193 protein-coding genes (2 of these 193 only partly in view) are annotated in these 230,686 nt (G+C 39.3%); 101 read left to right on the top strand and 92 right to left on the bottom strand.

All coding sequences use genetic code 11. The features are described from left to right. Positions 1–459 carry the 3' end of a peptide MFS transporter gene (locus tag A6E04_RS10390; RefSeq protein WP_065611252.1) on the top strand. It extends 1,059 nt beyond the left edge of the window, so only the last 459 of its 1,518 coding nucleotides appear in the window; its start codon lies beyond the left edge, outside the window; it ends in the stop codon at positions 457–459. A 130-nt stretch (positions 460–589) separates the two neighbouring features. Here the strand turns inward: A6E04_RS10390 and A6E04_RS10385 are convergent, their stop codons facing one another. Next, positions 590–1,759: an alpha/beta hydrolase gene (locus A6E04_RS10385; protein ID WP_065611250.1), complete on the bottom strand. Its 1,170-nt coding sequence runs from the start codon at positions 1,757–1,759 to the stop codon at positions 590–592. Positions 1,760–2,115: 356 nt separating this feature from the next. On the opposite strand from A6E04_RS10385, the gene A6E04_RS10380 reads away from it, so the two are divergent. After that, positions 2,116–2,436: a DUF3302 domain-containing protein gene (locus tag A6E04_RS10380; protein WP_065611248.1), complete on the top strand. Its 321-nt coding sequence runs from the start codon at positions 2,116–2,118 to the stop codon at positions 2,434–2,436. A gap of 4 nt (positions 2,437–2,440) precedes the next feature. Next, positions 2,441–3,436, top strand: coding sequence for an HlyD family secretion protein (locus A6E04_RS10375; RefSeq protein WP_065611246.1), 996 nt, complete (start codon positions 2,441–2,443; stop codon positions 3,434–3,436). An 87-nt stretch (positions 3,437–3,523) separates the two neighbouring features. On the opposite strand, the gene A6E04_RS10370 is transcribed toward A6E04_RS10375, so the two are convergent. After that, a complete protein-coding gene (locus A6E04_RS10370; protein ID WP_065611244.1) occupies positions 3,524–4,426 on the bottom strand; it encodes a LysR family transcriptional regulator in 903 nt (300 codons plus the stop codon). A 151-nt stretch (positions 4,427–4,577) separates the two neighbouring features. Beyond that, positions 4,578–5,390 (bottom strand): enoyl-CoA hydratase/isomerase family protein, encoded by an 813-nt coding sequence (locus tag A6E04_RS10365; protein ID WP_017021158.1) that lies wholly within the window; start codon positions 5,388–5,390, stop codon positions 4,578–4,580. Positions 5,391–5,567: 177 nt separating this feature from the next. Between A6E04_RS10365 and A6E04_RS10360 the strand changes: the two genes are divergently transcribed. The 5 genes from A6E04_RS10360 (at position 5,568) to A6E04_RS10340 (ending at position 9,276) form a co-directional block, all read left to right on the top strand. After that, positions 5,568–6,518: a LysR family transcriptional regulator gene (locus A6E04_RS10360; protein ID WP_023602749.1), complete on the top strand. Its 951-nt coding sequence runs from the start codon at positions 5,568–5,570 to the stop codon at positions 6,516–6,518. A 189-nt stretch (positions 6,519–6,707) separates the two neighbouring features. Next, a complete protein-coding gene (locus A6E04_RS10355) occupies positions 6,708–7,100 on the top strand; it encodes a 3D domain-containing protein (protein WP_017021154.1) in 393 nt (130 codons plus the stop codon). 367 nt (positions 7,101–7,467) lie between these two features. Next, entirely contained in the window at positions 7,468–7,731 is a 264-nt protein-coding gene (locus tag A6E04_RS10350; protein WP_023602748.1) for a hypothetical protein, read from the top strand. A gap of 102 nt (positions 7,732–7,833) precedes the next feature. Then, complete coding sequence (locus A6E04_RS10345) at positions 7,834–8,316, top strand: GNAT family N-acetyltransferase (protein WP_023602747.1); 483 nt, start codon at positions 7,834–7,836, stop codon at positions 8,314–8,316. Positions 8,317–8,337: 21 nt separating this feature from the next. Then, positions 8,338–9,276, top strand: coding sequence for a LysR family transcriptional regulator (locus A6E04_RS10340; RefSeq protein WP_065611242.1), 939 nt, complete (start codon positions 8,338–8,340; stop codon positions 9,274–9,276). A 74-nt stretch (positions 9,277–9,350) separates the two neighbouring features. On the opposite strand, the gene A6E04_RS10335 is transcribed toward A6E04_RS10340, so the two are convergent. Further along, on the bottom strand, positions 9,351–9,725 hold the full coding sequence (locus tag A6E04_RS10335) for a hypothetical protein (RefSeq protein ID WP_065611241.1): 375 nt from the start codon (positions 9,723–9,725) through the stop codon (positions 9,351–9,353). A gap of 462 nt (positions 9,726–10,187) precedes the next feature. Then, a complete protein-coding gene (locus A6E04_RS10330; RefSeq protein ID WP_065611239.1) occupies positions 10,188–11,432 on the bottom strand; it encodes an NADH:flavin oxidoreductase/NADH oxidase family protein in 1,245 nt (414 codons plus the stop codon). A gap of 185 nt (positions 11,433–11,617) precedes the next feature. Here A6E04_RS10330 and A6E04_RS10325 point away from each other — a divergent pair, with 185 nt between their 5' ends. Beyond that, positions 11,618–12,529: a DMT family transporter gene (locus A6E04_RS10325; protein ID WP_083198975.1), complete on the top strand. Its 912-nt coding sequence runs from the start codon at positions 11,618–11,620 to the stop codon at positions 12,527–12,529. Between the two features lie 57 nt (positions 12,530–12,586). Here A6E04_RS10325 and A6E04_RS10320 read toward each other — a convergent pair whose 3' ends face one another. Continuing rightward, a complete protein-coding gene (locus A6E04_RS10320) occupies positions 12,587–13,786 on the bottom strand; it encodes a sugar efflux transporter (RefSeq protein WP_065611235.1) in 1,200 nt (399 codons plus the stop codon). 190 nt (positions 13,787–13,976) lie between these two features. On the opposite strand from A6E04_RS10320, the gene A6E04_RS10315 reads away from it, so the two are divergent. After that, a complete protein-coding gene (locus A6E04_RS10315) occupies positions 13,977–14,867 on the top strand; it encodes a helix-turn-helix domain-containing protein (RefSeq protein ID WP_065611233.1) in 891 nt (296 codons plus the stop codon). A gap of 32 nt (positions 14,868–14,899) precedes the next feature. Here A6E04_RS10315 and A6E04_RS10310 read toward each other — a convergent pair whose 3' ends face one another. Then, on the bottom strand, positions 14,900–15,853 hold the full coding sequence (locus A6E04_RS10310) for a LysR family transcriptional regulator (RefSeq protein WP_017021144.1): 954 nt from the start codon (positions 15,851–15,853) through the stop codon (positions 14,900–14,902). A 145-nt stretch (positions 15,854–15,998) separates the two neighbouring features. Here A6E04_RS10310 and A6E04_RS10305 point away from each other — a divergent pair, with 145 nt between their 5' ends. Further along, positions 15,999–17,063, top strand: coding sequence for a DUF1254 domain-containing protein (locus tag A6E04_RS10305; protein ID WP_139078803.1), 1,065 nt, complete (start codon positions 15,999–16,001; stop codon positions 17,061–17,063). 66 nt (positions 17,064–17,129) lie between these two features. Here the strand turns inward: A6E04_RS10305 and manA (A6E04_RS10300) are convergent, their stop codons facing one another. From manA (A6E04_RS10300) to A6E04_RS10265, 9 genes are all read right to left on the bottom strand, one after another. Continuing rightward, entirely contained in the window at positions 17,130–18,335 is a 1,206-nt protein-coding gene (gene manA, locus A6E04_RS10300) for a mannose-6-phosphate isomerase, class I (RefSeq protein WP_065611231.1), read from the bottom strand. A 290-nt stretch (positions 18,336–18,625) separates the two neighbouring features. Beyond that, positions 18,626–19,966 carry an MFS transporter gene (gene uhpC, locus A6E04_RS10295; protein WP_065611229.1) on the bottom strand — a complete coding sequence of 447 codons (1,341 nt, stop codon included), beginning with the start codon at positions 19,964–19,966 and terminating at the stop codon, positions 18,626–18,628. Positions 19,967–19,974: 8 nt separating this feature from the next. Next, positions 19,975–21,471 (bottom strand): signal transduction histidine-protein kinase/phosphatase UhpB, encoded by a 1,497-nt coding sequence (uhpB, locus tag A6E04_RS10290; protein WP_065611227.1) that lies wholly within the window; start codon positions 21,469–21,471, stop codon positions 19,975–19,977. Continuing rightward, positions 21,471–22,079 (bottom strand): response regulator transcription factor UhpA, encoded by a 609-nt coding sequence (uhpA, locus tag A6E04_RS10285; protein ID WP_065611225.1) that lies wholly within the window; start codon positions 22,077–22,079, stop codon positions 21,471–21,473. The genes uhpB and uhpA overlap by 1 nt, the downstream gene beginning before the upstream one ends. Positions 22,080–22,232: 153 nt before the next feature. Continuing rightward, positions 22,233–23,627 carry a hexose-6-phosphate:phosphate antiporter gene (gene uhpT / locus A6E04_RS10280; protein WP_065611223.1) on the bottom strand — a complete coding sequence of 465 codons (1,395 nt, stop codon included), beginning with the start codon at positions 23,625–23,627 and terminating at the stop codon, positions 22,233–22,235. Between the two features lie 360 nt (positions 23,628–23,987). Further along, positions 23,988–24,140 carry a hypothetical protein gene (locus tag A6E04_RS21300; RefSeq protein ID WP_175365422.1) on the bottom strand — a complete coding sequence of 51 codons (153 nt, stop codon included), beginning with the start codon at positions 24,138–24,140 and terminating at the stop codon, positions 23,988–23,990. A 196-nt stretch (positions 24,141–24,336) separates the two neighbouring features. After that, the gene (locus A6E04_RS10275) at positions 24,337–25,191 is read right to left on the bottom strand and encodes a nuclear transport factor 2 family protein (RefSeq protein ID WP_217491213.1); all 855 of its coding nucleotides are present in this window, start codon (positions 25,189–25,191) and stop codon (positions 24,337–24,339) included. A gap of 111 nt (positions 25,192–25,302) precedes the next feature. Continuing rightward, positions 25,303–26,181, bottom strand: coding sequence for an AraC family transcriptional regulator (locus A6E04_RS10270; protein WP_065611219.1), 879 nt, complete (start codon positions 26,179–26,181; stop codon positions 25,303–25,305). Between the two features lie 15 nt (positions 26,182–26,196). Next, positions 26,197–26,910, bottom strand: a complete 714-nt coding sequence (locus A6E04_RS10265; RefSeq protein ID WP_023602726.1) for a GntR family transcriptional regulator — start codon at positions 26,908–26,910, stop codon at positions 26,197–26,199. A gap of 227 nt (positions 26,911–27,137) precedes the next feature. On the opposite strand from A6E04_RS10265, the gene mngA reads away from it, so the two are divergent. The 5 genes from mngA to A6E04_RS10240 all read left to right on the top strand — a co-directional run bounded on the left by mngA (position 27,138) and on the right by A6E04_RS10240 (position 34,704). Continuing rightward, positions 27,138–29,096, top strand: coding sequence for a PTS 2-O-a-mannosyl-D-glycerate transporter subunit IIABC (mngA, locus tag A6E04_RS10260; protein ID WP_065611217.1), 1,959 nt, complete (start codon positions 27,138–27,140; stop codon positions 29,094–29,096). 185 nt (positions 29,097–29,281) lie between these two features. Beyond that, positions 29,282–31,927 carry a mannosylglycerate hydrolase gene (mngB, locus tag A6E04_RS10255; RefSeq protein WP_065611215.1) on the top strand — a complete coding sequence of 882 codons (2,646 nt, stop codon included), beginning with the start codon at positions 29,282–29,284 and terminating at the stop codon, positions 31,925–31,927. A 95-nt stretch (positions 31,928–32,022) separates the two neighbouring features. Beyond that, a complete protein-coding gene (manA, locus tag A6E04_RS10250) occupies positions 32,023–33,216 on the top strand; it encodes a mannose-6-phosphate isomerase, class I (RefSeq protein ID WP_065611213.1) in 1,194 nt (397 codons plus the stop codon). A 234-nt stretch (positions 33,217–33,450) separates the two neighbouring features. Next, a complete protein-coding gene (locus A6E04_RS10245; RefSeq protein ID WP_065611211.1) occupies positions 33,451–33,993 on the top strand; it encodes a carboxymuconolactone decarboxylase family protein in 543 nt (180 codons plus the stop codon). Positions 33,994–34,290: 297 nt separating this feature from the next. Then, entirely contained in the window at positions 34,291–34,704 is a 414-nt protein-coding gene (locus A6E04_RS10240; RefSeq protein ID WP_017021129.1) for a VF530 family protein, read from the top strand. Positions 34,705–34,847: 143 nt separating this feature from the next. Here the strand turns inward: A6E04_RS10240 and A6E04_RS10235 are convergent, their stop codons facing one another. Further along, positions 34,848–35,567, bottom strand: coding sequence for an SDR family oxidoreductase (locus A6E04_RS10235; protein WP_065611209.1), 720 nt, complete (start codon positions 35,565–35,567; stop codon positions 34,848–34,850). 162 nt (positions 35,568–35,729) lie between these two features. On the opposite strand from A6E04_RS10235, the gene A6E04_RS10230 reads away from it, so the two are divergent. Both A6E04_RS10230 and A6E04_RS10225 read left to right on the top strand, forming a co-directional pair. Continuing rightward, a complete protein-coding gene (locus A6E04_RS10230) occupies positions 35,730–36,620 on the top strand; it encodes a LysR family transcriptional regulator (protein ID WP_023602719.1) in 891 nt (296 codons plus the stop codon). 104 nt (positions 36,621–36,724) lie between these two features. Beyond that, positions 36,725–38,026, top strand: a complete 1,302-nt coding sequence (locus tag A6E04_RS10225; RefSeq protein WP_065611207.1) for a diguanylate cyclase domain-containing protein — start codon at positions 36,725–36,727, stop codon at positions 38,024–38,026. A 114-nt stretch (positions 38,027–38,140) separates the two neighbouring features. Here A6E04_RS10225 and A6E04_RS10220 read toward each other — a convergent pair whose 3' ends face one another. The 3 genes from A6E04_RS10220 to A6E04_RS10210 are packed head-to-tail and all read right to left on the bottom strand — an operon-like array spanning position 38,141 to position 42,893. After that, complete coding sequence (locus A6E04_RS10220; RefSeq protein WP_065611205.1) at positions 38,141–40,123, bottom strand: putative bifunctional diguanylate cyclase/phosphodiesterase; 1,983 nt, start codon at positions 40,121–40,123, stop codon at positions 38,141–38,143. Next, a complete protein-coding gene (locus A6E04_RS10215; protein ID WP_083198973.1) occupies positions 40,120–40,707 on the bottom strand; it encodes a YfiR family protein in 588 nt (195 codons plus the stop codon). Before A6E04_RS10215 ends, A6E04_RS10220 begins: the two co-directional genes overlap by 4 nt. Positions 40,708–40,709: 2 nt before the next feature. Beyond that, the gene (locus tag A6E04_RS10210) at positions 40,710–42,893 is read right to left on the bottom strand and encodes a TonB-dependent receptor plug domain-containing protein (RefSeq protein WP_065611203.1); all 2,184 of its coding nucleotides are present in this window, start codon (positions 42,891–42,893) and stop codon (positions 40,710–40,712) included. A gap of 702 nt (positions 42,894–43,595) precedes the next feature. Here A6E04_RS10210 and A6E04_RS10205 point away from each other — a divergent pair. Genes A6E04_RS10205 through A6E04_RS10180 form a run of 6 tightly spaced genes read left to right on the top strand, consistent with a single transcriptional unit; the run spans position 43,596 to position 48,861 of the window. After that, complete coding sequence (locus A6E04_RS10205) at positions 43,596–44,039, top strand: PTS sugar transporter subunit IIA (RefSeq protein ID WP_017021120.1); 444 nt, start codon at positions 43,596–43,598, stop codon at positions 44,037–44,039. Positions 44,040–44,054: 15 nt separating this feature from the next. Then, on the top strand, positions 44,055–45,464 hold the full coding sequence (locus A6E04_RS10200; protein ID WP_017021119.1) for a PTS mannitol transporter subunit IIBC: 1,410 nt from the start codon (positions 44,055–44,057) through the stop codon (positions 45,462–45,464). 53 nt (positions 45,465–45,517) lie between these two features. After that, the gene (locus tag A6E04_RS10195) at positions 45,518–46,789 is read left to right on the top strand and encodes a zinc-binding dehydrogenase (protein ID WP_017021118.1); all 1,272 of its coding nucleotides are present in this window, start codon (positions 45,518–45,520) and stop codon (positions 46,787–46,789) included. Positions 46,790–46,848: 59 nt separating this feature from the next. Beyond that, a complete protein-coding gene (locus tag A6E04_RS10190) occupies positions 46,849–47,367 on the top strand; it encodes an MltR family transcriptional regulator (RefSeq protein WP_023602716.1) in 519 nt (172 codons plus the stop codon). 9 nt (positions 47,368–47,376) lie between these two features. Then, on the top strand, positions 47,377–48,111 hold the full coding sequence (locus A6E04_RS10185; RefSeq protein WP_023602715.1) for a nucleoside/nucleotide kinase family protein: 735 nt from the start codon (positions 47,377–47,379) through the stop codon (positions 48,109–48,111). 9 nt (positions 48,112–48,120) lie between these two features. Beyond that, positions 48,121–48,861 (top strand): phosphatase, encoded by a 741-nt coding sequence (locus A6E04_RS10180; RefSeq protein WP_065611201.1) that lies wholly within the window; start codon positions 48,121–48,123, stop codon positions 48,859–48,861. Positions 48,862–48,924: 63 nt separating this feature from the next. Here A6E04_RS10180 and A6E04_RS10175 read toward each other — a convergent pair whose 3' ends face one another. From A6E04_RS10175 to A6E04_RS10170, 3 genes are all read right to left on the bottom strand, one after another. Beyond that, a complete protein-coding gene (locus A6E04_RS10175; protein WP_065611199.1) occupies positions 48,925–50,133 on the bottom strand; it encodes an MFS transporter in 1,209 nt (402 codons plus the stop codon). A gap of 9 nt (positions 50,134–50,142) precedes the next feature. After that, a complete protein-coding gene (locus A6E04_RS20945) occupies positions 50,143–50,322 on the bottom strand; it encodes a hypothetical protein (protein WP_083198970.1) in 180 nt (59 codons plus the stop codon). Positions 50,323–50,474: 152 nt separating this feature from the next. Then, the gene (locus tag A6E04_RS10170; protein WP_017022549.1) at positions 50,475–50,936 is read right to left on the bottom strand and encodes a hypothetical protein; all 462 of its coding nucleotides are present in this window, start codon (positions 50,934–50,936) and stop codon (positions 50,475–50,477) included. 302 nt (positions 50,937–51,238) lie between these two features. Here A6E04_RS10170 and A6E04_RS10165 point away from each other — a divergent pair, with 302 nt between their 5' ends. The 4 genes from A6E04_RS10165 (at position 51,239) to A6E04_RS10150 (ending at position 54,644) form a co-directional block, all read left to right on the top strand. Further along, the gene (locus A6E04_RS10165) at positions 51,239–51,556 is read left to right on the top strand and encodes a DUF6506 family protein (protein WP_017022550.1); all 318 of its coding nucleotides are present in this window, start codon (positions 51,239–51,241) and stop codon (positions 51,554–51,556) included. 88 nt (positions 51,557–51,644) lie between these two features. After that, complete coding sequence (locus A6E04_RS10160; protein WP_017022551.1) at positions 51,645–52,439, top strand: AraC family transcriptional regulator; 795 nt, start codon at positions 51,645–51,647, stop codon at positions 52,437–52,439. Between the two features lie 365 nt (positions 52,440–52,804). After that, positions 52,805–53,785 (top strand): trypsin-like serine protease, encoded by a 981-nt coding sequence (locus A6E04_RS10155; RefSeq protein WP_017022552.1) that lies wholly within the window; start codon positions 52,805–52,807, stop codon positions 53,783–53,785. Positions 53,786–54,017: 232 nt separating this feature from the next. Continuing rightward, positions 54,018–54,644, top strand: a complete 627-nt coding sequence (locus tag A6E04_RS10150) for a porin family protein (protein ID WP_023602710.1) — start codon at positions 54,018–54,020, stop codon at positions 54,642–54,644. A 108-nt stretch (positions 54,645–54,752) separates the two neighbouring features. Here A6E04_RS10150 and A6E04_RS10145 read toward each other — a convergent pair whose 3' ends face one another. Further along, the gene (locus tag A6E04_RS10145; RefSeq protein ID WP_017022554.1) at positions 54,753–55,040 is read right to left on the bottom strand and encodes a hypothetical protein; all 288 of its coding nucleotides are present in this window, start codon (positions 55,038–55,040) and stop codon (positions 54,753–54,755) included. A gap of 527 nt (positions 55,041–55,567) precedes the next feature. Between A6E04_RS10145 and A6E04_RS10140 the strand changes: the two genes are divergently transcribed. After that, positions 55,568–57,541, top strand: coding sequence for an LTA synthase family protein (locus A6E04_RS10140; RefSeq protein ID WP_065611279.1), 1,974 nt, complete (start codon positions 55,568–55,570; stop codon positions 57,539–57,541). A 63-nt stretch (positions 57,542–57,604) separates the two neighbouring features. Here the strand turns inward: A6E04_RS10140 and A6E04_RS10135 are convergent, their stop codons facing one another. Further along, a complete protein-coding gene (locus A6E04_RS10135) occupies positions 57,605–59,725 on the bottom strand; it encodes a sensor domain-containing diguanylate cyclase (protein ID WP_065611197.1) in 2,121 nt (706 codons plus the stop codon). A gap of 121 nt (positions 59,726–59,846) precedes the next feature. Beyond that, on the bottom strand, positions 59,847–60,383 hold the full coding sequence (locus A6E04_RS10130) for a DUF924 family protein (RefSeq protein ID WP_065611277.1): 537 nt from the start codon (positions 60,381–60,383) through the stop codon (positions 59,847–59,849). A gap of 206 nt (positions 60,384–60,589) precedes the next feature. On the opposite strand from A6E04_RS10130, the gene A6E04_RS10125 reads away from it, so the two are divergent. Together A6E04_RS10125 and A6E04_RS10120 are read left to right on the top strand one after the other, a co-directional pair. After that, complete coding sequence (locus A6E04_RS10125) at positions 60,590–61,123, top strand: heme NO-binding domain-containing protein (RefSeq protein WP_017022558.1); 534 nt, start codon at positions 60,590–60,592, stop codon at positions 61,121–61,123. 16 nt (positions 61,124–61,139) lie between these two features. After that, a complete protein-coding gene (locus A6E04_RS10120) occupies positions 61,140–62,876 on the top strand; it encodes an ATP-binding protein (protein WP_065611195.1) in 1,737 nt (578 codons plus the stop codon). Between the two features lie 72 nt (positions 62,877–62,948). On the opposite strand, the gene A6E04_RS10115 is transcribed toward A6E04_RS10120, so the two are convergent. The 10 genes from A6E04_RS10115 to A6E04_RS10070 all read right to left on the bottom strand — a co-directional run bounded on the left by A6E04_RS10115 (position 62,949) and on the right by A6E04_RS10070 (position 76,657). Continuing rightward, positions 62,949–64,421, bottom strand: coding sequence for a peptide MFS transporter (locus A6E04_RS10115; protein ID WP_017022560.1), 1,473 nt, complete (start codon positions 64,419–64,421; stop codon positions 62,949–62,951). 262 nt (positions 64,422–64,683) lie between these two features. Continuing rightward, positions 64,684–65,604 carry a M14 family metallopeptidase gene (locus A6E04_RS10110; RefSeq protein WP_065611193.1) on the bottom strand — a complete coding sequence of 307 codons (921 nt, stop codon included), beginning with the start codon at positions 65,602–65,604 and terminating at the stop codon, positions 64,684–64,686. Between the two features lie 61 nt (positions 65,605–65,665). Continuing rightward, a complete protein-coding gene (locus A6E04_RS10105; RefSeq protein WP_065611191.1) occupies positions 65,666–70,081 on the bottom strand; it encodes a DUF6701 domain-containing protein in 4,416 nt (1,471 codons plus the stop codon). Then, positions 70,071–70,502: an MSHA biogenesis protein MshP gene (locus tag A6E04_RS10100; RefSeq protein WP_065611189.1), complete on the bottom strand. Its 432-nt coding sequence runs from the start codon at positions 70,500–70,502 to the stop codon at positions 70,071–70,073. The genes A6E04_RS10105 and A6E04_RS10100 overlap by 11 nt, the downstream gene beginning before the upstream one ends. Then, positions 70,474–71,271, bottom strand: coding sequence for a PulJ/GspJ family protein (locus A6E04_RS10095; protein ID WP_065611187.1), 798 nt, complete (start codon positions 71,269–71,271; stop codon positions 70,474–70,476). The genes A6E04_RS10100 and A6E04_RS10095 overlap by 29 nt, the downstream gene beginning before the upstream one ends. Beyond that, positions 71,271–71,873 carry a hypothetical protein gene (locus A6E04_RS10090; protein ID WP_017022565.1) on the bottom strand — a complete coding sequence of 201 codons (603 nt, stop codon included), beginning with the start codon at positions 71,871–71,873 and terminating at the stop codon, positions 71,271–71,273. The genes A6E04_RS10095 and A6E04_RS10090 overlap by 1 nt, the downstream gene beginning before the upstream one ends. Continuing rightward, complete coding sequence (locus tag A6E04_RS10085) at positions 71,863–72,390, bottom strand: pilus assembly FimT family protein (RefSeq protein WP_017022566.1); 528 nt, start codon at positions 72,388–72,390, stop codon at positions 71,863–71,865. The genes A6E04_RS10090 and A6E04_RS10085 overlap by 11 nt, the downstream gene beginning before the upstream one ends. A gap of 350 nt (positions 72,391–72,740) precedes the next feature. Beyond that, the gene (locus A6E04_RS10080; RefSeq protein ID WP_017022567.1) at positions 72,741–73,586 is read right to left on the bottom strand and encodes a dimethyl sulfoxide reductase anchor subunit family protein; all 846 of its coding nucleotides are present in this window, start codon (positions 73,584–73,586) and stop codon (positions 72,741–72,743) included. 1 nt (position 73,587) lies between these two features. Next, entirely contained in the window at positions 73,588–74,202 is a 615-nt protein-coding gene (locus A6E04_RS10075) for a DMSO/selenate family reductase complex B subunit (protein ID WP_017022568.1), read from the bottom strand. Positions 74,203–74,212: 10 nt separating this feature from the next. Continuing rightward, positions 74,213–76,657, bottom strand: a complete 2,445-nt coding sequence (locus A6E04_RS10070; protein WP_065611185.1) for a DmsA/YnfE/YnfF family dimethyl sulfoxide reductase — start codon at positions 76,655–76,657, stop codon at positions 74,213–74,215. A gap of 342 nt (positions 76,658–76,999) precedes the next feature. Between A6E04_RS10070 and A6E04_RS10065 the strand changes: the two genes are divergently transcribed. After that, on the top strand, positions 77,000–77,584 hold the full coding sequence (locus A6E04_RS10065; RefSeq protein ID WP_023602698.1) for a molecular chaperone TorD family protein: 585 nt from the start codon (positions 77,000–77,002) through the stop codon (positions 77,582–77,584). Further along, on the top strand, positions 77,584–78,138 hold the full coding sequence (gene napF / locus A6E04_RS10060) for a ferredoxin-type protein NapF (RefSeq protein ID WP_065611183.1): 555 nt from the start codon (positions 77,584–77,586) through the stop codon (positions 78,136–78,138). The genes A6E04_RS10065 and napF overlap by 1 nt, the downstream gene beginning before the upstream one ends. 114 nt (positions 78,139–78,252) lie before the next feature. Here the strand turns inward: napF and A6E04_RS10055 are convergent, their stop codons facing one another. Beyond that, entirely contained in the window at positions 78,253–79,347 is a 1,095-nt protein-coding gene (locus tag A6E04_RS10055) for a YdcF family protein (protein ID WP_065611180.1), read from the bottom strand. Between the two features lie 189 nt (positions 79,348–79,536). Beyond that, entirely contained in the window at positions 79,537–81,291 is a 1,755-nt protein-coding gene (gene ggt, locus A6E04_RS10050; RefSeq protein ID WP_065611178.1) for a gamma-glutamyltransferase, read from the bottom strand. A gap of 552 nt (positions 81,292–81,843) precedes the next feature. Between ggt and A6E04_RS10045 the strand changes: the two genes are divergently transcribed. From A6E04_RS10045 to A6E04_RS10025, 5 genes are all read left to right on the top strand, one after another. Then, positions 81,844–84,702, top strand: a complete 2,859-nt coding sequence (locus A6E04_RS10045; protein ID WP_065611176.1) for a xanthine dehydrogenase family protein molybdopterin-binding subunit — start codon at positions 81,844–81,846, stop codon at positions 84,700–84,702. Then, complete coding sequence (locus A6E04_RS10040) at positions 84,692–85,225, top strand: (2Fe-2S)-binding protein (protein ID WP_017022575.1); 534 nt, start codon at positions 84,692–84,694, stop codon at positions 85,223–85,225. Before A6E04_RS10045 ends, A6E04_RS10040 begins: the two co-directional genes overlap by 11 nt. After that, complete coding sequence (locus A6E04_RS10035; RefSeq protein WP_065611174.1) at positions 85,225–86,481, top strand: cytochrome c; 1,257 nt, start codon at positions 85,225–85,227, stop codon at positions 86,479–86,481. The genes A6E04_RS10040 and A6E04_RS10035 overlap by 1 nt, the downstream gene beginning before the upstream one ends. Positions 86,482–86,559: 78 nt before the next feature. Beyond that, entirely contained in the window at positions 86,560–87,528 is a 969-nt protein-coding gene (locus A6E04_RS10030; protein ID WP_065611173.1) for an XdhC family protein, read from the top strand. Between the two features lie 4 nt (positions 87,529–87,532). Next, positions 87,533–88,129 carry a nucleotidyltransferase family protein gene (locus A6E04_RS10025; RefSeq protein WP_065611171.1) on the top strand — a complete coding sequence of 199 codons (597 nt, stop codon included), beginning with the start codon at positions 87,533–87,535 and terminating at the stop codon, positions 88,127–88,129. A gap of 77 nt (positions 88,130–88,206) precedes the next feature. Here the strand turns inward: A6E04_RS10025 and A6E04_RS10020 are convergent, their stop codons facing one another. The 3 genes from A6E04_RS10020 to A6E04_RS10010 form a co-directional block, all read right to left on the bottom strand. Beyond that, positions 88,207–90,054: a M3 family metallopeptidase gene (locus A6E04_RS10020; RefSeq protein ID WP_065611169.1), complete on the bottom strand. Its 1,848-nt coding sequence runs from the start codon at positions 90,052–90,054 to the stop codon at positions 88,207–88,209. A gap of 119 nt (positions 90,055–90,173) precedes the next feature. Next, a complete protein-coding gene (locus tag A6E04_RS10015; RefSeq protein WP_065611167.1) occupies positions 90,174–90,785 on the bottom strand; it encodes a glutathione S-transferase family protein in 612 nt (203 codons plus the stop codon). 39 nt (positions 90,786–90,824) lie between these two features. Then, positions 90,825–91,514: a type 1 glutamine amidotransferase domain-containing protein gene (locus tag A6E04_RS10010; RefSeq protein WP_045103526.1), complete on the bottom strand. Its 690-nt coding sequence runs from the start codon at positions 91,512–91,514 to the stop codon at positions 90,825–90,827. 143 nt (positions 91,515–91,657) lie between these two features. Between A6E04_RS10010 and A6E04_RS10005 the strand changes: the two genes are divergently transcribed. The 6 genes from A6E04_RS10005 to A6E04_RS09980 all read left to right on the top strand — a co-directional run bounded on the left by A6E04_RS10005 (position 91,658) and on the right by A6E04_RS09980 (position 98,193). Beyond that, positions 91,658–92,578, top strand: coding sequence for a LysR family transcriptional regulator (locus A6E04_RS10005; protein ID WP_065611165.1), 921 nt, complete (start codon positions 91,658–91,660; stop codon positions 92,576–92,578). A gap of 247 nt (positions 92,579–92,825) precedes the next feature. Further along, entirely contained in the window at positions 92,826–94,196 is a 1,371-nt protein-coding gene (locus tag A6E04_RS10000; protein ID WP_017022583.1) for an NCS2 family permease, read from the top strand. A gap of 203 nt (positions 94,197–94,399) precedes the next feature. Beyond that, the gene (locus tag A6E04_RS09995; RefSeq protein WP_065611163.1) at positions 94,400–95,896 is read left to right on the top strand and encodes an arylsulfatase; all 1,497 of its coding nucleotides are present in this window, start codon (positions 94,400–94,402) and stop codon (positions 95,894–95,896) included. A gap of 120 nt (positions 95,897–96,016) precedes the next feature. After that, positions 96,017–96,400 (top strand): DUF4345 domain-containing protein, encoded by a 384-nt coding sequence (locus A6E04_RS09990; RefSeq protein ID WP_017022585.1) that lies wholly within the window; start codon positions 96,017–96,019, stop codon positions 96,398–96,400. A gap of 36 nt (positions 96,401–96,436) precedes the next feature. Continuing rightward, complete coding sequence (locus A6E04_RS09985) at positions 96,437–97,111, top strand: Rossmann-fold NAD(P)-binding domain-containing protein (protein WP_017022586.1); 675 nt, start codon at positions 96,437–96,439, stop codon at positions 97,109–97,111. A gap of 143 nt (positions 97,112–97,254) precedes the next feature. Continuing rightward, the gene (locus A6E04_RS09980) at positions 97,255–98,193 is read left to right on the top strand and encodes a LysR family transcriptional regulator (RefSeq protein ID WP_017022587.1); all 939 of its coding nucleotides are present in this window, start codon (positions 97,255–97,257) and stop codon (positions 98,191–98,193) included. A 59-nt stretch (positions 98,194–98,252) separates the two neighbouring features. On the opposite strand, the gene A6E04_RS09975 is transcribed toward A6E04_RS09980, so the two are convergent. The 3 genes from A6E04_RS09975 to A6E04_RS09965 form a co-directional block, all read right to left on the bottom strand. Next, positions 98,253–99,350 (bottom strand): alkene reductase, encoded by a 1,098-nt coding sequence (locus tag A6E04_RS09975; protein WP_065611161.1) that lies wholly within the window; start codon positions 99,348–99,350, stop codon positions 98,253–98,255. Between the two features lie 166 nt (positions 99,351–99,516). Further along, entirely contained in the window at positions 99,517–101,925 is a 2,409-nt protein-coding gene (locus tag A6E04_RS09970; protein ID WP_017022589.1) for a beta-mannosidase, read from the bottom strand. A gap of 166 nt (positions 101,926–102,091) precedes the next feature. After that, positions 102,092–102,733: a hypothetical protein gene (locus tag A6E04_RS09965; RefSeq protein WP_017022590.1), complete on the bottom strand. Its 642-nt coding sequence runs from the start codon at positions 102,731–102,733 to the stop codon at positions 102,092–102,094. A gap of 259 nt (positions 102,734–102,992) precedes the next feature. Here A6E04_RS09965 and A6E04_RS09960 point away from each other — a divergent pair, with 259 nt between their 5' ends. From A6E04_RS09960 to A6E04_RS09930, 7 genes are all read left to right on the top strand, one after another. Then, positions 102,993–103,904, top strand: coding sequence for a LysR family transcriptional regulator (locus A6E04_RS09960; protein ID WP_017022591.1), 912 nt, complete (start codon positions 102,993–102,995; stop codon positions 103,902–103,904). A gap of 142 nt (positions 103,905–104,046) precedes the next feature. Next, positions 104,047–106,014, top strand: a complete 1,968-nt coding sequence (locus A6E04_RS09955) for an alkyl/aryl-sulfatase (RefSeq protein WP_017022592.1) — start codon at positions 104,047–104,049, stop codon at positions 106,012–106,014. A 287-nt stretch (positions 106,015–106,301) separates the two neighbouring features. Then, a complete protein-coding gene (locus A6E04_RS09950; RefSeq protein WP_017022593.1) occupies positions 106,302–107,264 on the top strand; it encodes an HlyD family secretion protein in 963 nt (320 codons plus the stop codon). Further along, positions 107,257–108,183 carry an ABC transporter ATP-binding protein gene (locus tag A6E04_RS09945; protein WP_017022594.1) on the top strand — a complete coding sequence of 309 codons (927 nt, stop codon included), beginning with the start codon at positions 107,257–107,259 and terminating at the stop codon, positions 108,181–108,183. Before A6E04_RS09950 ends, A6E04_RS09945 begins: the two co-directional genes overlap by 8 nt. Then, a complete protein-coding gene (locus tag A6E04_RS09940; protein WP_017022595.1) occupies positions 108,180–109,280 on the top strand; it encodes an ABC transporter permease in 1,101 nt (366 codons plus the stop codon). The genes A6E04_RS09945 and A6E04_RS09940 overlap by 4 nt, the downstream gene beginning before the upstream one ends. A gap of 263 nt (positions 109,281–109,543) precedes the next feature. Then, on the top strand, positions 109,544–109,831 hold the full coding sequence (locus A6E04_RS09935) for a hypothetical protein (RefSeq protein ID WP_065611275.1): 288 nt from the start codon (positions 109,544–109,546) through the stop codon (positions 109,829–109,831). 67 nt (positions 109,832–109,898) lie between these two features. Beyond that, positions 109,899–110,339 (top strand): hypothetical protein, encoded by a 441-nt coding sequence (locus A6E04_RS09930; protein ID WP_065611159.1) that lies wholly within the window; start codon positions 109,899–109,901, stop codon positions 110,337–110,339. Here the strand turns inward: A6E04_RS09930 and A6E04_RS09925 are convergent. Both A6E04_RS09925 and A6E04_RS09920 read right to left on the bottom strand, forming a co-directional pair. After that, a complete protein-coding gene (locus tag A6E04_RS09925) occupies positions 110,316–110,801 on the bottom strand; it encodes a hypothetical protein (RefSeq protein WP_017022597.1) in 486 nt (161 codons plus the stop codon). The two genes, A6E04_RS09930 and A6E04_RS09925, sit on opposite strands and share 24 nt — an antisense overlap. Before the next feature lie 627 nt (positions 110,802–111,428). Beyond that, a complete protein-coding gene (locus A6E04_RS09920; RefSeq protein WP_065611157.1) occupies positions 111,429–112,316 on the bottom strand; it encodes a LysR family transcriptional regulator in 888 nt (295 codons plus the stop codon). A 294-nt stretch (positions 112,317–112,610) separates the two neighbouring features. Here A6E04_RS09920 and A6E04_RS09915 point away from each other — a divergent pair, with 294 nt between their 5' ends. Both A6E04_RS09915 and dtpA read left to right on the top strand, forming a co-directional pair. Continuing rightward, entirely contained in the window at positions 112,611–114,077 is a 1,467-nt protein-coding gene (locus tag A6E04_RS09915) for a peptide MFS transporter (RefSeq protein WP_017022600.1), read from the top strand. A gap of 365 nt (positions 114,078–114,442) precedes the next feature. Then, on the top strand, positions 114,443–115,927 hold the full coding sequence (gene dtpA, locus A6E04_RS09910; protein ID WP_023602671.1) for a dipeptide/tripeptide permease DtpA: 1,485 nt from the start codon (positions 114,443–114,445) through the stop codon (positions 115,925–115,927). Positions 115,928–116,092: 165 nt separating this feature from the next. Here dtpA and A6E04_RS09905 read toward each other — a convergent pair whose 3' ends face one another. Beyond that, entirely contained in the window at positions 116,093–116,779 is a 687-nt protein-coding gene (locus A6E04_RS09905; RefSeq protein WP_017022602.1) for a DNA-3-methyladenine glycosylase I, read from the bottom strand. A 162-nt stretch (positions 116,780–116,941) separates the two neighbouring features. Between A6E04_RS09905 and A6E04_RS09900 the strand changes: the two genes are divergently transcribed. Further along, entirely contained in the window at positions 116,942–117,871 is a 930-nt protein-coding gene (locus A6E04_RS09900; RefSeq protein ID WP_065611155.1) for a Gfo/Idh/MocA family protein, read from the top strand. 100 nt (positions 117,872–117,971) lie between these two features. On the opposite strand, the gene A6E04_RS09895 is transcribed toward A6E04_RS09900, so the two are convergent. The 4 genes from A6E04_RS09895 to proV form a co-directional block, all read right to left on the bottom strand. Next, positions 117,972–118,631, bottom strand: a complete 660-nt coding sequence (locus A6E04_RS09895; protein ID WP_017022605.1) for a nitroreductase family protein — start codon at positions 118,629–118,631, stop codon at positions 117,972–117,974. A 322-nt stretch (positions 118,632–118,953) separates the two neighbouring features. Continuing rightward, complete coding sequence (proX, locus tag A6E04_RS09890; RefSeq protein WP_023602668.1) at positions 118,954–119,961, bottom strand: glycine betaine/L-proline ABC transporter substrate-binding protein ProX; 1,008 nt, start codon at positions 119,959–119,961, stop codon at positions 118,954–118,956. Positions 119,962–119,963: 2 nt separating this feature from the next. Further along, entirely contained in the window at positions 119,964–121,049 is a 1,086-nt protein-coding gene (gene proW, locus A6E04_RS09885; protein ID WP_065611153.1) for a glycine betaine/L-proline ABC transporter permease ProW, read from the bottom strand. A gap of 4 nt (positions 121,050–121,053) precedes the next feature. Then, complete coding sequence (proV, locus tag A6E04_RS09880; RefSeq protein WP_017022608.1) at positions 121,054–122,241, bottom strand: glycine betaine/L-proline ABC transporter ATP-binding protein ProV; 1,188 nt, start codon at positions 122,239–122,241, stop codon at positions 121,054–121,056. 603 nt (positions 122,242–122,844) lie between these two features. Between proV and A6E04_RS09875 the strand changes: the two genes are divergently transcribed. Then, positions 122,845–123,330: a VOC family protein gene (locus A6E04_RS09875; RefSeq protein ID WP_017022609.1), complete on the top strand. Its 486-nt coding sequence runs from the start codon at positions 122,845–122,847 to the stop codon at positions 123,328–123,330. A gap of 69 nt (positions 123,331–123,399) precedes the next feature. Here the strand turns inward: A6E04_RS09875 and A6E04_RS09870 are convergent, their stop codons facing one another. Then, positions 123,400–124,512 (bottom strand): NADH:flavin oxidoreductase, encoded by a 1,113-nt coding sequence (locus A6E04_RS09870; protein WP_065611151.1) that lies wholly within the window; start codon positions 124,510–124,512, stop codon positions 123,400–123,402. 210 nt (positions 124,513–124,722) lie between these two features. Between A6E04_RS09870 and A6E04_RS09865 the strand changes: the two genes are divergently transcribed. From A6E04_RS09865 to A6E04_RS09855, 3 genes are all read left to right on the top strand, one after another. Continuing rightward, on the top strand, positions 124,723–125,073 hold the full coding sequence (locus A6E04_RS09865; RefSeq protein ID WP_023602665.1) for a rhodanese-like domain-containing protein: 351 nt from the start codon (positions 124,723–124,725) through the stop codon (positions 125,071–125,073). A gap of 178 nt (positions 125,074–125,251) precedes the next feature. Beyond that, the gene (locus tag A6E04_RS09860) at positions 125,252–126,079 is read left to right on the top strand and encodes a CPBP family intramembrane glutamic endopeptidase (RefSeq protein ID WP_017022611.1); all 828 of its coding nucleotides are present in this window, start codon (positions 125,252–125,254) and stop codon (positions 126,077–126,079) included. A gap of 228 nt (positions 126,080–126,307) precedes the next feature. Beyond that, positions 126,308–127,435 (top strand): HNH endonuclease, encoded by a 1,128-nt coding sequence (locus A6E04_RS09855; RefSeq protein ID WP_023602664.1) that lies wholly within the window; start codon positions 126,308–126,310, stop codon positions 127,433–127,435. Positions 127,436–127,440: 5 nt separating this feature from the next. Here A6E04_RS09855 and A6E04_RS09850 read toward each other — a convergent pair whose 3' ends face one another. Next, entirely contained in the window at positions 127,441–128,019 is a 579-nt protein-coding gene (locus tag A6E04_RS09850) for a class I SAM-dependent methyltransferase (protein ID WP_023602663.1), read from the bottom strand. Positions 128,020–128,658: 639 nt separating this feature from the next. Here A6E04_RS09850 and A6E04_RS09845 point away from each other — a divergent pair. Further along, positions 128,659–129,621 (top strand): hypothetical protein, encoded by a 963-nt coding sequence (locus A6E04_RS09845; RefSeq protein WP_065611149.1) that lies wholly within the window; start codon positions 128,659–128,661, stop codon positions 129,619–129,621. Between the two features lie 61 nt (positions 129,622–129,682). On the opposite strand, the gene A6E04_RS09840 is transcribed toward A6E04_RS09845, so the two are convergent. Further along, positions 129,683–131,071 carry an SLC13 family permease gene (locus tag A6E04_RS09840; protein WP_017022617.1) on the bottom strand — a complete coding sequence of 463 codons (1,389 nt, stop codon included), beginning with the start codon at positions 131,069–131,071 and terminating at the stop codon, positions 129,683–129,685. 658 nt (positions 131,072–131,729) lie between these two features. Between A6E04_RS09840 and gbpA the strand changes: the two genes are divergently transcribed. Together gbpA and A6E04_RS09830 are read left to right on the top strand one after the other, a co-directional pair. After that, the gene (gbpA, locus tag A6E04_RS09835; protein WP_065611147.1) at positions 131,730–133,202 is read left to right on the top strand and encodes an N-acetylglucosamine-binding protein GbpA; all 1,473 of its coding nucleotides are present in this window, start codon (positions 131,730–131,732) and stop codon (positions 133,200–133,202) included. Positions 133,203–133,263: 61 nt separating this feature from the next. Further along, a complete protein-coding gene (locus A6E04_RS09830; protein WP_065611145.1) occupies positions 133,264–133,803 on the top strand; it encodes a cytochrome b in 540 nt (179 codons plus the stop codon). A gap of 122 nt (positions 133,804–133,925) precedes the next feature. Here the strand turns inward: A6E04_RS09830 and A6E04_RS09825 are convergent, their stop codons facing one another. After that, positions 133,926–134,210, bottom strand: coding sequence for a hypothetical protein (locus A6E04_RS09825; RefSeq protein ID WP_017022620.1), 285 nt, complete (start codon positions 134,208–134,210; stop codon positions 133,926–133,928). A 114-nt stretch (positions 134,211–134,324) separates the two neighbouring features. Between A6E04_RS09825 and A6E04_RS09820 the strand changes: the two genes are divergently transcribed. After that, positions 134,325–134,816: a M48 metallopeptidase family protein gene (locus tag A6E04_RS09820; RefSeq protein WP_012551542.1), complete on the top strand. Its 492-nt coding sequence runs from the start codon at positions 134,325–134,327 to the stop codon at positions 134,814–134,816. Between the two features lie 3 nt (positions 134,817–134,819). Here the strand turns inward: A6E04_RS09820 and A6E04_RS09815 are convergent, their stop codons facing one another. Next, positions 134,820–135,176: a YkgJ family cysteine cluster protein gene (locus tag A6E04_RS09815; RefSeq protein ID WP_244886266.1), complete on the bottom strand. Its 357-nt coding sequence runs from the start codon at positions 135,174–135,176 to the stop codon at positions 134,820–134,822. Between the two features lie 335 nt (positions 135,177–135,511). Between A6E04_RS09815 and A6E04_RS09810 the strand changes: the two genes are divergently transcribed. Beyond that, entirely contained in the window at positions 135,512–135,712 is a 201-nt protein-coding gene (locus A6E04_RS09810; protein WP_017022622.1) for a hypothetical protein, read from the top strand. Between the two features lie 85 nt (positions 135,713–135,797). On the opposite strand, the gene A6E04_RS09805 is transcribed toward A6E04_RS09810, so the two are convergent. Further along, positions 135,798–136,289: a pilus assembly protein PilA gene (locus tag A6E04_RS09805; RefSeq protein ID WP_065611143.1), complete on the bottom strand. Its 492-nt coding sequence runs from the start codon at positions 136,287–136,289 to the stop codon at positions 135,798–135,800. A gap of 291 nt (positions 136,290–136,580) precedes the next feature. Here A6E04_RS09805 and A6E04_RS09800 point away from each other — a divergent pair, with 291 nt between their 5' ends. From A6E04_RS09800 to emrD, 6 genes are all read left to right on the top strand, one after another. Next, positions 136,581–136,787, top strand: coding sequence for a DUF3283 family protein (locus A6E04_RS09800; RefSeq protein ID WP_012551546.1), 207 nt, complete (start codon positions 136,581–136,583; stop codon positions 136,785–136,787). Positions 136,788–136,879: 92 nt separating this feature from the next. After that, positions 136,880–137,602: a YebC/PmpR family DNA-binding transcriptional regulator gene (locus A6E04_RS09795; protein ID WP_012551547.1), complete on the top strand. Its 723-nt coding sequence runs from the start codon at positions 136,880–136,882 to the stop codon at positions 137,600–137,602. Positions 137,603–137,807: 205 nt separating this feature from the next. Then, positions 137,808–139,298 carry a DEAD/DEAH box helicase gene (locus tag A6E04_RS09790; RefSeq protein WP_065611141.1) on the top strand — a complete coding sequence of 497 codons (1,491 nt, stop codon included), beginning with the start codon at positions 137,808–137,810 and terminating at the stop codon, positions 139,296–139,298. 301 nt (positions 139,299–139,599) lie between these two features. Next, positions 139,600–141,048, top strand: coding sequence for a sensor domain-containing diguanylate cyclase (locus tag A6E04_RS09785; RefSeq protein WP_065611139.1), 1,449 nt, complete (start codon positions 139,600–139,602; stop codon positions 141,046–141,048). A 135-nt stretch (positions 141,049–141,183) separates the two neighbouring features. Continuing rightward, on the top strand, positions 141,184–142,629 hold the full coding sequence (locus tag A6E04_RS09780) for a sensor domain-containing diguanylate cyclase (RefSeq protein ID WP_065611137.1): 1,446 nt from the start codon (positions 141,184–141,186) through the stop codon (positions 142,627–142,629). 297 nt (positions 142,630–142,926) lie between these two features. After that, the gene (gene emrD, locus A6E04_RS09775; RefSeq protein ID WP_023602653.1) at positions 142,927–144,129 is read left to right on the top strand and encodes a multidrug efflux MFS transporter EmrD; all 1,203 of its coding nucleotides are present in this window, start codon (positions 142,927–142,929) and stop codon (positions 144,127–144,129) included. Positions 144,130–144,258: 129 nt separating this feature from the next. On the opposite strand, the gene dbpA is transcribed toward emrD, so the two are convergent. Then, complete coding sequence (gene dbpA / locus A6E04_RS09770; RefSeq protein ID WP_017023519.1) at positions 144,259–145,647, bottom strand: ATP-dependent RNA helicase DbpA; 1,389 nt, start codon at positions 145,645–145,647, stop codon at positions 144,259–144,261. Positions 145,648–145,883: 236 nt separating this feature from the next. Between dbpA and A6E04_RS09765 the strand changes: the two genes are divergently transcribed. Both A6E04_RS09765 and A6E04_RS09760 read left to right on the top strand, forming a co-directional pair. Continuing rightward, positions 145,884–147,347, top strand: coding sequence for a sensor domain-containing diguanylate cyclase (locus A6E04_RS09765; protein ID WP_012551553.1), 1,464 nt, complete (start codon positions 145,884–145,886; stop codon positions 147,345–147,347). 74 nt (positions 147,348–147,421) lie between these two features. Continuing rightward, a complete protein-coding gene (locus tag A6E04_RS09760) occupies positions 147,422–148,150 on the top strand; it encodes a siderophore ferric iron reductase (protein WP_065611135.1) in 729 nt (242 codons plus the stop codon). Here the strand turns inward: A6E04_RS09760 and A6E04_RS09755 are convergent. Then, positions 148,147–149,364, bottom strand: coding sequence for an MFS transporter (locus A6E04_RS09755; RefSeq protein WP_065611133.1), 1,218 nt, complete (start codon positions 149,362–149,364; stop codon positions 148,147–148,149). The two genes, A6E04_RS09760 and A6E04_RS09755, sit on opposite strands and share 4 nt — an antisense overlap. A 134-nt stretch (positions 149,365–149,498) precedes the next feature. On the opposite strand from A6E04_RS09755, the gene A6E04_RS09750 reads away from it, so the two are divergent. From A6E04_RS09750 to A6E04_RS09700, 11 genes are all read left to right on the top strand, one after another. Continuing rightward, positions 149,499–150,266 (top strand): ABC transporter ATP-binding protein, encoded by a 768-nt coding sequence (locus A6E04_RS09750; RefSeq protein WP_017023522.1) that lies wholly within the window; start codon positions 149,499–149,501, stop codon positions 150,264–150,266. Between the two features lie 37 nt (positions 150,267–150,303). Further along, positions 150,304–151,194, top strand: a complete 891-nt coding sequence (locus A6E04_RS09745) for an ABC transporter substrate-binding protein (RefSeq protein WP_065611131.1) — start codon at positions 150,304–150,306, stop codon at positions 151,192–151,194. Further along, a complete protein-coding gene (gene fhuB / locus A6E04_RS09740) occupies positions 151,194–153,185 on the top strand; it encodes a Fe(3+)-hydroxamate ABC transporter permease FhuB (RefSeq protein ID WP_065611129.1) in 1,992 nt (663 codons plus the stop codon). The genes A6E04_RS09745 and fhuB overlap by 1 nt, the downstream gene beginning before the upstream one ends. A gap of 180 nt (positions 153,186–153,365) precedes the next feature. Continuing rightward, positions 153,366–155,141, top strand: coding sequence for an IucA/IucC family protein (locus A6E04_RS09735; protein WP_065611127.1), 1,776 nt, complete (start codon positions 153,366–153,368; stop codon positions 155,139–155,141). Next, on the top strand, positions 155,134–156,045 hold the full coding sequence (locus A6E04_RS09730; RefSeq protein WP_065611126.1) for a GNAT family N-acetyltransferase: 912 nt from the start codon (positions 155,134–155,136) through the stop codon (positions 156,043–156,045). Before A6E04_RS09735 ends, A6E04_RS09730 begins: the two co-directional genes overlap by 8 nt. Next, positions 156,045–157,808, top strand: a complete 1,764-nt coding sequence (locus A6E04_RS09725; RefSeq protein WP_065611124.1) for an IucA/IucC family protein — start codon at positions 156,045–156,047, stop codon at positions 157,806–157,808. Before A6E04_RS09730 ends, A6E04_RS09725 begins: the two co-directional genes overlap by 1 nt. A gap of 12 nt (positions 157,809–157,820) precedes the next feature. After that, positions 157,821–159,134 (top strand): lysine N(6)-hydroxylase/L-ornithine N(5)-oxygenase family protein, encoded by a 1,314-nt coding sequence (locus A6E04_RS09720; protein ID WP_065611122.1) that lies wholly within the window; start codon positions 157,821–157,823, stop codon positions 159,132–159,134. A gap of 108 nt (positions 159,135–159,242) precedes the next feature. After that, on the top strand, positions 159,243–161,414 hold the full coding sequence (locus tag A6E04_RS09715; protein WP_065611120.1) for a TonB-dependent receptor: 2,172 nt from the start codon (positions 159,243–159,245) through the stop codon (positions 161,412–161,414). A 191-nt stretch (positions 161,415–161,605) separates the two neighbouring features. Next, on the top strand, positions 161,606–162,529 hold the full coding sequence (locus A6E04_RS09710; protein WP_023602643.1) for an SPFH domain-containing protein: 924 nt from the start codon (positions 161,606–161,608) through the stop codon (positions 162,527–162,529). A gap of 9 nt (positions 162,530–162,538) precedes the next feature. After that, positions 162,539–162,991, top strand: coding sequence for an NfeD family protein (locus A6E04_RS09705; protein WP_012551643.1), 453 nt, complete (start codon positions 162,539–162,541; stop codon positions 162,989–162,991). Positions 162,992–163,271: 280 nt separating this feature from the next. Beyond that, the gene (locus A6E04_RS09700; protein ID WP_065611118.1) at positions 163,272–164,897 is read left to right on the top strand and encodes a methyl-accepting chemotaxis protein; all 1,626 of its coding nucleotides are present in this window, start codon (positions 163,272–163,274) and stop codon (positions 164,895–164,897) included. A 100-nt stretch (positions 164,898–164,997) separates the two neighbouring features. On the opposite strand, the gene A6E04_RS09695 is transcribed toward A6E04_RS09700, so the two are convergent. Both A6E04_RS09695 and tesA read right to left on the bottom strand, forming a co-directional pair. Next, on the bottom strand, positions 164,998–165,876 hold the full coding sequence (locus A6E04_RS09695) for an NAD(P)-dependent oxidoreductase (protein WP_017023532.1): 879 nt from the start codon (positions 165,874–165,876) through the stop codon (positions 164,998–165,000). 48 nt (positions 165,877–165,924) lie between these two features. Further along, positions 165,925–166,539 (bottom strand): multifunctional acyl-CoA thioesterase I/protease I/lysophospholipase L1, encoded by a 615-nt coding sequence (gene tesA, locus A6E04_RS09690; protein WP_065611116.1) that lies wholly within the window; start codon positions 166,537–166,539, stop codon positions 165,925–165,927. A 209-nt stretch (positions 166,540–166,748) separates the two neighbouring features. Between tesA and A6E04_RS09685 the strand changes: the two genes are divergently transcribed. Both A6E04_RS09685 and A6E04_RS09680 read left to right on the top strand, forming a co-directional pair. Continuing rightward, the gene (locus A6E04_RS09685) at positions 166,749–167,423 is read left to right on the top strand and encodes an ABC transporter ATP-binding protein (RefSeq protein WP_017023534.1); all 675 of its coding nucleotides are present in this window, start codon (positions 166,749–166,751) and stop codon (positions 167,421–167,423) included. Next, the gene (locus A6E04_RS09680) at positions 167,423–169,870 is read left to right on the top strand and encodes an ABC transporter permease (protein ID WP_065611114.1); all 2,448 of its coding nucleotides are present in this window, start codon (positions 167,423–167,425) and stop codon (positions 169,868–169,870) included. Before A6E04_RS09685 ends, A6E04_RS09680 begins: the two co-directional genes overlap by 1 nt. A 65-nt stretch (positions 169,871–169,935) precedes the next feature. Here the strand turns inward: A6E04_RS09680 and A6E04_RS09675 are convergent, their stop codons facing one another. Together A6E04_RS09675 and A6E04_RS09670 are read right to left on the bottom strand one after the other, a co-directional pair. Continuing rightward, the gene (locus A6E04_RS09675; RefSeq protein ID WP_065611112.1) at positions 169,936–170,418 is read right to left on the bottom strand and encodes a hypothetical protein; all 483 of its coding nucleotides are present in this window, start codon (positions 170,416–170,418) and stop codon (positions 169,936–169,938) included. An 80-nt stretch (positions 170,419–170,498) separates the two neighbouring features. Then, positions 170,499–172,475 carry an alkyl sulfatase dimerization domain-containing protein gene (locus A6E04_RS09670; protein WP_065611110.1) on the bottom strand — a complete coding sequence of 659 codons (1,977 nt, stop codon included), beginning with the start codon at positions 172,473–172,475 and terminating at the stop codon, positions 170,499–170,501. 253 nt (positions 172,476–172,728) lie between these two features. Here A6E04_RS09670 and A6E04_RS09665 point away from each other — a divergent pair, with 253 nt between their 5' ends. Further along, on the top strand, positions 172,729–173,673 hold the full coding sequence (locus A6E04_RS09665) for a LysR family transcriptional regulator (protein WP_017023538.1): 945 nt from the start codon (positions 172,729–172,731) through the stop codon (positions 173,671–173,673). Positions 173,674–173,906: 233 nt separating this feature from the next. Here the strand turns inward: A6E04_RS09665 and A6E04_RS09660 are convergent, their stop codons facing one another. Next, a complete protein-coding gene (locus tag A6E04_RS09660; protein WP_023602636.1) occupies positions 173,907–174,158 on the bottom strand; it encodes a hypothetical protein in 252 nt (83 codons plus the stop codon). 412 nt (positions 174,159–174,570) lie between these two features. Between A6E04_RS09660 and A6E04_RS09655 the strand changes: the two genes are divergently transcribed. Both A6E04_RS09655 and A6E04_RS09650 read left to right on the top strand, forming a co-directional pair. Beyond that, positions 174,571–174,942, top strand: a complete 372-nt coding sequence (locus tag A6E04_RS09655) for a YgiW/YdeI family stress tolerance OB fold protein (protein WP_017023540.1) — start codon at positions 174,571–174,573, stop codon at positions 174,940–174,942. Positions 174,943–175,039: 97 nt separating this feature from the next. After that, a complete protein-coding gene (locus tag A6E04_RS09650) occupies positions 175,040–175,477 on the top strand; it encodes a cytochrome b562 (protein WP_065611108.1) in 438 nt (145 codons plus the stop codon). Positions 175,478–175,541: 64 nt separating this feature from the next. Here A6E04_RS09650 and A6E04_RS09645 read toward each other — a convergent pair whose 3' ends face one another. The 21 genes from A6E04_RS09645 to A6E04_RS09545 all read right to left on the bottom strand — a co-directional run bounded on the left by A6E04_RS09645 (position 175,542) and on the right by A6E04_RS09545 (position 201,021). Then, positions 175,542–175,769: a glutaredoxin family protein gene (locus A6E04_RS09645; RefSeq protein WP_012551652.1), complete on the bottom strand. Its 228-nt coding sequence runs from the start codon at positions 175,767–175,769 to the stop codon at positions 175,542–175,544. A gap of 42 nt (positions 175,770–175,811) precedes the next feature. After that, positions 175,812–176,360 carry a DUF1415 domain-containing protein gene (locus A6E04_RS09640; RefSeq protein ID WP_012551653.1) on the bottom strand — a complete coding sequence of 183 codons (549 nt, stop codon included), beginning with the start codon at positions 176,358–176,360 and terminating at the stop codon, positions 175,812–175,814. 162 nt (positions 176,361–176,522) lie between these two features. Continuing rightward, on the bottom strand, positions 176,523–178,415 hold the full coding sequence (locus tag A6E04_RS09635; protein ID WP_023602633.1) for a sensor domain-containing phosphodiesterase: 1,893 nt from the start codon (positions 178,413–178,415) through the stop codon (positions 176,523–176,525). A 150-nt stretch (positions 178,416–178,565) separates the two neighbouring features. Continuing rightward, positions 178,566–179,210 carry a sugar transferase gene (locus A6E04_RS09630; protein ID WP_065611106.1) on the bottom strand — a complete coding sequence of 215 codons (645 nt, stop codon included), beginning with the start codon at positions 179,208–179,210 and terminating at the stop codon, positions 178,566–178,568. Positions 179,211–179,227: 17 nt separating this feature from the next. Continuing rightward, a complete protein-coding gene (locus A6E04_RS09625) occupies positions 179,228–180,412 on the bottom strand; it encodes a glycosyltransferase family 2 protein (RefSeq protein WP_065611104.1) in 1,185 nt (394 codons plus the stop codon). Beyond that, positions 180,409–181,497, bottom strand: coding sequence for a glycosyltransferase (locus tag A6E04_RS09620; RefSeq protein WP_023602630.1), 1,089 nt, complete (start codon positions 181,495–181,497; stop codon positions 180,409–180,411). The genes A6E04_RS09625 and A6E04_RS09620 overlap by 4 nt, the downstream gene beginning before the upstream one ends. Positions 181,498–181,623: 126 nt before the next feature. Then, the gene (locus tag A6E04_RS09615) at positions 181,624–183,123 is read right to left on the bottom strand and encodes a GumC family protein (protein ID WP_065611099.1); all 1,500 of its coding nucleotides are present in this window, start codon (positions 183,121–183,123) and stop codon (positions 181,624–181,626) included. After that, positions 183,120–184,277 (bottom strand): glycosyltransferase, encoded by a 1,158-nt coding sequence (locus A6E04_RS09610; RefSeq protein ID WP_065611097.1) that lies wholly within the window; start codon positions 184,275–184,277, stop codon positions 183,120–183,122. The genes A6E04_RS09615 and A6E04_RS09610 overlap by 4 nt, the downstream gene beginning before the upstream one ends. Further along, positions 184,267–185,022 (bottom strand): acyltransferase, encoded by a 756-nt coding sequence (locus A6E04_RS09605; protein WP_017023549.1) that lies wholly within the window; start codon positions 185,020–185,022, stop codon positions 184,267–184,269. The genes A6E04_RS09610 and A6E04_RS09605 overlap by 11 nt, the downstream gene beginning before the upstream one ends. Positions 185,023–185,168: 146 nt before the next feature. Continuing rightward, positions 185,169–186,563: an O-antigen ligase family protein gene (locus tag A6E04_RS09600; RefSeq protein WP_065611095.1), complete on the bottom strand. Its 1,395-nt coding sequence runs from the start codon at positions 186,561–186,563 to the stop codon at positions 185,169–185,171. Continuing rightward, on the bottom strand, positions 186,560–188,002 hold the full coding sequence (locus A6E04_RS09595) for a lipopolysaccharide biosynthesis protein (protein WP_065611093.1): 1,443 nt from the start codon (positions 188,000–188,002) through the stop codon (positions 186,560–186,562). The genes A6E04_RS09600 and A6E04_RS09595 overlap by 4 nt, the downstream gene beginning before the upstream one ends. Continuing rightward, positions 187,999–189,162, bottom strand: coding sequence for a glycosyltransferase family 4 protein (locus A6E04_RS09590; protein WP_065611091.1), 1,164 nt, complete (start codon positions 189,160–189,162; stop codon positions 187,999–188,001). Before A6E04_RS09590 ends, A6E04_RS09595 begins: the two co-directional genes overlap by 4 nt. After that, entirely contained in the window at positions 189,155–190,435 is a 1,281-nt protein-coding gene (locus A6E04_RS09585) for a glycosyltransferase family 4 protein (RefSeq protein WP_065611089.1), read from the bottom strand. The genes A6E04_RS09590 and A6E04_RS09585 overlap by 8 nt, the downstream gene beginning before the upstream one ends. Positions 190,436–190,594: 159 nt before the next feature. Further along, complete coding sequence (locus A6E04_RS09580) at positions 190,595–191,653, bottom strand: glycosyltransferase family 4 protein (protein WP_065611087.1); 1,059 nt, start codon at positions 191,651–191,653, stop codon at positions 190,595–190,597. Further along, a complete protein-coding gene (locus A6E04_RS09575; RefSeq protein ID WP_065611272.1) occupies positions 191,634–193,130 on the bottom strand; it encodes a sigma-54-dependent transcriptional regulator in 1,497 nt (498 codons plus the stop codon). The genes A6E04_RS09580 and A6E04_RS09575 overlap by 20 nt, the downstream gene beginning before the upstream one ends. A gap of 48 nt (positions 193,131–193,178) precedes the next feature. Next, positions 193,179–195,446, bottom strand: a complete 2,268-nt coding sequence (locus A6E04_RS09570) for a HAMP domain-containing hybrid sensor histidine kinase/response regulator (RefSeq protein ID WP_065611085.1) — start codon at positions 195,444–195,446, stop codon at positions 193,179–193,181. 38 nt (positions 195,447–195,484) lie between these two features. Continuing rightward, positions 195,485–197,005, bottom strand: a complete 1,521-nt coding sequence (locus tag A6E04_RS09565; RefSeq protein WP_065611083.1) for a SpoIIE family protein phosphatase — start codon at positions 197,003–197,005, stop codon at positions 195,485–195,487. Positions 197,006–197,007: 2 nt separating this feature from the next. Next, positions 197,008–197,715: a CpsD/CapB family tyrosine-protein kinase gene (locus A6E04_RS09560; protein ID WP_065611081.1), complete on the bottom strand. Its 708-nt coding sequence runs from the start codon at positions 197,713–197,715 to the stop codon at positions 197,008–197,010. After that, positions 197,715–199,826, bottom strand: a complete 2,112-nt coding sequence (locus tag A6E04_RS09555) for an SLBB domain-containing protein (RefSeq protein ID WP_065611079.1) — start codon at positions 199,824–199,826, stop codon at positions 197,715–197,717. The genes A6E04_RS09560 and A6E04_RS09555 overlap by 1 nt, the downstream gene beginning before the upstream one ends. A 14-nt stretch (positions 199,827–199,840) precedes the next feature. Beyond that, positions 199,841–200,668 carry an OmpA family protein gene (locus A6E04_RS09550; protein ID WP_017023560.1) on the bottom strand — a complete coding sequence of 276 codons (828 nt, stop codon included), beginning with the start codon at positions 200,666–200,668 and terminating at the stop codon, positions 199,841–199,843. 35 nt (positions 200,669–200,703) lie between these two features. Continuing rightward, the gene (locus A6E04_RS09545; RefSeq protein WP_017023561.1) at positions 200,704–201,021 is read right to left on the bottom strand and encodes an STAS domain-containing protein; all 318 of its coding nucleotides are present in this window, start codon (positions 201,019–201,021) and stop codon (positions 200,704–200,706) included. Positions 201,022–201,427: 406 nt separating this feature from the next. Between A6E04_RS09545 and A6E04_RS09540 the strand changes: the two genes are divergently transcribed. Together A6E04_RS09540 and A6E04_RS09535 are read left to right on the top strand one after the other, a co-directional pair. Continuing rightward, positions 201,428–203,539, top strand: coding sequence for an LruC domain-containing protein (locus tag A6E04_RS09540; RefSeq protein ID WP_065611077.1), 2,112 nt, complete (start codon positions 201,428–201,430; stop codon positions 203,537–203,539). Positions 203,540–203,553: 14 nt separating this feature from the next. Continuing rightward, positions 203,554–204,045 carry a hypothetical protein gene (locus A6E04_RS09535; protein ID WP_175365421.1) on the top strand — a complete coding sequence of 164 codons (492 nt, stop codon included), beginning with the start codon at positions 203,554–203,556 and terminating at the stop codon, positions 204,043–204,045. Positions 204,046–204,148: 103 nt separating this feature from the next. Here the strand turns inward: A6E04_RS09535 and A6E04_RS09530 are convergent, their stop codons facing one another. After that, complete coding sequence (locus tag A6E04_RS09530) at positions 204,149–205,879, bottom strand: response regulator (protein ID WP_065611073.1); 1,731 nt, start codon at positions 205,877–205,879, stop codon at positions 204,149–204,151. A 9-nt stretch (positions 205,880–205,888) separates the two neighbouring features. Next, the gene (locus A6E04_RS09525) at positions 205,889–208,564 is read right to left on the bottom strand and encodes an ATP-binding protein (protein WP_065611072.1); all 2,676 of its coding nucleotides are present in this window, start codon (positions 208,562–208,564) and stop codon (positions 205,889–205,891) included. Positions 208,565–208,647: 83 nt separating this feature from the next. Between A6E04_RS09525 and A6E04_RS09520 the strand changes: the two genes are divergently transcribed. From A6E04_RS09520 to A6E04_RS09480, 9 genes are all read left to right on the top strand, one after another. Beyond that, on the top strand, positions 208,648–209,121 hold the full coding sequence (locus A6E04_RS09520) for a hypothetical protein (RefSeq protein WP_017023566.1): 474 nt from the start codon (positions 208,648–208,650) through the stop codon (positions 209,119–209,121). A 3-nt stretch (positions 209,122–209,124) separates the two neighbouring features. Then, a complete protein-coding gene (locus A6E04_RS09515; protein WP_017023567.1) occupies positions 209,125–210,183 on the top strand; it encodes a hypothetical protein in 1,059 nt (352 codons plus the stop codon). A 228-nt stretch (positions 210,184–210,411) separates the two neighbouring features. Further along, positions 210,412–211,293 carry a sigma-70 family RNA polymerase sigma factor gene (locus A6E04_RS09510; RefSeq protein WP_017023568.1) on the top strand — a complete coding sequence of 294 codons (882 nt, stop codon included), beginning with the start codon at positions 210,412–210,414 and terminating at the stop codon, positions 211,291–211,293. Between the two features lie 62 nt (positions 211,294–211,355). Next, a complete protein-coding gene (locus tag A6E04_RS09505; RefSeq protein ID WP_065611070.1) occupies positions 211,356–212,951 on the top strand; it encodes a putative bifunctional diguanylate cyclase/phosphodiesterase in 1,596 nt (531 codons plus the stop codon). Positions 212,952–213,123: 172 nt separating this feature from the next. Continuing rightward, positions 213,124–214,986 (top strand): glycosyltransferase family 2 protein, encoded by a 1,863-nt coding sequence (locus A6E04_RS09500; RefSeq protein WP_065611068.1) that lies wholly within the window; start codon positions 213,124–213,126, stop codon positions 214,984–214,986. Next, positions 214,976–216,295, top strand: coding sequence for a DUF3131 domain-containing protein (locus A6E04_RS09495; RefSeq protein ID WP_065611066.1), 1,320 nt, complete (start codon positions 214,976–214,978; stop codon positions 216,293–216,295). Before A6E04_RS09500 ends, A6E04_RS09495 begins: the two co-directional genes overlap by 11 nt. A gap of 26 nt (positions 216,296–216,321) precedes the next feature. Then, positions 216,322–217,725, top strand: a complete 1,404-nt coding sequence (locus A6E04_RS09490) for a DUF3131 domain-containing protein (protein WP_017023572.1) — start codon at positions 216,322–216,324, stop codon at positions 217,723–217,725. A gap of 19 nt (positions 217,726–217,744) precedes the next feature. Further along, positions 217,745–219,127 (top strand): DUF3131 domain-containing protein, encoded by a 1,383-nt coding sequence (locus tag A6E04_RS09485; RefSeq protein ID WP_023602607.1) that lies wholly within the window; start codon positions 217,745–217,747, stop codon positions 219,125–219,127. Then, positions 219,124–220,089, top strand: a complete 966-nt coding sequence (locus A6E04_RS09480; protein WP_023602606.1) for a hypothetical protein — start codon at positions 219,124–219,126, stop codon at positions 220,087–220,089. Before A6E04_RS09485 ends, A6E04_RS09480 begins: the two co-directional genes overlap by 4 nt. Before the next feature lie 25 nt (positions 220,090–220,114). Here A6E04_RS09480 and A6E04_RS09475 read toward each other — a convergent pair whose 3' ends face one another. The 4 genes from A6E04_RS09475 to A6E04_RS09460 are packed head-to-tail and all read right to left on the bottom strand — an operon-like array spanning position 220,115 to position 223,265. Beyond that, positions 220,115–220,555 (bottom strand): ATP-binding protein, encoded by a 441-nt coding sequence (locus A6E04_RS09475; protein WP_017023575.1) that lies wholly within the window; start codon positions 220,553–220,555, stop codon positions 220,115–220,117. Positions 220,556–220,574: 19 nt separating this feature from the next. After that, a complete protein-coding gene (locus A6E04_RS09470; protein WP_023602605.1) occupies positions 220,575–221,720 on the bottom strand; it encodes a nucleotidyltransferase family protein in 1,146 nt (381 codons plus the stop codon). Between the two features lie 13 nt (positions 221,721–221,733). After that, positions 221,734–222,066, bottom strand: a complete 333-nt coding sequence (locus tag A6E04_RS09465) for an STAS domain-containing protein (protein WP_017023577.1) — start codon at positions 222,064–222,066, stop codon at positions 221,734–221,736. After that, positions 222,018–223,265, bottom strand: coding sequence for a SpoIIE family protein phosphatase (locus A6E04_RS09460; RefSeq protein ID WP_017023578.1), 1,248 nt, complete (start codon positions 223,263–223,265; stop codon positions 222,018–222,020). Before A6E04_RS09460 ends, A6E04_RS09465 begins: the two co-directional genes overlap by 49 nt. A gap of 196 nt (positions 223,266–223,461) precedes the next feature. Between A6E04_RS09460 and A6E04_RS09455 the strand changes: the two genes are divergently transcribed. The 3 genes from A6E04_RS09455 (at position 223,462) to A6E04_RS09445 (ending at position 230,492) form a co-directional block, all read left to right on the top strand. Then, on the top strand, positions 223,462–224,739 hold the full coding sequence (locus A6E04_RS09455) for a glycosyltransferase family protein (RefSeq protein ID WP_017023579.1): 1,278 nt from the start codon (positions 223,462–223,464) through the stop codon (positions 224,737–224,739). A 162-nt stretch (positions 224,740–224,901) separates the two neighbouring features. Beyond that, the gene (locus A6E04_RS09450; RefSeq protein WP_065611064.1) at positions 224,902–225,909 is read left to right on the top strand and encodes a hypothetical protein; all 1,008 of its coding nucleotides are present in this window, start codon (positions 224,902–224,904) and stop codon (positions 225,907–225,909) included. 134 nt (positions 225,910–226,043) lie between these two features. Continuing rightward, positions 226,044–230,492, top strand: a complete 4,449-nt coding sequence (locus A6E04_RS09445) for a beta strand repeat-containing protein (protein WP_065611062.1) — start codon at positions 226,044–226,046, stop codon at positions 230,490–230,492. A 129-nt stretch (positions 230,493–230,621) separates the two neighbouring features. Here A6E04_RS09445 and A6E04_RS09440 read toward each other — a convergent pair whose 3' ends face one another. Next, on the bottom strand, positions 230,622–230,686 hold the final stretch of the coding sequence (locus A6E04_RS09440; protein ID WP_017023422.1) for a GumC domain-containing protein. It continues 694 nt past the right edge of the window; 65 of the gene's 759 nt are visible here — the last part of the coding sequence; the start codon falls outside the window, past its right edge; it ends in the stop codon at positions 230,622–230,624.

Genomic DNA, 230,686 nt, shown 5'->3' with positions numbered 1-230,686 from the left:
ATGCTCACGACTATTGCGTTTAGTTTGTTGGGATTCTCTGCTGGGACGATGGGAGAAAATGGAAAAATCTCAGCAGACTGGATTTTATTTGTTCACTTTTTCCAATCAGGTGCAGAGCTTATCGTTGGTGCATTAGGCGCTGGATTTATTTTTGAAATGGTACCGCGTTATCTTGCAGCCTTCTCGATTGGATTACGTGCTGTCGCTATCTCATTAAGTGGAATATTAGCGGCTGTGATAGCCACAAAAATCGCTTTACCTAAAGACATCGTATTTACACCAGAAGTGGTGGAGACGGTATATACGAGCTACTTTTACATGCTAGCGCAAGTGGCGGCGTTTATGGCGGTATTGACGTTAGGATTATCTAAAGTGATTCAAAGGTTAATCGCTCGTGGAGAAGCGTTAGAGGCAGAAGAAAAAGCGGGAGCATCAATGAAGCCTGAAGCTCAGAATTAGTCTTTAATTACGAGTACTGTTTAATTACCCAAAATAAAAAGGGCGAATGTTGCCCTTTTTTATGAAAAATAGATAATTAAATAAGATCTTTTTTTTGTAATTCAGGGTAATTATCCTATGCAATTACACCTTAATTTATCTGCACCAATTTATTGATTTCATTCTCTAAATTGTTAAAATATGGGTTCCATGTGAGCCGAGCATAAGCCTTTCCTTCTTCTTGATAACCCCATGCAGAGAACCACACGTTTTCTCCTTGCTTGCAGGATTGGGTTTGTTCGTCGTCTAAGCTATTGGTACAGATCAGCTTTTCTGCTTTTTTCCCATAATAACTGTTGTTGGGCGAAAATAATGGGCTCATATGTGATGCGGTGCTGATATGTAACGTATCTAACGTCATCGGGTAGGCTTGAGTTCGTTGCTTTATTAGTAGGCTTTGTTGATCGCCATACCAAATCAATTGACTGTTAGGGTTTACAAATTTATCTGAGAAAAATGCGGTAGTCGCCTGTGAATTTATAATGCTATCTGCTTCACTAATGACAATTAAGGTAGGTACGGTAATTTCTTTATTGGCGATCGTATTCCTAAATGCAACGGCACTGTCGGAGTATTGAGTCATACCGTGCATGGATATAGAGCTGTATCGTGCAAAATTATTTTCTTTTTTTGATATACCATCCCAAAATACAGAAACGACTGAACTTAGTTTTTCTAATGTAGGATTTAGTGATTCAAAACCGGGAGAGACAAAGACAAGACCATCAATCCCTCCATTATTTAATGTATGAATCGCCGTTAAATTAGCGCCAGTTGAAAACCCACTTAGCCACACTTCTTGATAGTCTTTTTTAAGTAGATTAGCGTAATGGTCAACAATATTTTGCCAGTCTTGATATGTCGTTAAGTGCATATCTTCTGGTTTACTTCCATGCCCCGGAAGCAAAAGAACTTGCACATAAAACCCTTGCTTAGCAAATGTAGTCGCAAGATCACTAAAGCTGTATGGAGAATCTCCTAATCCATGCACCAGTAGAATTGCTTTTTTCGATTTTTTATTACCACGCTCAAAAGGCATGTTCATTGTTAATTCTTTTTCATGATCATCAGAGATAAAAGCGCGATGTTCAGAGAACCAATCTTTGGTTTCGGCTAAGTATTGATCAAATGAGGGCTGAAGATAATTGTAATACTGTTCAGATAAATGCAAAGGTTTGGGGCTATTGGAGAACGCTGAGCACCCGACAAGAGCAAGCAACAGTAAACTGAGCGCAGTTAAATACATAATGAATTTACGCACGATGATTCCTTAAATTATGATTAATCTTATTCTGTTGTTGATAAATTAAGGATCCAAGAAGCGATATCTTCAATTGGCGTGCTCTTGCCATTGCATCAACGCATCATTAAACCGTCATATAGCAAATTATAAGCTTTATTAATAGGACTTGAATGGATTGCCCGATCTTTATTATTAAATTTTTCTTGGTAGCCATGAATAATAAAGATTGAGAATTAAACAGAGCTAAATCCACATTTAAAGCTTAATCAATAGTTACCCATCGCCGTAGTCGCTAATATTTAAACCTGAATTACGACATAAGTAAATCAAAGACCTCAATGAAGGTAATCAATAAAAAATTCTAGAGGAATGATATGAACCTATTTTTAGACTACGCCTCGTTAGGGATACTTTTTTCTGTTTTATTAATACTTATTTACGGCTTAATTATTGTGCATGATATCCCTTATGAGATGGCTCTTAAGCGAGAACACCCTCATGCTGACGCAATACATGTAGCGGGTTGGGTTAGTTTGTTTTTTCTTCATGTTTTGTGGCCGTTTTTGTGGATTTGGGCAACGATGTATAACGGTGAGAAAAAAGAGTGGTTAGGTGAGAGAAAAAGTGTGTCATCAGAAGATTATTCATCTTTAGTTGCCCGCCTTGACGAATTAGAAAAGAATAGTAAGGGGTAAAAAGATGGAAACAATCATCATATTAAGTTACATCGCTTTATGTATCATCATATTTAAAGTTTGTAATCTTCCGAGAAATAAATGGACGATTACAACGGCTTCTGTCATTGGCCTGTTCCTTGTTGGTTGGATATTTTTATACATGGCGATGTATCAACCTGTATCCCGTATGGCGAGACTTTATAGTGTGACGACGCCAATTACCTCGCAAGTTGAGGGCTTAGTAACCAAAGTATTTGTTCAGGGTAATCAAGAACTAAAAGCCGGAGATCCTTTATATCAAATAGATAAAACCCCTTTTCAAGATAAAGTGAATAGAGTTCAAAGTGATATCAAACGTACAGATTCAGCGATTGATTTTTACCAAGCCGAGTTTGCTAGATATAAAAAATTAGGAACGAAAGGATTTTCTTCTCAAGAAAGTATCGATGATATTAAATCTCAATTATTACAACAAAAAGCGAATAAAAATAAATACTTAACGCAACTTGATTTGGCTAAATTTAATTTGGAGCACACAACGGTGGTTGCTCCTACTGATGGTTATGTTACGCAAGTCGCTTTAAGACCCGGAATGAAAAGTAGAATTGTTCCTTTTCAAGGTAATCTTGTCTTTGTTCACAAAGAGGACAAACAGTTATTTGCAGCATTTAAGCAGTCTCCTGCTCGATATATAAAGAAAGGTTATCCTGCCGAAGTTACCTTTAATACCATTCCTGGGCATGCATATAAAGCACATGTTGTTCAAATAAATAATATTATAGCGCAAGGTGCAATTGCTCCATCAGGAGTTATGCTGGCTCCTGAAAACATTAGCCAAGGTGGTCGGATTTTAGTCAAGTTAGAGCTAGACAACCCATCTTTGATGGATGGAATGCCAATCCCTTCGGGAACTGATGCTCATGTCGCGGTGTATTCACCAAAATGGGAAATGTTCAGTCTTGTACGTAAAGTCATACTTAGAATGCAAAGTTGGGAAAATTGGGTATTTGAGGGATAAATAACCAATCGATCTAATATTAAAGGCGAGACTACAATCATAGTGTCGCCTTTTTTATAGGCAGTAATGATGAATAATAACTAAGTACTATGGTTTTTTAGGAACAGAGTTAATGATTGCTTCTCGCAGCCACTGGTGACCAGTATCGTTTTTTTGAGTTTGATGCCATGTCATATAAACGGGGATTTTATTTGTTTCAAAAGGAACAGGAAATATATTCAAACCAAAACTCTCTGCAACTTTAATTGCATGCCATCGACTGGTGACACATAACCAGTCCGTTTCTGACGCTAACATAAGTGCTGTCGTTGTTGAGCCTGTTCTATAAGCCACTTTTCTTTCTGGAAGATTATTTTCAATAACTAAAGAATCAAGCGTATTCGTATTTAATCGCTGTGTTTTCCACATAAGATGGCTTTCATTCATGAAGTCTTCCATCGTTAGAATGTCTTTTACTCTTGGATGGTTTTTGCTTGCTGTTACGACTAGCTCTTGTTCAAATAAAACGTGATTAATATAACCATGATCGGTCAGTGGTACGGTCGCTAAGATAACATCAACGCTTCTGTTACGGAGAGCATTTTGTCTATCCTGTTCGTTTAAATGTTCTATATCGGCATCGATGGTTATATTCGGGGCATGTTGTTCTTTATATTTGACTAACGTTGGCACCATCAGTAAATCAATATCTTTATGACTAGAGATACGAAAGGTACGCTGACTATTTTTTGGTTCAAACTCTAAACGAGATTTTGAGCCGTTGATGAGAAGGTTAAGAGGACCTTGAATTTCACTATGCAGTTCTAACGCAAAGCTAGTTGGAGTAATTCCTCTGCCTTGGCGGATAAAAAGGGCATCTTGGTATTGGTCTCGTAAGCGGTTTAGCGCGTGACTTACCGCTGGTGCAGTTACATTTAGAGCTTCTGCGGCTGCATTAACACTTTTTGATTTCATTACTGCATCAAATGTTTTAAGCAGATTTAAATCCATCGTTATCCTCTTAGTATATTTAACTTTATACTTAAAGAGAGTAGTTCATTCCCTATATAAAAACACGGGTAAATGTCTTCTTTAACATTGTCTTGGCTGTATCATCAAAAGTAGCCGTCAATACGACGGCTACTATGGACATAACGTAACTTTATTTAGACAGTTCAGCCGCCGTATCAACAAAAATCCCTTGAATGTCTTTTGCTTCACGCTCAGTTTGACCACCGTGTTTTAGAAACGCAGAGATAATGCTCGCTGTTTTTTGCTCTTTAGCACGCTCTAAAAAGTAACGTAACTCTAGCTCTGCGCCCGCGTCTTCATCTTTAATTGACGTGCTGATGATTTCTTTGTACATCACGATATTACGAATGTCTAAGCTACTAATTACCCCAAGCGTCATGGCTAAAAATGCCTCCATTTCTGCTTTAGGTACAAATTGAGTAATGATGTTTAAGTTTTCAGCTTGTTGTGCAGTGAAATCGTTACCCAATAGCAGAGCTTGTAATGCTTTGTTTTTTCCCATTCTTCTTGCAAATTGCACCGCACCCTGACCACCAGTAGGAATATTTACGTGAACTTCTGGTTGAGCAAATGCAGCATTCTCAGTGGCATAAGCAAGATCACACGCCATAACAAACTCATTACCGCCCCCACGAGCCACGCCATCAACTAAGGCAACAGACACTTGTTTCATCGCCTTGATATTCATGATCATGTGGTTGAACTCAATAGATGCCGCTTGACCACCTTGCGTGCCGTTAATCACATTAAGATCAAGGTGCGCTAAAAAGAACGTTTCATGCAGTGATTTAAATACAACAACCTTAGTATCTCGATCGTCTTTTAAAGAAAGCACAAACTCATTAATTTCGTTGATTAGATTAATGGTCAACACATTCACTGGTGGGTTGTTGATAGCAACGGTTGCGATGCCATTTTGGTTAGTGATTGATAATGTTTTCATAATGTACTTCCTCTAAATCGCCTATCGGCTAGTCAAATATAGTAACGTTGAAAGGGCGTCCTCTCCGTTAGTGAGATAACTATAAACAATCTATTAGATGATAAAAATACCGTTACTGGCATAACATTGATGCTAATATTGCACCAATGTGTATTTATCTATTCTCATGAGGCTCATATGGATTTTTCTAATCGTTTATTGTTATTGCTTGAAGTGACAGAGCTTGGCTCTTTTACTAATGTTGCCGAGCAACAGAATGTGGATCGCTCTGTCATATCAAAACAGATAAGTCGTTTAGAAGAAGAGTTAGGGGTTCGCTTACTTAATCGCACCACTCGTTCGTTGTCGTTAACCGCGGCAGGCAGTGAGATGGTGAATCAAGCGACGCAATTACGTGAATTGTTGAATAACACGCATCGCTTGGCGCAAAACTACCATTCAGAGCCAAGAGGGATATTAAAGATCACTAGCTCAATGATGTTTGGTCGTCAGTACGTTCAAGATGCAATTTCTGTTTTTCAGAAACAGTACCCTGATGTGAAATGCGAGCTGAGATTAGAAGATAGAGTCGTTGATATTGTGCAAGAGGGCTTTGATATTGGCTTTCGTATTGGTAAGCCAAAGAACTCCAGTTTAATTTCTCGTAAGATTGCCCGAAGTCGTTTATTAATTGTCGCCTCTCCAGATTTCATTCAGGAACACGGTCAGATAGAGACAATTGAAAAATTAGAATCACTGCCAGCGACGATTTATGCCGCGCCTGGATTACTCATTAATAAATTCAATTATCTTGATGAGAACGATATTGAGCAGCAGTTTCACCTTAATGTCGCTTACAAAGTGAATGATGTTGAGATGGTAGTAAAAAGCGCACTGGCAGGAAATACGCTAGCAGTTGTTACCGCACAAATGATTGAGGATGAAATCATTGAAGGTAAGCTTATACCGATCATGACGCATTTGAATCTTGAGGACTTTGGCACTTTTTATGCCGTGTACCCACATCGAGATGCACCCATTAAAACCAAGCTATTTATTGATGTTTTAAAGTCAATTATTGGAGAGGATTCACCGGTGTGGGAACAAAACATTCCGAACTTTACAAAGCTGTATGGGGGTAAGAAGTAATTTGGTTTGATATTGAAAATATTAACTATGTGACTGAAAAACAGAGAATAATTATGGTCTTAAGTTTTCTTAACCTTGATACTTACTCTAAAAAAGGATATTGAACTCCTTTATGTGTAAAGTAAATATTTAAGAATACGGGTAAAGTAACACAGACAATCTATTCATCAATTAAAGGAATAAACTATTATGAAAGTTCGTTTTTATCTTCTTGCTGCACTTAGTATGACGTCACTATTTGGCTGCGGAGGTGGTGAACAGTCACTCAAAGTGACGGCCAGTGCATATACTTCAAGTGTTGGAGAAACCGATTCGACGCCAAACCTTGCTGCTTGGGGTGATACGCTTAAGCCAGGAATGAAGTCAATTGCAGTGTCGAGAGATCTTATTGATATGGGGCTTACTCATAATCAAGAAGTGAGAATCGAAGGGTTTGAAGGTACATACCTCGTTCTGGATAAAATGAATAAGCGCTGGAAAAAGAAAATTGATATTTACATGGGCAATGATGTTGAAAAAGCAAGACAATGGGGCAAGCAAGACGTTGTCATCTATTGGACAGTGAAAGAAGATAAGTCGTAAACTTTGCTACTATAAATTTTAATTATCTTCATAAAGTGACATCTTAGTGATGTCACTTTTTATTTTTTAATGCCTCAACGATAACTCACACCCTCGTTATCTATTTATTTTATACCGTGTATCCACATTAAAACAATCCCATTAAACCACGTTATTTATTGCTGTTGTAAAGTTAACTATCGGAGAGTGTTCTACGATTTTTGGAGTTGAACATCCCGAATTTTGCCAATTGATAGGGTGGTAAGACGTAAATAATGGGTTTGACTTTAAATCATGACTTGCATGAGTTAATGTGATTTTTAATCATCACAGTGTCACCTTATAGTTAATTCATCGAAACAAAATGAGTGATACAAAGGTGAATGTTATGGCTGTACAAACCTATTTTTTATTAACGGCGTTAATGCTATCGACCACGGTTGCAGCGGTTCCAAGCATGCAGCTTAAAATGGATGTGCAAGAGCGGGTATTAAATCAACGACAAAATGAAATGAAAAAAACGCTGAGAAACACTGACTCTACAAAGCGTCATAATGAGAGAGAACGTTATTTAGAGTTGAAAGCGGAAGAGCTCAGTAAGCAGCAAATGGTTCCTCAGCAAGCGTTGTTAACACAAACTAAACACAAGTAATCAGCTTTAAATAATGGTGAATACAATATCAATAAAATATAGAGATACACTTGTTGAGTTAGCCACATTTCGGTATGAGTTATCGATCCTAAGAGAGCAATTATGAGCCTTAAAATAGTAGAAGTGTCAGCAGAGCATAACAAAGAGTTAAGCCGTGTTATTAAATGCGTAGGCGAAGAATACGGAGCCGTCGGTGAGGGCTTTGGTCCATCGGATGCCGAAGTGGATGCAATGAGTTTGTCTTATACTAAAGAAAACCGCAGTCATTATTTGGTCGCGTTATTGGATGGAAAAGTCGTCGGTGGCTGTGGCCTTGCCCCCTTTGGTAATGATGAGAATACTTGTGAATTGAAAAAGCTGTTCTTGCTTGAAGAGAGCAGAGGACTCGGTCTTGGAAAGCAACTTGCTATCGCGTGTTTAGCGTTTGGTAAAGAACAAGGGTTTACTCAATGCTACCTTGATACGCTTTCCAATATGGTCGCGGCAGTGCGATTGTACGAAAAACTAGGCTTTGAACATTTACCGCAACCACTTGAAGACACGCTTCATGGTGCATGTGATGTTTGGATGCTAAAACAGCTGTAAATAAGAACTCAAGGATGAGGTATGAATAACTACAAACTGCTACGCCCGTTATACACATTACTACAGACACGAAGTTTGACTGAATCTGCGAGGCGATTAAACGTCACGCAATCAGCAATGAGCAGAACCTTAACTCAAATAAGATCTGCTTTTAATGATCCTATTTTAATTCGGGAGGGAAACCAGTTTGTCGTGAGTGAAAAAGGTGAGGTATTACTGAAAAAACTGCCATCAATATTGGCTACCCTTGATGACTTATATGACGTAGAGGTTTTCTCTCCTAAAGAATGCAGTCGAGAGTTTACACTGGCTTACACCGCCTTTCTTTCTGAATCCATTGTTCCCGTTATATGCAAAGAAATAGTGGCTCACGCACCTAATGCATCCTTATACGGTCAACTTTGGCAAGAGCAACACATTCAAGCGCTCTCAGAGAGTAAAATTGAGTTAGTGGCCTCCACGTTAGATCATTTTCCAGAAAACATTTATGGAAAGAAACTGATCGATGATGAGTACGTGATCATCATGTCTAATTCACATCCCTTAGCCAATCAGCCATTGAGCCAACAGGCTTACTTTGAATCAAAGCATGTATTAGTTCATGGATTACGAGAAATGAAGCAGTACGTTGGTGAGTTATTTGAGCAGCATAATAAAAAAAGACAAGTGCTCGCAAAGACCCCATCATTTACTTCAGCCATAGAACTTGTATGTCAAACCGATGCGCTTGTGACGGCACCGCTGCATATCGCGGGTCAATTTTCCGATAAATTACCAATCACAATTAAGTCGTTACCGTTTGAGCTTCCACTTCATAGTTATTATTTACTTTGGCACAGTAAATACCAGAATGACTCTGCTCATCGTTGGTTCAGAGAGCAAAGTTTCTTACTGTTACAACAGCATTTAAAAGAGACGTATGACGCGGGTCATCGCCATTTACGTATGATGAATATTTGAATTGGGTAGAACTAAAAATGGAAGACACGAAAAGACGTTAGCAAATTCTCCTTTGCTAACGCCTAATTTAACGCTTAATCAATGTTACACTCAATACAGCCTTGTAGTGCGATTTCGTGTTCAAAGATTGCGGTATCGTTACCTTCTGCCAGTAGCTCTGTTATTTCATCCGCTACTTCTTTTTCATCTTCGGCTTTTACTTGATCCGCTAGTTGTTCTTCTGAATAACCATAAAAATTCAGCAATAAGTAATCACGAGCTTCGTCTTTAGTGCAAGTCACGTTTACTGAAAGCTCTGATTCAATGCCTTCTTGCGCGATAATTGCAGCCGCTTGTGTAACGACATCCTCTTTCATCGCCGCCGTTAACCAGCCAAGATCCGTGTTTACTTTGGTTTTTTTACAGTTAAAACAAGGCAGTTGTTGAAAGTAATATTGAAAATTAGTCATGAGTAAGTCTCTTTGAGTGTTGTATAGCAAGATTATGCGTGTTTTGTAGAAAAATACTATCTCAATAGGATTACTACTCTCAAATTAATTGGGGGTAAAGATAAATGGGCAGAGGTTATTTAGGGATAAGAGCGGACACCAGTGTTTACATTATTGAAGACTAAGGGAGTATATTTATGTGAGTACTTACATTATTTATATCTGATTTATTTTGGAACAACAAGCTAGCTACTCCCCCCAACACTCCAAATCGCGCTGACCTCTAATTCCCTCAAATCATTACAAGAGCACAATAAAACTAAAGCATAACTGTATCTTCCATTCTTAGTATGAGCATCACATTAACGGTTACTCATACTAAATTATTACGGATAATAGTATCTCTAGAAGCATTGTTGATAGAATCACTATTCAATAAGTGAAGATCTAATACATCTCACAGAAATAACAGAACTTTATTGCCTATGCTCTGCGCTTTTTAAACGCGTGCCAGCCTGCACTTAAGATCGTTTTAAACACCACACCAAGCGCGCTTAATTTAGGATCGGCATTTTTCCCTGCGGCAATGCGCCACATTTGGTGTTCGTACCACACCAATCCAACCATTCCTATTTTATCAAGCGCAGGTTTGCCAGTTGTTGGTACGGTTAGCGGCATTCCATGGTTTGGATTCTCCATTAACTTATTAGGAAAGTCAGGATCAACCGCCATGGTTCGTGCTATGCCAATAAAGTCAGTCGCTGAGGTGTTTAATGCTTCATTCATCGCTTGTGCAGAACGAAATCCACCAGTAACGACCAACGGTGTGCTCACTAGCTTTCTTACTTTTTCCATGTAATCCATAAAATAGGCTTCACGTTTTGCGGTACTAGCCTTTAGTGGTTCATTTTTATTTTTAGATCCCATCATCGATGGACTTTCGTAAGTGCCACCCGATATTTCGATTAAATCGATGCCATTATCACTCAGTGTTTGTACTACCTGCATCGACTCTTCTTCAGTGAAGCCACCTTTCATAAAATCGGCGCTATTAAGCTTAATTCCTACTGGGAAATCATCTCCCACTTCTTTACGGATAGCACGATACACTTCCAGTACAAAGCGAAGGCGGTTTTCTAACGAACCACCCCATTTGTCATCGCGTTGGTTGTGTCTTGCGGATAAAAATTGACTGACAAGATAACCATGAGCCCCATGAATTTGTACGCCGCTAAAGCCCGCTTGTTTTGACAATTTTGCACTGAGGGCAAATTTATTAATAATGTCATGGATCTCGCTATCGTTCAGTGCTCGCGGAGTATTAAAGCTTTTTTCTAATCCACGGCCTAATGATAGTGCAGATGGGGCCACAGGATCAGCGCATAAGAATTTAGGAATTTGTTTACCGGGATGGTTAAGCTGCATCCATATTTGTGAGTCGTTTTGTTTGCCTGCATTTGCCCATTCACTAAATAATGCTAAGTTACTTTTCTCATCCAAAACTACATTTTTAGGCTCGCCAAGTGCGCTTCTATCTACCATTACGTTGCCAGTAATAGATAAACCAATACCACCGTTGGCCCAACGCTGATATAGGGTCGCTAAGTCAGAAGTAGGGTTGTGTTGCTTATCGCCAAGTTGCTCACTCATCGCCGATTTGAACAGACGATTCTTAATGACTTGGCCTTTAGAAAGGGTAAAAGGATTACTGAGAGTAATTGAATTCATGTTTGCTCTTACTGTTATATTCTTTTTGTATGATGAGTTAAGTATGCCCTATTTTATTGATGGTTCCGAGTATCTAGCGTCTCTGAGAACATAGCGTCGATGTCTATTTGATTGAACAAGAGCTTTGGGTGCGATGAGTAAATTGCGTTATCATTCACTACCTCCTAAATTTGATTGTTGTTCTTATGCCTACGTTTTCTTTTTCACTGATCCCGGTAGGGGTTAGATTTATGTTTCTTTCTGCTCTTGGATTTGCGCTTATGTCGGCGTGCGTAAAATATGTGAGTAATGATGGCATTCCAGTATTTGAAATTGTTGCAGCGAGGGCTCTTGTTTCTTTGACCATTAGTTATTTAGATGTGAAACGGAAAGGAATTTCGATATGGGGGCACAATAAACCCTTACTTCTTGCTCGTGGTTCGGTAGGCACAGTTGCGCTTATGTGTGTTTACTATGCGGTGACAACCTTACCTTTGGCGGAAGCGACGATATTGCAATATGTTCACCCTATATTTACGGCATTACTTGGCGTATTGTTTTTGAAAGAATATATTCAAAAATCAACCATGATATGCATTGCTTTTTGTCTTGTTGGCTTGTTTGTTATGGTTCAACCAGGCATGAGCAGTGGAGGCTCGAATGAATTACCTGTTTTTAGCGTGATACTTGCGTTATGTGGTGCGTTGGGAAGCTCGATAGCTTATGTGATTGTGAGAAAATTAAGTCAAACAGAAGACAGCTCAGTGATCATATTTTATTTCCCATTAGTAGCGTTACCTATCTCAAGTGTGCTGATTTGGAATGATTTTGTATGGCCAAGTTTATTCCTTACCATGATCCTGATTTTAATCGGTATTTTTACGCAAATTGGACAATATGGATTGACCAAAGCCATGCAAACCCAAGCGGCGGGTAAAGCATCTGCCTATTCTTATGTTCAGGTTGTGTTTTCTGCGTTATTAGGTGTTTGGGTATTTAATGAAATGCCATCAATGTGGACGTATCTTGGTGGTGGTTTGATTATTACGGGTGCGCTAATCAATGTATTTGGTAAACAGCCTGTTTCTATTTCTGAACAAAGTGAATCAAGAAAATAATGACCTTATTTGATTCGCTATTTTGGGGTAATAACAAATCAGTTATTACCCCTCGTTCTAAATTCGTTTAACTCTACATCCCCCCTCAGGCACTACTCTTTGTTTCTTCTCTAGCATCTCAAACACCACCAATAACACCGCGGCAATTACCGCACCTACAAAGCACAAATACAATGCGCTGTAGTAATTATATAATTCACCCACGATACCAACCGCTACGCTTGATACCAACACACTGATATTCAGCATGTTTGAGAACAGGGTAGATGCAGTGCCTAATCGATCTGTCATCATATCTTGCAATGCCACCATACCTAACGTTGCACAGACACCAATGAAGAAGCCATTTAATACTTGAGCAATAAGCATAGAGGTAAAGCTCGTTTGTGAGAGCATAACAAGAAAGAAACAAGCACCAGAAATTACACCTAATATCATCACTCGAATAGTACCCATTTTCTCGGCCATTTTCCCCGCAGCAAGCATGACGGGAATTTCACAGGCGGCAGCCATTCCAAACATCAATCCTAGCCAACTGACATTCACTTTTAATTCTTGTGAAAGATACAGAGGCATACTGGTGATGTATAGGTTATTAGCAGAAAACGCACACACGATGATAAGACAATATAAGAGAACCATTCGACCAAGAGGTTTATGTTCAACCACGGTAGCTCTTTCTTCTTTTGTTACGACATTATCGGGAATGAATTTCGCAATCACTAATACGGCGGCGGCGACGGTAATGGCCGAAACTGCAAAGGCTGCACTGAATCCAAATTGTGCTTTAAGCATAAAAGCAGCTGGAGGGCCAAAGACCCATGCAATCGCAAGGCCTGCTCTCATCGTTGCTAAAAAACTGGTGCTGTTAGCGACGTATCTATCGCCATATTCTCGACCTAACGCAAACAACTGCCCAAAAGAAGCACCACTTACGCTACCAAATACAACAGCAACCGTGATAGCCAACCAATAATCACGTACTACGGTAAAACTAGAGACCAAAATTAGGTAACTAAGTAATGACACAATTAGAATAGTTTTTCGATTCCAATGGCTGTCTGAGCGTTTAGCAATAAAGTGAGAAACAACGACCGAACTACTTACCGCAAGCGTCATATACAGACTTAGCATTATTGGTGATGCGCCAAGTTCTTCAACAATAAACAGACTTGATAGTGGATAAAAAAAGGCACCACAAAGCCCGGTGACAAAGGCGGTAAAAATGAACAGCAATGAGGTTCTATCTTTATACATAGTGAAACTCCAACATACGAAACTTGTTTTTGGTTAGGTGATTTAATTTACGGCTAGTCTACTTAATGTTGAGGGGGTGATTGATGTTATTCGAGCTACCTCTGATACTATTCATTCATTTTATAGCTCATCTTTGACAGATAAGGCTTATCGCGCTAGCCTGAAACTCTACAAAATAGTGAGATTAGTAATGAAACCATTTAAAGAACACATACAAAACCAACCCAGCTTTGATTGGTTATTTAATGAGTTTTATTGCAGTGCGAAAGAGGATGAATTTACTTGCTCTTGGCATTATCACTCTGAGTATGAATTGGTGCTGTATCTTGATCCTGAAGAGGCATTTCAAGGCAGTTATTTTGCAGGGGATGCGATTGGTGATATCAATCATAATACCTTGTTGCTTTATGGCCCAGGCTTACCACACATGGTGGCGGGGCGAAGTGTAAAACCAGAAAGGCATGATAATCATCACACGGTTATTGTGTGGTTTGCACATCATTGGGTAGAGCGCCTGCAAGCCGTATTACCGGAAGCCAGAAACATTAAGCGTTTACTGGATAATTCCGCGTATGGGCTTTCTTTTAGTACGGATATTGCTCGTAAAGTGGCAGAGCTATTAAATGACGCGAAACACTTAGAACGCCACTATCAAGCGATAAAAATAATAGAAGTGCTGATCAGTCTTTCGGATGATATTGCCGCAAAAAAATTATCCGCTACACCTTATCGAATTAAACAGGTAACAGAAGACTCTGAACTGCATCAACGAATTGAGCGAGCGTCTCGTTATATTGAAAACTACTATGGCGAGGGAATAAAAATATCTGATTTGTGTAAAAATCTGCACATGAGTGAAAGCTCGGCATATCGAATGTTCGAGAAGCATTATGGGATGAGTTTTTCAGATCATTTAAAACAATATCGAATAGGAAAATCGTGTGAACTGTTAGCAAGCACTAACTTACCGGTTACTTTAGTGGCTGGGAAAACGGGCTTTAAAAATATATCTAACTTCAATCGCCAATTTAAAGAGTTAAAAAATATGACGCCGACAGAGTTTCGACGCCGATTCAACTAACGCCTTACCGACGGTTGTCTATCTAATTGTGGTTATTCATTAGGAATAAAAAATTGGTCTTTAATGGAGTTAATAATGACGGATTTTAACCAACAATGAGGTGAGCTAGTAAGTGTTCTTCGGTGCTCAATTAAGTTAATGTTTACCATGTAAGGCTCACTATTAAAGGCTTTTATCACGGTAAATTTATCCCCTAATGTTGAGTCTTGTTCTAGTAAATGCCCGCCAATGATAAGCCTGTTTGTGTCTTTAATGGATTCGATTAATGTTGATAGTTGTCCTGATCTTAGGGCGACGGTTCTTTTTTTACCTTGCTTTATCAGCTCTGCATCGAGTGGATTAAGGTATTCCCCTGTTGATCGAATATCGAGTGATAAATCCACAAAAGAATATTCAAGACAATCATCAATGGTGATGCTTTCTCTTTGCAATAAAGGGTGGTTTAAAGCGCCATAAATGACAGGGTAGGTATAACCAATCTTTTCTGAGTGGTATTCATCATTGATAACGGTATCTTGGATGTGTATGGAGAAATCAACATGGCCTTCTTTGAGTAATAAAATAGGGTCAATTGCTGATGGGTATTCTTCAAGGGTGACTTTAGGGGCAATATCATAAATAGCTTTGGCTAATGGTGCGGTAAGCAGTTTACTCATTAGTGGTGGTGTTGATATGCGAAAGGCTTTTTCACATAACTCAGCGGAAAAAGTGGTGCTGTTTACTAAGCCATCAATCGAAAATAAAATCTCATCAAGTTGCGACTCTAACTCTAGTGTTTTAGCGGTAGGTTGTAAGCCATTTGATTCACGATAAAAAAGAGGATCATCAAATAGGTCTCTAAGGCGGCCTAAAATTCGACTCATTGCTGGCTGGGAAAGATAGAGTTTTTCTGCCGCTCGTGACACATTTTTTTCTTTGATTAATACACTAAGAGAAACGAGTAAGTTGAGATCAATTCGAGAAAGTTCTTGTTCCAGTGTTTTCATACGTCCCCTTAATTGTATTAATAACAAACAATGATATTACATAATAGCATATCAGTTATGTGATCTTATGATTTCTATAAATGCCATTTAGAGTCTATTCTTTAATCAATCCAACAGAATTGAATAACCGCTTAGGAACGATTAAATGAAATTTCCCCTAATAACTAAAAGTGTTTTACTGAGTGCAATGGTTACGGCGACTGGCGTATCTGCTGCTCAATCAGCAGAGAGTTTAAATGAATTTTTTGCTAACGATGGCGCAGTCGTAACCGCAGAGATGTACCCAGCGTATGAAACATCTCACCAAATGCTTAAAAACCAAGATTTGGTTGGCATAAATAAGTTTTTGCATAAGCGTGAGCTTACGCCAACCGATGAGCAGCCAGTAGTTCGAATGAATCGTGATACCTATTATTCCATGGCCGTGGTCGACGTATCAAAAGGGGCAACAGTGACCATGCCTGAGCTACCTGCAGGTAAATATATGTCTGTTCAGCCAATTACTGAAGATCACCGCATTCAGCCTATGTATTACGGTGCGGGTACGTTTGAGTTATCAACTCATACTGGTAAGCACCTTTATTTAGTGATCCGCCTTGATGCAACGTTTACTGAAAAAGAAGCGGAAATGTACCAAGATCAAATGCAAATTAATGCGGAAAGTGCTGAACCATTTACCTCTGAGAGCGTGAATCAAGCGTCTTTTAAACAAGTTGAAGATGCGCTAAAAGCAAAAATGCCAATGATTAATGAGCGTGATGGCAGTGATGCGTTAACGGGCATGTTTACTGACGTTGATGATGAATCGAATACCTTATTTACTCAAGAAAAGTACGAAGTGGGCGCAGCTATTGGTTGGGGCGGTGCTCAAATGATAGATAATATCTATGAAGTATCAGGTAACTACCCTGCGGATACGTGTTATCAAGCAACGTTTGAAGATCCTAAAAACAAAGCGTTTTGGTCTATCACGGTTTATGACAAGTCAGGCTTTATGTTTAACGATGTAGCGAACGTAAGCTCTAATACCGCAACAGTAAATAAAGATGGGACTTACACCGTAAGCTTTGGTTGTGGTGCTGATGCGCCAAATAACATTCAAACCGCGAACGATTCGGGTGTATTTAACTTAGGTATTCGCCATTACCAACCAAGCGATAAAGTTCGAGTGGATGGTTACCGTATTTTACCAACAGTGAAAGCGAAATAATTGAATTAAATCATAAGCCGCTAGATACCTTCTAGCGGCTTTTTATGGTTTTGTTTTACGTAATTCTCAATTAAAAGCTCTGGCTACACGACCATGACTGCTTAATATGTAACTACCAATATAAGCTGGGATAAAAACAGATTGCCCCCTAGCCAATACCATTGTTTCCCCATTTTGGCTGCGTAATTCTAACTCACTGTCTATTGCCATTAATATTTCAGCACCGTCGATCTTAACGTCGGCCTCTTTTGGCGAATGTATAAGGCCGAAATTAAAGTCGTTTACTGGAATGTCGTAGTTATCACAGAGCCCTTCTTTTTGCGGTGACAAAATCAGATCATCAAAGGCGATAGGTACAAAGTGAGTACATTCAACAAGTTCATCCACATCAATGTGTTTTGGTGTTAACCCTGCACGTAATACATTGTCGGAATTTGCCATTATTTCTAATCCCGTTCCTTTTATATAAGCGTGTGGTGTATTGGCACTTAAATACATCGCTTCGCCTGGCTGTAATGTGATCACATTAAGAAGCAGTGGAGAAAAGAGCCCGACATCATAAGGGTATTGATGGTTTAACTCTATGATTAAGGCAAATTCAGCTTGATCTTGATGAGCTTTGGCGTAGGTCAGTAGTTGGTCTAATGCATTGTGTTGTCGTAACTCACTTAGGGTTAATAAACCGTTGAAAAATGTCTTTAATCCTAGGGGGGTCAGTGTGTGACTAAAATCCATTACTAGATCTGTTAATTCAACAATATGTAAGGCAGCAAAGAACCCCATAATTTCATCGTATGCACGAAACCCATTCATCGCTTGGTAGTCAGTGAGCGCGTAAACCAATTCCGGTTTATGATTCGTATCTTTATAATTTCTATGATCGGCTGTTAGGGATATGCCAGCTTGTTCTTCTTGTTCAAACCCTTTCTCTGCTTGGCTTTTGCTTGGATGAACTTGAATTGATAACGCTTTATCGGCGGCGAGAATTTTAAATAAAAAAGGAAGATCGCCAAATTCTTGGGCAATATAAGAAGATAAGTAAGCCGATTTATTGGAATTGATTAGCTCTGATAAAGGGATTAAATGCTTATCAAACATCACCATTGAACAACCTTTAGGATGCGTTCCCATCCAGACCTCAGCTTGTGGTTGCTGTGATTCATTTTCAAAACCAAATAGATCATGAATAGAAGAGGTGCTTCCCCATGCATAGGTTTGAATTTTGTTTTCCATTGGGAAGAAGGAGTGACGTGATAAATGGCCTGATGACATGAATTTTCCCGTAGTTAGCTTTTCTAATCGATTAGAAAGAAAGTGATTTCCGTGGTATTTGATTACTTGAAATACTAGGGAGTAGGCAAAAAAATGCATGAGAGAGGGTCTTAGAATTATTAGGAAAAATTCTTAGAAATGGCGTGGAGATATAAAAAGCGTGAAAAGAGTCACATTGTTGATGGGGCGTAGAATTAAAACTGTGTCATATCGATTGTTAATTAACCAACTTGAGTGAATCGTAAATCAGGCTCGATATACTCAAGTTGGTGTAAATATTGACGCAGTGTTTATAAACGATACCTTGTATCAATTGTTTTCTGAGGTGATTGAGCTTGCAAGAAAGGCAAGAGAAGAAGCCCGATCACGGCAGCACAAGTCGAAATAGTAACGAAAAATCCAGTCCAACCGTAGGTTTCTAAAATGAGAGCCAGTGGATACCCAGATAATGCGGCACCCATATAAGCGAAGAGACCAACAAAACCAGTGGCTGCCCCTGCGGAATCTTTGTGTGAGCATTCTGCTGCTGCCATACCAATTAACATTTGAGGACCAAAGACAAAAAAGCCTATACAGAAAAGCCCGGCGGCTTGAAAAACAAAATTAGTCAAAGGCATCAGCCACAATGCAGACACCGACAAGAAAATCCCGATAGCAAACAAGATATTCATTGGTCCACGGTTACCTGCAAATAACCGGTCAGAGCCCCAACCCGCAACAAGTGAGCCAATAAATCCACCAATTTCAAATAGAGATAATGCAGCATTAGCGTTAATTAAAGTGTAGTTATGCTCTTCAGTTAGATATAAATTACCCCAATCATTAACCGCGGTTCTTACGATATAAACCAACACATAACTAAAAGCGAGTAACCAAATATACTTATTGCTAAATACATAGGTTTTTAATATCTCTCGGTAGCTTAACCCTTGCCCATGGTTCTCTTGCGCTAATTCTAAAGGGTCATTTCGCCATTGTCCTACGCTAGGTAATCCCATGGTTGTTGGCTTATCACGTAAACGCCAACAAACGATTAAACCAATAACAATGCCTATGACTCCGGGCCAAATAAAGCCAGCACGCCAGCTATAATGCAAAGTAAGATAACCAACCAAAATTGGGATAAGCGCACCACCAATATTATGTGCGGTGTTCCATGTTGCCCAGCGAAACCCTCGCTCTGATCGTGAGTACCACGTCGTTAGAAGTTTGGAACATGAAGGCCATCCCCACCCTTGAAACCACGCGTTCAACATCCAAAGAGAGATAAAGGCCATTAAAGAGCTAGAAAAACCAAACGCGATATTAATAATCCCCGTCGCTATCAGGCCAATGCCCATAAAATAGCGAGGGTTTGAGCGATCCGAAATCGTGCCAGAGATAAATTTTGATAGACCATAAGTGATATAGAAAAGGGTGCCAATTAAGCCTATGTCTCCTTTATCTAAGCCCAAATCGGTGATCATCGCTGGGGCGGCATAGTTGAAGGTTTTACGAGTAAAGTAAAATCCGGCATAACCTACGTACATTCCTAGCATGATATGCAAGCGCCAGTAACGATAGCTTTGATTCACCTTTTCCTCACTCAATGGCGTGGAATTTGAGGTAGTCGAGCGTAAAAATCCAAACATATCTATACTCACACTTTAGGTAATGCAATGCTGATTTTAGTACCAGAAAGCGGGGTGTTTGAGTTAATTACCATCTTTCCTCCAAGAGCTTGAACACGTTCTTGCATACCACGAACGCCCATTCCTTTCATTAAATCTTGTGCTTTAAAACCAATACCATTATCAGAAATTAAGAGGGTAACTTGACTATCTAATATCAGCGTAATGTGGATCTCACTGGCCTCTGCATATTTATAAGCGTTGTTTAATGACTCTTGGCATAAACGAAAAATGGTTACTTTAAGAGTGTCACTTAAACACAGGTAATCACCTTGCCAATTTAAGTTTATATCAACGCCATGATCAGAAAATTCCATTTCTCGGATCAGTTGTTCTACGGACTCTTTGAGATCGAGATCATCCAACATCTTTGGTCTTAGTTTCGTTAATAATCGTTTAGTGGTGTCATATACATTTAAGGAAAGTGTTTCTATCGTATCAGCACAACGAACACTCATCTCGGCGGCATCAATACGTTTTATGATGTTTGCCTGAGTTCGTATTGCGGTAATATTCTGGCCAATCTCATCATGTAATTCACGAGCAATATCACGACGAACCGATTCTTCTGCAGTAATTAATTGACGAGATAGGTTTTGATTACGAGAGAGCTCACTGCGTAATTTATGGTTTAAATCTTTCTGTTTTTGCACCGCTAAACCAAGCAATATACCCGTTATGGTTTGCGCAGAAAGAGATAAGAGTAAGTCGGTGATTTCTAATTTAGAAACACCACTGTGGGCAGCAATTAATGCGACGCTATTAAATAATGTGGCTAGTAATGCACCTTGCCAACCGTAACGAACGGCAAGCAATATAATCGGGATCGCCATACAAAAAGGAGCAAAGCGTCTTAACTCTTCAGGCAAGCTCGTCTGTATAACAATACTGGCAATAAATAACAGGCTATACAGCGAAATATGACGAATTTTAAATTCAACAACGGTATTTATTAAGTAAGAACTGAGTGGTGCCCATTTGTTTTGGAAAAGGTAATTCCAGACTAAATAACACATAGGAACCAACATTAAACCGCCAGTGATACTGACGAGCCACACCATATAAATCGAAGAGACATGGAAACCAACGGCAGAAAGATTAATAAAAGCCATGATGATGATGACGCTTGTCATGACCAATAGATGGCGATTCTGATCACCGTAGTAATAGCGTTTAGCTAATAGAGTTATTGGAATACTTAATGTGCTGGCAATGAGAACGGTTAGCCACTGAGGCTCATTAAGTAAGAGAGCGAGAGCAATCGTCAGCCCCCATTCTGCAATATAAATAGCAGGCCAGTATTTTGCCCGTGTGTGCAGTGCTATCCCTAATCGTAAAGAAAAAGGAAACAGTAAAATAGCGAGTTCTGGGTCATTAATGAAATAGTAGGCAATGACCCATAAACAAAACCATGAACAACCAGCCATAAAAATGCCACAAACAGAAGTGGCTAAATAAGTTCGCATTAGTAAGCGTCTTGAGAGAACAGTTTGGCTAACTCAACGTTGTTTTTAACGCTCAATTTATCCATTGCATTGGCACGGTGAACATGGACGGTTTTATGGCTTAGCCCCAATTTTGTTGCGATAGACTTAACATCTAGTCCATTAGCTAGTAATTGACACACTTCGTTTTCTCGACGAGTTAGCTGGCTGAGTGATGTGTTCCTTTTTACTGGTGTGGCGAGTTTTATTGCAATATCAGGAGTAAGGTAACACCCCCCGTTTGCTCCTGTTCGAACGGCTTGGATCAGTTCATCAGGACTGCAACGTTTACTTAAATAGCCTTTTGCGCCCAGTTCTAAAGACTTTTCAACCATAGCGGGAGAGTCGTGCACACTAAGCATAATACTGGCGATGCCAGAGGGAATATCTTCGAGCAGGCTTAAACCACTTTCATCTTGCATTGAAATATCTAGGATAACGACATCTGGATGACAACTCGGAAGCCCGCGGCGAGCTTCTGCTGCAGAGCTGAATTCACCTACCACAGAGATATCAGATTCTAGGCTGAGTAATTGGGCGAAACCAGAACGGACAATGACATGGTCATCAACAAGTGCAACATTAATCATGATATTAACCAGAGTGTAGAGTGAGAAACGGAATAAACTCCAGTGATAGGAGCGATAAGAGAATCAATATTAAGACAGAATAATGATACTTAATTGATCGGATGATTTGTATGATCTCGCGCGCTTTACGTAAGTTAAGCGCGCGAAAATTGATTACGCTTGTTGTGCAGCTAAGTGCAGTTTTTTGGCGTGGCGGATCTTTTTCTCTTCAGCGATAGCGACGAAAAGAAGTAAGACAATACAAATCGCGGCGGAGGTATCTAATGCGGCGAAAGTACCTTCCCAGCCAGTTAAGCCGAAGATAGGCGTGCCATCGGCAATCATACCAAGACCTAGTTTTGCAAAGCTGTCACCAATTAGGTAAGCAAAAGTGCCTTTTACGCCATCAGCAACACTGATCGCTTTTTTCGGAACAAAACCAACAGCAGCAACACCAATCAATAGTTGAGGACCAAACACTAAGAAACCAAGTATAAAGAGTGACCCAAGGTACATGAACTCACTGGTTGCATTTTGATAGAACTCAAGCGATACAATGATAAAACCAAGAGAGACACAAGCCACCAAAGCACGGCGGCCATTAGCGAGATCGGATAAATAGCCCCACATTAGCGTGCCAACAAGTGCTCCAACTTCAAACAAAGTGAAGCCTGTGATAGCGGTTTCTTTTGATAGGCCAAGTTCTTGGTATGCGTACACGGTTGACCATTGATCGATACCGATACGAACAATGTATAAGAAAATGTTAGCGAAGCAGAGTAACCAGATCACTTTGTTTTTAAGTACGTACTCAACAAAGATCTCTTTTTTCGTCATGTGGTTTTCTTCAGCGATGGTATCTTCTTCACTGATTTCTTCGTCAAAAAGCTCTTCTACCGTACCTAAACCGTAAGCTTCTGGAGAATCATTACCAAAGCGCATCCCAATAAAACCAACGATGATCGCGATAATAGAAGGAAAAACGAACATACCAACAACGCTGCCATTAAAAAAGTAGTTAGCACCAAATAGAGCGACACCAGCAGCACCAGCACCACCGACATTATGGGACATGTTCCACAGGCCTAAATATGAACCGCGTTTATTACGTGGCGTCCATTTAGTGATCGTGGAATAACTTGATGGGCCACCTGTACTCTGGAAGAAACCACTCAAAGCATAAAAGGCAACCATCATGAATAAACTGGCACTGCCGCCACCCATGCTGAAACTGAATCCTAGCATCGCTAAGCCAGAAAGAATAAGCATGAAAGGCAAGAATTGTTTGGTGTTTTTACCATCGGCATAATAGGAAACAACCGTTTTACCAATGCCGTAAGTGATTGAAAATCCAAGGCCAATTAAGCCAAGTTCTGTCATCGACAATCCGTAAGTTGAAATCATGTCGTTTTGTGCGACATTGAAGTTTTTACGAATCAGATACATGGTTAGATAACCAATAAACACGACCAAGTAAGATTGTAGGAAAGGTTTAAACCACATCTTTCTTCTGACTTCTACCGGAAGATCTAGTGTCGGTTTTCTAACCTGTTCTAGGAACTTTAACATTGTGAACTCTCTTATAATGTATGAGGGTATGCATGAGGAGTTAATCCTCAATGCGTTCTTTATTTATTGAATTGGTTGAAATAGTAGAGAGTGGAGAGGAGGCTTGCATGAGAGAGGGTCTTAGAATGACTAGGAAAAATTCTTAGAAATTAACGAGGTGTATAGAAAGCGTGAAAAGAATCACATTGTTGGGCATAAAGAGGAAATGAAGTCATTGCAGTGAGTTAGTTGGTTATTTATTAAATGGAAAATCGTCAATATTTAAGTTGAATAACATCAAATTCAATTGTTCAAAGAACATATAATGATTCTATTAGGGGAATGTTTTAATATTTAAAATATTGAATTTGATGGTTAAATTCAGAAAAGAAAGAAATAAATAATCATGCAGATTGATGCTATAAAAGTAATACTTTCGATGATCCATTCTTTGTCATCCCAGCCGAGCATTCTAATTTCTGATGGGGTGAAGTTGATTTCTAAGTCTTCAAAATCTTCATTTAAATCGCACATAACACGTCCTCTTAAGTAATCAGTAAAAAGAGGTTATCTGTTTTATTGGTTTAATTAAATTTAATAATTAAAAACAAGCGTTTAGATTTAATTAACTATTGAGTGCTGCTATTGGTCAACTTTAATCATAAAAAAGGATGAAAGAGAGGCTCTTTCATCCTTTAAATTGAGGCTTTTTATTGGCTAGCTATCTTGATTAAAATCCAAATTTTCCGTTAGTGTTTTTCCATTCTGTTTTTTCAGGAATGGCTTCAACCGTGTCCCAATGTTCTACGATCTTGCCGTTATCTAGGCGGAATAAGTCATAAAAAGCCACGTGTTTGTTCATGAATGTCCCTTCACTGATGGAGAGCACAAAGTTACCCTCACCAAGAACTTTATGATTTTGGCTGTATGACATTGGCATATTTGCTTTTGCCAATTCACCTAACGCCTTGCCTAAGCCACTCAGGCCATCAGCAATATTAGGGTTGTGCTGTAAATAAGCGTCGTCTTCATTTTCAATAAATTGGTTAATTTTCGCCATGTCGCCATTCATTAAAATGGTGTTTACGAAATCAGCCACAATCGCTTTGTTTTCTTCTGTTTTATCCAAATCCGTTATGGTAGTTGTGCCATCTAATTGCGTGCGTCCACTGGCGTTTTTAGGCATTAACTCTTGTAAGTTATCCCAATGTTCGACAATTTTTCCCTCTTCAAAGCGGAACACATCAAAGCCCACTTTTGGTCCAAAGAAATTGTATTCAGTTTGAGTTATTACGTAATCCCCATCTTGCAGAGCACGCACGACATTGGCTTTGGCGCTCCCTTTTGGTAATTGCTGTAATACTTCCCCAAAACCTGTTAAACCATCTCCAACCGCAAGGTTATGCTGAATGTATTTGTTTGGATTAATGTAGTTAATAGCCTCTGGATTACCCGTTTCAATGCTTGAAATCACCGCAACCGCTTTGTCTTTATTGGTTAATTGTTCTGGCGTGTCTGTGTTTGCACATGCGGCTAGGCTTAAAATACTTGTTGCTAATACAGTGTGTTTGATTTTAGTTGTCATGTTCTTCATTTTGTTATCCTCTGTTGGCTTGAGAACAATAATAGAGACATTCCAACGGGCTGTGCAGAGTGGATATGGGCTTAAAAATGGTGAATATCGAACCCGATAAACTTACAACTTAGGTGTGGTGTATTTCTTTTGAAATTGACTAGGGGTGAGGGTGGTTTGTTTTTTAAAGTATTTTATAAAGTTACTGGCGTCCTCAAAGCCAAAATCATAGGCGATTTGTTGAGAAGGGGCGCTAGTTACTATTAAACGTCGTTTCATTTCAATTAGAGTAAAGGCATCTATCATCTGTTTCGCGGTTAACCCAGTGGCGACTTTGCACACTTGGTTTAACGTTTTATACGTAGTGTTAATTTGGTTTGCGTACCAATTGGCATCACGGATGTGCTCAAAGTGTTTTTGCATTAGGGTAAAGAAGCGAGCGAGTTTGAGGCTTTGTTCTGTCGATAATTTATCGTGACGCATTTCAGGGCGTAAGCGGTGCAGCAACAGAGCCAATGCAGAGAATAAATACATAATAAGCAAGGGGTCTGAATTGTCTAATTTGATCTCGGTGGTTATCTCATTAATTAACGTTTGGCTGCGCTTATTGTTTACTGCGTCTAGACAAAGCAATGGAGTGTGTTGTTGATTAAGGTGCGTTGGGGTGTAATTTGGCAAACGCATATTGGTATGGACGTTATCAAGAAAGGCTTGGGTAAATAGCAACACTTTGCCTTTTGGTTTTGATGACAAATCAAACGCATGAACTTGCTCACGTTGCACAAATATCATCGAGCCGGCACGGAAAGGGTATTCTTGAAAATCCACCATGTGAATACCTTCACCTTCCTCAATATAAAGGAACATGAAAAAAGACACGCGGTGCGGAGCTTCCGGATCATGAGAAAGGGAAGTTCTTTCATACAAAGAAGACAGTTCGATGATCTCTAATTCAGCATTATTGCTTTTGTTGTGATTAAAACCAACATTAGGGATATTCATAACTGTCCTTTTTTATTAGTGACGTTTTGCAACCAAGGTAAATTTATAATCTCTTGGTGAGATAAAGTTACGGCTGTATTCAAAGACGATGTCGCCCTTTAAATAGCCTCGGCTGCGTTTTTCAATAATCGGCACGCCTTCTTCTGTATTCAGATAATCGGCAATGTCTTTGGTTGGCAGAATTGGCACTAGTTCTTGCTCGCTGCGATCAATTGTTAACCCTTTGGTATTCTCAATAAAATCGTATTTAGACTGTTGCATGACTTGGTAAGACAGATCCGGGAAGAGGGCAACTGGTAACCACGTTTCTTCGACAGCAATCGGGTTGTTATCAATATAACGCACACGTTTTACGTAAAACATGTGTTCGTTCTCTGCAATATCTAAATGCTCTGCCATTACGAGTGATGCTTTTTGGATCTCAAACGCCAATACATCGCTGTGAGTTGCTACATCTAAATGTGCCCACTTTTCTTGAAAGCTCGATTGTTGGTAAATATCGTAATTTACTTTGTTCTCTTTTACGTAAGTGCCACTGCCTTGCACACTTTCGAGTTCATCATTTTCTATTAATAGTTTTAATGCTTGACGGATAGTCACTCGGCTAACAGAAAACAGTTCTCGTAATTGCGCTTCACTTGGAAGTGCTTCACCGACTTTATATTCGCCTTGGCTTATCTTCTCTCGGATAGCATCAGCAATTTGACGATACATTGGGAGTCTTGCCATTAAAACCTCGTAATTTTACTGTAAAAATTGTCTACACTAACTTGTATCATACGAATATAAGGTAATAAGACAAGTGTTAATGCCAATTTGTATTTGATGTGCAAGTAATACCTTTTCAATACAAGTTGTGGTGGTTGTGATAGTTGTCACAGATAAGTTGTATTAAAAAGGTATTATTGTCTCCGTTACCAAATACAAACACTCATTCGTGACATGGGACAAAGGTTATGAAACTGACTACTCTTACAAATAAGTCGCTCATTAATCTGCAAACTACATTTAATAGCAGAGAAGAAGCGATTTATGCACTTGCTGACCAATTAGAACAACAAGGCAAGTTACATAATAAAGATGAATATTTAGAGGCTGTATTTGCTCGTGAAGCAGAAGGCCCAACCGCATTGGGTGAAGGGCTAGCAGTGCCTCATGGAAAAACAGATGCGGTAAAAGAAGCGGCATTTGCCGTCGCAACTTTAACGCGAGATCTAAAATGGAAAGGCGTTGATGAAGATGAGGACGAAGACGTAAACCTTATTTTCTTAATTGCGATTCCTAATGCAGAAGCGGGTTCTACTCACATGCATTTACTGACGGAATTAACCACAACCTTAGTGGATGATGACGTTCGTGAAGCCGTATTAAATGCGACCACAGCAGAAGAGATTTTTGCTCTGTTTGATGGGCATAAAGAAAAAGAAATTGAATCATACAACTTAGATACAAATGCACCGACAATTGTATGCGTAACCGCGTGCCCAGCAGGCATTGCACACACGTATATGGCTGCGGAATACCTTGAAAAAGCAGGGAAAAAGCTTGGTTATAACGTCCATGTTGAAAAACAAGGCGCAAATGGTATTGAAGATCGTATTACTGCCGAGCAACTGAATAAAGCCGTCGCGTGTGTTTTTGCAGCGGAAGTTGCGATTAAAGACGTTGAACGATTCAAGGGTATTCCACGAGTTGAAACACCAGTTGCAGAGCCTATTCGTCATGCTGAACGAATTCTTAATGACGCGATAGAAGAAGGTAAAAAAGGGCGTTCTGCCGATTTTGTGAAAGCAACGGATGATAAACCTAAAAAATTACCTTTGAAAACAGAATTAAAACAAGCCTTATTAAGTGGTATTTCGTTTGCCGTACCATTGATCATCGCTGGCGGTACAGTGCTTGCGGTTGCTGTTCTTATTGCTCAAATTTTTGACTTACAAGAACTGTACGCGACGGATGGTTCGTGGTTATGGATGTACCGTAAATTAGGTGGTGGCTTGCTTGGCACGCTAATGGTTCCAGTACTGGCAGCGTATACGGCTTATTCCCTTGCAGATAAACCGGCGTTAGGTCCAGGTTTTGCTGCGGGTCTTGCGGCTAACTTGATTGGTGCGGGTTTCCTTGGTGGTGTTGTTGGTGGCTTATTAGCTGGTTACGTGATGCGTTGGGTGAAAGAAAATATTCGCCTAGCCCCTGCATTCAACGGTTTCCTTACGTTTTATCTTTATCCTGTGATCGGTACTTTGGTCGTTGGTAGTTTAATGTTATTCGTTATTGGTAAGCCTGTTGCGTTTTTAAACCAAGGTTTAACGGATTGGCTAAATGGTTTGTCAGGTACTAATGCCATTTTACTTGGTGCAGTGCTAGGGTGTTTCGTTTCATTCGATTTAGGTGGTCCTGTTAATAAAGCCGCTTATGCCTTCTGTTTAGGTGCAATGGCGAATGGTGTTTATGGCCCTTACGCCATCTTCGGTTCAGTAAAAATGGTGTCAGCCTTTACGGTAACGGCGTCAACCATGATAGCGCCTCGTTTGTTCAAAGATTTTGAAATTGAAACGGGTAAATCAACATGGCTACTTGGCCTTGCGGGTATTACTGAAGGTGCGATTCCAATGGCGATTGAAGATCCAATTCGTGTTATCGGTTCATTCCTTGTGGGTTCTATTGTAACGGGGGCAATGGTTGGTGCCGCAGGTGTTGGTTTATCTACACCGGGTGCAGGCATCTTCTCGCTCTTCTTATTACAAGATGGTGGCTTAGGCTCATTCATGGCGGCAGCAATTTGGCTAGGCGCAGCTCTGATTGGTACGGTGATTTCAACATCAATTCTTATTATGTGGAGAGGCCACGCAGTAAAGAAGGGAAAGCTTGAATTGCAAAAGTCTGAAAAAGTAACAGCAGCAACTCAGAACTAACGATAAAACGATTGGAGTATCGGGTTTCCCCCTAAAGTTTCTCGATACTCCTCTCATCTAAACCTCCGAGGTTATCGATACATCACGGGGTTTTAAATGAGAGAGGATCCACTCTCGATTTATTTAAACGACATTAATTTCATTATTGCGGCTGTAAAAGCGGCGAGAAAATCAGGTAAAAAATTATGACTACTACATCACGCGTTCATATTACTCCACACATGCACTGGGATCGTGAATGGTATTTCACAACAGAAGAGTCTCGCATTCTTCTTCTTAATAATATGGAAGAAATCATGACCCGTCTGGAGACGGATCCTGACTACAAATACTACGTATTAGATGGCCAAACTGCGCTATTAGAAGATTACTTTGCGATAAAACCAGAACACAAAGAACGAGTGAAAGCGCTGGTTCAAGCCGATAAACTGATTGTTGGCCCTTGGTATTCTCAAACGGATACGATGCAAGTTTCTGGTGAGTCCATTGTACGAAACATGATGTATGGTCTGCGTGATTGTTTAGAATTAGGCAACCCAATGAAGATTGGTTACCTACCTGATTCATTCTCAATGAGCTCTCAATTACCAATGATCTATAACGGTTTTGGAATTGATAGAACCATGTTTTGGCGTGGTTGCTCTGAGCGTCACGGAACAAATAAAACAGAATTTTTATGGCAGTCAAACGATGGCAGTGAAGTGACTGCACAAGTGTTACCACTGGGCTATGCGATTGGTAAGTACTTACCTGAAGATGAAGAAGCACTACGCAGCCGACTAGATACTTATTTTAACGTATTAGAAAATGCGTCAGTAACCAAAGACATTTTGTTGCCAAACGGCCACGACCAAATGCCAATTCAAAACAACATTTTTGAAGTGATGGACACATTGCGTTCGGCTTACCCTGATCGTGAATTTATGATGAGCCGCTTTGAAGATGTGTTTGAAAAAATCGAAGGCATGCGTGATCAACTTGATACCATTAAAGGCGAGTTTAATGATGGTAAGTACATGCGTGTTCACCGCAGTATTTCTTCAACTCGTATGGATATTAAACTTATTCATGCTGAAGTTGAGAATAAGATCGTCAATATTCTTGAGCCATTAGCGTCTATCGCATGGACATTAGGGTTTGAATATCACCACGGTTTGATCGAGAAAATGTGGAAAGAAAGCATGAAAAACCATGCGCATGACTCGATTGGCTGTTGTTGTTCAGACAAGGTTCACGCTGAGATTTTAAACCGTTACATTCTTGCGGATGACATGGCGACCAACCTGATTAATTTCTACAAACGTAAAATTGTAGATCACATGCCTGCTCGTGAAGGTTGTGATAAATTGGCATTCTTCAACTTATCGCCTTACGTTCGTGAAGAAGTGATTAACACAACAATTACTATTCGTGCTCAAGAGTTTTCTATTTTTGATGATGAAGGCAATCAAGTTGAGTACTTCATTCAAGACCAACGCGAGATTGATCCGGGTAAAATTGACCGTCAAATTGTGCATTACGGTAACTACGACCCATTCATTGAATACGATATTCAAATAAACCAACACGTTCCTGCAATGGGCTTTACTACTTTACACATTCAAGGGAATGAGAAAGGTAAGCAAAAAGTCGCGGCACAGAAAGGCAACGTCATGGAGAATGAATTCTATCGCATCGACGTGAACAGCAACGGCACATTGAGTATTTTTGATAAAGAAACCAAGGAGCTGTTTGAGCAAGTGTTGCGTTTAGAAGACGGCTCTGATGATGGTGATGAATACGATTATTCACCTTCTCGTGAAGAATGGTTGATTCACTCTGACGAATTTACCGCAAAAACAAATATTAAACATGAAGGTTATCAGTCAGTTGCTTCAATTCAATTACGTATGCAAGTGCCTACTAACTTAGAAGCGCGTGAGTCTCGTGCTAATCAAGATGCGTTCGTGGATGTTGATTGCCAAGTCGTGTTAAAGCAAAATTCGCGTAAAATTGAAGTTCGAATGGAGTTAAATAACCAAGCGGATGATCACCGAGTTCGAGTGTTAATTCCAACGAAATTTGTTACTGACACCGTTGTTGCAGATAATCAATTTGGGGTTATTACTCGCCCAACGAATGATCCTGCGATGGAAGTATGGGAAGAAGAAAAGTGGAAAGAAGCACCAGTCCCTATTTATCAGCTAATGAATTTTGCAGCACTTGAAAATGGCACCGCAGGCATGGCCGTAATGACCAATGGTCTGCGTGAGTTTGAAGTGATTGCTTCACATAGTGAGCAGCGTGACACGTTAGCATTGACGTTATTTAGAGGGGTTGGCGTGTTAGGTAAAGAGAATTTACTTACTCGTCCAGGTCGTCCATCGGGTATTAAGATCCCAACACCAGATTCACAAACTCGCGGCAAGATTGTTTGTCAGTTCACGTTATTTGGTTTTGCTGGTAATCACGTTGAGGCAAATATTATGGCAGAAGCGCGTGATAACGTGACGCCAATTCAGTGTTACAACAAGATCCCATATAACGCAATGAAGCTTAATGTTGGTGAACAAAATCTGCCATTAACGTTCAGCTTATTAGAGAAAGAGAAAGAGAAAAAAGGCGCGGTATTAAGTGTGCTGAAAAAAGCAGAAGATTCTGATGCATTAATTTTGAGAATCTACAATCCTGCGGAAGTGGGTGAAGTAGAAGACGGCGTGAGCTTTACTCAAAATGTAATGATGTGGTCTGAAGTTCAAATGGATGAGAAAGCATTAGCAACAGAAACTCAAGTTGAGCGTTTTGGAGTGGTCGCCCCCTGCCAAGCAAAATCCTTTAAGGTGACTTTCTAGTTCTTATTCATAATGTATTTGCCTTCTCTCTTTTATTGTTTTGCAGAGAAGGCCAATAGATTTCTAACACTTGTGACTGGTTTTTAGGTAGTACGATGCAAGCAAATTTATTTAAGTTAGACAATGTGATTCAAAATTATGCATGGGGCAGTCAGACATCTATTCAACAATTGTTTGGCATAGAAAATAAAGCAGGTGAACCTCAAGCAGAAATTTGGATGGGAGCACATCCAAACGGTTGTTCAAAAGTGGAAGAAACAGGTGAGTTGCTGTCAGATCTAATAAAAAAATACCCGATTGAAACATTAGGTCGTTATACGCATCAACGTTTTGGTGATTTACCTTATTTATTTAAAGTATTAGCCGCAGATAAGCCATTATCGGTGCAAGTTCATCCAAAGTTGAGCGATGCAAAGTTAGGTTTTGAGAAAGAAAACCAACAAGGTATTGAGCTTGGTGCATTTAACCGTAATTACAAAGATGCGAATCATAAACCAGAGTTGGTATATGCACTGACGTTTTATAGAGCAATGAATGGTTTTCGTCCTATTGCTGAAATGATGTCTATCTTTGAGCAAGCGAATGTCTCCGTATTATCAGAAGCGGTCGCTCAATTAAAAGGCTCGCCAACAGGCAGTGGCTTACAAGCTTTCTTTACTACGGTAATGAGCTTGACTGGTCAGAAAAAAGCCGATGCATTAGGGCAACTGATAGAGGGCTCTGATACTAAAGCAAAAACCAAAGTAGCGCGCGAAGCATTTGGTATGGTTGCGGAATTTAGTGAAGAATTTTCTGACGATATCGGGTTGTTTTCGCCATTAATGCTGAATGTGATTGAACTAGAGCCAGGTGAAGCGATGTTTTTGCATGCTGCAACGCCCCATGCTTATGTCCAAGGTACAGGTTTAGAGATCATGGCGAACTCTGACAATGTATTAAGAGCTGGGTTAACGCCGAAACACATGGACATTGAAGAGCTGATTTCTCATACCGAGTTCCACTCTATTTCATTTGATGACATTCGTTTACACCCGATAAAAAAAGAGCGTAAACAGAGTTACCCGATCCCTGTTGATGATTTTGGTTTTGAAATTATCGAAGTGGTTGAAGAGAGTGCTGAACAATATGTTCGTGGTGCTGAAATTCTCTTTTGTATTGAAGGGGAAGTGATTATTGAAAGTGACGATTCGGTGATTACACTACACGCGGGACAATCGGTCTTTGTGTGTAATAACGCAGATGTTTATAGCTGTAAAGGGAAAGGCACACTGGCGCGGGCTTATAACTAATACGTATCTCTTTGTTATTAAAGGCCTCTATTTTTAGAGGCCTTTTTTATTATTAATACGGTAGTGTATTGTTTTAATTGGTGAATTATTGTTTTTATTAGATCGCTACAAAACAAATTTGAACAATCGTTCAAAATAACTTGAACGATTGTTCAGATGTGATTATAGTTATTTCAACTCGAAGGGCCGCAGCCTCAAATATTGAATTTATAATTGTTTAAAAGAGAGATAATCATGACTACATTTACAGTACATACTATTGAATCGGCTCCTGAAGGCAGCAAAAAAATGTTAGAGGGTGCACAAAAACAAATGGGCAGAGTACCTAACTTATTTGGTGTTCTTTCTGAAGCTCCGAGCGTACTTCAAGCGTATCAACAATTGCATCAAGCGTTTGTAAATACCTCATTTGATGCTGAAGAGCTAACGGTTGTATGGCAAAGCATCAATGTTGAACATGATTGTACTTATTGCGTTCCGGCCCATACAGGGATTGCTCACTCAATGAATGTAGACCCTGCATTAACAGAAGCATTGCGTAATAGAGAAGCGATGCCAACAGAAAAACTGCAAGCGTTGCAAGATGCAACATTAAGCATTGTTCGTCATCGCGGCAATATTCCTGCGGAAGAATTGGAGGCGTTTTACGCAGCCGGTTATGGTCATCAACAAGTATTAGAAATTATTTTAGGGTTGTCTCAAAAAGTGATCAGCAACTACACTAACCATGTAGCGAAAACACCATTGGATACAGCATTCAAAAAGTTTGAATGGTAAGTTGTCACTGGTGTTTCTGGAGTGAGAGCTGTTTTTTTAATCAAGAAAATACGGTTACTGGAGCGTACCCAGTTGAAGGGTATAAAGAAATACTGAAAGAATTAATGGTGTAAATTACATACTGTTATGTGGATCCCTCAATCGATTTTATTGATTGGGGGATTTTTGCCTTTTGGGGATGGTTATCTCGATCAAAATGGGACAATAATCTTGTGAAAGACTATATTTAAAGTGATAACACGGTATAATCCGCCGCTTATTGACCCCGATTGAACAATCAACACTTAGGAATTCGTTATGACTGAAGAAGAAAGAATTGAACTGCAACAGAACAACCCATTACACGGTCTTAAGTTAGAAATCTTATTGCAAGAGTTGGTTGATCATTACGGATGGGAAATTCTAGATACTGCAATGCGTTTAAACTGTTTCAATACAAACCCGTCTCTTGTGAGCAGCGTGAAGTATTTGAAGAAAACACAGTGGGCAAGAGAGAAGGTTGAAAACTTCTACTTATACCGTTTGAAGCGTATGCCAAAAGCGTCTGATCTTGAATATGAAATGCCTCCTCGTTCACGCACGTTTCCTCATGGCCTTGAGCCTCGTGAACCAATGGAATTGACGATAGAATCTATTCTTCTTTCTCAAGCGAAATCAGCGTCAGCACACCAAGCGCGTTCTCAAAACCGTGGTGGTAACTACCGTCGTTAAGAGAATTGCAGTGAAGTGAACCTCCGTTAATCGAAGATGGTTTCTCACTAGATATAAAATAAAAAAGCCAAACTGGGTAATCCAAGTTTGGCTTTTTTGTGCTTATTATTTAACGAAATTCTCGCTAAGTGAATAAGTACTTACTATGGTTGCTGCTTAGTCGGTGCCAAAGCAATCTCACGGATACATACGTTTTGAGGTTGTTGGTATGCAAAAGAGACTGCACGAGCAATATCATCAGCGGCTAATACGCCACCCATGCTTTCTTTCCACTCACCGTAACCGTCTTTAATTTCTTGAGAAGACGTATGAGATAAAAGCTCAGTCTCAACCGCACCTGGTGCAATTGTTGTAACACGAACGTTTGATAATGCCACTTCTTCACGTACATTTTCAGAGATAGCGTGAACTGCAAACTTAGTACCACAGTAAGCCGCATGGCTTGGGAACGTTTTCTTACCAGCAATAGAACTGATGTTGATGATAGTACCTGTATTGCGTTCCATCATTGGTGCTAGAACCGCTTGCATGCCATTTAGAAGACCAATAACGTTCACATCAAACATGGTTTTCCACTCTTGGGCATCTTGAGTGTCGATTTGACCAAGAAGCATCGCACCAGCGTTGTTGATTAGGGCATCAACAGGACCAAATTTTTCTTCACCTAGAGCGATTGCCGCATCAAAAGACGCTTTGTCTGTTACGTCTACTTTTACTGATAAAGAGTTTGGCAGGTTAAGTGCTTCAAGGCGTTCAATACGACGAGCAAGAAGAAGAAGAGGGTGACCTTCATCGCTTAAACGACGAGCGATTGCTTCACCAATACCAGAACTTGCGCCTGTAATAACAACTAATTTTTTCATTTTATCTTTCCTTTAATGATTGGATAAGCAGTCAAAGCCAGAACTCTGTTTTGCTGCGATGGAGGTATAATAAGTAAAACTTGATTGTTGATATATAGCTATTTACTTGAAACTCTGTTGCTGTACTGCAACAATAGGGGCTTATCTATTTGTGGTGGCTTTATGATCAATCAAATTAATCTTACTGATATTCGCTCATTTGTACTTATTGCTCGTTTAGGGAACTTTACTAAAGCGGCGGATACGCTTGATGTCTCCCGCTCTCATGTTTCAAGACAAATAAGCAGTTTAGAAAAACACATGGGAGTAACGTTATTAATACGAACCACTCGTACTTTACGTTTGACGGAGGCCGGAAAGCATTTCTATTATCAATGTGAACAAGCCCTTCATACTATAGACCAAGCACTTTTATCTGCCGTTGATGATGTAGAAAAAGTGCAAGGAGAGATAAAAGTAAATTGTGTGGGTGGTCATATTGGTGAAGTGGTGATTGCCGAAGTGGTTAACGCATTTATGCAGCAATACCCAGAGGTTTCGATTAGTTTAGATTTCAGTAGTAATCGAGTCGATTTGATTGAAGAAGAGTTTGATATCGCCTTTCGCATGGGATCATTAGATGACTCGGGATTTGTGGCGAAAAAATTACTCGTGATTGACATGGGAACATTGGCAAGTCCTGAATATTTAACAAGGCGAGGGAGACCATTGCATCCTAAAGAGTTGAATCAACATCATTGCTTGACGGGATCTGTGCGTAAGTGGCACTTTCAATCTATGCAAACCAACGAGCATTATGACGTCACAGTAAAAGGCAATTTACAGTGTAAAAATGGTCGAGTATTAGTCGCTGGTGCATTGGCGGGGAACGGAATTATTCGAGTGCCGTTGATTTATTGTCAGCAAGAATTGGATGATGGAAAATTAGAGCAAGTGTTTGAAGAGTGGGTGATCCCGAGTGTCGATTTCTCTGCGCTTTATCATCGAGATCGTTATCAACCTAAGCGCATCAGAACCTTCATCGATTTTGTTTATGATTATTTATCACAATAAAACATGAGGTTGAGCCCTTTATTGAAAAGAATTATTGTCACTATTATCGATAGTGCTACTATTTAGGTAATGGATAATTAAGTGTTTGTTACCAGGATGGTAGTATGGGTGTTCGCGTTAAATTAGCTTTATTCCTTTTTATTTTGTTTTCAATTTCTATCGTTAGCTCTGTTTTAACGTTTAAATTAGAGTCGTATGGTGATGAAAAACTGCTCTGGGTAATTCATACCCATGATGTTATTACAAACTCAGAAAAACTGCTCAGTAGTATGAAAGACGCGGAAACGGGGCAAAGAGGCTTTCTGATAACTCAAGAGATTACCTATTTAGAGCCGTATTATACTGGCATGTCTGATGCTCAAAAAATCTTTCAAGAACTTAAAATGTTAACGAAAGACAATTCAGAACAACAACTCGCACTTGATCATATTGAGCAATCAATGATGTTAAAGTTTGATGAATTAGCGCTGACGGTTGAATTGGTGCAATACGATAATTTATCTCAAGCGCTGAAAATCGTCAAAGAAGACCGTGGTAAAGAATACATGGATGATTTAAGAGCCGACTTAACTAAATTTACGAATATTGAATTGTTGCTGTTAGAAAAAAGAAAAGGCGATTTTAAAGAAAGTAGAAGTCAGTTAGTGACCTTGATTAAAATACAGATTGTCTTTTTAGTTTGTCTTGCGATAGCGACGATTTTCTTCATGAAACGCAACTTGTTTGATCCCCTTAATTTATTACTCTCTAGTACCGAAAAAATGCGTGCAGGAGAGAAGTTAGATATTTCCGATGTGGTTGAAAAAAATGAAATGGGCCATCTATTGATGGCGTTCTTTAAGATGAATGAAGCTGTTCATGAGAAAACCGAAGTGCTTGCTTATAAGGCGCATCATGATGAATTAACCGGACTGAAAAACCGCAGCATGGTAAGTACTGAACTGCAATACGCCCTGCATCATGGTGAAAAAACAGAAACAAAAGTGGCCGTGTACTTTATTGATTTGAATAAATTTAAGCAAATAAATGACACGCTTGGTCATCAGGTCGGCGATGAGGTGTTAAAAGAAACGGCGAAATTACTGATCGAAACCGTTCGCTCTAAAGATGGTGTGTTTCGTTTAGGGGGCGATGAATTTTTAATTATTGCTCAAGACATTTCTCAACCTTCTGGTGTGAAACGATTGGGCAATAAACTATTGGACCAGTTTAAGTTTCCTACTAAAATTGAGGGTCATTCGATGATAATCTCCCCGAGTATTGGGATTGCTGTTTATCCTGATGATGCAATGAATGGAGATGATTTAATGAAGTTTGCCGACATTGCGATGTATAAAGCAAAAAATGAGAACACCGGTAGCTATAAAGAGTTTGATATAAGCATGCTTAAAAGAGAAAGTGACTAAACTCGTGGTACTTTTGGGTTTTTAGGTAATGCGATAAACCCACCATTGACTGACATTATTGTTAGCTCGATGGTGGGCTTTTTTATGCTTATTCTTTGTGATGTAGGAACTTCGTTACTCATTTTCCGCAAAACAGAATCCGTTCTTACCTAATAATTTGGCTTTATACATGGCCTTATCTGCTTTTTGTAAGGCAGACTCTAAATTTGTTTTATCTGTTGCTTCCCAATGATAAACCCCAATACTGGCAGATATTTGAGGCTTCGCATCTTTAAGTGTTATCGTCCGATTTACCGAGGTTAATAATCGATTAATGATAGAACGAATGGTTTGATCATTATTGGAGTGATCCCCGTTTAAGAAAATACCCAGCAAGAACTCATCGCCTGATAATCGGGCGACAATATCTCGTTGAGAGACACAATTACTTAACCGTTGAGCGGTGATCTTTAATAGCTCATCACCAGAGTGGTGGCCGAAAGTATCATTGACGGCTTTGAATCCATCAAGATCGAGAAATAATATATAGACCGAGTTGTGCTTTTCTCGTGCCATGAGAAGTTGTTTATACGCATTCTGTCGGTTGGCTAACCCTGTTAACAGATCGTGATTGGTTTGATAATTTAAACGTTTTAGTTCTAAAATTTGAGTTTGATCGTTAAACGAAACCACAAAAGAATCGATTTTATTATTACTGTTTTTAATTACTTTTATCGTGATAAGACAAGGTAGCCACATCGATTTTTTGATTTTACTGGTCGGGGAGGAATCACTTAAAATATCCGCATTTATTTTCAGAAAGCCTTGTTTAAGTAACAACGTTAATTCTTTTCTCGATAGGGCAAAAGGCTCACGAATACGTAAATCATGCAGGCTTTTAATTTCTCCAAAATAACGAATAAAAGCGGTGTTAAGCGCTTCGACATATAATCTTCTCGATAGAACGATTAATGAGCTTGGGTTTTGGTCAAAAATCATTTCGGCCATGCGTTGGCGCTGTTCAACAAGGTAACGAGCACTGATGTCTTCAATGTGAACCAGTGAGTGCCGCTCTCCTGAAATAGGGTATGTCGATACTTGATATTGTTGACCTGTCGCTTTATGACGGAACTCCAAAGGCAAGAGACGTTGATGATTTTCAATGTGACTTAACAGTGCAGCTAAACGACAAACGGGTTCAAAATCGGCCAATAATCGTTCAATATGAAGTTCATTAATAGCAAGTACGGTGGTGTTATTTTCAATCTCAATCTGAGGCAATAAATGGCGAGCCGCAGGGTTGTAATAAGTGACATTACGCTCGGGGGTTATCATTAGAAGGCCTTGGTCAAGAGAGTCGAGTACTTGATTAATGTAATGGTTTTTATCTTCTAATTTTTGGAATGCTTGGTTTAATTGAAAATCTCGGCTGGCCAAATTATCTAACATATCATTAAAACAATGCGTTACCTTTCCTAGTTCATCAAGGTGTTTTACTGGCAATCGATGTGAGGTAACCCCTTGCGCGATAACATCTTGCATTGAAATTAAGATCGACAATAGAGGCGTGGTCACTAGGCGATGCAGCTGATGAGCAAATACTAATGCTAACGCAGAAAGGCAAATGGTAATAAACAGAAAAATCATGACGATTTGATAGCGTTGTTCAATAATATTGTCTTTTGAAAACCAGACGTCCAGCGTACCTAATACATCGCCTTTAAGAGTGATGGGATGAGAGATTGAAAAGAAGAACGAATCAGAACAACTGAGTTGATTATTAACCCATTGGCAGTCGCTTGGTAGGCGATCTAATACCGCAAAAGCATCGTCGTCTAATGAACGAACTCTTGCTGCGATAACTTCAGGATCAAACGCGAGTGAATCCATTTGATCCATCCCTGTTTTTTTATCATCAAAGATGAGTGCGCCAGATAAGTTGCTCGCTACCCCTTGAGCTAAAATAGAGGCTCTTACTTGTAGATTTTTTGTTTGGGTTACGCCCATAAAATGAGCAACACTGACCCCGAGAATAAAAACGCCCAGTGTTAAAATTGACCAAATAGGATAAATGATTTTTTTACGCAACGGTAAAGCAGCAAACGAATGATTTCTCATCGTGTTTCCTCCTTAACAATATCTGAGACAGACAAAAGCTGAGAGCGTAATGATAATCCGGCGAGTGTCACTTGCTCTATATTAATTAACGGTTTTATGCGGTTATTACGTTTAATAAACGCAATCATCCCACCCGCTTGAATGAATTCCTTCCCTTCGCCAACCAGTAATGCATGAGGCATTTGTTTTTTTAGCATGGCAATTTTTTGAGGGTCTTTTTGAATCGTATAAACAATATGGCAGCGGCTTAGCTCACTTGATTGAGAGACATTGAAAGCGATGAATGTGGCGTTATCCGGTTTGGTATCAATCAATTTTTTTAATGTATTACTTACATCAGAGAGCGATTCTGCACAGAAATTATAGCGTTTATCAGTCGGGATAAATTCATTCCAGTTGGTTAAAAAGGCGAATCGAAATAGGTAAACGGCCTTTAAATTGTGATCCTTCACATCGGATTCGTTTGCTTGAAGAGTAAAGCTGGTCATGAACAGTGAAAAAGCAAAGACAAAGCACACCCACAACTTATGCAAAGGGGCATAAGAGGATCTATATTGAGGGTTATGTGCTTTGTTTTTCGTCATCGTTAAGTAAAGTTCCAACTTATATCAAGGTAATATTGAGTGCCATTTGCAAAAGGCGAAAATTGTTCAGGATATTCTTTTACTTGGTCATTGAATAGGTTTTCAACACTAAAAGTGAAACTTGGCCAATGTTCGGTATGTTGCCAGTTGGCAGAGACATCCCAAGTGATGAGTTCTGGCCAGACCGAACGAGTTGGATCCTCAAAATTCAGGTCATCTATTTCTCGTAAGGCGTCATCTGGATTAGATTCAGAGACATAGTTTACTACTGAAGCTACCCATATCGTTGGATGAATATCCCACATAATGTGTAAGGTGGCATAATGATTTGGGGTATTTTCAAGATCTAAGATGGGTAGCTCATTATTACCACAAATTGATCCTGCACAACTCCCCTCTATTTCTTTGTAGCTGTAATTCGCATTCACTTGTAGAGTGCGATGAGGTCGCCATTGTACGCTTAATTCACCACCGATGGTTTCTTGAGATAATGGATCAATCAATTGAGCAAACATATCATCAATGATTGTACCACTAGAGTGCTCAGAGCTGTCTGCGGTGAGATATCGGTTGCCACCTAATCCTTGATACGCACGAACGTTGTCATGTTGGCTGTAAAAAAGGCTTACATTGAATTGAACGTCGTTGTCTTGCCAATAGCGATAACCAATCTCATAAGTATCCACTGTTTCCATTTTTAGATCACGGTTACCTAAGTAATGATAAGACAATAAGTAATCATAATAATCTCGATTTCCATTTGAGTCTTCGGTATATGCACAACTACTGCAGTATTGGTTTTCTTGAAATTGAGTGTCTCGTTCTAAACGTGATGGAGTAATGATCGCGCGTCCCCACCCAGCCCATAAACGCTGATTGTCGGTGAGTTTTTGTAATGCACGAACTTGAGGCTGTGAGTACACTTCCTCAGTGATGTTGTCGTATTGCCAACGATTACCTAGAGTGATTTCGGTTGAGTCAGTGAGTTCAACGGTCCAGTTTACGTATAAAGCGTAGTTTTGGTTTAGAAAGTCGTGCTCATCAATAGTACGAACATAAGGAGATAAATACTGTTCTTCTTGGGTGAATTGAGCGTATTTTTCGTCAACCAATCGCGCATTAGCCCCAAGAGTAACGATACCCCATTGTTGAACATTAAAAGTGTATCGACTATCGAGTTCAACCCGAGTAAAGCTCGCCGGTTCATTGGTGCTGTCGGAATCACTGTACGTTAGCCATGCTTGGTTATCCCATTGATTTCCGTTATCGGCATCATGCAAATATTGAGCACCAGCAAAAAATTCTTGAGATAGCATTTCTGTGATAAAAATATCACCGTCATCTTGATGTGATGAGGGGTTTAAAAAGGCGGGTGTATAATATAACCACTGATAATCTTCACGTGATCGAATACCCCCAAATTGAACTGAAACCGTATCTTGTTGATTTTGATAATCAGCACGCAGACCAAAGCGTTCTGTTTTTACTTCTAAATGACGAAGATCGTCAAAGCGAGAATCCTCATCAGTAAATGGAGAATGATCTAAGAGTTCAACATAGCCAGATAAGTGGGTGTTTTCACTTATTTGAGCACGGTGGTGTGCCTTGTATTCTCTATAGTCATAATTACCGACAGAAGCGCTTATTTGTGCTTTAGGGGCATTTTCTGCGTCTTTGGTAATAATGTTCACAACACCATTGACGGCATTGCCTCCCCACATCGTTCCTACTGGCCCTAAAACGACTTCGATGCGATCAATATTATCCAGACTGACGGGTAATAAATCCCAATTAACCCCTGAATACATTGGGTTTACGGCACTTCGGCCATCAATCATAACAAGCAGTGTATTATTTTCACCTTGGTTTTTACTGCGAGAAGATACCGTCCAATCGTAGTCTGAGTATTTAGTTACATGAAGCCCAGGCGCTAAAACCAGTACATCCGCAATAGATCGAGCCGATGATCGCTCGATTTCCTTTGAGGTAATAACGTGCACCGAAGCGGGCACTTCTGACAAACTGAGAGAGGTTTTGGTGGCGGTGATGATTTTAGTATCAGCGAGAGAATCAAGAGGCATATTAAGTAAAGCGTCTAATTCATCGTATTGTTCAACGGCCATTAATGATGGCGATAAGAGCGTAATTAAAAGGGGAAAAAAAACAAAGCGGGATAGATTCTGCATGGTGGCTCTTCTGTGAGTATTCATTCATATCGACATGATATTTACCGAAAAAGTAAATAGTCCTGTTAATATTTTGACTTCTTTCTCAAAATTAAGATAGTCATGTGAAATGAATTTTATTACTTGCGTCTAAAAACAAGAAATTAATTTAGCCATAAAGTGGTAGTAGTTTTGATGCGGGGAATATTAGGGAAAACGACGGTAAACAAGTTGATTTATTTGAGTGTTTTTCCGTCAATATTTACGTGTTTTGTTAGAACAGAGATTAGGAAAAAAAGAGTGTTGATATTAAGTGGTTATTTACCTCGTATTTATGGTGGTAAAAATACAGGTGTTATCTCGAAAGGGAAAAATAGTGAGGGACGTCACAATTTTAATAAGGGATTATCTCGTTTTCTCATTACTACTAAATGACTTATATCACAGTTAATTAACTGTCAATTGGCGTTTGTTATTGCAGATCACGATTACTGTTTTATATTTTTTTATCGTAATTGTGTGCTATGCCTAATTTAAGGGCTTGAATTGTTTCTTAACTAAAATTTGTAATAAATTTACGTATCAATATTGTGAGTACGATTCTTTTATTCTGATTGACTCGATGCTTTGCGAGATCCTCATCACGAAATCCACGCTGTTGCCCTGCCTCCCTATATTTATTAATAATAGCTATATCAATAAAACAAACCATAAGGGCACCTCATGCTATACGATTTAATTGACCATGATCTCATTGATGTTGTTAATGACCAAAGTTATACGTGGGAAGAGGCAGTGAAAACAACCACTTGTTACTTAGAAGCGAAAGGGTATGTCACTGCTGATTACGCTGACGCGATCATTCAATCAACGATTGATAATGGCCCTTATTATGTTCTTTGTCCAGGGATAGCAATGCCTCACGCTCGTCCTGAGTCTGGTGTATTAAAGACTGGGCTAGGTATCCATATTTTTCCAAACGCGATTGATTTTGGTTCTGACCAAGGGCCTGCAAATATCTTATTCACTCTTGCTGCCACCGATTCGGATACTCATATTGAAGTGATTCAAGCACTCAGTGAAATGTTGGTGGATGAAGACAGTATTACTAAATTAATTGGGGCCTCTTCGAAAGATGAAATCCTCAATATTATTAGCTCTTATTAGTAGAAGGAATATTACGTGACAATGAATACGAGAGCAAAAGTGCAAGCCTTTGGTGGGTATTTAACTGCCATGGTATTGCCAAATATTGGAGCCTTTATTGCTTGGGGCTTTATCACGGCTTTATTTATTCCAACAGGATGGTTACCGAACGAGCAGTTTGGTGAGATTGTTGGACCAATGATTACTTATTTACTGCCTTTGCTTATTGGTTATACCGGTGGTCAACTTGTTGGTGATAAGCGCGGTGCGGTTGCCGGAGCTATCGGTACGATGGGCGTCATTGTTGGTGCAGATATTCCTATGTTTGTTGGCGCAATGATCATGGGGCCGTTAAGTGCTTGGGCCATTGTGCAGTTTGATAAAAAAATTGAACATAAAATCCCATCAGGGTTTGAAATGGTAGTGAACAATTTCTCGTTAGGCATTATTGGTATGATTTTTTGCCTACTTGCGTATGAAATTGTAGGCCCTGCGGTGACGGCGGCGAATCTGTTTGTGAAATCAGGGATTGAAGCCTTGGTTGCGACAGGCTACTTACCTCTACTGGCGGTGATTAATGAACCCGCAAAAGTGTTATTTCTAAATAACGCCATCGATCAAGGGATCTATTATCCTCTTGGCCTTCAAGCGGCGGCTGAAACCGGTAAATCCATCTTTTTCATGGTGGCATCAAATCCAGGTCCCGGTTTAGGTCTGCTATTGGCTTTTGCTAAATTTGGTCAAGGCTTGAGTAAACGTTCTGCGCCTAGTGCCATCATTATTCATTTCTTTGGTGGTATTCATGAGCTGTATTTTCCATATGTGTTAATGAAACCAATCATGATTTTGGCGGTAATTGCGGGTGCGGCAACGGGCATTGCAACCTTTAATATGCTTGATGCGGGTTTAGTGGCTGGGCCGAGTCCGGGTTCTATCTTCTCTTATTTGGCTTTAACACCAAAAGGCGGCTTTATGGCGACGATTGCCGGGGTTGCAACAGCGACGATTGTTTCTTTCTTAGTGGCTAGTGCGATTCTGAAAATCAGCAATAAAACAGAGTCAGAAGAAGAGTTCGAAGAATCAGTTGTTGGGATGAAAGAAATGAAAGCAGAAGGCAAAGCACAACCTACAACTCAAATAATAACCGAAAAAACAGAGACGACACCAATTCAGTTTGTTGCGTTTGCTTGTGATGCTGGAATGGGATCAAGTGCGATGGGGGCATCGACCTTTAAGCGAAAATTGGTTCAAGCAGGCTATGACATTGAAGTTAAACATTTTGCGATAGAAAAAGTACCAAGTAATGCCGATGTGGTGGTCACGCATGAAAGCCTAAAAGATCGAGCGATAAAAGCAACAGGACTGCCCGTAATTACGATTACTAACTTCTTAAATGACCCTGCACTCAATGAGCTACTGAATAAAATTGAGCAGCAACAGGCATAACCTAATTTAATTTTTGAGGGGTGGGTAACGCCCCTCCATTTGGAGACACTATCATGGTTCAAACAACGGCAGCGGTTATTTGTGGTGAAAAAAACATCCAATTAAGAACGTTCGACTTACCACAAATTTCGGCGGATGAATTATTAGTAAAAAATATATCAAACAGTATCTGTCTATCTACCTATAAAGCGGCATTGCTTGGTAGTGAGCATAAACGTGTACCTGAAAATATCAGTGATGTACCTGTGATTACTGGCCACGAATATGCCGGTATTATTGTTGAGGTAGGGAGCAATTTAAAAGACCAATTTACAGCGGGTCAATCATTTGTACTTCAACCTGCAATGGGATTACCTACGGGATATTCAGCAGGCTACAGCTATGAAACGTTTGGTGGGAATGCCACCTATTCGATTATTCCTAACATTGCCATTGAACTAGGCTGCGTGCTTCCTTATCAAGGGTCTTATTATGCTGATGCTTCCCTTGCCGAACCAATGTCATGCATTATTGGTGCGTTTCATGCGAGTTATCACACCACGCAATACATCTATGAACATGAAATGGGCATCAAAGAGGGCGGGACGTTAGCACTATTAGCGTGCGCTGGCCCAATGGGAATTGGAGCGATTGATTATGCGATTAATGGTCCTGTGAAGCCGAGACGTATTGTTGTCACTGATATTGATGAAGATCGCCTGTCGCGTGCAGAGATACTTATTCCGGTCAGTGCAGCAAAAGCACAAGGGATTGAGTTGATTTACGTGAATACCATTGAGATGGATGATCCCGTCGCTTATCTAAAATCCCTGAACGATGATCAAGGCTATGATGATGTCATGGTATACGCCGCGGTAGCTCAAGTATTAGAGCAAGCGGACTCATTATTAGGTAATGATGGGTGTTTGAACTTTTTTGCTGGCCCAACAGATAAAGAATTTAAAGTGCCATTTAATTTTTATAATGTTCATTATGAATCGACACATATCGTCGGTACATCGGGTGGTTCAAAAGGGGATATGTTGGAGTCTTTAGCGCTTTCTTCTGAAAGTAAAATTAATCCATCGTTTATGATCACACACGTTGGTGGACTGCAAGCGGCTCCCCATACTATTTTAAATCAGCTGACTATCCCCGGAGGGAAAAAACTGATTTATCCACATATTGATTTGCCGTTAACTGCGATTGATAATTTTAAATCTTTAGCTGAACAAGACCCGTTTTTTGCAGAGTTAGACGTTATCTTAGCGAAAAATAATTACGTTTGGAGTGAATGCGCTGAAAAGGCATTATTAGAGTTTTATGATGTGAACTTAACGGTTTAGTTATAAGGAACTTATATGGTAGCCTTTTAGGTTGCCATATAAATAGAGAGGTTTTGACGTTGTCACAAAAAGTTGAATTGTTAGAAAAATTGGATGAATGCGAGAACGCGACCTGTTTTCTCCAAGTTTCAAACAAGTTAATTAACCTCAAGCTAAAAGCATTACTTCCAAGCGTCTTTGTTCAAGACAAATTAGTGATGGAATATGCTGTGGGGCCACTTTTAAAAGAAGATGGTCCATTAGTTACCACTGATGTGATATCGAAACTGATCTTTGCGATGGGTAGAATTTCTTTAGAAACCTACGCCGATATCGGGTTGTATGGCCAAGTTTTAGAATACGCACAAAGCCAATCAAGCAATATATTATTTAATGATGACATGATATATGACTTTATTGCGAATCAAGCGGTGCTCTCTACACAGCAAGATAGCTTTTATATTGAATCGATCAATCAATTAAAGTTTTCTTCTTTTGAAGTTTTTTCTCAAATGAGATATGAATCTCTGATCAAAACAGTGCTTAAACTGTCTTGTGAAATGTTGCTAGAAAAAATAGAAGAGGAAGTTACGAAGTAAGGTTTCGCAATGAAAGTGAACTTAAACGTTAGTGGTTTTGATACAGAAGCTTTTTTTTCGAATAAAGACATCGCTAAAATTCATAAACCTTTAGTCGAGAAATTTACGCGCTTATATCAAGAACAAGAAGAAAGAGTCATTGTCTTTTTGTGTGCGCCTCCTGGCAGTGGAAAATCAACATTAGCCGCATTTTGGGAATACTTATCTCAACAATCTCCTCAATTAGAGCCATTACAAGTCCTTCCTTTTGATGGGTTTCATTACACGAATGAAATTTTAGAAAGTAATACCATTCGACGAAACGATGAAACGATATCCCTTAGGCGCATTAAAGGGGCGTCTGAAACGTTTAATTTGACCGATCTTATTGATAAATTAAAGCAGTTAAAAGCCCGTTCCCCAAAATGGCCATATTATGATCGTAATTTACACGATCCCGTTGATGATGCGATTCAAGTGGATAAAAATATTGTGGTGGTTGAGGGCAATTGGCTTTTACTGAATGAACCTGTGTGGTGTGATTTATACAAACTCGCTGATTTTACCGTCTTTATTGATACCGATGCGGACTTTCTTAAGGAACGTTTAGTGAATCGAAAAATAAGAGGCGGTGTATCAGAAGAAGATGCCATCGCTTTTTATGAAAGTTCGGACGCCATTAATGTCAATAAAGTATTAACTCAATCCGTTCGTGCTGATTTGAGTTTATACATGAATAAAAATGGCTCATTTGATATCCAATAGGAGAGCGTCATGAATATTGTTGTAGATACTCATACTCTTGCTAGTGGTCATGCTTATAGCACGATCATTGAAAATGCGCAGTCGGCGCAGAGTAAAGGGTTAGCACTTCTTTGTACGACGGATCATGCACCAGAGATGCCCGGAGCCCCTCATTATTGGTTTTTCAACAATCAACGAATTTTACCCCGCTTTCTTCATCAGGTAGGTATTATTCGTGGTGTCGAAGCCAATATAATTAATATCGAAGGGGAGATAGATCTCCCAACCTCTTCTGATCAGCATTTAGATTGGGTGATAGCAAGTTTGCATGAACCTGTTTTTGCTCCAACAAATGAGAAAGAACATACTGCGGCGCTTATTCATGTGATTAAGAGTGGGCGTGTTGATGTTTTAGGTCATTTAGGAAATCCTAATTACCCTTTTGATATTGAAAAAGTGTTGCGATGTGCGAAAGAACACATCGTGGCAATCGAGGTGAACAATACGTCGTTAACAGGAAAGAGCCGCAAAGGCAGTGATGTTCGTTGCGATAAGATTGTGGCTATCGGGAAAGAGATTGGCGTGTATTTTACGACAGGATCGGATGCCCACTTTTGTGAGGAAATCGCACAGTTAGATTTGGCGGTTGCGTTACTTGAAAAATACGATGTTGAAGATGAAAAAATACTGACCACATCAACGGCTCGTTTTCTTGATTTTTTATTGCGTCGAGGAAAGGCCGTTATTCCAGAGTTTGAAGCGTTGTATTGATATAAAATCAGCCTGTTATTTTTTGTAAATAGCAGGCTGATTTAAATGTAATGACTCGGTTTATTAGGCGGTTTTCATTTGTAATCTCGCGACAGGGCGATCGTTGATTGGTAAATGAATTAATGCTGCGCAGAAAGCCAATACAACCGTTGACCACCAGATGGGTTCATAAGAGCCATAGTAATCATAAATCCGACCTCCAGCCCACGCGCCTAAAAAACTCCCTACTTGATGAGTAAAAAACACTAACCCGTAGAGCGTTGAAAGGTAGCGAGCCCCAAACATTTGGCGAACTAAGCCTGAGGTTAATGGCACTGTGCCTAACCAACAAAACCCAATCGCACCGCCAAAAATAGCGGCGGTATGCTCAGTAACCGGAAGTGTTACAAATGCCCCAATCACGACAGTACGCATAAAGTAGAGTGCAGACATTACGTGGCGCTTGCTGTACTTATCCCCCATTACACCCCAAAAGTAAGAACCGAAGATATTGAAAATACCGACATAAGCCAATGCCATTGCTGCGCTTGATGCCGGTAGATGTTTATCAGCAAGGTAGCTTGGTAAATGAGTCGCAATGAACATCACATGAAAGCCACAAACAAAGAAACCAGCGTGAATCAACCAATAGCTTTTATTGGCGAAGGCTTCTTTTAAGGCTTCGGTTAACGTTTGATGGTTTTCTTCTATGGTCTGTTGAGCACTTGGTTTGTCTGTTTTCATGAAGATCGCAAAGGCGACAATTAACGTAGATAGCATTGCAAAAGCTTGCATTGCAAATTGCCAATTAAAGTTATGCAATAACGTTTGAGCACCAGGGATCATCGCAAACATACCAAATGATCCTGCCGCTGTAGTTAACCCAAAGGCTTTTGCAGCGTGTTCAGCAGGAACCACTTTTGCTACCGTACCTAAAATAATCACATAGCTTGTGGCGCTTAGCCCTAAGCCAACAAGTGCGCCTAAAGAAAGGTAGAGCATGCTTGGTTCTGTGGCTAGAGAGGTTAAGACTAAACCCAAAGCATAAGAAATCGACCCAATAATAATAATGCGTTGTGATCCCCATTTATCAGCTGCCATGCCAACGAAAGGTTGAAAAACGCCGAACAATAAATTTTGTAATGCAATAGCAAAGCTAAAAAATTCACGACCCGTTTGGAAGTGCTCGGAAATTGGCCTCATAAAAATGCCAAATGATTGTCTGATCCCTAGACTGATAATTAGAATCCCGATCCCAAGCCATACTAATGGTGGAAAGCGAAAAATACTCATAATGTGCTCTTAATGGTGATGGTGAGAGTGATGACTATCCATACTGCCTGTTTGTTGATGACAGCCACTATTAACGGCTTGCTCGGCGAGAAGATCGAGTAAGGGTTGATAATGGTGAACAACAATTAGAGTTAGTACTAATAGAATGGTCATTCTCAATAATTGAGCGAAAATGGATTGTGAAAACATGCTGCGCTCTTAGGGTTAAAAATAAGAGCGCGAATAGTAGGGAAAGGGAGTTAATGAAGCAAATGACTATTTGTAAGGATCGCTATGCATATTTTGCATAGTTAACCTGAATAAAGGGAGGCGAGTGTTTTTCTCTTGAGTGGGTGAGAGCATTACCTCATAGAAGGAAAAATTACATTTTCAATTTGGCTGTTTAATAATAGGTTTCTACGTATTATTGGGTTTACCGCGGCTAATGTTGCCGTAATACCAGGAAAGCCATCGTTGTTTGCTTTTAGTTCAACATAAGCCACGTTGTTCTTTATTTCAAAATGAGTGACTTGTCCCGCTTCTTTAAAACTGTCTGCAAAGATCGCTTGAGCACTTTGTTGTGTTAGATCTTTTAATGATGTTGCATCGATACAGGTATTATCAAACACCACAGAATGAAGAGGAAGCTCTCCGCCTTGTTGTGCATAAATCGCCATGTCATGTCGATAGGTATCAATATCTTGAGGAAGAGAAAGAAGGTATTGATTCGCCGAACATACCCCGGTTGTATTTTTAATATCTTGCTGGCAGCTTGTTAATAACGTAAATAAGGGTATTAAAGGTAATACGGCTTTCATTAGCATGATGCTCTTAAATAAGGTGGTGTCTGTTTATCAACAGTCTATACGTTAAGTCTATAGAGCTAATGCCGTGTTATCTAGAGCATTAGGTGTCTTGATTTTAATAACAATGCCAGTATTTTTATAATTATCACTTATTTAGACTTAACTATTGATAGAAAAGACTTAACAAGGCAATACCTTTGTTTTTTTGATTGAAATTCGATTAATTATTTTATGTGAATTATTTCTTTTTGGCGTATTTTTACAATATTGCCAGTGTAATTATTCGTATTATCATCGGAAATTACAGAGAGGAACAAGACATGACAACAATATTTAAAGCCGCATTCATTTTTATTGCTCCAGAAACGAAGGTAGACACCAATTCGTCATGGGTGTTAACGCCAGAAGTTCACGTGAAAACACTCGCGGTATCAAGCTATCAAGAAGCGTGTGACTCTATTGATGGGCTTGAAAAAGAAGGCATTAGAGCCATTGAACTGTGTGGTGGTTTTGGTCAGCAAGGTGTTGCTGAAATAGCGAAAGCAGTCGCAGGACGTATGCCTATTGGAGTGGTTCGTTTTGATCATCATCCCTGTTTAGGTAACGTCAGTGGAGACGCATTATTTTTACCTAAATAGTTATTATTAGCGTTATCATTTACTGTTAAGGTGATTTACATTACTATCCGCATTACTTTATATCGATCTAATCTGGCAGTTTATTTTTTTGCATATTATTCGCATTAAACCGAAACCGTTACTTTCTCCTTTTATTGCGCATTATTGGTTATGGCAAAGTACGCACCATCCTTATGTACCTGATATTTTACCCGGCACAGGGGCTGAACTATTAATTAATCTTGGTGAACCATTGGTTATTTCACACCCATTTCATCATCAATTATTAATGGGGCAAAGTTTACTTGTTTGTCCACGAAGAGCGACGTTTAAATTTGAAACTACTGGGGGAAGTAAACTTATTTCAGTGAGATTTCGTTCTAGTGGGTGTTATTCTATCTTTGGTATTCCGATGGATGAATTGTCGGATAAAATTATCGATATGTACCAGTTTTTGCCAGAGAGCTTAATTGAACGCCTCATTATGAAGGTTAATGATCTCGATAAAATACAGTTGCTTGAGTCATGGTTTATTGGGTTGCTCAATCCTAAACTTACTACGTCATCTGGTATTACTTGGGCTATTGATAAGACATATTATCAACAGAACCACCAAGGTATAAGCGGATTACAATTAGAAGTTAATATGAGTAAGCGAACCCTTCAGCGTAAATTTAAGTTGTATACCGGTGTTGATGCTAAGTATTTTGAGCGTACTGCTCGATTTCAATCCACATTACGTACACAACTTAACGGGACAAGTAATAATTATGTCGACATTGCCTTAGATAATGGGTATTACGATCAGCCACACTTTATTAAAGAGTTCCGGTACTTTACGGGTATGTCGCCTAAAAAGTACCTCATAAAAGCCAATTTTATGTTGAATCACTACAATAAGTAATAACGGTTCAATCGTTAGTTATTTGGTTAGATATAAATAATCGAGATTTTATACTGCTAAATACCATATTAATAATAAGTATATATTCACTTTTTAGATGAATTATATTATTTTTTATTCAATGTTACTTAAATCTAAGTTTTACTCACTATCACTGAGTATGAACTTATCACTCGATTAATATAAGGATAAGAACGTTAATTTACTCTAAATACTCATTTTATATTAGAACATATCTTATTTAGAGTTATTACTTTATCGCTTGCTATTCGAAATAATTATGATTATCAAAAGAAATAATCAATAAAAATAAACTGATCGTACTCATTAACAATGTGTAGGGTTTTTATTTAAAGGACAAAATTATGAACAATAAAAAAAGTAGATTATCTTCTCTTGCTTTATGCTCGTTATTGGGGGGAATGTATTCACCATTATCTCTTGCTGTTGAAGGGAATGATGTTGAGGCGAGTGATGCGCCTTATATGGTGTATTTAAAAGATGCTCACTGTAGTGGAACGCTAATAGCACCGAGAACCGTGCTAACTGCGGCGCATTGTGTGCCAGTTAGCTCGATAGGCAGTTATGTGTATTTATTGCACTCAAGAGGGGAGGATTATGCACATAATGGCATTAAAGTTAAGGTTGTTAATGACTACACTGCCACGCATATTTATAGCCCTAACGGGAAATATGATCGAAGTAAATTTGATGATATTGCGATTCTAGAGTTAGAAAGCATGCCTGATGAGGCCACCTGGTTACCTGTTGCTTCTGGCTCTATTAAACTCGGTGCAGAGGTGTACCCAATTGGTTATTCAACATCAAACTTAAAACAAATGCCAGTTCCCGCACGTGTTGTAGCAAAGAGTAATACACCTGATTATGTAAGAGAAGCATTCATGCGCTATTGCCCTGATTCTGTGTATTTTTCTCGTGAATATTTTACACAGGAATACCCGTTCTCTAGTGTAGTCAATTGTAATTGGCGTGAAGCATCGCATGAAAGATGGGTTGAATTTGGATTTTATGTGCAAAACTCACACTCGATAGCAATAGAAAATCCACCGCTTGATCCGTCTGATAAGCGATGGTCAATGAATGAGTTTGGTACGGTCGAAACCAAATACTCAACCTTCAGAGGAGACAGCGGTGGTCCGCTTATTTATGGAGGTAAGATTTACGGTGTTGTGAGTACGGGGACGGATACTTACAGTCAAATAATGAACGTTGCTACTTATTATGCAGGATTTACTCGACCTGGTATTTTTGAGTGGATTGTTGATACCGTTAAAGACATTCAAACGCGTTCTGATCAGAATGCAATCGTCTTCCCTGAGAACTAAGAAAGAGTCATTCTTTAGTTAGATCGTTAACATCTAATATAAAGAGCGAAGATGTCTATTTATTCTCCGTTTTATCTAGGTTCGTTATTATTTTTAGCGGTAAAAATATAATACTCGATAGCTCGTTGGATTACTCATTATGTATATTATTTACGCATTGTTCGTCATTTATATTGAGGATCTTCCCCTTCTTTAATTGACAATATATGCTGATTTGGATTTTATTAAGAATATGAAATTTATTAACACATTAGTTATTTTAAGCACGTTATTTATTGCTACTTTTTCTCAAGCTAAAGACGTTCGACGGTTTTATGCCGGTGTTGGTGTTGGGACGACCACGCTAAATGATTTTGATGATTTATTGGGTGATGATGTACTTGAAGGTGAAGAGGATGGAAATACCTTTAAGTTTATTGCCGGTTATCAGTTCAACAGAGTGGTTGCCATCGAAGCTCAATACACCAGATATGGTGATATTAACTTCGCAGCTCCTTTATTAGGGACTGGGAATAAAACGGTATACAGTTGGTCACCAGAATCGTTATCCATCGCGGCAAATGTGGGTTATACGTTTCGTAATGGCTTACGAGTTTTTGGTATAACGGGTTTATCGTCGGTTGATATTAATCAATCGGTTAAGGTTTTCAATAAAGATAAATTTGTTGGATTTCATTATGGCGCAGGCGTTGAATATACCCCACCTCGATTGAATGTTCTTAGTTTCAGAGTGGGTTATGAAGCCGACTTATTCTTCATGGAGAACGAAGTAACTTATCATTATTCTAATACTACAATTTCTGAAGATCACTTTCTTAACTTAAGCTCTCTGTACATGAGTGCAACGTATACCTTCTAGATTTTTAATCTAACTAAAGGCGGTGCTTAACAGCATCGCCTTTATTTTTTATGACCGTTATTGTTCTTATTAGAGTCGGGGAGTGGAAATAGTAATTTGTTTATTATTTTAAAATTCAGTTTTTGAACGAGTAATTTCATTCTCAAACAATCCAATATTTCCTGATTTTATCATTTGTACCATTGATTGAAATAATGCACGAATCCTATCAATATTTCCGGCATTAGCTCTTGTGCATAAATTCCCAAGCACAGAGTTTGCTAACCTCATTAGCCGAGCTCTATTTGGCCCAGAGACATACCTTTTTATTGTATTTTTTATTACAAATAATTCACCAGTAGCTAATGCTTCAGGTGGTTGATTTGCCAAGAAGGCTTCGGCTTGTTCTTGATACATAGTTGCTCTCCAAAATAATTATATTGTTTAAATAATGATCATATCAAAAATCGAAATGAAAAATTCACTGAAAGGCTAGGCATTATTACTATTTTAATATGTACATTATGCTTAATTTAAAATGGATATATTAAATCTATAAGATATCTACTTTTCTTTGAGTGTATGAATTATTGACTGAATAGAAACATCATAAAATAAACGGTGGTAAGTCGTAATACCTCCTGCTGGTGATAGATTTTTGCTCATTATCATTAAAACAATGAAATATAATCATAAAATTGATTAATTGTTATTCGATAATTCACTCTGTGTTCACTCACGATTAATTAATATAAGTAATGATAGCATTGAACTTATTGATAAATTTAATGCCATACAATCTATTGAATAGAAGTGTCAATAGCATACTGTTGATTAAGATTGTTTAGGTGCTGCTAATTATGTTGAGTGTTTTTTTATATTATTAATTCGATACAACAATATTGGGTTTAAATTACAATGAAAAGGTTATGGATAAAGTAACTATGCGAAAAATAAGTTTGTGTGGCTTAAAGCCAGTATTAATATTTTGTGTGACAATTATTGTTATTTTAACATTAAGTCGGTTAGGACTTTCCGTTTGGCTTCATGAGCGAGTCTCTGATGCGTCTGGATGGGGACCTATTTTCTTGCAAGGGTTACGTGTTGATATTGCCAGTTTATGTTGGTTATTTATTTTACCAGCGGCGTTATCGGCTTTGCTTCCAACAACGGGTATCGTTGGGCGGATCTGGACAATTATATTGCGTATTTGGCTTGTTGCTGGATTATGGATTTTTGTCTATATGGAGTTGGCAACGGTTCCTTTTATTCAAGAATATGACTTAAGACCCAATCGATTATTTGTTGAGTATTTAATTTATCCAAAAGAAGTCTTTAGTATGCTTTGGTCTGGTTATAAATTAGAGTTGGCTATTGGTGTTATCGGTTCATTTTTGACGTTGTTTTTTGGTTGGAAATTAAGTGGTTATGCCGTAAGAAATAATAGAATGCCAGCCTTTTATTGGCGCCCTTTAATTGCAGCTCTTGTTATTGTCGTCAGTGTTATGGGGGCTCGTTCATCGTTAGGACATCGACCTTTAAACCCCGCTGCGGTTTCATTTTCAACGGATCCGCTAATGAATGACTTAGTGTTGAACTCTTCTTATTCTGTCATTTTTGCAATAAAGAACATGAGTTCTGAAAAAAATGCAAAAGCGTATTATGGCAAAATGTCGGATAAAGAAATTGTTGATTTAGTTAGACAGTCTTCAGGTATTTCGGGGAAATATATCGATGATTCAACCACATTAAATTTCAACCCTGCAAGTTATAAAGGACCTAAACGAAACTTGGTTATTTTATTGCAAGAAAGCTTGGGGGCTCGCTTTGTTGGTGGACTCGGAGGATTACCATTAACCCCAAACCTTGATAAATTATTAACCGAGGGGTGGAGTTTCAACCAAATGTACGCCACTGGAACACGCTCTGTTCGGGGGATTGAAGCGGTAACAACGGGCTTTCCTCCTACACCATCTCGTGCTGTTGTTAAGTTAAGTAAAAGCCAAACGGGTTTCTTTAATATTGCTGGGTTACTTTCTCAACAAGGGTATACGACTCAATTTATTTATGGTGGTGAAAGCCATTTTGATAACATGAAAAGCTTTTTCTTAGGTAACGGATTCCAACGAATTGTTGATGAGAAAGATTATAGTAATCCTGTGTTTAAGGGCTCTTGGGGGGCGTCGGATGAAGATTTGTATAAGATGGCTGATAAGCAGTTAACCGAGCTTAACAAAGAAGGAAAACCGTTCTTTAGTCTTGTTTTTACGTCAAGTAATCACAGCCCATTTGAGTATCCAGATGGTCGTATTAAGCAATATGACGAAAAGAAAAATACACGAAACAATGCCGTTCAATATTCAGACTATGCGTTAGGGAAGTTCTTTGAAAAAGCGAAGAAATCAGAGTATTGGGATAATACGGTGTTTCTTATTATTGCGGATCATGATTCTCGTGTCAGTGCGTCTGAGCTAATCCCTGTTGACCGATTCCGTATTCCGGCACTGATTATAGGGAAAGACATCAAACCTCGTGAAGATGAACGTTTAGCGAGCAATATGGATATGCCATCAACGCTATTATCATTAATGGGGGTTCCGGCATTGTCTCCAATGATTGGACACGATTTAACAAAACCATTAGCTCGTGATAATGAACGAGCAATGATGCAGTTTGCGAATAATTTTGGTTATTTAACGCGAGATAATTTGGTGGTGTTGACCCCTGAAAATGACCCCGTTGCTTATGATTACGATTTTGTGACGAAAAAACAGACGCCAGTAGAGGTGAGTCAAAGGGTTCAAGAGTTAGCGAAAGCGTATGGTTTGTGGGGAAGTCTTGCTTACAATAAAAACTTGTATGGCATGCCAAGCACCGAACAATTTAATCAGGTTTTACAATCAGAAAGTAATCAATAATATAATAATGGTTTAATCAAAAATGGCCTTCTTTATGAGAGAGGAGGCCATTTTTTTGTTCTTTTATATGAGTAAATAGCTGTTTCTACCAGCCTCTTTTACTGCGTACAATTGTTCGTCCGCTTTTTGAAAAAGCTTATTTACATCATTTAATTCTGACCCATACTGAAGTTGGGTATTAATTCCGCCAATTGATAAGCTTAAACGATCAGAATATCGTGATTCCGGATTACTTAGGTTCTTTGCATACAGCTCATTGCGTAAGACTTCAATTTTTTCCTTAATGAGATCAGAGGATTGATCAAAACAAATAATCAAAAACTCATCACCACCGTAGCGGAATAAATAATCATTCTGATGATGGAATGCGTGTTGTATTAAGTGGCTAAGCGTTCTTAATGCGTCATCCCCTTCTAAGTGTCCATGCACATCGTTGTATTTCTTGTAATCATCTAAGTCCAACATTAAGACTGAGATTTGTTTCTGTTCGTCTAACGCCGTTTTACACAATGAGGGAGTTATCTTATCTAATTGATAACGGTTATAAAGCCCTGTTAAAGGATCGGTTCTTGATAGCTTATCCAGCGTTTCATTGGCTTTTTCTAATCGTTCTCTTTGTTTTAGATTTTCAAGAGATACCGCAATAAAACTCGCTAAATGTTCAATCAAATGACGGTGATGTTGATGGTATTGATTTGCTGATGGGTGCTGAACAGACAATAAACCAAGCACATCATCTTTTAAGATAATAGGCGTCAGAATAATAGAGTGAACCTCTCTGCTATTATCACGCTTAACTAAATCTTTTTCTTTACGCTGCTCATGATCAACAAAAGGCGCTAAAGAGTCGTCCGTTACCGTATTTAAATGGACAGTAGTTCGATTCTTAATGACGTACGTGCCAACCGTTTTGTATTTTTTACAGTCAATTGTTAGCTGAGGTACCAGTTTGTTTGTATCTACAAAATAACGATAATCTAGAAGGTCTTTTTCTTTATCGTACAGCGCTATCCCAAATTCAAAGGTGGGTAGAATGGTATTGATTTTGGTTAGTATGTTATTCAGTGAACCCTTTAAATCGGTTGTCGTAGCAATGTATTGACCAATCTCTGTGATTGCCCCCATGTGTTCCTGCATGTGTGCTAAAACCTGTTGATTCTGACTGTCTTCAATCCGATCGACATTTTTAATTAGGGCATTATTTTCGTGTTTTTTAAACTGACTTAATGCTTTTTCTGCAGCAAAAATATGCTGTTGTTGAGTGGCAATTAAGGCATCCCATTGCTGTGATTTTTGATGTAATTTTTCTAAGGTATCAGTAAAAATGCTATAAAATCCATAGTTATTATTTGAATTTACTTGTAATTGTATCTTGTGACATAACGCCAATGCTTTTTCGTTTTGATTGATACTTTCAAGGTATTTAGCAAAGAAAATATTATTTTCTAAGCGATTATGTTTGTCGTGAATATGGATGTAAATCAGCTCAGATTGCTCAAAATACGTCATGATTTTATCTTGATCTGCGTGTTTTTGCTTTGCCATTATTTGTGCTAAGTACCCATAAGACAGCGCTAAAATACGTTTGTTTTCTTGTGTTTTGGCAATGTTTTTTGCTTGATGAATAAACCCAATGGCATCATCAAAATGTTGTAAATGTCCGCAAGCATAACCAAGATTGAGTAAACAAATAGCCAAGTTGAGTTGATGATTGGCGTTGTTAGAGGCAGAAATTCCCTGCTTGGCATAATTAACGGCTTGTGTATATTGCTCTAAACAAAGATACATGTCGCTGATATTGCAATACACCAATGAGCGAATGTTATCGTCAAGTAGGTGTATATTTTCAAGGACTTCTTTATAAAGATCGTACGCAGAAGCGTATTGTTCAGCATCAATATAAAGTGAGGCCAACATGGCATTAATGTAGACTCTAAGCAGTATTTCATCGTCAGTTAATGAAGCTAAACACGCCGTGTAAGCGTGAATAGCCTTGTCTATTTCATCGTGTCTGTCGTGCGTGTATGCCTCTAAAAAAGAGGTAATACTTGGTGGGCACGGTGAAGCGAGATCTAAGCAGATAAGCTTAATCTTTTGTTTTGCTTTTTCTAAGCCGCTCACACCAGGATAATGTTGTATTCTGGTGACTATTCCCATGATTTGAGAATAAACATGATCACGCATATTGTGCCCCGTTGCTATTGATTTGTTACTTTACGGTACTGAGTATTCTACAGCAAGTGATAATGGGTCAATAGGACAGGATTAACACAATTTAGAGATTAACTGTTGAGTGTTTAATCAATTAAAAACTGGAGCCGGGTTCTGAAAGAAACTCAATTTCTTCTGCTGTACTTTTTCTACCTAATATCGTGTTCCGGTGAGGGTAGCGGCCAAAGCGATCAATGATTTTTTTGTGTTTTAACTCAAACTCATGATTGCCTTCTCGATGTAGTGATTTAAAAAGAATGACGGCTTCATCATGAATGACTTTCGATTCACTGTGCATGTAAGGCATATAAAGAAAGCTGCGTTGCTCTTCTGATAACATCTTGTCTGCGCCAATCGAAATGGCTTCTTGGGCTAGGGCTAAAGCAAGGGGATCTTGAGAGAAAGCCTGAGGCGTGTTGCGATAAATATTACGAGAAAATTGGTCAAGAACGATAATTTCAGCGAGACGTCCTAGAGGATCTGCTCGCCAAGAGAACAGTTCGGCGTGAGAGGCTTGTTTTAGTAATGCTAAAAAGCGCTGCTGTATTTGTTTATCGAGTTGTTCGTTACCGACAAACCAATCTTTAGGCTCTAGTTCTTCAAACCAAAATTTGATGATTTCTTGATACATAATACCTTCTTTGCCTGTTGGGTGAGTGTGTAAAGTATAACTTGGAATATTACTGTCTTTCATTTTCATTATGTATAACTGGTTTTATGTCTAGTAAATGAAAAAAACAGAATAAATACACCCTTATGGTTACCTTCTTACTCTATTTTTATCTAAGCTTAGAATAAGAAAATAAAATAGTATCAAGGCAATAAAAAGGATGTGACATGAAAGGAATTATATTTTCAGAATTTTTAGAGTTAGTAGAAGACACGTTTGGTTTAGAAATCTGCCAAGAAATGCTTGATCAAAATAATGATGAAGGGGCTTACACTTCGGTTGGAACCTATGATCATAAAGACTTAGTTAAATTGATTATTTCATTGAGTAAATTGACGGGCATTAGCATTGAAGATTTACAAGAAGTGTATGGTAAGTCGGTATTCTTAACCTTGTTTGACAGTATGCCTGGTTTAAAAGGCAAATCGTCATCGACGTTTGAATTTATTAAACAAGTAGAAAACTACATTCATGTAGAAGTTAAGAAACTTTACTCTGATGCAAACCCCCCTCAATTTACCTTTATCTCCAGTACTGAATCTGAAATGGTGATGGACTACATTTCTGCTCGCTGCTTCTCTCATGTTTGTTTTGGTTTAATTCAAGGGTGTGCAGAGTTCTTCAATGAAAAAATTGATATACAAATGATACCAATTCAAGAAGACGGATCTCAAGTTCGTTTTACCTTAAAAAAGCAGTAATGTTTAAGAGGTAATTATGGATAACGATAAAATGATTGAATTATTAAATCGAAAAATCCAACGAGAAAAAGCGTCTCGTAAGGCTGCGGAAGGCTTGCTTGAACAAAAGAGTCATGAGCTTTTTATTGCGAAACAGTTAGTTGAAGAAACGTTGTTAATTGTGCAAGAAAAGGCAGAGAAAGACGTGGCTTTGCTTCAATTCAAAGGATACCTCGATGCGATTCTTCTTGATTACAATCAAGCGTTTTTACAAGAAGCGCCATCGAGCATATTACTGCAACGTTTATTGGATGATTTAGTTAGCATTGAGGGGATTGCCTCTTTGCGATTAACGGTAGCACCAACGTTAAGTGATAATGTTCAATCCGTTTTAAATGCCGGTGAGGTAGGTGAGTGTCACGATCTTCCACACTCAACTTCCGAGTTTAATTGGAGTGAAGATACGGTTCATATCTTAGTTTATTTACACCAAAATGATGAACGTTGTGGGGCGTTGCAATTTACGTTTAACACTCCGCCAAGCAAAACGTGGCATCAAACCATTGAAAAGCAGTTTTGTTTATTTTCAGAGATGTTAAGTGCCGCGTTTGTGCGTCAGCAGTTACTTGAAAACACAATAAAAGAAAAGCAGAGAGCAGAGAACTCAGAGCAAGCGACCCGTGATTTTGTTGCGATGATAAACCACGAGTTAAGAACTCCGCTTAATGGTCTGCTAGGCTCAGCTGAGTTGATGGAAGACACGAATATTACTCAGTATCAACAAACACTTTTAATGACGATTCATCAAGCGGGTGAAATGCTTAGAGTGATCATTAATGATTTACTCGACTTCAGTAAAATGAATGCAGGTATGTTTCAATTAAGTATTACCCAGTTTTCACCTCAAATATTGATTCAGACGATTGAACAAATGTTCTTACATCAAATTGAAGAAAAAAGATTAGAGTTTGTGGTTGATGTTGAGAATACCTTACCGGATGGATTATCTGGAGATATTGACCGTATCCAACAAATATTGGTGAACCTTATTGGGAACGCAATTAAGTTTACAAAAGAAGGTGAGATCCGATTTTCTGCTTCTTGGAAAGACAATGCCTTATGTTTTACGGTGTCTGACAGTGGTTGCGGTATTCCATTAGATAAGCAATCCACGTTATTTGATCCCTTTACTCAAGTCGATAATTCCAGTCAACGACAATTTGAAGGAACAGGTCTTGGATTGTCTATTTGTAAATCCTTAATTGATAAGATGGAAGGGACATTAACGCTTGAAAGTGAATTAGGGAAAGGCTCCGTTTTTTCTGTTGAGATCCCATTAATTCCTACGTATGAAACGGAAGTCAAAGAGAAGGAAGCGTTTGATATCAGCCATTCTATTGGAGGCTTGTCGGTACTTGCGGTTGAAGACATTAAGATGAATCAAGTGATCTTAAGTATGATGCTGACTAAACTAGATATACATCCTTACTTTGCGAACGATGGGCAACAAGCCTTAGCTTTTTTAGATAATGAAGTGGTTGATGTGATTTTAATGGATTGTCGAATGCCAGTGATGGACGGGTTTGAAACGACAAGACGATTACGCGAACAAGGCTACACAAAGCCCATCATTGCTCTGACAGCAGGAACAACGTCAACTGAAATGGCAAGTTGTATAGAGGCCGGAATGGACGATATTTTGCATAAGCCCTATAAAGCAAAAGAGCTAGAAAAGATGTTAAAAGTTTGGAGTGTTCGACTTGTCTCGTCTTAATTTTTGACTATTTATTAGAATAAAAAAGCCCTATCGCCGTGATGACGATAGGGCTTTTTATTGTTTTAATGGTTACGCATTAGATTCTGATAATGCCGCTTCTGCTTGTTTGCTGCTTTCAAGCATTTTACGAATGATGAATGAAGCAATAAAGGCAACGGCGACCATAACAACCGCAAGAATTGTCAGCAGTTGGAAGTAATTACCGTAGACAGTTTGGATAAACTCTTGAGTGATCACTTGCCCTTTTTCTTGAGCGATAGACGTTGAGAATACCGCACCAACAATACCACTTAGCGCAATCGCTACTGAAAACAAACTTACTGAGAAGTTTTCAATGTGTTTTGGCGCAACAGATAAGATAAACGCAACTACTAAGCTACCCACGATAACTTCTGCAAACGCTTGGAAGAAGTGAATGACTAAGAAAATTTCTGGACGGATAATCGCATCTTCACCCACGCCCATTACTGCCATGGTTAAAATACCAAACGCAATGGCGGTGAGAATAAAGGCAAAACCAATCTTGGTTGCGGTTGAAAAATGAATGTTACGTTTCTCAAGTGAAGAAAAAAGCATTGCAATCACAGGGCCGGCAACAATACACCACAGTGGATTCATTGCCATTGACGCTTCTGGTGCAATTGGGATTAAGTTGAATAGGTCACCACGCATGGTATTGATCGTTACCATGGTCATTGATGTCATCATTTGACCGTAGTACACAAAGAAAGCCGTTGTTAATACGGTCATGATCAAAATTGTGCCCATTTTTAATGCGTCTGATTTTTCAGATTTCATCATTAATGCAATGAAATAACCAATGGCCGCTAAACCAATGGCATAAACGATATTCTGGCCAATATCCATGTTTGAGAACATGAAGAAAACCAAGGCAATCATTGCTGCCGAAGTGACTAGAAAGGCAATCCAGTTTTTTGTGCTTACTGGTTTTTGATCAATCTCAGCGCCAACGGTTAATAATGATTTACGGAAAATCACTAAGGTTGCTAGGGCAAAGAAAGCCAAAATTGCAGATAACAGGAAGCTTCCATGGAAGCCAAGAACTAAAACAAACATTGGGAATAGATATTGCCCTAATAGTGCGCCAACGTTGTTTACTGAATAGTTTACTGGGTAGCAGTTTTCAAAGTGCTCTTGAGTATCAAAAGTACGTCGGTAAAGACTAGGATATGATGGTGACATGAGTCCACGAGCATAGCTGGCAAGCGCGATGCCGCATAATGCCATTGGTACATTCGTAGTGTAAGATCCAAGAACAAGCAAAAGGTAGCCAACAGAAAAGCCAAGGTAACTGATCGTTAATGAACGGTAAGCCCCTAAAAATTTATCAGCAATAAAGCCACCAGCAATAGCAAACAATGGACCGATAGAAGAAAACGCGCCCACAACCATCATGGTATCGGCTTCACTGTAATTTAACTCTTCAAGAAAGAAGCGCGTTAAAATGACCATTACGCCATAAAATGATAAGCCAAACATCATTTGGCAAAACATCATGGATTTATTTAGTTTATTCCACATAAGTATTCTCTTTAAGATGATTCCTCTTTTTATTTTACCATTAAAATTATGTAACAAAGTACGCTGTTCTTAAAAATGCAGTGCGGAAATTCTTGTAAACTGGGTTTTGTTTAGGGTTATATTTTATAAAGTGAGCTATGTGTTTATTTTATGTTGCAAGCGTGCAAAGTTCACACAATAAAAGAAGGGGTAATAGATGAATCCTTCAAAAGTTGAATTTTGAGAAGGACTCATTATTTTTATTAATGTTAGAACGAAATTATTATCGTAAGGCTAATAAATAGTCTAAACCACCAACAATCGCGGCGACTTGAGCATCATTGCATTCTTGGTCTGTTACTTTATCGCTGTCTGGGTACACTTCGGTTGTTGATACAAAGTCAGCATTTGTTAAGCCTGCGCATAACCCCAATTTTTTGGTTGGGTAATTAATTACACCGTTTTGAACGACATCTGATCCGATGATTTGGTTATTTTCATCAGGTGGGGCAATGTGCGTTACGGTGCGTACTGAGTCAATGATCGCTTTTTGAAACTCAGGAGACGGCTTGTCGGTATCACCTACAGTGTAAAAGCCATCAGGAATTGCTCCTTCAATATACTCTAAACCATCACGAGCCGATAACGCTGGGCGAAACTCGGTTTCATCACTGTCTGTGGTTTCGTGAAGATCAATGTGAGCAAAAATATTGCCACCCATACGTTGAACGAGCGCCATGACGGCTGCCGATTCTTCCGCTGGGCTGTTGTCATAAAATGAACGGTTTGGGTCCGTTGCGGTTGGGTTCCAACGGTTAATCACTTCATAACCCCACGGGCTAACACAAGGGGCCACTAATACATTAAACCAGTGAGAATAGTGCTCGGCTTTGGTATCGACAAATTGCAATGCACCATGCACCCCTGATGTTTCATAACCGTGTACACCACCTGTAATTAGGATGGTTGGTTTTGAGCTATCCCATTGGCGGGTTTTAATGCAAAGAAGTGGGAAGCGTGCTTCATCATAAGATAATGCTCCGTATTGAGAGACGTCAAAACGGTCAGAAAGCGCGTTAATTTTTGTTGCCACTTCTTCTTGATAAGAACGCTTTACTGTCATGGTCGCAAGCCACTCGGCTTTTTCTGCGTCATTCCAAGCGGTACCGGGTGTTCCAATTGGGTAAGTGGATTCGTTCTTCATGATCATTCCTTCATTATTATGTGGTGTTTATGCCGTTAAACAAACATACGTATAGTAGCACTTAATTAAGTTGTTCACGGCTCCATATAATACGATCACTTCCTCGGTAAATACCAAAATGAATGAGTGCTTTGATGGTGCTTTCAAAAGAATCGTTTTGATCGGCATCTTGCTGCAACCAAGGTAGGGTCAATAGCGACAAGGTCGGTATTATTTGTCCTTGATTGCCATTACCAGGGGCAGAAAAGGTCATGCTTGTGACTCCATTAGTGACATCTGTATCACTCAAACTTGCCGAAGTCGTGCCTTTTCCTACAGGTAATGCAGCAGGGTTAGTGCCGACATCAAAAGTGAAGTTAGATAAATCAAGCACGGTACAGGTGTCTGTATTTTGTTCAAATCGTCCTCCCACATAAGACTCAGTTCTGATCCTTGATTCAAGCGGGGTGAGATCTGAACCATAAGAATCTTCCATGGTAATGCGTCCCCATTCTTGGCGGTGAGATGAGGTTGCTGGGAACGTGTAATCTAGGCAATTTCCTGCGGCATTCAGTTTATAGCAGATATTGTCTAAGTCTTTTAGATCCTCAGCGGTTAACGCTAACGTAATGCTGTCTAACGTTGGTGAGTGCGGTGCAAACGGTTTGTTATAGCGCAATTCTGCCTCTTGTAGCTGCATTTTATTTTGCTTATAAAGCTTAACTATTTTTCCGGGTTTGGCCATACCGGCTTGAATACCAAGAATAGAAGGGCTATCGCTATCAATCACTTCAATGCCTGATGGTGCTGCGACATAAGTTCGTAAATCCCAGTTATTGTGGTATCGCCACCATGTGTCAATGCTGTAGTTCTGTAGTTGACCGCCAGTTTGAGATAACGGCGTTAACTCAAGCGTAGGGAGATCATCAAACATAAAAGTTTGCCCCATGTAGGTATAGGTTTTACAGGTATCCGTAATGCTAGGTTGTTCGGCAAACATTGAAAAATAGGCTGGCGTAAATCGACCAATTGACCCTGTTGAGGCGGGTTTTATTGTAAAAGCGTTACTGCCAAGGTAACCCTCTGGTGGCGTGACGGTAATATCAAACACACCCACTTCACTGATGCTTTCTTTAATGCGATTAATACTGCCGTTTGAGGCAACATGATCATAAACATTCGTGAGCAGATTCCCGAGATTTCCACCAGAAAGTGCTGAAGGAGCAATTAAGGTGTGATCCAATAACAACATACTCTGAGCATAATTTGGGGTGCTTAGATTGTTTGAAATGTTGGTGTCAGTATCTGATTCCCATGCGCGAGCAGTCACGTTTAAGTTAAATTCTTCCGCCGCATGAGCGAACACGCGACAAGTAATATTTTCAGACAAACAGGTACTGTTGGCGGTTGAGTTGTTGGCATTCGAAACGTACGCACTCAATCCAACGGGGAAGCTTACAAAAGCATCGCTGCCTTTGATTGTTTGTTGTTGAGGTAAGGTGTGCTTTACGTTTAATTGCAATTGTCCTGCATCCGAATAATTCAAAGGCAAACGAGCTTCATTGTTAATGAAATTTAAGGTCACTGCCGTTGCTGAGGATTCTGTGGTACTGATGGTTTTCCATGCATTATTCGAGACAACAGACACCTTTGGTGAGCCAATAATATGCGCCGCTGTTGGATTAATGTAATCAGACCATACTTGGAGGTTTTTGGCGCCATAGAAGCTGCTACCACAACCCTTGATTGTCGCTATTACGGGCTTGTTCGCTTGCTTATCTGGCACGATCACCGTTAGTCCTTCAGGTTTGAATGACAACGAACAATTGTTCTCACTGAGTGATTGGCCATTAATGCTGCACAGGGTTTGACTGAATGGTTTGGTTGATGGCTCAGAGCTCACCACTCCAAGGGTTACATTTCCTTGGGTTTGTTTTCCTATGGATAAATTAGCAACCCCGTTACGCATGGTGATGTTATTGCCATTTAACCAGTAACCGTCACCCCCTAAATTTGAAGTGTTTAACGTGACGTCTACCTCGTCGGTAAATAAAGTCGAACATGAGGCGTCGGCGCACGCTCGTAAAGTGACATCTGACACATCACAGGTTGAGCCTTGACCGGGATGGTTAAATTCAAAGTGATCAATTTGTTGTCCCATTGGTTTGGAATATAAGGCACAGACTTTAAAATTATCGATCTCATGCGTATTGTATAACTGACCCGTCGAGCCAGTCAGTGACATGATGAAGTTTTCAGGAATCGCGGCTTGGTTATATTGATTACTTAATACGTTAATTGGACCAATGATGGTACTAAATCGAGGGCTATCTCCTTTCCATTGAACACTTCGTTCCACGGTGACATTGGCCGTATTATTATTTCTTGAATCGATAGTAATACGGTAACGGTGTGTTTGACTGTTGCCGTTATTATTGTCGATGTCCGGACTGACTCGATTACCGCTAATGTAGTTATAGCCTGAATAATGTTGACCAGATCCACGAAGTACCACAGATTGAGAGGTCGAATTCGAGTTATGGTTTCTTGACCCGCCTTCTTTAGAATAGTTACCGTATTCATCGAGACCAATACCGAGCCAACCTCCCGTGAAACCAGGTTTTACGGCTTCTGAGTTATTTTTAAATCCGTAGCCTAAAGGACCACCAAATGCCCCCGCTTGTGGAGTGATGTTAGCGTCAGAGAATACGATAGCAAGACCATCGGCACCATTACTGTGGCCATACGCCATGTAATCAAATTCGACCTCAATCTTGTTGCCAAGCGCAGGGTAAAGGTATTGGTAAGACGATGCGGTGGATTGTGCTCTTACCGCTTGTGTTAGTTGCAAGCGCCCATTAATGATTCTTGGGATAAAGTGACCGCTACTGGCGCTCGTTATCCAGTTTGTGTTTAAGTTGCCGTTATTAAAATTGTCTTCATAACAGGTGGGCAGTACATTGTCAGGGCAAGGGTGTCTTTGCTCGTACAGTTGCACTATTTGTTGGTTACTAAGCGCTTGGTCAAAGACATTCACTTCATCGATTAAGCCATCAAAAGTACGGGATAAATCGTAATCATTACCAATTTGAACAGGCTGAGTATTTTCTTTTAAGTGCTTTAATGGTGATACATTTTCAACAATGGCACCTTTCTCTTGTCCGTTAATGAAAATAGTGGCTTTGTCTCGACTGTGAGCATTGTAACGAATAGCGACATGAGACCACTGATTTTTTGGAATACTTTCTCTAGTCGTCAGGTTCATTGTGTAGTTGGTGTTTTTTAATTCCCAGTACCAATTGACTTGTCCACGAGCATTGAGGTGAAATTCGTAATTGCCATTTTTAGATACAATGGTGTAAAGATCATTTCGTGGGTATGATCTTGGGTTTATCCATGCACTGACGGTGATGACATCTTCATTAGAGAGTTTACTGTTGTGAGGGACTTCAATGTATTGCGCTTGGTTATGGTTAAAGTCACCGTAGCCACAGGTTCCTAGCTTGTTGAAATCAACAGGAAGAGCGGGGTTGTCTTTTTTCGGTTGTGGTGAATTTTTAGTCGTACCGTTAAACCCATTTCCAGAACTGTCGATGACTTCACCATAAGTTCCATTCCAATAATCTTCATCTAAACGAAGAGATAAAACAGGGTGTGGCGTTGGATCTGGCGGTATTGTGGCGTTATTAATTCGACTCGATCCTTCCATGAACAATTTTTTGCTCGTTACACGGCCGAGAATTGAACTGTTATTATTGAGTGAAAGAAGGTGATTTGCATACACGTCTCCTTCTAAGGATGAATTATCATTTAATTGTATGTTATTAAAGCCAACAATGGTGAACGACGCATCTTGTTCAAGGGTGATTTTTGTATCGTTATTGAGAAGTAAATTATCATGAACAAATAAACGAACGTCACCAGAAATGCTGATATGAGCATCGCCACTTGTTGAGATTTGTTGAACCCAATAATCCCCAGAGGTGAGCGTGAGCTTTGCATCATCTTCAAGATCTAATTTCGTTATGTAGATTACTTTATTTGGATTGCTAAGGCGTGCTTGGCAAGTGTTACGGATTTCGACATGGTTGTATTTTTTTGCTTTATATTCTTTGCTTCCTGAATTACATACTTTGTTTCTATTGATTGGTTCTATTTGAAACGTGCCTAGCGCTAAAGAAGGCACGTTGTAGCCTGTAATTTCACAAGCTTGATAACCACCAGCCCCGTCATCACAACTATCATTAGGTAAGCCTGCCCCTTTGTTGCTTGAACAAAAATGTAAGCGATTGCCTTGAGTTTCATTAATTTTGACAGCCCCATTGAGCTCTAATTGGGATCCTGGACAATATTCATTACTACTTCTGTGCCCTTGAGCAATACCAGGAAAATAAGTATCACGATCAATATTTTGAAAGGCCTGTACTGTCAAAGACATCATACATAAACCAAAAGCCAGTGAAACAAGAGAAACTTTTGAAGACAAATTAATTTGCATCGCGAATACCTACTTCAATAATACGCTGTAAGGTGGTGGAGCCAAATTTACATTGAGCAGTGCTTTCGAGTTGATGTACAACAACCCCTGAATCTAACGTGCCATTGGTTGAACACGTAACGGTTGCTCTGCATTGGGATAACCCATCGCCTTTAAAATTATAGGTAACAGGGGCTTTTTGAGCCGTAAAACAGCTGCCTGCGTTTGACATATAAAATGCACTAATGTCCATTTGTATCGCAGATTGCGCTGCCATATTTGTTCGAGTTCCCATCACGGCTGTTACGGTATGAGTGCTTACTTTTAGTTGATTTTTCATCATCATCAAGGCAAGAAAAGCCACAACCACAAGAATGAAAACCGTAAGAATTAAAGCGGAACCTTGTGAGCGGCTAGGGCGTGTTGAAGATAAGAACATCATGGTCCAATCTCACCTCTTCATTATTATCACTAAAGATAAATTGCAGTTTCACTAATCCATTGCGCACTAGCGAGGGATGTAGAACGTCAAAATCAGCACTCTTTATATTTTCCGCCATCAATTGACGCTTTCCATTGACTAATGCCGCGGGAGAAAGGGACGTACGAGATAATGGATAATCGGAATATCGATACAATTGAGTCCCCTCTAAGCAATAAGCAAGAGGCGTTCGATAGACATATAAGCGATGCGCTGGTGAATTGGCTTGAAAGGTGGTTTCTTGAGTTAAGGGCACGTTTACCATTCTTGCGCCATCACCTGCGATAAAAGGAATATTTTGTGCGACTTCAGCCACTCGGTTTTTGTCTGACGATGTGGGTGGTGCTAATAACTCTGTTGCCGATATTGGCATCACAACGAGGTGATCCCCTGCATTTAAGGTTCGTTCTGGCAGTAATCGCAAGCTATCTGAATGCATTGGAGCCAATGGTAAATCTTCATAAACCGCGGTATTGATAACGGGAAGCCATTCAATGCATGTGGTGGCCGTGTTGACTTGTAAGCTGTTTGGCACCGCGTCACGGATTTCTTTGTGCATGCGTTCAGTCACAAAGCGTCCTTGAAGCAGTAATTCTTCGCGATCGGTTGTGCTTGCATACATGGTCATGCTTTGTTGGATGATGGCGCCTAGAGAGAGGCCAACGACCGCAAGCAATACGATTGAGATGATCATTTCAATCAGCGTGAAGCCATTCGATATACGACGCATTAGAAATTCCCTCTAATGACGGAGAACAAATAATGTTGGCCGCTTGGATCAATCACATCAACCACGATACGTTTACTGTTTCCACTGACCTTATCGGGGATAGCATCTAAATTTGCGTCATAAAACACAGAAATTGAAATGGAGAAATTAGGGTAAATATCGCCTAAATCATCACCTAAGACATTTTTAACACTGCCAGATAAGCCATCAAAGTCATCAACATCATTAAATAAGGCTCGATCAGGGACACCATTAATGATTTCGTCGGGGTCTGGTCCTAAGCAGGTTTTACCTAAGCTATCGTCACATTGAGGTGTGCCATTAATGACTTTTGTTTTCGCGAGGGAGCAAATCTTGCCTGATTGGCTGTTGCACTCAGGGATCCCACCATTAGGGCCACTGTTTTCATCGTATTTACGCCCAATGATTTCATCCATTACCGCGGCACCTAATTCAGAGGCTTTGGTTGAATGAATGAGTTTTACACTGTCTTCAGCGCGAGGAAAAAGAAGAATGGTCAATGTCATTAGGGCAAAACTAATGAGAATAATCGAGAGAATAATAGAGAGTAAACTGAAGCCTGTTTGCTGATTAGCACGCATGAATATAGCCTTCTGTTTCAATGCATATCTGCTGAGTTGATTTACCATAAATGAAAATTTTGCATCGATTATCTTGGCACTGGCGCACTCTTCCCATTGAATCAAAATCTAAAGCATAAGGAGATGTTAACGTGATGAAGTTTGAGTCCACTTGCAATGCAAATTCGGCATCATAGTTTGATAACGCAGCGACATAAGTGACGTCTTGGTTTTCAAGATATTCATCATTCTTTTGGGTATTAGGAAACGCGGTTGAACAATGGCCTGATAATTGGTCGAGACTGATCTGCTGTGCTCTGTGAGCGTCAACCAACCAACGGTTGCAATAGCCATTTCGATTCATTGCTCGAATTTGCGTTAAACGCAGAGAGTGGAGTAATTCTGTTTTCAACGTTTGTGCAGAAACACTACTAATTCCAGAGAAATAGCTGTTAGCACTAAGAGAAACAATTGAGATCAAAACGATAACCGTAATGAGCTCAATCAAAGTAAATCCATGTGTATGGTTACGAGGCATTTTTTCGTTACAAAATATTAACCGTATGAAGAAGGGAGAGTGTACGGATAAAAGTTTTTAATAGAAGTGAAATAAGAGCTAACTAAGTAGGTTATTTCTTATTTTTATGTATATGCAATGTAAAGCAAGCCTGTATTCATGGTGATTATTTGCGAGTAAAACTAAATAAATTTGATGAATGTTTTTTCTGTTTCATTTGAACTCATAGAAATGGGTAAAAGCCAATGAAAATATTCAACGTGGTGGATCGTTTATTGTTGGATGTCAGCGATTTATGTTAATGATTAAATAAAAATGGCAACAATGAAAAATCATTATTGCCATTAAATTGGATGTGTTTTAAGAACGAATTACATGCCTATAGACATGTGTAATCCGTAAAAGACACCGCGGTTGATTAATTCAGAGATCAATACACAACCAAAGCTTAACAGCATCATTGGTAATGATGGTTTACTTGAGATTAAGCGAGGAGCAAACATCAACGCAAAGCCAGCAAATAATAAACCAATACGAAGAATTTGCAGCGTCATCATATTTGGGATTAAATCGGATGCGGCAACAATCGCTGAGCTAATATGGCTTAATTCGATCATTTGGCTAATTGTTACTATTAAGCTAATTGCTAAGGCTATCGCAGCAAATGTTGGCAGCGTATTGTCTAGGTCACGATGCTTATGTTTTGTTCCGACAAGGAGTGTATGAGCAAAAAACAGACCTGAAATTGTCATGGTTAAAACGAACATCAATGGAGTGTAAGCGCTGTTCCATGTCGGTACCGTATTGATAAGGTATACCTTAATCATCGCGTACATGAACCCAACACCAACCAACATTGAAATCAGCAACAACGATTTATGAACACCTTCAGAGCCCTTCTTCATGACTTTTAATAACCAGTAAAAACCGCCAGCCGCAAAGAATACACTAGACGCAAATATTTCATTTGATAGCCATGAACTACCAACACGATTAAGTGCATTAAATGCCCTAAATGGGCTACCGAGGTGCATTATTGACGCCATTAAACCAAGGCCCATTAATACCCAAAGGAAGAACATATTACGGTGTAAGCGTGTGTCTTCATCTTGTGATAACTTACCACTTAAGGTCACACAGCCTAATACTAAGAAAGCACCGACAGCAGTTTGTGAGAGTACCGTGAATAAAATCAACGGCCATTCATGCCAAGCCATGTTATACCTCCTTCGGATTTGCTAGGTGACCGGTTTTATCGTCAGTTGGACGAGCATTACGGTTCGGTTTAATTACAATGTTAGGCTTTGTAATCAATGATGATGGTAATGGTGCGACATCGGCATTCGTGCCGTATTTTTCACGCAGTTCAGCAATTGGGCCGAACTCTAATGCGCGTAATGGACAAGATCCCACACAAATTGGTTCTAAGCCTTGGCCAACACGCTCATAACAACCATCACATTTCGTCATGTGACCTTTTTCTTCATTGTACTGAGGGGCACCATAAGGGCATGCCATGGTGCAGTATTTACAGCCGATACAGATTTCTTCGTCAACCACAACAAAGCCATCTTCACGTTTGTGCATCGCACCTGATGGACATACTTTAGTACAAGCGGGTTCATCACAATGATTACACGCAATTGAAAGGTAGTATGAATAGACGCTTTGGCGATAAATTTCGCCTTCTTTTAGCCAATCACCTCCTGCGTATTCATAGACACGACGAAAGTTAACACCCACATCTAAATCTTTGTTGTCTTTACAAGAAAGTTGGCATGTTTTACAACCAGTACACTTACTTGAATCGATATAAAAGCCGTATTGTTTCATTATTTAACCCTTATGCCTTTTTAACCAGTTGTACATCCACCAAGTTGGTGTGCTGTGGATTGCCTTTTGCCAATGGGCTAGGGCGTTGTGTTGTCAGTACGTTGATACAACCACCGTGGTCCACTTTTTGTCCATCTGGTGCATACCAAGCGCCTTCACCTAATGCAACAACACCTGGCATCATGCGCGGAGTGACTTTTACAGCAATGTGCAATTCACCACGGTCATTAAAAATACGGATTAAATCGCCATTTTTGATGCCTCGGCCTTGTGCATCCATTGGGTTCATCCACATTTCTTGCGGTGCCGCGTCTTTTAGTAGACTTACGTTCCCGTAGGTTGAGTGCGCACGAGCTTTATAATGGAAGCCAGTTAATTGCAGAGGATAGTTACCCGTTTTTGAATCTTCATACCCTTCGAAGTTAGGGACATAGATAGGCAGAGGATGAATCACTTCATCGCTTTCTAATGTCCATGTACTTGCGAGTTCGGCCAGTTTTTCAGAATAAATTTCAATTTTTCCTGATGGCGTAGAGAGCGGGTTTGCTTCAGGATCATTACGAAACTCTTTATAAGCGACGTAATGTTCTTCTACTTTGCGTTTGTAGATCCCTTGCTCTCGCATTGCATCAAATTCAGGAAGACTTGGATCTTGAGCGCGAGTTAATTGGTAAAGATGACGTAACCATCCTTCTTGATCTCGTTCTTCAGTAAAGGCTTCTTTCACACCTAATTTATCGGCAAGGCCAGTACAAATGTCATAGATGCTTTTTGCTTCAAATTGAGGTTTGATGGCTTGAGAGGCAAAAATGAAATAAGGCATATTACCGGCAGAGGCATCCATACAGAAATCAGATTGCTCAGAGGTTGTTAAATCCGGTAATACGATATCGGCGTATTTCGCCGATGAGGTCATGTGGTTATCGACAACAACGATCATTTCACAGGCTTTATCATCTTGTAAGATGGTGTGCGTGCGGTTGATATCAGAGTGTTGGTTGATAATACAGTTGCCTGCGTAGTTCCAAATAAACTTGATAGGCACATCGAGCTTATCTTTACCGCGAATACCATCTTTGATTGCTGTCATTTCTGGACCACGAATAATCGCATCGGTCCAAAGGAACATTGGAATAGAGGTTTCAATAGGATTTTGTAGTGTAGGGAAACGTACAAACGGAATGCTTGAACTGCCTTCACGAGCACCACTGCCACCGCCATTAATGCCCACATTACCCGTTAATAACGACAGCATTGCGATAGCACGAGAAGCGATTTCACCATTGGCAGTACGTTGGATCCCCCAACCTTGAATAATGGCACAAGGTTTTGTTGAGCCAATTTCACGAGCCGTTTTGATGATAATGTCTTCAGGGATACCAGTGATTGTTGATGCCCATTTTGGTGTTTTTTCTACACCATCCGCGCCTAAACCAAGGATGTATGATTTATAATCACTGTTTGCCGGTGCTGATTTTGGCAATGTTGTTGAATCAAAGCCTACGCAGTATGTGTCTAAGAACGCTTGGTCAATCAGCTCTTCTTCGATCATCACATGCGCCATTGCTGCAATGAATGCGGTATCAGTACCGGGACGAATAGGGATCCACTGATCTTCACGACCACCAGCAGTATCGGTATAACGAGGATCAATCACGATTAAACGCGCGTTTGATCTTTCTTTGCCTTCCATGAAGTGATGAATAACACCGCCACCAGACATACGAGTTTCAGCAGGGTTATTACCAAACTGAACGATAAGTTTCGTGTTTTCTAAATCGGATGGTGAGTTGTTGTTTGCCCAACCCCCATACGTGTGACTTAAACCCTCAGCAATTTGTGCAGAAGAGTAATCACCATAATGGTTTAAGTAACCGCCATTTAAATTCATTAAACGGGCAATTAAACTGCCACCCGGAGGCCATGATTTAGTGACTGTACCGCCTAATGTACCCGTACCGTAGTTTAGGTAAATAGCTTCGTTGCCGTATTCTTTTTTAATGCGGTTAATGTTACCAGCGATTTCAGTAAAAGCTTCATCCCAAGTGATGCGTTTAAATTTACCTTCTCCACGGGCGCCAATACGCTTCATTGGGTATTTTAAACGGTCAGGATTATAAACACGACGACGCATAGAGCGCCCTCGTAAACAGGCTCTTACTTGATGATTTCCATATTCGTCGTTACCAGTATTATCGGTTTCAACCCACTTAATTTCACCATCAGAGACGTGCATACGAAGTGGGCAACGGCTACCACAGTTCACTGTACATGCGCTCCACACTACTTTGTCTTCAGTAGGAAGTGTTGGCGTCTCTGCATTGGCTGAACGTGATGCAAAAGGGAGAGTAATTCCACTCGTAATTGCAGCAAAACCACCAAGAACCGATCCCGACTTAACGAAGTTACGACGACTGATTTTTGGTGTTAATAATTGTTTTAATTTTAATTTCATGGCTCGACATTCTCTATATTATATCTGCACGATGATATATTTTGTTTATATGAAAACTATTATCATTCCGATTAACTACCTACTTATAGGTACTCATGTATAGTTTCTTTTTTATCAGTAGTGAACTTTGTTTTTGATCAATAAAAGTAACTGCAGTAAACGAATGAATATATATTCTCAATTTTTGGGGTTAATCTCACTATTAAGAGAATTATTAATTGTGATTACTGGCGAAATTTAAATTCATAACTGATATAAAAGTTGCGTCAGAACAAATTAAAAAAATAAGCCTTAGCGTAGGCTTTCCTTAATTAGTTAACATTATTTATGTAATGAGATTTTATGGAAAATGTAATTGTTGTTGCCAAATTATTAGGAAGTTTTTTCTATTACCCATTAAGCCACCAGAATAATGTGCAATACATAGAGGCGATAAAAAACAGTGAAGATCTGAATGAAACTGGATTTTCTGATTTCATTCAAGCCTATGAATCTACTTCAAAAGGTGACATTAACAGCGACTTTCAAGCCTTGTTTGAAGGTTGTGATGTGATGCCTGCTCCGCCTTGGGGATCTGTGTATTTAGATAGAGAGCAAGTCATCTTTGGTGATTCTACATTGCGATTTCGTCAGTTTTTATTAGCTAACGATATTGAATTAAATACAGGAATGAGAGAACCAGAAGATCAGTTTGGACTTTCTTTACTCGCAATGGCGATGATGATTGAACAAGATAAAAATGAAGAAATAATAATAGAATTATTATCGGAGCATTTATTACCTTGGGCATACCATTATTTAGAATTAGTAAAGAAAAATGGGAAAACAGAAATATACACCTCGTTAGCTTGCGTTGCTTTTGAATGGTTAGCGTTATTACAGAAAGAGTTAAATATAATACCGCATAATTATAAGCTGTATTTTTAATGAAAGATAAAAGAGATGAAAACTATTATCGTTCTTATTTAGAGTATAATACAGTCAGTCGCCGAGGATTATTTCGTGGGCTATTGTCTGGGGCAAATAAGTCGTTAAAAGAGTCATCTCAAAATACAGTGAAGCCAAGCGTTCCTCGCCCTCCTTATGCGGTGGATGAGGGGGTGTTTCTTGAGTTGTGTCAATCGTGCGATAAATGCAGCTCTGTATGTACTCAGCATATTATCGAAATGGTTGATAATCGTCCCCAACTTAATTTGGATTACAATCATTGCACCTACTGTGGTGAGTGTAAATCGGTGTGTAGTTCAGGCGCATTAAGTGATCAAAATAGAATGATCAACCTGAAACCACAATTTACGTCAAGTTGTAATAATAAGCTTTCTGGCGGTTGTGAGGTGTGTGCTGATGCTTGTCCACAAAAGGCGATTGTAATTGAACTAAGAAAATTACCGAAGGTAGACACTTCCTTATGCGATGGTTGTGGTTTGTGTCGCTCAGCGTGCTTTATTGGTGCGGTACAAATGGCGTTTGTTATGCCTTAATACCAAATCATTAGCCGTCTTGAATTCAGGCATAAAATGCATAATTAGCAAAAAAGGTGACCCATATAATAGGTCACCTTTTTTATTTATCATTAGATAAGCGATTTATTGCAATTAACGCTGCTCTAATGGATATGAGCGGTAGCTCCACATGCCATAAACACGTAATGCATCGCGGTAGATACCCAGTAATTCACCATCGGTAGGAACTTTTAATTCTTCTAATGGCTTATCATTAGCAGAATAAGTATCAAATGTGATCCCTTTAGGGCCGGTGTGCCAGCTTGCTACTTCAAATAAAGTTTGCCCACGGCGTACATGGCTTGCTGAGCTTATAATGGTAGCGTGATCAATCTTGTGTCGAGCCAACGCATAACTGCCGTACAGCGCATTTTCTACCGTGCTTCGTGCGTAGTTATCTTCAATGATTCGAGATGAATCAATGCCATTTTTTACTAACCAATCGGCCATTAATTTGCCTTCGGTTTTGTGGTTTTTAGGCACCCCACCGGTGACGACAATGTAAGCATCAGGGTTCTTTTTCGCCATGTCTAATGTGGCATTTAAGCGGTCAATTAAAATAGGGTTCATGCTGCCATCAGGATTAAGGGCGTAACCCAAGGTGATAATGGCGTTGTTTCCTTTAGCTTGCTTTTTGATGGTATTGCTAAGTGGTGTGGCAACAATTCTGTCTACGGTAGACATGATTTTTTTCAAATCAGCAACACGACCCGGATTCAGTGATTCAAGTGCATTTAAATGACGACCGACTTCACTTTTGTTGCCTTTAAAATTTTGCCAAATCACTAAGTAAGAATGTGCATCGACATCATCAGGAGCGACGGTTAAAATTTGCGTGAAAAGTTCAATTGCACGATCAACATTGCTGTTATAAATTTGAGCATTGGCGGCAGAGAAAAGTAAATCGGTTCTGTAAGGTTCAAGTTGATAAGCTTCAAGCAGACGATTGGTGATCATCTCCATATTGCTTGGCATTTTTGCCGTGAACCCTGCATGAGAAATACGAGATGGGTTTTTGAAGACTTGATAAGCATCATTAAGTAGCTGATCAACCACTTGACGTTGTGACGTCATTTCTGTGTAGTCAGCTTGTGGTTGCACGGTGTCTAAAGCCGCATCAACATTTGCAGAATAAAGTGAGCCAGAGAAGATAACTGCAAGTGAAAGGGTTAATAGAGTACGTTTCATTATTCATTCCAAAGTGTTCAACAATGACGTTATCCTAAAGGTTGATAATGATGGGTATTGTGACCGCAATCGTATTCAGTTTTATTGATGTGAACAGAATGCCAATAGTATGAACTAGCATCACATGAGATAAGAAAAGTAGGGCGAAAAATACCCTACTTTAATGAGGTTGTTACACTTTACTGTGGTTTATTGAGCGATGACTTTTCCTTCTCGACGAGGATCTGCCGCACCAATTAATGAGTCACCTTGTAATTTAATGGCTTGGACCCCTGAATTTAACTCTTTTACTTGGATCGTAAACCCGAGTTTTTCTAGTTTAGGACCCCACGCCTCTGCTGCTGTGTCTTTTTCAATTTCAAATGCCCCAAAGCGATTGTTCATATTTGGTAAGTCAATGGCTTGTTGTAGGTTAAGGCCCCAATCAAGATGAGCGACCAATGTTTTTGCCACATATCCGATAATTTGACTGCCACCCGGAGAGCCAATCGCCATGTAAGGTTTGTTGTTTTCCATGACAATGGTGGGTGCCATAGATGAACGTGGACGTTTCCCCGGTTCAATGCGGTTGGCAATAGGTACGCCATCAATTTGGCTGCGGAAAGAGAAATCGGTTAATTCATTATTTAATAAGAAACCGCCGACCATTAAACGAGAGCCAAAGCCATTCTCGATGGTCGTGGTAATTGAAACCACATTACGGTCTTTATCGACAATGGAGAAATGACTGGTTGAAGGCAATTCAATCGCTTCATCTAATGCGTAATTGTTGGCATAAGACCAAGGTGGTGAGCCTGCCGAGGTTTCCGTTAATGCCTCTTTCCCTTTGAGTAATTCAGCGCGTTTTTCTAAGTAATCGGTATCTAATAATCCTTGTGTTGGCATTGGCACATAATCACTGTCGGCCATGTATTTTCCTCGGTCAGCGAACGCTAAACGCGAAGCATCACCAAGTAATTTCCAACTCTGTACATCGTCTTTACCCATGTCTGATAGGGGGTAATGACTTAACATACCCAGTATTTGTCCCAGAGTTAACGCCCCTGAACTCGGAGGACCCATACCACAAATAGAGTATTGGCGATAAGGCGCACACACGGGCTCACGTTCTTTTACTTGATACGCGGTGAAATCAATAAGATTAAGGACGCCGGGGTTAGCGGTTTCATTTCTGACGGTATTTACAATACGTTTGGCAATATCACCTTGATAGAAGGCCACCGCTCCGTTATCTGAAATGGCTTGCAGCGTTTTTGCGTAATCTGGATTTTTAAGATCTTGTCCTGCCGTGATCGGAGAGCCGTCTTGGTTGAAGAAGTAGGCTTTAGCGGCTGGAGAACGTTGTAGATATTCTTGATCATTCTTCACTAAAGTCGCTAAACGTGGGCTCACCGTAAATCCGTCTTTAGCGAGTTTTATGGCCGGTTCAAAGAGTGTTTTCCAATCTAGTTTGCCCAATTTTTGATGAGTATCCCACATCAATTTTATGGTTCCCGGAGTGCCTACTGAACGACCGCCAACAACGGCATCATAAAATTTCAGTGGCTGGCCTTTATCATCTTGAAAAAGTTGTGGTGTTACTTCTAATGGTGCCGTTTCTCTACCATCAAAGGTGGTAAGGGCTTTCTTTTTTGCATCCCAATAAACCAAAAATGCACCACCGCCGATCCCTGATGATTGCGGTTCGACCAATCCTAATACCAATTGCGTGGCGACCATGGCATCAATCGCGTTACCGCCTTTACGTAGCATTTCAGCGCCGGCTTCACTTGCATAAGGGTTAGCAGAAGCGATCATCCACTCTTTTCCCTCAACCAAATTCTGTTGAGTAAGACCTGTTGCGGCTTCGGGGGCAATATTATCAGTACTTTGTGTGGCGAACGAGGCTGGAGTAATAAGTGAGGCTGAAATCAATAACGCGAGAGTTGATGCGTTCCACTGCATAGATATTCCTTAATCGTATCAATTGGAGGTAGGTAAAAGTCGATCTAAAAAATTAAAGCAGGGAAAGATTGGCAGAGGAAGAGAGGGCTGTCGAATGAGTCGTGATTGTTCTTGGTTTGTGCTCACATTTTAAACGATAAAATAGAGTGAATTTGTCATCCTATTACCGATTTGATTATGAATAATGAGCAGACGTGAATGTCATCGTCGTTAGGTATGACGAAGCGACATGGAGGGATTTTTCTAAGTCATTATAATGATGGCAATATGTTGGATAATAGTTAATTAAAATGCAGATAAATTTGATGGGGGAAACGTGCCTGTGAAGGGGAATAATCAAATTAAATGCTTTGATTACAAATATTAACCAGTTAACTTATTGATTATGAATTAATTAAATTGATTTCGCGTTTTCTCTCTAGCTGCATAATGAGTGATAGGTAAATGTTACAAGGACGAGATCTGGCTTCACCAATCGGCTATTTATTGGTCTCTTTTTTATATTATATGCTAGCTTTAAAGTATCTAGAATATTAAACGGCATCATAAAAAATGGAATTAAATCTAAGTTCAACTCGACGATCTTTTATTAAACGCTGCGTTATTGGTGGTGTCGCTGTGTATTCTGCGCCTTTATTAGCCAAGATGGGCAGCGTCGAATCATCAATATTGTCACCTGAATTATTACGCGAATGGCATGATGGTGAGACGCCTAAATTTAGATTAGATGGCGTAGCGAAAGTGACTGGCGAAAAAATTTATGGGCGAGATTATCGAGCCATAGATATGCCGGGATGGCCAGACCAACAAGGGTATGGTTTTATTTTACGAGCAAGTGATGCGACTCATGTGTTCACTGGCATTGATCTGTCGTCTTTGCCCGCGAATGCACAACCCAGTAAGGTGATTACTGCCGATGACTTGCGTAAAGACAGCATAGAGTTACCTGTTTTTTTTGGTGCAGATATGTTGCTTAGTGAAGGGCAAACTGCGCATTATTTTGGTCATGCTGTCGCTATTTTATTATTTGATGATTTTCCTGCGTATAAAAAAGCCAAATCGATGCTTGAGTTTGGTCTTAATGTGGTTCAATACGGCAAAGAAACCCCTTATTTCTCCGCAAGTTCTGATCCCCAAAGTAGCTGGCGAATAATTCGTGTTGAAGGCGATAATCCTAATGATGAAGATAAATACAGTCCATTGCAGGACGGTATTTTCTTTCCTAATTATAAAGTGCATAAAGCGATATGGCCGACACTAAAAAATGTGAATGGTGATGTGTCTGAGCGTGGGATGTATTACGCGAATGAAATTAATAATGAAATAACAGAACACAAAAAGAATGAAGATTGGCTCGTGCTTGAAAAAGAGTACACCACTCAAATTATTGAACCAATGATGCTAGAACCAGAAGCGTTTAATGGTTGGTTTGACCCTAAAGAGGGCACGTTCCATACCGTGATCACCAGCCAGTCTCCGCAAGATTTCCAAGAGCAAGCAGTACATATGCTAGCGAGCAGTCCGTTAAAAGGAAAAGTGAAACACCTTGTGGTTCATTCGCCCTTTATTGGCGGTGGCTTTGGTGCAAAAGATCACTCGATCTTTCCTTATTATGGTCTTGTCGCGGCGATGTATTCAGACAAGCCAATTCATGTCGCAAACAATCGTTTTGAACAATTTCAATCAGGCCTAAAACGTCATCCATTCAAAATGAATAATCGTTTAGCGGTTGATAAAAAAACACTAAAAATACAAGCGCTTAAATCAGATATAGACGTTGATGGTGGTGGGCGAGTCAATTTTACTGGATCTGTCACTATGGTGGGTGCGACAGGGATGCAAGGCATTTATTACATTCCGAAAAATGACATCAAAGCGGTGGCTCATGCGTCAGCAAATCCGACAAGTGGCTCTATGCGTGGCTACGGTACTTTGCAATCGATGGCAACGATGGAATCAATGATGAATGAAATGGCGTCAGATCTCGGTGTTGATGCGATTAAATTGAGACAAGCAAATGTAATGGTGTCTGGTCAGCGTAATACACAAGGTGCAATACCAAATGGGGCTTTACGTTATCAAGAGATTTTAGAATCGGCAATAAATCATCCTATTTGGGTTAATCAAGCGGCGGCTAAGCAGAATTTTGATGCACAAAACCCGGGTAAAAAATACGGGGTTGGTTTTGGAATAGTAACTAAAGACTATGGAACGGGGGCGGCAGCGCCGAGTGCCGCTGTTTTTCTGACAAAAGAAGGGAAAATTGAAGTCGATATTTGCTCTATGGAAATGGGGACCGGAACGCAAACATCACAAGCCGAAGTTGTGAGTGATGAATTAGGTCGTCGTGCTAATGTTGTTAGGTTGGCAGAGACTGATATTTGGGATGCACTAGAACAGTTCCAAACGTATAACCCGTATTTCATTTCTCAAGATCAGCAAGATGAAATGACGCCAGACCCACGATGGACGCCTGTAAAAGGAATGGCATCATCTGCGTCCATGTCTGCTTTTTATCAAACGCACGCGACTCGTCTTGCCGCCAATGTTATTTATGAACATGCGTTGTGGCCTGCCGCAGTGGCGATTTGGAAAAAGAACTTCTTTAACAGTTCATACGCCAATACTAATCTTGATGATTCAAGTGCGGGTGAATGGACTGAGGGTAAACTAAGTGCCGCTGGTTATCCTGCTTTGCCTTTATCTATGTTAGCTGAATACGCACACAAAAATGGGTTAGTCACAGGGGCAATGGTTCATGCCTTTAATCGTTGGGCGTGGGCAGATGCTGATTTTGAGGTGTTAGGTAATAGCATACACATAGAAGCCGACGGTTTGGCGGTTCAATATGGTGAAGGCGCATCAAAAGAACGCAAGGCGTTAATGGGATCAAACGGATTCCACCTTTTGACTCGTTCCAACATGTTCTACCCAAAAGCAGAGCTGAATAATGCAATGGTTACTTACTATGCGCCTTGTGCAACGATTGTTGAAGTCTCTGTGAATGAATCAACGGGTGAGGTTGATATTCTTAATAGCCATACGTGGTTAGAAGCGGGAAAAGTGATTGTGAATGAGCTTGTTGAAGGGCAAATTCAAGGTGGTTTAGCGATGGGGATCGGTCATGCGTTATATGAAGAACTTCCGCCGTTAGAAGAAGGGGCAGGCAATGGGACTTGGAATTTAAATCGTTATCACGTTCCAAAAGCAAAACAGGTGGGAGTATGGAATCAAAGCCATACCATTTTGCCTCCACTGTCTAAAACAGACCCAAGTAAAGGGATTGGCGAAGTGGTGATGATCCCGATTGTACCTGCGTTAGTGGAAGCGGTGTATCAAGCGACGAATGTCCGATTTTATGATTTACCAATGACAGCAATGAAAATTAAAGGTGCATTACATGACAGTTAAAATCCAGATGACCGTGAACGATAAGTCAACAGGTGCTGTTGATGTTGCTGAAGGCACCATGATGATTGAGTTCTTACATGAATATTTAAATCTCACGGGGACTAAGTTTGGTTGTGGTGTCGGTGTATGTCATGCATGTACTGTCATTGTTGAAGGAAAGAATGGCGTAAGTGAAGTGGTTCGTACTTGCATTAATGGGGTTGAGCGTTTTGAAGGCAAAAAAATTCGTACTATCGAAGGGCATGCCGAACGAAATTCAGCGGGCGAAATTACCAAATTAACGCCAGTACAAAAAACATTTTTGGAGCATTTCTCGTTCCAATGTGGATGGTGTACTTCTGGATTTATTAATGAAACCACCGCATTAATCGAGCGTTTAGAAAAGAAACCGATTGCCAAAGATCAAGTGGAAAGCGTGATTGAAGAAGCTCTCAATGATCATATTTGTCGCTGCACGGGCTATGTTAAATATTACGAAGGAGTTCGTGACTTAATTTTAAATACAAAAGGATTAACGGTGTAATGAATGTATCTAAACGAAGAACCCCGAAGAGTATATTAATGCCTGTTGTTTCTTTTTTTTCAGCATTATTATTAACGGTTAACGTACATGCCGCCGCAGAAAAAGACACAGTAGAGGCGATAGAACAAGGAGCCTATTTGGTTAAAATAGGGGATTGCGTAGCCTGTCATACCGAGGTTGGTGGACAAGAGTTTGCTGGCGGATTACCTTTTGATACTCCATTTGGCATTGTATATTCCACAAACATTACATCAGACAAAGAAACGGGGATTGGTAACTATAGTTACGATGATTTTTATGATGTGATGCATAACGGGGTTGCTCCAAAAGGAAATTTATACCCTGCAATGCCGTACACTTCGTATCATGGATTATCTGATGAAGACACCAAAGCATTGTATGCGTATTTCATGCAAGTGAAACCCGTAAATAAAGAAAATAAAGAGTTGGGGATCAGTTTTCCCTTTAATATTCGAATGGGTTTGAAGGGATGGAATTTACTCAATAATAAAGACGAACATTTCAAACCAAATCCGACTAAAAGTGAACGCTGGAACAGAGGCGACTACCTTGTCAATGTGTTAGGCCATTGTGGCGAATGTCATACTCCCCGTAATGTTGTTTTTGCGATGGAGCAAGACAAACACTTTGAGGGGGAAGTGTTAGGAAGCTTTGAAGCGCCTAATATTACGCCTGAAGAGCTTAATAGGCAAAACTGGACACACGACGATCTAACCAATTTGTTTGTCAATGGTTACTCGCGTAAAGGAACGGTTTTTGGGGGAATGTACCCCGTGGTTTACCACAGTTACAGTAAATTAACAGAAGAAGATTTAAGGTCAGTATCAACGTATTTACTTGATAATGACGATGATATAAAAGCGAAGGCATTAACCAATAAAGGGCATGATAAAGCATTACCAGGTTATAAAACTTATATGGCGTATTGTGCGGGTTGCCATGGCCAAGAGGGTAGCGGAGTACCGAATGTGACGCCTGCTATGGCCGGAAATGCGACGATTGATAGAAAGAGTCCCTACAATGTGGCATCCATATTATTAAATGGCATTGAGGGGCAACACTATAAAGTCACCTCGAGTTTTTATGCGATGCCAAGCTATGCAACAGAATTAAATGATGAAGAAATGAAAGATTTGATTAATTATTTACGGGTGACTTGGAGCGAACAAGCGGGTGATATGACGACCTTAGATATGTCGACAATTCGTGAAAACATGAAAGTTGATTTACATTAATTAATATCGACAAGGGCGAATAGAATGAAACGCTATTCGCCTTTTTATTTTACGTTATAGCCAATTTGGTTGGGTGATATGCAGTTTAGTGATATTGATGTTATTCAGAAAACAGTGAAATGGTTGGCGCAAGATAAAACCGTGTGGTTATGTACGATTTCAGCGACTTATGGGTCTTCTCCTCGGCCGATAGGATCTTTATTTTCCACTGATGGTCATGTTCGTTCGGGGTCTATTTCTGGCGGTTGCTTAGAAGACGAGTTTGTAAAAATGTTAGCCAAAGGGCATTTTACAGAGAACGTAAGTTTGTTTACTTATGGTAATGATTTATCCAGTGGGAAAGTATTAGAACTGCCTTGTGGTGGGACAATAGAATTAATTGTTGAATGCCTTAGACCTACAACCGAGACGATACATCATCTGACAGAATGGTTAGGTGCGGCAAAGAATAAAGTGGCTTATCAGCGAGTCATCAGTCGGCGTTCTGAACATTATGAGGTGAATGTTGATACGAATTTTAATGAACAAAGTATTGATATTAATGAGCATGAGATCATGTGTAATTACAGTCAAGTATGGCAATTATTGATTCTAGGTATCGGTGAAGTCAGTTATTTAGTGGCAAAATTAGGTTTACTGGCGGGTTATAAAGTTCAAATATGTGATATGCGTGAAGAGCTTGCAGCATCGTGGCATTTTACCTCTGATGTCGGCGGCGTGGATGTTTGTTGGCGATCTCCCGATATGTTTGTTGAAGAAAAGACGACGAGTACAACTGCAATATTGGCTTTAGCTCATGATCCTCGGATTGATGATGTTGGATTGATGACGGCATTTGAATCGGATGCATTTTATCTTGGGGCAATGGGCTCTCACAATAACAGTGTTAAGAGGAAAGAGCGTTTACAGCGTATCTGTGAATTATCAGAACAAGACATCGCCAAATTACATGCCCCAATAGGGCTGGATATTGGCAGTAAAACCCCCATGGAAATCGCCTTATCCATTCTTGCTCATGTCACTCAGCAGCGTTATTTACAAAGGTAAGCATATGGCTCATTTTCCCCGTCATATTGGTTTGTTATTGGCTGCTGGGTGGTCGACACGATTTAATGGTGATAAGCGGTTAGCAGGTGCTACGCCGTTATTGATGCAGACTTACGCCGTGATGAAAGAACACTTTGATCTTGTAGTTGTGGTACATCGACATCACGATGAGATGATTAAAAGCTTATTTATCGATCAAGAGGCTGAACTGGTCGCCGCGCCAAATGACGATATATCGTTAGGCACCAGTATTTCGGTCGGATCTCAGTACGTTAATCATAAATACTGTGATTCTTGTTTGAGTATTTCGGTTTGTTTGGCGGATATGCCGAATATTAAAGACGACAGTTATCGCTCCATACTTTCGATGGCTCAGCAAAATAAGGTTGTGAGACCTAATGTTAACGGATGCTTTGGTCACCCAGTGTGTTTTGGTTCGAGTTACCTTAACGCTCTCTGTTTATTAACTGGAGAAAAAGGCGCAAGCTCAGTGATTAAGAAAAACAGAGCGAATTTAATGACTGTAGAAGTTGATGATATCGGTATTCTTTTTGATATTGATACCCCTGAAGACTTACAGGAATGGCAACGTACAGAGTGATCAATGAATACGCATAAAAAATCCGTTTACCAGCGAGGCTAGATAAACGGATTGATTATATCGTGATTAATATAAGGCTAGCAGCCGTACGTTTTCATAATATACGCTTCAAATTCATCACACATTTTTGCATTTGATTCAGCGTTACTTGCCAAAGTGTTAGCCCCATCAATCACCGTGATATTGGCATGTAATGGCGAAATGTTAGTTTGAGTACGTGTGTTCATGTCTGCAATCTTTTGTTGTTCTGCTTTCCAAGCATCTTCTACCGATAGATTACATTCATCCGCTAAGTATTTAGCATTAAACCCTTCACCAGTAAGAGCAACAATAGAATCATTATGATTTACGCTGTTGCCTGCATTCCAATAGTGCTTAGCCAGCAAAGGCCCGATCTTTGGGTTATCCGCCAAGAAACCAAACTTATCAGTAAAGTATGCACGTGTTTGATAGACCGCCATGTGCGCTAATAAGTAACCATGATAAGCACACGAAGCTTCATCAGATACCAAGTGAGGAATAGCCATTAATGGGCGAGGGCTGCATTCTAATCCAAGTATTTTTTTCTCAGAAGCACGAGCTAACTTGGTGATGTTTTCTGGCGTTAAGTCTGAATCGCTTAGCTGGTATAACGCACGTTCAAAATACGGTACCACTAAAATACTGCGTTCTTGGTACGCTTTAAATGGTTGTTTACTGTCGATCATCGCTTTAATGATATCGTCAGGCACTGGTTTTCCATCGGTATCTAACGCGTATTGTTTTAACCAATCAGCATCAGCTAATAAGCTGTCACAAAACATAGATTGCGTTTCTGCATAGGCCATTGACGTTGGTGCAAATTCCTGCGAGAAACACGGAGCGTTCATTTTTACGTTAGAGAAATGTGCGGCGTGTCCCCCTTCATGGAACAAGGTATTCATGCCATCGTAGCCGCTGCCAATTTGGTCTGGTTTTGCGTTGCTAGTGAAGTTTACTTTAGCGGCGATCCATTGGTCTTGATCGTAAAATGATGGAATAGGACCATGACAAAAACCATTCGGGTATTTGCCTTTACGGTCGAGTAAATCAAGGGTTAATTCTGCGCCTGAGAATTCAATATTTAGGCGACCAAACGATTCAACCCAACGACGTAATGATTTTGAAAATGGTACGTAAGGGTCTAACTCACGCATCACATCACCAGCAAACGAGAACACAAAGTTGTGTGCGAGCAGTGATTCATTTCCTTTGTCTGTGGCAAGTTGGTCTAAGCTGTTTTGATGACAATCGCGTGTGCGTTTTTCAAAGTCATCTAAAATAGTAAACAGTTCATCTGCACTCATTTTTTCTTTTTTTGTTACCGAGTAATCAAAGAAAGTATCAAACCCTTGAGATCGTGCGAATTTATTACGCAGTTTGATTAATTCAATAAATCCATTTTGCAATAACCATTGCTCTAAACCAAGAAACGCGTGGTGAGCAGATTGGCGTGTGGCGGCATTAGCACTGGTGCGAACAATAGAGGCTAACACAGGAAGAGAGCCTTCAACCGTTTCACCTTCTTCGTTTACATACGTCATGGTGTGGTTCTGTTTTTTCTCAAACAAACCCGCTTCAAATTTGATCAGCTCTGTTTTTAACTGTTGAGCTTGTTCTGATTCAATTGCATGAGATTCAAACGTGGCTAACCAGCCTTGTAAACCAATAAGGGTTTGTGTTTTTTCTTGTTCATCAGTAATGCTTTCTGCGTGAGCAAGTTGCGCTCTAATGGCTGAGATTTGTTCAGCATTACTTAAAAATTTTGTCCATGTGGTTTCTGCTTCGGTAGAGCCTTGATGATCATCACTTAACCCCATGTAGGTGTCCCAAAAGAAATTTTCTTTGGTGCGATGAATAGAGAGATAGCGTTGATTAAGCTCATTGAGATAGGTCGTGGCAGTCATTTTCGTCCCTTTAAATACAGCATATACAAAAGATAATTATGACATAGATGATGTGGAAATGAGGAGATTAAAATGAAAAAAGCTCAACCTAATAATCGATTGAGCTTAATAAATGAAGCTTAATATTGTGCTTCTAATTGGTCGGCTTTATTTAGTGCGGGATGCGTCTCTAATTGTTCAGAATAAGCGCTGATATTAGGAAACAAACCAAGCTGTCCGCGCTGCTTTAGAATATCAACAATGAACGACATCATGATATCTGCACCAGATAAAGTATCACCTACAAGGTAGCGTTTATCGGCGAGTGAAGATTCAAAATAGTTAAGCACTTTACTCGTTTCTGCACTGGCATAAGCTGGTAAGAAGTTCATTTCAGCGCCGTCTTTCTCAACAAAGAGGGTCAGTAGTAATGGAAGCATGGCTGAGCTTTCAGCAAAGTGCATCCATTGTGAATATTCTACATAGTCATTACTGCCTGCTTTTGGTGCCAGCTGAGTATTGTACTTATTAATTAAGTATTCAGTAATGGCCCCCGATTCCGCAATAATTAATCCATTATCTTCAATGACAGGGGATTTACCAAGTGGATGAATGTCTTTCAACTCTTGTGGGGTAAGGTGAGTGACTTTATCTCTTTGGTAGCCTTTAATCTGATAATCTACGCCCAACTCTTCTAATAACCAAATAATGCGTTTTGAACGAGATTGATTCAGGTGATGCAGTGTAATCATATTGATACCCTATCTTTTAATCATGGTAATTATTGGATTCTATAGAGCAAGTAACAACTTTTCAGCCGTGCTTTCAGAACTTGCTGGGTTTTGCCCTGTAATGATAAGGCCATCTTGAATAACAAAGGGTGCCCAATCACTGACTTTTTGATAATCACCGCCTTGTTTCTTCAATTCATCTTCTAATAAGAACGGCACAATGTCTGTTAAGGCAACGGCGGCTTCTTCTGTGTTACTGAACCCTGTTACTGCTTTATCTTTTACTATTGATTGACCTGCTGTGTCTTTTGCATTCAATAATACCGCACCGGCGTGACAGACAGCAGCAACGGGTTTATTGCTATTTAATAGCGTTTCAATAAGAGCGATTGAGTTTTTATCATCAACCAGATCCCATAATGGCCCGTGACCACCAGGGTAGAATACAGCATCGTAATCGTCAGCCTTGATATCGCTTAACGTGTGAGTGCTTGCTAACGTCTGTTGTGCTGATTCATCGTTATCAAAACGACGAGTGGCGTCCGTTTGAAAGTTTTCTAATTCACTGTTTGGATCGATAGGCGGTTGTCCACCTAGCGGAGAGGCCAGTGTAATGTCAATTCCGGCATCAAGAAATACGTAATAAGGTGCCGCAAACTCTTCAATCCAAAATCCTGTTTTCTCGCCAGTATTACCAAGGTCAGAATGTGAAGTCAGAACCATCAAAATGCGTTTTTTATGTGTTGTCATTATTCTATTCCTTTAATTATTGGTTGACCCTTGAAGAGATGAATCAAGGCATGGATAAAATATAGAGTGTAAACCTCAGTTAGACAATGCAGATTAATTTGATTACATTGATTCAAAAATTCGACTAATAAGGTGAGATAACAATGAAATTGTCGTTTGAACAACTAAAAAGTATGGTGGTATTCACGCATGTGGTGGATCAGGGCAGCTTTAGTGCGGCAGCAAAACAGTTGGAATTATCACGTACGGTGGTCAGTTATCATATTAAGAAATTAGAAACGAACTTAGGCGTGACGTTAATCAATCGTTCGACGCGAAGTTTGTCACTCACTGATGCGGGAATTGAATTTTACAGCAGTTGTCGGTTGATCTCAGATCAAGCGCAATTTGCGAATCAGAAAATGGAAAACTATAAAAATGAACCTGAAGGGGTATTAAAAATCACGTGTCCTGTGAACATGGGATTGCAGGTCATTGTCCCTGCATTGAACGTGTTTAAAGCGCAGTTTCCCAAGATTGAGTTGGATCTAATTTTGTCTGATGAGGTAATTAATATCATTCAAGAGGGCATTGATTTGGCCATTCGAGGAGCTGCATTGCCTGATTCAGGTTTAAAAGCGCGTAAGCTCTCTTCTTTACCTACTTGCTTATGTGCGTCCCCAAGTTATTTAACTCGCTGTGGTAAACCGCTTACTCCTGCTGAACTAGAGCAGCACAACTGGGTTATGTATAAATTGGGTTCACCAACGCTAGAGGTGACAAAAGGGACAAGATCCTATCGCATTAAAATGAGTGGTGACATCACCACCAATAATGCCGCAGCACGAACCGCTTTTGTTGAGGGCGGACACGGTTTAGGACGAATACCTGTGTATGATGCGATGCCTAAAATAAAAGAAGGCACATTACAAACGGTGTTAGACGAGTATGAACTGGCCGATATTGAGGTGTATGGCGTGTACCCACCCGGGGCAACGGATTCTAAAAAAGTGCGTTTATTGTTGGATTTTTTAATTCAATATTTTGATAGTACCCATCCGAGAAGTTCAATGTTATTGGGGTAATATTGAACACTGAGTTTTAATTAATAAGAATAGTTATAAATATACTAGATTTATTTTTGATTGAATTTCAGGCGTTTTTAGTGTGAAAAGTACATAAATCACTTCGGTTTCATTTACTTAACTATGAATAGTAACTGATTGTAATAGTGTGACGGTAACGATTGCTTATTTATATTTCTCTCAGTTTGTGCAAGAATGCGCCCAGAAAATGACAGCATCTTAACGCTTATTAGTAAGGAATGTTCCCATGTCTCAGGACAATGCACAGAATACAGCACCACAATCAAACGTAGATAAAAAGCTTGATGGTTTCTTTAAGATATCAGAACGCGGTAGTACGGTAAAAACAGAGATGATCGCAGGATTAACGACGTTCTTAGCGATGGTGTATTCGGTTATTGTTGTACCAAGTATGTTAGGTGCCGCAGGATTTGACTCGGGCGCTGTGTTTGTGGCGACGTGTTTGGTTGCTGCATTTGGCTCATTATTGATGGGCTTGTGGGTTAACTTACCAATGGCGATTGGTTGTGCTATCTCTTTAACCGCCTTCACTGCATTTAGCTTGGTATTAGGACAAGGCGTCAGCATTCCTGTTGCACTTGGTGCTATCTTTATTATGGGGGTGTTGTTTACGCTTATTACGGTAACTGGCGTTCGTCAATGGATATTAAGTAATCTGCCTGTTGGGATTGCCCATGGTACTGGTATTGGTATTGGTTTATTCCTTTTATTAATTGCTGCGGATGGCACAGGGCTTATTGTTAAAAATGCACATGCAGGTTTACCTATTATGCTAGGCGATATTACGTCGTTCTCTGTCATGATGTCGGTACTTGGTCTTGCTGCTATTTTTGGTTTAGAGAAAAAACGCGTTCCCGGTGGTATTTTATTAGTGATTGTCGGTATTTCTATTATCGGTTTAATCTTCGATCCAAACGTGATTTATAATGGTTTCTTTGCATTACCAAGTTTGGAAACGGCCGATGGTGGTTCATTGATTGGTTCGATGGACATCATGGGGGCGTTAACGCCTGCGATTCTTCCTGTTGTTATTGCTCTAGTTATGACGGCGGTATTTGATGCAACAGGGACTATCCGAGCACTGGCAGGTCAAGCGAACTTATTGGATGAAAACGGACAAATCATTAATGGTGGCAAAGCACTAACGGCGGATTCTGCAAGTTCAATTGTTGCAGCGGTTGTTGGTGGAGCACCTGCTGCTGTTTATATTGAATCGGCTGCGGGTACGGCTGCGGGTGGTAAAACAGGTTTAACGGCTGCGGTTGTGGGCGTGTTGTTCTTAGCAATGATTTTCTTATCACCAGTCAGTTACTTGGTTCCTGTTTATGCAACGGCTCCGGCATTAATGTACGTAGGTTTATTAATGCTGAGTAATGTGTCTAAATTGGATTTTGACGATTCTGTTGATGCATTATCTGGCCTTGTTTGTGCCGTGTTTATTATTCTGTCTGCAAACATCGTAACTGGCATCATGATTGGCTTTACTACTCTGGTTGTTGGACGCATTTTTGCTGGTGAGTTTAAGAAACTAAACGTAGGTATTGTGTCAATCACGATCGCTTTGATTGTGTTTTATGTCGGTGGTTGGGCTATTTAACGCTTAATATAACAAACGATGATGATTGAAAAACGGATGCTTAATCGCATCCGTTTTTTTATGCGTGTAATAAAAACAGTAGTATTAAATTGGTTTATTTTTTAAGCGTGTCCTATCTTTTAGGTCAAAGACTTGTACCAGAGCAAAGCACTTTCAAGAGTGATTAATGGTAACAATGAAGTAATTAAAGATAAGGAATCATTATGAATAGGATGTTCAAGAAATTGTCGGTGACCGCTGCACTTTCATTTTCATTAGTAGCGAATGCCGCGCAAGAAAAGCCCAATATATTTGTTATTTTTACCGATGATATCGGTATCTCAAACCTCAGTGCTTATCACAATGGCGTAATGAGCAGTGACACACCAAACATTGACAGTATTGCTGAGAAAGGAATGCTACTCACCGACTATTACGCTCAACCGTCTTGTACCGCTGGTCGCTCTGCCTTTTTGACAGGACAATTACCCGTAAGAACAGGGATGCACTCCGTTGGTTTACCCGGCGGTCCTGTAGGCTTAAATCAAGACACGCCAACACTTCCTGAAGTATTAAAAACCCTTGGTTATACAACAGGTCAATTTGGTAAAAACCATCTTGGGGATAGAGATGAATTTCTACCAACCATGCATGGTTTTGATGAGTATTGGGGATGGTTATATCACCTCAACGCGATGGAATACACCGAAGATCCAGATTGGCCAAAAGACGAAGCGTTTCAGAAGTTTGCCCCACGAAACGTAATTCACTCGACTTCAGATGGTAAAGGCAATCAAACCATTAAAGACGATGGGCGATTATCAATCGAGCGAATGAGAACGTTAGATGATGAAGTAAATAAACATACCATTAACTTCATCGAAAAAGCCGTAAAAAATGATCAACCTTTCTTTACTTGGTATTGCCCATCGAGAGGCCATGTATGGACTCATCTTTCGCCTAAATACGAAAAAATGTTAGGTCAAAACGGATGGGGGTTACAAGAAGTCGTTGTGAAAGACTTAGATGATCATGTTGGAGAGGTGCTGGCTAAGATTGAAGAATTAGGTATTTTAGATAACACCATTATTATTTTTACTGCCGATAATGGCCCTGAAATTATGACATGGCCAGACGGTGGCATGACGCCTTTCCACGGTGAGAAAGGCACAACTTGGGAGGGCGGTGTTCGTGCGCCATTCTTAATTCAATGGCCAAATAAAATTCCGAAAAATACAGTAAACAATGGCATGTTTGATGGCATGGATTTATTGCCAACCTTAATCGAAGCGGCGGGTGGACCCGCTGATCTAAAAGAAAAAATGCTTAAGGGATATAAAGGGTTTAAAGGCCATTTGGATGGGTATAACCAAATGGACATGCTAACCAATGAGGGCGAATCGAATCGTAAAGAACTGTTTTATTATGAAAGAGATAAGCTACAAGCGGTACGAGTTGGTGATTGGAAAGCGCACTTTGTTGTGCAAAATCATGGCTGGAGTGGACCAAAAGAAGAATTAAATGCCCCATTATTATTTAATTTACGTCGTGATCCTTACGAGCGAGCTGCTGAAGAATCGGGGATGTATCTTAAATGGATGGGACAAAAAATGTGGGCATTTGGCCCTGCTCAAGCCGCTGTCGGTCAGCATTTAGAAACGTTTAAACAATGGCCGCCGGTTACTTCAGATACCGTAATTTCAGGTGGTGTGGGTAACTAATTCATCAGCGTAAATAAATGACAATAAAGGTGTAGGTATGTTTTTTTTCATTGTGATTAAGAATGTAAATGCACTTTTTTTATGCATAGAGTAATGCATACAATATATGGGATATAAAATATGAATCGATTATTTTTACTTTCAGCGTCTTCTGGCTTATTCGTCATCGCGCTTGCTTATGGATTAATGCCAGCACAATCACTTCCTTTTTTATTTGATATTGACCCAACATCAATTAATGTCACGCATATCTTCCGTGCTGTTATGGGATTGTATTTAGGATTTGCTATGCTTTGGTTAGTGGGAGCATTTAATCAAAAGTACCAATTACCAGCCTTGTATAGCTTGGTTGTTTTTATGGTGGGCTTGGCGTTTGGACGTTTATTAAGTATTGCTCTTGATGGGATGCCAAATGGATTGTTGCTTTTCTATCTGTTTTTAGAGTTTGGATTTGGTATTCTAGGGGTTATTCTGATTAAAAACACAGAGAAAAATGCTGTGTGATTCTATTCTCAACGATGTGTTGAGTAAGGAAATGCTATGCAGGAACTATCATCGATAATAATTGCGGGTTCAACGGGATTAATAGGTCATGATTTATTGAGCTTTACCTTAAAAAGCGAGGCGGTTAACCATGTGTATAGCCTTACTCGTCGGCCGCTTGAAGATGCATGCTCTAAATTGACTCAATTAGTTAGTCCCGATTTAACGTTTAATAAAGAGCAAGTCAAAGACAATGCTCCTAGTATTGGTTTTATCACGTTAGGCACAACGATGAAGAAAGCAGGCAGCAAAGCGGCATTGAAAGCGATTGATGTCTCTTTGGTGGTGGACGTTGCACAATCTATGCATGATGTTGGTGTTGAGCGTATTTATGTCGTTTCTTGCATTGGATCGTCAAGCTCGGCGCTTTCGCATTATTTGAAATGCAAAGGTGAAATGGAAGATCAAGTAACGGCGATTGGCTTTAAAAATGTCACGTTTATGCAACCGGGTCCCTTAGCGGGAACGAGATCAAAAACGCGCCCTGATGAAGTGTTATTACAAGGGATAATGAAGATAGTTAAGCCATTGATGAAAGGTTTTTTATTAAATTATAAACCGATTAAAGGCGAGATTGTTGCGAAGTGTATGCTCGATTTAGCATTAAAAAATGATGATGTCGGTGGCTGCCATCGATATACATCAAAAGACATGGTCAACTTGGTTAAGTGACTGAGTTACTTTTACTACGGAAGGCATATATCACGTTAACTTTACAATCGGAGTTCAGATACAAGGCATTATGATGGCGAGGCGTGTTTACATGCACTGGATATTTTATCACAGTGATAATGAATAAATTGGTGGAATAACCTGTGTTGCAGTTCGATTATAATTTACTGAATACGTTAGAAGTGTTGTTAGAAGAACAGAGCGTAACCGCCGCTGCATTACGATTGCATTTGAGCCAATCTGCCGTGAGTAAACAATTGGCGAAACTACGAGAAGTGTTTGATGACCCACTGTTTGAGCGAACCTCTTATGGATTAAGAGCAACGCCAAGAGCAAAGCAACTCGCTCCAGAATTACGTCAAGTTCTTCAACATTTAGAGTTATTTACTCGGCCTAATCATTTTGAACCAAGTGAGAGTAAGCGTACTTTTGATATTCATATGGTAGAGCCCGCTTATTCTCTTACTTACCCTTATTTTATGCCTTCGGTATTGAAGCAAGCGCCGCAAGTGAACGTACATGCGAAAACATGGCGTCGTGATAGTCTAGAGCAGTTATTACGTTGTGAAATTGACATGGCAATCAGTTGTTGGGAATGGGATCGTCGCTCTAAATGGCACATGGAAAACATTCCAAAAGAATTGAACTGTGTTGAATTAGTCAGAGATCATGCCGTATGTTTGGTACGTGAAGACCATCCTTTATTTCAAGAAGAATGGAATCTTGATACTTTTTTAAAGTACCGTCATTTACAGGTCGTTTTTGGTGGGATAGAACAATGGTTATTGGATGATATTCTTAATATACAACACCTTAAACGTGATATTGCCGTCAATTTAACGGATTTTCACTCAGCAATGGAGTTGTGTGAACGCAGTGATTTGATCTTATGTGCGCCAGCAAAATACGTCGACCACATGCTAAAAAACTCACCTTTAAAAATACTACCTGGGCCTATTGAAATGGAACCCGGATGCTATGTATTAATGTGGCATAAGCATTTTGACTTTGACCATTCTCATCGTTGGTTTAGAGAATTAATTATTGATAAAGTGAAAGCTGAGTATTCAAGCGAAGCGTAAAGAACGAGAATAAAAAAGCCAATGAATAATATCATTGGCTTTTTTATATGCGATGAAATTTATTTGCCGTAGATTGGGTAATCCGTTAATCCTTTTTCGGTACCGCCAAATAATGTATCTGGATTATGCATTGCTAATGGGTAATTGTGCTTAATACGTTCAGGTAGATCTGGATTCGAAACAAATGGACGACCAAAACCAATCATATCGGCAAAGCCTTCTTCAATTGCAGTATGTGCCGTTTCTGTTTTGTAACGACCCGCGTAAATTAGAATGCCTTTATAAGCATCACGAAGCGCTTGTTTAAATGAAATTGGCGTTTCAGGAGCATCATCCCAATCCACTTCTGCAATGTGTAAATAGACAATCTCGTGCGTATTTAATAAGGCAGCTGCAGCGGTGTAGGTTGCGATTGGATTTGCATCAACCGTACCATTTAATGTTGTTAGTGGCGCTAAACGAACCCCTACGCGATCAGCACCAATGGCTTCAACTAATACGGTCACAACTTCATCTAAAAAGCGTAAACGTTTTCCTAGGCTTCCGCCATATTCATCCGTTCTATTGTTCGCTTCTGAATCAATAAATTGATTAATTAAATACCCATTTGCCGCGTGTAACTCAATGCCATCAAAACCCGCTTCAATTGCATTCAACGCCGCTTGGCGATATTGTTCAATGACATTATTAATGTCTTCTTTTGTCATTTCTCGTGGCTCTACAACATCCACAAAGCCGGGTGCATCCGTACCATTATCGATGAAGACTTTCACATTTTCTGCTTTGATAGCGGAAGATGAAATTGGTTGTTCTCCGCCAATATTATCAGGGTGAGTTACGCGGCCTACATGCCAAAGCTGCGCAAATATTACGCCGCCTTTTGCGTGTACAGCATCGGTCGTTTTTTTCCAACCGGCGATTTGTTCTTGTGTGTAAATACCAGGAGTCCATGCGTAGCCTTTACCCATTTCAGAGATTTGAGTACCTTCTGAAATGATAAGACCCGCAGAGGCACGTTGTGCATAATAAGTTGCCATTATATCGTTAGCACTATCATCAGGTTGGCTTGCGCGTGAACGAGTCATTGGAGGCATAACAATACGGTTTGATAATGTGTGTTGGCCTAATTGAACCAATGAAAATAATGCGTTACTCATAATGAAACTCCTGCAAACGAACGGGGTATGAATTATTACTATGAGAAGAGAATAAGGGAGAACGATAAAAACTGATAATTATGATTTGTTCTGGTTATCATAATATATAGTTATCAATAAAAAGAGGCGACATCAAATATCACCTCTTTTTTAACGCTAATGCCTATTAATAGCTGTTTGATAAATCATAAACACGTAAGGTTTTGGTTACTGTTTCGATGTCATCCCCTAAGTAATTTATAGTGATTGGGGTATTCGGTAATAACGTAAAACTTGAATCACTGAAACGGCCTTTTCCGTCGTGTTCTAAATGCACAAAGAAAGCGGGATTATCAGAGCAAAGCGTAATGCGATCACCTTCTTGAATAACCTCAATATTCGCTTTTTTAATGGTCAGTTGTTTGAGTTTTGGTGTTGCAAACCATGTGTTTTGAATGCGTTCACCATTGACGTCTATCTCGACAAAGAAGAAGCTGTTGTTTTTACTCACTTGAAATTTTTCTTTGCAAAGTGACCAAATCACATCGTTGCCATCAGGTTCGATAGAGTAGTTAATTGGCCATTGCCCGAGGACTTCACCGTTAAAATCCATCCAGTAAGCTGTACCATCAATATGACGTTCAAAGCGGTTATCATTAACAGCTCTGATCTGAAGTTCAGTGTCTGTTTCTTCAAAAGGCACATACGTTGGCGCAAAAAAGCGTTTGGCGTGATAGTGCAATTGCTTCCAACGGCCACTGTACTCAATGCTTGACCACGAACTAACTGGCCAATTATCGTTTAATTGCCAATACAGCATGCCACGGCAAATAGGACTGATGGCTCTCCAGTATTCACAGCCAGTCTTAATCGCCATGGATTGTTGAACTTGGCTTAAATACAGCATTTGCTCAAAGTTGGATGGGAAGCGGAAATAACGAGTAAACATTTCTGTGATGATGCTGTTTCCTCGCCCATTTTTTTGGTGACCCTCAAACGTGGGAGAGGTGACATTCCAGTCTGATTCTGGCACAAAGCGTTTCACTTCAGCAAAAGAAGGCCATGATTGAAAGCCAAATTCAGAGCAAAAACGTGGTTTGATGTCCAAGTACGCATTGAATGATTTTCCTGAGTGCCACACATCCCAAAAGTGCATGTCTCCTCGGTTATCATTGTGCCATGCATCACCAAAATCCATGTCACCATTGCAGGGCGAACTCGTCCAAAAACGGCGGCTTGGGTCTTCTTCTGCAATCCATTGAGCAATCTTACGGTTTAGACGATCATAATTAACCGTGTAGGTGGTCTTATTATGTTTCGATTCGTCATACCAGCCGATGGCGCCAATCACTTCGTTATCTCCACACCAAAGTACGATAGAGGCATGATTTTTTAAGCGCTGAACTTGCTGACGGATCTCCGGTTCCACTTCCTTCATGAAAGCATCAGTAGAGGGATACAGTGAACAGGCAAACATCATGTCTTGCCATACCATTAATCCCAGTTCATCACACAATTCATAGAAGGTGTCGGATTCGTACTGGCCGCCACCCCACACGCGGATCATATTCATGTTCGCGTCTTTTGCACTGCTTAACAGGTCACGGTAGCGAGTTTCTGACTCTAGGCTTGGCATGGCATCCATCGGGATCCAATTTGCGCCTTTTGAATTGATTGGAAAACCATTAATAATAAATTCCATCGCCGAGCCAATCGCGTCTGCTTTGTTATTTAATGCTAATTGTCTTAGGCCTATTTTTTTTGAAATTGATTGGCCATCGAGCTCTATCGTTAGAGGATATAAAGGTTGTTCACCGTAACCGGAAGGCCACCAAAGTTCAGGGGTTTCAATTGGGAAGATGACCGTGGTTTCGCCTTGTTCATGACTGGTAATGGTTTGGATTCGTTCTCCAAACGTAACGGTAATATCGTGCCCTGACATTAAATCATGCTTGATGCTTACGCTGACATCGACACTGCCTTGATGCCATATTTGTTCTGTATGAACTGAATGCAAAGTGATGTGTTTAATAGGATCAATGTAAACGGGGTCATAAATGCCAGACACCAATAAACAAATCCCCCAATCCCAACCTGAGTGGCATTGGGTTTTGCGGATCAAGTTCATGTGAGGCACTTTATTATTTCCAACAGCCCAAGGAATAGGCATCGATAATTGCTGTGCTCGTTGTTTTCCTTCTTCGTTTACACGCGCAAAATGAACATCAATGATGTTGTCTCCAAGTACGATAAACGGTTTGATATCAATACGGTGCTGCTGAAACATGTTGGTGCTACTTAATACTTGCTCGCCATTAATAAAAACATCGGCAAGGGTATCTAATCGACTGAGGGTCAATAACAGTGCTTTAGCGTTAAGATCGTCTTGAGATATCGAGAAAGAACGAGATAAATGCCAATCGCATTCTCTCACCCATTGAACGTGTTCTTCATTTGTTTCTTGATAAGGGTCAGCAATGATATTGGCGTTAAATAAGGCGTGATAATTATCACCCGGAATGGTCATTGGAATAGCAATATGTGAATGCGTAGGAGAGGTGAGTGTCCAATCGCCATTAAGGGAAATCTGCGACATAAAAAATCCTTCTGATGCCGTTAATAATATAGGAAAGAATAGAAGGGAAGTGTATGTCTGAGATAAGGTAAAAAATGTGATTATGCTCTCGGATAAGAGTGAATTATCCGGGTTAAATTATGTAAATTAGAGTCTTGCCGCAAATTTTTGTCGAGTGTTTCATTGTTTAACAAAGCTGAAAGTATTGACTAATTTCTTGTCCTGTTGCGACTTCTCTGTGACTTTCTTTTATTAACCAATTTAATGGGTTACGAACCCAAGGTTGTGGGTCTTGCGCTGGAAAGTCATCCACGCAACGTAAGCCGACAACATTCCATCCTTGTTCTTTGCATGTATCGATACAGCGTTTTGCATGCCAAGACTGAGCAACCACAATAACCTCTCGCGATGCGATGTTTTTTAGTGCTTCACGAGCAATGTCTGCGGTGGTTTGGTAGTCACTGTTTTTAATCACACTGGCTTGATGAACGTTAGGGTAATGCTGGGCTATTTCTTGTTGCAGTTGTACATGAATATCAGGGTGTAATTGCTGAATGTTACTTGCCAATGCACTGAGCTGAGTATTCACATCTGCGCTGTCGCCAAATGAAAAAGCAAGCAAAGTATCGGCTTGATTAATATCACCAAAAGGCGCGAGAAATGGTTGACCTAAAGAAAGGTATTGTTCTAAACGTTGCTTTGAAGAAAGAGGCAATTGATACGATGAATTGCAGTAGTTAAAACGAAGCGTATTAAGACGTAAAAAAGAGGCAAAATCATGATGGATTTTGATATCTGAGCTTGATAGATAATTCATGAGATCACGCATAGCGTTATCCTCTTTCAAAAGAATGATAGTCATTGAGATTAACAATCCGTTGTTACCTTTTAAGGCTAACAATGAAGCGATATGATGAGTAGGAAATAATCACCTAATGCTATCTAGTCTTATAAATTAAACTTTATTTTTATAAGGTTATTTGGTTGTCAAAAAGAGACAGAAATAGAATACCTTGAGGCAGTGTTAGATTTTTGATTGTAAAACTGCTTATAATTAGATCACTAAATAATTGATGTGGTAGGAATTCATGGATCTAAATTTACTCAAAACCTTTGATATAGTAATGAACACACGAAGTGTGAATGAGGCGGCGGTGAGTTTAGGGATTACGGCGCCAGCAGTCAGCCATACATTGAATCGACTGCGTGAACAATATCAAGATCCATTATTTATCCGCCAAGGAAGAGGGATCGTCCCCACCAATTTTGCAACTGAATTACACGCTGAAATTCAAGAACCATTGAGTTTATTATTGAATGGTGCAAAATCTCGTCAAGCGTTTGATCCTGCAACGAGTCAGCGAACCTTTCGTATTTCTAGCCATAAAGATCTCGATTTGATGATTGTTCCCCCCTTAATAAAACATCGTGATGAATGTGCACCTGATGTGAATTTTAAAGCCGATATTGAACACTTAAACGAGGAAGACAGACAGGCTGATTTACGCATGCGTAAGGTGGATTTAATTTTAGCAACGGTGCCACTTGAAGAGCATGGTTATCATAATCAATTATTGTTTGAATTACCGTTAGTCGTCGTGTGTAGAAAAGACCACCCAAGAATCAAAGACAGTATTACTCAAGAGCAATTTTTTGCAGAGCAACATCTCTTGTGGAAAACTCAAAGGATGGATAACTACATCATGGATTCACTATTAAAAGAAAAGTTACCTCAAAGAAAGGAAGCTTATACCGGTGGGTCTATTTGTAACTCAATAATGATGGCAGCTCAAACCGATTGGTTGTGTGTCACTGGAGTTTGGCATGCCAAGATGCTCTCTACAATGTTACCACTTACCATTTTACCACTGCCGTTTGATTCACGGCCACTTCCTGTGTATATGACATGGCACCATTCGCAGCAATCGGATACCGGCCATCAGTGGTTAAAGAAAACGTTTGAAGAGGTAACTCAACATTTACCGCTATTGAACTTATGAATTAGTTAATCTATTTGGTTCTGGATTAAATATAACTAAATCCACTTTTAACAGTGACGCTATCGATCGTTTCGCTGATAAGCCCTACTATTTCTCCAGCGACGAACAAATTGCATTGTTCGCTCATATTGAGAGATTATTAATGTCATTTAAAAAATCCATCATATCACTGGCGGTTGTAGCTACTCTGGCTCCTGCCTTTGTTTTTGCTGCACCAACAACCAGTCAGCCAAAAGAAGCAACGACCTACACGATTCAAAAGAATGATCAATTAAAGCAATATTTAAATTTTGATAATAAATCGGATTTTGAAGATGCTTCTCGTGGTTTTATTGCTAAATGGCCAGAAAAAACAATTAAAGATGCGCAAGGCAATGTCGTTTGGGATTTCTCAAAGTTTGATTTTATTAATCAAGACAAAGACACTCAAACCATTAACCCTTCTCTTCTTCGTCAAGCCAAACTAAATAACATCAATGGCTTATTTAAAGTTAAAGACGGTGTTTATCAAGTTCGTGGTTTTGATTTATCAGTGATGTCGTTCATTCGTGGTGATGATGGTTGGATTGTTATCGATCCGCTTATTTCACCAGAAACGGCTGCTGCTGGTCTAAAATTATTACGTGATAAAGTAGAGAACCTGCCAGTAACGGGTGTTATTTTTACTCACTCTCATGTTGACCATTTTGGTGGTATTTTAGGCGTAACAACTCAAAAAGCCATTGATGATGGTGAGGTAGCTATTGCAGCACCAGAAGGTTTTTTCACACACTCTATTGCTGAAAATCTAATGGCAGGCACTACCATGTCGCGTCGCTCTTCATACATGTATGGCAACCTTCTTGATGCGAACAATAAAGGCATGGTTGATGGCGGTTTAGGCAAGACGACGTCATCAGGTTCACCTGGTATTGTTAAGCCAACTGAAATTGCAGAGCACACTGGTCAAGAAATGACGATTGATGGTGTTGATCTAGAAGTGATGATGGCTCAAGAATCAGAAGCGCCTTCTGAATTCATGTTCTATTTCCCTGAATACAAAACCATGATGGCTGCGGAAGTAATGACGCACACTATCCATAACATTTCGACATTGCGTGGCGCAAAAACACGTGATGCATCTTCGTGGGCGACTTACGTAGACCAAGCATTACATACGTATGGCGACAAAGCAGACACCATGATTGCTTCGCACCATTGGCCTACATGGGGTCAAGAGAAGATCAAAGGACAGTTAGCGAAAACGCGTGATATGTATAAATACGTTCATGACCAAACGCTACGTCTTGCAAACAAAGGGTATACGCCAAATGAAATCTCAGCAGAAATTAAACTGCCAGATTCATTAGGTAAAGAGTGGTACAACCGTGGTTACTACGGTACGGTTTCTCATAATGCACGTGCGACTTACGATTACTACTTCGGCGCATGGTGGGACGGTAACCCAGCCAATCTAAACCCATTAACACCAACGGAAGAAGGCACTAAATACGTTGAAGCGATAGGTGGCGAGAAGAAAGTCATTGAGCTTGCTGAAGCGGCAATTAAAAAAGGCGAATACCGTTGGGCGGTGACTCTGTTAAATAACGTGACTTTTGCAAACCCTAAAAATATGGATGCACGTTATTTAGAAGCGGACGCAATGGAGCAACTAGGCTATCAATCAGAGTCTGGTCCTTGGAGAAACTATTATCTAGGCGGCGCTAAAGAATTACGTAATGGTATTAAACCAGTCGCAACGCCAAACACAGCAGCAATCGCCGTGAACATGCCGTTTAATCAGTTCATGAAATACCTTGGTGTGACAGTGAAACCTGATGTTGCAAAAGGCATGAACATTAAAGTAAATATTGATGTTAAAGGCGATGGTAAATACTCAATGGATTTAAGTAATTCAGTATTGAAGTCTTATACAGATACTCAGTTTGATAATGCGGATTTGAACATTACGTTATCGCGTCAAGCGTTTGAAAACATGATGTCGAAAAAATCAGTATTGAAAGATGAAATGAAAGCGGGAGAATTTACGGTTTCTGACCAAGCTAAATTCCAGCAACTGATGTCGGTATTTGATCAATTCAATTTATGGTTTGGTGTAGTAACCCCATAATAGAATAACGAAAAAGTAATAAAAAGCCCGATTGAATGAAGGGATTCAATCGGGCTTTTTTATGGACGAAAGATAATGTCGTTAAATAACCTTTCTGTTTATAAGTCATTATTTTATTTAAGTATTAACATTTTTGAAGATGTTAATACTTTATAAGATGACATTGTAATTAGCCCCGTTGAATGAAGATATTCAATGGGGCTTTTTTTAGGAGTAAGATGGGATTGTTTTGAGTGATGGCGTTATTTTTACTAAACTGTAAGTAGTTAATATCAGGAGAGAGAAGGATGCGTAAATTATTATTAGGATTCATCTGCGTGGTGATATTACAAGGTTGTGGACCTGAGCAGCGTGATGAAGCCCTAGGAACGTTAGAACGAGACAGAGTGACCTTCTCTGCGACCTCCAATGAGATTATCCGAGCATTACCGATGAAAGAAGGTAGTGTGGTAAAAGTTGGAGATGTGTTGGTTCAACTTGATACAAAAAATCAAACTGCAGTTCTTGCTTACGCTATTGCTAATAAGGCGAAAGCCCAAGCGTATTTACAGCGGTTAACCAATGGCGAGCGGCCTGAAGATATTGCGTCTGCTCAAGCCCGAGTTGATCAAGCGAAAGCCCAATTGATTGATGCTGAAAAGACCTATCGTCGAATGGTTGAATTGGTAAAGAAAAAACTGACGAGTCAATCAAATAAAGACGCGGCTTTAGCGTCGCGGGACTCTTCTCGTGCGGCATTGAATTCTGCCAATGAAGAGTTCTCCAAACTGACTTCAGGGGCAAGACCAGAAGACATCGATCAAGCCAAAGCAGAGCTTGATGCAATGAAAGCCGAAGTGGTGTTACAACAGCAAAAATTAGATGAGTTAACCATTGTCGCAACACGTGATGGAATTTTAGATAATCTGCCGTACAACTTAGGTGAGCGCGTTCCAGTTAATGGGTTTGTGGCGGTTATTCAAGCAAATCGTATCCCTTATGCCAGAGTGTATGTTCCTGCCTCTTATCGTGTTGGGTTTATTCCGGGGAAAACGTTTTCAGTGGCAGTGGATGGCATTGATTTACCCTTTAAAGGCACAGTTCGCTGGGTTGCGTCCGAGCCTTCATTTACTCCTTATTATGCACTGACTGAAGAAGACCGATCGCACTTGATGTATTTAGCCGAAGTCGATTTACCCGAGTCTGCGGCTTCTCTACCTTCGGGGGTTCCTGCTCAAGTTATCTTGAAAAAGGACGACTCTAATGACTGATTTCGCGATTAAAGCCACCAATGTGGTAAAGAAATTTGGTGATTTTACCGCGATAGATGGCATTAATTTATCCGTCCCTAAAGGCAGTATTTATGGTTTTTTAGGACCAAATGGATGCGGTAAATCGACCACTATCCGCACGCTAACAGGATTACTGAGTCCTACATCGGGCCATATTGATGTACTTGGTTTACGTATCCCTAAAGAGTCCGAGGCATTACGTTTGAAAATTGGTTACATGACTCAAAAGTTTTCTTTATATGACGATTTAAGTGTGGAAGAAAACCTAGAGTTTATAGGTCAAATTTTTGGAATGGAAAAACGATTATTAGCCGCGCGTATTACAGAACAACTTGCTACTTACGGTCTTGACCAACTCCGAAAACAACGGGTATCGGGCATGAGTGGTGGTCAGAAGCAACGGTTATCATTAGCGGCGGCGACAATGCATGATCCCGAATTATTGTTTTTAGATGAGCCAACGTCAGCGGTGGATCCTGAAAATCGTCGAGAATTTTGGGAGCAATTATTTGATCTGTCCGATAAAGGCACCACTATTTTGGTGACGACACATTACATGGATGAAGCGGAACGTTGCCATCGGTTAGCGATTATGGAATCTGGCGTTATTCGTGCCGATGGAGAGCCAGAAACATTAATGGCAAACATGGGGGTGAATATTGTTGAAGTGAAAACGGATAATTTACGCGTATTAAAAAACAGGTTAATAAAGCGAAATGAAGTGAGATCCGCCGCTCAGTTAGGAATACGATTACGAGTGCTTATTCATCAACGTGTGAGTGACCCTATTTTATGGTTGAGAACCGAATTTCCTGAGTTAAAAGACGCAGAGATGAATAGGGCGCGCCCAAGTTTAGAAGATGTCTTTGTTACCGTGACAGGGAAGGGACGCCAATGAAATCACTTAATCGTATGAAAGCCATTATGCTTAAAGAGGTTCGTCAATTATCACGAGATAAATTGACCTTTGGCATGGTTATTATGATCCCCTTGATTCAATTGTTATTATTCGGTTATGCGATTAATACCGACATTAGAGACATACCTGTTGCGGTTGTTGATCAAAGTGAAAGTGCCTTTGGGCGAATGATCACTGAATCGGTGAAAGTGACTCAAGTGGTTAGCGTTGAGCAACATTACTCAACCGTAGAAGAAGCAGAAAAAGCCATCCAACAGGGTATTGTTCGTGCTGCGTTAGTATTACCAAAAGATATTACTCAGCGGATGATGCAAGGAAGAGAGCTAGGGCAATGGATTGTTGATGGCTCAGACACCATGATAAGTGCGGCGATTCTTGGCTTACAAACCATGCCATTAACGGATCTTGATTTTGATGTGCGAAACAGCGCTCATGCGAAAACGTTTGAAGTCACTTTGTTCTATAACCCAAGTCGACGATCTGCGGTCAATATTGTTCCTGGACTACTCGGTGTTATCTTAACCATGACGATGGTGCTTTTTACCAGTTCTGCGATTGTACGAGAAAGAGAAAGAGGGAATTTAGAGCTACTCATTACGACACCAATACGATCGTTTGAGTTGATGGTTGCTAAAATTATTCCGTATATCTTCGTTGGTTTAATTCAAGTCTTCATTATTCTTGGTTTAGGTTATGTAATTTTTGGTGTGCCGATTAATGGATCATTAAGCCAAATTTTATTAGGCACATTATTGTTTATTGCCGCAAGCTTAACTCTTGGATTGGTGATTTCGACCATTGCGAAAACACAACTTCAAGCAATGCAAATGACTATCTTCATCTTATTGCCTTCGATTTTATTATCAGGTTTTATGTTTCCGTATGAAGGTATGCCTGTTATTGCTCAGTGGATTGCTGAAATTTTACCCGCGACACACTTCATGAGATTGATCAGAGGCATTGTTCTACGTGGTGCGGATTTGATGGATTTATGGCGAGATACGTTGTGGATGATTATCTTCACTGCTATTGGTTTATTTATCGCGTCTAAGCGATTTAAAAAGTCTTTAGATTAATAAAGCGTTGTTTGTACCAAAGGGATTATTTAATCTGATTAAACGGTTCATCTAAATTTGGTGAGCCGTTTTTTGTTAAATATAGTTATATATAATGTGAGCTACTCTCGTTTTTATTACTTTTCCCATTGTTCGTGGAGTGATTTCTTTATATATTTATCTTAATTATGAATGAATTAAGTTCTATTATTCATTCAGTAAATAAAGCATCACGCCAATTTGACTCCCCTTTTGAGACGTTTTATTTTACTGAGGAAATGAATATGACTAAATATCAATTTTTTTGTATCCCTGATAGTGACCGTAAACACTATACCTACCTTGATATGGCCTCTGACTCTTTTATTAAAGAGAAAGCCGCGCTTTTGCAACAAGGCTTTGAAGTTGAAGATGATGCTATCTATGCTGACACGCCTAAAGAAGCTGTTGAAAAATTTAACTCTAATTTTATTTATGCTGTTGATGAATATGGCAAAGCGGATACTGGCTATAGTGTCGCTATTTTTTTCCAATCCATCTATAAAATGATATTTGGTAAAAAGGTAAGCTAATTAATATCAAGTAATTAAGTGTTTGATTGGTATTAAATAATGATAAAAATAGAATGGGTATGGCATTATGGATAACGTATTATTTGAATCGACAGAATATAAAATTACTCAAGCTAATTTTACTTATCAAGGACATTCAGAGCCATTGGGTAATATTACTGGGTTAACTATTATTGAATGGTCGATGAAAGATAGAATGAAATACGCACTAGGATTAGGGTTGTTTAGTCTCGTTATGTTTTACACCATTGGGTGGTTTCTTATTTTGCCTATATTGGATGCTCTTAGCCAAGAATCGTCATTTCCTTGGGTTGAAACTGCCACTTTACTGGTGTTTATTGTATTTATTCTGGTTGGCTATATACAGCGTAAAGGCTATTCTTTAGAACTCGAAAGTAAAAATGGCAATAAAGGTACGATAGGAAAAAGCCCCAACACACTACTTTTTGATGAATTATTGATTGTATTTTCCCAAGCGAAAAAGTTAGAACACGTCGCCAAAAGATAACTCAAGATGGTGCATAAATATAACGCCATGGGTATCAGGTATGATCCCATTAACTAAAGAAAGAGATGTACTTTTGGTGATCGGATAAGAGAGAATAATTTGAGGTATCAAATAAAAACTGATGTTTTCGTTGATGTAAGTGATGATTTGGTCTTTTTCATACCCAGTAACCAAACCGGTTACAATACCGGCTGAAATAGACAAGTCTTGAATTTTTAAGGCTTGCTCTACTTTAAATCGCCAACCAACGAGTACGGATGTGTTGTTATAAGAATTAGTAAAATGAGCAATACTGAACCCATCATTTATGCTTAATCCGATTAAATCATGATTCTCATTATAATCGTAATTATTATCAATATAATGATTACTGTAGCCTAAAAAGGCGATGCTGAGAGACGCTGCTTTAGCGAATGGACAAAAAAGCCAAACGGCAAGTATTGGTATTGAAATCCATTTCATTTATCCACCTACAATAAAAACGTTTTTATTTAATAGTAAGTTTAATAAAGGAAATTGAACCTCACATTATTTTTTTGTTATGTTTGAACTACGCCATGAAAATCACATGGCCGCAAATACAAAGCCAAACACTACGGGTCTCACTATAGAACCATTCTTGATGTTGATGACAGCATGGGCATACTAATTTCGTCATAATTCTCTTCCGTATTAACTTGTTACATAAATAGTATTGAAAGTAAGTTTCTTTTTTTCAAATCAAAAATGGAGGTTATAAAGACCGTTTCGAGGTAGACAACAGTTTTCTGTAATTGTTAATACACTCAATAGGAAAAAATAAGCGAGAGATTAATCACGGTTATTATCTTCTTTTTTATCAATAAGTGTTTTTTAGGATTATGATCACAAAATTGAGTACCTATTTTTGAGTACACTAACTAAGAAATAAACAAGCACGATGTTAAACAGAAGTACGCTCATGGAGGAGTGATGTTTTATGGTTGAAGCGGGTTTAAGTCCGTTAACCGAATTGGTTATTTGGATAAGTTATGCGGTGACGATTATCACCGCAGTATTAGGCGTTGGATTTTTACTTGAGCTAAATAAGAAAGAGTGATAATTCGCCACCTAGGAAAGTTTTGTTTGTAATAAATGACGAATGGTGTCGTAACGTTTAGATAAGTTACGATGCCTTTTTTGTACCAAATAGAGTGTTTCTTCTACCGAATTCATTCCCTTCGCAATATATAAAGAATCTTTGTCTATAAAGTTCTCTACTGCACTTTTTGGTAACACCGTAAATCCCAGCCCTTTTGATACAGGCAATAATATTTGGTTTAGTTGATTTACGTACCCTGTTTTTGGCAGCTCACTTAGATTCATGTTTGCCAACGTCGGTTCTCCGCACAAATCAAAATAGAGAGACAAATAATGTAGGGAGTCAGGGTGAGAGATTAAACCACATTCACGCAAGGTATCGGCGGTGATTTCTTTTCCTTGGTACGCTTTAGGCAAGATCAGACATAATGTCTCGGTTCCTATTTCTTGGCTATGATAAAGACTTTTACTTGGAATGTGGGTAACAATGCCTAAATCGATGTTGGATGACATCATGTCTGCGAATATCTTTTGATTTGGGGCCGCCTCAAGATGAATAGATAATCCAGAATGCTCTTTTTGTAATGAAAGTAATGCAGGGTAGAGCCATTGTGCCAATGAACCAGAACAAGCTAACTTACATTCTCCAGAGTAAGGGTTATCAAAACTGAGGTCTTGCAACAGTTCTAACTCTTCTTTGGCTGTCTTCAACGCATATTCATACACTCTTTGGCCTTGCTCTGTTAATTCAAAACTTTTCTTTTCTCGTTTTATTAATGCATAACCACAAGCCGATTCTAATTTTTTGATGTGTTGGCTTACTCCGGGTTGAGTCATATAGAGTTTTTCGGCTGTCTGGGTGAAGTGACCCACCTCAATTAAGGTTTTAAAGGTATGTAACCAAAGAGGATTTAACATGTATGCCTACGATAATAGAAAGTTATGATATTTAGAGTATATGATAATTTTAGATTAACCAACCTCAAATATAGTGTTCTTTAAATGAAGAATATGTCTGTTATAAGCGAGTGATTATCAAAAAGCATATGGCTCTTTTCTTGAGTGTCTATTTTTGCAAACTTATGTTGCACGGGATTTGCCGCAATTTTCTTGGTGTTTTGAAAGTTGCTGTGTATGTTTACCCAATATTAATGAATAAGTATCGATCATTGATAGTGATACTTATTTAATGCAACAGTGACAGGACAACAGATGAATACGATCAAACAGCCTAAAGGGTTATTTCATATTATTTCGATCCAAATGTGGGAATTCTTTAGCTATTACGGTATGCGTTCTTTATTGATTCTTTTCTTAACTGAGAAGCTATTAATGTCGGATCAACACGCGTATGCCTTATATGGTGCGTATACATCGTTAGTGTACGTGACACCTATCATTGGTGGCTATTTAGCGGATAAATACTTAGGTAACTACTGGTCAGTGGTTATTGGTAGCCTATTAATGGTGAGTGGACACTTTGTATTGAGTCTTCCAAGTAGCGATCATACGACTCTGTATTTAGCGTTGTCGTTGATCATTTGTGGTTACGGCTTCTTTAAAACCAATTCAAGTTGTTTATTGGGTGAGTTGTACCAAACCAAAGAACAAGAGCACGGGCGTGAAGCGGGTTTCTCTATTTCTTATATTGGTGGCAATATCGGTTCGGTTATTTCTCCTATCTTATGTGGTTTTGCTGCGATGAAATGGGGTTGGAATGTTGGTTTCTCATTAGCCGGTATCGGTATGCTTGTTGGCTTGTGTGTTTTTTCTACTGGCCGTAAGTATTTTACTCATGTAAGACAACCGAATATGAGTGCATTAACGAAAAGATGGGCAGGGATCCCGCATTGGTTCTTACTGGTTATTTTAGTTGCGCTATCGACCCTAGGTTTGGTTTTTGTATTGAAAAACTTATGGGCGGGTTACATTTTAACCGTGATTTGTTTGATGTCTCTTGTGCATATCATTAATTTGTACCGTAAAAGTCATCATGAAGATCGTCAAAAGCTGAATTCAATTATGTACTTTATGCTGTTTGGTACCGTGTTTTGGGCATTTGATCAACAAGGTGGCAGTTCTATTAGCTTGTTTATCGAGCGTAACGTAAATACAAACGTTGGCGGTTTTACTATTCCTACTGCTTTTTTCCAATCAGTTAACCCTATTGCGGTTATCGTTGGGGGAGCGGCGGTTGCATGGTTATGGAAAATGCTTGATTCAAAAAGCATTTCAGTAAGAACATTAACTAAGCTTAATATTGGTCTTTTGTTACTGACGGCTGGTTTTAGCTTAATTACCCTATCATCTAAATTGGCGATGGCGAGTGGCGAAACGACCTTTGTCTGGTTATTGATTGGTTTATTGTTTATTGGCGTTGCTGAGTTGTTCATTGACCCTGTGGCACTTGCGGCAATTACACGATTGAACCCACAAGGAGCAACGGGCACATTAGCGGGTATCTACATGCTTGCAGGTGGCTCTGTGGCGAATTATCTGGCAGCAGATATTGCACAATTTACAGCGACAGACACTGGAGCAGAAGGCGGGGCATTAGATTTAATTGTCTCTGCAACACAGTATCATCACGTATTCCAAAGTATTCTATTTGTGACTATTGGTGTCTTTGCTCTTGGCGTATTAGTTGATTTTAAACATCGTAAACAAACGGGTATGTAAGTCTAATAAGCGACAATATAACTAGTAAAATGAATGGCAGTAGATGATTATATCTACTGCCATTTTTATGAATCGTATTTTCTTTTCTCAAAATTATGTCTATAAAACAAACAACTTCCTATTTATCAACGACTGCTGATGAGTGTCATCGTAATGTCAGTATAATTTGTTACTAAATGTTTCATTATATTTTATTCTGTAATCTTTTGATTCAATAGGTTTTTATTGTTTTTATCAATAATGGTAAATTAGATTCCATTTATGGCTAGTGATAAGTAAATGTTAAGTAAGTAAGTTGGTTGTGTAATGCATAAATATATATAAAAAAAATAATATACAATCACAACACATACAGGAAGTTACTTATGTCTAACTTGAATGTTTTCAAGCAACCGAAGCAATTCTATTTAATATTTTCAATAGAGTTTTGGGAACGCTTTGGTTTCTATGGCATGCAAGCCATTTTAGCTGTTTATCTCGTTAAAATTTTAGGAATGTCAGAATCAGAGTCGTTTGTACTCTTTGGGGCATTCTCTGCATTGATTTTTGGTTCGGTCGCCATTGGTGGTTGGGTCGGTGATAAAGTCATTGGCACAAAACGAACAATTACACTCGGCGCTCTTATTCTCACCATCGGTTATGCGTTACTTGGTATTTCTGCATCGGCAGGCAATATCGGTGGCTCTGGTTTGATTTACGTGGCGATGGGTTTCATTACAATGGGTAATGGTTTATTTAAAGCCAATCCATCAAGCTTGCTTGCAAAAGTATATGACAAAGATGACCAACGCTTAGATGGTGCATTTACGATGTATTACATGGCGATTAATCTTGGTTCATTCTTCTCTATGTTACTGACTCCGTGGATTGCGAGTAAATTTGGCTACGGGATGGCGTTTAGCGTCAGTGCTGTTGGCTTGATCATTACTGTAATTAACTTCTTAATGTGTTCTCGTATGGTGAAAGGCGTCGGTTCTGAACCGGATCTTGCTCCTGTAAACAAAGGCCGTTATTTAGGCGTGGTTGTTGGTGCGGTAGCATTAAGCTTTTTATGTTCAATATTATTGCAAAACATTTTCTATGCTCACGCAATCTTAGTGGTCGTTGGTGTTACGATTGTTGTTCTTTATATGAAGGAAGCATTTAAAATTCAAGGTTTGGAACGTGCAAAAATGTTGGTGGCATTTGCCCTAATGTTACAAGGCGTTGTGTTCTTTGTTCTTTATTTCCAAATGCCAACCTCATTAAACTTCTTTGCGATTCATAATATCGAGCATAATTTGTTTGGTATTTCAGTTGCTCCGGAACAGTTCCAAGCATTGAATCCATTCTGGATCATGATTGCTAGCCCAGTACTTGCCATTGCTTATAATAACTTAGGTGAGCGTTTCGCTATGCCTTACAAGTTCGCTTTCGGTATGGTGCTGTGTGCATTGTCTTTCCTTGTTCTTAAATTCGGTGCAAGCTTTGCTAACGCAGATGGCATCATGAGCTCTAACTGGTTAGTGGTTTGTTATGCGTTCCAATCCGTTGGTGAGCTACTTGTTTCTGGCTTGGGTCTTGCGATGGTGGCACAACTTGTTCCACAACGCATGATGGGTTTTGCAATGGGTATGTGGTTCTTAACCTCTGCTACTGCGGCCGTTATTGCGGGTTGGGTTGCGACACTAACAACGGCACCTGCAGGTTTAACGGATGCAAATCAAACTCTGGCTATCTACAGTGATGTATTTGGTAAGATTGGTTACGCGACAGCAGTTGTTGCAGTGATTACGTTGTTGATTGCACCAAAACTGACTCGCATTATTCGTGGTGAAACCACTGAGCAATCAGATACTGCCAACGCATAATAAAGCGAACAATGTATAAGATATTATTGGCTTAATGTATTTAGGCTAATAAAGTAAAAGCCAATTTGAGAACGCTTTAAAAGTGTGATTCAAATTGGCTTTTTTTATGATAAAAATCAGTAATAGAAAAGTAGGCCAGTAGATAAGATGCTCGTTAATAAGCCGTTAAATACGATTATCACCACAGCTATACGCTATGATTTGACTGATCTCCGATAAGCTGCGCCCAGACTCTTTTTGCCATTGATTGAACGCGTTATTCGCCGCTTGCTGTGCACGTTTCGTATCACGGCCGCTGTCAACGATGTCACAGCTGCGTAAGTAACCTTCTACGTCCGATGACATGATAAATGTATCAACACCCATCTGACGCAGCGCATAGGCTCCTGTGTTCCCTCCGAGTCGTTTTCCATTTTTCTTTAAATAGGCCCAAAGTCCGATGATGTCATCACTTGGCCATTCTGCAACCATCTTACCAAATGAACCATTTTTCAGACTCGCAATGTTAATCATCATGGCATTGGCTGGCACGGTCATCACCTTGGTTAAATGGCGAATAATTCGTGGGTCACTGGCTTTTTCTTCCCAAGTTTCTTCTGGTTGAAGTAATAAGGGTTGAATGCGAAATTGGAAAAAGACCTCTTCAAAATTAGGCCACTTTTTACGAACGACGTCCCATGAGATACCACACTGAAATACCTTTTCAGTAAACGCGGCTAACCAACGGTCATTGGGAATATCAGCAAGTTCTTCACGGGAAAGAGGTTTATGAAGTCGTAACTCCAGTTGATCTTTTCCACCTTTACGTTGTGCCGCTCGTTGATAAATAGAATCAAACTTTTCAATCGTCATGGTTTTCTCAGGTAGAGGAGACAATGGATAGATTGAAGCATAAATAAGCGTGTTTTTGTATGACTTATGATGAATATTGTCTTAATAACGTGAACATCTTAAGAATGTTAAAATAATTTAAATTATACTGAAAAGAGGCGATTAATATAAACAAGGATAAGAATGAAAATTGGAATCATCGGTTTAGGGGATATTGCTCAAAAAGCCTACTTGCCTATCATTACTCAGCTCGAAGGGGTAGAGCCTGTCTTCTGCACTCGAAACTCTGAGACATTAAAACAGTTGGCCTCAAAATACCGAGTTGATCAGATCTGTGAAGATTACCCACAACTGTTAACGATGGGGGTAGATGCCGTTATGATCCACGCCGCAACTAAAGTGCATGTTGATATTGCGTCTTTTTTTCTGAAAAACGGTATACCTACGTTTGTTGATAAGCCACTTGCTGACTCAGCAGAAGACGTTGAGAAACTTTATGCGATGGCAGATAAGCACAATCAACCGTTGTATGTTGGGTTTAACCGTCGCCATATTCCACTGTATAACCAACATTTGCCTGAACTAGCAAAAGGTGAGCTAGGTCATTTACGTTCGCTGCGTTGGGAGAAACATCGCCATGCATTGCCTGGTGAACTTCGTACTTTCATTTTTGATGATTTTATTCATCCTCTAGATAGTATCAATTTAAATGCTCAATCGAGTATTGATGATCTCAGTATTACCTATCAAATGCAGGGCAATAAGTTGGCGAGATTGGACGTGCAATGGCAAGCAGGGAATACCCTATTGCATGCCTCAATGGATCGTCATTTTGGTATTACCACAGAACGTGTCTCTGCCAGTTATGAAAATCAAGCTTACGAATTTTCTTCTTTTGTGGAAGGCAAAATATGGCAAAACAGTACAGAGCAAAAACTCACACTACAAGATTGGACGCCGATGCTGAGCAGTAAAGGGTTTGATCGCATGATCCAAGATTGGATTCAGGTGGTAGAGAAAGGGGCATTAGCGAGTAAGACAATAGATCGCAATATCGCGACTCATCAATTAGCTGAGTGTATTTATCAAAAAATACGAGATAAGATAAAATAGAAAGAGGGCGCTCGTAATGATTGCCTAATGTTCTGTTATTGATAGATACAAAAAAGGCCAGACATATGTCTGACCTTCTCTATAATTATTGTTTCTATTCTTATAGAACAGTAATTACATCTTCCATTGGTAAACGTGCTTTTGGAAGACCGTAGTTATAATCTTCAACGTCTTTGTGGTAGCCCAAAGCAAGGGCAAAATCACAAACATAGCCATCAAGCTCGTCTTTGAATGTTTCACCAATTAGTGCGGCATCAACCCCTTCCATAGACGTTGAAGCAATACCCATACGAGCAAGCGTATGCAGTGTGTTACCTAAAGCAATGTAAGATTGAGCTTTAGTCCAGTTGCCGTTAAAGCCAGACTCATCTGTATTTAGCTCAACAAAACCATACGCACCATCAAGCATGTCGTTGTAACGCTCAGCTGGAAGGTGGCCAGAACTTACTTCAGCATCAACCACTTTACGGTATTGTTCTTTATCGAACTTAGGGTTGTGTGCGAATAAAATTGTGTGTGACGCTTCTTTCGCATGCGGTTGGTTAAACTGGAACATGTTCGCAAACGTACCGTGGAAACGCTCTTTTGCTTCGTCACTTTCAAGAACGATGAATTTCCAAGGTTGAGAGTTAATTGAAGACGCAGATAAGCGAATCGCTTCTTTAATCACATCCATGTCTTCTGCTGAAATACGTTTAGTTGCGTCGTATTTTTTAGCGGTGTAACGAGAGTTCAAATCGGCAATAATTGGGTGAGTCATATCTACTTCCTAAATTCGTAAACAAAAGCGAAAGGCAGAACATCCGTCCAACGCGTTGTTGATGGGAGTAATATAAGCAATGTTAGTTAAGATAAAAATAGCGTATTTATCCAATGACTATGGAATAAAAATACCATAATAACGCTTCGTTTATTTATTGTGCAGTATAAAAAGATCGCCGAATTTGATGTTTGCTTCTGTGGTGCGGTGAATATTCAAGGTTCAGAGATCAAAAAGGCCAGTAGCGTGTGCTAATGGCCTTTGTTTAATGACTTAATGTTTGATGTTATGTAACCACTTACTGTTACGATCTAGCCATTGATTACATTGCGGCTTTTTTCGCTTCGGCTATCCAAGAATCAAACAGTTTCTGATTTGCTTTTATCCAACCGTTCACATGAGATTGAATATCAGCTGAGCTGTTTTTGCCTTTGCTCATCATCATATTCTGAGCACTCACGTCATTGATATTCAATTTCATGATTTCAAATAGTTTAGCGGCTGATGGGTTTTCAGCAGCAAACTCTTTGTTTGCAATAATACGCATAGAGTTCATTTCAAAACCGTAGTTCTTGCCGTTAGACAACGTAGTATCAATATCTTTACGATCACCAGGTAGGGCAGAGAAAGGCACTTCTAACCAGACTACATCTTTATTAGGAACAAGAACGCCACTTACCCAGTAAGGTGTCCACGTGTAATAAAGAATGGATTCACCGTTTTTATAACGAGAGATAGTATCGGCAATGATTGCCGCGTAATTACCTTGATTATGCGTTACGGTGTCGTTCAGTTTGTAGGCAGATAACTGATTTTCAATAACCAGTTCACAACCCCACCCCGGGTTACAACCGGTTAAATCGGCTTTGCCGTCACCATCAGCATCAAACAACTTAGCAATTTTAGGATCTTTTAATTGACCAATGTTTGTGATGCCATATTTCTCAGCGGTTTTCTTATCAATTAAGTAACCTTGAGCGGCACCGCTAACGTATTGGCCTTGGCGATAGAATTTATCATCGCCACCAGACATCTTGTATTTATCGGCATGAAGTGGGAACCAACCAACCGCTAAAAATGTGGCGTCGCCTTTTGCGATTGATGTATAGGCAACGTTGTAATCAACCTCTTTTGTTGGTTTTACATCGTAGCCGAGTTCTTCAAGTGCGCGATTTACAATCGAGGTTTGGAAGGTCTCTTCAGCAACCGTTGATTGAAGAGCTTGAACCGTCACACCTTCGCCAGGAAGTTTTTCAGCCCAAACGTTGGTTGATAAAGCGAGTGTAGAAACGATACCCACCGTTAGCGCTTTCTTCCATGAATTAATCATTCTTATTTCTCCTTAAGTTTTAGTTCTGGTTCTGGTTTTTTCTTTTGAGCAAAAAATTTCAATACGATAGAGACTGGCCCCATGTGATACCAACGCAGTTTCGTATTACCCGCATTCACACCAAGTACTTGAGTGATTCTATCCAGTAATATGGCGAGAATGACAATACCTAAACCACCGACAGCGGCAAGTCCCATGTCTAAACGACCAATCCCTCTTAATACCATTTGTCCTAAGCCACCAACGGCAATCATTGACGCAATAACCACCATCGACAGAGATAACATCAAGGTTTGGTTAACGCCGGCCATTATGGTTGGTAGGGCAAGAGGAAGCTGAATTCGATACAACATTTGTTTTTTATTGGCACCAAAAGAGTGACCCGCTTCAATTAACTCTTCGGGTACTTGTTGAATACCTAGAATGGTGAGTCGAACGACGGGCGGCAATGCAAAGATTATCGTAACGACAACCCCTGGTACGTTACCAATACCAAACAACATTACAATTGGCACCAGATAGACGAACGCGGGTGTGGTTTGCATGGCATCTAAAAGTGGGCGAATAAATTTCGCAGCCGTTTTGCTTCTGGCGAGCCAAATCCCCAGCGGTAACCCGATAAGTAAACAGAAGAAGACAGAAGTCATCACCAGAGATAGAGTCGTCATTGCCTCCGACCAAGCACCGATAAGGCCAATAAAGACTAAGGACACGGCGGTTGATATACCCAACTTGAGATTAGAAAATTGCCATGCCAATAAGAACAAGATAATAAGCATAAATGGCGCGGGTGTTGAGGTTAATGCGGTTTCAAATGTGCTGAGAATAAAATCGATTGGAATACGGATGGCTTGAAACAGCGGACGTCCATGCTCTACCATCCAATTTAGCCCTGACTCAACCCAGTGATCGACGGGAAGAACCGCTTCTACAAAGGGATTTAAAGGATCAAAAGGAATGGAATCAACGGTTTCACTGTTTAACCAATCAGCCGTTGTTGAGGTTGCGTCTGCAGTTTGACCCCAAGGGTCACTTTGTAGAGCCTCTGTTTGTGCCCATGGATCACTGTTTGTTTGCTCAGATGACATCGTTCTACCCCTTATCTAACGTCTGAAGTAGTCGTGATTTCGTCACAACACCAAAATAATTGCCGTTTTCGTCAACAACAGGCACGGAATAAGGCACATTTGCCACCTGTCCTAAAATATCGTTGATCGGTTGATTTGGTGTCAGTGTTATACCATCAGACAATTGTGCGCTAACAAGAGACGATTTCTGTTTGTGTGCTTCACGTAATGAATCAACGGAAACAATGCCAGAATAGAGGCTGCTTTTATCTACGACGATGCCATATTCTCTGTCGTTATCCATTAAGTATTGGAGTGCTGACGCTGGGCCATCATGTTCTGATTTTTTGAACATAGCGGCTGGTTTTTTACGGGCAATGTCTTTGGCCGTCAAGACGCTTGCGATGTTAACGCCGCGGAAAAAGGCTTCGACGTAATCATTTGCAGGGTTGTTGAGAATATCATCGGGTGTACCGACTTGAACGACATCGCCATTTTGCATAATGGCGATTCTGTCGCCAATTCGCATTGCTTCATCTAAATCGTGCGATATAAAAACGATGGTACGTTTGTCATCGTTTTGCAGTCGTATTAGTTCATCTTGCATTTCAGCTCTGATCAGAGGATCAAGTGCAGAGAATGCTTCATCCATTAACAGGATGTCAGGATCACAGGCTAAGGCTCTTGCTAGACCAACACGTTGTTTCATACCACCGGATAATTCGTCAGGGTATGATTCTGAATAAACATCGAGTCCAACTCTCTCTAATGCACTTAATGCGCATTTTTTGCGTTTTTCTTGATCTACGCCAGCGAGCTCTAAGCCGAAGGCAGCGTTTTCAATCACCGTCATGTGTGGCATTAATGCGAAGTTTTGGAAAACCATTGAAATGTTATTGCGGCGAACTTGCAGAAGTTCTTCTTCGGAGATGTGTGCAATGTCTTTACCTCTTAGGAAAACACTGCCTTTGGTTGGTTCGATAAGTCGATTGAGAAGACGAACAAGAGTAGATTTACCTGAACCAGAGAGGCCCATAATGACAAAAATTTCGCCTTCTTGAATACTAAGAGAGACATCATTAACACCTATCGTTAATCCTGTTTTCTCAAATACTTCGTCTTTGTCGGCGCCCTCATCAATCATTGAAAATGCGCGGTCAGTATCCTCTCCAAACACTTTGTACAGTCCCTTAACTTCCAGTATGGGATTCATTTTTAAGTCCTTTGTAAAGTAGGGTTATTAATAAATTGGTTAGTACTATAAGTAATTTTATGGAAATAATCAAGAGAGGCGGATTTTGTGGAGAATGAGATGTTAATTTATAGTGATGTTTTCTTTGTGGTAAAATCACTACTTAATCCATATAAAGCATTGATTTTTATTATTTTTTACTCTTACTTTTAGCATGAGATTAACGGGTGAATATAACTAATGTGAAATATAAAGGATTGCTCGCTTTGTTGTACGAATGTTTTTGGATGAAGCTAATTTGAAATAATAATTTGAGTACGAATTATTATTTATGCCCGGTTCTATTTGTTAAAAATGAACACGCTATCTAAAGTCTTTCTTTTATGTAGTGAGTAATGATGGGCTAAATACACCGCCATGCTTTCCTATATGTCGAATGTTTTGAAATAACGAACTAGAGTTGTACTTACTAGATGAAGGAATAGGTATATTCATCTCTTAAATGATCATAAATATTAATTATCATTTTTATAATCATTGATAATTTGATGTAATCTATGTCGAGTCATATACTCATTCCATCAAAACGAGCAACGCATATATTATTTGGATTTGGAGCGCATTATGAAAATGAATCATGTTGGAATTATGGTAGGTGATATGGATAAAGCGGTTGAGTTTTATACTAAAGCGCTTGGTCTTAATGTTGTTATGGGCAATACCAAAGTAGAAGAAGAGCGTGAAACGGCCATCGGAAGAATGTGTGTTGCTGTTTTTGGCGAGGGGTTTAAAGGGTTCAATATTGCACATCTCATTACAAAAGATGGTATTGGGTTTGAATTATTCGAAATGAAAGAGCGTCAAGAACGCCACGAGGTTGATTTCTCTCGCATCGGTATCTTCCATTTTTGTCTTCAAACGGATGATTTTCATGGTGTGATTGAGCGTACTGAAAAATTTGGCGGTAAAGTACGCATGGATATTATGCGCTACCATCCAGAAGACGATAACAACCCATCTAAAATGGTGTATTTAGAAGACCCATTTGGCAACTTATTTGAGCTTTACTCACACACCTACGAAGAGACGTATTCATCAGAATATGAGTAACACACCATCACGTAAATAACGATGAAAGAAGGGTTGGCCATTGTGCCAACCCTTTTTGCTATTTATTGATTAGTCTTGAGATTTTTTCGGCTTTCTTTTTTTGTACACCACACAAAAATTGCCACGTCTGGTTCGGCATTTTGAGCATCGTTCACAATCGACAGCGGCTCTATTGCCTTCTTTCCAACGCTTTATGAGTTGAGGTTCAGCAAGCAAAGGGCGTGATAAAGCAAAATATTGAATATTGGTGTTCGCCGCCATCGCTTCGATTGCGTCAATATCAGTCAACCCACCTACGGTAATTACCGGAACAGCCACGTCTTTACTGATCACATCACCATATTCATGGAAGTAGCCTTCTTCTTGCAAGGTATAACCATCAAATGACTCCCCAATCATAGCGCTTGCATTACCATGAATGTTGCCTGAAATGATAATGGCATCGACGCCAATTTCTTCCAGTTTTTTACAAATGAGGCGTGTTTCGTCGAAGGTCAAACCGCCTTCAAAAAACTCAGAGGCAGTGAGCTTCACTAAAATAGGGAAGTCATTGCCAACCCGCTTTCTTATCTCAGTATAAATGTCTAGCAAGAATCTCATGCGATTGTCTAAGCTGCCGCCGTATTCATCCTCTCTACGATTATAGTATGGGCTTAAAAACTGATTGATTAAATAGGTGTGTGCAGCATGAATTTCAACGCCATCAAAGCCAGATTCTTGCGCTCTTCGACTTGCTTGAGCAAAGGCGTTTACGATGTAATCGATCTCATCCTTTGTCATTGCTTTACCTAAGGTTAGAGTGCCTCTTTCGCACACCTCACTGGGTGCGAAAATGACTCTTTCACCGACATTGTAGGTCGTTTTTGTGCCGCCATAAGCAAGCTGCATAACGACTTTTGAATCATGGCTATGCACTAATTCGGTCAGTGCTTTATATTCCTCAATAAAAGAATCATTGTACATTCCCATCATGCCTGCATTTGGCTTTTCTTCTTCGACGATATTGGCATAGCCGGTGACAATTAACCCAACGTCGCCTTTAGCGAGTTCCTCGTAGATGGCGTATAACGTATCTGTCATGTGCCCATCTTCTGTTGCCATATTTTCCCACGTCGCGCTTCTTATAAAACGGTTTTTTAATGTCATGTTGCCAATATGGGTTTCAGTAAACAAAGTGCTCAAGTGGAATCCTCTTTAAATCGTTATTTTTCATCATGGCTGTTCTTTTCTTGTTCATTTTTGTGATATTTGATGAGACAGCGTGAATATAACGACAATATGGATACAGTTCTTTAATCTGGATTAAAATAATGGCATATCCATCAAGTGAAAAGTATATTGTTTGGTATTGACTCAAAGATGAGTCACTTAATATATAAAAAGGATGAAGGCATGAGAATAAAGGCAGGGTTGTACTTATTATTGGTGATGATCTCTTTTACCAGTTGGGCATCAGAGCGTGGTGAATTAGCTTGGGATCTGGTAGAGCAGGGGGCGTTATTGATCGATGTTCGAACCCCTAGCGAATTTAATCAAGGACATTTAGATGGGGCAGCAAACCTTCCTTTAGATACCATCAATACAGCCTTTTCTGATATAGACAAACAAACGCCAATTGTTGTTTATTGCCGTAGCGGAAACCGTTCAGGTCAAGCGATGAGTTATTTAAAAAAAGCAGGGTTTACTCAGGTGTATAACGGAGGAAGTTTGGATGAAATGGAAGTGTCGCAACCCACTCAATAATAAACGTTTACTCATTAAAGTGATAGGTATATAGAGCACTTCTGCTATTAGCCGGCGCAAAGGTTGAAAAATAATGACGAATAAGCGTATTTTGCTGTCCATTGCTGCAACATATGAGTAATCTTCGTTTCACTTTTAAGACGCGTTTAGACGTCATTATTATTTTAAAGGATTTGTTATGATTTTAGATTTATCGATGTGGATTTGGCTGCCACTTGCGTTGGCGATTGCATTGGCTTTTATTCAGCAAACAAAAGTCAGTTTAGGGTTACTCGGATTAACCTTAGTTGGTGCACTTATAGAACAACGATTAACCGTATCTGGATTAGTCGGTATGCTTGTTGGTTTGTTTGTTGCCTACAGGGCCCCAAGCTTAGAGCGTAAATGGCAGATTGGTGCGTATGCTTTTATCTTTGTTTGGTGTGTGGCTCTTTTTCTGCACTTAATCCCAGGGTTTACGAACGCAAAAGTTTTAGACGCGGTTGTTTCTGGACCACTAAGCATTCCATTTACGATGTATTTGAACCTTGATAAGCCGTTTATCTTCTTTGGTTTGTTATTAGCTTATCCTGCAATATTGGGAAGCAAAGCAACGTTCAATAAAAAAGCGATTCTACTTACCGCTATCCCATTATTTAGTTTGTTACCAATGGCATGGGGATTAGGTGCATTAAAGCCTGAATTCAGCCTGCCAAGTTGGTGGTGGTTATTTGCGTTAAACAATTTATTACTCACCTGCGTTGCAGAAGAAGCCTTCTTCCGTGGCTTTGTTCAACAATCATTAAGTAAGCGTTTTGGTTGGATAGTTGGCATCGCCATCGCCAGTGTTTTGTTTGGCTTAGCTCACATTGGCGGCGGTTTACTCTTGGTTGCTTTTGCTACGCTAGCGGGTGTTGGTTACGGCTTAGCTTTCCATTACAGCTCACGCTTGTGGGTTGCCGTGTTATTCCACTTCTTGTTCAATTTCTTCCATTTGGTGTTTTTTACGTATCCGATGATGAAGTAGGTTTATTTATAATAAATGTGGTAAAGGTCTGTTTTATAAATAGCAATATAGGTAAAGTTATTAGGACATGAAATGTAAGGGAAAGTCAGTAAATATTACGATGTTTTACTTACTGACTTTTGTTTTAAATTGAGTTATTGCAGTGTTTTTTAATCATTTAGTTTGAAGGCTTGTTTGTAATAGATCTTAGCCTTTTAATAATGAGGTCAGATAGAATAGGGATGAAGTATGTCTGTTGAATTTTATGTAGATAAATTCCGTAACCTTAATATGAACAGTAAAAATGGACATAGAAGTCCACATAAAGTTTGCATGTTACTAGCTGTAATGGATTTGATTAGAGCTGGTTATATCCATGAAAATAGAATTGAATTGACTGTAATATTAAAAGAGCGTTTTAGTTATTTTTTTAATGAACGTAAACAAAGCCAAGATAAAGACACACCAGAAAATCCTTTCTTTCACCTTAAAAGTGAAGGCTTTTGGCATTTATCTTACAAGGCTGATATTGATGATTCTTTGGTTAAACGATATTCAAGTAAAGCAATAGATTATGCTTATCTAGATGATGAGTTATTTGATTATTTCAAGAGCCCAATTATTGCGAATGATTGCAAAGATGCATTAATCGAAAACTTGTCTGATTTATCTGATCTTTATGTTCAATGGCTTCTGGATGTAGGAAAATCTGAGAAAACAGCTAAAAATTATTCTCAAGCAATTAAAGGGTCGATTTCTAATTGGATGATACAAGAAAGCCTTATTACGGAGCCGTTAACTGAAGTTAAATCTTTTCGTGAGTTTTGCCGCCTTTCTCAAAGTGCCCGTTCATTAGAAAAATTCAAAGAATTTAATGAAAGGGGTAATAGTATGTATAGCGCAGCATTAAATTCATACCAACGTTTTCTTTCCGATTTATCGCATGTAGATATACAAGCGGATATACAAGGTATTGTTGTAGACAATAAACTTAATCAAACTGAAAAATCAATTATGATTAATGCTCGCATGGGGCAGGGAACATTCAGAAAACAATTAATTGAAATGTGGAAGGGTTGTTCCATCACTGGTTACAAGAATACGCAAATGTTAGTGGCTTCTCATATCAAACCATGGCGAGAGGCTAATAATGAAGAGCGCTTAGATAAATATAATGGTTTGTTGTTGCTTGCTAACTTAGATAAAGCTTTTGATCTTGGTTTTATTTCATTTAGAGAGTCGGGTGAATTATTGATTTCTAGTCAACTCGAAGCTCCGGAAGTTTTAGGGTTAAAAGAAGGAATGGCTTTCAGTGTGCATCATCACCATCACAAATATTTAGCTCATCATCGTGCGATATTGTTTAAAGGTTTATAAATTATTTATTTAACGAGTATGATATTTAACCATTTTTCATTTATTCTGTTTGCTCTAAGATCTTCGGTTATCCACGTTTTTTTTATTGAAATAGGGAGATTAACTAATAGATCATTAAGTATTGTTTCATTTAAATTAGTGAAATGACGACCATTGTGTTCCATTTCGTTATGACCATATTTAAATGAACAGTAAAAAATACCATCATCTTTTAGGTATTGAGCAAGGTGAAATAATGTCTCTTTTAATTGTTTCATAGGAACATGCAATAAAGATGCACATGCCCAGATGCCGTCTTGGCTTTTTGGGGTTATTGAAAAGTTTAGAAATGTCGAATGCTGAATGGGATGATTGCTTAAATCCATTGCTAGGTGTACTAACTGCTCACTAGCATCAAAGGAAGTGACAGAGTAACCATGATCTAAAAAATATTTAGTATCACGACCAGAGCCACATCCTGCATCTATAATATGGGCTTTTTCAGGTAAGAGAGAGAGGAAGTTATCATAAATAGAAGACATATTTATGCTTACTGTATTGTCAAAAAAATCTTGTGCATTTCTATTGTAATAAGTGTAAGTCATATCATTTATTCTATTCGGCTTATAATTCCCTAAATAGTACCAATAATTACTTTCATGGTAAGTGCTTATCTCTCATTTTCCCTTTCAAGTTATTTAGCATCATTATTTTTATTGCTGAATTAGGCTGGTTAATCACAAAACTAACTGTAGTTAATTATGTTATTAAGTTAACAGTAAAATGCAAAGTGTGATATGCATTGTAAATATTTAGCTTTGTCACCATTCATTTTACGTATGAAATGCTACATAATGGACCAGTTAAGAAATCAGTTTATCAACTGGTTTACAATAATAAGCTCAAATAATAAATAGGTACACAAAGTACCAATGAGCGCTAGGTGACACGGTTAAATAGATAAAGGGATTCATATGTTTGAAACTCAAAGCATTTTTATGGTGTTTATGGAATGTTTAATTGTTGGGTTAGCCATTGTGTTAATTCCTATGGCAATAAATACGTTCCGTACATTGAGAGAAAAAGAATAGCGTTCTTGTTTTATCGGGCCATTTATTGTTAATTTATTTTTAGTAACCGTAAATGGCTTCGTTCCTTTTAAAATGGATTCAAAATTGAGTGTGTTCATCAGCTAGGTCTTATACACTTAGCGCCTATACGATGTTGCTCTATTTAGGAAACCCATGTCTCATTACTCTCTTATTGATATTCCTTTTAACCTCAGACATGTCTGTTGGTTTTGTGGGGAGCCTTCATTTGATTTACTTTCTTTTCCAAAAGCGACGCATCAGATCCGTCAAATTACCCATCAAGGGATAGAGCTTCCTGCATGTAAAGAATGCTTATCACTGCCGGCGGCGGGTGTGTCTGAATCTATTTGGTCGTTTAGAGATAAGATAAAACATGATCTTATGAACAAATACGCGAAGCATTTAGGTATTGGCTTACAGTGGACAGAGGCAGAACTGGCGGAATCAGAATTTGATGGGGCAATTCTAGAAGGCTTTGGTAAAAGTGCATGGCCTATGTATGAAATTGCCAAAGCGCGAGTAGAGTACACTGGTTGGGATCTTACCATTGATAATGAAGCATTAGATGGCTATGACGAAAGCAGTGGCTATGAGTTTGATGGTATCCGCTATTTAAGCATTCAAACCTGTATTGAGCATCACGTAAAAGCATTGTCTTTGGATTTGGTGTTATTAGAGACGCTTGTTGAAATAGTGGGGTCTGATCGTTTTGGTTACGCATTAAAAATAGCGAAATTTAACCGAGAGATCTCAAGTCGAGATCGTAACACCATCATTAATGAAATTTTAACCCAAGAGCAAGATAAGCTTGATATTCAAGAGTTAGAGCAGCTAAAACAAACCACACACACATTACCTTTAGTGCCTGTTTCTATTGATGGATCAATCGCACAGCCCGAGGCGATTGAATGGGCGATTAAAAATAACTGTGTCAGTTTGGCTCTATTGATTGAGCAAGAAGATGAATTTTTTGATGAGTTTGAACATTTAGGTGGGCCAATGGCCTTTGCTTTGTTTGATGGTTTACAGCTTTATTTGAATGCGAGAGCGAATACTCAGTGGATTCAAGACAATGATCCAAATGCCGAGCTTTGGAATGAATACGTAAATCGTTAAAACAACATGGCCTCTGTTTTTAGCAGAGGCCATCTGTATTACTTAACCGATGAAACGTAAATTATGCCCAAAATATGGAGGCAAATGCCGTTAACACAACGATACAAACAAGGTTGAGATAAATACCCACGCGCATCATTTCAGATTGTTTTATATGACCAGAGCCAAATACGATGGCATTGGGAGGAGTGGCAACGGGCAGCATAAAGGCACAAGACGCTGATATAGCAATCATCGCAGAAAGCACGACAGGTGAAATACCAAGGACTTCAGCGACGCCTGAAAACACGGGAATTAAGAGCGCAGCACTGGCCGTATTACTGGCAAATTCAGTTAAGAACACCACAAACGCGGCAACCGTTAAAATAGTAAAAAAGATACCCGCTTGAGATAAAATGTCACTTAAGCTATGAGCTAAGAAAGCACTGGTTCCTGTTGCTTTTAGGATGTTACTTAAACAAATACCACCTCCAAATAACAACAATACGCCCCAATCGGTTGTTTTCTCAATGTCTTTCCATTCTACAACGCGAGCAAAACCGACCAAAATTATCGCTAATAAAGCGACTAACGTATCGAACTTTGCAAAACCACCGAGCATGGCGTTGATTGGCTTACTAAATACCCAAAGGATAACGGTTAATGAGAAAATCATTAATGTCACTACTTTGCCTTTATCCCAAGCGATTGGCGCATGGTTTAGTTGGAACACTTCGTTTAGGTTTGGTTTTAATAGAAAGTACAACAGACCAACCGTGATCGGTAATAGAACCAGCGTGACTGGCACACCAAAGGCCATCCATTCCGTAAAACTTAACCCCACTTCTGCCGCGGCAATCGCGTTTGGTGGGCTACCAACGATGGTTGCAATGCCACCGATACTGGCACAATAAGCGATACCAAGCAGGACGAACACATACGTATTGTGACCTGTTTTAGAATTTACTTTATTCAATACACCCAGCACGAGTGGCAGCATCATGGCTGTGGTTGCTGTGTTGCTTATCCACATTGATAAACCGGCCGTTACCCCAAACAGCATAAAGACGGCGGTGCTCATTTTTCCCTTTGCTAATACAAGAACTTTATCTGCAATGGCTTTATCTAATTCTTGTCTGTGTAATGCGGCTGCAAGAGCGAACCCGCCTAAGAATAAAAAGATAATTGGGTTCGAAAAATTACTCAAGGCTTTGCCTGTATCAAAGATCCCAAAAGCCACGGCAAGTACAGGGACAAGAAGGGCGGTAATACTCACATGCAGTGCTTCTGTGAGCCATAGAATAGCGACAAAGACTAAGATGCTTAATCCAAGCACAACCTCTCGTTCAAAAGGTAAGAAATTATAGAGAAGAGCAAAAAGAATAACGTCGAAGAGAATGATCAGACTGTTTTTATTCAGGAACCATTCCGTGGTATTGGTGGGTAAAGGTATGTTTTCGTTTTTGTGCATGTTGAGCTCCATTCTGACGATGAATTGTTTCTGGTGACCAAGAATTCCCTGATGAGCACAGTTTCTAGATCGATAGTTATTGACTAACTTTGGTTGCTATTGTCACAGAATAGTAACCTTAGTAAATAAGAGGTTATGGGGTTTGTCGTTTTGATCGTTTCTGTAATTTCATAAGTATGCTTTCATTCACACTTTAAACATAATTAGGTACAAGGTTGTTGCTTTTATGTTAACTGTAAATTTGTTAATAAAGTTAACAAATTTACTCCTGTATCAACCTTGGTACTTGACGTCTAGGTATTGAGTCACATTGTTAATCGTTGAATAATTAATTGTTATTGATTGGTTTTTTTAATGTATGTTGAATTTGGTATTGATGTGAATATTGGATTTTTTCTTTATTTACAACAAGTTACATTTATTTCTTTTGTGATTTGACTTCCATTTTATATCGATGTTTATCGTGTTGATTTGGACTTTAGACTACATTCCATCACTCACGCAGTAGGCTTGTTGATATAAATAATAAATAACAATGCCTTATTTTACGTTTCTGGTTGTGGTAAATGGATTCGGTTTGATTTGTATGAATATTGAACAATGTTCATCCTTGGCTGTGTGATATGAACAATATAATTATAATTTTAAGGAATAAATGATGAATAAATGCTCAACGAAAACACTACTTGCACTGTCATTGATTGCTGCTAGTTCAGGTGTTGCTGCTCATGGTTACGTATCAGAAACAAATGATGGTATTGCGGGATCTCGTGCTGCGCTATGTAAGTATCCGACGTCTGATACTCAAGAAAAAAACACAAATTGTGGTTCTGTTCAGTGGGAACCACAAAGTGTTGAAGGCGATGAGGGCTTCCCTGAATCCGGTCCTGCTGATGGCCAAATTGCAAGTGCGGGTCTATCGCAGTTTTCAGAATTAAATGAACAAACGTCTGATCGTTGGGTAAAGCGACCGATTACTGCTGGGAAACAAACGTTTGAATGGACATTTAGAGCAAACCACGTAACAAAAACGTGGACGTATTACATGACAAAGCAGAACTGGAATCAAAATGCCGTGTTAACGCGTGACTCTTTTGATCTGACGCCATTTTGTGAACTTGGCTATAACATGAACCAACCACCACTTGCGCCAGAAACCTTTTCTCATGAGTGTGTGGTTCCTGAGCGTGAAGGTTATCAAGTTATCTTAGCGGTTTGGGATGTTGGTGATACATCAAAAGCATTTTATAACGTGATTGATGTGAAATTTAATGGCGACGGTGGTGTGGTTGATCCAACTTGGACTCAAGGTGGTCAAATTAACCCAACTCGTGATTTAAACGTCGGTGATGAGGCTTACACACGTGTATTTGATACATCAGGTGAGAACTCTGCATTATCAACACGTTTGGTTATTGATAACGCAACACAAGGTCAAGCAAATAACTGGACTTATGCGTTAGCAACTAAGATCAATAAAGAGCAAGAAAACATTGGTGCAGGTCAATTGAATGATAAAGGTGAATTCTCACCTAGTTTTGGTCCAAATCCAGTGTATTTGAAATCAGGCAGCGGTTTAAATAACGTAGAAATTGGTTACCAAATTGAAGCGCCAGAACCAAGCTATGAGCTAAATGTTCAAGGCTTAGAACCTATGTATACGATTGGTGAAGAAGCGACAGAGTTAGATCTTACGCTTGCGGCTACTGGTGATATGAATGTGGAACTAACGGTATATAACCATGCGAAAGAAGCGTTAGCGAATACCGTGGTTGATATGAAAGACGGTGATGTTGAGCCGGTAGTTATGACGTTGTCTAAGTCAGAAGAAGGTCATCACATGCTTGTTTCTCGTATCAAAAATACGGAAGGCGAGTTAATCGAGCAAACTACGGCTGATTTCCATCTGATGGAAGCGCAAACACCACCTCCAGCGGGTGATTATGAGTTTGTGTTCCCTGAAAATGTAAAAAACTACACAGCAGGTACTAAAGTATTAGCTGAAGACGGTGCTATCTACCAATGTAAACCATTCCCATATTCTGGCTACTGTGTTCAGTGGACAGAAACTGCGACGAATTTTGCACCAGGTGTTGGCTCTGATTGGGCAATGGCTTGGGATAAAATCTAACCAAAGTCTGTAAATTAATTGGCCATATCGTTTGGTATGGCTAATTTTTCAAAGAGGTTATATGAATTTACCAACTTCTTATGATCGTTTTAGCCAAATATTGCATTGGGTAATGGCTACCATCATCATTTACGCCACAATTGCAGGCTATGTGATGCATTTAGTTATTAATAATTATCCAGTCGTTTTTTATGTGTTATCAATCATTAATATGTCATTGGCAACGATTGGAACCCTACTGTTTATTATTCGATGGTTTTGGTCTTATTTCCGGCCAGCAATAAAAGAAGTCGATCATAAGAGCGCAATAGAAGCGAATGTTGCTGGCTTTATGCATGCATTGTTGTATTTCTTAATGTTTGTTGTTTTTGTTTCTGGCTTTTTGATGTTAGAACATCCGTACACATTTTTCTGGTTATTTGATGTCAATAATGTGGTTGAAAATCTTGCCATTAATCAATTCTTTTTTATGATTCATCGAGCTGGGTGTGCTTTATTAGGCTTGAGTGTGATTATTCATGTTGCAGCGGCTTGTCATCATCACTTTATCCGAAAAAATCGATTACTGGATAGAATGACGAAATACAAAGAGCAATCTTAAATAAGTAAAGAGTATTAATTTAAGGGCTTTCTAACCATGGAGGCCCTTTGTTATGTAAGCACATATTCACATCCCGACGAATAAAAGAGATTCATTGGTTGTGCAGGGCAAAAGATGAGGGGTTATTTTACTCGAATCAGTCGATGCTCGACGTTATTAAGCATTAAAACAATCACTTGTGAACGTTTCATTATATCCACTTTTTCTATCATTTCCGCGCTGTATTTTCTTTTTACCATCCATTGCATTGGTTCTTCAAAGTTATCTTCATTAATAACAAAAGATTCATCATTTAGAGTGCCTTCATGAATGTTAATGATCCAAATTCGTGATTGAAATTCAATGACTTCACCAATAGCCGTTTTGATTTGAGTGAGGGTATTAGTAACGGAACGACGAAAACTCATAAGATCTCTTTGATTAATAATGACAAGGGCAAGAACGTTGAGGGGTAGAGTAGCGACAAAGAAAGTAGGGTACAATAGGCTATTATTAGTAAAATGAGATCATGAGTACAAACCATGACTAAATTGCGATATTTAAAAGGGTATCCTGAGCATATTCTGGCACAGATTGAGCTGATGATAGATAACGGAAAGTTAGCCGAGTGGGTAAAAAATAAATACCCGACGATGCATGACATTACCTCAGAGAAAGCCTTATTTGAATACACTCAAGCTTTCAAAAACAAATACATTAAGAAATCATCCCCCTTAAGTAAAGTGGTGTACGATCCTAAAATACACATTGTCAATAATGCGTTGGGTTTGCATACGTTTGTTTCTCGCATTCACGGTAATAAGCTGAAAGCAAAAAATGAAATCCGCATCTCAAGTGTGTTCCGTAAGGCGCCTGAACCATTGCTACGTATGCTTGTGGTTCATGAATTAGCGCACATCAAAGAGAAAGCCCACAACAAAGCCTTTTACGCGCTGTGTTGTCATATGGAACCTGAGTATCATCAATTAGAGTTTGATGCGCGTTTGTATTTAACTTATTTAGAAACGATATAGCGTCTATTTATCGATGCCCTGTTCTTTGCGCTCTTCTTCGCATTCGTAAGAGGCCATTTCAAACTCACGGCATATCCACGGTCGGTTTTCATAAATAGTACACATTAGGGTGTCGCGATCGACAGCGGCACACCAACCATCTTCTAAGCGTAACATCACTTCACTTCCCCATTCATCACGGTCTATGTAGGCTTCTGGTACGCCAGTGTCTGTAATGATCATCACCTCTAACTTACAACAACAAGCTTGGCAATTTTCACAAGTAATACCAGATCCTGTATTTAATGATGCTGTAGTTAATAGAGATTCTGTAGGAGAAGATTCAGTTAGAACAGTAATGTCGATTGAGTTGATGGTCATAATTATCGTGATTGTAAGCAATATTGTGACTAGGGTAACTCACCAAGACCGATATCACGAATAATAAAAAGAAAACACCGCGAATAATTAAATTAACAAGGGGTAAGAATTGCTGAAATGGTCGAAGATTGGCAGTGGAAAAATGAGAGAAAACGCGTGTCTTTTTATCAAGGGTAGAACTTTAAATGTAGTCCAACTGATACTATTAAAGATAGTCTTTTTTATAAAAGAAATCACAAATAATGGTTAGCTCACAAAATAGAATAAACAGACTTACCAAGCAGACACTCCTTTGCTAAACATACGACTGAAAGGTATGGATTTAGGAGGTTATTATGTCTATTAATTCTATTGATCACGGTGATATCACCGAAATGAAAGGCAAGTATGATTACGATATTGCCGATGAAGTAGTAACAAATATTACAGAGTGTCAGAAAAAAACAGCAGCACGTCGTCGCATTGAAGCAATGCGAGAAATTCGAGAGAGTGGTCTTACGCTTGCAGAAGCGAAAGACTTAGGCCTTATTCATTAATTTTTGATTTCTACCTTCATACCTTCATTGTTTTATCATTAATGCGCACCAGTTTTAATTGGAGCGCATTTTTATTGTGTCGTTATTAGCACCCACTGCTTTTAATAGTAAAGCTTGGCGTTGGAGTAGATGGTGTTGCTTGCTCATAACGGAAATAACATTGTGAGCTCTCAAGCTCATCAATCGAGTTTGCAAAGCCAATATATAATGCGTCGTTATTCGTATTTTTTGACTCTGAAACGAGCAATTTACCTTGAAGATTCAGTGAGGTTACCACTGACGTACTGTCTAAATGACCTAACACTAATATTGGCTCATTGATGTCCTGTAACCCGTTTTGATTTAAATCTAAAAAGTAACGGTCAGTCGTGCCAATTTGTACCGCATATCCTTGATTGTATTGTTCATGTGCAATTTTATCTGCGTGCTCTGTAGCGTCTTTAACGCCATTAATGACTCTTAGTTTTGCATTGTGTTGAATATTGAGTAAGAAAGGCGTGGCAGCAAGACCTAGTATCACTAAAGTAATAACTACAATGATTAACTCTGTAGAAGTGAATTTTTTATTGTTTTTCATAAAAGAGCGACTCATTAACCTAAATGTATATTTAGTATTAGCTATGTAATGGTTACATAAAAATTGATGTAAATTGCAAACATATCGACCTGCATTAATCGCAGGTAGGGTGCTGATTTTATATCATTAGTTGATAAAATACACATTAACTTTATAAGTATCCTAAATAATTGCAGGAATTACGCGCAAATGAGACAATTTTAACGTGTTGATTACGGATGATTTTTTAATGCTAGAAAATAGTAAGGCAAGAGATTAAACTTAGGCGGTGATTAATTAAATGAGCTTGTTATGAAAAACCTGTCGTTGTTGCCTCCAAAAGAAAAAAATAAAATCGAATTAGATAAGCAAGCTGCGTTCTTTGTTTGGAAGGTAAAAAATGCAAAAGCAGGTCCTGACCTTTGGGTAACCGAGGCGGGTAAGCTTGAAGATGAGTCAGAACGTCTATTTTTTCAGCAATCTATTGAAAAATACAAGTCAAAAATGGGCGTAGCGTAAAGGTTCCTTGATCTTTAGTAGCGCACCATATCTGTAATTTGGTAGAATCCCGCCATAATTTAAAGTCCATAAACAAAAAAGAGAGAACTCCGATGGGAAGAAGTTTTGAAGTGCGCAAGTCTTCAATGGCTAAAACACAAGGCGCAAAAATCAAAGTTTATTCTAAATACGGTAAAGAAATTTACATGTGTGCTAAGAATGGCGGTCCTGATCCAGACATGAACTTGTCTCTAAAACATCTTATTTCGAAAGCGAAAAAAGATCAGGTTCCTACACACATTATTGATAAAGCAATCGACAAAGCAAATGGCGGTGGTGGTGAAGATTACCAACACGCACGTTATGAAGGTTTTGCGCCAGGCGGCGCAAGCGTAATCGTTGATTGTTTAACAGACAATGGCAACCGTACTTTCCAAGACGTTCGTCAATGTTTTGTTAAAACAGGCGCTAAAATTGGTAGCCCTGGTACAAGTTCTCACATGTTTGATCACCAAGCTGTATTCCAGTTTAAAGGTGAAGATGAAGAAGCAGTACTTGAAGCATTAATGATGCAAGATGTTGATGTCACTGACATTGAACTTGAAGATGGCGTGATCACCGTATTTGCACCAAACACTGAGTTCTTTAAAGTGAAAACAGCACTGGCTGCTGAATACCCTGATCTAGTGGTCGATGTGGAAGAAATTACGTTTGTTCCTCAAAACCCAATGGAAATAACGGGTGAAGATGCTGAGAAATTCCAAAAATTCTTAGATCTATTAGACGATTGTGATGACGTTCAACAAGTTTATCATAACGCGGAATTAGAAGATTAATTGACACTGCTCAATTAGCCTCATAAAAACCGAGTAGAAGTACTCGGTTTTTTTATAGCCTTAATTTATTCAGCCAATTATACGGTTTGAATAAATTAAGGTTTTATTGGTTACAGTAATCAAAGATTGAGTAATCTCTCAGTTACTGTATCCTACAGCGCTCGCAGTTTTGCGCTTAATGATCATTATTAGAGAAAATTTTAGTATGGGTTTTACCTCTCTGGGCTTATCTGCCCCTATTTTAAAAGCTGTAGAAGCTCAAGGTTACAGCACGCCTTCACCAATCCAATTACAAGCGATTCCAGCGGTAATTGAAGGGAAGGACGTTATGGCGGCGGCTCAAACAGGAACAGGTAAAACAGCAGGCTTTACACTTCCTCTTCTTGAGCGTTTATCAAAAGGTCAAAAACTTAAGTTTAACCAAGTTCGTGCATTAATCTTAACACCAACTCGTGAGCTTGCAGCGCAAGTACATGAAAGTGTTGAAAAATACAGTGTGAATCTTCCACTGACTTCTGATGTCGTATTTGGTGGCGTTAAAGCAAACCCACAAATGCAACGCCTTCGTAAAGGTGTTGATGTATTGGTTGCAACCCCTGGCCGTTTGTTGGATCTTGCGAATCAAAACGCAATTAAATTCGATCAACTGGAAATTTTAGTATTGGATGAAGCTGACCGTATGTTAGATATGGGCTTTATTCACGACATTAAAAAGATCTTAAATAAATTACCTAAGAACCGTCAAAATCTACTTTTCTCTGCGACGTTCTCTGATGAGATCCGTCAGTTAGCAAAAGGGCTTGTAAATAACCCCGTTGAGATTTCAGTAGCAACGCGTAACACAACAGCAGAAACGGTTGAACAATCAGTTTATGTTGTAGACAAAACGAAAAAAGCGCGTGTTCTTACTAAGCTAATTAAAGACAATGACTGGAAACAAGTATTGGTTTTCAGCAAAACTAAACATGGTGCAAACCGTTTAGCGAAGACTCTTGAAGAGAAAGGCATTAGCTCTGCGGCTATCCATGGCAATAAGAGCCAAGGTGCACGTACGAAAGCATTAGCTAACTTCAAGAGCGGTCAAGTTCGTGTATTAGTAGCGACAGACATTGCTGCTCGTGGTTTGGATATCGAGCAATTACCACAAGTTATCAACGTTGACTTACCAAAAGTGCCTGAAGATTACGTTCACCGTATTGGCCGTACTGGTCGTGCTGGCGCAACGGGTAAAGCAATCTCTTTTGTGAGTGAAGATGAAGCAAGTGAATTGTTCGCGATTGAACGTCTAATTCAAAAAATCTTACCTCGTCATGTTCTTGAAGGTTTTGAACCTGAAATGAAAGTACCTGAGTCAAGATTGGATTCTCGCCCAATAAAAGCGAAAAAACCAAAGAAAACACAGGCGCCACGTGTAGAGCATAAAGATGGTCAACGTTCAGGTGAAAACCGCAGTGGCCATAAGCAAGGCGCTAAACCGGCTCCAAGACGTAACACTGAGAATAAAGAAGGTGGCGCTGCTAAGAAAGAGGGCGGTAATGCTAAGAAACGTCCTACTGATGGTGGTAAACCTAGATCGAAAGGCAATGGTGAAAACCGCGGTAATGGCAGTAACTTTGGTAGTGGTAAACCAAAATTAGATGCGACAAAACCGCGTCGTCAAGGTCCACGCCCTGCACGTAAGCCAGTAGCTCAATAATTATCTAACAGATAATGCCTGATTCAAAAAACCAGCTAATACGTTAGCTGGTTTTTTTTGTTTTGAATAACTCAATATGTCACCTTGATATTTTATAGTTCATCATGCTGTGTCTATTTATTAAACCAACGCCTCTAGTTAGTGTGATGTGAGTCATATTTTATAAATAAATTTTATTCACATTAAGAATGTGTATCATTTTTGATACGGGCATCAAACGGGTAAATGATTCATGTTGATGTAAATGTTATTAATGTACCTTGTTAACATTGTTCGTAGTTGTGAATGTTTGCAGGTGATAATGAGGGTAAAAAATATTGTTTCAGTAGGGTCGCTATTATTGCTTGGCGTGGCTCTAGCTTGTTCTGTTACTTATGTGGTTAAAAGTAACAATAAGCAAAGTAAACTAATAGAAAGTGATTTAGAGTTTAACGCCAATTTTGTTTCTGTTTGGCTTAAAACCGCATTTTATCATTCAAATGATGTACTACATCAACTCTCGGATACATTAGAGCAAGATGGGTTTGCAACGTTGCCTCTGTCTGCTAAATCTTATCAAGAACAAAGTGGAGTGTTTGAGTTTCAGTATGAAACGCTGATTAATGCAATTCATGTTTTTGTGGTTAATAAAAATTGTATTTTATTGAATACAAAAACGATTGGTGGCGTTGATCTTTCTTCTCGAGAGTATTGTCAAATATTAAAGCAAAATGATGAAAATATTGAATCAGTCATTACCTCCCCTTTCAAAGACATCTTGAATCGTAATGTGATTGTTCAAGGGGTTAAAATCACGGATGAAAATAATAACTTTGCAGGTGTTGTTGGGATATTAACGGATTTCACTTTTTTTAATCAGTCTCTGAAAAATGTTAAATTATCAGAGAATTCAACAATTTCTATTTTGAGCAGTGATTTCACGGTATTAGCCTCTTCTGCACCGCAATATTTACCTATTGGCGAAAAAATAGATTTTTCTTATATCCCTAAAAATAAAATCAAAGGATTAAAATACGATCAAAAAGTGATGTTTGATTCCGCTAAAACATATAATGGTGAACATCAAGGTGTTTTAGTGAAAAAGGTATCGGATTTACCTTTTATGATATTGGTGACTAAAGCAAAGTATTATTGGTTTACTCCTCTTTATATCACTGTTTTTATTGTGTCTGTGCTAATGATCCTCTTATCTTTTCTTCTTTTTAAAAATGCGTATTATTTTCAGACACTACTATATCAAGCTGAGCATTATTCTAAATTAGCGCTTTATGATGAATTAACTGGGGTATGCAATCGTCGTTGTTTTGAAAAGGTCATGTCATCTTTTATAGAGAAATATAAAGATGAAGGCGTCGTATTTTCGTTAGTAATTTTTGATATCGATTTTTTCAAAGAGATTAATGATACGCATGGGCATGATAGGGGTGATGAAGTTCTTAGGGTATTCAGTAAAACGTGTTCTAGTGTTATGTCACCAGAGGATATTTTTGCCCGTTTAGGTGGGGATGAGTTTGTGATGATAATGGCAAACAAAACAAGCCAAGAAGCGGCACTTATTATGACTGAACTGTTACATGAAATTCGAAGATTATCAGTCATTACTTCAAAGGGGGAATTGAAGATATCGAGCAGCATTGGTATTACACAAAGTAAAACAAAGAACGATGATTTTTCTGTTTTATTAGAGCGCGCGGATAAAGCACTTTATCAAGTAAAAAGAAGTGGTCGAAATGGCGTCGTCGTCAGATAATCCATTTATGTTTCTTTATTGAGAGTGCATGTTTCGTAAACTATACACATGGAAAATTAAAGTAAAGATTCTCTTGTTGATGTAACTGTTATTAGTGTAGCGTTATCCATAAGTGTTATTTAGTTGGTTTTTTACATGAAAGAGAGGACAACGGTTTTTTATAGCTCTATGTTATTTGTGATGTTAATTTCTACGGTATTAATCATTACTATTTCAAATAATTATCAGCAGCATAATAAAAAATTGGAAAGTGAATTAAGGTTTAATGCAAACTTTGTTTCTACGTGGTTAAATTTAGTATACAAGCATTCAAATAACGTTTTAGAAGGGATGGCAACGGATCTTCATAACAATCATTTATTGACTGTTCCTTTGGATCCTACGGTATTAAATGAGCAAAAAAAATTACTCAATATAGAAGCGGAGATGCTTGTTAATGCATCGAATATATTTGCTATTAATAACCGATGTATCTTAGTTAATGCAACTTCAGAGGTAGGTGCTGATCTCTCTTCTCGTGAGTATTGCAAACAAATACAAGAGAGTAATGAACATACTATTTTCACTGATCCGTTCGTGGATTTATTTGGGAAAACAGTTGTTGCTCAAGGGGTTAGAATCACCAATAAATCAGATAAATTTATTGGTATGGTTGGTATTTTAAGCGGGTTAGATTTTTTCTCTAGTGCTTTAAGTACCTTGGATATATCGACAAAATCGTCGGTGTCAATTTTAAGCTCTGATCTTATGGTATTGGCGACCAATAGAACTGAATTACTTAAGATCGGTAGCCGTCCTGTGATTAGTCAAGAGTCGACTGAAATACTTCAAGGATTGGCTGACAATCAAGAGGTGTTTTTTGAAGCGATGAGAAAACACCACGGTTTTAATCAAATGGTGTTTGCAAAAAAAGTACCGGGTTACCCTTTTATTTTAATCGTATCGAAGCCTAAGTATTTTTGGGCTGATTATGCCTATATTTCTATTATTTCTTTTATTTTAGTGATTTCGTTAGTGATTGCGTTATTAATGAAAAATACCTTTTTGTTATCCAAATTACTTTCTCAAAATGATCATTATTTTAAGCTCGCATTGCATGATGAATTAACGGGGATTTTAAATCGCCGAGGATTTGAAAAAAATGCCAAACAGGTACTTGAGTTGGCAAAATCAAATCCAACATCAATTGCTTCGATCTTGTTTGATATTGATTATTTTAAACAGATCAATGATACCTATGGGCATGATAAAGGGGATGAAGTATTACGAAGCTTTACTCAAATATGCCAAGCACACATCACTCACAGCGATGTGTTTGCGAGACTCGGTGGTGATGAGTTTGTCATGCTTTTACCAAACCAAAATGGGCAACAAGCCACGAAATGTATTAATGAGCTGTTAGATAAGATAAGAGCGATACGCGTTGAAACCCCATTAGGATCAATATCGGTATCGAGCAGTATTGGAATTTCAGAGGTACGTTCGCCTAACGAGTCAATTGCTAAGTGGTTAGAAAGGGCAGATAAAGCACTTTATCAAGCGAAAAAACAAGGTCGTAACCGTGTTGTTTTGAGGACTTGATCTTCATTTGTTGATATAAGCCAGGTAAATGTATTTATCTGGCTTTTTTTGTATCAAAGATAGCCTATTTAATTGCGGTTAATACGAGAATTATTTCATTAGAAAAACTAATCCAAATTCGTAAAAAAACTCTCCTGAAATTACATGAATTTAAATTGCTAGGTTTACTGAATAAGACTATTATCTCGCGCCATTAGGGTCGTGATAATAACAAACCGTTTATTTAAATAATTTGTCACAAACCAATTTAACTTATTCTTTTTTCTTATCTATTACTGTTTTTTCTGGAGAGCAGTCATGCAAAAATCTTATTCACTTGGTACCTTCAGCTTTCTGATCGTAATCCTTGTTGCTGTTGGTCAAATGACTCAAACTATGTATGTACCTTCAATTGGGTACATGGCAAGTGAATTCAAAGTAAGTCCAGCATCATTACAAGCAGTAATGGCCGTTTACTTGATCCCTTATGGATTATCTCAGTTTTTTTATGGGCCATTATCTGATCGTTTAGGGCGTCGATTTGTTATCTTATCGGGTCTTGCTCTGTACATTGTTGGTGCACTATTAGCATTATTTGCGCATGACTATACTTATTTCCTTGTTGGTAGTTTTATTCAAGGTTTAGGTATCGGTTCGGCGGGTGTGATGTGTCGTACTGTGCCAAGAGATTGTTTCTCTGGCGCTGAATTACACAAAGCGAACAGTTTAATCAGTATGTGCATGATGTTCTCTCCGTTAATGGCACCAGTGTTAGGCGGTTATTTAACGGAAGCGTTTGGTTGGCGTTCAAGCTATTTATTTTTAGCTTTGTTTAGTATTGCTGTGATGATCATTATGACAACGTCAATGAAAGAGACATTGCCTCTTGAAGTTCGTCGTAAAGAACCGGTATTAAAAAGCTACCGTCATGTATTTTCAGAACATCGCTTTCAGGGGTATTTAATTTGTTTAGTGGCTACGTTTGCGGGTGTTGCCGTGTTTGAAGCCGCTGCAGGGGTGTTACTGGGCGGTAAATTAAAATTACCAGCAACCACCGTGAGTATTTTGTTTATTTTACCTATTCCTGGCTATTTAGCGGGCGCGGGTTTATCGACGGTGATTGCAAAACGTTGGTCTGAGAAAAAATCATTAGACGTTGGTTTGGTGTCTATCGTCTTTGGTTCTGCGATTGTCTTGATCCCTGGGATAATGGGGTTAACCACGGCACTCACTTTAGTTGGTGGCGCGGTGTTGTATTTCTTAGGCGCGGGTATTTTATTTCCTGCTGCGACAACAGGGGCTTTATCTCCTTTTCCACATCATGCAGGAACGGCTGGTGCGTTATTAGGGGGTATGCAAAACCTAGGCGCAGGTTTGACAACAATGGCAGCATCAATGATCCCTGCCAACAGTCAAATGCCTGTGGGGTTGATTATGTTCTTGATGTCGTTATTAGCGATTTATGGTTTGAGAAAAGTACACTCAACACCACCATCAAGCGAAATGCCATTAGCGGTATAAAACTTAACCGTTAAATACACAGTAATAAAAAAGGCCGAGTAGATACTATCTACTCGGCCTTTTTTGTATGTAACGTCAGCTAAGCGATTTATCACGTTAGCTGATGTTACTCTTTATTTGTATGTGGCATTAACCGCGCATGCGGCTTACACGGAACGTACGGCCTTTCATTTTGCCTGTTTCTAGTTTCTGTAGTGCAGCCTTTGCAATTGAAGTATGAACAGCAACATAAGCATGGAAATCAAATACATTGATTTTACCTACTTGCTTGCCATCAACACCGTCTTTACCGGTAAGTGCACCAAGAATGTCGCCTGGGCGTAATTTGTTTTTCTTACCGCCGTCGATCCAAAGCGTGATCATTTCAGGGAAATGAGGTTGTTCGCTTAGGTGATCTTCGCTAGGTAATGGCTCATCATTAAGAGTTAAGCTCATGTAATCTTCGATTTGAGCAAAGCTGTTTGTTTCTTTATTGTTGAACAAGCTTAATGCGATGCCTTTTTTACCAGCACGGCCAGTACGACCGATACGGTGAACGTGAACTTCAGGATCACGAGACAACTCAAAGTTGATCACTGCATCTAGAGAGTCAATATCAAGACCACGAGCCGCAACGTCGGTTGCAACTAGGATAGAGGTACTCTTGTTAGCAAAACGAACCAATGCTTTATCACGATCACGTTGCTCTAAATCACCGTGAAGTGCTGTCACACTGAAATCGAAATGACGAAGTTCATCAGCGACTTCTTGAGTAACACGTTTTGTATTACAGAAGATAACCGTTGATTCAGGACGGTGCTTAAGCAATAAGATTTGAAGTGCTTTTAAACGGTCTTCAAAATCGTCGACTTTGTAGAAGTGTTGTGTAATCGACGTTTCTTCCGTTTTATCTTCTGCTTTCGTCATGATTGGGTTATTCATGATGCGATCGGCAATTGATTTAATTTGCGGTGGGAACGTTGCACTGAACAATAAGTTTTGACGTTTAGCTGGTGCGTGATCCAATACTAGGTCAATCGCGTCTTGGAAGCCCATTTCTAGCATGCGGTCCGCTTCATCCAATACGAACGTATTTAGATTGTCTAGGTTTAAATAACCTTTACGAAGATGCTCTTCAACACGACCAGGGGTACCCACAATAATGTGTGCACCGTGCTCAAGCGATCCAATTTGTGGACCAAATGGAACACCACCACATAAAGTCAGTACTTTAATGTTATGGATAGAACGAGCAAGTTTTCGGATTTCTACCGCAACTTGGTCAGCCAATTCACGTGTTGGACATAATACTAATGATTGAACACGAAAACGCTTTACGTCTAAGTTCGCAAGTAAGCCAAGACCAAATGCTGCTGTTTTACCTGACCCTGTTTTTCCTTGGGCAATGACATCTTTCCCTTCCAACATGAATGGTAAGCTTTGAGCTTGAATTGGGGTCATCTCTGTATAGCCTAAAGTGTCTAGGTTTTGCAGAAGAGATGGGTTCAGATTAAGTGATGAGAAAGATGTTTGGTTCAAGGTGATTTCCTATAAAACAAGTAGGGGTAAAGTAATAATTACCTAGTGGATGGGAGAGTAATAAGAAGAGGGCTAAAAAGCAAGGGAGATCACATTTTATGTCGCTATAAAAAAATCAACTGTATAAGATTCATTACTTTAGAAAGGCTTAAAATTTGGCCATTGATTTTACAAATTATTATCCTATGTTATATTCCCGCTTGAAATGGAATGGCTGTCACAAAAATAGGAAAGGTATGAGGAAGAGAAGTGCATTTTTTTATAGCTCATTGATCATTGGATTTCTTATTTTTTTCCTTTCTGCATCCTATATTTATAGCGCGTATCAAAGTGACCGCAACCGAGTGATTGATCGTTTGCAATTTAATGCCAGTTTTGTTGATTTGTGGCTGACTAAATCTTTCCATGATTCGTCTTTAGTCTTAAAGGATATGGTTGAGGACCTTTCTTCTGGAGGGCTTCATTCTGCTGATCGAAATAATGAAAAATATCAGCAAGAACTTGATTACCTTAGAGAAAAAGAAGATGCACTGCCTAACGCTATTTTAGCTTTTATTATTGATGAGAATTGTATATTAACGCACAGTAAAACACTGAGTGGCGTTGATGTTTCTCGACGCGAGTATTGCCGGGTTTTTAAGAAAAACAAAGAAAGAACCGAGGTTGTTACTCTGCCTTTAGTCGATCTGGCTGGCCGAGATGTCGTTATTCAAGGCCACAAAATAACCAATGTAAATAACGACTTTTTAGGTATGGTGGGTATTTCGACGAATTTAAGTTTTTTTAATTCGACCATCCGTCATTTGGAATTGCCTTCATCAACAGGGCTCGCGATTTTAAGTTCTAATCTTAAGTTGTTGTCAGCAGTGCCAAAAGGAAGTGAAATTATTGGAAAAAGGCTTAATGTGTCAAAAATCAAACCAGAGGTGTTTGAAACGCTGTATAAAAATGGCGAAGTGGTGTTCAGTTCTGACATATACAACGATGGCACTATTGATACGATTTATGCTCGTAAAATTAAAGATTTGCCTTTCATTATTGTGGTCACCAAGCAGCAAGATTATTGGCGAACCATTGTGTCTTTATCGTTGCTGAGTATTGTGGGCTGTTTTTTCGTCATTATTGCGCTTCTTATGTTTAATTTACATTATGTGAAACGAACAAAAGAACAAAAAGAAAAATACTCCGAGTTAGCGTATAACGATTACCTGACAGGGGTGAATAATCGCCGCTCGTTTGACCTAAAGGGTTCTCAAGTGCTTGCGACTTATCGCCGTAATCGAAAACCATTTTCAATTATTATGTGTGATATTGATAATTTTAAAGAATACAACGATAAGTACGGCCATGAAGTGGGGGATACGATGATCACCTCATTTGCTGAAGCGTGTTTAGCTAACTTGCGTGATTCTGATATTTTAGGCCGTTTTGGCGGCGATGAATTTGTCATTTTGCTTCCAGAACAAAGTCATGAGCAGGCGCATTTTGTTGCTCAAAAGCTGCAAGCGGTGATCCGCAAGATTGCGGTGCCAATTGAAAATATCGAATTAAGTATGACGTGCAGCATGGGCATAAGCACGATCACGGATCCAAAAGTAACGATTCCTGAACTTCTTAGTATTGCCGATGATCGATTGTATGACGCTAAAAAATCGGGACGAGATTGTGTAAAGTGTGATGCAATAGTTAAATCTAATTGATAATCGTTTGCATTATTGCGGTAGGGTGATTATTCTAGCTGCCCTTAAGTTAGTTGGTGTTATGTAGTTCCGCTATGCAGAATAATGAATATTTCGAATCACTGTTTACCCTTTCTAAGCAAGTTACGCCTTATTTATCAGGCCAAGTAGCGGATATCGTGTTATCAGACAGCAACACCGATATTCATATTTCTCATGATAATAGTGAGGTTATTAAAGCGCTTTATGATCGTTTATCAGAAAGCTCAAAAGAAGCCGGTAATGCCTATTGGTTAACGCGCACGTGGGATTTATTGTGTTGGCAACCTATCTACCTTGCTTTCATTTCTGTTTATCAACTTAATGCTATTCCTGATTTCAAAAACATGAGCCAATCGGTCCAGTCTGATTTTATTGCGGGATTTACTTTTCATAACGTCGATCTTACGTTTGGTTCGAGTGATGAGATCATCCCGTTAATAGGAACACAATTAAGCTCATTATTTACGTCATATCGTGAAAGTATGTCTGAATGGACTCGTATTCGCCCCGGCTTTACAAATCACCTTATTGCCGATGGTTTACTCAATTGCATTACCAAACTTCAAGTACATCAACCAACACTATCCAATGAGTATTTATTAGCACAAGCGTTGTTATGGTTAAATGCGTTTGGATTACCAAGTAAGCATTTGGCGAGCTTGAAAGTAGACTTACTAACAAATCAATTAAAATTAGTACGTACGAGTTGTTGCCTTGTTTACAAATGTGAGGGTCGTAAATTATGTGAAGATTGTCCTCGTCATCCAAATAATAAACGCTAATAGGACGATTTTGTGACTTCAGCTATTTGAGGTTTCATAAAAGCAATAGCCATTATCCCTCCTGAAAATAAAACACAAATATAAATTGGATACAGCGGCGACAGTGTCGATGTATAAGCCAATAGCGAAGCAAAGCCATAGCCCAACGTATGTGACATGGAAATGTAACCAGCAACCGCACCTGGATTGCTTGGATCCATCGATGTGGCTTTAGATGTGTATGCGGGCACTAATAAGGCTGCACCACAGGCACTGAGTGCCATCGCGAATCCCAATGTCCAAAGGTTGGAGATTAAGAAGGTGAAAAATCCGGCCAACAAAAATAAAGATCCCAACCGATACATTGTTGAAAGCTGAAGCTTCTTCTTTTTGATGACTAATATCTGTGTGATTAACGTGATAGCGGCACTGATGGTAAGTAATAGGCCAATGGCGTCACTGATTTTATCTGTTGGCCAATCGGTAATGCTTTTTATCAAAGGAGAAAAGCTGTATTGCAATAAAGCAATGGTTAAGCAAAGAGATAAACCGGTGAGTAAATACGGAGCAAGAGTGAGGCTTGGAATTAACGGACGTTTTGTTGTGAGCGTGCCTTCTGGTTTATTTTCTCGATGAGGGGTTGGTAACCACAACGCGCCTAATAGTGCGAGAAAGGGGAATACAACCATCATGACAAGCGGAGCAAAAGGCCCCGTTTTTAATAAAATAATCGATAATATAGGGCCAACCAGTCGCCCTAAACTCAATCCTATACTGACGGAGGTAATGGCTTTTAATCGGTTGTTTTGTCCGCATAAAAGGATGGCCCAATGTTGACTTGCTGGTACCATTCCTGCCACGGTACAACCATAGATAAGTCGAGCGACAATGAGACCAATTAACCAGTAGTGAGCCAAGTCAGGGTAACCATTACTTAAAAAGGCGAAAGTAAGTAGAAGTAGAAAGCTGATACTCATTCCTGCGAGCGCTTGAAATACAACGCCTTTAGGGCCATTTTTATCGCTGTATCGTCCCCAAAATGGCGCGGCGGGTAAGAAAAGAAAACTACCAATAGCAATAACAATAGACCAGGTTGGTAGAGAGAAAGCGGAATGCGTAACTAAAAAAGGCAAAGAAACGAGTAATCCATTTTGACCAATTCCCATCAAGGCGGCAATTAAGCCAATCATCGTGAGTTGGAGAGTGGTTTGTTTTCTTTTGTTAAAAAGAGGCATTCTAATTTCCGGCTTTAATTTACGAGTGGTTCACATCCTACGTACATTTCATGCGAATAAAAACAATTATCATTACTATTTCTTTGTGTTAAAGTTCTTTCCATCATTCATGGACCGATTATCTAGCTCATCTCATGTATCAACTTGTCGATGCGTCGTTTGAAATTGACGGAAAAACTATCCTTTACCCCACGAATTTGCTTTTTCCTAAAGGCAAAGTGACCACCTTACTGGGTCATAATGGCTGTGGTAAATCTACTTTGATTAAGCTACTTAGCCGTCACCATAACCCGACGACAGGAACGGTGTTATTTGATGAAAAAGCCGCGAGTCATTTCTCTCCCCAAGAGTTTGCGCTTAATGTCGCTTATCTTCCTCAGCACCCTCCAATCACTGATGGTGTAACAGTGCGTGAGCTTGTGTGTTTTGGCCGTTATCCATGGAAAGGCGCATTTGGTCGTTACACCAAAGCTGACTACCAGTTGGTTGATGAAGCCATCGAGAAAGTGAGCCTCACTTCATTCAACGATCGTTTTGTTGCCACATTGTCTGGTGGAGAGCGGCAAAGAGCGTGGGTTGCGATGTTATTGGCCCAACAGAGTCATTGTATTTTATTGGATGAACCCACCTCTGCGTTGGATGTTGCCCATCAATATGAACTGTTAGCGTTGATCCGAGAATTGAATACGACATTAGGCTTAACTGTGATCATGGTTTTACATGATGTCAATATGGCGGCTAAATTTAGCGATCATTTAATTGCATTACATTCGGGTAAAGTCATCGCGCAAGGTTCTCCTGATGCGTTAATGACCAGTGAAACATTGCAGCGGATCTATGGCATGGAGTTGGCGTTATTTTCACATCCTGAAACAGGTCAACCGATCAGTTATATCCCTTAAGTTCCAACAATATAAAAAGAACCGCAAGGAAAGCAACATGAACAAACTCATTGGCTTTATCATTCTATTTTTTATTTCTTCTGTCCAAGCGATGGAAATCAAGCATGAACTGGGTACGACTCAATTTACGGAAACGCCTAAAAAAGTGGTGGTGTTAGATTGGGCATTAACGGAAACCGTACTTAGCTTAGGGATTGTCCCGTTAGGTGCTGCCGATGTAGAAGGCTACCAAACGTGGGTGATGGAACCAGAGCTCAATCGATCTGTTATGGATGTAGGATCAAGAAGAGAGCCTAATTTAGAATTAATGACGGAATTAAACCCTGATGTGATTTTGATAAATCAACATATGTCTGCGATGTATGAGAAATTAAATGCCATTGCGCCTACATTGGTGTACACCATTTACAATGATAAAAAGGCACCGTTGTCTTCAGCAAAAGACATTACGACTCAATTGGGCGTCTTATTTAATAAAGAAAAGCAGTCGGCTAAAGTGATAGCAGTAACAGAACAACGATTGCTTGCTAATGGAGATAACGTTCATCGTCTTCAATCTAACAGTAAGCCGTTTTTGTTTCTCCGTTTTGTTAATGATAAAACGGTTCGAATTCACAGTGAGGGATCGCTGACCCAAGATACGATTGATGCGATGGGGTTAGTTAACGCATGGCATGAACCGACTAATATGTGGGGGTTTACCACCGCAGGTGTCGAAAAGTTAGCGCAGTATCAACAATCCAATGTGTTGATTTTTGGACCTCTAAAAGAGACGGAAAGAAAACAATTAACTCACTCTGCATTATGGCAAGCGATGGCATTTACTCGTACCGATTCGGTTTATGAGCTGCCTGCTATTTGGACGTTTGGTGGCTTGATTTCAGCTCAACGTTTCAGTGATCATATTACTCAGCAGTTAACTCAATAATGGTCGTTAATGAGGTTGAAAAACCACAAGGGATAGTATTACGTCTCAGTCTTTTTATTTTTGTGGTGGTGGTTGTTGTTTTAGGATTGTTGCAATGGACCGCTCCTTATTCACAAGGTTTGAATTTATTGTGGCAAACGATCGCGCATTATGATTCTGCTAATTACCAACATTTAATTACCCATCTTACTTATCTTCCACGTCTTGTTATTGCTGTGTTATGCGGTTTTTCTTTAGCTGTGGCTGGTTGTGTTATGCAGTTTGTCTTACGTAATCCTATTGCTTCACCCACCACACTGGGTGTTGCGGCGGGGGCTGAACTCGGCATGGTATTGGGTATTTTATTTCTTCCCGTTAACAGTGTCATTAATGGGTTTATTCCTGCGTTTTTAGGAGGAGGAATTGCGACTTGTATTGTTTTTTTATTGTCAGCCAGACGCGGCTTTTCTCCGGTTCATATGGTTCTGGCGGGAATGGTAATAAGCCTGTTTTTTGGTTCTTTAAATACCATGTTATTACTGTTAAATGAGCAACAGTTAGCCAGTGTTTTTGTTTGGGGAGCAGGGACGCTAAATCAAAATGATTGGTCGAGTGTAACGGCACTGATCCCCCTTATTACTGTCCCTATTATTGCGATATTAGTACTTTCTAAGCCATTATCGACGCTGCAATTAGGAGACAGTGTGGCGTCTTCAATTGGCGTGAATGTTAAGCATATAAAGGTTATTTCACTGACGTTGGCGATATTTATTACCGCAGCGGTGGTCAGTGAAGTCGGATTGATTGGCTTTGTTGGTATTGTCGCACCGGCGATTGCTCGTATGTTTGGTGCTCGTAAGTTAACGGTTCAAATCTTGAGTAGTGGGGCCGTCGGAAGTGTCATGTTGTTGTTTTCTGATTTGATCATTCAACTTTTTTCTGGCGTTGGTGGGGAGCTATTACCGACAGGCGCAATGACCGCCTTGCTTGGGGCCCCGTTTCTTCTTTGGTTATTAAACAAAAATGCATTTCAATCTGATATGAAAGCCAGAGAAAGTACTCAAATTAATTATCAACATCGAACGCTATACTCCGTGTTGATGCCACTCTGCTTTTTTATTGTTGTGTTGTTTTTTGTCGCTTTATTGCTGGGAAAAGGACAAAACGGGTGGCTATTGTCGTTGAACCCTTCGGTTTTAGAGCTTCGACTTCCACGAGTGTTGGTGTCTTTTCTTGCCGGGATAGGTCTGGCGATTGCGGGGACGGTGATTCAACGTGTTTCGACCAACCCAATGGCAAGCCCTGAAATTTTAGGCATCAGTTCTGGGGCGGCATTAGCTTTAGTGTTAGGGGCGGTATTTGGTATTGCCGTAGAAAGGCACGAGCAAATGTTACTGGGTACGCTTGGCGCCGCATCAGTGACGGCTATTATCTGGTTGATGGGACGAAAACAAAATTTTTCCCCTACACAAATGCTATTAACTGGCATTGCGCTTAGCGCCGGTTTAGATGCCTTTTTACGTATAGCAATGTCATCCGGGCAAGACAATATAATGGCGCTATTAACATGGCTTTCAGGGTCGACGTATTTAGTGAGTATGGGGGATGTGTCTCTACTGGGGGCAGGGGTTGTCATATTCGGTCTGTTAGCACTGTGCAGCCATCGATGGTTAGATATTATTGGCCTAGGAGAGACAACATCACACAGCGTCGGTTTGTCTTGTCGACGAGTTAGGTTGTATTTATTACTCCTTGTTGCGGCATTGACGACCTTATGTACGATCATTATTGGTCCCCTCAGTTTTATTGGTTTATTGGCACCTCATATGGCACGTTCACTTCATCAATATCGAGCGTCTCACCAATTGTTAACTGCCAGTTTAATCGGTGGCAGTTTACTGGTTTTTGCTGATTGGGTGGGAAGAACGGTGTGGTTTCCATGGCAGTTCCCGGCGGGGTTATTGGCATCGTTAATTGGTGGGGCGTATTTCTTGTATCTTATGAGGAAATAACGATTTTTACTTACTTATTGATAAATAACATATTTATTTTCTTTAGGTACATTTTTAAATGCTAGGACATTTAGTTCTATAAAAGAAGCTTTTATTTTATAAATTCAGTAAAAAGTAGTTGATCTATTAATTGAGAATCATTAGCATTCGTATTTGTTATTTAAAAACAATGGAAATGTTATGAAAACTAATGGTGAATTGGACAGCATAATAAACAGTGGTAATGATGTGCCTGCGGCATGTTTCCTGAATTCTTTAGCAAGAGAATGCTCGGCAATTCAAATTGTAGAGGATCAATATGATGCTTATTATCTTATCCCCCTAAGTGGTGGGCATGAAATTCAAATACCACTTAATTATGTCTCTTCAGTTGGTTTACATGAATATTGTTTTCCTGCTGTTTTGTATGGAGATGAAGCGACTACGTTAGGCTTTGAGCAAGTATTGTTACGAGTCTTAGAGCAACCTGCATTGGTTGGTATTATTTCTAAAGAACAAAAAGCGATCTTTTTAGAGCGGGTGACAGAGAGTTATACAAATACGTACGTTGGGGTGAGCAGAAGCCCTTATGCGGAGAGGTTATTTTCCCAATCACTTAATTTTCAGCAAGCAGAGCAAGGTTTACTTATCGGCCATTCATTCCATCCTGCACCTAAAAGCAGAGAGCAATTTACGGATGAGGATGCAAAAACCTATTCACCAGAACTTGGTGGTCAATTTCAACTGTGTTGGTTGGCGGTAAATCAATCCATTCTTATCTCTGGTTCATCTGGGGAGCAAACCGCTCAAGAGCGATTAGATGAATTAGTCTTTCAAGATCGCGCGTTATTCATCGATCTTAGTTGTGCGCTAAAAAAAGAAGAAACCGTCTTTCCTGTTCATCCATGGCAATGGAAGGTTCTGCAAGAGAGAGGGGATATTCAGGCGTATTTAAATGAAGGCTTAATTCGAGAGCTAGGCGCTTTTGGCTCGACGTGGTATCCAACCTCATCGACGCGTTCTCTTTATTCTCCGTCACTTCCTTATATGCTTAAGTTTTCACTCAGCGTTAAGCTGACAAATTCAATTCGTAATTTATCTCTTAAAGAAGTGGTTCGTGGAACACGGTTAAATCAGTTATTTAATGACACCGACATAAGTCAAGAATTAGGCAATAAGCAAGGCTTTCAAGTGATGCAAGAACCAAGTTATTTAGGGTTAATGACTAAAGAAGGGCAAGTGATAGACGAGAGTCTTGTGGCGTTTCGTGAAAATCCATTAAATACTAAGCCTGAAGAAGAAGCGGTAGTGCTGGCAACGTTAACTCAGCAGAATCCTTATGGTGGTGAAAGCCTATTAGCAAAAAGAATAAAGCAATACGCTGAGTCGAGTAAATTAAACTTATCGTTAGTTGCTCAGGAATGGTTCAGTGCGTATTGCCAATATGCAGTAGTGCCTTTGTTTACTCTTCAGGCGAATTACGGCGTTGTCTTTTTAGCTCATCAGCAGAATATTGTTATGCAGTTAAAAAAAGGGTTTCCTATTGGAATGTATTATCGAGATTGCCAAGGCACAGGGTATACGGATCTTGCATTTGAACGCTTTCCTGAAGCCCTAAATCAAACTAAGCAAGATATTGAAAACTATTGGAATGATGAGAAAGTTCGACGTTATTTTGCGTATTATTTAGTTATAAACTCAACCTTTAATGTGATCGCATCCATCGCGGCTTATTGTGACGTGAGCGAAAAAACATTAATGAAAGAGCTTCGTAAACAATTAGAAATATTGAGAGATAAGGGGGTTAACGATCCCCAGTGTTTAGATTATGTTTTAGACAGCGATGCCTTGTGTTGTAAAGGAAATTTCTACTGTTATTTACAGAACATGAATGAGAATTCAATCCTTGATCCTGCTGTGATCTACTTTGATTTACCTAATCCATTAGTTCATGTAAAGGATGCTATGAATGTTTAATTATACGACGTTAATTCTGAATCTAGATCTTAAGCCAACAATGAGTTTTACCTTGTCGACACAAGATATTGAAGAGCAATCGGTTATTACTCAATGCCTTCAAGAAATTGATCATGTATTCAGTCATCATAAAATGATTGATGTACTCCATATTGCCTCTGATGTTCCTGATGTGTTAGCTCAGTATTTACCGGCTATCTATCAATGTCATTTATCACGCCAAGGATTTTATCAATACACAAAGCCTTGGCATTTACACACGGCATCAACGTTATTTCCATTGATGGAAGTACAATCGTTGCCGCAATATCGCCATCATCCTTTACGTCCTGAAACGCCAAAAGGCAAAGTGTATCAACGCTATGATCATGATGCTGATGTTGAGATTAGCTTTAGAGTGTTTGATATTGAAAAAGACATGGATCGTCTCACAACGTGGATGAATGATCCTAGAGTTGCTCATTTCTGGGAGCAAGCGTGGAGTAAGGAAAAACTGACGGATTTTGCTCAAGAACGTCTTAATGATGATCATATTATGCCATTAATTGGTGAGTTTAACGGCAAACCTTTTGGTTATGTCGAAGCGTATTGGGTCAGTGAAGACAGATTAAGTCCGTATTTTGATGTGCAACCGTACGATCGTGGTATTCATCTTTTAGTCGGCGAATCGGAGTTTCGAGGTGCGCATTATTTTAATTGTTGGATGAGAGCGATCAGCCATTATCTGTTTATTGATGATGCGAGAACTCAACGAATCGTATTAGAGCCAAGAGCGGATAATCAACGCTTATTTACTCGTATTCAAGAGGTGGGTTACCGCAAGTGTTTTGAATTTAATTTCCCTCATAAACGTTCGGCATTAATGATGCTTGAACGAGACGCTTTTTTTACGGAGCAATGGTAATGGATCAAATTGCATTGCATTCTCATTGGTCAAGTGCAAACCGTAAAATGGTGGCGAAACTAATCAGTGAATTAGCTTACGAGCAGGCGTTTAAGATTGAAGAGAATCCTACTGATTTGTCATTAACACTGACCGAAAATATTCATTACCATTTTTCAGGTAAACGCAATATTTGGGGACAAGTGGTGATAGAGCCGAGTTCATTAATTCGTAAAGATGAAAATGGGTTGGATTCTGATATTTTAGCGACGCAATTTATGCGTGACGTTCAGAGCTTGATTGGCATGAGCGACGATGCGTTAGCGGAGCATTTTGAAGATTTGAATGCGACCTTATTGGGTGATTGCAAATTGGCCTTACGTAAAGAAAATTGGTCAGCCAAAGAGCTGGCGTTTTTGTCTTGCGAACAACAACAGCTTTTCTTTGATGGGCACCCAAAATTTGCGTTTAATAAAGGTCGCCGAGGTTGGGGGAGTGATGATCTTGCTTTGTATGCGCCAGAAGCAGATCGTTCATTTCAACTTAATTGGGTTGCGGTGCATCATTCTATTTTAGAGAAAGCGACAAGTGAAGAAGTGGATTGGAAGCAGTTGGTTCTTTCTGCGGTAAGTGATAATGAATTGCATAATATGGAGGCGGTCTTATCGTCTTTTAATCTTGATATCAGTGACTATACTTTTGTGCCTGTTCACCCTTGGCAGTGGCATCAGAAGTTGTCGATTCTTTTTGTTCGAGAAATGGCCGAGAAAACCCTCATTTATTTAGGTGAGTTTGGCGATGAGTTCTTGCCTCAGCTGTCTATTCGTACACTCAGCAACATGACAAGACCGAACAGTTATGACATTAAATTGCCTTTAACTATAATGAATACCTCATGTTATCGAGGTATTCCTGGGCGTTATATATTAGCAGGGCCTATTGCCTCAGATTGGCTTGATTCTGTATTCAAAACAGACCCGTTATTTGTCGAGAAACATGCCGAAATACTGCAAGAACCGGCGGCTGGGTTTGTCGCTCAAGCCGATTATAAATCCTTAATCAATGCCCCTTATCGCTATCATGAATTATTAGGTGTGATATGGCGAGAGTCCGCACAATCTAAACTTGCGACAAGTGAAACGGCGATATTAATGGCTGCGCTCATGGAATCGGATGTTGATGGTGTTCCTCTTATTTCTGAATACATCAGCGCCTCAAGGCTTTCGACAGAAGCGTGGCTTAATAAGTTATTTGATGCCGTAGTCATCCCTTTTTATCATTTGCTTTGTAAATATGGGGTGTCGCTAATTGCTCACGGACAAAATGTGACATTAGTAATGGAGAATTCACACCCGAAACGTATTTTGTTAAAAGATTTTCAAGGAGATATGCGTTTAGTTGACCGTGATATTTCAGAGCAAGAAACGCTCAATGAAATGGTTAAAAATGTGACCGTTAAATTGCCTGAAGAGTTGATTATTCATGATTTACAAACAGGACATTTTGTTACCGTGTTGCGTTTTATTTCGCCGTTGGTTGAAAAGCTAGGGCTACCTGAAATGGATTTTTATCAGTTACTCGCATTACGTATAAAAGCGTATATGCAAACGAACCCTGAATACCAAGACCGATTTGAACGGTTGGATCTGTTTGAACCAAGGATCTTACGTATCGGCCTTAATTTAGCCAAGTTTAGACACAGTACGGATTCTAGCGCTTCTCGTATGCTTCCAGATATGGACGATAAAGTAGATAACCCGTTATACCTGGCTATTAATCAATAACAATAATATTAAATGGAGAATAATAATATGAACGTCAAATTGGATTTGGCAGGTATAGGCGTTGGTCCGTTTAACCTGAGTGTTGCGTCGCTTTTAGAACCAAAAACACAAATTAAAGCGACGTTTTTTGAAAGCCGAGCGTCGTTTGCGTGGCATCCGGGTTTATTACTGGATAACACCAATATGCAAACGATGTATCTAAAAGACTTAGTCAGTGCGGTTTATCCTGAAAGTCCGTATTCCTTTCTGTCTTACTTGGTTAAAAACAAAAAGTTTTATCGTTTTTTATCGGCAGAATTGGGTTGTATTAGTCGTCATGAATTTTCAGATTATTTATCTTGGGTTGCACAACAACTGAGTAATGTTCAGTTTTCTACGACGGTGGAAAATATTGAATTTAATGGGGATGCGTTTGAGATACAAACCACAAACGGAACCTATGAAGCTAAGAATTTATGTATAGGCACTGGCAAAGTTCCTTTTGTGCCTGAATGTGCTATTCCTCATATTGGGCCTAAGGTATTTCATGCCGCTGAAATGGGATTAAGAGATCGCGATTTTACCGGTAAGCGGGTCATGATTGTAGGGGGCGGTCAAAGTGGTGCGGATATATTTTTAAATGTGTTACGTGAAAAATGGGGAAAAGTATCGTCACTAGATTGGGTATCACGTCGTTCTAATTTTCAACCATTAGATGAAGCGTCATTCACCAATGAGTTCTTTACGCCTGATTATGTTAACGCCTTTGTGCAATTGAACCCGCAAGTGAAACATTCTGAAATTACGGCTCAAAAATTAACATCCGATGGCATTACGCAATTGGCGTTGCTCGATATTTATCGTGAGTTATACCATCGTTTTGATGTGATGAAAGAAGACAAATGGGTACGTTTATTGCCTCACCGTACGATGAATGAATTACAGCAAACCGCGTCTGGATTTTCATTAAATATACATAATGCCTTAAGCCAACAAGCCGAAGTTCATCACGCCGATATTGTGATTTTAGCGACTGGGTTTAAATCGCCTTACCCTGCATGTTTGAATTCAATCCTTCCTTTATTAGAGTTAGATGATCAAGGTCGTTATCAATTGACTCCTGATTTTGAATTGAAATGGAAAGGCAGTAATACAAATAAAATATTTGCTGTGAATGCCGGTATGCACAGTCATGGTATTGCAGAGCCTCAACTCAGTTTAATGGCGTGGCGAAGTGCCAGTATTATTAATCGATTATCAGAAGAAGAGTTATACGACATTCGATCGGGTGAAGGAATGATTGAATGGATTTCAGCATCGACTATTAATGATCTTGTTGAAGTGTAGCTGAGTCATTAAACCAAGTGTTTTTTTATCAAAAATAAATAGTTGAATACGGATTTTTATCATTCGTATTTATTTAAGTGCAATATAAATATAAAAAAGAGAACAGAAATGAACGCTAAAAAAGGGAATTATCCGCTCACATTGGTTGCTATCGCAGTGGCATCAGCAACGACGTTTGTTACGTTATCGGCTCAAGCTGAGGACTATTCTTCAACAGAAGAAACGATGGTGGTGGTGTCGAGCCGTACACCAAAGGCGATCAGTGAAATTCCAGGAACGGTTTGGTTTGTGGATTCAGAGCAAATCGAACAGGAATACCGTGGTGGTAAAACATTAGGCGAGATCTTATCTGCGACCATTCCATCTTTGGATGTGAGCAGTGGCGCAAGAACGAATTATGGTCAAAATTTACGTGGCCGTGCCATGTTGGTGATGATTGATGGGGTATCGCTTCAATCCTCTCGTCCTATTAGCCGTCAATTGGATTCGATAGACCCATTTAATATCGAACGAATTGAGGTTCTTTCCGGCTCTACGTCCATTTATGGCGCAGGGGCGACGGGAGGGGTGATTAATATTATTACCAAGAAAGCAGACAGTGATGAATTGCAATTTGAAAGTTACGTAAGCGGTTCTTCTGGTTTGAATGGAGGGGATGACTTTGATTATAAAGTTGCACAATCTGTTTCTGGAGGAAGCGACAATGTATCCGCTCGTGTTTCTGCTGTTTATACCGAAACTCAAGGCTATTTTGATGCAGATGGCGACATTATTACACCTGATATATCCCAAGGTTCTCTGCAATATAACAAAACTATCGATTTGCAAAGTACGGTTGGTGTGACGATATCGGACACTAAAAACATTAACTTCTTAGCGCAATACTATGATAGCCAACAAGACTCTCCTTATGGTTTATACATTGTGAATGGTGATTTTGTTGATGTAAGGAAAGGGTTTGAATCTGATCGTCAGCACGGCACAGAACGGATCATGTTAAGTGCGGCTTATAATGATTCTGCGTTTTTGGGTCAGCAACTAATGGTAGAAGCGTCGTATCGTAAAGAAGATCAAACTTATACCCCGTATTACCAAGGTGCATCACAACAAACGACGGACGTATTCTCGTTAAAAACCGCTCTAGCTAAGTCGTTTGGTAAAGTGAACTTGGTTTATGGTGTGGATGCTTATATGGATAAGTTTGACAGTAATCAGGCCTTATTTGATCCAACAATCGCAAATAATTCGGGTAACTTAGTGAATAAAACGTACGCTGAAGTTGGTCGTTATCCGGGGGTTGAGGTTGGTTCTGTTGCTGGTTTTATTCAAGCGGATTTCAATATCACAGAGGATTGGTCTATTGAAGGGGGTTACCGCTACCAACACATGAACAATAAGGTCGATGATTTTGTTGATTATAAAATTCAAAAGAAAATTGCAGCAGGTAAGGGATCATCGGCTGATGCGGTTCCGGGTGGCGAAACCAGTTATTCTGTGGGTTTATTTAACCTTGGTACCATTTATAAGCTGACTTCTGATTCACAAGTATGGGCGAATTTCTCTCAAGGCTTCGATCTTGCTGATCCGGCAAAGTATTACGGTCAAGGCAGTTATGGCGCCGCAGATGCTAATGGGCATTATGCGCTTCAAAACAGCATTAACGTATCTGATTCTAAGATGTCAGGGATAAAAACCAACAGTTATGAAATTGGATTTAGAACAGAGCAAGATGCGTTGAGCTTCCAAACTGCCGCGTATTATTCTCAATCGGACAAGTCGGTCAAATACAATAAAAATACGTTATTAATTGAAGATGTCGATAATAAGAAACGCGTATATGGAGCAGAAGCGTTGGTGTCTTATTGGGTAATGGATAACCTTCAAGTGGGTGCGTCAGGTCATTATGTTATTTCTGAATTACAAACAGACGGCAAGTGGGATGATTTGAGCGCAGGCGAGGCAAGTACATCAAAAGCCAATTCGTGGATTGGTTGGTATGAATCAGATCTTGCTCTTAAAGTACAAAGCCAAACGATGTTTGATTATGAAGATGCAAAAGACAATAAATTGTCTGGCTACACGGTACTGGATTTAGTCGGCAGTTATGAGTTACCCGTGGGTAGTCTTGGATTTGGTATTCAAAACCTATTAAATAATGACTATACAACGGCATGGGGACAACGTGCTCAAATTTTATATTCTAGTCACTACGATGCAGCGGCTTATGATTATAAAGGCAGAGGACGTACTTATACGCTGAATTACCAAGTGAAATATTAATATTTAACGGTTATTAACGTTATACAAATATCAATAAGACTATTTCGATGAAGTAGTCTTATTTTTTATTAATAACTGCCTAGTGCATCCATACATTTATGTTAATAATTAGGTATGATTGAAAATAATCATTTTTATTTATAAAACATAGATATATTTAGAAAATTATCAATTAAATAGGGAAGAAAATAATGGCATATGACACGTTAATAACCATTGGTGTACTGGTTTTTGTAGTTCTGGTATTAATCGCACTTGGTGTAAAAACCGTACCTCAAGGCCACAATTGGACGGTAGAACGATTTGGTCGATACACGCAAACATTACAACCGGGCCTAAATTTAATCATCCCATTTATTGATAACATTGGACAACGAATCAATATGATGGAGCAGGTTCTTGATATTCCAGCTCAAGAAGTGATCTCAAAAGACAATGCAAACGTTACTATTGATGCGGTGTGTTTTGTTCAAGTCGTCGATGCAGCAAAAGCGGCTTATGAAGTGAGCGATTTGCAACACGCAATTCGTAATTTAACATTAACCAATATGCGTACTGTTCTAGGTTCGATGGAATTAGATGAAATGCTAAGCCAACGAGACATGATTAACGTGAAACTATTGGCCATTGTTGATGCAGCAACAAACCCTTGGGGTGTCAAAGTTACTCGTATCGAAATTAAAGATGTTCAGCCACCAGCGGATCTTACGGCGGCAATGAATGCACAAATGAAGGCCGAGCGTCATAAGCGTGCCGATGTACTAGAAGCTGAGGGTAAGCGTCAAGCTGAGATTTTAAAAGCAGAAGGTCACAAACAAGGTGAGATCTTAAAAGCTGAAGGTGACAAACAAGCCGCTATTCTACAAGCCGAAGCGCGTGAGCGTGCAGCAGAAGCCGAAGCTAATGCAACAAGAATGGTATCAGAGGCAATTTCTCAAGGTGATATGCAAGCTGTGAATTACTTCATTGCTCAAGGATACACTGAGGCGCTAAAATCAATAGGGCAAGCTGAGAACAGTAAGATCATTATGCTGCCTTTAGAGGCGTCAGGTTTAATGGGCTCAATTGCGGGTATTGCTGAGATGTTTAAAGTGGACAAAGAGGGTCCTAAATAGGAGTTCATGATGGAATTTTTTGAACAAATGAATCATTGGCATTGGTTAACGTTAGGGTTATTACTGCTTGCTGGTGAGTTGCTAGGAACGGCGGGTTACTTTCTTTGGATTGGTTTATCTGCGGTAACGGTTGGTATTTTATATTCATTTATTCCAATGAGTTGGCAGTTACAATGGGTTAGTTTTTCTGTTTTTTCACTGTTTTCAACGTGGTTATGGTGGCGTTATCAACATAAAAAAGACATTAAATCGGACTCTACACGGCAGTTGAATCAAAAAGACAAACAATTATTGGGACAAATAACACGTTTAGATGACGATGTGCTTGCCGGGAATTGTCGAATTAAGCTAGGCGATACGACATGGTCGGCAAAAAGTTTTGAAAATATTTCAAAGGGAACCATGGTTTGTGTCGTGTCTGTTGACGGTATTATTTTGACGATTGAACCCGTTAAAGACTGATTTAACAATGTTATAAATTAAGTGGCTATTGAATTGCGATAATAAGTAATTCAATAGCCACTTTTTTTACGCTTTAAATGTAAGTAATGAAATGTACTGCAATTTGATTCACATTTTACCGTGTTCATTAACATTTTGAGTGGTGTTAAAATATATGACTTTTGATCTTTTTTATTTTATTTTGTCGCGATCCTGCCGATAAACATAATTACAAGAAACATTAATTCGGCGTACGCACTCATGGATGAGTTATAAACATTATTTAAGGTTGTAAAACATCATGAGTTACAAAAATTTAGCAGTAAGAACCAAAATTGCCGTTGTATTTTCAGCAATTGGTTTAGTGATGATAGCGTTTGCTATTTTCTTGTTACAAGAGTTGAAAAACGTAGAAGATACGGTAGTAAACTTTACGGACTCTACGGTACCAAGTTTACTTTCGGTTGAAGATATTAATTTTGAAATGAACACGCTGCGTCGAAATCAATACGCAGCACTAACCTACCCTAAAAATCTACTTCCAGGACTGATTACTTCTCTAAAAGAACAAGAGAGAAATGTTGAGAAATTAATTGCGGCGTATGGCGCAACGGTTGTTAGCGATGGTGAACAAAGAGTTTTTGATCGCGTGAACAACAGCTGGAAAGCTTATATGGCTCCACTTGAACCTTTCCTTGCTCAAGTCAGTGCAGATAACAGAGCGGAAGCACAGAAGAACTTACTAGGTTCATTCAAAGAGTTTCAAGATGTTGGTGTTGCAATGGACGGATTATTGAAATTAAACTTAACGTTTGTTACAGATAATCGCGTATCTATGATGGGGAGTATTGCGAACGTATCTACCATTACAAAAGTCTCTTTCTCTGCACTAATCGCCTTCATGATTTTTATTACGTTCTTCTTGGCTCGTCAAATCTGTCGTCCATTGAACCTTGTTGTAGAGCAATCAAAAGCAATTGCTTCTGGTGATTTAACATTCCAACTTCAACGTGATGAAATTGGAAATGATGAATTGGGTGCATTAGCCGATACGAATATTGAAATGCAAAGCCAGTTACGTATTCTTATTGAAGACACAATTTCTGCAGTAACTCAGCTTTCTGCAGCAGTAGAAGAAATGAGTGCGATTTCAGAGCAATCGTCTCGTGGCATGCAACAACAACAATCTGATATTACAACGGTAGCGGCAGCTATGGAGCAGATGAAAGCAACGGTTGCAGAAGTGGCAAATAACACAGAAACGGCGTCTACATCAGCATTAGAAGCATCGGAAGAAGCAAAACAAGGTAACCAAGACGTTCAATCAAATATCGAGCAGATTCAAATTGTATCTCGTGATATTGAACAAGCCGGTGAATTGGTTGAAGAGTTAGAGCGTGAATCAAATAACATCAGTGTTGTGGTTGAAGTGATCCGTGGAATTGCCGATCAAACGAACCTATTGGCATTAAACGCCGCAATTGAAGCCGCGCGTGCGGGTGAGCAAGGGCGTGGTTTTGCTGTTGTTGCAGATGAAGTTCGTTCTCTTGCAGGTCGTACTCAAGCATCAACCAGTGAAATTGTCGATATCATTGAGAAGCTACAAGCAAGTGCTGCTCACGCGAAGATCGCAACGGATCAAAGTTGTTCTAAAATTCGTATCTGTGTAGAGCAAAGTGTTCAAACGGGTCAATCAATTCAAATGATTGAAGAAACCATGATGAAAGTTGCTGATACGGGGATTCAAATTGCAAGTGCATGTAGTGAGCAAGATTCGGTAACCGAAGAGCTTGGTCGTAACATTCAAAGCATGAGTTTGTCTGCAAGTGAAGTGGCACTAGGTGCTGACCAAACCGCGCAATCAAGTGTTGAATTAGCGCAATTGGCGTCAACACTTCAACAATCATTGTCTCGTTTTAAAGTATAAGTAACACACTTGCTTTAACTATTAGGTATAAAAAAAGGAGATCATGAGATCTCCTTTTTATTGTTTGTCTCTTAGTGAACATCAGAGATAGGACGTAAAGTTATACTCTTTCTTTAATCGCTTTGATTAATACAGAGGTATCCATTCGGCCTAAGCCTTGCTCTTGTAACCCTTGGTATTCTTTATCTACTTCTTCTGTTAGTGGAAGTGAAATACCGTGTGTCTTTGCTTCATCTAAGCAAATGCCTAAATCTTTTCTCATCCAATCAATCGCAAAACCAAAATCGAATTTATCTTGTGCCATTGTGCTTGCGCGATTTTCCATCTGCCATGAACCTGCCGCGCCGTGTTTCAGAGTATCAACCACTAAATCGATATCTAAATTGGCTTTTTCGGCAAGAATAAGGGCTTCACTTAACCCTTTCAATACGCCAGCAATACAGATTTGGTTTGCCATCTTACAACGTTGACCTTGGCCATTTTCACCCAGTAACGTCACTGATTTTGCAAAGCTTTGGATCACCGGTTTTGCGGTAGCGAAGGTATGTTCATCTCCCCCACACATTACCGTTAATGCTCCGTTTTCAGCGCCAGCTTGGCCACCAGAAACGGGAGCATCAATAAACGTATTGCCCTGTGCTTCGCAGGCTTTTGCTAATTCAACCGCTAGCGTTGCAGAGGTTGTGGTGTTATCGACTAAAATAGCGCCCGGCTTTAAGCCTGCTAATACGCCATCTTCGCCATAAATGACACTGCGAACATCGTCATCATTACCGACACAAACAAAAACGATGTCTGAGCCTTGAGAGGCTTCTCGTGGAGTCGCTGCTGATTGTCCTTGATTATCTTCTGCCCACTGTTTTGCTTTTGCTTCAGTGCGGTTATAAACTGTGGTTGAGAAACCTGCATTTTTTAGATGGCGAGCCATTGGGTAGCCCATTACGCCTAAGCCAATGAAGCTAACATTGATCTGTTCCATTAATACTTTCTCCGTAGATTCTAAAACTGTTACTTTTTATTTTATTGCTTATAAGTAAGGGGATAATTCTTTTGCCATGAATTCAGCAATCCAAGGTTGAGCCTCTGGCGTTGGGTGTAAGCCGTCTTTCATTATCCACTCTGGCTTAATGATGACATGCTCTAAGAAAAAAGGAACCAAAGGAATGTCATGTTTTTCACTGATCTTAGGATAAAGTGAACCAAACGCTTGGCTATAACGTTTACCATAGTTAGGCGGTACTTGGATTTGCATCAATAGCGGTTGGGCATTTGAGGCGTTAATCAGTTTAATTAATTGCTCTAGATTTGAATTAATTTTTTGTGGCGGAAAACCACGTAAGCCATCGTTTGCACCTAATTCAATTAATACGACATCAGGGCTATGTTGCGTTAATAACGCGGGAAGTCGATCTAATCCATTGCCCGTCGTATCGCCAGAGATACTGCCATTAATTACCGTCGTATCTTTATTTAAAGTGGCTAATTGTGTTGGTAATAATGAAGGCCAACTTTGCTCAATCGGCATATTATAACCGGCGCTCAAGCTGTCGCCTAAAATCAATAACGTTTGGCTATAGGCGTTTTTAAAAGGCAGAAAAACGCTGGATATAAGTAAGAAAGAGAAAGTAAAAAAACGGCGCATGGTCATCCTTGAAATAATGAAGGTGGATTGAGGTAACAATGAAAAAGTTAGCGACACTTTGCAACCTTTATTTAAGCGTAAAGCAAAGAAAAAGAATTTAGTAACATTTGGTTAAAGAAGTGTAAATGAGTTTGCTCACGGTCGAGTGCTTAGGTATACAATGCAAACATAGCATTCAAATAATAAAAATAGACTCAAAGGATATGAATATGACATCAGCAATTACTGTTAACGGCGTGAGTAAATCCGTTATTTCGAATGAGACCGAACTGACTATTTTAAATGACATTTCCTTTGATGTCCTTTCTGGCCAAAGTATTGCCATCGTGGGCACCTCAGGGGCAGGAAAATCGACATTAATGACCTTATTGGCTGGGCTTGATGTCCCAAGCTCTGGTGAAATTGAATTATTAGGCCAAAAGCTATCAACGTTAGACGATGAAGAACGTGCGAAAATTCGCAGTGAATCTATTGGTTTTGTTTTTCAAAGCTTTTTACTTATCCCTTCGTTAACTGCCCTTGAAAATGTCACGTTACCTGCGATTTTACGCGGTGAAGGGGAAGATATTATTAAAGCAAAACAGCTATTAGATTCTGTCGGTCTTTCTGGTAGAGAAACCCATTTGCCTTCTCAACTGTCTGGTGGTGAGCAGCAACGTGTGGCACTGGCCCGTGCGTTTATGACTCAGCCCCGTATTTTATTTGCGGATGAACCAACAGGAAACCTAGATCAGCAAACGGCTGAAAATGTCATTGAGTTGTTGTTTGATATGAATCAGAAACACGGCACAACATTAGTCCTAATCACGCATGACTCTAAACTTGCAGAACGATGTGACCGAACATTAACGATTAATGCAGGTTGCATTAAGGAAGTGTCGTAATGGGAATAAATCAAGCGTCGCAGCAAGGAAAAAAATCAGGCAATAAAATGGTGTTACGCTGGAGTTGGCGTGAGATTTGGCAAGGTCAGTTATGGCCGGTGATGGCGGCGTTAACCTTAATTGTTGCGTGTGTGGTTGCCTTGTCTGCCTTGGCTATCCGTGTTGAAAAAGTCATGACAGAACAAGGTCGTTCTATGATGGCGGCTGATTTAGTATTCAGCTCGGCTAACCCAACCCCCGAGTTTATTTTGCAACAAGCGCATGACCAAAATTTAGTTTTATCTTCTCAAGTGCGCTTTCAAACCATGGCATTCAGTGATACAGGAATGCAATTGGTCAGTGTAAAGGCCGTTGAAAGTAATTACCCACTTCGCGGTGAGCTTTTATTGAATGGGGCTAACAATGAAATACATACTCACGTTCAACAAGGTGAAGTATGGATTGCAGATCGTCTTTTATCATTACTCGAACTTAATATTGGAGATATGATAGCTATTGGGGATGCAGAGTTGCCAATCAGTGGTGTAATTGAATCTGAACCTGAGTTAGCGTTTAACCCATTCAGAACCATGCCAAGTGTGTTTATTCATCAATCTGATCTTGATAAAACCGGTGCAATTCAACTTGGCAGCCGTGTTCAATATCGAACCTTATTTAAAGGCGAAGATAGTGCGATATCGTTACTGCAAAGTGATTATGAATTAGAGGCAGGAGAGCGGTGGATAAGCGAAGAAACACAAGGTCGAACGGCTGATTTAATGCAAAAAGCCAAACAGTATTTATCATTAACTATTTTGATGGTGATATTAATGGCATCCGTGACCTTGGTATTAACCTGCCAACATTATGCGACCAGCCGTGCTAATACCGTAGCTATGCTAAAAAGCATGGGTGCAAGTAAGCAATGGTTGAAGCGTTGGTTATTAAGCCAAGTAGGGCTGATGTTCTTTACTGGTGTGGTGGCGGGCTCTCTTATTGGTCTTGGGCTAGAGTTATTATTACGCATCCCATTGGCGGGGATCTTACCTGAGGATCTACCAAGTTATGGTTGGCAACCATTTGTATTTGGCTCTGTGGTCGCGTTATTTATTGGTTTACCTGCATTGGGCATCCCTCTATTACGTTTATTAGATACCCCTGCGATTGCGGTTCTTCAATCTCAAACAATCAATCGTTCTAAAAAGGGTTTATGGCTTGTTGCTGTTCCAATCGTTGCCTTTTTATTGATGTATGGCACTAACAGTTTAGTCTGGATGGTCTCTGTCGGCTTAGTGGTGTTGTTTATTTTACTCGCTGGCATTAGCTATGGTTTAGTGCATTTATTTGGTCGCTTTAAGTGGGGCCCTGCCATGACATTAGCGCTTAGCCGTATTAAGCGTTCGCCAAAAAACAGCATGATGCAATTGGCTGCGTTGTCTGGCTCGTTGATGTTAGTTGCGGTGATTTGGTTAGTAAGAACCGATTTGTTGGGTGACTGGCAACAAACGCTTCCGCCAGATGCACCAAACGTATTTGCGATGAACATTGCCCCTTATGAGCAACAAGAGTATTTGCAAAAATTAGATAATGAAAAGCTAGACCGCTCAGAAGGGTATCCGATTGTTCGTGGTCGTCTTACTGACATTAACGGCGAAAGTACCAAAGAGAAAATGAAAGGGGAAGGACAAGGCTCTGAAGCATTACGACGTGAGATAAACTTTACGTGGCGTGATGCGTTACCCATTCATAATGAAGTGACTGCGGGTGAGTGGACGACTTCGAATGGGGTTTCTGTAGAACAAGATGTTGCCAATGACTTGAATATTCAAATTGGAGATACGTTGAGTTTCTCAGTGAATAGTCAGCCTTTTTCTGCGGTGGTTAATTCAATTCGAGTGGTGGATTGGCAGAGCATGAAACCGAACTTCTATTTTATCTTCACACCGGATGTGATTGCTGATTTACCCGCCACTTGGTTAGTGAGTTTTAAAATAGATGACAATGAAAATACGTTATTGAATCAACTGGCTCGTGATTACCCAACCGTGAGTTTATTGGATTTTAGAACCATGGGTGGAAAGATCCAAGCCATGCTTGCGCAAATTACGTGGTCGTTAAGTGTATTGGCAGGCTTAGGTGTGGTGAGTGGCGTATTATTGATATTCACTTTGCTTCGTTTGAGTTTGTATCAACGTCAACGTGAAATTACCCTTTATCGAACGCTTGGGGCAAGCCGTCAGCGTATTAGTCAGACGTTATGGAGTGAATACGGGGTAATGGCACTAGCCGCAGGTTTTGTTGCTGTGATGGGCGCAGAGGCGATTGTCTTTAGCTTAGTGAAGTGGGGCTTTAAACTTGAGCCAACAGTGCACATAGGCATGTGGATTCTGCTGCCATTACTCGCAATGATGATTGTATTTATGAGTTTGGTAAGTGTGATTAAGCAGTTATTGAAACCGTTGAAATAAGTTAGACCTCTAGCCCTTTTATTGTGAATGCAGTAACAGGGCTTTTTTATTAGGGATCATATTGATTAAAATAGAGAATCAAACCAACGATCTAGCGTTTCAACATCATTTCTATTTCCATTAATGATGACCAATTGGCTTTTCTTCGCGTCATCCCACGATAATGTTTTTGTTGCCAGTGCATCTAGCACATCAAGTTCTGTGATTAGCAGCAAATCTTCTTTTTCAGGCAAGGTTTCTCTGCCAGTAATATTGATGCTTTGCTCAAGCGTGACCTTGCTGTAATGCCCTTTGATTGCTTCAAATAGATTAAAATTTATTTGGTGATCATTTGGTTTGGCTAACGCTGATTTAATGGAGAGCAATTGAAAGTGCTCGGGTTTATTGGCATTACCAAAGGTATTATTTTTTCTTACCTCAATGATTTCTGCAAATACATCTAATGAACCCGGCTCGGTAACTAAGCTAAACCCTGTATCTTGGTGCAGCCCACAAGCAAAACTCAGTGAAGAAACAAATGCCAAAAGTAAGGTGAACTTTTTAATCATAGGTATGGCTCCTTACATAAAATTAAGGGGACTAATGTTGATCCCCTTCTTAGGTTGTTGGACGCTAACTATTGACAGTATTAACGAACGATAAGCATGATATTTTCAGGGCTCATTGGTTTATCAAAGTAACTCATGAAAAGACCAAAATCTTTGATACTGCCGTTAGAGAACATAAAATCACCTGACTGTAAGTTGTTACCAATCACCTGTTGAGCATTAGGTCCTGCTATCAAGATTTGGTTTAGTACTTTACGAGAGGTATTGATTTGCACATCAGCATTATCTAATGCGGTATTGTGTAGTTGAGCGATACCGTTGCGGATCTCTATCGTAAATGATTCGTTAGTATCTGAGAAATTGTACGTTAATGCCATTTCAACATTCAGCGTATTTTCTGCAATTAGCGTCGATGTCATCATGTCGAAAATTTGCTTACTTGGTAATGCGGCTAACACATCTACTGAAGCGAAGCTGATCATATTAGAGAAATCACGAGTACCTTCAAGCTCAGCGGCTGAGTTTAATGCCCAGTTTCTCCAGTTAATGTTTACTTGATCTGCTGCCCACGCTTTGTAAGCAACGGCTTTCAATTGACGAGCTTCAGTATCTTCTGTGTTTACCGTAATTGGGTAAGAAAGGATCTCTGCGGCAAACGTGTAGTTCTCAGCCTTAATGGCCGCTTTTGCTGTTTTGATGATGTTGTCACGACCACCCATGATCTCAACAAACGCTTTTGCACGTTGCTCATAAGCCATTGGCTCTAACTGCCAAGGGTCAGCTTCAAAGAAACCATTGTAGCCAACGTAAATTTGACGAACGGCGTGTGCAACGGTTCCGTAGTGCTCTCCTAACCAAGGGTGTTCAGCTAAGTGCTTAGGTAGCTTAACCACTTCAACCAACTCATCAGGAGTAAGTCCTTTGTTCATATAACGAATGGTTTGATCATGAGTGTATTGAATCGCATCACGATAAGAGGTCAGAACATTAGCGACCGCTTCTTTGCCTTCAACAGGGCGACCGTGTGAGTTGATCATGATTTCAGTATCAAACTGACGCATGGTATCGATGCCTTTGAACCACATCGACGGATCACGGAATTTAGTACCACGAATCGTATGTAGGTTCGGGAAGTTTTCACCTTGCAGTACTTCTGCTGCGTGTAGGATCTTTTGCTCAGGCAGATAAACCACGATCTCATCTTTAGTTTCAGACGGTACGTTTACGATTTGCATATGTACGCCTGAGATCGTGATGTCTAGCGTGCCATTCGCTTCAATCAGCGTATTTGGTTCGATGAAAGAGATATCACCTTGCATGAAGCGAGGACCAAGACCATCGTTTACTGTGCCGTGTTCACCTTCTTCCACATGTTTTGCGCCAGTGTAAGAGGTTCGATGACCAAATAACGTACCTAGGTTAGAGGACCAGTTTGCTACTGCTTCAGTTAAGCCTTCTTGCGCGATGATTTTTACTTCACCTGAAGCGACTTCAGCATCGGTAGTCCAAGCTCGAACGCCAGAGATATGGTCAATATGGTTGTGAGAATAGATGATCGCTTTTACTGGCTTATCAGTGATCTTACGGAATTGGTCACGCACTGATTCTGCCATTTGCACAGATTCGCCCGGATCAACGATGATGATACCGTCATCACCTTCAATCATTACGGGTGTATCAAGACCAAATCCGTAACCTAGGTAAACATTATTATCCACTTGAATTATTGCTTGGTCCATTTTACGACCATGCTTTGTCAGGATAGGGTGTACGTATTCAGACTCTTCGGTAAAAGCAAGAGAGTCGCCCGTCTTAGACAATACTTTAATGCGATCACCCTTACCCCAGAACAGGTTTGATTTATGTTCAAACAGCACTTCACTTTTATAACGAGCATCAAGATCAATATTTTGGTATTGAGCCGCAGATCTCGTTTGTAGCTCTTGACCTGTTTTAGAGGTCGCTTCTGTTATCGGGGTTGCAACAGTAGCGTGTGATGTGAATAAAACCGATGCGATAGTGATAGGTAGAGTCAGCTTTTTAAATGTATTAGTCATGGTAACGACCTTCTTATATTTTTAGACAGTGAAGTAATTTCTTGTCGTTAATCATAGTGACCTGAGAGAGTGAGAAATAGAGGCTAATCCGAATTCAATTCATCGCTTTTACGATGAGTTTCTTGGGTTATAGTGCTAACTTTAGGCGGGTTTATTGTGGTGAGCCTCTCAATAAGTAAGAATAGAGTTCACGCATGTCATTGTTTTACAGTAAATTACTCGGGTGATGTGAATACAACTAAGATGAGTCTTTATGAGTAATGATATTCCAAATTTTAATCTATTAGCGGTATTTGCAGCAGTGATGGAGTTGGGCAGTTTAAGTAAGGCCGCAGATCACCTTAATACCAACCAATCGACGATCAGTACCGCATTAGGGCGATTAAAGAAAGAAGTTGGCCATGAACTTTTTGTACGTAGTGGTCGTGGTGTTGTGCCTACTTCTTATTCCACCAGTTTATACGCAGAGATCCAAGCCCCAATTCAACAGCTTAATGGTGTTTTTCAAGCGTTTGGTGAGTTTGATCCAAATGTATCAACACGAAAATTTGTCATGACAGCGCCAGAGCATCTTCAATGGATATTGCTTAAAACTTTTGCAGATCGACCAAAAGAGAACATCTCATTAGAATTGTTCGAGCAATCAGACAACGATGAAACCATGTACGATGGGTTGTTGACTCAAAAATTTGATGTAATGATCGATATTGTTCCACCAAATCACCCCAATATAGAATCCACCCACCTTTTTGATGGTGAATTTATGATTGTGTGTCGCAAAGATCACCCGCGAATTAAGGGAGAGCTTACGCTGTCTCAATACATGGGTGAAACGCACGCCGTCTTAGAGCGAACAAGAAATCAGATGTACACACTTGGTCATTATACTTCGATAGACATCACCAAGCGTAAAGTTGCTTATCATGGACGTTCAATGTTCAGTAATATGTTGTTATGTAGCCAATCTGATTATCTAACCGCTGTGCCACTTTCAATGGCGTTGCAGTTTGAAGAGCGTTTACAACTTCAAGTACTTAAGCCGCCTTTTGAGTCAAAACAGATTTCTAATTATCTGATTTGGTTAAAAAAACTAAAACACGATCCAAGCCATAAATGGTTTAGAAATGAGTTGATATCAACGGTAAAAGACAATGTATCTCAGATGGAGAATAGTAAAGTGAGCTTAAATACACTATAGAGAGTTCTCTTGCCATTACTGGTGATGATGATTGTATTTATGAGCTTGGTCAGTGTGATAAAACAGTTATTAAAATCGTTAAAGTAATCCTCGATTAATGAAGTGATAATAATACGATGAAGGAAGAAGATGTCAAGATAACATAATCTTCTTTCTTTATCGTATATTTGCACTGATGTTATTTATCCATATAAAATAATAACAATGAGACAACGATTAAATTATATTAACTCTTAATCTAAAGCTCGTTTAATAATTATTTGGTTTGGAAAGTGGTGTCTCATTTGGTTAATGGTATAAGGTGATGTACCTTGTTCAATATCACCAATAGGCGCTTCAGTGGCAATTTCAATCGTTAATCCAAATTCATGAGATCTTGCTTCGAATGCATCAAATACTTCTTTCTCTTGTTTGGTGAGCTTAGTTAGGTCTTTGCCTTCTAGTTCTAGCATTTGATCCAATAGCCATTTATCTTTTGGTGTCATTATGTTGTCCTCTATAAAAATATTACGTATGACTCTACGCCTTAAATTTCAAAATGAAAATATAAATTATCGTTGATGTTTATGTCATGGATCGTTTGTATATCAGATGGTTAAATCTAAAGATAGTAAGGTTGCAAGAATGTTTTCTGAGACGTATATAAACGTCATTCTTAGCCGTATTGTTATTAACTACGTTAATTTAAATGAGGATTTATCGTGTTTAAAATTCAAATGAATTAAGGATAAAGTAATAGTTGATATCATTTTAAACTAAGAGTAATCTCAAAAAATAGATATATCATCAAGACTGCTCTATATTTATGACTAATTAGGGATGAAATAATAAAATAGAGTTATAAATGTTAATAGTAGTCTACACTATTTTTTACATAACAACATTTAAGGCATCATTATGAAAAAGAGAACTCTTTTATTTTCACTTATATTAGCGTGTACGTCTACACTTGCATTGGCTAACGATCACGATGCTAATTATCAGGATGAATTTTCACAGCCTGTATATGGAATCAACACGGTTGAATCGGTATTAAATGCGAATGCAGTTATTGATGATACTCCGATTCTATTAACTGGCTACTTAGTTGAACCTTTAGGAAAAGAAGTGTACTTGTTTAAAGACAATACCGGTTCATTAAATGTGAAAATTGACGCCGATAAAATGCCAAGCTTACAAGTGAAACCAAACGATAAAGTGACGCTTAAAGGGGAAGTAAATAAAGAAGATAACTACATTATTTATGTGGATAGTCTTACTGTTGATTAACAAAAATACGGATCGTTATGGTATTGAAACATATTAATCCTGTGAGTATGAGAGGCAATACATTACACTGCCCATCTCGTTTATTTAAAGGATTACTATGAGAACTCTATTTTTAACGTTAGCCCTGACTTTTTCTGCTGGCGTTGCTGCAAATACTACGAATGAATCTACGGATGTGATTGAGACAACATCAGCCTTAATTAGCACTCCTGTTGATACTAAAGCAGCGATGAAAGACATGATGCTGGCATTTAAGCAAAGTGAAGATGCGAGTTCAATTGATGAAATGACTCATTCAGTAATGCGATTAGATGCGTTAATTGATTACTTGAAACAAGAGAACTTCTCACCAGAAAAACAAGAGTTATATCAAGAAGGGTTTAACAAATTGTCTGTTTCTGTTGATCGTGTCAAATCCGAACTTGCCGCAGGAAACCTAGAACAAGCAAAAGACACATTAAATCAAGTTGATGACTTACGATCTGAATATCACAAAAAGCGTAATCCAAGCATCTGGAGTAAAATATTCGGCTAACGGATGTGCTTACCTTATCGTGAGACCCATAAAAAATGGAGCCAATTAGGCTCCATTTTTATTATTAACTGTTATACATCTTATCGAAATTCTTCTGATTCCAACCAACCATCACTTGATCGCCAATTTTAAGAACAGGGATAGAACGAGCGCCCATGGCTTGTAATTCCTTACGTCCTCTTTGCATTTTCGCATTGGTTAATCGATAAGCAATTTTTTTAGAGTCAAGGTAGCGTTGTGCGTCTTTACAATGTGGGCATTTGTCTGCCACATATAAAACAATACGTTTCATCGGGATCTCTCCAATCAAATCTGGTTATAGAGTTAGCGTAGCTTATACAAACAAGTAAGGGAATAACTTACGACGCTCTTCAGGGCTAAGAGCCTCAACACGAGCAATGTTTGTGTCTGGGATAGCTTCAGGATTTGGATAGTGTTTTAACACTTTTTCCATGCTTTCTTCACGAATAAGATGAAGGACAGGATAAGGAGAACGGTTCGTTAAATTCTCATCATCTTCTGGTGCAGCACCGCCAAAGCAATAATCAGGATGGAAAGTCGCAATTTGATAAGTACCTTCCCAGTCTTGTTGTTTGAGTAGCGCATCAACCCAATCTAAGAAGAAATTGTAATCCATGAAATCTTGCAGCATGTTTGGAATAGCAACCAAGGTGGTCTCTAGCTCTTCTGCTGTTTTAGAATTTAAATTCATTAACTCTTGAAGTACGTCTTCAAGCAAAACTTCTTCCGTTGTCGCTTCAGAAACAAAGATTTTGATTTGTTTATTGCGATTTGGTTTCGCGGCAAAAGGGCAAAGATTTAGGCCGATAACGACATCTTCTAACCATTGTTGTACTTCTTGTTCTATTTTTTGAATATTCATGCTGACTTCATTTTTACTGTGCAATATTTTCGGCAAGAATAACAGATTATTGATGAGTTTAGAAACTACCAACAGATACATCAAACTCTGACATGGTAGTTAATTCTTGTTTTTGGTCATGGCGTTGTTGACCATTCTTGTCTGCGAAGACGATTAATACCACTATATAAATTTGAAATAGGGGGTTCCAAGGGATAACTGATTGAATAAACCCATTTCAAATTTCTCTGCGGTCATTGGTTTAGCGTAGAGGTAGCCTTGAACTAAATCGGCTTCTTCTTTGAGGATAAATTGTTCTTGTTCTCGGGTTTCTATACCTTCAACAACAACGTTTAAGTGCAGTTTTTTAGCAATATTTATCATCGCACAAACGATGTTTTGATCTTCAGTACTATAGGTAATGTTGGTAATGAAGCTTTTATCAATCTTTAAGGTATCAAATGGGTATTTTTTTAAGTATTGGAATGACGCATAACCGGTACCGAAATCATCGAGCGCAATGGAAACGCCAAGGTCATGCAATCGGTTTAAGGTCGTGATGGCTAAGTCTTCATCTGCAATTAAGCTGCTTTCGGTGACTTCTAATTCCAGATTACGAGGTGATAATTGGTATACATTCAACAGTTGTTCAATGTGTTCGACTAAATAAGGGTCTTTTAATTGAACGGCTGAGACATTAACCGCAGTAATAAACGCAGGACAATGTGCAACCCATTCACTTGTTTGTTGAATCGCATTTCGTAATGCAAAGTTGCCTAATTCATAAATTAAGCCGTTACGTTCAGCGATTTGAATTAAAACATCGTTTGATATAGCGCCTAAACGTGGGTGGTTCCAACGTAATAAGGCTTCGCATCCTAACCATTTTTTAGTTATTGGGCATACTTTTGGCTGATAGTTTAAAAAGAGATCGTTATTGCGTACGGCTTCAAGTAAGTAACTTTCGATTTGATGTTCAGATAAGCTCGATTTTATTGGCAAAGACACATCCGAAATCGTGAATGTTTTTCCCATGCTTTGGCATTCAACCATGGTGTCGTGCGCATATTGTAATAAATCGGTACGAGGCACGCCGTCTTTTGAATGAATAGCACCAACGTAACTCTGTAAATGAATCGATTGATCATTGATGTAGTAATTTGATTGCCCAATTTCAGACAGGTGCTGACAAAATTTAGGTAGCTTACTTTTATCAGCGTGAATGACTAATAGAATATCGGTAGCAGTGAGACGACCAGTGATCGATGTGTCTGTTATTTTTGTTATTCTTGAACGGTACTCGGTGAGTAGTCGATCCAAAGCTTGATGCCCATGAGTTTGTTGGATCAATAAACCATTGGCAAAATGAATGTGTAATAAAACAAAATTCTTTTCTTGTTTCAGTAGGTTATCCATATGCTGATAAAGTGCAATTTGATTTAAAAAACCAGTGCCCAAATCATGATTTTGATGATATTCCACTTTTTGTTCTGCGGCTCTTCGACAATCAACTTCATTGGCTAACTGAATATTGAGATCATTAAGGTGCTGAGTCGCGATGGTGATCTCTTGTTGTAATGCATTATGACTAATCAATAATTCGGCATGTTGAAAGAGTGTACTTAATTGCGCTTCAATGGATTGTTGATAGGTTTTTAGTAATGCTTGATACGTTGGAGAGTAATCATTTTCTTTATTGTCTAGAATGCAAATGGTGCCAAAAGGGGTGTTGTCTGGCCAATAAAGAGGAAGACCGCAGTAAGCGATCATATTAAGAGCAATATCAGGATTTGTATCCCAATTAGGATCAGTTAAAGCATTTGCAATGAATAGCTGTTGGCGTTCTTTGATGATTTTTTCGCAATACAGGCCTTGTCCAAGTGCTTCATGATGACCGACTTTATAAGGATTATCAGTGTTATCACTGGCAGCAAATACTTCGATCGTATTTTCGTGAGTTTGCATAATAAGGGCAGCAGGTACATGAACTAAATTTGCTAATAAATTCAACATATTTTGCCACTCTTTCTGCATACGTTCAGGGATCGCAATAGAAGCAGAAAGTGATGTTGTCATGTCGTTCTCCGAGGCCTTATTATCAATTAGTGTACCGCATTACTGTTTATATAATAACAGCCTCATGTGCTTTTTTTTTGTCTAATTTTTAAGAATGAGAACTAAACTGCTTTTAAATTATAAGCTTATTAATAGTAAGGTTATATGGCGTTATTGCCCTCTGGCAAATAACATGACTTTTATTGTCATAAGAAGAATGTAACTGTCTGATTTTATCCAACTTGAAATAGAATGGAGTGACAGTGCATAACTGTGGTCAAACCCAACCTTAGATCGTACGTCTTCAATACTGGTGTCATAACCTTGGTTTACTTGCGCTAAACCAGTAATGCCAGGTAGAACGCCATAGGTTCTTTCACTAAAATAAGGGATCTCATGTTCTAGTTTGTTATAGAAGGTTGGTCGCTCAGGTCTTGGTCCAACAAGAGACATATCACCATTTAAAACATTAAAAAATTGAGGTAACTCATCAAGACGTGTTTTTCGCAAAAATCGTCCAACGAGCGTCACGCGAATGTCTTCCTTCACGGCCAATGTTGCGCCAGTGCTTACTTCGGCATCTTCTACCATACTTCTAAATTTTATCATTTCAAATACGTAGATTTGTTCTGGCATCGCCTTTCCCACTCGGAGTTGACGATAAAATACAGGGCCTTTAGAGTTAACCTTAATGGCGATGGCAATCAATGGAAATAAAGGCAAAGTAATAAGCAAACCAATAAGAGATAGGCATACGTCAAAAGCCCGTTTTGCTTTAATGGTTGGTTGGTTAATTGTGTAATATGAATTTATCATCTTGATATCCCGTTCATTTATTTATGTACACGAGACCAAGGGCCACGTTGTTTATTGAATACATAAGTCAGCCCACCAATTAAATTGGCGGTGTGTCCAGCGACAAGGTAAGCCACGGTTTGACAGTATTTATGAGAGAATAAAGAAGGAAAAGACAGGCTAACGATACCCAAACTATAGCCCAGTGTCTGCGTAATAAACGCAGCCATAAAAATGGGGTTGTGAATAAGAAATGCCGAGCCAATATAGGCCATTATCATGAAATATGGCATGGTGATTCGTAACCCTTTTCCTGATATAAAAGTAAATGCAATACCTTTGTATTTAGGATTAAAGAGAGGGAATAAGCGTAATAACTGTTGAAGATTACCTGCTGAAATTCGTAAGCGGCGAGAAAAATCCTCTTCTTGCAACGCGTGCTCAAGTTCCAAAGCATAGATTTTTGGTTCGTAGATGGCTTTGTACCCTTTTTCTACAATCTTCATCGGTAAAATAAAATCATCGTTGATCGTATCTTCATTTAATGGGGTGAATAAATCGGTTCTAAATAGATAAAAAGCACCATGAGATCCTAAACTTGCCCCAAAGGTGGCTTCTTTTTGCTTGATGCTGGTTTGATATTCCCAATACTTTTTCTCACCTTCTGAACTTGGGTCTAATAGTTTGTATGTTGGATTAACGACCCCTACGGTATGATCTTCAAAGTGGGCGGCGGCAATAAGCAGTGCATCGTATGAGATAAGCGCAGAAACATCACTCAATGCCACAAGATCGCTTTTGCATTGTGGAATAACATCATTAAGTAGCATTACCTTTCCTCTGTTTTCTTTAAAGGCAAAGACTTCAATGTGAATGTCGGAACAAATGGCTTCTTGTAGGGTGTTGTAGGCAATATTTACGGTATCGTCGGTACACCCATCACAAGCAATGATGATAGTGAGTTTATTTGACGGGTAATCTAAGCACGTCAAATTGCGAATCTTATCTGCTATCCATAATTCTTCATTATAAGCAGGCAAGATAATAGTAATACTTGGTAAGTATCGATCTTTTTTTGATGATACAAAATGACGATGGTTTGTTTTTGTTGCTTTTTGAGGATGATATTTAGCAAACAAAGTTAAAATGATTGGATACAAAGCATGGTGGTAAATGACCATGAAAATACTGACAGAGGTTACTGCAATAATGAAATTATTCATATTGTTACTCCTTGAAAGTAAAGGCTTTCGTACGCTGTTGCCATACTGCCTGCATGATTGTTTTTTAGTATGAAATCACGAGGAGAGCCGGTTTCTTTTTGATAAGCGAGCGCCTGTATTCCTTGCGCTAAGGTAATGGCATCATTATTGGCGACTAATAAACTGTACGTTGGGCACAAGGTTTCACTCACACCACCGACATCATTGGCAATACAAGGAACCCCGCATGATTGAGCCTCTAAGGTTGAAAGTGGAAAGCCTTCGTTGTTTGATGGCAAGCAAAATACATCAAGCGCTTGATAAAACGTCGGCATATGGTCGATATGTCCAAGAAAATGTACTCGTTTCTCAAGATGATATTCAGCAACAAGTCGTTGTAGGTATTCTTTTTCTGACCCCGACCCTGCCAATAATAAGTGATACTTTGAATCAAGAAAGCGAAACGCTTCGATCAGTTTGTCTTGGCCTTTTACCATTTCAAGTCGTGCGGCATTACCAATAATAATGCTTTCTTCTGGTAAGTTTAGACGCAAGGTTTGATGTGCATCTTGTCGATGACCTGATTGAAACTTCGACGTATCGATGCCATTTTTAATGGTGTAAATAGGGTACTTATTAAACATTAGGGACAATGTTTTTTTCACAAAATGTGCATCAGCAACGAGTTTGGGTTCTGAAATAGAAAGAGCAAGACGTTGTAAATAACGATGCTTTTTATTATTAAGGTGCCATGCATCATGTTCAGTATGAATATGTTTGGCTTTGCCATACCATTTTACGGCACAGCCAGCGTATAAGAGTGGGCCGATATGGTGTGAATGCACGATATCTGCTTGATGCTCTTTGAATATCGAAATCAATTTTTTAATGGTACTTGTTTGGAAACCACTGGGTTTATCAAGAAAAATAAGCTGTTCTTGATAGTGTGACAGTCGTGGCCAACGTTGAATAGACTCTGTGAGTGTGCCTTCTAAACTGACTAATACGATTTTATGCTCGGGATTGGTAAAAGCCAACATATCTAGCACCATAGTTTCTAGGCCGCCAGGGGAAAGATGTTGAACAACATGAATGATAGTTTTCATAGCGCACTCCTTTTGTGTCTAACCTAGATATTGCAGAGTTTGTGCCAGTTATTAAATTCTTATTATTCAAGTGGTTATAATTTGATTTTTGTTTTTCTCAAAATGAGAATGAATTTGAAAATACGATTAACTAGAAAATGGAGATGAAGAACAATAAGGATCTGATGTCGTTTTTTTATCTGATAAGGGAGAAAATAGCGTACTTGATTGAGGCGGAATACGGCTGAGTAAAGGCGCTGAATGTAACGCCATTAATTCATCTTTTCTTCGTATCGTGGTGTCGCACAGTTCCGCAATCACGGCCAAACCAATGCCTATTCCCACACCGCCAAAGATACCAGCAATGACAAACAGAACCGTGGGCAAATTAGAAGGGCTATTAGGAGTGTAAGGTCTATCAATAATTTTCACTCGTTTGTCTTGTTCAAAGATACCCAGTGAACTGGTTAATTTTGCCATCTCAAATCGTTCGACTAAATCGGTATACAATTGACGTTTTAAGGCCAAATCACGTTGTAATTGGTACAGTTCTTGTTCATTCCGGCCAAAATTAGAGGCTTGTTTTTCAAGATCTTTTATCATGCTATCTAACACTTTGGTCTCTTCGGTTAATGCATCGACTTTACTGGTGGCTTGTTGCAGTTCTTCTAGTTGCGATAACAAAATCGGAGGCGCTTTAGATAAATCATCAACACTGTTGCTGCTCGCGATGTCCCATAACTGTTCGCTACTTAACCCTGGTTGGCTTTGAGAAAGTAAACGAGTTCGCTCTTCTTCTAATCGATTAAGGTTTCTTAATTTACCTTGTACTTTACTGTGTTGAGAGGTGTATTTCGCTTGAAGCAGGGTTAGCTCCCCACGAATACGGATGATTTGTTCTTCTAATTTACCAATGACAGGGTTGGTTTTTGATAGTTGTAAATCAATCGAGCCTAAGCGTTTCTTTGCCCCTGCTAATTCGGCTTGGCGCTCGTAAAGGCGTTGTTTTAGTTTGGTTAATCTATCTAGACTCGTGATTTGCATTTCCGGTAAAGTGGTGTCCTCACGGCTTTTAAATTCAGCGAGTTTTGATTCTGAAATGTCCAATTCTTGACGGCGAAAATCGATATTTTCAGATAAAAATTGGCTTGAATCTTTCATTGATGAACGTTCTGGCGCAAGTAATTGCTCGGTAAAATGACGACTGACGGCTTCAAGTGTCTCTTTCATGCCTTCTTGTTTATTTGAACTGTAGTCTATACGAATCAAATCCTTACCTGCCATGGTGACCGATAAGCTATTAGATAATTGAGCCACGGCATTATCCATGGCTTGAGGTGACATCGACTCATGTACGTAACCTCTTTCTTGTGCCACTAACCCTAAAATATGTCGACTGTGAAGTAAGGTTTGTAAGGCGCTTAACCGTTCTTTTAACATGGTCGAAACCGCTAAGTCTTCTAGAAATGGGTTCATTTTGGCCGTTTCTTGAATCAACATACTGGTATGAGATTCATAATATTTAGGGGCTAATTTCGCAATGGTTAACCCCATTAGTGGAACTAATATAATAGGGATAACAATAAGGTAGCGTCGGCGCCATGCTCCCTCAAGAAGAATTAAAAATTGCTGACTTAATGTGATCATAATGCCTCCAACCATGCATCTAGTTGCATCGCTCTTGCTTGCCATGTGTGATTTTTTATTAATGCAGCTTGCTGCTCTTTTCTACGTTGAGCATCAAGAGAGGTGATGTTGTTATTCTCTTCTTTCCATTGCAGCTTGATGGTATGCAGTTGCTGAGAGAATTCATTGACTGAATTTACAGTGTGAATTGTCGATTTATAAGGGGCTAGCGCAGGAAAAGGGGTGCTGATAATCGGCGTTCCTGTCGCTAAATACTCAAGTAATTTTAAAGGATTACAGGCTCTAATTTGTTCATTATCGACAAAAGGTAATAAACTTACTTGCCAGTGTTGGCTATAACGAGATAATTGATGATGAGGCTTTGTTCCTAATAAACTCAGATTGTCATGGTCATCAAAAGGATTAAATCCTAACTCATTTTGACCAATGAAAACAAAATGCCAATCTGGATTTTGTGCAATCACTTGGTTAAGTAAATCATAATCTAACCAGTGCGATAAACTGCCATAAAAACCAGCGATTGGTTTGCCATCATTAAATAGATCATTTGCTCGTGGTGTTGTTTGATGGAATAAAGTGTAATCGACACCATGAGGCAGATATTGTGTTTTTTCTTGTGGGAATTTGGCAAATAAAGTCTCGCTCGCGACTAAAATGAGATCGGCTTTTTTAACCAATTTATTTTCGTGTTTAAGTACGACGTCATGATCAACACCGGCAAGGGCTGAGAAATCATCACCACAATAGTAAACCACTTGTGTTTCATTCAATGACCCGCAGAGATCGGCAACGGTAGGTAATGAAGTCCATAATATAGGTTGATGTAAATTCGCTTTTTTAAGGATTGGTTTTAATTGTTTGGTTATTAAGCGTTTTGCTACCCAACGAGCAATAGGTCCTTTTGGTGCAGGGATCGTTTTTAGATTCACCGTTTTAAAAGGAGCGATATCAGTATCACCACTGATTTCTACTGTTGCTTGAGTGATCTTTTTCCAGACACGTTTTATATCATGAATAGAGCACTTAGGCTGACGTAAGCCAATCGAGTTGACCCAAATTATTTGTCGATTATAAGACAGCTGTTTGATTAAATGTTGGGTGCTAGAAGGCAAACCACCCCAATCTTCGCCGAAAACAATCAGATCATGCTTCATAACGAATGTCCTCTTTGATTGTTTTTGAGCTTGTAATGTCTAACGGCTTGATGACTTTCGCTGGGTTTCCACCGGCTAATACAAAGGGCGGTAAGCTTTTGGTTACGACACTGCCTGAGGCGACAATGGTACCTTCACCGACAGTGACATTGCCAATGATACTAACGCGAGATCCCAGCCATACGTCTTTCTCTAAAATAATATCGCCCACTTGGCTGTCTAAATCCGCTTTCCCTAAGGCGCGTTCTATTGGATCGATAGGGTGGCCTGGGTAACCACACAGAAAGCCTTGTCCTGCGATACGAACATTATCGGCAATCACTATTTTATTGCCGACAGCAATTGTGGTTTGCCAGCATATATCGACATTGTTCCCTACCGTTAGAGTTGGGTTTGGTGAGTCAGTGCGGCCGCTAAACGTGGTTTGTCCTGAGATCCGACAATCATCACCAATGGTCATCGTAAGAGGGCCACTAAAAAAAGGAAGACCGCCATACAATAGGGTTCTTTTCCCATGTTTATGTAAACGTCCTTTAAACGCCGGCACATAAAAAATGAGGTGAGTTAATGCCTGCCATTGAGTTGTGATGGTTTTGTGCACGCCATAAAAAAGAACGTTAATCAGACGAGGGGTAGGCAGTTCGAAGTAACGAATGGATTTGGCCACTCTAAATAAGCGAGATGCAAGTGGGCTTTCGCCTTCTTTTAACCATTGTTTGAATCGATAAACAGATAATGTGCTCATAGTGACATTCCTTTTTTAGTAACTCATACAATGAGTACTTCACGGATTGTGCCAATTATTTTATCTTCGTTTATCAATGGGATATTTTTATTTTTTTGTAAGAGGTATCAAATTCTCATTTTGAGAATCGATTTGACGGTGAGATATTATGACGTTGATTTATTTAATTCGGCTAAGGCGATCTCACTGGTTTTACTTACGGCGACCACTAACGCTGCCAAAATGTAAATCGGCCAGTTAAAGCCTTGAGTTAAGAAGGTACCAGAGACAATCGTACCGATTAAGCCTGCAAATACTGCTTGTGCACTGGTATAAATTGCGGGGTCGATCTTATTTTGCACCAATTTTACGGCTTGTAAGGTTCGGTTTGCTTTTCTGATTAAGACAATGACCAAGCTAATGAATATAGCTAAACCAAGAAAACCAGTTTCAGCCAATACACCAAACCATGTACTGTGTACTGCATGATTTAATCCGTCCCAATGAGGGCTGTAATAAAAGTAATTGGCGTAAAAGTTATCTAATCCAACACCGGTTAATGGATTACTGACCGCCATTTTGAACGCAGCTTCCCATGCGTATAAACGTCCCATGGCGGAGGCATCTATACCGGCTTCAGCCGCTCCACCTGATGATCGTTCTGAAATACCAGCAATAAAAAATAAAATACTGCCTGCGGCAATGGCAATAGAAAGCAGTAGCACCTTCGATTTTATACGTTGTAATCCATAAATTCCGAATACAGCGATCATTCCTAGTAATCCACCTCGACTTTGCGTAGCCATTACAGCCCAAAAGAGAATAGGAATAGCGATAAACCCAATGAGTCGTTGATGCCAAGGTAATTGATGCGTCACTAATAAACCAACGGCAAATGAGGTTGGAAACATAAGTACTAAGGCAAGATCGTTTGGATCTCCAAGCATTGAGCCTAATTCTCGACCAATAGTGACTCGAGTTCCTTCTACAAGCCCAATACCGCCCAATTTATTTTGAATCGCAATTAATCCAACGAGAACCCCCGCAATGGTGATGGCTTTTAAGGTAAAAGCCAGTTGTTGTGGACTACGAATGAGTATCGCTATCGCAAAGGTCATGAGTATTATTTTCCAATAGATATTTTTGAAATACTCAATAGCGATAGGACGGTTTCCAGAAAAAATGATACCAATGATAACCAAAATAAGAAAACAGGTTAGTAATGTAAATTCTTTACACCAAAACAGTTTTATTTGCTTTGTAATGCCCACCTGCCAAATTAAGGCAGCTAAAGAGCTGAGAGAGAGTAATAATGGGATTTTTAGATTATAAATCTGAGGGAACACTTCATGAATGCGGAAAAAAGAGAAAATAACAAAAAACAGTACCATTAAAAATGGACGATTAAGAACATAAAGCACAGCAAGTGGCAGTATGCCTAATACGATAATTAAGGCTGGATGAGGAAACAAACGCCACAATATACCTGCTAAAATTGAGCAGGTAATTGCTGTAAACCATTGCAATGGTTTTGATTGAAGTGGCGTGTTGTTATTTATCATAAAACCTCTTTATCTTCTTTGCTGTCAGGCAAGATAATTAATTTTAGTATAGAAGCGATAAATACGCAGATTACGGTACATGCAATGCCGAGTAACAGATGCATCATGCTTGATAATCCAGACAAACTAAGTAGTACAGAACCTCCCGTAAATATAAATAATAAGGTCATTTTTTTCAGTGAATAAGGTAATAAATGACTGTGTTGAGAAAGAAAATAGGTAGCGACCATTTTGATACTCTGTGCGACGATTAATGAACCTAGAACGCCTGTCATGCCATAATTAGGGGTAAACATAATGATTAAGAACATCCCCAAAGCAGTCGATAAGCTATTAATCCATAATAATTTTTTTGTTTCTTTCTTTGCTAGTGCGCCAATGTTGATGAGTTCATTCATTTCTTTAATTGCCGCAACGATGATCAAGGCAATCACGATGGATTTTGCTTGGAGGTAGCTGACTGGCATTAATGCTTCGATAAGTAACGGTGCTAAATAGCTGACGATGATGGTTAAAGTGCATAACAATACCAAACTGGTTTGTGTCATTTTTGCTGTAATGTCTTCTCCTTTAGCTTGTAAATAATCAAAGCGTTTTGGCATCCACCACATGCAGAAAGGCTGCATTAACAAGGTCAATGCGAGTGAGAATTTTAGAGCCACCGCATAAAGAGCAACGTCATTTAATGAGGTGTTATCAACTAGTACCCAGCGTTCAAATCCGTTTAAACCAAAGGCTATGAGTCCACTGGCGGTTAGGGGTAAAGCGTAATGTAAACACTGTGAAATCCTTTCTGGATTATAGATGTGAGAGGTATTGTTAACCTTCTTATTTTCTTTTACTTGAAGATAAATTAACGCGATAATTTGAAGACTCGCAGCGATAAAACCAACCAATAAAATGGCGGTAACGCCATAACCTTGTTGTAGCACGGCGACGGTTAATACCACTTGTAAAAAAGCGCGCCCTGTTGTGATGATAAAAAATAAACCCGCTTTGTCTCGCATTCTTAGGGAGGCAAGAACGACGGCAACTACCCCTTCAAACGCCAATACCATCAATAATAATTCAAGCTCAATAGTTGTGGCGTATTCTGGCTTTATTTCACTAATAAAAGGGCTGATTAACCAAATGATGGGCAAAGAAATACAAGCAACAATCATGGTTAAGGTGAAGATCTCGGCGGTTATTTTTCGTTTCTGATGTGGGTCTTGTTCTGCGCCTGCAAATCGATATAACGCTTCGTGAAGTGATAAGCCTAATATGACACTTAATACCATCGCGAACGTTGACAATAGCTCTAAACGGCCTAATTCTGATTGTGGAATATGATTAGCGACATAAGGGAGCATGAATAAGGAAACCCCTTTCATCAAAATAATGCTGCTGCCATACAGTGTCATGTTTTTTAGTGCGGGTGATAAAGGAAATAGGTTCATTGTTTCACCTCATTTAACTTGATCATGGAGTGTGATTTTTTTTCCATTGCTTGTGTAATGGCTAAGTAACAATGTTCTGCACGGTAGCCTTGAGCAAGATGAGCGCCCGATGTACCTAATTTTTTTAAGAGGCTCGGTTGGGTGCTGGCTTGAGCGATTCGTTGCTGCAGGGTTTTAATATCATTAGGTTGGTATTTTAGGCAGTTCTCGTTATGCGTTAAAACGAGATCCCAAAATGCGCCATCTGAAGGAATGATGACGCACATCCCTGCTATTAACGCTTCTAAAATAGAAAGACCGAAAGGTTCTTGATGACTTGTTGAGACAAAAATATTACTGCTTTTTCGTAATGCGTTTAGATTTGATGGTTGGTGATACCAACGAATACCTTTTATCTCTTGTGGTACAGATGTGGTCGGTAATACATTGTTTTCTGGTGTTAAATAGCAAATGCTTGTTGGTGTTCTTTGATCCTTTGGCGTTGAATTAATGGCTTCAAGTAATAAATCGAGTCCTTTCCATTTTAACGTTGAAGCCGCCCAAAATACGTGCGGTGATTGATATTGACATTGTGAAGGTAGATTTTTTTTACCAATTCCATTTACGAAAGAATCAAAGTGATGAGTGGCAAGTAAGTCTTCTTGTTTTTGTTGCTGAATGTGCTCTGATTCTTTTCGCCATACTTGTTTGATGGCCGCAACTAATGAAGGAAAAGCGCTTTTTAAATAGAAGACATGTTCGGCATGGCAAAGGCACAATCCAATGGATCGTGACAACCCAACGGGTCCATGAATAAGTTGAGTAATTTGGTAACCAAATAGCCATTTCATCAAGTAGATTGGCATATCAATTCCCGGCCCTGAAGCACCTACAGCAATGTGTATTTTTCCATAAAAAATTCGAGTGTAAATTAGCCAAAAACAAAAATAGAATTGTCTTAGCCAATACCCTTTTCCCTGTTCTGACAAAGGAAGCCAGTTTGGGTGGGACATTTTCACTATTTCGACATTTCTTAATAGCCAAGAACACGGGTTCGCGGTAAGAATAGTGATGTGATTGCTTTTTCTATCGAGTAAGTCCAACATTTCGCGAGTGGCGACTTTTGAGCCTCCGGCATAAGCAATCGGGTCGAGAACCAAAATATGATTGGATTTATTCATGATGAGTCTCCTTACTTAGGGTTTCATTTACACCAAAGCGAGAGACAATATGATGATGAAAAAACAGTGTGGACATATAGCGTAGACGACTGAAAATAGGCGTAATTGCGGCCCGTAATGGTCGAGAGTAAGTCTCTTTATTTGAGGTACTTAGTTGTTGTTCGTAGTGTTTTTCAAATTGTTTTGCGTATTCAGACAAAGTGAAGTTTCGATATACAATTTCTTTTCCTTTGACTCCCATCTCTTTTGCTAAACGTGGATTTTGAATAAAAACCATGATCGCTTTTGCAAATGATTCACTGTCGTTTGGTTGAGTGAGAAATCCCGTATCATAATGAGAAATGACTTCTGGGATCCCCCCAACCATCGGTGCAATGACGGGTAATTTTGCTAAAGAAGCTTCGATAAGGGCAAGGCCAAAGGCTTCGTCTCTTGCCCCGCTAATATAAGCATCCATGCCACTTTTTAAAAGACCAACAACGTTGTCTCGTTCGCCTAAAAAATGAATATTATTATGGAGTTGAAGGTGGTTTGCTTGTTGCTCTAATTGTGCTCGTTCTTCTCCTTCGCCGATAACAATCAAATGAATGTTAAGCATGACAGCATCCAATTTATGCAAGCTATCAATAATTAGATCAACGCCTTTTCTATGAATTAATGATCCTGATGTTGCCAAAACAAAGGCGCTACTGTCTATCCCTAGTTGTTGACGTAATGGGGTTGTGCGTTGAGCATTTAATTTTGTCGTATCAATACCATTAGGGATAACGGTTAGGTTTTTTCGGTTGTATCCATCATGAAGCAATTCTTCACCTATCGCGTTACTTACCGTAATAAGGCTAGGGCTAAAATGAATGCCCAAGGTTAAGCGGTCACGAAGCGGGTATTGGGTGTGTAAGTGAGTACTTAAAGGGGTGTGAGTGTGGCGTGCCACTGGGTTCATCCACTGACATGGTGCGGCACTGTTACAGTGAATTAAGTCAACCTGATGAGCATCCACAATCTCTTTGCCTTGTTGGTATAGCTGATACCAATTAGATAATGAGAATTTAGGTGCTTTCCACCCTAATAATAAAGTGAAGGGGGTAACATAAACGGCGCTGACTTGCTTGTTTACTTCATCGGCAAGGCGCTGTTGGTTACACCAAAGGATGCACTCAAATTTTTGATGATTGATGCTTTTGATGAGATTAATCAAGCAGATTTCACTGCCTCTGATCCAATCGTCGCCATAATGCACAAACAATAATGTTGTTTTTGATTTGGTTGACATCTCATCACCTTCCTTCTTATCGAAAATTCTTGATATAAGGAATAGAGCAAAGGGAGTGCCAACTCGAATGCGTTTTTATCTCATTGATTTTTATTATTATATTTTATTTTGTTTGTGTTTTTCTCAAATTGAGAATCGCGATATTCAATTTGAGAAGCATTACGTATGGGCGTAAATCGCAAATACTTGAGGGATAATGGCTTGCGTAGAAAAGTCGGTTTGAATGGTTTGCTGTGCGGATGCTTGAATGGTCGCCTTATTTGAGTCATCTAAGTCAAACCAATATTGGAGTTGTGCGGATAGGTCATCGGGTTCCACGATCCATCCATTGTTATCTTGAGTAATCAATTTACTCATGTTGCCTACAGGGGTAGAAATGATAGGAATACCTCGCCCCATTGCTTCTAATGCCGCCATGGGTAATCCTTCATAACGTGAGCAAATAACGAGTAATCCGATCTCTTTCCAAATGGGCTCCATTGTGGATTGGTGTCCATGAAGTATGAGATTGATAGGGGCTTGTTGAGCGATGCCGTTTTCCATTGGTCCTGAACCGTAAATGTGAAAATCGTGTTTAGGGTGTTGTTGTGCTAATTGAAGGAATCGGTCGGGGGCTTTTTCATGGCTTAATCGTCCGACAAAGGCAATTTCTTTTCCGTTAGAAAGGGATAATTGATCCGTAGATATAAAGTTATTTAATACGGTTATTGGAGTGTGTACGCGCTGTTTTATCTGTTTACTTACCGCAAAATTATGATGACTTAACGCCGCACTCCATCGATCAATTCGATCATACCAACGTAGTTTTCCTGAACCAATTTCTCCTGCGTGGAAAGTATTAATAAAACGTACGTTATGAGAGGATAGCAGCAAAGATAGGCGTAATAACCGTGAATAGATGGCCGCTTTATATCCATGAGAGTGTATGACAGTGGGAGGATGTTGTTGAGTGTAATGCAATAACGACATGAATTTCCCATCAAGAAAATGATAAGAGATATTGGCGTTAGTCAGCGCCGTTAGTAAAGGATGTTCCGTTTTATAGCGGGATAAAAAAACGACAGTAACGACGCAGTTAACGGTGGCTAACCCTTGTGCAAGTTGCAACACATGGGATTCAATGCCACCAAAATCACGGCTATCAAGCAAAAGCCATACCTCATAAGGCGAGGTATGGGAGTGATGAGGGGCTGCCGTATTACTGTTCTGTCTCTTCATCGGCTTCCCATGCTTGTTTTTTACGATATAGGGTCGATGGGCTTAGTTCAAGAAGAACCGCGGCGTTGAGAACGTTACCGTCACAATGATCAATGGCATTTTGAATCACTTCTCGTTCAATGTCGGCCATTGGACGGATAGCACTGTGATCCCACGTTACTGAATTGGTTTGTATTGATGAATTATCTGGTTCCGACGTTTCGGTATGAAGAGGCTCTACTGACATCGGTGCTATTGGAGCCACGTTATTGATTTCTTTTGCTACGATATGACGTTGAATAGTCGCCTGTTTTACTTTTGGTTGAGTGGCTTGATTCAATGGTGGTGGTAATTGGTCAAGAACAACATGGGTACTGTTATGTAAGACCACAACATTACGAATAATATTTTGTAATTGACGGACATTGCCTGGCCATGCGTAATTACATAAGCGCAGTTCAACGTCTTGCTTCATTGCGATGAATTTCTTTTTGTCTTCTTTGGCGTATTTTTTTAAGAAGAAAACCGCGATATCAATAATGTCCGTTCCGCGATCACGAAGTGGGGGCATTTCGATAGGAACCACATGAACACGATAATATAAATCTTCTCTGAATCGACCTTCGTTGACTTCGGTTAGAGGGTCTCGGTTGGTCGCACAAATAATACGTAAATCTGTGCTCAGTTCTTTACTGCCACCTAATGGCGTGAATCGACCCGTTTGTAGAAAACGCAGCAATTTTTTCTGCATTTCTAATTCCATTTCACACAACTCATCTAAAAATAGCGTGCCGCCATTGGCCATCATGGCCGCGCCCTTTCGATCGGTTGTTGCACCAGTAAATGCGCCTTTTACGTGACCAAATATTTCACTTTCCATTAAGTCTCTAGGGATTGCACCACAGTTAATGGCAACAAAAGGTTTGTTATTACGTTTACTTTGATAATGAATGGCTTCGGCACACACTTCTTTACCTGTCCCACTTTCACCATAAATGAATACACTGGCGGTGGTAGGGGCAACGGCATCAATAATTTTGTATACCGCTTGCATTGGTAAGCTTGAGCCAATAAACCCTTGGTATTTTTTACGATTAAAGGTGTTTTGTAGGTCTTCAACCAGCCCTTCTAACTTATTGCGCTTTAGGTGGTTACTGATTGATGTTTTTAGGCGATTGGCTTGAATGGGCTTTTCAATGAAATCATCGGCCCCACTTTGAAGTAAATTGACGGCAATATTGATGGTACCGTGAGCGGTAGCAACAATGACGGCGGTTGGGAGTTTTTTTTCTTTCATCCAAGCCAATACGTCCTGACCAGACATGTCAGGCAGTTTTAAATCAAGAATCACCAAGTGTGGTGGATTCTTTTCCATGAAAGCTTTGGCTTGCTCTCCAGTGGTTACGTGGAAGAACTCGTACGGCTCATCTTTTACATATTGTTTGTAAAGGATGGCAAGAGAGGTGGAGTCTTCGACTAATAATACTTTTTGTAGCATAAGCAACATCCTGTTTTACCTAGCAATTTTTATTTTTATGATTTTATTTTAATTAGTGAAGCCTTGTGCATTTCGTTCTTCTAATGCAATGAATGATTGCATTGCAATATCTGATAATTGGGCTGCTTTCTTAATGGCTTCATCAAACTGTTGTTGTATACAATGTAGTTCAATTTCACGTGAAATCGTAGATAAGGCAACGTTTCCGAGAGTTAGCGCACTACTTCCTAATGTATGAGCTTCAAATTCGAGAGCGTAAAGGTCTTTTGTTGTGATTGTTTTTACGATGGTATTTACGCGTTCTTTTGACTCAATAATATAAAATTGAATTAATTCAGGCATTACACTAGCATCCGTATCACGGATAATTTGCTGAATGATGGTCTCATCTAAAAGCTGTGGGTCGCTTTTGTTTATCTCTCTCTGATTATTATCCACAGTACTTCCTTTTATTGTGTTTTCTTGATCATAAGATACAGACAAATAAGTGGCAAGGCATTCTAGCAAAGCCGTTCGATTAAATGGTTTTGGAAGGTAGTCGGTCATACCTGCGTCTATGAATCGTTCTTTGTCTCCTGAAAGTGCGTGAGCGGTTAAAGCAATAATCGGCATTTTTTCGTGACGTTTCGAGAGGGTTCTTATTTTTTTTGTCGCCGTCATTCCATCCATTTCTGGCATAGAAATATCCATAAAAACAAGATCATAATCTGAGTCTGTCACCATGGAGATCGCTTCTTTCCCATTATTAGCAATATCGATGGCATAGCCGGCATAACTTAAGGTGTTTTTTATAACGACTTGGTTGGCTAGATTATCTTCAACAACCAATAATCGTGCATTGGAATAAATACATTGAGAGGCGGTGGAGGTTTTATTTTTATGAGATTTTAGTGATTCGATGTCCTCTTCGGATGTGTTATCAAGCATGATATGGAACGTAAATTCACTGCCTTCTCCATATTGGCTTTTTACGGTAATCGTGCCATCCATCATATTGATTAATCGTTTGGTGATGGCTAGCCCCAATCCTGATCCTTCATGAGAACGGGAGAAGCTGTTATCTGCCATTGTGAACTCTTCAAAGAGTAAATCTAACTGCTCTGCTTTTATGCCGATCCCTGAGTCTTTAACAAGACCCGTTAGAACAAAGCGGTCTTCCATTGGCTGAATATCTAAAGAGAGTAATATAAATCCATCGTCTGTGAATTTTAAACTGTTACCAATAAGGTTTAATAAGATCTGTTTAAATCGATTGACGTCGCCGCAAACATATTCAGGGACATTATCAGAAATAGATAAGGTTAATTGCAGTTGTTTTTTGTCTGCTTGGGATTGGAAACCATGTAAAGCGTGATGCAAGCAGTCATGGAGGTTGAAGGGTTTATTATCGAGATAAAAAGTGTTTGCCTCCATGCGAGAGAAATCTAAAATATCATTAATGATAGAAAGTAATAACTCGCTTGAGTCGGTTGCAGTTTCAACGAGATCACGTTGATTTGGGTTCAGTCGGGTTTCTTTTAGTATGGCTAATAAACCGAGGACGGCGTTCATAGGCGTTCGAATTTCATGACTCATCGATGCTAAGAATCGTCCTTTACTTTCATTCGCTGACTCGGCTTCACTGCGCGCTTCTCTTAGATCGTGATAGTTTTGCTCAAGATTGCATGACATTGAGTTAAATGCTTTTGCTACGTCATTTAAATCGCCCGTTGAGGTGAGTTCCAATTGCTCTCCTGGGCCTTTTCTTGCCACCGTATCAACGGCTTTTTTTAGTTTGTTTAGGTTTTTCGTTAATAGATTACCGAGTAGGTAGGAAAGCCCAATAACAATGAAAAGTTCGATAAAAGCGATGGCAAATATCCATGACTTAGCTCGGGAGAAAAATGAGTTTATTCCATGGGTGCCAAATCCTATTTCAACTCGTCCAATGGGTTTGGTGTCACTGCTAATAATGGATTCTATGTCGTAGCTACCATCTGAGGCATTATTTAGAATGGGGCTGTTGGGGTTTGGTATTTCATGTAATTTTGGACCACCTTGAATGATAAGAGTCCCATCTTGGCGATAAATTTTGACGTAACATATTTTCCCAAGAGCAATGAGATCATGCATTAAGCTGGTGGTTTCGGTATCATTACCGTTATTTAGCGATTCTTTTATGGCATTTGAAAACATAGTTAATGTTGCATTTGAGCGGGTCACCAATTGTTGCTCATTAGAGTCAGATAAGAATTTTACTGAGCTAAGGACAAGAACAAGTAGCATGACGCTCTGAATAATCGAAATACCAATAATGGTTTTTAGTCGAAATGTCATGATGAACTCCTTGCTCGTTTATGGTGTGAATGTGTGTGTTATTGTTTTTCGAGTATCAGTAATAAAGCATCGTCATTTGGGGGTGTTCCGGCTAATGAATCAAAGGTTTGCATTATCTGTTCCATTGCTGATTCGATAGGTAAATCAAAGGTATTAATTAACTGTTGTTTCACTGCTTTTTCAAGGGTTTCTCGTTCTGATAAAGAATCTCCGGATTCAAACAATCCATCAGTAAAAAAAGCAATACGTTCTTTTTGTTGTAAGGTGATTTTAGTTTCTTGGTACGTTGTGCTTGGTAATAACCCCGGCAATGTACCTTCAACATTGATGATATTAAGGCCGCGATTTGTGATGTGTATTGGCGGTGGGTGTCCAGCGCTGCAGATTGCTAACGTGTTTGAATTAAGAAGACTCACACAACAACTTGTCAGCATCGTTTGTGACAAAATTTGGTCTTTGAACGCATTGTTTGAGAGGGTAGATAAAAGTTGTGCTGGGTGCTTTAGATCTGAGTTTTGCATTAACCCTCGAATATAACCGGCATAAGCATAAGCAAAGAATTTCGCACTTTCATCGTGCCCCATGACATCCGCCAATAAGATCTGAGTGATGTCGTCATCATCCATTGAGAGCACGAAATCACCGCCACCATGTCCGGTATTCCGTTGCTGGATAGCGAGTTTCCAATGCGGAGAATGAATCTCTATTTGTGGTAATAATGTGTGCGTGATTTTTTGGTTAACTTGTTTGGATAGCGATTGATAAACTTGATTGAAACGAGCTAAAACACGTTGAATAGTATAAAGAAGTTGATCTTTTTTAATGGGTTTTTCTAGGTAATCATCGATGCCCAAATCAACGGCACTATTCACCGTTGTGGTGTCTTGTAAGTGGGATAAGAAGATAAACGGAATCGAAATGTCTTTGTCTTGCTCTAAATGCTGACGTAATTCTAATCCACCCATTTTTGGCATTTGAATATCGGAAACAATGAGATCGACGGTATTATTTTTTAAAAAATCTAAGGCCTCTTTGCCATTGTTTGTCAGAGTAATATCAAACTGTTGATTTAAGTAAGCACTGTATAATTTACACTGAATGACGTCGTCTTCTACGATTAAAATATGAGGGCGTTTTTGATTATTTTCACGGATCCATGTCATGGAAAAAAGGTTATGAGTATCAAAAGAATGGTAAGTGGTGGTATGGGTTTGGCTTTGAATGATATCAATCCCACGACCACCGCATTTTAATGAAAAATCGCCTATATCGGTATTGCTAGGTTGTGCCGTTGGATCCCACGCTTCACCATCATCGATGATATCAAGTTGCCAATGATGTTTGGTTTTTCTTAATGCGATAGTGATGCTTTTACTTGGATTATTTGGGTGGAGAACAAGGTTGGTGCTCCACTCTGAGAAGCATAATAAGCAAGGATTCTTAACCGTTTTTTGCACATCAAGGCGATCGAGAATTTTCGAGAGTGACAGGCGTAATACTCTTATGGCTTCAAGAGAAGTCGGTTGGGTATTTTCAAAGAGTAAAATAGAATCTGTCATAGTTACACCACTGTTGATAAGAATCGGTTATTTTTAATAATTGAAATTAGTTTAGTAGAGAAACAATGAGGTAAAAAACGTAAGCGTTCGATTTCACGACATAATTCATTTTTAAAGCTGGGTTGATATTTGTCGTTGAAAATATGGCCGATAATATTGGCTTTGTTACTCTCTAATGTCTCTATAGCGGCTTTAAATTCGGTTTGTAATGTTTGCCCAGAAAGGATAACCATGAGGGTTCCATCACACGATCCTGCGATCGTTTGAGCAGGAATACTGTCAGCATTGAGTTGAGATAATGCGGACGAATCAATGATGACTTTATCAAACTCGGTAAGCCATTGGGCTATGTGTTTTTTAAGATTCTTCGGTTGACGCATTTCCATTATATTTGCTTTATCTGTTGGCGTTGGAAGCCCTGAAAGCACGACATTATCTTGCTGGGTAAGCGCAAGGTAATGAGAAGCATGAGGGCTTTCATCCTTCTGTTCTGGTAAAAAAGACAAGGCTGTTAAGCTCGGGTTTTGCAAATTAAGATCAACCAACAATGTACGATAACCCGCCAGTAAGTGTCGCTCTGTTAACGCTTGGGCTAATGAAGTCACCCCTTCTCCAGGGTTGGTTGAGGTAATACACAGTGAGTGACATTCTTGTTGTTCTAATTGCAAAAAGACTTGTTCAATCTCCATGCTGCATGGGGGTATTTTCATTACAAGGCTCCTATTAGGGCAACCGTAGCGACGATTTGGAAAACATCTTTAATCCCAACGCGCACTTGTTCCATTAGGCTTTCGTCTTTATTCGGGATATAAATTGTGTCTCCGGCTCTTAGGACGGGAATACTTCTAAAATTGGCCGTTCGGCTAAATTCAACAAGGTCAAAGGTTCTTGCTTGGCCTTTATCTAATGCGTGATTCACTACACTGATTTTTTCAAGATAAGCGACATCGCTCGGGCCACCCGCTTCGGCCAGTAAATCTAATAAGGTCATTGAGTCATTAAAGCGGTAACGACCGGGTTTATTAATCGCCCCTAGTACTCGAATCGTACTTTCTTTACTTTCATCTACCCACGCTCTATTTTTCTCTGGAATGTAGATGGTGTCGCCCGTTTTTACGATAGGAAGCAGGGATTCATCACCGGTTTCAAAATACAATGCTAAGTTTAGTTTACTCACTTTTGCGTACGTTTTATCACGATGGGTGACACGAATATTATGAATGTCGGCATCCATTGTTGGACCATCTGCGGCGGATAGAATATCTAAAAAATGCATCTCATTAGTGAAGCGATAACGACCGGCTGCATTTACTTGACCGAATACGTATATAGAGCTGTCTGAACTTTGACGAACCCATTGTGATTTGTTGTCTGATGGATCTTGTGGTAAATCATGAACTCGAATAGTCGCTCCCGCTCGAATGGTTGGTAATGAAGAATCAGGTTTTCCTTTTGAGATAAATGAATCTAAATTAAACGTATACACTTGGTTGTTACCATCACTGTCGGGCGTTACGATTTCAATTCGAGTGGTGTCACCTCGTAAAGTAGGGCCACCCACGTGTGCCAATAAATCCAAAAATGACATTTCATCGGACCATTCGATACGTCCTGGGTGTTGTACTTCACCTAATACTCGTACTGCGCGACTTGGTGCTATTTTCAACCATGATTTTTCATTCATGTCTGTTTTTTCAGGAACAAAAATCGCATCTCCGGCTGAAATCGGCGGGGGTCTTTGGTAGTTGGTGCCTTCGGTATAACCTGATAAATCAAAATTGATCACAACGCCATTTGATTTGATAACACGAATTTGGCGAGATTCTGCAAATCGAGTTGGGCCTCCGGCATTTGCTAGGATATCCATAAACGTTGCGCCTTTTTTTCCCTCAAACGCTCCCGGTTTTGCTACCTCACCCATGACATAGACCATGTTTGAGCCTGATTTAATTTCTTCTTCTTGTTTAGGAACAAAGATCGTTGAACCTACTTCAAGTGGTGGCAATAAGCTGTCATCTCCAGTATCTAAATAGCGTTTTAGATTGAACAGAGCGGGTTTGTTTTTTGAAATAACTCGAATTTGTTCTACACCTGCATAACGGGTGACGCCACCAGCACGCATTAATACATCGACAAGGTTTGTGCCTGCTTTGTAAGAGAAAGTCCCCGGTGCATTTACTTCGCCAAATACTTTGATCGCTTTTTTACCATCTGCTGCATCACCCGCTTGAGACAATTTAGATGGGTCAAATTCTTGTTCGATATTGCCCACCATTGGAGAGGCTGGGATAAACAGGGTATCTAATGATTGAAGAGAAGGAAGTAACGCTTGATCCCCTGAGTCCAAAAATGCTTTGTAATTAAAGGTTGTTACTTTGTTTGAACGACGAAGTTGTAAGCGGTTAAGTTGGGCACCAGAGCGTAGCCCCCCTGCGGCATACAAGGCCAATTGAACGGAATCACCATCTGATAATGTGTATTCCCCCGGTTGTTTTACATAACCTTGAATATTAATGATTAACTGACGTTTACTGATGAATACTTGCAGGTTACGCAAGTCTTGCAATATGGTTTTTAAACGTAGAGTCACACTTGATACCATTTGAGCTTCGGTTTTCCCTGCGACAAATAGAGGGCCGATTTCAGGTAAAATAACGCGTCCTTGTTTATCTACTTGGAACGCTTTATTTAGCGATTCTTCACCAGGTAGCATGATGGTAATTACATCTCCGACGCGAACGGCATCATCGACAGTTTTTGAATGCACCATTGAGACAGTAGAGAACAAAATGGTGATAAGTAGAATATGAAGAATACGCATGATCTTGTCCTCTTTTATTGTCCAAGTTCTAAAGGTTGGTCGAGTTCTAATAACTCAATGGTGACTCGGCGGTTGGTTAGTCTGACGTGTGGCTCTGTTCCTTCAAAATAAGGATCATTGGAGCCAACAGCATCGACATGTATGCGATTGAGTGAAAGACCAAAAATACTTAAATAGCGTTTTACTTGTTTCGCTCGTTTGAGTGCGAGTTCTTGGTTGCCATCTTCTTCGCCAATGGCGTCAGCGTGACCGGTAATGAGTAATTTGAAATCCTCGTGTTTTTTTAATAATTGTGAAGCTTCAGATAAATTAACCACGTATTTTGGGTTTAGTTCAGCAGAGTTAAAAGCAAATTGGTTGTCTTTGTTTAAAAGATCATAAATTTTTTGTGCTAACTCGATGTCTGAATTACCCGAATTTGAATCAGAAGGTGGCTGACAGGTTTCTTGTCTTTTTACATAATCTAATTGGCGTTCGAGTCGAGCTAATAGATTTCGTTGAATGATAAGGTCATTGGCTGCATCCAGTTGTAATCCGCCTTCAAGCTCACGTGCAATACGCGCTTCGTTCTGTTTTGCTTGATGAACGGTTGCCGGAAAACACCATTCCGCTTTTTCTAAGATAAGAATATCGAGATGACGAGCAGCAAGCTCCCAATCAAAACGTAATCCATGTTCTGGGCCTAATGGTTGGTCTGGCATCACTGGAGAGAATGCGGCTTGAGGATAATTTTCTGCTTCGCCACCTTCACCCGGTTCAGCGAATGAGGTACATCCTGAAACAGCAAGAAATCCAAAGCTTAGAATGAGCAATTGTTGTCTGTTCATGATACGGCTCTCCATGTGATTGACTGTCCATTATTCAAACTAAATGGCAGTTAGTGTGTTGGGCTATTTACTGGAATTGCATTTTCAATGCGTAATAATTTAAGTAACTCTAAGGGTTGGCCATGCGCATTTTGAATTTGCATTGTGCGTTCTTTTTCGACCAATCGTTTGTATAAATACACAATGGCACCGATACCAGAAGAGTCTAAAAACGCCACTTGAGCGAGGTCGATATTTACTTGTCTGTGCTCTTGCTCAATGACTTCATCGATGGTTGGTTGAATATCTCGACAACCGACGGCATCCATATCCCCTTGAACTGATAGCACTAAGGTATTGGTGTTAGATTCAAATTGATGTAGTTCCATAATAAGCTCCTAAGAATAAATCTATGTTGTGTTGATAGGTTGAATAGAGCAGTAAGCGTGCCAATAAATATAATTTATATATTTCAAATATTTATAGTTAATTATCAATTTGACAATCGGTTTATTAACGTCTGTTCTCAATTTGCAATGCAGTTTGCATCGTTATAAAAAGAGAAAGAATAAGACGAAGAATTGAGTAAGCATGAAGGAGGGAATATTTCATTTTTGAATGTGATGACTTGATGTAAATAATTAATAAAAATGGTTTTTATTTGGATGCAAAATGATTTTTATTATAGTAATGATTAAATTGTTATTAATTTTTACCTTAATATACAACAGGTTAAATTTGGCACGGCTTTTGAATGATCAGTAATTAGAACATCATAACTAGAAGGGACAAGCTATGTATCTATTTATCCGGTTACTTTTTTTAACGACAGTATTATTGAGCCCAAAAGTCTTTGCGGTTGCTTTTGATTCATGCCCAAGTAAGGCGTATTTATTCCAAGGCAAACCTGTTTCAGTTTATGGTATTAATTTAGTTACTGGGACAAACAGTTTATTACAAGATGATACTGGATTGCCTTCAAATATAAATGGGGTCGGTTTTAATGAAACTGACCGATATATATACGGGTATGACACAACCAATTATACAATTGTTCGTTTAGGACAAAATTTCCAAGCAACAACCTTGAATGTTAGTGGACTTCCTTCTGATAAAACCTTTTATGTAGGGGATGTTTATCAACATCATTATTACGTTTATAGAAGTGGCACTGGTTTCTATAAAATTGATCTGTCTCCTTTAGATAGTAATGTTAATGCCGCACTCACTGCAGATTTAATTACGTCGACAGCGTCTGTGAGCTTAACGGATTTTGCTTTCCACCCAAGCAATGATCACTTATATGGTGTAGATAATGGCAGCGGTGGTTTGTATGAGTTTGACATTTCTACTGGAGCGGCAACGTATATTGGTGATACAGGAGAAACCGGTACGTTTGGTGCGATGTATTTTGATGTAGATGGTTATCTGTATCTTTCACGCAACCAAGATGGTCAAGTGTATCGTGTTAATTTATCTTCTCAAGCGATCATTGATTCGGGTACGGTTCCTGCGGTTAAATTCGCTGATGGTCCTTTTTCTAGTCAAAATGATGGAGCACGATGCGCTAATGCCCCATTAATTGATACTGATGAGCCTGCAACGATTGATTTTGGTGATGCGCCAGACAGCTATGGTTCGACGTTAAACTCTAATGGTGCACGTCATGCTTTAGATAATGAAACGTGGTTAGGTAGTAGCGTAGATGGTGATTACTACGCCGCTCAATCACCGGATTCGGACGATACGATTACCAGTGATGATGAAGATGGCGTTGGGTTTGTGACTGCATTAGAACCTGGGCTTGATTCTGTTATTACCGTAAATGCATCAACTTCAGGGGTGCTATCTGCATGGTTTGATTGGAATGGTGATGGAGATTTTGCGGATGAAGGTGAGCAGGCTATTACGGATGAAGTGCTAGCATCTGGTAACCATAATCTTATTATTTCTGTACCATTTGATGCAACGGTCGGAGCGACGTGGACAAGATTCCGTTTCAGTCAACAAACGGGGCTGGCTTACTATGGCGGTTCAACGTCGGGTGAAGTAGAAGATCATGTAATTACGATTGTTGATGGCAATACCACACAACGTCATTTCCCATCAGCAAGTGGCTACGTTACGTTAGCTTATGAAGATAATTGGCCTGAAACTGCTGATTACGATATGAATGATTTAGTTTTAAGATATCGAATCACAGAGGTTTTAAAAGACGGTGAGGTAGCGAAAGTTATTGTTAGCGGCAAGTTAGCTGCGGTTGGTGCAAGTTATCATAGTGGCTTTGCTGTTAGGTTGTCAGGTATCGATGCAACGAATATTGATTCTGCAAAAACGCGTTTATATTACAACTCTGCACTTCAGAATGGTCCCTCGCAAGAGTCGGGTATGAATGAAGCCAGTTTCATATTAATTAACGATGCGATTGATGTCTCTAGTTATGATTGTTCTTACTTTAGAACGAGTAACGAATGTAGAGAGGATATGGGGCTTGAATTTGAGCTGCAATTTAGTTTAATCACCCCTGTTGCTACGGCGAGTATGCCAGCGATGCCATATGACCCATTTTTGTTTGCAACTCCTGGGTACTATCACGGACCAAGCTTTACACAAGCACCAGGACGAGATTACGAAGTACATCTAGCTGATCAGGCACCAACTGAGTTATTTAATACTGAGTTTTTCCAATTGGCTCAAGATACAAGTGATGCAAGCACTGATCGATACTTTAAAACAAGCAACAATATGCCATGGGCACTGCTTATTTACGATGAATGGCAATGGCCAAGAGAGCGAGTGGATTTAACAACGTCATACCCCGACTTTGCTGACTATACAACGTCTGGTGGAGCAACGAATACCGACTGGTATGAAAGCAGCAATGCAACAGCCAATAAATGTTATTAAGAGAGGGCGTTATTATGAAAAAGGTAATTATTATAACTATGGCGTCACTGTTCTTAATGGCTTGTAGTGATAGCGGTGGGGGGGCAAGCTCTGGTGGATCAAGTGTTGGAGGATCAACGCCTGATGCTGGAGGGGCGGGCAGTGATGCCTCTCCTTCACCTATCGATCAACCCGTCACGGTAAAAACACAAGATTTGGTTGCACCGGAGGGATTTTCATTTAACCCTGTAGAAAGTCAACGACTCGTTGTTAATTTAAGCGGTTCGTTACCTGCAAGAGCGCATCTTTCGGTTTATTCTTCGTTTACTGAAAATGCAGAAGGTGGATTTTCAGTCGACCATGGCAGTAAGGTCATTGATGTCCCTGTTGTTAATGGGGTGGCTGATATTGAATTTTCGATTGCAGACAACATGGCGACCAGTATTGCTGAAATTTGGTTATACGATGGAAGCTCGCCACTTCAAAGAGAGTTTACCATTGATGGTTCTGAATGGGAGTGGAATTAATCAATGATAGCCTTGGCAGAATTTGTCCCTTTTTGTTAAGGCTATTTTGTTAGAATGAAGATGCTTAATAAAAACAAGGCCACGTTGTATAACGTGGCCTTTTTTATACAGGGAGAGAAAGTTGATATCGTTTATCTAAAACCGAATGAGATTGATTAGGGTAAATAACATGAGCAAGGTTGTTGCTGTCAAATTCTGAAATAAAGTTTGGGTTTGCATGAAGAAAGCTAAGTACATTATCTCTTCGCTGCATTAAATCATGAGAGAGAGGCATGTCTTTAACAAGATTAATGGCAGTACCAAGAAGACTTGGATTATCTAAACTTAATGCCACATAAGACTCAAGCAAGCCAATACAAAGCTCTGAAGAGTAAGGGTAGTTATTACGTTCGATTTCATAACTTGTAAGGGCTTCTTTGGGATCCGTTTCTTTTAGGGTGTTCGCGTTATTAATCGTAGTAGACAGCCTTGATATAGATTGTTTAAGTTGTGGATCTTGCTTTAATAGCACTAATAGTTCAGAACAATAAACATTAAAATATTTCTTAGTTTTTAAGACATATTCAACTTTTTCTATTAGCCAAATATCCCCAAAGAAAAGTAATAAATACAATAATTCAATTAAGACAACGGTGTTTAGTTCATGAAGATTATCATAAAAAGGTGCGGTGACTTTTAGGGTATTGAGCTTCGCTGTGGCGATGTCGCCATCTTGGATGTATTTCTTACAGAGAGAATAGTTGTACAAAATATTGAGTTGTACTTTTTGCCTGTCAGTTAGACGGTATTCAATGCGCCTTGCAATGTTTTTTTGTTCGAGAATGAGTTGATTTTTATCTGTTTCAGAAATTGAATTCTGAATATAACTATTAAAATAATTAAAGCATTCTGCGGCATAACTGCACCAATTACTGTCGGCAATAGGCAAGTGGTTCGCGAGTGAATGACTGGCTTTAAGAAATACGGGTTTGTTGTTGCAAATAAGCGCTAAATTTAAGGTTTGAAGCGCACGATGAGGAATGCTTGGGGTGAGGCTTAATACTTGTAATGAGGCGTTTAACGCTTCTTCATAATTTTTATGTTTGCATTGTATGTCAGATAAAAAATCGAGTGCTTGAGTGAATAAAGGCTGTTTTTTAGACAGTGCAGTCGCTCTTTCTAAAATCTCGTTCTTAGAGGTCGTATTTCTTTCATCCTCAAGTTTTAGTTGAGCTAATATGTAGTTTTTTCTATTTTTAAACTGAGGCTGTTCACAGAGTGATGAGAGTTTTTCTTTATCATGAGTCATTAAAAAATTGATTAAAAATAAGTCCAACTCATGAATGTTTTTTTCTGAAATTAACTGGATCGAGAGAGTAAGTAACTCATCATAACGACGCTCATCAAGTAACGAATATAACCTTTTAAATATATTATATTCTTGATAAGCATTGCTTATTTTATTATGTAAATTTGATTTGCTGATTGGCTTACATAAGTAATCCCCATTACCTTTTGATAGGGTACTCAAGACCGTTTGTGTAGAGTGATCTCCTGATATGGTTATCACTCGAGTTGATGGCGAAATAAATCCTTTCTCGCGTAGTAAGTCATAAAGCTCAGATCCATTGAGTCTTTGATCTAAGTGATAATCGATAAACAGTAATGAATAATTACGTTTAGCACATTTCTTTATGGCTTCCTGATATGAACTTGCTTTTTCAACTCGAGTAAAACCCAACTGAAAGAGCAGTTTTTTTAAAAACATAGAGGCAACTTGACAGTTATCGACTATCAATATCGAGAGTTTATCTTTTCCTTGTATATATTGTTGTTTTGAGGTGATTCTGTCCATGGTCACTTCCTACTTCATTTTCATTATTTGATTGAGTAGTACTTCTTTCTTGAAGGGTTTTGCTACGTATGCGTCCATACCTGATTCGTAGCATTTTGTGATGTCTTGATCTAATACACTGGCGGTTAACGCAATAATGGGTATTTTCTTTCTATTCTGAGCTTTTTCTAAGCTTCGGATCTCTTTCGTTGCTGAGAAACCATCTTTTACGGGCATCATGCAATCCATTAAAATGACATTATACGCTTCGCTTTCGGTAAATTTTTCAATCGCTTCTTGGCCGTTATTTGCAATTTCAAAGGTATAACCAGATCGACTTAAAAAGAGAGAAGCGACTTTTTGGTTAACTAAGTTATCTTCAACAATCAGAATATGGTTAGCCCCTTTTTTCTTGGGTGAATTGTTGTTAATTTCGTTGTCTTGGCTCAAAGGTACCGAGTTAGTTAAGTCATCGTTCGTTGAACTATCGGTTAACGCATTGGTTAACGTTTTCATTAATCGATAGCCAAGTAAAGGGTAGGTAATTAGGCCATTTATGATAGCTTCGAAATTGGCGGCTCTGTCTTTGTGTTGTTGAGCTAATACAATTGGAGTGTCAGGGTAATTTTTACGAACGCAACGTAAGCGGCCCTTGCACTTACAATCAGAATCATTACAGTGGCCTGCGCAGTAAATAATGACGTCAGCACTGGTTGCGGTTAGCTCTAACTCTTTCGCTGAAGAATAAACAACAACGTTGTGTATATTGTAATAATTAAGGTCTGTAATAATATCTTGTGCGTAAGCGGTTTTATTGGCGATAACATGGAAAGTAATGGCCTCTAATTCCGGGTATTGGATAATGTTGTGTTCTAGTACTTCGGTTATTAATGAGAAAGAGAATGTACTGCCTTCTCCTTTTGTGGATTTAACCGTAAATTCGCCATCCATCAAATCAACTAATTGTTTACTGATGGCAAGTCCCAGCCCTGTACCGCCAAATTGTCGAGTGATTGAACTGTCTTCTTGTACAAAGGGTTCAAAAATTGAATTGAGCTTGTTTTGTTCAATACCGACACCAGAATCAGACACTGAAATAGTAAGTTCGACGGTATTGTTTTCTTTTTTGGTAAACTCGACGTCAAGTTGAACGTGACCTTTCGGGGTGAATTTGACCGCATTTGACGCTAAATTCATTAGTATTTGTCTTAATCTGTGGTCATCAAGTAATAACGATGACGGCAAATCGGGGGGTATATTAATGATCAAATTAAGGTGTTTTTCATTGGCTTTCGAAATGATGATAGACACGGTATCGAAAATTATTTCACGTAAATCAGCACTATGAGGATGCAACGACAAATTACCTGATTCAATTTTTGATATGTCTAAGATGTCATTAATCAAAATTAATAACGTTTGAGAAGACGTTTCAATCGTATTTAAATAATCGTGTTGAATTGGTGTCAATTTGGTTTCAGAAAGAATGCCGGACATGCCAATAATACCATTTAAAGGCGTTCTTATTTCATGAGACATATTGGCAAGAAAGGTACTTTTGGCTAAGTTGGCTTGTTCTGCTTCTTCTTTAGCTCCTACGATTTTATCCTCATTCATGGCTCTTTCTGATATGAGAGCATTCAAATTTTTAGAAAACAAGGTGAACTCATCATTACCATCACTCTTAATCTGGATGGAATAATCATGATTTTTTTCTATTAACGCCATAGAGGAAATCGTCATTTTTAAATAGCTTAGGATCCTAGCGGATAGAGTAATACCTAAGTATGAAATGAAGACTAAAGATGTGATTAGTATCGATATGAATAAAACAATCATACTATTAATACTTCGAATTTTTGTTTCAATATCGTTCTTTAATTCATTCGTGATAATCGTTGTAGCTGCTTGAATGAGTTGAAGTCGTTGGTTTAGTGCTTGTGTCCCGGTATTGATGTCTTTCTCTGTGTATTTTTCGGATTTGTTCTCAATGACTGCATTTCTAAAAGTGTTGCTTGATGAGAAATTGATATTACTAAAGGTTGTTAATAAAAGAGTAATATCGGATTGACTCGCATTCATTGTTAAAAACTGTTCAATATACAATTGCTGACGCTGAGAAAGTGAATTTAGAGCATCTTGATAGCTTGTTTGTGGTGTTCTCAACATCAGGTGAATGTACCAATTCTCTTGAGTTGCCCAATAATTAACCCATTGAAGTTGGGTAAGGATTGTCGTTTTTTGGTTAATGATATCTGATGCTGCATTGAGCGTATTTGCATTTTTTAATTGATACGTTTGTTGTACTACATCTGTGATCCAGCTTGACCATTCTTCTATGGTGTTTGATGAAAACTGGGTAATCTCAGTATTTGCTTGTTGGAGTTCCGATAAGGTATCGGAAAGAAATTGTGTTTCTTGTTTTTCTGATTGTACGGCAAGTTGGCCTAATGATTTTTTTGATGTTTCATATTCTGTTCCATTATCCAGACCATAAAGTATGTTCAAACGTTGCTGATGCATCGTTGTGATGTATCCTGCCAAGGTATGATTAAATTGGAGGGTATGATTCAGTGTATTTAATGTATTCAACTTCATCATCTGTGATCTGATCTCTATCCCTGATAATGCACAAAGCACAAGCAATGGGAGAAAAACTAGAGTGAGCATTCTGGATTTCACAGAGATACGGTTCATCAACATCATAAAACATCCTTGTTTGGAAAAGCCAGTTCAGTGACCTATATTAAAAATCATAGGATATTTATTAAGAAAGGGTAGTCGTCGATGTGAAAAATACTCAATGTTATTTAAGCAGCTCTTCATTTTTCTTTATGATTTTATTGTCTTTTTTTATTTCCCCTTCAGCGGCGTCAACAAATGCTAGACATGATAGTTATGCTATTTTCTCTATGGGGTCGTCATTTGAACCATTAAGTAAAAGTCGTGCGCGCATGATTTATACGGGCAAGATAAAGAAAATAAACAATACCAAAGTAGTGTTGTCGGATTGGCCAGACAGTTCTCCTGAGAAAGAAACGTTCTACAAGGTATTACTGGGTAAAACGGTGTCTCAAATGAATGGTTATTGGGCGAGTTTGGCCTTTTCAGGTAAAGCAAAGCCCCCAAAGTCAATCAAAGCTGAAGACGTCACTGTTCTTGTTGAATGGCTTAAAGCAAATCCAACGGGTATTGGCTATGCGCCATTGTCTTCATTACCTTCAGGTGCGCATGTCCTATTCATTATCTCTAAAGGGAATTAGATTATGTTTAAAAGGCTTTTGACTTATGGTTGCTTCATTTTTACATTGCTATTAACGAATGTAGAAGCAGCTATTGAGCTCAGTGATGATGTAACATTACGAGGGTTTGGATCGACCTCTGCGACAAAAGGAAGCAGCGAAACGCCTGTTTTTATTAATCGAGAAATAACGGATGACGTTTGTTTTGATTGTGATACTACCTTTGGTTTGCAGCTTGATTATGTTGTTACGGATGACTTTACTACGTCATTACAAGTGGTGAAAAGACCACAAGATGAGTGGTCAGATCCTGAAGTTGAGTGGCTTTATGCGAGTTATACGTATTCTGATATTGAAACAAAAATTGGACGTTTACGCTTACCTCTATTTCTTGTTTCTGAATATTATTATGTTGCTCAGGCGTATACGTGGGCAAGAGCGCCACAAGAAGTGTATAACAGCGTATTAGGGGTGACTTCATTTAATGGTATGAGTGTGACATGGAATCATCAAGTATCCGATGACATCATTTTAGCTGTTTCTCCTTATTATGGTGTTCATGACAGCAATAAAATTAGTTCAGGTGATCGTGTTTATCATTTTACGACGAATGACGTGAAAGGGATCTATATGGACATTATTGGATTTAACTATCGAATCCATTCGAATGTAATGGCATCTAATTATGATTATAACGTCAAAATGAAAGAGGCAAGCCTCGCTAAAGAAGCAGATCAAAATATGGTTTTGTACAGTTTGGGTGCTGAATATTCATTAAATGCGTGGCATGCAATGGCTGAAATTCAAACGAATGACATGCAGACAAATTGGTATGCCAGTTTAGCCTATACCTTAAATAAATTTACGCCTTATGTTATTTATTCAGAAAGTCATCGATGGAAAGAAAATTACAGTGTGACATCAGGGATGCGTTATGACCTAACAACAAAAGTATCAATTAATGCTGAGTGGCAAATAATGGAATTAACTAAAAATTCAGAACAAAATACTGGTCAATTTACAAAGTATGAAGGAAGTAATAGCTCAAACATCAGTACTGTAATTATTAATTTCATTTTTTAATTTGTTAAGTGTAAATATAAAAAGAGGTTGTATTAATTTGTCAATATATTGACGTCTCATTAGTGATTTTATTGGGTTTAATATTGTGACTAAGTTCACGTTCTTTTTACTGTTTATGTATATTGCTACTTACGATATTGCATGCTGTCGGTTCCTGTACCATTATTATTTATACCGTTAAAGATATAACGGATTATAAATGCAAGTTGCTAGGTATAAGGATATGTTATGTTGAATATAGAATGTTCAAAAAAGGAAGAACCAAGAAACAGCATTGATGCTTACTCATTATATTTGAAAGAAATAAATAAATATAAGCTTCTAACTGCAAGTGAGGAATTGGAACATAGTCGTAACTATTTATCTGGAGATTTAAAATCAAGAAATGTGTTAATTGAGTCTAATCTAAGGCTTGTTGTTAAAATTGCCAATAAATATCGTCATCGTAATCAAAGTGAACTTGCCCCTTTAGATATTATTGAAGAGGGAAATCTTGGTTTAATGAAAGCCGTGAATAAATTTGACCCTGAATTAGGCTACCGATTTTCTACTTACGCGGTATGGTGGATAAAAGAATCCATTGAAAGCGCCTTATTTAATCATTCACGTACGGTTCGCCTTCCTGTTCATATAACAAAAGAGCTTAATGTGTACTTAAGAGCGGCAAGAGATCTGTCTAGAACACTTAAAAAAGAACCTTCCATCAGTGAAATATCCGTCCACTGTAATAAAGACTATAAAAAAGTTAATAAAATCTTAGGTTTAGTTCCTGGTTCATCAACGTGTCATTCTGCTTCTAGTGATGATATGTCATCGAATTTAATTGAATTGTGTGCCGATGATCATGAACAAGAGCCCGCTCAATCCTTATCAAAGTCTAATTTAGAAAGTAACTTATCGTCATGGTTAAATTTACTTCAATGCAGAGAAAAGCAAATAATTATTAATCGTTATGGTTTGTTTGGTACTGATGTAAAAACCTTAGAGGAACTAGGACAAGACCTTAAATTATCTAAAGAAAGAGTGAGACAGATACAAACAGAAACACTGACGAAGCTTAATACCATATTTAAAAACAATAAGTTAAATTTAGAAATTTCTTTAAATTAGCTATTTAAAGTCATGATTTAACACCTTTGTTATTACGGTATTCTACCTTGGGACGGTGTTGTATGGATATTGATGTTCTTTTTATACTATTCACAATAATTAATGTGATGGCTTTGTTATGCTCAGCGTATTTTATTTATAAAATTGAGGTGATTAAAAATGGATTAATAAGAACCGTTTTTGTAGGTATTTTCTGTTCTTATTTTGTTTCATTTATTTATCTTGAGAAATATGTTTTCTCTCATGAGATTGCTGATAGTTTAGATAATATAATTTTGGTGTTTTCAACTGTATCAATACAAATGTTATTTTTTGTTTTATGGTTTATGTATCGATTTATTAACCAGTTTACTCTTATTGAGAAAATTAACATTGAACATAGAAAAAGCTTATATAATAAAAAAGATATTTATCAAAAACTCATTGATAAGAAAATAGCATTAAAGATCCCCTTTAGTATCACTAAAATTAAAGTAGTAAATTATCGGAAATTGATAGATGTATCCTCTTATAAGGTATTTAAGAAGATATTGTCTTATTCCGTACTTATGATAAAAAGAGAATTGAAAAATAAGCATATTGATTTGTATTACGAAGATAATGAGATCGTAATTATTAGCTACTCAACCGATAAAATACTGATAGAGAAAGTAGCGAATAAAATACATAAGCAATTGATATCACCGATTTTAATGGGAGATAGGAATTTTCTGTTACAACCTGTGATTGGGTGTGCTGTGTATACTGATGACATTAAGAGCAGTGAGGAGATGCTAAAGCGAGTCGATATTGCTTGCTATAAGGCAAAAAAACTAGGGTTAGTTTTTGATTTTTATAGTTACCAATACGCAAAATCGATAAATGAAGAGTTAAGAATTTTGGATAAGTTAGTATATGCCATTCCTAATTCTGAGTTTGAACTTTACTATCAACCTATTGTAAATAGTATTGATAAGACTATTCATGGTTATGAAGCCCTCATTCGTTGGCCTCAGAAAGATGGCACCATGATCCCTCCAGATCAATTCATTTTAGTCGCTGAAAACAATAATTTTATTAAAGGAATTACTGAGTGGGTCGTAAGGCAAGTTGCCCGCGATATCCAACGTTTTAAAATGGAAAATATTCATCATCAAGTTCATATCAATATATCCACGTTAGATCTTCATGACAATGACCTGTATATCCAACTTTCTGATTTGTTAATTAATAAAACTATTGAGCCTTCTGATGTTGTTTTGGAGGTGACAGAGAGCGCGTTGATGTCAGATATTGATGCGGCCTATCTAATGCTATCAAAATTTTCAGAACTTGGTTTTTACATCAGTATTGATGATTTTGGTACTGGGTTCTCTTCTTTGTCACTTTTGAGGGTTTTAACCTTTAATCAGATAAAAATAGACCAATCATTTATACGTAATATGTCTATTGGTAATAGTGATTACGCGATCGTAGCCTCTACTATATACCTTGCCCACAGTTTAGGGTGCAATGTGGTGGCAGAAGGGGTGGAAGACCAATCATTATTTAATGAATTGAGAGAGTTGGGTTGTGATTATATTCAGGGATACTTCATTCATAAGCCACAAGATTTGACGACAATGATTCATTGGTCATTAAAGCAAATGGAGAAAGAAAAATTATCTTCTATTGCTTAACCGACATCCGTTTTTAATTATTCTTTCTATGAATTGCATCTCTATTTTTAGTGATGAGAATAAAGGGAAATTATTATTACGTTTTTAGCCGTTTTTATCCTAAGTTACTTTAAGGAAAGGAATTAGAACGCTCATCACATTAATGTCAGTAGATCCGATTTGGAGTGATTAAATGGATTTTTATTTCAAGAAATTCGAACATCGTAAACCACCAGAACCCGTCCCTCATAGTCACTCTAGGGAGTTACTGTATCAGTATTTAGCGACGTGTAATCTTACGCTTGGTATTTGGTATTTATGGTGGCGTTGGAGTTTTGCTCTTAACTATGACGCATTATGGTTTTCACTTCCTTTGGCTTTTGCGGAATCTTGTGCATTTATTGGCTCGTTACTGTTTACCTTTAATTTGTGGAAAACAAAAGATGAACCAAAAAAAGAACCGCCGCATAAAATTAAAGAGTGTGTATTAGATACAGAAGAAGACAGACCAATCAGTGTCGATGTATTTTTTCCGTCGTACGATGAAGAACCTGAACTGGTAAAACTGAGTATTTTAGATGCTCAGAAAGTGACTTATCCGCATGACATTGATATTAATATTTTCATTCTTGATGATGGCAAACGTGAGACCATGAAGGCACTCGCTAAAGAAATGAATATTGGTTATATCACTCGAGAAGGAAATACGGGATTTAAAGCGGGTAACTTACGTAACGCAATGGAACAAACGTACGGTGATTTTGTTGTTATTTGTGATGCAGATACAAGACCATTCTCAACCATATTAGAGCATACGTTAGGTTACTTTAGAGATCCTGATGTTGCTTGGGTTCAAACTCCGCAATGGTTCTTTGATATTCCAGAAGGTGAGCGTTTACCTATCTTTTTAACTCGAAAATTTGGTTCTTTTTCTGGAAAAATAGGCAAAGGTATTGAGAAGTTTTACGGCCCTGTTACTTTGGGTGAAGATCCTTTCGTTAATGATCCTCAAATGTTCTATGACGTAATACAGCGCCGCAGAAATTGGGCAAATGCCTCGTTTTGTTGTGGTGCAGGTTCTATTCACCGTCGTGAAGCGGTGATGGAAGCGGCACTTCGTAGTTACAGTGAGCAAATAATTAAAGAACAATCTGAGATAGAAACTCAAATCAGGAAAATGACGAAAGAGAAGTCGGTTGATAAAGATATTTCAGATAATTTAAAGCAAGAAATTTTCATTGATACCGAATTTACACCGTATAAATTTCATGTATCAGAAGACCTGTATACCTCTCTGGTTTTACATTCGGATTCAGAACGTAATTGGCGATCAGTCATGCACCCTGAAGTTGAAAGTAAAATGCTTTCCCCTCAAGATTTACAAACATGGACAGTGCAGCGTTTTAAATATTCTGGCGGGTCTATTGATATCTTTATGAATGACAATCCTTTGTTTAGAAAAGGAATGAATCTCAAGCAGAAGATCATGTATGGGGCGAGTTTTTGGTCTAACTTATCAGCTGTATGGAATATTATTTTCTTATTGTGTCCAATTGTTTATTTTCTTACCAGTATCGCACCAGTAAGCGCTTATGACGTTACTTTCTATATGCATTTCTTACCGTTTGTTTTAACCGCAGAACTAGCAATGATGGTCGGAACATGGGGGGTGGCTGGTTATAAAGGAAAAACGAATTTCCTTTCCTTCTTCCCTGTTAACTTTAAAGCACTGTGGACAGTATTGCGTGGTAAAAAAATCAGTTTCCCAACGACACCAAAAGAAAGACAAACGGGTACGTTTTTTAAATTAGTTATTCCTCAGATGGCCGTATTTGGCTTAAGCCTATTTAGCTTGATCTATGCATGGACAGGGTTTTCAACCGGATCACACGGAAGTTACTCATTGGGTGGGTTAGTGCTGAATACGTTTTGGATCATCAATAACATGATGGCAATGTGGGGCATGATTGCTTCGGCGTTTTGGAATCCAGAATCAAATGATGACGAACAACAAGAATCAGAACAAGGAAAAGAGGAAGTAGAATATGGAATTTAAGAAATCTGTTGTTAATGCTCGTCACCATATTGTGTTTATCTTGGGGCTAGCGACTGCATTATTTATCTCGTTTACGATTGAAACACGTGAAGCGCCACAAGTACTTGGAAATATTACATTTGAAAGTACAGAGGTTATTCCATTAAAAACGAGTCGAATTTTAACTCAAGAAGAATATCAATGGGCAAATACCGCATGGCAGTATTTTGAAAATAATTACCAAGAAAATACAGGATTAGTGAATTCGGTTGATGGATATGAGTCCACAACAATGTGGGATACGGCTTCTTATATTATGGGGTTAATCTCAGCGGAGAAACTGAATGTGATTACCGATGATGTGTTTACTATCCGCATGGAAAAGGTATTACATACATTATCTCGCTTACCTCTTGTAGATAATCGCTTACCAAACAAAGCATACAATACAATGACGCTTGAAATGGTAGATTATACGAATCAACCGACACCTGAAGGGATTGGTTGGTCTGCCATTGATATTGGTCGAATTCTCGTTCCCTTGAACATTATTGTTTGGCAATATCCGCAGTTTAATAAACAAGTGAATAATGTACTCAATGCATGGCACGTGGGTGACATGATTAAAGATGGTTATTTATATGGTTCTCGCCTTTCAACCTCTTCTGATGGATTTGAATTAGTACAAGAAGGGCGAATAGGGTATGAAGAGTATGCGGCAAAATCGATGTCATTGATGGGGCGAGATGTATTTAATGCAATGAAATATATAGATTATTTGGAGTTTAAAACCATTAGTGGTGTTGAGGTTCCAACGGATCTACGTGACCCCGCAAAATATCATGCACATAACTATGTGGTGAGTGAATCTTATATTCTTGATAGTTTAGAATTTGGTGCTGACAGTGTCTCGAAAGTATTTGCACATCGAGTTTATCAAGCTCAAGAATCTCGTTATAACGAAACGGGCATTGTTACGGCGGTAAGTGAAGATAACCTCGATCAAGCGCCTTACTTTGTCTACAACACCGTTTTCTCTGATGGTAAAGAATGGAACGCAATTACCGATACGGGTGAAGATGCTTCTGAATTTAAATCTTTATCAACCAAAGCTGCCTTTGGTTGGTATGCCTTATATCAAACGGATTACACCGATCTATTAATTCATGAAGCGCAAGATTTATTTTCAGAAAATAAAGGCTGGTATTCTGGCCGTTACGAAGTAAGCGGAGAGATAAATAAAGCCATTACAGCAAATACTAATGGCATTGTTTTAGAGTCTCTTGCGTATATTGAGAATGGTTCATTACTAAGTGTTGGCGCTAAGTAATAAGTATTGAGAAAAGGAGAATCTCTATGCGTTATATCTCAATCGGATTACTGAGTTTACTCATCGTTGGATGTGGTAATAAATATGATCAATTCTCAGAAGATATCATAGAAAAGAAAGATCACTGGACAGTACCTAAAGCTCGTCAAAGTAAGTTGACAGAGAAAGAAATGGACATGGCCAATATTGCTTGGAAATATTTTGAAAATAATTACCAAGAATCGACAGGTCTAGTGAATGCGGTAAATAATTATCCGTCAGTCACCTGGTGGGATGCCGCGTCCTATTTAGCGGGAATGACCAGTGCGTATGAACTGGGAATTATCACGAAAGAAGAATTTGATCGCCGTTTAATTAAATTCTTAACGACATTAAACACGCTAGATCTGTTCCGTGGGGAACTGCCAAATAAAGCTTACAATACACAAAATGCGGCAAAAGTGGATTACGGTAATCAACCGGGGGAAATTGGTTACTCAGCTTTAGATCTAGGGCGTTTACTTATTTGGCTTCATATTTTAAAAAACCGTTATCCAGAGTTTGCGACCAGTATTGACTCTGTCGTACTGCGATGGAACTTTTGTAACGTAGTTGATGAAAATGGCACTATGTTTGGGGCTTTACTTGAAAAAGGAAAACCCGTTCAATACCTTCAAGAAGGTCGGTTAGGATACGAAGAGTACGCAGCGAAAGGATTCCAGCTTTGGGGTTTTGATACCTCTCAAGCTTCTATGCCTGAACCGTATGGGACGATTAATTTATTTGGTTATGATGTACCTTATGACACGCGTGATCCTCGTAAATTGAAAGCACACAGCTATGTTGTTACTGAAAGTTATGTACTTGATGCGATTGAATTAGGGTGGGATTTAACAACGGACCACAGCCCTCATGATACTAGCTACTCAAATGGATGGATGGCGGAGTTTGCTCTGAATATTTATCGTGTTCAAGAGGAGCGTTATAACCAAACGGGTATTATTACAGCTCGTACTGAGCATCAGTTAGCAGGTGCTCCATACTTTGTGTATGACACGATTTATACCGATGGATTTGCTTGGAATACCATTTCTGAAAATGGGGAATTTTTACCACAATATTCCGCCGTTGCCGTCAAAGGTGCGATGGGGATGTGGGTGCTATGGAATACGCCATATACAGATTTATTGTTTGATCATATTGCTAATTTATATGATCGAGAAAAAGGATTTTATGAAGGTATTTTTGAAAATGGGACAGGTCGGATTAACACGTTTACGTCAAATAATAACGGCATAACTCTTGAAATTTTACTTTATAAAGAACAAGGAAAACTCTTAACTTATAAAGATAATGTGGCACCGAGTTTATGGGAAAAAGCATTAGAAACCCCGTTTGGCTATGAAGGGCAATGCTTACCAAGAAAACCAATGAAGCCTTCTCGTCTGTAGTATTGATAAAGGAAGATTAATGCTAAAAAGTGCAGTACTGATCTTAATTAGCCTTCTTTTGTCATCCTGTGGCGTTTTGTATAAAGGCGTTCAAGATGGAGTGAGTTCTCTTAATCAGTCACAGGCAATACGACAAGGTAGGTATGGCGATTTAACTGAAGGTGAGCTTGAATGGGCTCGCCTTGCTTGGGTTTATGTTGAAAATAATACTCAGTTAAAAACCGGCCTTGTTAATAGTATTGATAATTATCCGACCACAAATATGTCAGGCATTGCCGATTACTTATTGGCATTGACCGCCGCGCGTGAATTTGAATTCATCACCAGTAAAGAACACGATGAACGCCTTTCTCTTGTGTTAACGTTTCTTAATGAAATGCCTTTAAGTATCGGACAAATTCCGAATAAAGTATACAGCACCCAAACGGGTCAAATGGTTGATTATGGTAATCAACCTAATGACATCGGTTGGTCCTCAATTGATGTCGGTCGGTTATTGATTGTTCTTGCTATCGTTAAGCAATATAACCCTCAATTTATTGAATATATTGATAAAGCCGTATTGAAATGGAATTTCTGTGAGCTCGTTAATGAAGAGGGAGAATTGTTTGGTGGAACGGTTAATAACAGTAATGTTACTCGTTATAAAGAAGGGCGTTTAGGCGTTGAAGAATACACGTCTTATGGTTATTTAGATTGGCAAATTGTGCCAGAAAAGGCGATGAGATTGGATCCTTATAATGTAGCAACCATGTACGGTATTGATTTCTTATTTGATGGACGAGATCCTCGCCTTTTTGATGTTCTCCGCCCTGTGTATAGCACGCCTTATTTACGTTTAGGATTAGAATTTAATTGGGATGATATTGTCGATATGGATTCTAGCGACGCAACTCATAGTAATGAAGTGATGTCTGCAATGGCAGATTCAATGTATCGAATTCAAGAAGCTCGTTGGGAGCACGAACGTATTTATACCGCTAGAGGAGAGCACATTGTATCTGGTGAACCTTATTTTGTTTATGATGCGATTTACGCTTTAGGAACCCCTTGGATAACGCTTTCTGAAGACGGGAGTTCGTATGATGAATTAGCACTTGTTTCGACTCGTGTTGTCTTTCAGATGTGGGCGCTATGGCGTACAGATTATACCGATAGATTAATGATACTTGTTCAAGAATTGTATGATCCTGATCGAGGCTGGTATGAAGGACGTTATGAGTTAAACAGCAGATATGAAAAAAGTATCTCCCTTCAGACGAATGCTGGCGTACTAGAAGCGTTACTTTATAAGGCGAGAGGTAAGCTGTATCAACCAGAGAAGAGCAAAGAATATCGAGATGTACAGTTTAAATCTCGTTTCTCTCATCCTGGGCACTGTTTAGTGGAGACGTTCCGATGATGCGATGTAAATTGATTTCTTTGGTGGTAATGCTTTCAGTCGGTTCACCTTTAGCTTTCGCGAGAGTTGTTGATATTGAATTGTCAATTTATGGCAAAGGAACCATGTTAGCGAATAGTCCAAGAGACAGGCAATCAGCGGATTACTGGCATCAATTATCGAATAAAATCATGGCTTCGGAATCTAAGCTCGGAGCGCAAAAGATGTGGCAATACGCGGGTCTATCTGAGGCATTAGCCGCCATCGCTGCGAATAAACGTAATGACATTAAAGCCTATGAATATTGGTCAAACAGCACTCGTTATTTATTAACGGGAGGAACCGAATGGTCACAGATGCAGAAGTATCTTCACCGCCGTTACGAGGATATAAATACTCAATTATCAACTCAACTAACGTCTTCAGATGTTGGTATATCATTAGATAATGAATGGCAACAAGAACTGACAATATTACAAATATGGGAAGATAAGCTCGGAGTTTTTACCTTTAAAGGGCCTAAGTTAGGATTGAAATCAAACTCTTCTGGTGATTATTCAAGCAGTGGCGGTGGTGCTATAGCCACACCAAATTACAACTCTACACGTGCAATAAAAACGTCTAATGGGAAGAAAAAGCTAACGGGACTCGGAGGTTCTTTTTCTCGGGGGCAAAGTATCATTCCTGTAGCCAGTGAAGGGGAAAAAAGCGTCCTTGATGATACTAAAATAATAGAAGTGGAAGAGTTATCTACGTCTTCTGAGATGAGTCGTTCTAGTGGTAAAAACTCGGATATTGTCGTGATTACCCCAGATGAAAAATTTGATTATCGAACCGTAGAGAAAGATAATAAATTGCCAGTTGAAGAGGTGACGTATAATCCCATTCATAAAGCGAATATCGGCAATGTTGATGAAAATACTGTAGAAGTATTACAGCGTAGAACCTTTATCCCTGTGGTTAATGATGAAGAGCCTAAATAGGCTCGTTCAGAGGTAAACGCTTAAATTAATTTAAGCGTTTACCTAGATAGAAGGTATTCTTACCGTCTTTATTTTCATAGGCAATGGTGTCCATTAGTTGCTCTACAATAATAAATCCACGACCTGAGGTAAGCCATGTTTCGGGCTTATTTTCTTCTGGTACGACAAAACTTTTCTCTGTCGACTCAACGAGTACTTCTTGAGGGAGAGCTTGCCCGTAGTCCGATATTTCCATTAATAACATACGTGGTGTTTGTAAGTATGACTTAATTTCAATAACTGGCCCATCTTGATTAAGATAAGCGTGCTCATAAGCGTTGTTTACCATTTCAACCAAGCATAACTCGGCTTGATTCATGGTATCTTCCTCAATATTTAGGGCTTCCCAATACAGTCTAATATCATTAGACACCATTCGAGATGCCTCAATTGAACTCGAATAGGTATTTGAAAAAATGGATTCCACAGTTCCTCTCCTCCTTGTTCTATTTTTCGGTTGTGCCGTTAGTAAAAGCAGACATATCCGATAAAGTGTCATTCATGACGGTTGAAATGCATTTCTTACTCATTTCGGAATAAGAGGTGCTGTTTCCTTCCCTATCAATACAGTAATTATTAAAGACCGTTTTTTGATCTAATAACATGAAGTCTTTTATATGAATATAATCATAGATTAATGAATTACGGACTATTGCTTCAGAATCGACGGTACAGTTGGGACTAATAACGGTTGGCCCCTCAATTGTTGCACCTGGTTTTATATGGCAACCACTAGAGATCACTACGGGTGGTGTAATATTACAGTGTTTGAAATCAATCACTGTATTAATACCAACCCAAACACCTGCTTTTATTTGTGTTCCTGGAATAGGGTAACCGTTTACTTTCCCATTCAGTATGTCATTAGTCACATCCCAAATATCAGTAATATTACCGACATCTAGCCATTGAAAATCCATTGTTACCGCATAGAATGGTATGTTTTTTTCGACTAATTGTGGAAATAATTCGCTACCTATATCGTATTCGCCTTCTTTTGGGATAAAGTCGAAAATAGCGGGTTCGAAAATATAAATCCCAGTATTGGCTTGATTTGAGAAAGCCGCTTCTACTGTCGGTTTTTCTTGGAAATGAGTAATTAATCCATGCTCATCAGAGACAACAATACCGTATTTATGAATATCTTCGTTAAGTACGGCTTTAGTTACGATTGTTGCAATGCCTCCTTTTTCTTTATGATGCTTAACCGCTTTTGTGAGATCCAAATCAATCCAGGCATCACCGCAAACTACAATAAAAGTATCATCAAAAAAACCAGAGAATTCTTGGATTTTCTGCATACCACCAGCAGAACCTAATGTTTTACTTTTGAATTCACCATTAATAATCTCCCCTTCGTAAGAATAAGAAAGTTGAGTGTTAAAATGGTGACCATCTCTAAAGTAGCCTTCAATTACTTCTGATAAATGACTGGTATTGATGACTATTTTATTGATGTTATGTTTAGCAAAAAGCTCAATCATGGATTCCATTACCGGTTTACCCAAGATGGGGATCATCGGCTTTGGTATTGTGTGGGTAATAGGTTTTACTCTTGTGCCTTTACCCGCGGCTAAAATCATGCCTTTCATATAGACTCCTTTATTATGCAGAGGTTAGCATTGCATCCTCAAGCGTTGGATAATTTGGGATTAATCTATCCATACGAGTGAGCTTTAATAAGTCTTCGACCGGTTTTTGTAGATTAATAACGCTTACGGTTTTTCCTCTGCATAGTTTATAGACTCCCATGATGGCACCAAGGCCACTGCTATCCATAAACCGCACACTGCTGAGATCAAGAATAAGGTGGTCACCAAACTGGCTTAATAAATCCTCCGCCTCTTTACGAAATTGAGGCGCCAGTTTCGCATCAAAGCGTTCTTCGTTTACCTGAAGAATTGTGCATTTACCTTGGTTGTTAATTTCGTATTGCATGAGTCATCCTCTTGTTTAAAATAGCCTTTCCACTCTACAGCAAGCACACTAACATCATCTTCAAACGTATCAGATTCATGCCATGTCCTTACTCTATTAACGAGCAGTTCGGTTTGTAAATGAGTGGGATGGGAGCGAATATCCATAATGGTTTTTCTAAGCCCATCTTCAGAAAATTGTATATTGTCTTTTTCGGCTTCGGTAATCCCGTCAGAATAAAGCCAGATTTTATCGCCAGGATCTAACTGTATGCTGGCAGATTGATATTCAACAAAATCAAATGCTCCGACTACAAAGTTATCGTCTCCAATCAGTTCGGCTTGTTCGGTTTTTTGGTGTAACCAAACCAGTGGGGGATGCCCTGCTGAGCAATAGTTTACTTCCCCAGTTTTGACATTAAGAACGGCATAAATCATGGTGAAATAGAGTTGAATCTTATCGTCACTAATGTAGAGCTTGTTTAATTTATCGATGACTTCTTCTGGGGGAATAATGTTATTATTTACGTCCTTAACGATAGATGATGGTCCATCGACAACGGATAAACTTTGCTGAACAGAAAATGACATGAGAGCGGATGAAACGCCATGGCCTGCCACATCAAATAAGTAGAAAGCAAGGTGATCAGGGTCGAGTTGCATATAGCCCAACATATCACCACCAATTTGAGCGCTTGGAATGGATATATAGTTAAGCTCAACACCGGTGAAATTGGTTTGAGTGGGTAATAATTGACGAACGAGATCGCCTGCCGCATCAAGATCTTTACGTATTGTTGCGTAAGCTGAATCAAGCTCTTGATTTTTATCTGTGATTTTATTATGTAATTCTAAGGTTCTGAATCCAGCTTTAACTCGTGCTTCTAATTCTTTTACATCAGTCCCTTTAACAATGAAATCATCGGCTCCTGCATTGATACCATCGATGATGGATCTTTGGTCGTCTTTACCTGAAAGAAGTACAAAGAAAATATAACGATCAAACTCGAGCTCTTTTAATTTACGGCATAATTCAATGCCATCCATTTCTGGCATTATCCAATCACTTAACACGAACTGAATGTGTGGATTTTCAGCCAAGATAGCCATGGCCTCTAAACCATTTTTAGCTGAAACAATGTTAAAACCACAACGTTTTAATAGGGATGACATAAAAAGAAGGCTAACGGGGTCATCGTCTACTACTAAAATGTATTCCATTGAAAATCCTTTTCGTAATAACCTGAAATAACGTATATGTAATTGAAGACTTTTACCTAGCCTAGGATACAAAGTTGTAGATTCAAGGTGATCATAACTATTTTTTTATTTTTCTTTTCTTTACTGGTTTTCTAATATGTCTTTCCTATTCTTTTTACGACAGTAATTCAATTCGGAAGAAGGAAAGGGTAACGTTATGGACAGAAAAACCATTTTAAATATTATTTCTCATTCAAATGATTCATTTGATTTAACCTGTGAAAATGATCAAAAAGAATTATTATTGTTGGCGGAGAAGTTACTTTCATTTTCAATGATATCCGTTTCGGAATATAAAGAGTTTATAGAATTAGAGTCACCACCATTGATGTTTAAATTGGCGGTTAAACTCGTTGAATCTCGACGCTTAATTATGAATATCTCGACACCATTAACGGTTGGTATTGTATTTGCTATGTGGGGGGAGCATCATCGATTAAATAAGAAATCAAAAATAAACCCTCATGGTGAAAATTCATTATTAACCAAAGTTGAGCAATTAAATTGGATTACTCAAGACTCGAATGTATTGTGGAAATTGTATCCAGTTGATGATGGTTGTCCTCATAATAGTTTTGGCATTGCACACAGAATTGCCCAGGATGATGAATCAAGAGAACAGATTAATGTCATGCGATTATCTGATGCGATCCCAACGACGACGGGTCCATTAAATAATTTGCATCATGTTGATGATTCGAAAAAAGGCGGGGCAATTATTCTTGGATGCCAGAAAGCATTGGATGATGGGATGGATTGTGTAGTCTATACGGATGCCGATAATTCGGTTCATTTAGGTCAATTAGGTTTATTGCTTAACCCTTATATGGAACAAAATATTCAGGTTATTCTTGGAAATAGAAAGCATAAAGATTCGATTCTTGTTAAACAAGAAGAGCGCTGGGGAGTTGGGATCAAAACATTGCGTCATATGCAAAGAATGATCGGCAACCAAATTTTCAGCCAAGGAATTAAAGATACACAAGCGGCGTTTAAATTGTATAGCCACAGTGCATTAGTTGATATTCTTAAGGCACCAACCGTGTATGATTTTTCCTTTGATACTGATTGGATTTTGGCTGCAATGGAGCAGAATAAACCGATCACTACGGTGCCTTTTGCGTTTATTGATTCTGCGGCGGAATCTGCGTCTATAACACAAGGCCCAATGACCACTTGGTATACTCTTCTCGATGGGTTAGTGAAAGCCGTTAGAGCAAGAAATGCAACGCACAGTAATGAAATGGCGGCTATTTTTGATAAAGAAGTTAAATCGTATAAAGATCTAGAGTTAATTATCGATGTTTTACCACCAGAACTGATGAACGTAGAAGATAGCCAATTAGGTGATCCTAAAGTCATGTCGCCAAAAGCGTTACAGCAATGGTTTGATAAAGCGAAATCAAAATCGAAAAAAGAACACGCGATGGCTTAGGTGTTTGTTTTTGTAATGATTCCATCCTAAGTTAATAGAGATAGACAAAAAATAAGCCTCCTTTTAAATTGGAGGTTTATTTTATCCCTTTGATTCTTTTATTTATGGATAAAAGAATACTCAGAATTTGAGTGGCTTATCTATGGACGGATTTATGCTTTTATGAACAGTAAAGTAAAGCAAATGGCGATAAAAATCATTGGTTTATTTACCTGTGTATGTTTTTCATCATGGGCAATAGCAAATGAATATTTGTCTAATAGTGCCAAGCATAAAAGTGCCCCCACATCTCCTAATATCACCTCTCCAAAAAATACAGAAGATCCCGATGACAAACCTTCTGAAGGCGAGCATATTTGGAATGGGGTACAAAGCTCCTTTTATTTTCCTATTGAACAATGGGATGATGAGCAAGGTTTTTTTCACGGGCTAAGTGGAAATATTGGTTACAACTACCCGTTACTTGAGACACCAGAAGCAAATATTCCCGCTGATGCGACATCCGGCCCAAGCAACACCAATCAAACGTTAACACTCTCTTTAAAGTACAGCATCTTAGGCAGTTGGTTTGTGTCTGGTACGGCGTATTATTATATCGACCAAGAGCAACAACAAACATGGAATCCCGATTTTACCTACGTATTTGGTTACAGTGATTGGCGTCCATACACATTAAGTTTGGTTTACGCGAATTATGGGGGGAATAGATTCAGTCCCGATGAGGGAGAATCCATGACTAATTTCAATCAGGGGACGTGGTCTTTAGGCTGGAAATTCCCGATAGTTGAACCTGTGGTTGATTGGTTTACGTTTACTGAAGAGGGCAGCATCGGTTGCCAAGTCGATTTTAATTATACTCATGAGTACTTCAATTTAGATACCTCTGAATATTTAAATGGGCATAAGACCGTTTCGCTCGGGTGTAAATATTCTATTTTTGGTAATTGGTATATTAATGGTACTGCTTTTTATTATTTAGATAAAAATCAACAACAACCGTGGAATCCAGATTACACCTATGGATTTGGTTATTTTGATTGGCACCCAGGAACCATCACTCTCCAGTATAATAATTATTCCGGTAACCGTTGGAATTCATCAGATAAAGCGGAAGGCACCGGTCGTTTTATTGATGGTGCAATATCTTTATCATACTCATTTACTTTTTAATCATACTAACTTTTATTATCTATCTCTGGATATCCTCTTATTTGTTCCTATTCTAGTATTACACCATTATTTAAATGGTCGCTCATTTTTCATTACTAATTAATGTAATTGTTATTAATAATAGAGAGGTCCAAATGGAAGGAACCAAATATAACGATGCCATCACAGGTACGTCAGAAGATGATAATGTGAATGCACAAGCCGGTAGCGATCAGGTTGAAGGATTAGCTGGTAATGATCACGTCGCTGGGGGAGAAGGCAGTGATGTTATTTCTGGTGGCGAAGGACAAGATGTTATTTTCGGTGATGTAGAACAAATACCAGAAACCGAAGGATCAGACAACGTAGAAACCAACTCAAATAACGACAATTGGGGGACCTCTCAATCTGTTTATCAATTTACCTCAAATGAAGAAGAGACACCGGCAGAAGAAGTCACTCACGGTGCACGTTTGGGTAATTATTTAGTGGATGATGTTGGCAATATCACAACGAAATTCACTCTAAATACAGTGTTAACAACCGTTACAGTTGAACTGACCGATCAAAATGGCAATGTCATTAAAACCGTTCAAGCCCCTGTTGATGAGAATGGCAATGTTGATATCGATATTAGCTTTACTGCAAATGAAATTGCTGATGATCAAGTCGTTAATTTTGTCTTGAAAGATCCTAACGGTGACCCGATCACTGATATTGAATCCGTTGAATTTATTGCTCATAACATTTATGACGACCGTATTGATGGCGGAGAAGGCGATGATGTTATTTTTGGACAGCAAGGGTCTGATTTACTCGTTGGTGGTTCCGGTAATGACTTTTTGGATGGAGATATCAACGATGACCGTTTATACGGCGGAGAAGGTGATGATGTCCTGATTGGTGGTAATGGTGATGATGAACTTCATGGTGGTGATGGAGCTGATACCTTATTAGGCAGTGATGGAGATGATACGCTTTTTGGCAACGCAGGTAACGATGTTCTTCTTGGTGAGTTAGGAAATGATCGGATTGAAGGTGGCGATGGTGATGACATCATTATCGGTGATGATGGCGATGATATTCTACATGGCGATGCTGGGAATGATTTATTGCTTGGTGGGATAGGTGCTGATCAACTCTATGGCGGTGAAGGAAACGATGAACTGCAAGGGGATGCAGGAAACGATGTAATTCAAGGTGGTGCAGGGGATGATTTTGCCCTTGGGGGCGCAGGTGATGATGTTATTTCAGGCCAAGATGATAATGATTTATTGCTTGGTGGTGACGGCAATGATCAACTGTCAGGTGATGCGGGTAATGACCAATTATTTGGTGAGTTAGGCGATGATACGATCATTGGTGGTTTAGGCGATGATGGCCTTTATGGCGACGATGGCGATGATCATCTCATCGGGGGCGAAGGCAATGATCAGCTCTTTGGAGGGCGAGGAACCGATATTCTAGAGGGTGGTACCGGAGACGATGTTCTTCATGCTAATGAAGGGGATGACATTATTAATTCTGGTTCAGGGGATGATTTCATTTATGCCGGTAGCGGTAATGATGTGATTGATTCAGGTGAAGGGAATGACACCGTATTTGGTGAAACAGGCGATAACTCCATCGTCTCTGGTGATGGTAATGACACAATTTATACTGACTATGGCAACGATGTTATCGACTCTGGTACGGGTGATGACCTCATTTTTGCTGGTTCTGGCGCTAATCAGATCGCTACGGGTGAAGGAAGTGATGTGGTCTATGCCGATGCGGGTAGTGATACCATTGATACTGGTTCTGGTCACGATACTGTGTATGCAGGTGATGGGGATAACAACATAATTGGTGGCACTGGTGATGATCAGATTTTCTCTGGATCAGGTGAAGATACGATTCAAGCTGGCGATGGTGATGATGCTGTATTCTCTGGAGATTCTGCGGATGTTATCCATGCAGGTTCAGGGAATGATGCGATTTATGCAGGCTCTGGTGATGATATTGTTTATGGCGAAGAAGGCAATAACCGCTTAGTCGGTGAAGGCGGAAATGACACCTTATACGCCGGTGATAATGGCAGTGTATTGATTGGTGGACAAGGTAACGATCAATTGGTTGGTTCGGCTGAAAATGATGAATTGCATGGCGGCGGAAATGACGACCATATCACGGGTGGCTTAGGTGACGATATTCTTACTGCGGGATCAGGTAATGATACTTTGGTTTCCGGAGAGGGTAATGACACCATTTATGGTGATGCAGGAACAAACCAAATTGATGCAGGTATTGGGGACGACACGGTATATGGTGGCTCTGGTGCCGATACTATTATCGCAGGTGAAGGCAATGACACTGTTTATGCAGGTGCAGGAACAGATACCATAACCGCAGGCAGTGGTGATGACATACTGGATGGCGGAGCAGGAAACGATGCACTAGATGGCGGTATCGGTAATGACAGCCTATTTGGTGGTGATGGTGATGATAATCTTATTGGTGGTGAAGGATACGATTATCTTGATGGCGGTGCGGGTAATGATACGCTCGCCGATGATGGTCAAGACACACTCGTTGGTGGTAGTGGCAACGATACACTGACTGCAGCAGCAACGGGCAGTCATCAATTATACGGTGGTTCTGGCGACGATACCTTAGTTGGTAGTGCTGCAAGCGATACCTTATATGGCGGTGAAGGTGCCGATGTCATTCAAGGTGGAGAAGGCGACAATGTTTTATTTGCGGGTGATGGGGTTGATACCGTAACCGCAGGCTCTGGCGACGATATCGTTTATGGTGAAGCCGGAACAAACACCATTGATTTAGGTGAGGGTACAAATACCTTATTTGGTGGCAGTGGGTCAGACAACACAACATCAGGCAGTGGCGACGACACATTATATGGTGGCGAAGGGAATGATACGTTAGCGGCGGGCAGTGGTGTTGATTATCTTGATGGGGGTAAAGGGGCTGATTTACTTCAAGGAGAAGAAGGTGATGATGTCCTTGCGGGCGGAGAAGGCAGTGATACCTTAGAAGGTGGTTTGGGTGAAGATAAACTCTTTGCAGGCGCAGGTAATGACAGTTTGTCTGGTGGCGATGGTCAAGATGAATTACATGCAGAATCAGGTAACAATATTCTCCATGGGAATGATGACAATGATACCTTGTATGGTGGTTCAGGCGATGATTCCTTATATGGTGATGCCGGTGATGACCGCTTAGAAGCCCTTAGCGGCAACAATGCCCTAGATGGCGGCGAAGGTGATGATAATCTTAAATCAGGTTCAGGTAATGATGCACTAGTTGGTGGGTTAGGATCTGACGTGCTTGACGCAGGAGAGGGTATTAATACATTAGATGGCGGAGAAGGTAACGATACTTTAACTTCTGGTTCTGGCAATGACACCTTACTCGGTGGTATCGGTAATGATTCTTTATTTACCTCTGGAGGTGACAACCAACTGTCTGGTGGTGAAGGCGCTGATAGAATTGAGTCAGGTGCGGGCAACGACGTACTGCAAGGGGACAGTGGTAATGATACCTTGATTTCAGGATCGGGTAATGATCAGCTCTTTGGTGGTGAAGATAATGATAAACTGTATGGTGGTTCAGGGGCTGATACTCTTGATGGTGGCGTTGGTGATGACCGATTGTTTGGTCAAAATGACAATGATCAACTGTATGGAAACTCGGGTAATGACTATGTATCAGCCGGCTCTGGTGATGATGTCGCTTATGGTGGCGAGGGCAACGACACCATAAAAGGAGACAGCGGAAACGATGTGCTGTGGGGAGAGGATGGTAATGACTCACTTCAAGGCGGCTCTGGTGAGGATATTCTTTACGGCCAAGAAGGTAACGATAATTTATCCGGCGGTAACAATGCCGATGCCCTTTATGGCGATTTGGGGGACGATACGTTATCTGGTGATTCTGGCGATGATAATTTGTCTGGCGGCGAAGGAAATGACTCACTTTCTGGTGGGAACAATAACGACTACTTAGATGGTGGTGTTGGCAACGACACACTTGATGGTGGTTCTGGCAGCGACTTAATCTTTGGTCAAGAAGGTAACGATACTCTTGATGGCGGTTCTGGTAGTGATCAACTGTTCGCCGGTTCGGGTAATGATACGCTTGTTTTTGATCAAGATGATATTGATGCAACAGATGGGGCAACCGTTCACTTTAGTGGCGGTGAAGGCTTTGATGTCATGGTTGTAGGCAATGATGGTCAAGACAGTATCATTGATATGACACAAACCGCGTATCAAGAGATTGAAGGGGTGGTTGTTAATACCTCGAATACCGAGCTAAAAATAGCGCTAGATAAAATATTGGTGAATGACAGCGCAGGAGAAGCTAATGGTCAGTTTGTATGTTCAGGTGTTGAAACCTTAAATATAGATGGTTCTCACTGGCAGCTTACGGGTAATACCGCGATGATGGACAGTGGCTTAAAAGACACTTACGAAGCAAGTAATATTGATACCAGTAACTTAAATGGTTATACGTTTGCGAACAGTGCCGGAGATGAAGTTACGATATGGAGTGATTGTGATGAAGACCAAATCACCATTGCAGATCCTAATGAAATCGCTTAACGGCTATCTTTAATGAGTAGACGATAAATTGTTAACACAAAAAATGCCGAATAGAAATATTCGGCATTTTTATTGATATGTTGCTTGGTTAATCATTAATATCTATTTAGTCATGCTATAAAATAAGCATTAATCACCTAAACAAAGTTTACGGTTTTGCGCCGTAATTGAGGTGTCATTGGCAATGACAAAAT

The sequence above is a fragment of the Aliivibrio logei genome (assembly GCF_001691055.1).
GTDB classification, from domain to species: domain Bacteria; phylum Pseudomonadota; class Gammaproteobacteria; order Enterobacterales; family Vibrionaceae; genus Aliivibrio; species Aliivibrio salmonicida.
The sequence above is the reverse complement of the archived record's forward strand: the minus strand, read 5'-3'. Positions and strand labels throughout refer to the sequence as shown.

What these genes read in the sequence shown, in the direction of transcription:
- A6E04_RS10000 (WP_017022583.1), top strand. Translation starts at nt 92,826, where the DNA reads ATGTCTCAGGACAATGCACAGAATACAGCACCACAATCAAACGTAGAT.
- uhpC (WP_065611229.1), bottom strand. Translation starts at nt 19,966, where the DNA reads ATGTTTGGATTTTTACGCTCGACTACCTCAAATTCCACGCCATTGAGT.
- A6E04_RS10010 (WP_045103526.1), bottom strand. Translation starts at nt 91,514, where the DNA reads ATGACAACACATAAAAAACGCATTTTGATGGTTCTGACTTCACATTCT.
- A6E04_RS09590 (WP_065611091.1), bottom strand. Translation starts at nt 189,162, where the DNA reads ATGAATAAATCCAATCATATTTTGGTTCTCGACCCGATTGCTTATGCC.
- A6E04_RS10040 (WP_017022575.1), top strand. Translation starts at nt 84,692, where the DNA reads ATGACAGTTAAAATCCAGATGACCGTGAACGATAAGTCAACAGGTGCT.
- A6E04_RS09505 (WP_065611070.1), top strand. Translation starts at nt 211,356, where the DNA reads ATGGATATTGATGTTCTTTTTATACTATTCACAATAATTAATGTGATG.
- ggt (WP_065611178.1), bottom strand. Translation starts at nt 81,291, where the DNA reads ATGCAGTGGAACGCATCAACTCTCGCGTTATTGATTTCAGCCTCACTT.
- A6E04_RS09660 (WP_023602636.1), bottom strand. Translation starts at nt 174,158, where the DNA reads ATGACACCAAAAGATAAATGGCTATTGGATCAAATGCTAGAACTAGAA.
- A6E04_RS10030 (WP_065611173.1), top strand. Translation starts at nt 86,560, where the DNA reads ATGCAGTTTAGTGATATTGATGTTATTCAGAAAACAGTGAAATGGTTG.
- A6E04_RS09820 (WP_012551542.1), top strand. Translation starts at nt 134,325, where the DNA reads ATGACTAAATTGCGATATTTAAAAGGGTATCCTGAGCATATTCTGGCA.
- A6E04_RS09735 (WP_065611127.1), top strand. Translation starts at nt 153,366, where the DNA reads ATGAAAACTAATGGTGAATTGGACAGCATAATAAACAGTGGTAATGAT.
- A6E04_RS10360 (WP_023602749.1), top strand. Translation starts at nt 5,568, where the DNA reads ATGGATTTTTCTAATCGTTTATTGTTATTGCTTGAAGTGACAGAGCTT.
- A6E04_RS09930 (WP_065611159.1), top strand. Translation starts at nt 109,899, where the DNA reads ATGGATAACGTATTATTTGAATCGACAGAATATAAAATTACTCAAGCT.
- A6E04_RS09570 (WP_065611085.1), bottom strand. Translation starts at nt 195,446, where the DNA reads ATGACATTTCGACTAAAAACCATTATTGGTATTTCGATTATTCAGAGC.
- A6E04_RS09500 (WP_065611068.1), top strand. Translation starts at nt 213,124, where the DNA reads ATGGATTTTTATTTCAAGAAATTCGAACATCGTAAACCACCAGAACCC.
- napF (WP_065611183.1), top strand. Translation starts at nt 77,584, where the DNA reads ATGAAAGATAAAAGAGATGAAAACTATTATCGTTCTTATTTAGAGTAT.
- A6E04_RS10045 (WP_065611176.1), top strand. Translation starts at nt 81,844, where the DNA reads ATGGAATTAAATCTAAGTTCAACTCGACGATCTTTTATTAAACGCTGC.
- A6E04_RS09635 (WP_023602633.1), bottom strand. Translation starts at nt 178,415, where the DNA reads ATGACAACATCACTTTCTGCTTCTATTGCGATCCCTGAACGTATGCAG.
- A6E04_RS09460 (WP_017023578.1), bottom strand. Translation starts at nt 223,265, where the DNA reads ATGGAATACATTTTAGTAGTAGACGATGACCCCGTTAGCCTTCTTTTT.
- A6E04_RS09920 (WP_065611157.1), bottom strand. Translation starts at nt 112,316, where the DNA reads ATGTTAAATCCTCTTTGGTTACATACCTTTAAAACCTTAATTGAGGTG.
- A6E04_RS09940 (WP_017022595.1), top strand. Translation starts at nt 108,180, where the DNA reads ATGAAATCACTTAATCGTATGAAAGCCATTATGCTTAAAGAGGTTCGT.
- A6E04_RS09750 (WP_017023522.1), top strand. Translation starts at nt 149,499, where the DNA reads ATGTATCAACTTGTCGATGCGTCGTTTGAAATTGACGGAAAAACTATC.
- A6E04_RS10085 (WP_017022566.1), bottom strand. Translation starts at nt 72,390, where the DNA reads ATGCCTCGTAACCATACACATGGATTTACTTTGATTGAGCTCATTACG.
- A6E04_RS09615 (WP_065611099.1), bottom strand. Translation starts at nt 183,123, where the DNA reads ATGATCACATTAAGTCAGCAATTTTTAATTCTTCTTGAGGGAGCATGG.
- A6E04_RS09455 (WP_017023579.1), top strand. Translation starts at nt 223,462, where the DNA reads ATGGACAGAAAAACCATTTTAAATATTATTTCTCATTCAAATGATTCA.
- A6E04_RS09610 (WP_065611097.1), bottom strand. Translation starts at nt 184,277, where the DNA reads ATGAAGCATGATCTGATTGTTTTCGGCGAAGATTGGGGTGGTTTGCCT.
- A6E04_RS09825 (WP_017022620.1), bottom strand. Translation starts at nt 134,210, where the DNA reads ATGAGTTTTCGTCGTTCCGTTACTAATACCCTCACTCAAATCAAAACG.
- uhpA (WP_065611225.1), bottom strand. Translation starts at nt 22,079, where the DNA reads ATGATTAATGTTGCACTTGTTGATGACCATGTCATTGTCCGTTCTGGT.
- A6E04_RS09900 (WP_065611155.1), top strand. Translation starts at nt 116,942, where the DNA reads ATGAAAATTGGAATCATCGGTTTAGGGGATATTGCTCAAAAAGCCTAC.
- A6E04_RS09705 (WP_012551643.1), top strand. Translation starts at nt 162,539, where the DNA reads ATGGAATTTTTTGAACAAATGAATCATTGGCATTGGTTAACGTTAGGG.
- A6E04_RS09975 (WP_065611161.1), bottom strand. Translation starts at nt 99,350, where the DNA reads ATGAGTAACGCATTATTTTCATTGGTTCAATTAGGCCAACACACATTA.
- A6E04_RS09965 (WP_017022590.1), bottom strand. Translation starts at nt 102,733, where the DNA reads ATGCGTGATCTCATGAATTATCTATCAAGCTCAGATATCAAAATCCAT.
- A6E04_RS09955 (WP_017022592.1), top strand. Translation starts at nt 104,047, where the DNA reads ATGTCATTTAAAAAATCCATCATATCACTGGCGGTTGTAGCTACTCTG.
- A6E04_RS10355 (WP_017021154.1), top strand. Translation starts at nt 6,708, where the DNA reads ATGAAAGTTCGTTTTTATCTTCTTGCTGCACTTAGTATGACGTCACTA.
- A6E04_RS10345 (WP_023602747.1), top strand. Translation starts at nt 7,834, where the DNA reads ATGAGCCTTAAAATAGTAGAAGTGTCAGCAGAGCATAACAAAGAGTTA.
- A6E04_RS10320 (WP_065611235.1), bottom strand. Translation starts at nt 13,786, where the DNA reads ATGTATAAAGATAGAACCTCATTGCTGTTCATTTTTACCGCCTTTGTC.
- A6E04_RS10105 (WP_065611191.1), bottom strand. Translation starts at nt 70,081, where the DNA reads ATGCAAATTAATTTGTCTTCAAAAGTTTCTCTTGTTTCACTGGCTTTT.
- A6E04_RS10145 (WP_017022554.1), bottom strand. Translation starts at nt 55,040, where the DNA reads ATGTATCAAGAACAAGCCGAAGCCTTCTTGGCAAATCAACCACCTGAA.
- A6E04_RS09730 (WP_065611126.1), top strand. Translation starts at nt 155,134, where the DNA reads ATGTTTAATTATACGACGTTAATTCTGAATCTAGATCTTAAGCCAACA.
- A6E04_RS09560 (WP_065611081.1), bottom strand. Translation starts at nt 197,715, where the DNA reads ATGAAAATACCCCCATGCAGCATGGAGATTGAACAAGTCTTTTTGCAA.
- A6E04_RS09985 (WP_017022586.1), top strand. Translation starts at nt 96,437, where the DNA reads ATGCAGGAACTATCATCGATAATAATTGCGGGTTCAACGGGATTAATA.
- A6E04_RS09605 (WP_017023549.1), bottom strand. Translation starts at nt 185,022, where the DNA reads ATGAGCACATTATCTGTTTATCGATTCAAACAATGGTTAAAAGAAGGC.
- A6E04_RS09710 (WP_023602643.1), top strand. Translation starts at nt 161,606, where the DNA reads ATGGCATATGACACGTTAATAACCATTGGTGTACTGGTTTTTGTAGTT.
- A6E04_RS09755 (WP_065611133.1), bottom strand. Translation starts at nt 149,364, where the DNA reads ATGCCTCTTTTTAACAAAAGAAAACAAACCACTCTCCAACTCACGATG.
- A6E04_RS10230 (WP_023602719.1), top strand. Translation starts at nt 35,730, where the DNA reads ATGATCAATCAAATTAATCTTACTGATATTCGCTCATTTGTACTTATT.
- A6E04_RS10170 (WP_017022549.1), bottom strand. Translation starts at nt 50,936, where the DNA reads ATGCTAATGAAAGCCGTATTACCTTTAATACCCTTATTTACGTTATTA.
- A6E04_RS09630 (WP_065611106.1), bottom strand. Translation starts at nt 179,210, where the DNA reads ATGATAAATTCATATTACACAATTAACCAACCAACCATTAAAGCAAAA.
- A6E04_RS09490 (WP_017023572.1), top strand. Translation starts at nt 216,322, where the DNA reads ATGCGTTATATCTCAATCGGATTACTGAGTTTACTCATCGTTGGATGT.
- A6E04_RS09725 (WP_065611124.1), top strand. Translation starts at nt 156,045, where the DNA reads ATGGATCAAATTGCATTGCATTCTCATTGGTCAAGTGCAAACCGTAAA.
- uhpT (WP_065611223.1), bottom strand. Translation starts at nt 23,627, where the DNA reads ATGTTAAAGTTCCTAGAACAGGTTAGAAAACCGACACTAGATCTTCCG.
- A6E04_RS10245 (WP_065611211.1), top strand. Translation starts at nt 33,451, where the DNA reads ATGACTACATTTACAGTACATACTATTGAATCGGCTCCTGAAGGCAGC.
- A6E04_RS09800 (WP_012551546.1), top strand. Translation starts at nt 136,581, where the DNA reads ATGAAAAACCTGTCGTTGTTGCCTCCAAAAGAAAAAAATAAAATCGAA.
- A6E04_RS10225 (WP_065611207.1), top strand. Translation starts at nt 36,725, where the DNA reads ATGGGTGTTCGCGTTAAATTAGCTTTATTCCTTTTTATTTTGTTTTCA.
- A6E04_RS09990 (WP_017022585.1), top strand. Translation starts at nt 96,017, where the DNA reads ATGAATCGATTATTTTTACTTTCAGCGTCTTCTGGCTTATTCGTCATC.
- A6E04_RS10165 (WP_017022550.1), top strand. Translation starts at nt 51,239, where the DNA reads ATGACAACAATATTTAAAGCCGCATTCATTTTTATTGCTCCAGAAACG.
- A6E04_RS09470 (WP_023602605.1), bottom strand. Translation starts at nt 221,720, where the DNA reads ATGAAAGGCATGATTTTAGCCGCGGGTAAAGGCACAAGAGTAAAACCT.
- A6E04_RS09970 (WP_017022589.1), bottom strand. Translation starts at nt 101,925, where the DNA reads ATGTCGCAGATTTCCCTTAATGGCGATTGGACACTCACCTCTCCTACG.
- uhpB (WP_065611227.1), bottom strand. Translation starts at nt 21,471, where the DNA reads ATGCGAACTTATTTAGCCACTTCTGTTTGTGGCATTTTTATGGCTGGT.
- manA (WP_065611231.1), bottom strand. Translation starts at nt 18,335, where the DNA reads ATGTCATCAGGCCATTTATCACGTCACTCCTTCTTCCCAATGGAAAAC.
- A6E04_RS09785 (WP_065611139.1), top strand. Translation starts at nt 139,600, where the DNA reads ATGAGGGTAAAAAATATTGTTTCAGTAGGGTCGCTATTATTGCTTGGC.
- A6E04_RS09565 (WP_065611083.1), bottom strand. Translation starts at nt 197,005, where the DNA reads ATGACAGATTCTATTTTACTCTTTGAAAATACCCAACCGACTTCTCTT.
- A6E04_RS09935 (WP_065611275.1), top strand. Translation starts at nt 109,544, where the DNA reads ATGACTAAATATCAATTTTTTTGTATCCCTGATAGTGACCGTAAACAC.
- A6E04_RS09830 (WP_065611145.1), top strand. Translation starts at nt 133,264, where the DNA reads ATGAATTTACCAACTTCTTATGATCGTTTTAGCCAAATATTGCATTGG.
- A6E04_RS09850 (WP_023602663.1), bottom strand. Translation starts at nt 128,019, where the DNA reads ATGACTTACACTTATTACAATAGAAATGCACAAGATTTTTTTGACAAT.
- A6E04_RS09600 (WP_065611095.1), bottom strand. Translation starts at nt 186,563, where the DNA reads ATGATAAATAACAACACGCCACTTCAATCAAAACCATTGCAATGGTTT.
- A6E04_RS09445 (WP_065611062.1), top strand. Translation starts at nt 226,044, where the DNA reads ATGGAAGGAACCAAATATAACGATGCCATCACAGGTACGTCAGAAGAT.
- A6E04_RS09625 (WP_065611104.1), bottom strand. Translation starts at nt 180,412, where the DNA reads ATGAATAATTTCATTATTGCAGTAACCTCTGTCAGTATTTTCATGGTC.
- A6E04_RS10110 (WP_065611193.1), bottom strand. Translation starts at nt 65,604, where the DNA reads ATGAAGAACGAATCCACTTACCCAATTGGAACACCCGGTACCGCTTGG.
- dtpA (WP_023602671.1), top strand. Translation starts at nt 114,443, where the DNA reads ATGTCTAACTTGAATGTTTTCAAGCAACCGAAGCAATTCTATTTAATA.
- A6E04_RS10380 (WP_065611248.1), top strand. Translation starts at nt 2,116, where the DNA reads ATGAACCTATTTTTAGACTACGCCTCGTTAGGGATACTTTTTTCTGTT.
- A6E04_RS09665 (WP_017023538.1), top strand. Translation starts at nt 172,729, where the DNA reads ATGAGTAATGATATTCCAAATTTTAATCTATTAGCGGTATTTGCAGCA.
- A6E04_RS10205 (WP_017021120.1), top strand. Translation starts at nt 43,596, where the DNA reads ATGCTATACGATTTAATTGACCATGATCTCATTGATGTTGTTAATGAC.
- A6E04_RS10175 (WP_065611199.1), bottom strand. Translation starts at nt 50,133, where the DNA reads ATGAGTATTTTTCGCTTTCCACCATTAGTATGGCTTGGGATCGGGATT.
- A6E04_RS09645 (WP_012551652.1), bottom strand. Translation starts at nt 175,769, where the DNA reads ATGAAACGTATTGTTTTATATGTGGCAGACAAATGCCCACATTGTAAA.
- A6E04_RS10140 (WP_065611279.1), top strand. Translation starts at nt 55,568, where the DNA reads ATGCGAAAAATAAGTTTGTGTGGCTTAAAGCCAGTATTAATATTTTGT.
- A6E04_RS10065 (WP_023602698.1), top strand. Translation starts at nt 77,000, where the DNA reads ATGGAAAATGTAATTGTTGTTGCCAAATTATTAGGAAGTTTTTTCTAT.
- A6E04_RS09925 (WP_017022597.1), bottom strand. Translation starts at nt 110,801, where the DNA reads ATGAAATGGATTTCAATACCAATACTTGCCGTTTGGCTTTTTTGTCCA.
- A6E04_RS09845 (WP_065611149.1), top strand. Translation starts at nt 128,659, where the DNA reads ATGTCTCATTACTCTCTTATTGATATTCCTTTTAACCTCAGACATGTC.
- A6E04_RS09895 (WP_017022605.1), bottom strand. Translation starts at nt 118,631, where the DNA reads ATGACTCACCCAATTATTGCCGATTTGAACTCTCGTTACACCGCTAAA.
- A6E04_RS10005 (WP_065611165.1), top strand. Translation starts at nt 91,658, where the DNA reads ATGAAATTGTCGTTTGAACAACTAAAAAGTATGGTGGTATTCACGCAT.
- A6E04_RS10210 (WP_065611203.1), bottom strand. Translation starts at nt 42,893, where the DNA reads ATGCAGAATCTATCCCGCTTTGTTTTTTTTCCCCTTTTAATTACGCTC.
- A6E04_RS21300 (WP_175365422.1), bottom strand. Translation starts at nt 24,140, where the DNA reads ATGTGCGATTTAAATGAAGATTTTGAAGACTTAGAAATCAACTTCACC.
- A6E04_RS10125 (WP_017022558.1), top strand. Translation starts at nt 60,590, where the DNA reads ATGAAAGGAATTATATTTTCAGAATTTTTAGAGTTAGTAGAAGACACG.
- A6E04_RS09595 (WP_065611093.1), bottom strand. Translation starts at nt 188,002, where the DNA reads ATGAACCTATTTCCTTTATCACCCGCACTAAAAAACATGACACTGTAT.
- A6E04_RS10025 (WP_065611171.1), top strand. Translation starts at nt 87,533, where the DNA reads ATGGCTCATTTTCCCCGTCATATTGGTTTGTTATTGGCTGCTGGGTGG.
- A6E04_RS09745 (WP_065611131.1), top strand. Translation starts at nt 150,304, where the DNA reads ATGAACAAACTCATTGGCTTTATCATTCTATTTTTTATTTCTTCTGTC.
- A6E04_RS10015 (WP_065611167.1), bottom strand. Translation starts at nt 90,785, where the DNA reads ATGATTACACTGCATCACCTGAATCAATCTCGTTCAAAACGCATTATT.
- mngB (WP_065611215.1), top strand. Translation starts at nt 29,282, where the DNA reads ATGACTACTACATCACGCGTTCATATTACTCCACACATGCACTGGGAT.
- A6E04_RS10035 (WP_065611174.1), top strand. Translation starts at nt 85,225, where the DNA reads ATGAATGTATCTAAACGAAGAACCCCGAAGAGTATATTAATGCCTGTT.
- A6E04_RS09640 (WP_012551653.1), bottom strand. Translation starts at nt 176,360, where the DNA reads ATGAATATTCAAAAAATAGAACAAGAAGTACAACAATGGTTAGAAGAT.
- A6E04_RS09580 (WP_065611087.1), bottom strand. Translation starts at nt 191,653, where the DNA reads ATGAAGAGACAGAACAGTAATACGGCAGCCCCTCATCACTCCCATACC.
- A6E04_RS09510 (WP_017023568.1), top strand. Translation starts at nt 210,412, where the DNA reads ATGTTGAATATAGAATGTTCAAAAAAGGAAGAACCAAGAAACAGCATT.
- A6E04_RS10180 (WP_065611201.1), top strand. Translation starts at nt 48,121, where the DNA reads ATGAATATTGTTGTAGATACTCATACTCTTGCTAGTGGTCATGCTTAT.
- A6E04_RS09485 (WP_023602607.1), top strand. Translation starts at nt 217,745, where the DNA reads ATGCTAAAAAGTGCAGTACTGATCTTAATTAGCCTTCTTTTGTCATCC.
- A6E04_RS09805 (WP_065611143.1), bottom strand. Translation starts at nt 136,289, where the DNA reads ATGAAAAACAATAAAAAATTCACTTCTACAGAGTTAATCATTGTAGTT.
- A6E04_RS09915 (WP_017022600.1), top strand. Translation starts at nt 112,611, where the DNA reads ATGAATACGATCAAACAGCCTAAAGGGTTATTTCATATTATTTCGATC.
- A6E04_RS09650 (WP_065611108.1), top strand. Translation starts at nt 175,040, where the DNA reads ATGAGAACTCTATTTTTAACGTTAGCCCTGACTTTTTCTGCTGGCGTT.
- A6E04_RS10275 (WP_217491213.1), bottom strand. Translation starts at nt 25,191, where the DNA reads ATGACAACTAAAATCAAACACACTGTATTAGCAACAAGTATTTTAAGC.
- A6E04_RS10375 (WP_065611246.1), top strand. Translation starts at nt 2,441, where the DNA reads ATGGAAACAATCATCATATTAAGTTACATCGCTTTATGTATCATCATA.
- A6E04_RS09855 (WP_023602664.1), top strand. Translation starts at nt 126,308, where the DNA reads ATGTCTGTTGAATTTTATGTAGATAAATTCCGTAACCTTAATATGAAC.
- A6E04_RS10270 (WP_065611219.1), bottom strand. Translation starts at nt 26,181, where the DNA reads ATGAATATCCCTAATGTTGGTTTTAATCACAACAAAAGCAATAATGCT.
- A6E04_RS09450 (WP_065611064.1), top strand. Translation starts at nt 224,902, where the DNA reads ATGAACAGTAAAGTAAAGCAAATGGCGATAAAAATCATTGGTTTATTT.
- A6E04_RS09810 (WP_017022622.1), top strand. Translation starts at nt 135,512, where the DNA reads ATGTCTATTAATTCTATTGATCACGGTGATATCACCGAAATGAAAGGC.
- A6E04_RS10365 (WP_017021158.1), bottom strand. Translation starts at nt 5,390, where the DNA reads ATGAAAACATTATCAATCACTAACCAAAATGGCATCGCAACCGTTGCT.
- A6E04_RS09550 (WP_017023560.1), bottom strand. Translation starts at nt 200,668, where the DNA reads ATGGAGAGCCGTATCATGAACAGACAACAATTGCTCATTCTAAGCTTT.
- A6E04_RS10350 (WP_023602748.1), top strand. Translation starts at nt 7,468, where the DNA reads ATGGCTGTACAAACCTATTTTTTATTAACGGCGTTAATGCTATCGACC.
- fhuB (WP_065611129.1), top strand. Translation starts at nt 151,194, where the DNA reads ATGGTCGTTAATGAGGTTGAAAAACCACAAGGGATAGTATTACGTCTC.
- A6E04_RS10135 (WP_065611197.1), bottom strand. Translation starts at nt 59,725, where the DNA reads ATGCGTGATCATGTTTATTCTCAAATCATGGGAATAGTCACCAGAATA.
- A6E04_RS10370 (WP_065611244.1), bottom strand. Translation starts at nt 4,426, where the DNA reads ATGGATTTAAATCTGCTTAAAACATTTGATGCAGTAATGAAATCAAAA.
- A6E04_RS10330 (WP_065611239.1), bottom strand. Translation starts at nt 11,432, where the DNA reads ATGAATTCAATTACTCTCAGTAATCCTTTTACCCTTTCTAAAGGCCAA.
- A6E04_RS10310 (WP_017021144.1), bottom strand. Translation starts at nt 15,853, where the DNA reads ATGAAAACACTGGAACAAGAACTTTCTCGAATTGATCTCAACTTACTC.
- A6E04_RS09760 (WP_065611135.1), top strand. Translation starts at nt 147,422, where the DNA reads ATGCAGAATAATGAATATTTCGAATCACTGTTTACCCTTTCTAAGCAA.
- A6E04_RS10100 (WP_065611189.1), bottom strand. Translation starts at nt 70,502, where the DNA reads ATGATGTTCTTATCTTCAACACGCCCTAGCCGCTCACAAGGTTCCGCT.
- A6E04_RS10155 (WP_017022552.1), top strand. Translation starts at nt 52,805, where the DNA reads ATGAACAATAAAAAAAGTAGATTATCTTCTCTTGCTTTATGCTCGTTA.
- A6E04_RS09695 (WP_017023532.1), bottom strand. Translation starts at nt 165,876, where the DNA reads ATGGAACAGATCAATGTTAGCTTCATTGGCTTAGGCGTAATGGGCTAC.
- emrD (WP_023602653.1), top strand. Translation starts at nt 142,927, where the DNA reads ATGCAAAAATCTTATTCACTTGGTACCTTCAGCTTTCTGATCGTAATC.
- A6E04_RS10075 (WP_017022568.1), bottom strand. Translation starts at nt 74,202, where the DNA reads ATGAAACAATACGGCTTTTATATCGATTCAAGTAAGTGTACTGGTTGT.
- A6E04_RS10315 (WP_065611233.1), top strand. Translation starts at nt 13,977, where the DNA reads ATGAAACCATTTAAAGAACACATACAAAACCAACCCAGCTTTGATTGG.
- A6E04_RS10090 (WP_017022565.1), bottom strand. Translation starts at nt 71,873, where the DNA reads ATGCGTGCTAATCAGCAAACAGGCTTCAGTTTACTCTCTATTATTCTC.
- A6E04_RS10340 (WP_065611242.1), top strand. Translation starts at nt 8,338, where the DNA reads ATGAATAACTACAAACTGCTACGCCCGTTATACACATTACTACAGACA.
- A6E04_RS09540 (WP_065611077.1), top strand. Translation starts at nt 201,428, where the DNA reads ATGTATCTATTTATCCGGTTACTTTTTTTAACGACAGTATTATTGAGC.
- A6E04_RS09790 (WP_065611141.1), top strand. Translation starts at nt 137,808, where the DNA reads ATGGGTTTTACCTCTCTGGGCTTATCTGCCCCTATTTTAAAAGCTGTA.
- manA (WP_065611213.1), top strand. Translation starts at nt 32,023, where the DNA reads ATGCAAGCAAATTTATTTAAGTTAGACAATGTGATTCAAAATTATGCA.
- A6E04_RS09530 (WP_065611073.1), bottom strand. Translation starts at nt 205,879, where the DNA reads ATGGACAGAATCACCTCAAAACAACAATATATACAAGGAAAAGATAAA.
- A6E04_RS09620 (WP_023602630.1), bottom strand. Translation starts at nt 181,497, where the DNA reads ATGAAAACTATCATTCATGTTGTTCAACATCTTTCCCCTGGCGGCCTA.
- A6E04_RS09865 (WP_023602665.1), top strand. Translation starts at nt 124,723, where the DNA reads ATGAGAATAAAGGCAGGGTTGTACTTATTATTGGTGATGATCTCTTTT.
- A6E04_RS09945 (WP_017022594.1), top strand. Translation starts at nt 107,257, where the DNA reads ATGACTGATTTCGCGATTAAAGCCACCAATGTGGTAAAGAAATTTGGT.
- tesA (WP_065611116.1), bottom strand. Translation starts at nt 166,539, where the DNA reads ATGCGCCGTTTTTTTACTTTCTCTTTCTTACTTATATCCAGCGTTTTT.
- A6E04_RS09670 (WP_065611110.1), bottom strand. Translation starts at nt 172,475, where the DNA reads ATGACTAATACATTTAAAAAGCTGACTCTACCTATCACTATCGCATCG.
- A6E04_RS09495 (WP_065611066.1), top strand. Translation starts at nt 214,976, where the DNA reads ATGGAATTTAAGAAATCTGTTGTTAATGCTCGTCACCATATTGTGTTT.
- A6E04_RS10195 (WP_017021118.1), top strand. Translation starts at nt 45,518, where the DNA reads ATGGTTCAAACAACGGCAGCGGTTATTTGTGGTGAAAAAAACATCCAA.
- A6E04_RS09860 (WP_017022611.1), top strand. Translation starts at nt 125,252, where the DNA reads ATGATTTTAGATTTATCGATGTGGATTTGGCTGCCACTTGCGTTGGCG.
- proX (WP_023602668.1), bottom strand. Translation starts at nt 119,961, where the DNA reads ATGATTAATTCATGGAAGAAAGCGCTAACGGTGGGTATCGTTTCTACA.
- A6E04_RS09875 (WP_017022609.1), top strand. Translation starts at nt 122,845, where the DNA reads ATGAAAATGAATCATGTTGGAATTATGGTAGGTGATATGGATAAAGCG.
- A6E04_RS10095 (WP_065611187.1), bottom strand. Translation starts at nt 71,271, where the DNA reads ATGCGTCGTATATCGAATGGCTTCACGCTGATTGAAATGATCATCTCA.
- A6E04_RS09815 (WP_244886266.1), bottom strand. Translation starts at nt 135,176, where the DNA reads ATGACCATCAACTCAATCGACATTACTGTTCTAACTGAATCTTCTCCT.
- A6E04_RS09680 (WP_065611114.1), top strand. Translation starts at nt 167,423, where the DNA reads ATGGGAATAAATCAAGCGTCGCAGCAAGGAAAAAAATCAGGCAATAAA.
- A6E04_RS09655 (WP_017023540.1), top strand. Translation starts at nt 174,571, where the DNA reads ATGAAAAAGAGAACTCTTTTATTTTCACTTATATTAGCGTGTACGTCT.
- A6E04_RS10115 (WP_017022560.1), bottom strand. Translation starts at nt 64,421, where the DNA reads ATGTGGAATAAACTAAATAAATCCATGATGTTTTGCCAAATGATGTTT.
- A6E04_RS10020 (WP_065611169.1), bottom strand. Translation starts at nt 90,054, where the DNA reads ATGACTGCCACGACCTATCTCAATGAGCTTAATCAACGCTATCTCTCT.
- A6E04_RS10070 (WP_065611185.1), bottom strand. Translation starts at nt 76,657, where the DNA reads ATGAAATTAAAATTAAAACAATTATTAACACCAAAAATCAGTCGTCGT.
- A6E04_RS09515 (WP_017023567.1), top strand. Translation starts at nt 209,125, where the DNA reads ATGTTTAAAAGGCTTTTGACTTATGGTTGCTTCATTTTTACATTGCTA.
- A6E04_RS09905 (WP_017022602.1), bottom strand. Translation starts at nt 116,779, where the DNA reads ATGACGATTGAAAAGTTTGATTCTATTTATCAACGAGCGGCACAACGT.
- A6E04_RS09535 (WP_175365421.1), top strand. Translation starts at nt 203,554, where the DNA reads ATGAAAAAGGTAATTATTATAACTATGGCGTCACTGTTCTTAATGGCT.
- A6E04_RS10220 (WP_065611205.1), bottom strand. Translation starts at nt 40,123, where the DNA reads ATGAGAAATCATTCGTTTGCTGCTTTACCGTTGCGTAAAAAAATCATT.
- A6E04_RS10265 (WP_023602726.1), bottom strand. Translation starts at nt 26,910, where the DNA reads ATGGCAAGACTCCCAATGTATCGTCAAATTGCTGATGCTATCCGAGAG.
- A6E04_RS10120 (WP_065611195.1), top strand. Translation starts at nt 61,140, where the DNA reads ATGGATAACGATAAAATGATTGAATTATTAAATCGAAAAATCCAACGA.
- gbpA (WP_065611147.1), top strand. Translation starts at nt 131,730, where the DNA reads ATGAATAAATGCTCAACGAAAACACTACTTGCACTGTCATTGATTGCT.
- A6E04_RS09840 (WP_017022617.1), bottom strand. Translation starts at nt 131,071, where the DNA reads ATGCACAAAAACGAAAACATACCTTTACCCACCAATACCACGGAATGG.
- A6E04_RS10185 (WP_023602715.1), top strand. Translation starts at nt 47,377, where the DNA reads ATGAAAGTGAACTTAAACGTTAGTGGTTTTGATACAGAAGCTTTTTTT.
- A6E04_RS09575 (WP_065611272.1), bottom strand. Translation starts at nt 193,130, where the DNA reads ATGCTACAAAAAGTATTATTAGTCGAAGACTCCACCTCTCTTGCCATC.
- A6E04_RS09480 (WP_023602606.1), top strand. Translation starts at nt 219,124, where the DNA reads ATGATGCGATGTAAATTGATTTCTTTGGTGGTAATGCTTTCAGTCGGT.
- A6E04_RS09525 (WP_065611072.1), bottom strand. Translation starts at nt 208,564, where the DNA reads ATGATGTTGATGAACCGTATCTCTGTGAAATCCAGAATGCTCACTCTA.
- A6E04_RS09795 (WP_012551547.1), top strand. Translation starts at nt 136,880, where the DNA reads ATGGGAAGAAGTTTTGAAGTGCGCAAGTCTTCAATGGCTAAAACACAA.
- A6E04_RS09700 (WP_065611118.1), top strand. Translation starts at nt 163,272, where the DNA reads ATGAGTTACAAAAATTTAGCAGTAAGAACCAAAATTGCCGTTGTATTT.
- A6E04_RS09780 (WP_065611137.1), top strand. Translation starts at nt 141,184, where the DNA reads ATGAAAGAGAGGACAACGGTTTTTTATAGCTCTATGTTATTTGTGATG.
- A6E04_RS10325 (WP_083198975.1), top strand. Translation starts at nt 11,618, where the DNA reads ATGCCTACGTTTTCTTTTTCACTGATCCCGGTAGGGGTTAGATTTATG.
- A6E04_RS10335 (WP_065611241.1), bottom strand. Translation starts at nt 9,725, where the DNA reads ATGACTAATTTTCAATATTACTTTCAACAACTGCCTTGTTTTAACTGT.
- A6E04_RS10130 (WP_065611277.1), bottom strand. Translation starts at nt 60,383, where the DNA reads ATGTATCAAGAAATCATCAAATTTTGGTTTGAAGAACTAGAGCCTAAA.
- A6E04_RS09545 (WP_017023561.1), bottom strand. Translation starts at nt 201,021, where the DNA reads ATGGAACTACATCAATTTGAATCTAACACCAATACCTTAGTGCTATCA.
- A6E04_RS10055 (WP_065611180.1), bottom strand. Translation starts at nt 79,347, where the DNA reads ATGAAACGTACTCTATTAACCCTTTCACTTGCAGTTATCTTCTCTGGC.
- A6E04_RS10235 (WP_065611209.1), bottom strand. Translation starts at nt 35,567, where the DNA reads ATGAAAAAATTAGTTGTTATTACAGGCGCAAGTTCTGGTATTGGTGAA.
- A6E04_RS09715 (WP_065611120.1), top strand. Translation starts at nt 159,243, where the DNA reads ATGAACGCTAAAAAAGGGAATTATCCGCTCACATTGGTTGCTATCGCA.
- A6E04_RS10215 (WP_083198973.1), bottom strand. Translation starts at nt 40,707, where the DNA reads ATGACGAAAAACAAAGCACATAACCCTCAATATAGATCCTCTTATGCC.
- A6E04_RS10305 (WP_139078803.1), top strand. Translation starts at nt 15,999, where the DNA reads ATGAAATTTCCCCTAATAACTAAAAGTGTTTTACTGAGTGCAATGGTT.
- A6E04_RS20945 (WP_083198970.1), bottom strand. Translation starts at nt 50,322, where the DNA reads ATGTTTTCACAATCCATTTTCGCTCAATTATTGAGAATGACCATTCTA.
- mngA (WP_065611217.1), top strand. Translation starts at nt 27,138, where the DNA reads ATGAAACTGACTACTCTTACAAATAAGTCGCTCATTAATCTGCAAACT.
- A6E04_RS09555 (WP_065611079.1), bottom strand. Translation starts at nt 199,826, where the DNA reads ATGCGTATTCTTCATATTCTACTTATCACCATTTTGTTCTCTACTGTC.
- proV (WP_017022608.1), bottom strand. Translation starts at nt 122,241, where the DNA reads ATGAATCCCATACTGGAAGTTAAGGGACTGTACAAAGTGTTTGGAGAG.
- A6E04_RS09765 (WP_012551553.1), top strand. Translation starts at nt 145,884, where the DNA reads ATGAGGAAGAGAAGTGCATTTTTTTATAGCTCATTGATCATTGGATTT.
- A6E04_RS09675 (WP_065611112.1), bottom strand. Translation starts at nt 170,418, where the DNA reads ATGATTAAAAAGTTCACCTTACTTTTGGCATTTGTTTCTTCACTGAGT.
- A6E04_RS10240 (WP_017021129.1), top strand. Translation starts at nt 34,291, where the DNA reads ATGACTGAAGAAGAAAGAATTGAACTGCAACAGAACAACCCATTACAC.
- A6E04_RS09995 (WP_065611163.1), top strand. Translation starts at nt 94,400, where the DNA reads ATGAATAGGATGTTCAAGAAATTGTCGGTGACCGCTGCACTTTCATTT.
- A6E04_RS10080 (WP_017022567.1), bottom strand. Translation starts at nt 73,586, where the DNA reads ATGGCTTGGCATGAATGGCCGTTGATTTTATTCACGGTACTCTCACAA.
- A6E04_RS10150 (WP_023602710.1), top strand. Translation starts at nt 54,018, where the DNA reads ATGAAATTTATTAACACATTAGTTATTTTAAGCACGTTATTTATTGCT.
- A6E04_RS09950 (WP_017022593.1), top strand. Translation starts at nt 106,302, where the DNA reads ATGCGTAAATTATTATTAGGATTCATCTGCGTGGTGATATTACAAGGT.
- A6E04_RS09720 (WP_065611122.1), top strand. Translation starts at nt 157,821, where the DNA reads ATGGAGAATAATAATATGAACGTCAAATTGGATTTGGCAGGTATAGGC.
- A6E04_RS09960 (WP_017022591.1), top strand. Translation starts at nt 102,993, where the DNA reads ATGGATCTAAATTTACTCAAAACCTTTGATATAGTAATGAACACACGA.
- A6E04_RS09465 (WP_017023577.1), bottom strand. Translation starts at nt 222,066, where the DNA reads ATGCAATACGAAATTAACAACCAAGGTAAATGCACAATTCTTCAGGTA.
- A6E04_RS09685 (WP_017023534.1), top strand. Translation starts at nt 166,749, where the DNA reads ATGACATCAGCAATTACTGTTAACGGCGTGAGTAAATCCGTTATTTCG.
- proW (WP_065611153.1), bottom strand. Translation starts at nt 121,049, where the DNA reads ATGTCATCTGAGCAAACAAACAGTGATCCATGGGCACAAACAGAGGCT.
- A6E04_RS09585 (WP_065611089.1), bottom strand. Translation starts at nt 190,435, where the DNA reads ATGTCAACCAAATCAAAAACAACATTATTGTTTGTGCATTATGGCGAC.